The organism is Pseudarthrobacter polychromogenes (genome assembly GCF_014644495.1).
GTDB lineage: Bacteria > Actinomycetota > Actinomycetes > Actinomycetales > Micrococcaceae > Arthrobacter > Arthrobacter polychromogenes.
Map to the genome: position 1 here is coordinate 507,447 of NZ_BMKU01000001.1, position 166,332 is coordinate 673,778.

Here is a 166,332-nt window from a genome sequence, read left to right on the forward strand (position 1 = left end):
CTCGGTGCCCAACTGGGTGATGGCTGTGAACGCTGCCCCCGGGTCAGCCGCATTGGGCAGGAATTGCCCCACAATCCGAAGATGCGCACTTGATGAAATCGGTAGAAATTCGGTCAGTCCCTGCACTAGGCCCAGCAGGGCCGCCTCAAACCAGTTCACGCTAAGACCCTACGTCATAGGCAGTGACGGTTCTGCCCGTAAGCTTGCTGCTATGCAGCAGCGTTACGTCGGCAACAGTGGATTGCGTGTGTCCGCCCTTTCCCTCGGCACCATGGGCTGGGCCGGCGAAATCGACGAACAGGACGCCTCGGAACTTCTGCGCACCTTCCTTAACGCGGGCGGCCGGCACGTTGATACTGCCGCGTCCTACGCCGGCGGCAGGTCGGAGGCAATGATCGGCTCACTGCTCGGCGACGTCGTGGCGCGGACGGAGATTTCCATCTCGACCAAAGCGGGGATGACGACGCCGGATGGCCGGCGCGGCGTGGACACCTCGCGGAATGCCATGCTCACCGGACTTGACGCGAGTTTGGCCCGGTTGGGCACCGATTACGTGGATATCTGGTTTGCCCAGGCCTGGGACGCCAACGTTCCGCTGGACGAAACCCTGTCCGCGTTGGAATTCGCGGTCCGTACCGGCAGGGCACGGTATGCGGGCGTTTCCAACTTCAACGGGTGGCAGACGGCCAAGGCGGCTGCGGTTGCCGGGTTCCCACTGGTAGCGGTCCAGTCCGAGTACTCGTTCCTGCAGCGCCGCCCCGAAGCTGAACTCATCCCCGCGGCGGAAGACGCAGGCCTAGGCCTTATGGCCTGGGCGCCGCTGGGCCGCGGCGTGCTGACCGGCAAGTACCGCGGCAGCATCCCCTCCGGATCCCGGGCCGCATCAGCGGCCGAAGCCGGGTACGTGGAGCCCTACCTGGAGGAGAAGCCGTCCCGGACCGTGGAGGCCGTATGCATGGCGGCCAAGGGCCTGGGGCGGACTCCGCAGGACGTCTCCCTCAGTTGGCTCCTGTCCCAGCACGGCGTGGCCACCGCCATTGTGGGTCCTCGAACGCCCGCGCAGCTGAAAGAGCTGTTGGACGCGCAGCTCACACCGCTGCCGCCCGAAATTGCCCGGGCCCTTGAGGATGTTTCAGCGCCGCTGTAAGTCTGCGGCCCTACTCCTGGACAATCTCCAGGTCCTCGTCGTCATCCACGTCGCTTTCCTCGTCCTCGTCGTCCTCGTCATCAAAGACCTGGAGCGGCGTTACCTCGTTGTAGGCCTCATAGAGCGCATCTTCATAAACTTCGAAGGCGTCTGCGACCGCAAAGAACGCCGCCTCCACGGAGGGGTCACCATCTCCGCGGCGGTTGGATGCTGCTATAAGGTGTTCTTCCATAGCGGTGGTCAAGGACTGAAGCGCGACACGCGGATCGATGCTCATGACTTCACGTTAGCCGGAAAAGGACGAAAATGGAGAGCAATGAAGGAACAATTTCTCACCAGCTCGGTCCAGCGGGAACGGGACTATTTGAGGCAGTACGAGTACCTCGTACTGACGGTCAGTCCTGATGATTCACTGCATGAGGCACGGCGCCGCCTGGTGGAACATTCCGAGTACGGCAAGTGGGAGCTCGAACGCAGCAAGCTCTACGTGGGCGGGGGCCGCCGCTTTTGGCTGCGCCGGCGGGTGCTGCAGGTCCAGCGGACGGTCTAGCCTTCCAGCGGTCCCAGCCAGGCGTTGGCAACGGTGTTGTGGGCGGACTCGTCATCGGACGGATGGAACATGCCTGCCAGTACGTCGCGGTAGAGACGCTCCAGTTCTGAGCCGCGGAAATAGCTCGATCCCCCGCTGACGCGGATGGCCAGGTCCACAACACGCCGCGCAGTCTCCGTGGCGTTCACCTTCAGCCCCACCAGCTTTGGGAACCACTGCGGTCCGTGGTCCACGAGTCCGTCCACCTCAGCGGCCACAGAGGCCAACTGCGGATACAGGCTGTCCATGGCCATGGCCGCCGCTGCAACCTTCCAGCGGATGTCCGGATCCTGCGCGTAGCTGCGTCCGTTGTTCTTGAATGAGGTGCGCCGCTTTACCGTGTCCACGCCCACGGCGAGGGCGCGCTCCCCCAGGCCCGTGTAGACGGCTGCGAGCAGCGTCTCGAAACAGGCGAAGATAGCGAAGATCAGCGGGTCCCTGCTGGGGCCGACGGGGATCCTGCGGAAGATCCGTTCCGGCGGAACAGTGGCCCCATCAAGGATGGTGGTGTTGGACTGGCTGGCCCGCATGCCCAGGGTGTCCCAGTCGTCCACGATGCGGTATCCGGGCGTTTCCCGGGTGATGAAGCCGTGGACCAGCTCGCCTTCCCCATCCCGGCCGTCCGGGTCCTTGCCGAAAATCCCCAGCCGGGTCCACGCCGGCGAGAGGCTGGTGAAGATTTTGGTCCCCGTGAAGGAGTAGCCGCCGCCGGGCAAGGGCATAGCTGTGGTCCGCGAATCGAACAGGACCGAATCGTTACCGGCCTCGGAGTTGCCGAACGCGAAAATCTCGCCCTTCGCCGCTTCCTTGAGGACGAAGTCGAGGGAGCTGTCACCGCGGGCTTTGAGGACATGCGCGACGCCGGTCCACACCAGGTGCATATTCACGGCCAGTGCCGTGGCTGGCGCAGCCGTAGCCAGCCTGCGCTGGCACTGTGCCGCCGCTTCGAGGCCAAAGCCCAGGCCGCCGTCGTCCGCTGGCACGAACATCTTCAGGTAACCGGCCTCTACAAGCTCCGCAAGGTCCTCATGGAAGAACGCGTTCTCCCGGTCGTAACCGGCGGCACGGCCGCGGATCTGCTCCAAGAGGGCGTGGGGCAGGACTTCCTCGGGGGTCATGGCGGCCCGCTCAGTAGTTGGTAAGCAGGGTGTTGAGGACCCGTGCACCGAACTTCAGGGAATCCGCGGGAACCCGCTCATCCACGCCGTGGAACATGCCGGTGAAGTCCAGCTCATCCGGCAGCATCAGGGGCGCAAAGCCGTAGCCGGTGATGCCGAGCCTGCTCAGCGATTTGTTGTCTGTGCCGCCGGAGAGGGTGTAGGGCAGGACCTTGGCGCCAGGGTCCTCGGAGTGCAGGGCGTCGATCATGGAATCCACCAGGTTGCCTGCGAAGGGCACCTCCAGGGAGACGTCCTGGTGGACGTAGCTGACGTCGACGCCCGTGCCGGCCAGGTCGCGGACGATTTCCAGGACGTGCTCCTGCTGGCCGGGCAGGGTGCGGCAGTCGATCAGCGCCTCCGCGGACTCCGGAATGACGTTGTGCTTATAGCCGCCCTTGAGCAGCGTGGGGTTGGTGGTGTTCTGGAGTGTTGCCCCCACGAACCGGGCTACGGTCCCCAGCTGGCTCAGCAGAATGTCCGGGTTGTCTGCATCGAACTCCACGCCCGTGAGTTCCGTCACGCCGTCCAGGAACTGGCGGGTTGTGGGGGTCAGCTCAATGGGCCACTTGTACTCCCCGATGCGCGTCACGGCTCCGGCCAGCCGCGTCACGGCGTTGTCCGTGCTGATCTGCGAGCCGTGTCCCGCCCTGCCGTGGGCAACGAGCCGCAACCACGAGATGCCCTTCTCGGCTGTCTGGAGGAGGTACGTCCGCTGGCCGCCGATAGTGGCAGAGAATCCGCCCACCTCGGAGATCGCCTCGGTGGCACCCTCAAACAGTTCCGGGCGCTTGTCCACGGCGTAGCGGGCACCGTAGGCGCCGCCCGCCTCCTCGTCCGCGAAGAAGGCGAAGATGATGTCCCGCTTGGGCTTCCTGCCTGTCCGGGCGAATCCCCGCAGCACGGCAAGGATCATGGCGTCCATGTCTTTCATGTCGACGGCGCCGCGTCCCCAGATCAGCCCGTCCTTCAGTTCCGCGCCGAACGGGTCCACAGACCACTGGTCCCGAAGCGCCGGGACCACGTCGAGGTGGCCGTGCACCACGAGGGCGCTGGCGGACGGGTCCTCACCGGCCATGCGGGTGACCACGTTGGCCCGCCCCGGAGCAGACTCAAAGATTTCGGCCTCCATGCCGACTTCCTCGATAAGCCCGGCGGCATACTCTGCCGCGGCACGCTCCCCCGGGCCCGACCCGTCACCGAAGTTCGAGGTGTCTATCCGGATGAGTTCCTGGCAGATCCGGACAACTTCATCCTCGGGCAGGACGTCAGACATGGAGGGCTCCTCACTGGGAAATGACTGGCTGGTGCAGTACTGATGCACTGCCCTCAGCCTACCCACTTGGCCCGATTCGATGTTTCAGGAAAAGTCGTGTTAGAGTTTTTCTCGCTGCTTCGGAGAAACGCGAAACGCTGAAAGGCGGAAACGGTTTCCGAATTACCACCTGCGCGGGTGGCGGAATGGCAGACGCGCTAGCTTGAGGTGCTAGTCCTCGAAAGGGGGTGGGGGTTCAAGTCCCCCTCCGCGCACAAAGGGAAGCCTCGGAAAATCATTGATTTTCCGGGGCTTTTTTGTGTCACTGCCCCCTGGGCCGGTTGCTGGCAAATGGGGGGCCGCGTACGGGGCCCTTTCAAAGCAGGTACCAACTACTCGTGTGCCCGCGGCACGCAGATCCTAATGTGGTTCACGGAGCCGGCGACGAGAGCGTACGCCTGAGACCACGTGCGCTCGCCCCCCAGCCGTCGCCGGCTCCACTCACCGCCCGGACCTAGTTCCCGGCTTTGCTGTTTGTGGCGAACCCTGCGTCCGTGGTTACTTCCGGATGCTGAAGGAATCAGAGAAGGTGTAGCCGTCCGCCGGGACAAGTTTCACGTCCATGCGGCTGGTGGTTGCGGTCACATCCAGCGTCCCGAGGGTCGAATTGTGGTTACCGGCTGACCAGGATGCGAAATAGTGCGACTCGGGGTCGTCGCGATTGATTTCGCGGGGTGTCCGCCCCCCAATGCCCACAGTGATGAAGACCGTTCCCCTGCCTTGGGTCATGGAGTCTCCGGTGTCCACCACGCATCTCTTCTCGACGGTTTTGACTGTCATGTACTCACACCGGTCACTGAAGCCGAGTTGGTGTGTCCGCTGGTACAGGTGCTCATGGCCGTTGAGAACCACGTCCACCTTCTTGCTGATCAGCATGTTGGTGAGTGACTCCCCAGCTGCGCAGGCATATCGGCCCATCGTGAAACAGGGCGTATGCATGGCCACCACTGTCCAGGGGATGTTCTCCGCCCGCGCTCCGTCGATTGCCTTTTCCGTCCAGTTCCACCGATCGCTGCCCTTTGAGTAGTCGAGTTTGCCATCCGGAAATTCGATGCCAGGTGAAACGACGATGATCCGCGCCAGGGGTTCTTCCTGCGGAACGTCGACGAACCACTGCTCCGCGTAGTCGCCTTGCAGTCCGGGAAGCCTGTTAGGCAGGCATGCCGCCAACTTCTTGATGTCGCCGTCAGAGCCGTCACTCTCATGGTTTCCAGGAAGCAGCTGGTAAGGGAAGTCCGCTCCCAGCTCCCCGGTAACCATGTCGCAGAATTCCTGGTCGGCACCGGGCTCATAGGGGAAATCACCCAGCGCGATGTTGAAGTCCGGCTTCAGTTCGGCCACCGTGTCCAGCACCGCCAGGGCACCCTCGCCCAGACCGATATCTCCGGCGGCGGTGAAATGTACGGACTTTTCCTCGGGAGATCCGCAGGCGGCAAGGACTACCAGGCTCAGGGTTGCCATTCCGGCGGCCAGCAGATGCCTCACAGATCGCGTGCTACGAAACATGGATGGACCAACCCCCGGGACGTGTATTGGGTTTGTAGCTTGAAGCGATCCTACCGGTGTGGACTGGGAGGACAATGGGCTAGGGCGCGGCCGACAGTCTGCCTGTGCCCGCAGGCCCGGCACCGTCTGGCAGTGTCAATGCGGATGAAGTCTCCGTGGGGGGCTGGCGCCTTCTGCGAGCCGCGAACCCCTGACTGCCGGCCTGTACAGGACGCGGCGCTCACTGGCCCGGCTGGCCCTGCGCTCCCGGCGGCGGGCTTTCCTCTCCGGGCGGTCACTCGCGGACAAAATTGCGAATGTGCCCGTGACCCAAAGGAACGCCGTGGACAACACCAAGGCAATTTCCAGCTCAGTGCCCATAGCTAATATTTTAGGCCGTGCAGGCGTGCACAGAGAGACGAGTCCCAGTTCGATTTCGCCGGGTCCAGGGAGCTCTACAGGACGCCCAGTTCCCCCACTGCGGCCAGGACATCCTGCACGGTGACCGCCAGCAGGGCAGGGTCCGGGTGGTGGGCAAACGTGTCACCCCGACGCAGCTCAGCCCGGGTCAGGACTATATGCGGACCCGGGGGCGGGCCCCAGATTTCGGGCGGAGCAGGCCCAAACAGCACCACCGACGGCGTCCCGTACGCGGAGGCCAGGTGCGCGGCCCCGGTATCCGCGGAGATCACCAGCCGGGCCGCTGCGATGGTGGCAGCGAACTCCCCCAATCCCAGCCTTCCGGCCAGCACCGCGTCGCCGGACAGGCCGGACTGCCGGCATACCTCCACTGCACGCTCCCGTTCCTGGCTGCCGCCCGTAAAGACGACATTGTGCCCGGCCACGGCGAGCGCAGACGCAACGGCGGCGAACCGCTCAGCAGGCCAGAGGCGGCTGCCATAGGCCGCCCCGACATGCAGAACGCTGGCTGCGGGAACGGGGCTGGGCTGATGGGGCGTATTCAGCTGGATGTCGAGCGGATCAGCTTCGATGCCGTGCCACTCCAGGAGCGCGGCCCAGCGCTCCCTTTCATGCAGCCTGGCACGCCACGGCGGCCCGTCCCGGTGTTCGCTCCGGTGCCCGATGGTTCGCCGCGCCTGCAATGCCTCAATCCGGCCCTGGCTCTCGGGACCACTGCCGTGCAGGTTCACTGCGACATCCACCACGCCGGGTTCCACGGCCAGCGGCTCGTCCAGGCCATGGGTGGGCAGCAGCTCGTAGCCGCCCACCAGTCCCAGTGCCTCGGACAGCCATCCCTGCGCCGCATACCGCAGCCGATGCCCAGGGTAGGCGCGGCGAAGGGCCTTAAGGGCAGGCACGGCCACCAGCAGGTCCCCCAGCTTCAGTGCCCGAAGCACCAGGAGTTCCGGTCTTCCGCCGCCCTGATTCCCGGGCGCGGCGTGGGCGAGGAGTTCCCCGCCGCTCATGCGTCCCCTTCCGGCAGTTCGGTGGCGGCCAGGCTCCGCACGTCCTCATAGACATCCCGCACTGCAACATCGGCCACCAGTGAATCGTTGTGCGGGCACCTGGGCGCCGTCCAGCCAACCTGGGTGACGTCTATCCCGCAGGAAAGGCAGGCGGTGACCCAGGATGCGTGGATGCGGTGCAGGCTCCTGCCCAGCGCCGCGGCGTTGATGACGTTGCCCGCCCAGAAAATTCCAACAGTGGGGACTCCCAGTGCCTGGGCGAGGTGCCGGGGGCCGCTGTCGTTGCCAACAACCACATCAGCGCTGGCCAGGAGCGCCACAAGTCCGCCCATATCCAGGTCCCCCGCCAGGGAACGGACGTGGGCGGAGGCTGCCTGCTCCGCGATCTCTGCGGCCAGTCCCTGTTCGCTCCCGTCCCCGACGACAACAACCCGGAGCCCGTCCGCGGCGCACGCCGCCGCAAGTTCAGCAAACCGCCCAGCCGGCCAGCGGCGGCGGGGATCTGTGGCGCCCGGATGCACCACCACCAAAGGCGCGGCGCCGCCGTCGTCCATTGCGACGGCGGGGCGGGCCAGTCCCGGCGCGGGCGCCAGGCGGGCCTCCAGGTCGACGGGGAAGGCGCCGGCCAGGCCGGCCACTTCCAGTGCCCTTAGCGGCTCGTGCTGGTAATAGAGGTAGGGAACGGTACGCTCCAAGCTGGCGGCGTCCGCTGTCCGTGTGCCCACCGTGTGCCGCGCGCCGAGGCGAAGGAGGAACGGGTTTGAGTAGCGCCCTCCGCCGTGGAGCTGGACGGCCAGGTCGAACCCCTGTCCCCGCATATCGTCAAGAAACACCTCCAGCTCGTCCGCGTTCTCCTGCCCCGGACGGACGCCCTCAGCAAACGGAAGGATGCACACCTCGTCTACGGGACTTGTGGTGGCGGCAAGCAGTGCCTGGTGCACAGGCGTGCCCAGCAAGGTGACTGATGCGTCGGGATATGCCGCTTTGAGGGCGGATATGGCAGGGAGGGCAAAGACGAGATCGCCCAGGCCTCCGCCCCGCAGTACAGCGATCCTCGTCACGTCCTGGAATTTTTCCAGGACAGGGCCAACGCCGGTACCTGTCCGCCGCGAACCACCGAACTCTGCGGTGAGCTGCTCCATGTTTACCCCTTACTCATAGTGTGGGGAACGCCTCCGTCCGTTGCGTCCTCCACTGGCCGGCACCCACATGCTGCGGTGATTAACCGCGGACTGCGTCCGTTCAACCCTTACCCAGCGGACGCCCAACATACTCCGGCTATTGGGGAATAGCCTCGTGATGCTGTACGTTTCATACGCGACAGGCGAACCAAAGAAAAGAGAAGCACCTAAAGTGGCAACCGATTACGATGAACTGCGCTCCGACGTCAAGGAATCGCAGGACAACTCACTCGAGCAGCTCCAGTCAGCAAATGCTCCCGATGCACGCAGCGTTGTGCTTGAGCTGGATGAGGCTGACGGGCTCGACGGCGCAGGCGTGCCCGGAGGCGAGTTCGTGGCCGAAGAGCTCGTGGTACAGGTCATCCCGCAGGCTGAAGATGAATTCACCTGCTACTCCTGCTTCCTGGTCCGTCACCGGTCCCAGATTGCTCGCCAGAAGGATGGCCACAGCTACTGCACCGAGTGCGAAGGCTAGTTAATACAGTCGACGTGGGGCTTCGGGAACATCCGTGGCCCCACCGATCCTAAGGCGCGCCCTGACGTTGGCGTGCCTTTCGGTTTTAAGCCGGCACCCAGGAGGCCCCGGTACTGTGGCGCGTATGGAACACGATGACAAGGCCGGCACCTGGCCTCGATGAACATACCCGGCGACCTCTGGACCAGACTGCTGGACGCGTTCAGCCGCGCGGACTCCCCGAGCGTGACTCTTACCGAGCTGGTGCTGGCTCTGGTTGTAGCTGCAGCCCTGTCAGTTCCGCGGCGTTCGTGGAGGTATTTCGGCCTGCTGGCCACGGCAACGCACGAAATGGGGCACGCGGTGGCAGCACTGCTCAGTGGCCAGCGGCTCTCGGGCATCCGGCTCCGCCTCGACCATTCTGGAACCACCACCACGTACAGCCGCAGCATGCTCGCCAGCGCATGGTCATGCTTTTGGGGGTATCCGGTCCCGGCAATCGTAGGTGCCGCGTTTGTCTGGTGCGGGTTCAATGGCTGGGGCCCGGCCGCCATCATGGCCGGTGGCCTGGCCCTGGCTGCCTCGCTGCTGTTCCTGCGGAATCTTGCCGGCATCCTCATCACTGTCACCGCGATCGCGGTGACAGTGCTTCTCATCCTTTTGGTTCCGACGTCATTCGTAGGGCATGTGGCCGTCATCCTGGGTGTGGCACTGCTGGTGGCCGCCGTGCGCGACCTGATCAAGCTGGCGCACCTTCACCTGCGCCGGCGGGAACGGCTGGCCAGCTCTGACGCCTACCTGCTGTGGCGCGCCACGTCGGTTCCCTCAGCAGTCTGGATCGTCCTTTTCGCAGCACTGGTGGCGGGCTCCTGGCTGTGGGCCTGGCAGCCCATCTCCACAGTCCTGTATGCGGGAGCATAGGCTGGTCCCATGAGCCAGGAAACGGACACCACCCAGCAGGCCACCGAGGGGGGCGGCGCAGAGCACAGTACCCGCGGCGCCTATGTCACCGGTGGAGCGGAATTCAACCGTGATACCAATTACATCGAGGACCGCATCACCAAGGATGGTTCCCCGGGCAGCAATGGCGAGCCCGGCTGGCCCGTGGAGGCGGGCCGCTACCGGCTGATCGCCGCACGTGCCTGCCCCTGGGCGAACAGGACTGTCATTGTCCGGCGCCTGCTCGGCCTGGAGGACGCTATTTCCCTGGGACAGCCCGGCCCCACCCATGATGCGCGATCGTGGACCTTTGACCTCGATCCGGGAGGCGTGGACCCGGTCCTGGGTATCGGAAGACTCCAGGATGCCTACTTCAGGCGTTTTCCTGGCTACCCGCGGGGCATCACCGTCCCGGCAATCGTGGACGTGGCCAGCGGCGCCGTGGTAACCAACAATTTCCCGCAGATCACCCTGGACTTCGCCACCGAATGGACGGAGTTCCACCGCCCGGGGGCGCCGGACCTGTACCCGGAGACTCTGCGGGAGGAGATCGACCAGGTCAACAAGCGCGTGTTCACCGAGGTCAACAACGGGGTATACCGCTGCGGCTTTGCAGGGTCCCAGGAAGCCTACGACGCCGCCTACGCCCGGCTGTGGTCCGCGCTTGACTGGCTGGAAGACCGGCTCTCGAGGCAGCGCTACCTGGTGGGCGACACCATCACCGAAGCGGACGTCCGGCTGTTCACCACGCTGGCCCGCTTCGACGCCGTTTACCACGGCCACTTCAAGTGCAACCGCCAGAAACTCAACGAAATGCCCGCCCTCTGGGGCTACGCCCGGGACCTCTTCCAGACCCCCGGCTTTGGGGACACCATCGACTTCGTGCAGATCAAGCAGCACTATTACGTCGTCCATGAGGACATCAACCCCACCGGCATCGTTCCTGCGGGACCGGACCTGCGTGGCTGGCTGGAAGCCCACGGCCGGGAAGCACTTGGCGGCCGGCCCTTTGGAGACGGCACCCCGCCCGGACCCGTCAAAGAGGGCGAGCAAGTGGCGCCCGGCCACGGGGCTGCTCCGGAACAATAGTCGGCGCCGCTCGGTAAGCGCTTTCCGGCTAGAATTGCGCCATGCAGACATCACACGGCTTTGTGGCGCCCGGATACGGCGGCGTCCTGGAACTGTTCGACTCATTCCTTCGCGATGACCCGCAGTACAGCGCGCAACTGGCCGCGTATAAGGACGGCGTCCAGGTGGTGGGGCTGTCCGGCGGGCCGGACATGGCTCCGGACTCCGTGACAGGGGCGTATTCCTGTTCCAAGGGCGTGGCCGCCATGGTGATCGGACTGCTGGTACAAGACGGACTGCTGAACCTGGACCAGACCGTGGCACACTACTGGCCGGAGTTCGGGGTGCATGGAAAAGACCAGCTCCTGGTCCGGCAGGCCTTATCCCACCAGGCCGGGCTCATGGGCGTGGAAGGCGGCTTCCCCCTGGAAGAGTTCACCACCCCGGCCGCCGCTGCCCGGCTCGCCGCAGAGGCCCCGGCCTGGGAGCCCGGCAGGCAGTTCGGCTACCACGCGCTCACCATCGGGATCATCATGGAGGAACTGTGCCGCCGCACGGCCGGAGAAACGCTGCAAGAGGTGTATGGCCGGCGGATCCGGGGTCCGTTCGGCGTCGACTTTTTCCTCGGCCTGCCGGAGGAACAGGACTCCCGCTACCGGAACGTCCTTTATTCGGCCAGCCCGGAGCAACCCTGGATGGATCCACTCAGCCTTGAAGGCCTGAACAGCAACGCCCCCGCAAGCACCATCATGGAACTCCCCAACATCCGCTCCGTGCGGGCCGCAGGAATGTCCGCGGCCGGAGGGGTGGGAACCGCTGAAGGCCTGGCCCGCCTCTACGCCGCGGCCACCACGGGCACCAACGGAGGGACACCGTTCCTCAACGCTGCCACCGTTGACCTCATGTCCCGGGAACAAGTGTGGGGCCTCGACCGCTCCTCCGGCCTGGACAACGCGTTCGCCGTTGTCTTCATGAAACCGCACCCGTCGCGCAACTTCGGCAGCCACCGGGCGTTCGGGCATGAGGGCGCCAACGCCGCCCTCGGGTTTGCGGACCCGGCCTATGGGCTGGGGTTCGGCTACATCCCGCAGCGGCAGGAGGACGGCCGGACACCGGGCCGTGCACACCGACTGGCAGCTGAAGTACGCCGATCGGCGGCGGACTTGTCCTGAACCTTCCTGCTCCCGTGCCGGCGCGGACGCTTGACCAGCAGCTTTGTCCGCAACCGTAAGTCGCCCGTAACGTTGTCCGGATGACCAAGCCGAAAGTACGCCCGGATGCCCGCTGGGCCAAGGGGACCATTTTCCTCAAACAGGCGGTATCGGGGCTGTCTGCGGCCTTTGCAACGCAACGGCTCCAGCTGGCGGCAAAAGCGGCAGTTGCTGCCGGAGTGGCGTTCCTCATCGCTCCGCTGATGCCGGGAGTGGCTGCCCAGTATCCCTACTACGCACCGCTGGGCGCGCTGGTGGCCATGTACCACAATGTTGCCGGCTCCATACAGCAGGGACTGCAGGCCCTTGCCGGCCTTGCCATGGGCATCGGCCTTGCGTTCGTGCTGGTCAACGTGACGGATCCATCGCCCCTTGCCGTGGCCCTGATCATGGGCATTGGCGTGCTGCTGGGGGGCCTTCCCGGAATTGGCAAGGGCAGTGACTGGATCCCGACGGCGGCGCTGCTGGTCCTGCTGATCGGCGGCAGTAATCCGGACGATTTTTCCTTCGGATACCTCGTCCAGATGGGTGCCGGCGTCGCTGTGGGAATCGGCGTAAATTTCCTGATTTTCCCACCGCTGCACTTCAATGCCGCGGCAGCCAGCCTTGACGATTTGCGGATCGCCCTCGGGAAACAGCTCACTGACATGGGCAAGGCACTTCTGGAAGAGTGGCCGCCCAAGCACGAGGACTGGTCGCGCCGTTCGGACGAGCTCTCGGCCGCTGCCCGCTCAGTCCGGCATCTCGTCAAGGAAGCGGACGCCAGCCGCCGGGCAAACCCGCGGCGCAAACTCCACCCCCGCGATGTTGACCTCGACTACCGCAACCTGCGCGAACTGGAGCGGGTGACCTTCCACATCCAGGACATTACGGACGTGTTGTCGGATGTCATTTATGAGAGCGACGTGCCGTACGGGGTGCCGCTGCAGGACAACGCCCCGCTGGCTGACGCCCTGAAGTCGGCGGGTGATCTTCTGCGCTCGTTCAGCGAGGATGATTCGGCCACACAGGAGGAGAAGCTCGAGGCGGCCAGGTCGGCGGTGGAAGCCTGCCTCGCAGCCACCGCCGGGAGGCAGCCGGACCAGGGCATGGTCCCTGCGTCCGAATCGGTCCTCCTGAGCCTCCACCGGATCCTGCGGGCTGTCCGGTCAGCTTCCTAGAGGGCGCTCACTGAACCGTGGAAATGGCGCCTCCCTGAGCGGGGATTCCAGGCCACGAAGTCGGACCTGCCCCACGCTCCGGCAGGGCCCTCTACTGTTGTGATCTCCAAGGCAACCCGGCAGGGAAGAAACACCGGGGCGTCGAAGTCCACGTCCCAGGCGAAGGAATCACCCCGGGACGGGCCCACATCGGCGAGCGCCCTTGAGGCAAGGTACATGCCGTGCGCTATGGACCGTCGCATCCCCAATGCCTTGGCGGAGAGAACGCTCAAGTGAATGGGATTGAAGTCGCCGGACACTGCCGCGTAGGCACGGCCGGTATCAACACCGAGGTGCCAGAGGGCCGTGGGATCAGGTGCCTTGAATTCCGCCCGGTCGGGAGCCGGGGACGATTTGTCGATGCCCGGCAGGAAGACTCCCTTGGCAAGGTACGTGGAGATTCCCAGCCAGCAGACCTCGGCTGTTCCAGCCCGGCGGACCTCGGCAATAACGTCCACCTGTGTGCCCGCGCGGTGCCCACGCAGGTTCTCCACCCTGGCGGTGATGTCCAGGGCGTCCGTGAAGAACACGGGAATCCGCTGCTCCACACTGTTGCGAAGGTGGATCATACCGAGCAACGGCAGGGGAAAATCGTCCCTGTTCATCACACTTATGGCCAGGGGAAAGGCGAGGGCGTGGATGAACCCGGCAGGCAGCACGTCACTGGCTGTTTCACCGATCAGGTGCTGGTACGCGGTGAGGGTGGAAACGTCGACGGCGACGCCCCGCACTTCATGGCTTTCAGCCGGCAGGGCAGTGCCCTCATGGGCGCCCAAGAGCCGGCGGCGTGCGGCCTGCGCTGCGGCGTTGACGTACAGTTTGGACAGCGACGGCATCTCCCCCAGAATGACCGGCTGGGCGGAGGTCATGCCCCCACCATGTTCTGCCCGCATACCCGCAGGACCTGCCCGTTGATACCCGCGGCGGCGTCGCTTGCCAGGAACGCGATGGTTTCCGCAACATCCGTTGGCGTGCCGCCCTGCTGCAGCGAATTCAGCCGCCGCCCGATCTCCCTGACGGCGAAGGGGATCCGTGCCGTCATCTCGGTTTCGATGAAGCCCGGGGCCACCGCATTGATGCTGCCCCCGTGCGATGCCAGGAGCGGAGCGCTGGCCGTGACCATTCCCATTACCCCTGCCTTGGACGCCGCGTAGTTGGTCTGCCCCCTGTTGCCGGCGATGCCGCTGGTGGAAGCAACAGACACAATACGCGGGGATTCCCGGAAGTGTTCAGACGCAAGCAGCGCTTCGTTGATCCGGAGTTGCGCGGTGATGTTGATGCTGATCACCGAGCTCCACTTCGAGTGGTCCATGTTGGCGAGGAGCTTATCCCGGGTGATGCCTGCATTGTGGACCATGATGTCCAGACGACCGTGGCGTTGTGCCGCGTGCCCGATGATCCGCTGCCCGGCGTCGTCCCTGCTGATGTCCAGCTGCAGGGCTGTCCCCCGGACCTCGTTCGCCACGGCTGCCAGCTGGTCACCGGCGGCCGGAACGTCGACAAGGATGAGCGTGGCGCCGTCACGGTGCAGGGTGCGTGCAATGGCTGCGCCGATGCCGCGGGCAGCTCCGGTCACAACGGCAATCTTGCCTGCCAGCGGCTGGTCAACGTCGCGGGCGGGTTCTCCGGAGGTGCTGGACACGTTGATGAACTGCCCGTCCACGTAGGCGGAACGGCCCGAGAGGAAGAACCGGAGGGCGGCCAGGGAACTTGCGCTTGTTGCCTGGACGCCTTCCCGGAGAACTATGCCGTTGCCAGTGGCGCCGCCGCGCAGTTCCTTGGCCAGCGAGCGCAGGAACCCGTCGATCCCCTGGCGGGCAGCCGCAGCGGCCGGGGAATCTGCCTCTGACGCCGGCCGGGACACCGTGACCACCCGGCCGCCGGGGGCGAGGTCCCTCAGCGAGGCCGCTGCGGTGAGGATGGGCTTTTCGAGATCCCCGGGGCCGGCTACTTCGTCCAGCGCCAGGATGATGGCACCCAGTTTTTCGCGGGGTACCGCGTGCCGCCTGACGTCGAGGTCCCAGGAGAGCAGTTCGGCAGCCAGGTTGTCGGCTTCGGCGGTATTTCCCTGCACCAGGACGGGGCCGGTGATCAAGGGCTGCCCGGGCTGGTACCTGCGGAGAACCGCGGGCTGGGGCAGTCCGAGCCTTTTGGCCACGTTCCGGCCAACGCCGTGGTGTACCAGTTGTGCGTACTTGTCTGTCATCTGTGTCCCCTACAGCGATTCGAGAATTGCGACGACGCCCTGGCCGCCGGCGGCGCAGACCGAGACCAAGCCACGTGCGGGCCGGCCGTCCGTCCTGCCTTTGGCGTGGAGCTGCTTGGCCAGGGACGCCACGATCCGGCCGCCGGTGGCGGCGAAGGGGTGGCCGGCGGCCAGTGACGAGCCGTTAACGTTCAGGCGCGAACGGTCAACGCTGCCAAAGGCGCCCTCCAGGCCGAGCCTGGTCCGGCCGAACTCTTCGTCCTCCCAGGCCGCCAGAGTGCTGAGGACCGTGGCGGCAAAGGCTTCGTGGATTTCGAAGAAGTCGATGTCCGCAAGCGTGAGGCCTTGCCGGACCAGCAGCCTGGGCACGGCGAACACGGGAGCCATCAGCAGGCCGTCCTTGCCGTGGACAAAGTCGACGGCGGCAGCCTCGGCGTCCACCACGGCCGCAAGCTTGGGCAGGTCATGGGCGTCCGCCCAGGTTTCGGAGGCCAGCAGGACCGTTGAGGCCCCGTCCGTCAGCGGCGTTGAGTTGCCGGCCGTCATGGTGGCGTCGGCACCGAGGTTCTTGCCGAAGACCGGCTTGAGGGTAGCGAGCTTTTCGAGCGACGTATCGGCGCGGAGGTTGCCGTCGCGCGCCAGGCCCCGGTACGGCGTGAGGAGGTCATCGAAGAACCCGGACTCGTAGGCTGCCGCGAGGTTCCGGTGGCTGTTGTAGGCCAGCTCGTCCTGGGCCTCACGCGAAATCTTCCACTGTGCCGTGGTGAGGGCCTGGTGCTCCCCCATGGACAGGCCGGTGCGGGGCTCGGCCGTCCCGGGAGCCAACGGGGCCAGGTCTTTGGGCCGCAGCCGGCTGAGGATCTGCAGCCGCTGCGGCAGTGTCTTTGCCCGGCTGAGGTCCAGGATCACGTCGCGAAGGCCCTCGCTGACCACCACGGGAGCGTCCGAAGCGGAATCCACACCGCCGGCCACTGCTGAGTCGATCTGTCCCAGCTTGATCTTGTTCGCCAGGCCCACCACGGTTTCAAGGCCGGTGGCGCAGGCCTGCTGCAGGTCATAGGCAGGAGTCTCGGCGGAGAGCGCCGAGCCCAGTACGGCTTCACGGGTGAGATTGAAGTCCCTGGAGTGCTTGAGGACCGCACCTGCGGCCACTTCCCCGATGCGCTCGTCCTGCAGGCCGAACCTGGCGATGAGCCCGTCCAGTGCCGCGGTCAGCATGTCCAGGTTGGAGGACTTTGCGTAGGCGCTGCCGGCGCGGGCAAACGGGATCCGGTTTCCTCCGACGATCACTGCCCTGCGGAGGTCAGTGGTTCCTGCAGCCAGGCTGCGTGCTTCTTCGGGTCCAGCGGTGGACTGTCCGTCAGTGGACATGGATATCTCCTCGGGTCACGTGCGGTTACCGATACCCAGCGTACCTGATACGCTGAGTATCGTGAACATCCACGAAAGCGGCCCAATGGTGCCGTCGGCAACCGGCAGTCCTGACGGGCGCTCTTCGCGCTGGCAGAGCCACCGGGAGGAACGCCGCCGGGAGCTGATCAAGTCCGCACGGCGTGCAGTGCACGTGTTGGGCAGCGACGCTTCCATGGAAGAGATCGCCGCCGCCGCCGGCACCTCGAAGTCCGTGTTCTACCGCTATTTCGGCGACAAAGCCGGGCTTCAGCAGGCTGTGGGCGAAGTTGTCCTGAGCCAGATGCAGCGCCGGATCCAGGAAGCCGCCCAGAACGCGGACACTCCGCGCGAAGGTCTCCTGGCCATGGTCTCCGCCTACCTCCAGATGGCGGACACCAGCCCTAACGTCTACACGTTCGTCACCCGGTACGGCAGCGGGGACCCCGAAGGTTCCTCGGGCGCAGTGTCCGGTGCCCTCGGGCACTTCTTTGACGCGGTGGCGGACATGATTGCCACCCCCATGAGGTCGCACCTGGGCGACGGTAAGCAGTCGGTCATCGGCTACTGGCCCAAGGCGGCGATCGGACTGGTAAGGAACGCCGGGGAACAGTGGCTCAGCACTCCGGACTCCCCTGCCAAGCCCGGCCAGGAGGCGATGGCACGGCAGATCACGGCCTGGCTGTGCGTGGGCATCGCCCCCGAACTCTCGCCGTCGGCACGGGGATGACCCCGCACTGCCCGCCGGACCACCAGCTCGACCCGCAGCCAACGTACCAACCACCTGAAACCACGTAGCAATAAGCACTGTCAGCACCAACGAAGGACATTGACATGACTGAAGTAGTGGACCGTCCAGCCGGCAAGGGGCAGCGCCCCGCCGCCGACAAACCGGCACCGGGCCCTTCCCGGGCCCAGCCCGCCGTTGACGTGGAAGCACTGGGCCGGCAACTGCTGGGTAAGTGGGCCGATGTCCGGCTCCAGGCCAGGGAGCTTGCCGCCCGCCCCGAACTCCACAAGACCGAGGGCCTGACGCACACCGAGCACCGGAAGAGGGTGTTCGGGCAGCTGCGGTACCTGGTGGAGAATGAAGCCGTCCACCGCGCATTCCCGGCAGCGCTGGGCGGTTCTGACGACCACGGCGGCAACATCGCCGGCTTCGAGGAGCTTGTGGTGGCCGATCCCTCGCTCCAGATCAAGGCCGGGGTGCAGTGGGGACTTTTCGGCTCTGCCGTGATGCACCTCGGCACTGCCGGACACCATGCCAGGTGGCTTCCGGGCATCATGAACCTGGACATTCCCGGCTGCTTCGCCATGACCGAGACGGGACACGGCTCGGACGTGGCCAGTATTGCGACCACCGCAACCTATGACCCGGCCACGGAGGAGTTCGTGGTGCACACCCCCTTCCGCGCCGCCTGGAAGGACTACATCGGCAATGCGGCCACCGACGGACTGGGCGCCGTGGTGTTCGCCCAGCTGGTCACCCGCGGAGTAAACCATGGCGTCCATGCCTTCTACGTGGACCTCAGGGATCCGGCGACCAAGGAGTTCCTGCCGGGAATCGGGGGCGAGGACGACGGCATCAAGGGCGGGCTCAATGGCATCGACAACGGCCGGCTGCACTTCACCAACGTCCGGATCCCCCGGACAAACCTCCTCAACCGCTACGGTGACGTCGCTCCTGACGGAACCTATTCGTCGCCCATTGCCAGCCCCGGCCGCCGGTTCTTCACCATGCTCGGCACACTGGTCCAGGGACGGGTATCACTCGACGGCGCTGCGGTGGCGGCGTCCAAGGTGGCTTTGAAAGCGGCCATTGGCTACGCCACGGAACGCCGCCAGTTCAACGCCTCCTCTCATACAGACGAGGAAGTCCTCCTCGACTACCAGCGGCACCAGCGGCGCCTGTTCACGCGGCTCGCTACCACCTACGCCGCCGGGTTCGCCCACGAACAGCTGCTGGAGAAGTTCGACGACGTCTTCTCCGGCGCCCACGACACGGACGAGGACCGCCAGGACCTGGAAACCCTGGCTGCCGCCCTGAAGGCGCTGAGCACCTGGCACGCACTGGACACCCTGCAGGAATGCCGGGAAGCCTGCGGCGGCGCCGGCTTCCTGATCGAAAACCGCTTCGCCTCACTGCGGGCAGACCTGGACGTCTACGCCACGTTCGAAGGTGACAACACGGTGTTGCTGCAGCTGGTGGCAAAGCGGCTCCTGGCTGATTACGCCAAAGAGTTCCGGAACGTGGACTTCGGCGTCATGGCACGCTACGTGGTGGGCCAGGCCACCGGCGCCGCGATCCACCGGACCGGCCTGCGCCAGGTTGCCCAGTTCATGGCCGACACCGGTTCGGTGCAGCGGGCTGCCATCGCCCTCCGCGACGAGGCGGGCCAGCGCGCGCTGCTCACCGACCGTGTCCAGACCATGGTGGCGGAGGCGGCGGGCTCGCTCAGGGGCAGCAACAGGCTCTCGCAGGAGAAAGGCGCCGCGCTGTTCAACCGGCACCAGAACGAACTCATCGACGCCGCACAGGCGCACGCCGAGCTCCTGCAGTGGGAGGCCTTCACGGACGCCCTCCGCGAGGTGGAAGATCCCGGGACCAGGATGGTCCTGACCTGGCTGCGGGACCTCTTTGGCCTGTCGCTGATCGAGAAGAACCTGTCCTGGTACCTCATGAACGGGCGCCTCTCCATGCAGCGGGGCCGCACGGTGGGCGAATACATCAACAGGCTGCTGGTGAAGATCCGGCCGCACGCCCTGGACCTCGTGGAAGCGTTCGGTTATGGCGATGACCATGTGCGCGCCGCCGTGGCAACAGGCGCCGAGAAGGAACGGCAGGACGGGGCACGGGCCTACTTCCGCAGCCAGCGGGCCAGCGGCCAGGCCCCGGTGGACGAGAAGGTGCTGCTGGCCAGGACCGCCGCCGCCAAGCGGAACTGACCGTCCCCTGGCGTCATGAACGACGACGGCGCCGCTCCCCTTGCGGGGGAAGCGGCGCCGTCGTCGTCATTAGGCCGTCCTTCACATAGGTTCGCTAGCTCCGGGCCGGGAGCACGGAGCGGTACACCTCGAGCGTGGTTTCCGTAATGGATTCCCAGGAGAAGTGCTTCTCGGCACGCAGCCGGCCTGCCTGGCCCATAGCGCGGGCGCGCTCCGGGTCGGAGACCACCTCGGTGAGGGCTGCGGCGAATTCGGTCACGAATTTTTCGGGATCGAGGGGCGTTCCGGTGCCGTCGGTGACCTGCTCAAGGCCAACCAGGAGGCCGGTCTGGCCGTGCTCCACCACCTCCGGAATTCCGCCGGTGGCGCTGGCAACCACTGCTGCGCCGCACGCCATGGCCTCCAGGTTGACGATGCCGAGCGGCTCGTAGATGGAGGGGCAGGCGAAGGCAGTGGCGTGGCTGAGCACCTGGATGAGCTCGTGGCGCGGCAGCATCCGCTCAATCAGCACCACGCCGGTCCGCTGGCTTTGCAGTTCCTCAATGAGCCGTGCCGTTTCGGAAGCAAGTTCGGGAGTGTCCGCGGCCCCCAGGCACAGGACCAGTTGAACGTCAGCCGGCAGCTTGGCCGCTGCGCGGAGGAGGTAGGGCACGCCCTTCTGGCGTGTGTTCCTGCCCACAAAGACCACGCTGGGCTTGGCGGGGTCAATGCCCAGGGCGCGGACGGCGTCGTCATTTTCGTCACGTTGCCACATCTCGACGTCGATGCCGTTGTGGACCACCCGGACCTTTTCGGGATCGACGTCCGGGTAGCTGCGCAGGATGTCCTGGCGCATGCCCTCCGAAACCGCGATGATGGCTGCGGCTGCCTCGTACGCGGTCTTCTCCACCCAGGACGAGAGCGCATACCCGCCACCGAGCTGCTCCGCCTTCCAGGGCCGCAGCGGCTCCAGGCTGTGGGCGCTCAGGACATGCGGGATACCGTGCAGCAGGGAAGCCAGGTGCCCGGCCATGTTGGCGTACCAGGTGTGCGAATGGACCAGGTCCGCGCCTTCCACGTCCGGCACAATCCGCAGGTCCACACCGAGGGTCTGGACCGCGGCGTTAGCTCCGCCAAGGTCCTCCGGCACCTGGTAGGACGTTACGGCGGCGCCATGATAGTCGGTATCGCGGGGAGCCCCAAAAGCACGAACCTGCAGGTCAACATGCTTACTAAGCACCCTGCTCAATTCGGCCACGTGGACTCCGGCGCCACCGTAGATCTCCGGCGGGAACTCTTTGGTCACAATGTCTATACGCACAAGACCCAAGGTAGTCCTTCCAGCTTAACTGTTCTAGTGTGAAGGGGTCCGGGCGTACCGGACTGTCTTGGGGAGTTACGAAGGCGTACAGGAGCGACCATCATGCCGTTGAACAAAAAAGTCCTGGCCATTGTCCTCGCGGGTGGCGAGGGAAACAGACTGATGCCACTGACGGCAGACCGGGCGAAGCCGGCGGTGCCTTTCGCCGGGAGCTACCGCCTGATCGATTTTGCGATTTCCAACCTGGTGAACTCGCGCTACCTGCAAATCGTGGTCCTCACCCAATACAAATCCCATAGCCTCGACCGGCATATTTCGGAAGCCTGGCGCATGTCCACCCAGCTCGGGAACTACGTCGCCTCCGTGCCGGCGCAGCAGCGCGTGGGCAAGAGCTGGTTCCTTGGCAGCGCCAACGCCATCTACCAGTCCCTGAACTTGATCCACGACGCCAACCCGGACATCGTGGTGGTTGTCGGCGCCGACCACGTCTACCGCATGGACTTCGCCCAGATGGTGGAGCAGCACGTCAACAGCGGCGCCAAGGCGACGGTTGCCGCCGTCCGGCAGCCCCTGCACATGGCGGACCAGTTTGGCGTGATCGAGGTGGACCAGGACAACCCGCAGAAGATTTCGGCGTTCGTGGAAAAGCCCTCAAGCACTCCGGGCCTCGCCGCCGATCCCTCGCAGTTCCTGGCCTCCATGGGCAACTACGTCTTTGACGCCGACGCTCTGGTGGCCGCGCTCCATGTCGACGCCGAGCGGCTGGACACCAAGCACGACATGGGCGGGGACATCATCCCCTACTTCGTCAACCAGGGCGAAGCCGACGTGTACGACTTCACCCTCAACGACATCCCCGGCTCCACCGAGCGTGACCGCACCTACTGGCGGGATGTGGGCACCATCGACTCTTTCTACGACGCGCACATGGACCTCATTTCCCCGCTGCCGGTCTTCAACCTCTACAACTCCGAGTGGCCCATCTACACGAGGCAGAGCATCTCCCCGCCGGCAAAGTTCGTGCGCGGCCAGAACAACACGGTGGGCACCGCGCTGGATTCGATCGTCTCCAGCGGCGTGGTGATTTCCGGCGGCATCGTGGAGGGCTCTGTGCTCTCCAACGACGTCTACGTGGCCACCAGCAGCCGGGTTATCGACTCCGTCCTGATGGACAAGGTGCAGATCGGCGCGGGCGCCGTTGTGAACCGGGCCATCATCGACAAGAACGTCAAGGTGCCGGCAGGGGCGGCGATCGAACTGGACGCGGACCTGGACCGTGCCCGCGGCTTCAAGGTCACCGAGTCCGGCATCACGGTCCTCGCCAAGGGGCAGACCGTACCCGAACCCACTGACGAGGAGCGGCAGCTTGCTGCCCGGAACCTCCACCTTGTCCCGAACGCAGTGAAGGCAGCTGCAGGCCAGCATCCCGACCTGCAGGAATCCGTGGACAGGGTGGCCGAGACACACGCTGCGGCCGCTGCCGACGCCGCACCCGGCGCCAGGATCTAGCGCTTCACCCCGGGGGCCGGCCCGCCTGCACAGGTGCGGCCGGCAGTGTCCCAGGCTGTAAAATCGGTACAATGAGCTCCCCCGATCTGACCCCTGAGGAAATCCAGGCCTGCCTCAAGGTCCTGAACACCATCCACGCCTATGACGAGGAGCACCCGGACTACATCTCGGTGCGGCGAGCCACGGGGAAGATGTTCAAGGCCGTCAAGAGGCACCGGCGGGTCACCAAGCGCGACCTGATTTCCGAGGCAGACCGGGCAGTCCTTGCCCAGACCGCCACCGCCGCTCCCGACCGCATCGACGACGAGACCCGCGGCAACAAGCTGGCCACCTCGGCCACGGGCGCGGTCGCGGGACACCTCATCCGGTCGCGCCCGTGCTACATCTGCAAGCAGCACTACACCCAGGTGGATGCCTTTTACCATCAGCTGTGTCCGGAGTGTGCGGCCTTCAGCCACAGCAAGCGGGACGCGCGGACCGACCTCACGGGCCGCCGCGCCCTGCTCACCGGCGGGCGGGCGAAAATCGGTATGTACATCGCGCTCCGGCTGCTGCGTGACGGCGCCCACACCACCATCACCACACGGTTCCCCAAGGACGCCGCCCGCCGGTTCGCCGCGATGGAGGACAGTGGAGAGTGGCTGCACCGGCTCCGCATTGTGGGCATCGACTTGCGCGACCCCGCCCAAGTGATGGCCCTGACGGACTCCCTCAATGAGGCGGGACCGCTGGATATCATCATCAACAATGCGGCCCAGACGGTCCGCCGGTCCGGCAATGCCTACAAGCCGTTGGTGGACGCCGAGGACGAGCCCCTGCCGCCAGCCCTGGAGCAGGCCAACGGCGGCCCGGAACTGGTGACGTTCGGCCACGCGCATGACAAGCACCCCTTGGCGCTGGCCAGCAGCGTCACCGAGCACCCTGTCCTGGCCGGAGACGCGATCACGTCCCTGGCGCTGTCCACCGGTTCTGCATCATTGGAGCGGATTGCCTCCGGAACGGCCATCGACGCCGGCGGCCTGGTTCCGGACCTGGCCACCATTAACAGCTGGACCCAGGTGGTGGACGAGGTCGACCCGCTGGAAATGCTTGAGGTGCAGCTTTGCAACGTGACGGCACCGTTCCTGCTGGTGAGCCGGCTGCGCGCCGCCATGAAACGCTCCACAGCCCGGCGTAAGTACATCGTGAACGTCTCCGCCATGGAAGGCCAGTTCTCCCGCGCCTACAAGGGCCCCGGCCACCCGCACACCAATATGGCCAAGGCAGCGCTCAACATGATGACGCGCACCAGCGCCCAGGAGATGCTGGACAGCGACGGCATCCTCATGACCGCGGTGGACACGGGCTGGATCACCGATGAGCGTCCGCACTTTACCAAGGTCAGGCTCATGGAGGAAGGGTTCCACGCACCCTTGGACCTCGTGGACGGCGCCGCCCGCGTTTACGATCCCATCGTTATGGGCGAGAACGGCGAAGACCAGTACGGGGTGTTCCTCAAGGACTACAAACCCAGCCCCTGGTGAGGGTAAGCTCGCGGCATGAGCGGCGAACCGATATCTGAAGTGCAGAATCTTGAACACCACGAGTGCTGGGCCATGCTCCGGAACGTGTCCGTCGGCAGGCTGGCCGTCCTGGTCTCGGGCCGGCCGGATATTTTCCCCATCAATTACACGGTGGACGGCGGCACCCTCGTGTTCCGCACGAGCGAAGGAACCAAGCTCTCCGGAGCCTCGGAAGACGCTGCGGTGGCCGTGGAAGCCGACGGAGTGGATCCTGACACCGGACTGGCCTGGAGCGTGGTGGTGAAGGGGACGGCCGCCGTCGTCACCGGCACCGAACAGGTCCTGGAGACAGCGCAGCTCTTCCTCTTCCCGTGGCAGGCAGGCAAGAAGGACGTGTTCGTCCGCATCACCCCGGACACCATCACGGGCCGACGCTTCAGGGTGACGGAACCCATGACCTGGTGGACCCAGCTCAGCGGCGCCATCAAGACTGCCCAGGAGTAGAACCGCCCCACTGCCCCGGCCGGCATTCCTATCGGGGGAGCCGCTAATCGATCTGAGCGGTACGCGGGGATGCCCTGACCGTCTGGCGTGTGAGTGGGGCGACGTAGGCTGGGGTAACGGCGGCAATTCTGAATGGGGACCAGAGATGAACCGACTCACTGCGGGCTCAGCCGCAGCTATCCTTGTGCTCTTCCTGGCGTCATGCTCTACTTCTGACGCCACGGCCCCGCCGGAAGATGGCGGAACGTACGAGTCGATAGACGACTTGCAGGAAGCTGTGGAATCCGCCGGCCTGGTATGCCGGGAGCTGGTGCTGGACACCCCTCCTTCCAAGTTCTCTGCCTCCTCCGCAAGCTGCAGCGAGTTCACCTACCTTGCGATCTACACCGACGACTTGCATCTGGAGGCGCAGCTGGATTTCTGGAGGCCGGCTGGGCAACGCGCGGTCAACGTCGGCAAGAACTGGACCGTGGTCAGCGAGGATCCGCAGCTCATCCAGAAGAACCTGGGCGGCTCGGTCCTCCATACAGGGCCCTAGCGACTGTCCTATGGCAACAGCCCACAGAATGTGACAGGGAACTTTTTGCGGACTCCCGGACACTATGAGGTATGGAACAACTTGGGGGAACAGATGCGGAACTGTGGGACAGGTGTATTCAGGGCGAGGCAGAAGCACTGGGCGGACTGTTTGACCGTTATGCAGATGCCGTATTCCGGTACTGCCTGAGCCGGACCGGGTCCTGGCAGGATGCCGAAGACCTCGTCTCCATCACGTTCCTTGAGGCCTGGCGGCAGCGCAGCCGGCTGGTCCTGGAACGGGACTCGCTCCTTCCCTGGCTGCTCGGCGTAGCCACCAACTCAGCACGCAACCGTGCCCGCTCCGTGCGCCGCCACGAGCAGTTCCTGAGGCGGTTGCCGCACGCTGCTGTGGAGGCCGATCCTTCGTCTGCAATCGCGGCCCGCGTGGATGCGGAAAATTTGGTGAAGGACCTGCTTGACGGCGCTACGAACCTTACCGGCGGCGAACGGGATGCGCTGTTGCTGTGTGCAGTTAACGGCTGCTCGTACGTGGAGGCAGCGGAGGCTCTCCAGGTACGCGTTGGAACAATCCGATCCCGCGTGAACCGGGCGAAGAAGAAGTTGCGGGCCGCCGCTGCGGTCTCACCTTTGCTCCGGCTGGAGCAGAACAACCCTGTGGAATCGAGGCAGTCATGAAATTTTCAGACATCCAGTATCCTGCGGAAACCCGCCAGGCTGCGCGGGACGCGGTGGTCCGTGAAGCGGCGGCCCAGCCGCGCCGCAGTCCGTGGTGGCGCAGGCCGGTAGCGTTGTCCCTGGCCGGCCTGGCGTTGGCAGGCTCGACGGCGGCCGTAGCTTACGTGGCCTTCGCGCCGGTTGAGGACAAACGCGACATCCGGTGCTATTACCGCGCGGACCTGACCACCACCTACCCCTCCCCCCATTCCCCCGGAAACAGGATGCAGCCCTATCTCCTTGCCGGGGCCATGGACGAGGGGTTCGACTACGACGCAGGAGCCCTGCAGCGTGACTTCCAGGCAGGAAAACAGCAGATTGCGGACCCTGTGGGCCTTTGCGCTTTCAATTGGGACCAGGGACTGATGAACCCGGGGGGAATCACTGACGACCTTATCCCCCCGGGCTACAACGAACCCGCCCCGGCTCCCGCCCCGACAGGCACCGTAACGGACGAGCAAGGCAACCCCGCCACGGCTTTCCCCAACACCTTCGGTCCCGGGCACTTCGTCCCGGACCTGAGGGCCTGCGTCGTGGACAACACAGTTGCGGTGATACCGGGGCCCGCCGATGTCTGCTCCCGGCTGGGCATCCCCGTTCTGGAAAGCTAGGAACTCTCCAGAAGTCCTGGCCAAGGGCCCACGGGGGTGGCGCGGCTCCACGGGACCGCCGGTCAGGCGAGCTGGGTGATCTCCACGCTGACGCTCAGCGCGGAACCGCCACCACCGGACAGGATGCCCTTCAGCGGCGGCACGTCACGGTAGTCCCGCCCCCGGGCCACGGTGACGTGGAAGTCGCCGGCGGGCTTGTGGTTGGTGGGGTCCCAGCTGCGCCAGTCACCGTCCCAGAATTCCAGCCACGCATGTGACTGCCCCGCCACTGTCTCGCCGATGCCGGCACTGGACCGCGGGTGCAGGTAGCCGGACACGTAGCGTGCCGGAATCCCGCAGCTGCGCAGCGCACCGATCGCCAGGTGCGCCAGGTCCTGGCAGACACCCTGGCGCTGGCCCCACGCCTCTTCCGCGTTGGTGGTGACCGCGGTTGAACCGGACATGTAGGTCATCTCCCCGCGCATCCACTCAAACACGGCCATGGCGGCCTCGTGCGGGTTCTTCCCTGCGACCACGCCGGGAATGATGCCCAGCACTTCGTCTCCCGGGCCGCTGAGCCTGGACTGCGGGAGCCAGTCGCTGAACGTGTTGAGGGTTTCCGGTGAGGCCAGGACGTCCCAGCCGGCAATGTCCGCCTCGGCCGGGATCTTCTCGGCGCGGTGGACTTCCACCGTGATGTTGGAAATCACTTCGAGGTGGTCGTGCGGCATCTGCATGTCGAACGCCGTGACCCGGGTGCCCCAGTAGTCGCGGTAGGTGCTGACGGCGGCCTGCGACGGCGACACCTTGACCACCGACTCCAGCACCACCTGCTGGGAATCGGTGAGCGGGGTCATCCGTGCCTCGTTGTAGGACAGGGTGACCCGCTTGTTGTACTTGTAGGCCGTCTTGTGGACGATGCTCAGCCGGGTCATGATACTTCTCCCACCCAGGCCAGTTCATCCGCCTGATTGAAGTACTTACGGGAAATAGCGTCCGACGCCTGCGCTACGGCTTTCTGCACGCGTTCCATGTGCTCCGGGAGCTCGGACATCAGGTCATCCGTCCGGTGGAACTCAAGGAATGTCCGCGCCTGGCCCACGATCCGACGCGCGTCGTTGATGAACCCCACCCGCTGGGCGGAGGGATCCAGCTTGGCCAGGCACTCGTCTGCGTCCCTCAGGGCATAGACGATGGACCTCGGGAAGAGCCGGTCCAGCAGCAGGAACTCGGCGGCATGCTGGTCGCCGAAGGCTGCACGGCGGGTACGCAGGAAGGACTCGTACGCCCCGGCGCACCGGAGCATGTTGACCCAGGACATTCCGGCGGACAGCACGTCCCGGGTGGAGAGCATCCGGGCGGTCATGTCCGCGCGTTCCAGGGACCGGCCCAGCACCAGGAAGAGCCAGCTTTCGTCATGGCTGACAGTGGTATCCGCCAGGCCACTGACCATGGCGGTCCGTTCCAGCGTCCAGTTGCAGAACCGGTAGGTCCCCACCACGTCCTTGCGGTGCTGGCTCAGCCCGTAGTAGGTGGTGTTGAGGCTCTCCCACAGGCCTGACGAGACGGTTTCGCGGGCGCGACGGGCGTTCTCCCTCGCGGCCCCCAGGGACCCTGCGATGGAGGTGGCGCTGGTCTTGTCATAGGCCAGGGCGTGGAGAAGCTCGGGCAGGCCGAAGTCCTCGCTCTGCGGGCGTGCGCCCATGACGGCCAGGAGTTCCTGGGCCACGCTCTTGCGCTCGTCCATGGGCAGGTGGTTGAGCCGTTCGAGGTGGACGTCGAGGATGCGGGCAGTGCCGTCCGCACGCTCCACATAACGGCCGATCCAGAATAGGGACTCGGCAATACGGCTAAGCATTCGCGGCTACCTCCTGCGGGCCCGAAACTGGGAAAGGAAACTGCCAGGTCACGGCCCGGCTCACTGCTGCTGCTCCGACTGGCGGTCCCGCCAGTTGCTCTCAACCGGCCATACCGAGACGCGTTCACGGACGGAGATGGACGGCCGGGGCACGGTTTCCACCGGCACCTGCGGCGAGTCGGCCAAAACCCAGGTGTCCTTGGACCCGCCGCCCTGGCTGGAATTCACGATCAGCGACCCCTCTTTGAGCGCTACGCGCGTCAGCCCGCCCGGCAGCACCCAGACGTTGTCGCCGTCGTTCACTGCGAAGGGCCGCAGGTCCACGTGGCGGGGGCCGAACTTGTCACCGCTCAGCGTGGGGACCGTGGAGAGCTGCAGCACCGGCTGGGCAATCCAGCCCCGGGGATCGGCGATGACCCGCTGGCGGAGGGCATCGAGTTCGTCCCTGGACGCATCCGGTCCGATGACCAGGCCCTTGCCGCCGGAGCCGTCCACCGGCTTGACCACCAGTTCGGCCAGGTTGTCCAGGGTGTATTCGCGGGCTTCCTTCTCCTCCAGGCGGTACGTGTCCACGTTGGCGATGATGGGTTCCTCGCTGAGGTAGTAGCGGATGAGGTCAGGGACGTAACTGTAGACCAGTTTGTCGTCCGCGACGCCGTTGCCCACGGCGTTGGCGATGGTCACGCCGCCTGCCCGGGCGGCGTTGACCAGGCCCGGGCAACCGAGCATGGAATCCGAGCGGAACTGCAGCGGGTCCAGGAAATCGTCGTCGATCCGCTTGTAGATCACGTCCACGCGCTGTTCGCCGGCCGTGGTGCGCATGTAGACGCGGTTTCCGCGGCAGATGAGGTCGCGGCCTTCCACGAGTTCCACGCCCATGAGGCCCGCGAGGAGGGTGTGCTCGAAGTAGGCGCTGTTGAACACGCCGGGGGTGAGGACCACCACGGTGGGATCGTCGACGCCGGAGGGTGCGGTCTTGCGCAGGGCGGAGAGCAGGCGGCGGGGGTACTCCTCGACCGGCCGGATGAGCTGCTGGCCGAACGCCTCAGGCAGGCCCTTGGCCATGGCCCGGCGGTTCTCCAGGACGTAGCTCACGCCGGAGGGAACCCGGACATTGTCCTCAAGCACGCGGAAGGTCCCGGCGGCGTCGCGGACAACGTCGATGCCGGAAATGTGGACACGGACGCCGCCTGCCGGTTCGAACCCGTGGACCTGCCGGTGGAAGTGCGCACTGGTGGTGACCAGCTGCCGGGGGATCACGCCGTCGGCCACGACGGTCATCTTGTCGTACACGTCGTTGAGGAAGGCTTCCAGCGCGCGGACGCGCTGGGCCACGCCGCGCTCCAGCACGTCCCACTCCCCCGCCGGAATGACCCGGGGAACGATGTCCAGCGGGAAGGGGCGCTCCTCCCCCGCAAAGTCGAAGGTCACACCGCGGTCCAGGAAGGTACGCGCCATGGAATCTGCGCGGGCGCTCACATCGGCAAGGGAGAGCTTCCGGAGGGCGTCCGCCACCTGCCCGTACGAGTCCCGGGCCTGTTGCCCGGGAGCGAACATCTCGTCGTAGGCTCCGGACCGGCCGGCGGCCACGGAGTAATCCTGGAATAGGTCTGACATGTCCAATAGCCAACCATCTTTTTGTTTCGAATTCATTACTGCCATCCATTCTGGCGTGTTGGCGCCGGATGCCCTGGTTCGTGCATTGCGCCTCTTTTCCGGCACAGTAGGTGAGTGCCAGTCCGCAGATCCGTCAGCAAGCCCGGTCCGGACCTGCCCGGGCGGCCCGGGAGGCTTCTCCCTGGCCTGGCCACAGCGGCCGTCGCCCTGGCGGCCGCGTTCCTGGTCCACCGGCTGGTTCCCGCTCTTCCCGCAATGACGCTGGCTGTGGTGCTGGGCGTGCTGGCCGCCAACCTTCCCGTGTCCGGGGTGTGGACAGCCGGCAGGGCGCGGCCGGGGCTGGACTTCGCGGGGAAGCATCTCATGCGCGGCGGCATCGTGCTGCTGGGCCTGAAAGCCAGCATCATGGACGTGCTGGGGCTGGGCTGGCTGGCATTGGTCCTGATCGTCGCCGTGGTGGGGGCAAGTTTTGGCGGCACCTACCTGATCTCCCGGCTGTTCCGGCTGCCGCCGGTGACCTCGCTGCTGGTGGCCACCGGCTTCTCGATCTGCGGTGCCTCCGCCATCGGCGCCATGGCCGCCGTCCGCCGCATCCGGCACGTGGACACCGTCCTTCCGGTGGCGCTCGTGACGCTTTGCGGGACCCTTGCCATCGGCGTCCTGCCCCTGCTGGTGCATCCCCTGCAGCTCAGCGCGCCCGTGTTCGGCGCCTGGACGGGCGCCTCAGTGCACGATGTGGGCCAGGTGGTGGCCACGGCGCAAACCGCGGGGACAGCGGCACTGGGCATCGCCGTCGTCGTTAAGCTCACCCGGGTACTCCTGCTGGCGCCGGTGGCGGCACTGGCCGGTGCGCACCACCGGTTCGCGCCACGGGCGGAGAACCCTGCGGACCGCGACAACGCGAAACTGCCGCCGGTGGTGCCGCTGTTCGTCCTGGGCTTCGTGGCGATGGTGGGCCTCCGCTCCACCGGCTGGCTGGCTGAAGGCTGGCTCGATGCCGGGGCGGCACTGCAGGACATCCTGCTGGGCGCCGCGCTCTTCGGCCTGGGGTCCGCCGTCCGGATCCGGACGCTCCTGCACACGGGCGGGCGTGCACTGTTGGCGGCACTGGCGTCGTGGTTCCTGATCGCCGTCCTGGGGCTGGCGGCGGCCCTGCTGATCGCCGGATAACCACGTGATTAGATAGCTGGGTGTCACATGAGAATCTGCAGCGCGATGAAGCCGCCCACCGTTCAGCCCTGATCAGCACCACCGGTTACGACGTCTCCCTGGACGTGCGGCAGGCGGCGGATCCGGAAGTGGCGGGCTATCCGACACGCAGCATCGTCACCTTCACGGCCTCGCAGCCGGGGGCATCAACATTCCTGGACTTCATCGGCGAGGTCCACAGTGTCTTCCTCAATGGGAGGGAACTGCGCGTGGAGGACGTGGCGGACGGCGCCAGGATCAGGCTGGACAACCTGCAGTCCGAAAACCAGGTGGCCGTCACCGGCACCGCCCTGTACAGCCGCTCCGGCGAAGGCATGCACCGCTTCGTCGATCCCGCCGACGGCCAGTGCTACCTCTACACGCAGTACGAACCCGCCGACGCCCGCCGGGTGTTCGCCAACTTCGAACAGCCCGACCTCAAGGCCTCCTTCACCTTCCACGTGACCGCACCGGCCGGCTGGCAGGTGGCCTCCAACGGCGGGGAGGCAGCCCGCACCCTCCTCGGCAGCGACCCCTCGGCCGCCCGGTGGGACTTCGCCGCCACGGAACGCATGTCCACCTACATCACCACGGTGCTGGCCGGGCCGTACTTCAAGGCGGAGGACCGCTGGCAGGCAACGCTCGACGACGGCACCTCTTTGGACGTGCCGCTCGCCCTGTACTGCCGGGCCTCGATGGCGGACTCCTTCGACACTAGCGAACTGTTCAGGCTGACCAGGAACGGCCTGGACTTCTTCAACCGGCTCTTCGACTACCCCTACCCCTGGGGCAAATACGACCAGGCCTTCGTTCCCGAATACAACCTTGGTGCCATGGAGAACCCCGGCCTGGTGACGTTCACCGAGAGCTACGTGTTCACCTCGCGCGCCACGGACGCCCAGTACCAGGGCCGTGCCAATACCCTGATGCACGAGATGGCGCACATGTGGTTCGGGGACCTCGTGACCATGCAGTGGTGGGATGACCTGTGGCTTAAGGAATCCTTCGCCGACTACATGGGCACCCTGGGCGTGGACCGCGCCACGGACTGGGACACCGCGTGGGTGAACTTCGCCAACAAGCGCAAGGCCTGGGCGTACGTCCAGGACCAGCTGCCCACCACCCACCCGATCGTGGCGGACATCCCGGACCTTGAGGCCGCCAAGCAGAACTTTGACGGCATCACCTACGCCAAGGGCGCCTCGGTGCTGAAGCAACTGGTGGCCTACGCCGGGTTCGAGGCCTTCATCAGCGGCTCCCGCGACTACTTCCGCAAGCACGCGTATGGCAACACAACGCTTGATGACCTACTGGCCGCTTTGAGTGCCTCCTCCGGGCGGGACCTGGCCGGCTGGGCGCAGCAGTGGCTGCAGACCTCGGGCATCTCCACGTTGTCACTGGAGATTGTGCCGGGTGCGGACGACGGCGGCCTGCTGGGCCGGGTGGTGATCGTCCAGGACGCCTTGGACCCGGTCACGGGACGCGAGGAGCTGCGGCCGCACCGGCTGCGTGTGGGTTCCTACAATTTCGACGGCGGCGGGGCCCTGGTGCGCACCGACAGTTTCGAAACGGACGTGGCGGGGGTCCGGACGGAACTCCCCCAGCTCGCCGGCAAGCCCCGGCCCGCGCTCCTGCTGGTCAACGATGACGACCTCACCTACGCCAAGGTGCGGCTGGATCCGGCGTCTGAGGCAACAGTCCGTTCGTCCCTTGACCGGATCGAGGACCCCATGGCCCGGGCGTTGTGCTGGACGGCGCTCTGGAACTCGGCCCGGGACGGGGAAAGCCCGGCGGCGCGGTACGTCGAAGCCGTGGCTGCGTTTGGTCCGGCCGAAACAGGAATCGGCGTCCTGCTGAACATCCTCGACAACGCAGGCACCGCCGTCGAACGCTACACGCCGGCCGGCGAACGTGGTGCCCTGCGCTCCACGTTCCTGGCAGCCGCAGCGGCGGAACTGGACAGGGCCGCACCCGGCTCCGACCAGCAGCTGGCCTGGGCACGTACCCTCGCCAGCGCCAGCCGGCACGATGATTCCATGCTGCCGCGGCTGCGCGGACTCCTTGACGGTACAGCACCCGTGGCGGGCCTGGCCGTGGATGCCGAGCTGCGCTGGCACCTCTGGCATGCCCTGGCAGCCAACGGCCAGGCGGCGGTGGCGGAACTGGACGCCGAACTCGCCCGTGACATCACGGCGTCCGGACGCGCCGGCCATGCCACAGCCCTCGCCGCCCGCCCGGACCCGGAGGCCAAGGCGGCAGCGTGGAAAGCGGCAGTGGACGGGAACGAGCTCTCCAACCAGCTGCTCAGCGCCACCATCAGCGGATTCATGACGGCGCCCGCGGATGTCCTGGAGCCGTACGTGGAACCCTATTTCGGGTGCCTGCGCAGCGTCTGGGAGGAACGCAGCATCGAGATCGCCAGCCGGATTGTCCGGGGCCTCTACCCGCTGGCCCAGGACCTGGCCGAGGGCACCGACCCTGCAGCGCACTCCGCCATCCGGCGCACGGACGAATGGCTGGCCGCCAACGCAGACGCGCCCCGCGCCCTGCAGCGCATCATTGTGGAGCAGCGCAGCCACCTGCTGCGGGCACTCACGGCGCAGGCCGCCGTCGTCAATTCACCATCGGCTGCTCCGTAACTGTCGTTTTCGCCGGTGAAAACGACAGTTACGGAGCAATAGATGGGCTCAGGGGACGCGGTGGAGCCATTCGGCCGTGCCGAACTTGCTGCCGACGCGCTCCTTTGCGGTGGCCAGCTCGCCCTCCGTCAGCTGTGAGGGCGTAGCACCGTACCGGTCTGTGAAGACCTCCGTCATAGCGGCGATGATGGCGGTGCGTGCCAGTCCGGTCTGGCGCCGGAGCGGATCCACCCGCTTCTTGGCGCTCCGGGTCCCCTTATCCGAGAGCTTTTCCTTGCCGATCCGCAGCACGTCGACCATCTTGTCGGCGTCGATGTCGTAGCTCATGGTCACGTGGTGCAGCATGCCGCCGTTGGCGAGCCGCTTCTGCGCGGCCCCGCCGATCTTGCCCTGGTCCGTTGCGATGTCGTTCAGGGGCACGTAGAAGGCGTTGATGCCCAGCTTTTCCAGTGCTGCCATGACCCACGCGTCCAGGAAGGGATAGGAGTCCGCGAAACTGAGTCCGTCAACGAGGGTCTGCGGCAGGTACAGCGAGTACGTGATGCAGTTGCCGGCCTCCATGAACATCGCTCCCCCGCCGCTGATGCGCCGGACAACCTTGATCCCGTGCTTCGCCACGCCGCCGGGGTCAACCTCGTTGCGGTAGGACTGGAAGCTGCCAATCACCGTGGACGGTTCCTGCCAGTCCCAAAACCGGAGGGTGGGGTGGCGGCGGCCGGCGCCGACCTCCTCGGTGAGAACCTCGTCCAGGGCCACGTTCATTTCGGTGGGCAGGACAGTGGGTGCGATGAGGTTCCAGTGGTGGTCCGCCCAGGAGGTCGCCTTCGCCAGGGCACGGCGGACGGCGACGGCGACGGCGTCCGCGGAGAAGCCGAACAGGGCGGCGCCGGCCGGCAGCGAAGAGGAGACGACGGCGGCAAGCTCGGCCGCCGTCGTGGTGTCCGGCAGTCCCCTGAGCCCCCGGTTGATGTCCAGGAGGGCCTCGTCCGGTTCCAGGAAGAAATCGCCGCTGAGGCTGACGTTGGCGAGGCGGCCGTCAATAACATCCAGGTCCACCACCACAAGCTTGCCGCCGGGCACTTTGTATTCACCGTGGCGGCGCGAGGCGGAGTGGCTTGCTGAAGAGGGTGTGGCGGTCATGCCATCCATCCTGCCCCAGAATTGCCGGATGCCAGTAACAGGCGGCCGGGACGCAGAAAGCCCGCACCGTTTACCGGTGCGGGCTTTCCCAAAAGAACTTTGCGGAAGTGTGTTACTTCTTGCCGCCGAAGCCCTTGAAGCGAGCGTTGAAGCGCTCGACGCGGCCTGCGGAGTCCATGATGCGCTGCTTGCCCGTGTAGAACGGGTGCGACTCGGAGGAGATTTCGACATCGATGACCGGGTAGGTGTTGCCGTCTTCCCACTCGATGGTCTTCGAGGAGGAAACGGTGGACTTGGTCAGGAACTTCGTGCCGGAAGCCAGGTCGTTGAAAACAACAGCTTCGTACTTCGGGTGGATATCAGACTTCATAATTGGACCTTTGTTCGCACAACTGGATTTTGCCAGCTGCCAGGTATGAATGGGATGGCGCCAGCATCGCCCGGGGGCGCACTACAGCCAGCTATCAATAATAGCGGAGAACGCGGGTGCCCGCGAACCAATGTCCTGACTGACGATACCCCTAATCCCGGGGGCGCAACTCCCAGAAGGCAACAGCTGACGCGGCCGCGACATTCAGGGAATCCACGCCGTTTCGCATGGGAATTTTCACGGCGATATCGACGGCGGCGAGTGTCCCGGCGCTCATGCCGGCGCCCTCGGTGCCAAGCACCAGGGCAAGCTTCGCCGGATTCCGGGCGGCGACTGCGTCCACATCCTGCGCGTCGTCGGTGAGCTCCAGCGCCGCAACGGTGAAGCCGTTTTCTTTCAGCACGTGAAGGTCCTCCGGCCAGCTGGCGAGCCGGGCCCACGGCACCTGGAACACCGTGCCCATGCTCACGCGGACGCTCCGCCGGTAGAGGGGGTCCCCGCAGCGGGGCGACACGAGGACGGCATCGATGTCCAGCGCGGCGGCCGACCGGAAGATGGCGCCCACGTTGGTGTGGTCCACGATGTCCTCCAGGACAGCCACCCTGCGTGCCCCGGCCAGCAGTTCCGGCAGCGGGACGGGCGCCGGGCGCTGCATGGCAGCCATGGCTCCGCGGTGGAGGTGGAAGCCGGTGATGTCCTCCAGCAGGGCCGCGCTGCCGATGAAGGCCGGGACCTGCGGATAGGCATCCAGGACGTCCCGGAGGTCCTCGAGCCACTTCTCCGCCAGGAAGAACGAGCGCGGCTGGTGTCCTGCTGCCAGGGCACGCCGCAGCACCCGGGATGACTCAGCGATATACATGCCCTCGGCGGGTTCGCGCAGCTTGCGCAGGTGCACGTCCGTGAGCTGCGTGTAGTCGGAGACCCGGGGGTCCGCTGCGGATTCAAGAAAGTGGATTGTCACCGGTTGATTATTTCAGCAGATTAGCAATCATGAATCCCAGCGCCACCAGGCCCAGGACAAGGATCACTGCGCGCAGCACCGTGGGTGAGAGCCGGCGGCCCACCTTGGCGCCGAGAAGTCCGCCGATGCTCGAGCTGACGGCGATCAGCAGGACCACAAGCCAGTTGATCCGGTCGAAGGCGAAGAGCACATAGGACACGGCGGCCACAAGGTTCACTCCCAGTACCAGGATGTTCTTCATGGCGTTGGCGTTCTGGATGGTGCCGGTGAGGAAGATACCCAGGATGCCCACCAGCAGGATCCCCTGGGCGGCCACGAAGTAGCCACCGTATACCCCGGCCAGGTACACCAGGACCACCAGCAGCACGCCGTGCCGCTTGTCGCGCACAGCGTGTTCCGGGTTCTCCTCACGGGACCGGACCCAGGCCTGCAGCCGCGGCTGGAACACCACCATCAGGAGGGCCAGGACAATCAGGACGGGGGCGACGTAGTGGAACACCTCCTCCGGCAGGTGCAGGAGGAGCCACGCACCGGAGATGCCGCCAAGGAGGGATGCCGGCAGCAGCCGCATCAGCTGGCGGCCGCGGCCCTTCAGTTCACGCCGGTAGCCGAACGCCCCGGCGGCCGTGCCGAAGACCAGGCCCATGGCGTTGCTCATGGAGGCCACCACCGGGGCGACCCCCAGGGCGATAAGGACGGGGAACGTCACCAGGGTGCCGGAGCCCACCACGGCGTTGATGGTGCCGGCCCAGAGGCCGGCGATGGCCACAAAGATGCTGCTGAGAAGATCCAAGGTGCTGCGCTGCCGCCTTAGCGGCGGGCTACGGCGGTGTACCGGCCGGCGTTGACGCTCATGTCCAGGTCAAGCCCGAACGTCTTGCTGAGGTTCTCCGCCGTCAGGACGTCCGTGATGGGGCCGGCGGCGACCACTCCGCCGTCGCGCAGCAGCATGGCGTGGGTGAAGCCCGGCGGAACTTCCTCAAGGTGGTGGGTGACAAGGACCATGGCCGGGGCGTCCTCATCCTGTGCCAGTTCTCCCAGCTTGTGGACGAGTTCCTCGCGGCCGCCGAGGTCCAGGCCGGCGGCCGGTTCGTCGAGGAGCAACAGCTCGGGATCGGTCATCAGGGCTCGGGCGATCTGGACACGCTTGCGCTCACCCTCGGAAAGAGTGGCAAACGTCCTGTTGAGGAGCGGGCCCATTCCCCAGTCGTTGAGCAGGCGGAAAGCCCGCCGCTCGTCGTCGCGCTCGTACCCCTCACGCCAGCGGCCGGTGACTCCGTAGGCGGCGGTGACCACCACGTTGAGGACGTTTTCCTGTTCCGGGATCTGGGTGGCCAGCGCGGCGGAGGACAGGCCGATGCGCGGGCGGAGCTCGAAGACGTCGGTGCGGCCCAGGGTTTCGTCGAGGATGCCCGCTTTCCCGCTGCTGGGGTGCAGGCGAGCGGCCGCGATCTGCAGGAGGGTGGTCTTGCCGGCACCGTTGGGCCCCAGGATTACCCAGCGCTCGCCTTCGTTGACTTCCCAGTCGATCTTGTCCAGCAGGGTTTTCTTACCTCGGACAACGCTGACGGAAGCCAATTCCAGAACATCACTCATAGGAGTAGACACTAGGACAAAAAAGAGGCCGACTGATAACCGGGGCAAGGTAACAGCGAAACCCTGGTTGGGCAGCTTCGCCGGGCGCCCGTCAGGCCGGCTGGGTGAGGATCACGGGTCCGGATTCGGTGACAGCGATGGTGTGTTCGGAGTGGGCGGTCCGGCGACCGTTGGAACTGCAGAGGGTCCAGCCGTCAGGAGCCGTGACAAGTTTGCTGGTGCCGTCCATGACCCAGGGTTCGATCGCCAGGAGCAGGCCGGGCCGCAGCTCGTACCCGCGGCCTGGCTTGCCGGTGTTCGGAATGTGGGGGTCCTGGTGCATGGTGCTCCCAACGCCGTGTCCGCCGAACTGGGTGTTGACCTTGAAATGCGCGGCTTCGAGCACCGAGCCGATGGCGTGGGAGATATCCCCGATGCGCGCTCCGGGCTGTGCCGCACCGATGCCCGCCTTCAGTGCCCTCTCGGTGGTTTCGATCATGCGGGTGTCCTCGGGCGTAGCGGAATCCCCCACGACGAAGCTGATGGCGGAGTCCGTCACCCACCCATTGACGCTGGCTGCGAAGTCCAGGGTCAGCAGGTCCCCGTCCTTGAGGACGTAGTCATGAGGGAGCCCGTGCAGCACGGCATCGTTGACGGACGTGCAGATGACCTTTCCGAAAGGCCCGCGGCCGAACGAGGGAGCGTAATCCACATAGCAGGAGCGGGCTCCCGCTGCCCGGATCATGGCAGCGGCCCAGTCGTTGATCTCCAGGAGATTCGTTCCAGGTCCGGTTCGCTCCCTCAGTGCCTGCAGGGTGCCGGCCACGAACTGGCCTGAGGGGCGCGCCTGGTCAATCTCCCGCGGCGTGAGCAGTTCAATCAATGGTTCCTCCAGGTATGAGCGTAATATTATCCGCTTGCCACCTTCCAGCAGCCGTGAAATGAATTCAAGGGACCCCTCACCCGCTGGCTAAGATGGCAGGCATGACTTCGAACGTGACTGCGGTCAGCTATGGCCTGAATGTGTCTCCAACCGGGCTGGAGCAGCTCCGTTCCATCCTCACCGCACAGGGCGCCGCCGTGCTGTCTGAGGCCTCCTCCGGCGACGGCCGGTACCAGGTCCACGCAGCCGAACTCCAGCTTCCGGACGCCACCGCCGCCGGGCTCGCCGCACTGCGCCACGCCGTTGCCGAAACCCCCGTTGCCGGATTCGACACGGCGCTTGTCCCGGCCGGCCTCAGGTCGGCAGAACGCAAGCTGCTGATCATGGACGTGGACTCCACCCTGATCCAGCAGGAGGTCATCGAGCTTCTGGCTGCCTACGCCGGGAAGCGGGAAGAAGTGGCGGCCGTTACCGAGGCCGCCATGCGTGGCGAGCTGGATTTCACCCAAAGCCTCCACGCACGCGTGGCGGTGCTCGCAGGGCTGCCTGCCGCCGTCGTTGATTCAGTCCGCAACGAAGTGAAGCTGAGCCTGGGCGCCGCCGACCTCGTGGCCGCCTTCAAGGCGGCAGGGCACGTGGTAGCGGTGGTGTCCGGCGGGTTCAACCAGATCCTGGAGCCGATCGCCGCCGAACTGGGCCTTGACTACTGGCAGGCAAATGAACTGGAGATCGTCGACGGCGAGCTGACCGGCAGGGTGCTGGGCGCTGTGGTGGACAGGGCAGCCAAGGAAAAGTACCTGCGTGAGTGGGCAGCCGCCGAGGGCATCGCCCTTGAGCACACGGTGGCAGTGGGCGACGGAGCCAACGACCTGGACATGCTCGGGGCGGCCGGCATCGGCGTGGCGTTCAACGCCAAACCCGCCGTGCGGGCCGTGGCAGACGCCGCCGTCAACATGCCGTACCTCGACGCAGTCCGGCATGTGGCTGGCGTCTGACGGCGGTTCCTAAAGGCCCTTAACAGCGGGAAGGCACGTCGCGTGAGGACGTGCCTTCCCGCTGTTAAGCGTGGGCCTAGCTCGTGGCCTAGTTCGTGCCCTTGCCGAAGTAGTCTGCACCGCCGGCGTATTCAGTGTGGCCGGACTCGACGTCGGCGGTGACCATACCGGCCACAACCTCGGCAAACTCCTCCACGGAGTACAGCTTGCCGGCTTCAGCGCGGCGGGCCTCGATGGCGCCCGGCGTGGAGCGGTCAAGCAGCGTGGCCGTGACGGTGCCCTCGATCATGTCGCCGGAGACCACCACCAGGGTGATGCCCTTCTCCGCCAGGTTGGGGATGAGTTCGCGCAGGGCGTCCTCGCCCGCACGCTTGCTGCGGGCCACCGGCTCATAGGCCTCCATAGTGGGCACGGTGTTGATGAAGTGGGCCTGGTGGCTGGTCACGAAGACCACCCGCGAGCCTTCCTTCATCAGCGGCACGGCAGCGTTGAGCATGTTGACCTGGGCGTCGCGGTTCAGCTTCAGCGCGTAGTCCTCGCCCATGCCGGTTTCCATGCCGCCGGAGGCGTTCAGCACCAGGATGTCCAGGGAACCGAAGTTCTCCATGGCGGCGGAGGCCAGCGCCTGCACGCCTTCCTGGGTGGTGAGGTCCGCGCCGACGGCCACTGCACGTCCGCCGTCGGCTTCGATCCCCTGCACAACCTTGTTGGCGCGCGGTGCCTTCTGGCGGTAGTTCACCACGACGGCGGCGCCTTCGCGGGCAAGGTTCTTCGCTACCTCCGCGCCGATTCCGCGCGAGGATCCGGTCACGATGGCAGTCTTGTTATCCAGCAGTCCCATGCGGGCTCCTTTTGTCTGAAACGTCTAAATTGCTGATGGCCTGCAGTCCATCATGCCAGCGGCCCCGGCCAATTCCCTTGTGTGACCTACACAAAGAAGCGCCGGGCTGCTAGTTTGCCGGCGCCGGTCAGTGCCCCATGCCCAGGCCGCCGTCAACAGGGATGACGGCTCCGGAAATGTAGGCGGCCTCGTCGCTGGAGATCCAGCGGACCACGTTGGCAACCTCGCTGGCCTCGGCGAAACGGCCTGCCGGGATGCTGGAAAGGTAGTCCTTCTGCGTGGCTTCAGGGAGCTCGGCGGTCATGTCCGTGTTGATGAAGCCGGGCGCCACGACGTTGGCGGTGATCCCGCGGGAACCGAGCTCACGCGTGAGGGAGCGGGCGATGCCCACCAGGCCCGCTTTTGACGCTGAGTAGTTGATCTGTCCGGGAGCACCGTACAGGCCCGACACGGAGGAAATCAGGACAACGCGGCCCTTGCGGAGCCGGATCATGCCCTTGGAGGCGCGCTTGATGACCCGGAAAGCACCGGTGAGGTTGGTGTCGATGACGGATGTGAAGTCCTCTTCGCTCATGCGCAGGAGCAGCATGTCCTTGGTGATTCCGGCGTTGGCCACCAGGACTTCCACCGGTCCGTGGGCAGCTTCCACTTCCTTGAAGGCCGCGTCCACGGAAGCCTCGTCCGTGACGTCCGCCTTGACGCCGAGGATCCCCTCCGGCAGCTTCGTTTCGCTGCGGTAGGTCACGGCAACCTTGTCGCCGTTGGCCAGGAACGCCTCGGCGATGGCCAGGCCGATGCCGCGGTTGCCGCCGGTGATCAGGACGCTGCGGGGTGCGGTGGCTGCTTCAGTCATGTAGGAGGCTCCGGAATTCTGCGGCGCGCTGGGGCCGCTGTAGGTGGGGGTGATTTGGCTGACTTCGATCTTAGCGCCCGGCCCGGCCCGGGTTTGGGCGCCACTGCCAATGGTGAGAGAATTGATGCAAGCCTTTGGAGCGTGATAAACCACCGTGACCCTTGAAAACCATGCGGGACAATCCGCGCCTGGAGAACCTGGCCGGTTCTCCGGCGATTCGGAAGTCCACAGCATCACGGATGCCGCTGGAGCCCACTCGGAGGACATGCGCCAGCGCATGATCAAGTACGCGTTGGCCATGGGAATCCGCATGGTGTGCCTGGTCCTGATTTTCGTGGTGGACGGCTGGTTCAAGATCATTCCGGTGGCCGGCGCGGTGTTCCTGCCCTGGATCGCCGTGATCATCGCGAACGGGAACGACAAAGCCGAGGGCCACAGCGACCTCCTGCTGGACTCGGCCCCGCTGGCTGAGCTGGAAAGCCCGCTGGCGCGGCCCGCAGGGGATGATCCCGGCAGTGAACTCCTGCAGGGCGAGCTGATTACTGACGACGACGAATCCCCGTCCGGGCAGGAAAGGAAGGCCTCGTGAGCATCTTCGACTTCGCCGCCGGCACCGATCCCGCAGTGGCGGAAGCCGGTGCCATCTGTTCCCGCAAGGCATGCCGGGCGCAGGCTTCCTGGCAGCTCCAGTGGAACAACCCCAAGATCCATTCCCCGGAACGCCGCAAGACCTGGCTTGCCTGCGCCGACCACCGGGAATGGCTGGAGGACTACCTTCAGACACGGGGCCTCTGGAAGGAAACCCTGCCCCTCGACGACTCACGGGCGTCCGGCGGCCCTGGGCAGGTCAGCTGAATGTACCGTTTCCTCTTCTCCAGCAAGTGGCTGGGTTATCTGCTGTTGGCTGCCATCTTCGCCTCCGCCTGTGTATTCCTGGGCCGCTGGCAGATGGACCGTCGCGCAGAGACCCTGGCCGAAATCAACCGCGTAGTGACCAACTACTCGGCAACTCCCATCCCGTTCGCGGACGCCAGGGAGCAATTTGATGAGCTGGACCCTGCCATGGAGTGGACCCAGGTGGAGCTGAGGGGCACGTACCTCACCGACGGCCAGCGCGTGGTCCGGAACCGTCCGCTCAATGGCCAGCCGGGCTACGAAGTGGTGGTCCCGTTCCGTCTTGACTCCGGTGAGACAGTGGTCATCGACCGGGGCTGGCTGCCCATCGGCAACAATAATCCGGGCGCCCCGGACTCGGTGCCGGAACCCCCTGCGGGTGACGTGACCGCCGTCGTGCGTTTGAAGCATCCCGAGCCCGAACTCCAGCGTGGCGCCCCCGAAGGCCAGCTGGCGTCCATCGACCTTGCCGCCTACTCCGGCCAACTCGGGTACCCGCTCCTGACCGGGGCGTACGGCCAGCTTGCGTCGGAGACACCGCCTGCAGCGGAGATGCCGTTCCCGTTCCCGAAGCCTTCCACCGAGGAAGGCACACACCTTTCGTACTCGCTGCAGTGGTTCGCGTTCGGCGTGCTGATGTTCGTTGGTTTTGGCTACGCTGCCCGCCAGCAGGCACGCAACGCCGCCATTGACGCCGAGGACGACGACGGGACAGCAGAGGGCGCGCCCCGCCCGGCAGGCGGCGAGCACCGCCGTCGTCCGTCACCTCCCAGGAAGCGGAAGAAAGCGACCTCCGAAGAGGAGGAAGACGCACTCCTGGACGCGCAGGGGTACTGAAGGATGACGGAGCACGACGACGGCCCGGTTGCCTTAGTGCGCGCGGCATTGGTGGCTGCCGGAGTTGGGGACACCGTGCGGACTTTTCCCGCGGGCGTTCCGACGGCGTCCGCGGCTGCTGAGGCGCTCGGCTGCGACCTTGCGGCGATCACGAACAGCCTGATTTTCGACCTCGGCGGCGAGCCCTTGCTGATCCTCGCAAGCGGGGCCGCACGCGTGGATACCAGGCTGGTTGCTGAAAAGTTGGGGGCGGGCAGGATCCGCCGCGCCTCCCACGACTTCGTCCTGCAGCACACGGGTCAGCATGTAGGCGGAGTAGCCCCGGTCGGTCATCCCGAAAAGATCAGGACGCTCCTGGACGAGTCGCTCCAGAAGCACGATCTCCTCTGGGCCGGAGCAGGCGACCACAACTCAATGTTCAGCATCACCTACCGGCAGCTCCAAAAAATAACCGAAGCCCTGGAACTGAAGGTGCGCTAATGCTCAAGCCTCATTGGGCACGAGCGCAGCGGTGTAGGTGATTTATGTAGCGTGCGTCAAAGGCGACGAAGGAGCCAGCACGCGGGAAATCGCCTGCGCCGCGTAGCGGAGCCAGCCGGAGTGAAAGGCTCAGGCCAGCGTAATCAGGTCCAGGTAGTCTTCGTTCCAGTGGTCCTCGACGCCGTCGGGCAGCAGGACAACGCGCTCGGGGTTGAGGGCCTCCACTGCGCCCTCGTCGTGGCTGACCAGGACGACGGCGCCGCTGTAGTTCCTGAGGGCGCCCAGGATTTCTGCGCGGCTGGCAGGGTCCAGGTTGTTGGTGGGCTCGTCGAGGAGGAGGACGTTGGCGCTGGAGGCCACGATGGTGGCAAGGGCCAGACGGGTCTTCTCGCCGCCGGAAAGGACGCCGGCGGGCTTGTCGACGTCGTCGCCTGAAAACAGGAACGAACCCAGGATGCCGCGGACCTCGGCGTCCTTCATGTCCGGGGCGGCGGAGCGCATGTTTTCCAGGACGGTCCGGTCGACGTCCAGGGTTTCGTGCTCCTGGGCGTAGTAGCCCACCTTCAGGCCATGGCCGGCAATGACGTCACCGGTGTCAGGCTGGTCCACGCCCGCGAGCATCCGCAGGAGGGTGGTTTTGCCGGCACCGTTGAGGCCCAGGATGACCACCTTGGAGCCGCGGTCGATAGCCAAGTCCACGTCCGTGAAGATCTCCAGCGAACCGTAGGACTTGCTGAGGCCCTCGGCAGTAAGCGGGGTCCTGCCGCACGGCGAGGGGTCCGGAAAACGCAGTGCTGCCACGCGGTCGTTTTCCCGGACTGCCTCGAGTCCGCTGAGCAGCCGCTCGGCGCGCTTGGCCATGTTCTGGGCGGCAACCGCCTTGGTGGCCTTGGCGCGCATCTTGTTGGCCTGGTCGAAAAGGACCTGGGCCTTCTTCTCGGCGTTGGCGCGTTCCCGCTTGCGGGCGCGCTCATCGGTTTCGCGCTGGGTGAGGTAGCGCTTCCAGTCCATGTTGTAGAAGTCGATCTGCGCACGGTTGGCGTCCAGCAGGAACACCTTGTTTACGGTGGCTTCGAGCAGTTCCGTGTCGTGGCTGATCACGATCAGGCCGCCCTGGTGGTTCTTGAGGAAGTCACGCAGCCAGGCGATGGAATCGGCGTCGAGGTGGTTGGTGGGCTCATCGAGAAGCATTGTCTCGGCGTCCGAATACAGGATGCGCGCCAGCTCCACGCGGCGCCGCTGGCCACCGGAGAGGGTCTTGAGCGGCTGGTTCAGCAGGCGGTCCGGCAGGGCGAGGTTGGAGCAGATTGCCGCCGCCTCGGCCTCAGCGGCGTAGCCGCCGGCTGCCAGGAACTCGGATTCGAGCCGGTCGTAGCGGTTCATCGCCTTGCGCTGGACCGCCGCGTCCTCGCTGGCCATTTCCTCGTGCGCCACGCGGAGTTTGCCGACGGCGATGTCCAGGCCGCGGACGGACAGGATTCGGTCCCGTGCGAGCTGCTCCATGTCCGGCGTCCGGGGATCCTGCGGCAGGTAGCCGATCTCGCCGGTGCGGGTCACTTTCCCCGCGGCGGGGAGTCCTTCACCGGCGAGGACCCTGGTGAGGGTGGTCTTCCCGGCACCGTTACGGCCCACCAGGCCGATCTTGTCTCCCTTGTCGATGCGGAAGCTCACCTGGTCCATCAGGAGCCGGGCGCCGGCGCGCAGTTCAAGATCCTGGACAGTAATCACAGCAGGTAAGGCCTTTCACAACAGGGAACGCCGCAGCCCTCGCACGATGTTGGGAGGGAGCCGGGGCAGAGTGGCCGGAGAACGGCCCACCCAAGTCTACCGTCCGGCAACGTCCACGCAGAACGCCCCGTCTGCAGCCGCCTGTTCAGCTAGCGTTGCGGCATGACCTTGATGGACTTCCCTGCCCGTTCTTTCGGAGTCAGTACCGGGCCCGGCGTTCACATCCACGGCTTCGAACTGGGACCGGCCGACGGAGCGCCTGTCGTCATCCTGCATGGATTGGCTGGCAGTGCGCGTGAGTTCGTCCAGACGGCGCTCGCGCTGCCGGAGTTCCGAACCGTTTTGATCGATCTCCGCGGGCACGGCAGAAGTACCACCCGGCCAGGCGACCTTTCCCGCGAAGCCTTCGTTGCCGACGTCGTACGTGTTATCGAATCAGTGGTCCGCGCACCCGTGACCCTTATTGGGCAGTCTCTTGGCGGGCACACGGCGATGCTGGTGGCGGCCGCGCGCCCTGATCTGGTCTCCCGGCTGGTCCTTCTCGAGTCCGGCGCACGCGGCGGAAGCGGGGACGAGCATGAACACTTGGGTAAATACTTCCGGTCCTGGCCCCTGCCCTTCGCAAGCCGCACAACAGCACAGGAGTTTCTGGGGGACGGACCCTTGGCCCGGGCGTGGGTGGCTGATCTGGAGGAAAGGGCGGACGGGTTGTGGCCGCGGTTTGAGGCTGACGTCATGGTGGCCGCGATCAAAGGAGTGGCCGCGCCCCGCTGGGACGAGTGGGAGAGCATCGCTGTGCCAACGCTCGTTATTTATGGAGAAAACGGGATATTCGCTGCGGAGGACAAGTCCGAGTTCTGCGAGCGCGGCCGCAGGGTCCAGCGCGTGGATTTGGCCGGGGCGTCCCATGACAGCCATCTGGATGCGTTCCACTCCTGGGTGGCGGCTCTCCGTCCGTTCATGGGGGTCTGAGGCAGAGCGAGTAGCAGCGTGTGCGGTTTGGGGTTTCGCGGCCCGGGGGTGAGCCATCAGACTGTCCTGATGGAGTGGACGCGTGCCAAGGACTGGCTGATCGGTGCTGCTGGGATGGTCATCGTCCTGGGTCTTGCGGTTGCAATCGCGTGGTGGGTGGTGAGCAGTCCAGCCAGCGGGGTTGCGGCAGCGCCAGCGCCCTCCCCCACGGCGGGCGCTGAACCCACTGCAGCCGCCGAGCCTCCCGCCGGCCTGCGCGGGGACGAGGTGTGGCTCGCCGATCTTGCCCTGGACGCCGGGACAGTGGCGATCGCGGGCTCGTTGCTTCAGGACGTGAGGGCCGTAGGGCAGGGCGTGGTCACGGGGCCGGGCGGGATGGTTGCTGAACGCCTCGCCGTGGACGCGACCGTTCCGTTCGACGTCGTTGCCGGGGAACTCGGTGATGGGACGGTGGTCCGCGCCGCCGATGGCGGCCAGGTCCTGGTGGTCCGTACAGTCCAGGTCCTGGGCCGCGAGCTGGACGTCAACGCCACGGGCACAGTCAGGGTCGACGCCGGCCGGCTGGTTGTTGAGCCGCGCTCGATTGACTTGGGCGGGCCCGGCTTCCTCTCCGACGCCCTCGGTGCCGCCGTGAGAAGGCTCGTGACCATCGAGCACAGCATTGACGGCCTGCCCGAGGGCCTCGTCCTTCAGGATGTCGCGGTCCAGGGCGACGGCTTCCGTGCGAGGCTCTCCGGCGAGGACGTCAAGCTCGTTCCATGACGGCGCCCGCCCTGGCCTGTAAACCTAGGTGGGTTTCTTAGTCAATACATCCGGAGCTTCCTGCCGGCGTCGAATTTCCAGGAGCCCGACCGCGTTTGCTCCGGTGAAGACGGCGCTGAAGGTGATCAGGAGGTCCCTGACTATCACCGAATTCGGGTCACCGGGCTGGGCGATAAGCGATATGGCGAGAATCAGGGCGCCCACACAGAGCCCGCCCGCGCTCGGGAAGTTCCGCTGCCGCATCAGTCCGTTTACCCTTCGGGTCCTGCCGCACGGGCGTCTTGCCTGCTCGATCTTGGAGTCATGCACCTGACCGTAGGCCTCGCCAGCCGTCCAGGCAATGCTCTTGATCAAATCCTGAGCATCGGACCCGGATGTTTCCCTGCGTGTTCATGATTGCCCTTCGCAACGGCCCGTGGTGAGCACACCGAACGTTGAACCGCGCTCCTTACCGGTGCGTGCCTGCCAGGGTGCGGCCTGCTCGATGGTCTCCGCGTTCTGGTAGTCGGTCTTCTTGCCTGGCCCGAGCTTGATGACGTTGTGGTGCAGGTTCAGCCCTTTGGGGTCCGTCCTGTCTCCGCTGATGTTGATGTAGCTGTCCCGCGCGCCGATGAACTGGTTCCGGGTGACCTCTACATCCATGGGCAGCTCGGTGTCATACGTCAGGATGTGGGTGCCCTTGCCTGCCGTGTCCGGCCGGATGCTGGCAGCCCACGAGTAGCCCGCGTTGATGCAGAGATTGTCTTTGAACGTGCAGCGGATGTGCCCGGACCCTGGAGTCGCATCGCCTGCAGACCACATCTCGAAGGTCTGGTTGCAATTCTCCACCCGGTTGTTCCCGAAGTGGATGTCGGTCCATGACTTGGCGTCCTTCGTTGCCGTCCCCTGCATCGTGAAGGCGACGTCGTAGCACTCCCGGATGGTGTTGTCCTCCATGATGATGTTGGACGCGCCGATCCAGACCTCGATGCCGTTGCCGTACCGGGTGCCGTCGGAGCTCAGCCGGGACCCGCCAAGGTCCTCCAGGCGGCAGTTCCTGATGCGGATGTTCTCCGAGCCGCCGGTCGCAATGCCGTGTGCTCCATGGCCCTCGATATGGATGCCATCCAGGATGCTGTGGGAGGCGGGCCGGATGCCGTCCTGCTGGACGGCGATTGCGACGCCGTCGCCCGGGTCAAAGTTCGACCTGACATACACAAAGGTCTCGTCGCTGTAGAAGTCCCACTGATAGGCCAGTGCATCCAGGCTGATCCGCTTCCATCCACGGATGAGGCCCGCCACCTTCAGGAAACCTACATTGGTGGACGGAGCGCCGGTGTTGCCGCTGTACTGGCCGGACCGGGCGGTGATGTCCAGCTTCCAAACCCCGGTGGTGTGCCGGATCCAGGCCCGTCTGCTGACCTTGTAGCCGGCAACCTTCGGGCGTGGGCCGGCGCCGTAGGCGCTCACCGTAAAGACTCCCGACGTGCCCTGGATGGACGGCTGGTGGAGGGTGCCGAAGAATGTGTCGCCGCGCTTGAGCAGGACGGCGTCGCCGCGGCGCAGGTCCCCGCTGCCGAGGGCGTCCTGGACGCGCGCGAGGCTGCGCCACGGGGCTGCCTCAGTGCCCGGGGCCGAGTCGGAACCAAAGACGCTCACATACCGGGTGTTCCTGCCCACGCGGGACGGGGTGCGTTCGTCCGTGAACACAGCGGAACTTGCGACGCCCGCAGCGGCCCCTTTGAGGAGCGTGCGGCGGCTGAATGGTCTCGGAGGTAGTCTCATTGCCGGGGATGGTCCTTACGGATATCTCACGAGCGATTTTATCCGGCGGCAACCGGCAGGGAAACCGTCAGCGAAAACCAGAACTATGCACACCTGGTACCGGCACGTACCGGCGATCCGGTGCGCGTTTCCGCGCTACTCGTTGACGAGGACGGGTACGCCCACTGCTGCTGAGACAGCATGGGGTGCAAGCCCGGCCGGTACCGGGATGCTGAACTCTTCTCCTTCTTCAGACGGTCCCGAGTGTGCATGGCCTTCTGTGCCGAGATGGTGCACAAAACGGGCCGTGCCAAGGAGGTTGCCGCGGTCATCGTAGAAGCCGGCGAGCACCTGGAGTTCGAGCAGGTCGCTGACATCACTGGTGACTCTGACTGCCCCGGTGGCAGCCTGTCCATCAAAAGCCAGGTCCTGGAACAGGATCCTGTCATCGAACGGGCCTTGGATTTCAAGGATCTGGCCCGGGGCCGGCCGGGCTGTCCGGAGTCCTGCCAAGTCCGGTTCCCCTTCGGCACTGACCAGGCCAGGGAAGGTTGTTTTGGCGGCAGCGGATGCCTGCGGGACGCTGCCGGCGCCGGGCGCAGGGGCAGATGCCCGACCACCCAGTCCGGCGGAGGCAAGCACAGCCAGCGAGGCAGCAGCGAGGGCTGCCATCAGGAGAATCCAGGGCTTGCGGTTCATCGTGTCCCCTCCTGGGTATGCGGCGTCCGCGGGGTGTCCAATACCCGGATTGCGGCCATCCTGCAGTGGTAGTTCACGCTAATCTCAGCGCAGGACGCGCAGGGCCTGGCCCACGATGTCGAACAGGTCGGTGTTGTCCACGCTGCCCTGCAGCTGTTCCGCACCCGGCCCGTAGGCGTATATGGGCACGTCGGCGCCCGTGTGGTTTCCCGAGGCGTAGGACAGCCAAAGGCTGGCTTCCTTGGAACCGTCCTTGACGTCGGAGGGGTCATTGGGGGTCCGGAAGGTGGCCGGGCCGAAGTTCTTCGGATCCTCTGAACCTTCGCCGTTGATGATTCCGGTCGAGCGCTCCTCGTCTTTGAAGTTTCCGCCATTCCGGGTCGGGGTGGAACTGTTGGCGCTGTTCCCGAAATCGACGTTCGGTGGGGGCCCGGCTGCTTCCGCGTTCGTGAAGGAGCCCTTTTCAATAATGTTGAAACCACCCGTTTCGTGGTCTGCGGTCACAATAACCAGGGTGTTGCCGTCCCTTTTCGCGAAGTCCAGGGCAGCGGCAACGGCGTCGTCGAAGGCTTTGACTTCATCCAGTGTCTGGGCCGCGTCATTGTCGTGGGAGCGCTTGTCGATCAGGGCACCTTCAACCTGCAGGTAGAAACCCTTGCCGTTACTCTGGTCCTGGTTCAGCAGTTCGATGGCCTTCTGGGTCATCTCCTGCAGGGACGGCTCCTCCGCCTGGGGTTTGTCGGGGTTGTCCTTCTTGGCCTTTTCAAGGGTCAGGTTTCCGGTGTTGAACAGTCCAAAAACCTTTTCACCCGAGGCCCCGTTCAGGTCGGCGCGTGTGGCGGGGATCCGGCTCGACACAGATCCCAGGATCGAGTAGCCCTGCTCCTTCAACGCGCTTTCATCCTTGGCGTCAAACCGGGCCATGCCACCGCCGAAAATGACGTCGGCGGTGCCATTGCGGGCGATCTGGTCCGCGATCGGGGTGACCCGGACATCGCTGGTGGGCAACTTGTCGCCGGTGACATCGGTGTCCTGGCAAGCATCGGCGGAGTAGTCCGGTCCCTGGCAGCCGCGGGCGAGGACGTGGCTCATCTGCCCGGCGGGCGTTGCATCGGTCACTTCGGCAGTGGAAACGTTGCCTGTGCGGTAGCCGGCCTGTTTGGCCAACTCCATGATGGTCGGCACCACAACACCCTTGGCGTCCACGCCGATGGCAGTGTTATACGTTTTCACCCCCGAGGCGAAGGCTGTGGCCGCAGCCGGGGACGCGGTGACCAGCTCCGGCACGAAGCCGGCCTGCCCGGGCTGGCCGGAGTTCTTCTCCACGGAATAGGTGCTGACCGAACCGTGGGACGGGAGGCTTTCCATTACCAGCCTGCCCTCGGCACCGTAGTAGCGCTCCCTGGCCGCCGTGACATGGGAGCGGCCCATCCCGTCGCCCAGCAGGTAGATGACATTCTTCGCCGGCGATTGAAGGGCTGCGGGCGCCGGCCTGGTGGCAGTGAACACCGCGTACGCCACCAGCGAGATCGCCAAGACCGCGCCAAGGACGATCCACACGATCCCGCGTATCTTCCTCGGAGTGCCATCGGACATGAGTGCGGCCGGAACGTATCTCATCAGCGGGTCCTTTCCCAGCCGGGGGCGGAAGTAGAAATCGGCCATGCCTGCGGTGAGAGAAGGCGGGTTCGTTCCGGGCCCGGGATACACACACCGGGTGCGGGACGAAACTGCTGGCGGATGGCTTCTTGGTTTCTCCTTCCAGCAGGCGCATCGTCGGTTACCAAAGAATCCCCCCCCTAGACGAGCTTGTAAGACCACCATAGGAAGCAGTGACGGCGGAAGGAAGGAAACGTTTCCATCCTTCCGATTTCTTCAGCCAATCTTGAGGTGCCGTGAACCGGGCCCAACGGCCCTGTTCCAGACCCGCACCGGACTCGTACGGTCAATCAAGGGGGACTCATCTTTCGAGCGAAAAGAGTCTGCGATGTATCTAACCCGACGCCAGTTGTTGCAGGCCGGTGCAGTCGCCGGCGCCGGCATCCTGGTCCACCCGGATGCCGCCCTGGCTGCCCGCACACTTGCCCGGCAGGCCGGTCCCCTGACGATGTTCTCCGAGCAACTGCCCACGCTGGCCGAACTAGGGGTCCTCGATATGCGGGCGGGCGGCCAGACCGAACTATCCATGCTCAACGCCGAGCACAACTTCCATAGCCAGCTTGACCCCACGGACACGTTCGCCTACCGGGCTGCCGGCGCGTCACAAACGTACCTCGGGCCCGTCATCGTCGCCCAACGCGGCACCCCGTTCGCCCTCACTGTGCACAACCAGCTGGGAGAGCACCCGCTGGCATTCGCCGTCGACAATGAGCTGGTGCCGCCCGGCAGCGACGACGCCAACGCCCCGCGCACCTCGACCCACCTGCATGGCGGCAACACCAGGCCAGGGTCCGACGGCGGCCCGGAACAGGTCTTTTCCCCCGGCAGCTCCTACACCTACCATTACGACAACAACCAGGATGCCGCCGGGCTCTGGTACCACGACCATGCGCTGGGCATCACCCGCCTTAACGTCTACGCCGGGCTGGCCGGCGGCTACCTCATTCGGGACACCCCGGGGCCGTCCGGGACCGGAATAGACACCGGAGACGGAACCCACCTCCCGCCGCCCCCATACGAGGTGCCCCTGGTCATCCAGGACCGGATGTTCAATCCCGATGGATCCTTCGCCTACCCTCCCAATCCGGAGCTGACAACCAGCGACGGCACCCCACGGCCCTGGGCGCCGGAGTTTTTCGGGGATGTGGCAACGGTCAACGGAAAATGCTGGCCGAACCTGGACGTGGACCGGGGAAAGTACCGGTTCCGCGTGTACAACGGGTCCAACGCAAGGTTCTACAACCTCAAGTTCGTGGCGGGCGGAAACGCGCTCGCGTTCGCCCAGATCGGCACGGACGGGGGTCTCCTCGACGCCCCGGCAAAGCTCAACAAACTGGTCCTGGGCCCGGGCGAGCGGGCAGACCTTGTGGTGGACTTTGCCGGCCTGTCCGCCGGATCCAAGGTGGTCCTGGGCAACAATGCCCCCACCCCCTATCCGGACGGCCCGGTCTCGGCGAAGCAAGGCGGGGTTCCCCTCCGCGAAATCATGCAGTTCACCGTGCAAAGCCAGAAAGGCTACACGGCGCCGCTGCCGGCGAAGTTGCGGCCCCAGCCCATGACGAGGCTGGCAGGACTGCCCACGGCGGCCACCCGCCAGATGACCCTCGTGGAAGTTCTTAATGCCGCGGGCATCCCCATCATGGCCCTGTTGAACAACCGCCCCTTCCACACCACCGACATCACCGCCGTGCAGGGCGACACCCTTGAGGAGTGGGAGCTGATCAACACAACAGTGGACGCGCACCCCATCCACCTCCATTTCACCCAGTTCCAGGTCCTCGACCGCCAGCGTTTCGACGTCGGCAAATACCTTGCCGCAACCGGATACGTGGATCCTGCCACCGGGCTGGTGACGCCGGGCCAGGGCAGCAGCGTGCCGGTCACGCCGTTCCTGATGGGCCGCCCCAAGGCGGCACCGGCCAACGAGCGGGGCTGGAAGGACACCGTCGTGTCGATGCCGGGAGAAGTGACACGGATCAGTGTTCCATTTGGGGCGGGTGCAGCGGGTGGAGCACCCTTGGCCATCGGCTCCTCGTTCACTGGCGAGTACGTCTGGCACTGCCACATCCTCGAACACGAGGACAACGACATGATGCAGCGCTACGTCATCGAATGACGGTTGTCCCTCCAAGGCACCACCTTCACCACAACGCGGAAGGGAAAACGCACCACCTTTGTGTCCAGCATGTAGCTGCAGGCAACCCGATTAGTAGACCCCCTACAAAATGCCCGCAGTTCCGCACCAGTAACGTCGGCAGTACATTAGATTCCGCTTGTACAACCCCGACAGGACTGCCATGAGCAACACCGACACCGCCTTCAAGAATCCCGCCAGCACCGTGCGCCGCCGCTGGAACGCCACCGACCTTGGCCTGATCGCCGTCTTCGCCGCCCTGGTTGCCGGCGCAGCCCTGGTCCCCGGCCTGGCCGTGAACGGATTCGGCGTCCCCATCACTTTCCAGACGCTGGCCGTGATGCTGACCGGCCTGGTTCTTGGACCGGGACGGGCCTTCGCCGCCGTGGGACTCTACACCCTGCTGGGGCTCGCCGGCCTGCCCATCTTCAGCCAGGGCCGCAGCGGCCTGGGGATCCTCGCCGGCCCTTCAGCCGGCTACATCATCGCCTTCCCGATCGCTGCCTGCGTTGTGGGCTGGCTGGCCACCATCGTGATCCGGCGGACCACCAAGGCCAGGGCGCTGTGGTTCTTCGTCTCTGCCGCCGTCACCAGCGCCGTTGTGGTGCATTCCCTCGGCATCGCCGGGATCGCGCTGAACACCAAGGCCACACTCGGGCAGGCTTTCCTGAGCGACCTGGTGTTCTACCCGGGTGACATGGTGAAGAACATCCTGGCCGCCGTCATCGCCGTCGCACTCCACCGCGCCTTCCCGGACATCCTGGTGCGCCGCGTCCGGCGCAGTGCCGCCCGGCCTGCAACGGCATAAGGGACCCGCCATGCCCGCCGTGACCTTTGATGGCGTGACGGTCGCCGTCGAAACCGACAGCGCACCGGAACTGAAAGTACTCCTCGACGCCATAACACTGGAGCTCACCGAACAGCGGATCGGCGTCATCGGAGCCAACGGCTCCGGTAAGTCCACCGTGCTCCGCCTGGTCAACGGCCTGGTCCAGCCGACGGCGGGAATGGTCACGGTGGACGGCGCGGATACGGTCCGCGACGTCCGGACAGTGCGCCGGAACGTGGGTTTTGTCTTCACCGATCCGCTGTCCCAACTGGTGATGCCCACCGGCCGGGAGGACGTGGAGCTGTCCCTGCGGCGCTCCGTCCGCAACGGTAAGGAGAGGCGGCAAGCGGCCGAAGCGGCACTGGACCGGCTGGGCCTGCTGGAACTGGCGGACCAGAGCATCTACGAGCTGTCCGGCGGGGAACGGCAGCTCATGGCCCTGGCCGCAGTGCTCGCGGTGAACCCGTCGGTGCTGGTCCTCGATGAGCCGTCCACCCTCCTGGACCTCCGTAACCGTGAACTCCTGCGCAGGACCCTGGCAGGGCTGGACCAGCAGATCATCATGTCCACCCATGACCTTGAGCTGGCATTGGAGATGGACAGGGTGCTGGTCATCGAAAAGGGCGAGGTGGTGTTCGACGGCGGTGCGGCGCCGGCCGTCGACCACTACCGGACGTTGTGCCGCGACGGCCTGCCGGCGGGAAAACCGCGATGAGGGGCCACGGCTTCCTGCTGGCCAATTACGTGCCGGGACAGTCCTTCATCCACCGGGCACCCCTGTGGCTGAAGTTCCTCCTGGTCTTCGGCTGCGGCCTGGCCTCGTTCATTGTGGTGGACTGGCGGGTGTCGCTGGCAGTCCTGGCCGGGCTCTGCTGCTTGTTCCTCCTGACCGGAGCGGGCCTGAAAAAGCTCTGGGCCGCCATCCGGCCGCTCGCCGCCGTGCTGGCAGTCATCGGGGTGTTCCAGTGGTGGATGCTGGGAGCCCCGACGGCGGCGCGGATTATCCTGAACATCCTGGTCTGCGTGGTGGCTGCATCCCTGCTCACTGCCACCACTCCCGTGCAACGGCTCCTTGACGGAGTGGTCAGGGCAGCGGGCCCTTTCAAGCGCTTCGGCGCCGACCCCGAGCGGTTCGCCCTGACGATCGCCATCATGCTGCGGAGCATCCCCTACATCGCCGGCACCTTCGCCGATGTCCGGGACTCCGCCCGGGCACGGGGGCTGGAGCGCAATCCGCGGGCCCTGATCCTCCCTGTTTTCATCACCTCGGTGGCGTTTGCGCGCCAGACAGGTGAGGCGCTCGCCGCCCGCGGCCTCGGGGAAGCGGAAGACTGACGCCCCGGGGCACCGCGCCTTAGAGTCGCTGGTATTCCAGCAGCGCAGCGGTGCCCATGCCGCCGGCGCTGCTGATCATCGCCAGCGCCAGGCTTCCCGGTGTTTCGGACCGGCGTGCCTGGGCGAGCAGGCGGGTCACCAGGACGGCACCGGACGCGCCGTAGGCGTGGCCCAGGGCCAGCGCGCCGCCGTCGAGGTTGGCCCGCTCAGCATCAATTCCCACCTGGTCCAGGCAGGCAAGCGTCTGCGACGCGAAGGCCTCGTTGAACTCCACCAGGTCCACCTGGTCCGCTGACACCCCCGCGGCTGACAGAACGTCCCGTGCTGCGGCTGCGGCGCCGACGCCCAGCAGTTCAGGATCCACTCCAGCCGTCCCGCTACTCAGCACCAGCAACCCGTCCACGGCGCCCAGGTTCCGTGCCCGTTGCAGGGACGTGATAACGACGGCGGATGCGGCGTCGGCGTCGAAGCAGGAGTTCCCTGCGGTGACAGTTCCCCCGTCAACGAAGGCGGCGGGGAACCGGGCCAGGACGGCGGCGTTGAGCCCCCGCCTGGGGCCATCGTCCGCGGCAGTCCCTGCCTCTGTATCCAACGTGACCAGTTCACCGTCGAACACCCCTGCGTCCCTGGCGGCAAGCGCCAGGCGGTGGCTGCGCAGGGCAAACGCGTCCTGGCGTTCCCGGCTGACGCCGAACTCCCGCGCCACGTTTTCGGCAGCCACGCCCATGTCCGGATCGCCGAAGCCGGCCGGCACAAACTGTGCCCGCGCGTAGAAGTCCGGCCCGCCGTCGTCGTTCCTGTAGGCGCGCAGCGGCGCTGTACTGGTGCTCTCCACTCCCCCGGCGAGGTACAGCGGGTTTCCGCCCGCAGCCACCAGCCGCGATGCCAGGACCACCGCGTCGAGTCCGGAGCCGCACTGGCGGTCCACGGTAATCCCCGGAACGCTGACGGGCAGCCCCGCCTCCAGCAGGGCGAGGCGTGCAACGTTTCCCCCGCCCCCCACGGCGTTGCCGATCACAACGTCGGTGACTCTGCCGGGCTCCACCCCCGTTCCCGCCAGGAGCTCCCGGAGCACGGGCGCGAGCAGTTCGTGGGCACGCAGGCTCCGGAGCGCACCGTTGGTGCGGCACACCGGGGTGCGGCGGGCGGCAATGATGACAGGCTGCCGGTCCGGCGGGAGCATCTCAGCTGTCAAGGCTGCGCACCCTGCGGTCCCGGGAAGCGATCCAGTCCAGCAGGAGGTTGCGGCTGACCTTGCCCCGGTCCGTGGTGGGGAGTTCGGACAGAAGGTAGTACTGGAGCGGGCGCTTGTCCCGGGCAAGGAGGTCCTCAAGCCCGGCCCGGAGCTGGGTGGCCGTGATGCCGCCATGGGAGGGGACAACACCGGCCACGACCCGTTCCCCGCGCAGGTCGTCCGGCATTCCGGCCGCGACGGCGGCGGACACACCCGGCACCGCTGACAGCGCCAGTTCCACCTCATGCGGGTAGACGTTCCTGCCTGAGGTGAGGATCATGTCCGCGCGGCGGCCCAGGATGTGCAGTTCCCCTTCGGCCAGGTATCCCTGGTCGCCCACCGTGAACCAGCCGTCAAAGGACTTCAGGGCCTCCCCGTCATCACCCCAGAGGTAGCCGTTGCTGACCATGGCGCTGCGGACGCAGATGTTTCCGGCCTTCCCATCGGGCAGCGGCTGCCCCGAGTCATCGAGGATCCGCACGTCCACACCCGGAAAGGCCCGGCCGATCCCCGTTCCACCCAGTACGGCGAGCTGGCTGGCGGCCAGCCCCGCCCCTGAGACGAAACTCAGCTCGGAAGCGCCGTAGTACTCGAAGATGGTGGCATTCGGGGCCCAGCGGCGGGCAGCCTCAAGGGTCCTTGAGTCCAGCTTCGAGCCGGCACAAATGATGCTCCGGACGCCGGAGGCATCCACGCATCCGGTCAGGCCGCGCTCGCTGAGCATCCGCAGCATGGTGGGTACCAGCACCAGCCGGGTGACGCGGTCGTGGGTGATGGCGGCATGGACGTCGCCTACGTCAAAGCTTTCAAGGGTCTGGAATTCCGAACCAGCGTAGAGGCATTCGGCCAGCGCGTACAGGTTGAGGCTGGCGGCAAGGGGGCCCGGCGCCAGGGTCACATCGTCCGCACGGAGCCCGAAGAATTCGATGGAGGCCTCAAAGGATTCCTGCCAGGACCGCCGGGACCGCGTGAAAGCTTTTGGAATCGACGTGGTACCGGACGTGAGCCCGATGAGGAAGGTGGACCCGGGATCGCCGTCCGTGAGCTCGTCATCCGGGGATACTGCCGCGGGCTGGGCGCAGGCGTCCACGCGCCGCTTCAGGTCCTCCTGCAGCGGGCCCGGCCAGGCAGGATCGAGGACGGCGCATTGGCGGCCCGCGGCCACGGCCGCGGCAAATTTTGCCGCGAAGTCAACCGAGTTGGCCTCGCACAGGGAGGTCACGGATTTGGTGTGGGGCACCAGTGCCGCAGCGGAGTCCCGGAGCTCCGCCCAGGAGAGGCGGCGCCCGGCAATTACGACGGCGGTGTCGTGGGGCCGTTCCTCGGCCCAGCGCTGGATTCTGTTCAGGAAAGGCATCGGATCAACTTTACCGGCCGGCACCGGTTGAGCTTCTGGTCCGCGGGTATTGTGACTTTATGAGTTTCAACGACAATGTGCAGCTGGATCCCTCCCAGGTCCAGGACCGGCGAGGCATGGGCCGCGGAGTAAAAGTGGGCGGCGGGATCGGCGGTGGCCTCATCCTGCTCATCGCGGCACTCCTGGGTGTCAATCCACAGTTGCTGGAAGGCCTGGCCGGAGCGGGTCAGGAGCCGCAGAGCCAGGGCACGGCGCCGGCCTGCCTGACCGGGGCAGATGCGGACGCCCGGGTGGACTGCCGCATCACCGGTACCGTCAACAGCCTGAACGCCTTCTGGCCTGCCTACCTGCAGCAGTACAACGTCCAGTACCCGCAGCCGGAGACGGTCATCTTTGAGCAGGGCGTCAGCACCGGCTGCGGTACGGCCTCCAGTGCTGTTGGCCCCTTCTACTGCCCCGCAGACACCACCGCGTACTTCGACCCCGGATTCTTCCAGGAGCTGGTGGACCGGTTCGGCTCCTCGGGTGGACCCCTGGCGCAGGAGTATGTGGTGGCCCACGAGTTCGGGCACCACATCCAGAACGTACTGGGCAACCTCGACCAGGCCCAGCAGGATCCCCAGGGACCTGAATCCGGCGCCGTGCGCGTGGAACTGCAGGCCGACTGCTACGCGGGCCTCTGGGCCAAGCATGCATCGACCCAGCCCGGGCCCGACGGCCAGCCGTTCCTGGAACCCCTCACCCAGCAGGACCTGAACGACGCCCTGTCCGCCGCCTCCGCTGTTGGTGACGACCGGATCCAGGAAGCGGCCACCGGGCGGGTCTCCCCCGAAGCGTGGACCCACGGCTCCAGCGAACAGCGCCAGCGCTGGTTCTACACGGGCTACGAAACCGGCGACATCAACCAGTGCGACACGTTCTCGGCACCGACGTTGTAATCCGCCAAAGCCTCCCGCATTAAACGACGACGGGCACCTTTCCTGCGAAAGGTGCCCGTCGTCGTGGTACTGCTAGATGTTGAAGCCGAGGGCCCGCATCTGGTCCTTGCCGTCGTCGGTGATCCGTTCCGGACCCCATGGCGGCATCCAGACCCAGTTCAGGCGCCAGTCGTCAACAACGCCGTCCAGGGCCTTGCCCACCTGCTCCTCGAGCACGTCGGTGAGCGGGCAGGCTGCGGTGGTCAGCGTCATGTCGATCAGCAGTGCGCCGTCGTCGTCCGAGTACTTCAGGCCGTACAGCAGGCCCAGGTCAACGATGTTGACGCCGAGTTCGGGGTCGATGACATCCTTCAGCGCCTCCTCGACGTCCTCAAGGCTCGTGCGTGCCGTGTTGATTTCGGTCATGGCGGGTGTCCTTACTAGGCCTGCGCCACGGCGGGTGCAGCGGCTGCGCCGGCACCCTTGGCGTATCGGTCGTAGCCTTCTTCTTCGAGGCGGTCTGCAAGCTCCGGGCCGCCTTCCTCAACAACCTGGCCGTCCACGAACACGTGCACGAAGTCAGGCTTGATGTAGCGCAGGATGCGGGTGTAGTGCGTGATGAGCAGGGTGCCCATCTTGCCTTCGGCGTGGGCGCGGTTGACGCCCTCGGAAACAACCTTGAGCGCGTCAACGTCCAGGCCGGAGTCGGTCTCGTCCAGGATGGCGAACTTGGGCTTGAAGAGTTCCAGCTGGAGGATTTCCACCCGCTTCTTCTCACCGCCGGAGAAGCCCTCGTTGACGTTGCGCTGGGCGAAGTCGGCATCGATGCGCAGCTGTTCCATGGCAGCCTTGACGTCCTTGGTCCAGGTGCGGAGCTTGGGGGCTTCGCCGTCGATGGCGGTCTTGGCGGTGCGCAGGAAGTTGGTCATGCTCACGCCGGGGACCTCCACCGGGTACTGCATGGCAAGGAAGACGCCGGCGCGGGCACGCTCGTCAACGCTCATTTCCAGGACGTCTTCGCCGTCCAGGGTGATGGTGCCGCTGGTGACGTTGTAGCGCGGGTGGCCTGCGATGGTGGAGGCCAGCGTGGACTTGCCGGAGCCGTTGGGGCCCATGATGGCGTGGGTTTCGCCGGTCCGGATGGTCAGGCTGACGCCCTTCAGGATTTCCTTGGTGCCCTGCTCCGTCTCAATGCTGACGTGCAGGTCCTTGATCTCAAGAGTAGACATGTGTCTTGTTCTCCTCTGCACCGGGCCTGGGCGGCGGCGGTGCGGTCTCTGTCTGGAAGTTGGTTCGTAATTCTGTGGTGCTAGCTGAAGTTGGGAGTCTCGGCGCCGTTGAGGACATTGGTGACGTCCACGTAGACCTCGTCCCCGACGATCTCGACGGCGAACACCGGGACCGGATCGTAGGCGGGCAGCTGCAGCGGTTCACCGCTGCGCAGGTCGAACTGGGAGCCGTGGCCCCAGCACTCGATGGCGCAGCCCTCCACCTCGCCCTCGGACAGCGAAATGTCCGCGTGCGAGCAGGTGTCGCCGATCGCGTGGATCTCCCCCATGGAGTCCTTAACGATCGCCACGGGGTAGTCATCAATCAGGATCCGCAGCGCCTGCTTCAGCTGGATTTCATCCGCCTTGCAGACAAGCTCGCCCTTTGGCTGGTCAGTCATGTGTAACCGTGCTCCGTGCCTTCTAGTTGTCCGTCAGAGCGAGTTCGTGCTCAACAGCCTCGGTCAGCCGTTCCTCGATGGAGGGGACCTTGATCTGCTGGATGATCTCGTTCAGGAAGCCGCGGACCACCAGGCGGCGGGCAACATCCTCAGGGATGCCGCGGGCCATGAGGTAGAACAGGTGCTCGTCATCCATCCGGCCGGTGGCGCTGGCGTGGCCTGCACCCTCGATCAGCCCGGTCTCGATTTCGAGGTTGGGCACGGAGTCGGCACGGGCACCGTCTGTCAGCAGCAGGTTGCGGTTGGCCTCGTACGTATCGGTGCCTTCGGCTTCCTTGCGGATCAGGACGTCGCCAACCCACACCGCGTGGGCGTTGCGGCCCTGCAGTGCACCCTTGTAGAGCACGTTGGACTTGCAGTTGGCCACTGCGTGGTCAACGAACAGGCGCTGCTCCAGGTGCTGCCCGGCGTCGGCGAAGTACAGGCCGAACATTTCGGCCTCGCCGCCGGGGGCGGTGAAACGGGCCGACGGCGTAACGCGGACCAGGTCGCCGCCGAGGCTCACCATGACGTGCTTGAGCTTGGCGTCGCGGCCGATCTTCGCCTGCTGGGAGGAGGCGTGGACGGCGTCGTCGTTCCATTCCTGGAGCGTGATGACGGTCAGGCTGGCGCCGTCTTCCACGATGATCTCCACGTTTTCGGAGACGATGGCGGAGCCCCGGTGGTTCAGGACAACAACTGCCTTGGAGAACTTCTCCGCAACAATCACCAGGTGCTGGGCAGCCGGGTCCAGTGAGGTGCCTTCAAGGTCGATGCTGACCTCCGTGAGCGCTTCGAACTCGGAAGGGATGGTCACCACGGTGGCGCCGGCAAAGTTCTCCCAGGCGTTGGCGGAGACGCGGTCCTCGGGAATACCCGCGGTGCCGATGCGGCGGTCGTCGCGGCCGACGCTCTCCACGGTGACTTCCTCCGGCCCGGTGACCACGACGGTGGGTGCCGCGCCGGACAGGACCTCGGAGTGCAGCCCGCGGAGCCGCTTGAGCGGGGTGAAGCGCCAGTCTTCCTCCATGCCGGTGAGCGGCTTGAAGTCGGCAAGCTTGTAGGACGTCAGGCGGCCGGCGCGCGAGCTGTCCGGAACACCGACGCCGCCGCCGTGCGAGTGGCTTTTCGCCGCAGCGCCGGCCAGCGGGGCCTTGGCGCCTGCCGCGTTGATGGGCGAGAGGCTTTCGCCTTCTTCGGTGAAGCCGTCGATGAACGGCTGGGCTGAAGGCGCGCCGATGCGAGCCTTTTCAGTAGTGATTTCAGTCATCGTTATCCGACGGACCCTTCCATCTGCAGTTCAATCAGGCGGTTCAGCTCAAGTGCGTACTCCATGGGGAGCTCGCGGGCAATCGGCTCGATGAAGCCGCGGACGATCATCGCCATGGCCTCGTCTTCGCGCATGCCGCGGGACATCAGGTAGAAGAGCTGCTCTTCGCTGACCCGGGAAACAGTTGCCTCGTGGCCCATGACAACGTCATCCTCGCGGATGTCGATGTACGGGTAGGTGTCCGAGCGGCTGATCGTGTCAACGAGCAGCGCGTCGCAGCGGACAGTGTTGGCCGAGTGCTTGGCGCCTTCGCGGACCTGCACCAGGCCGCGGTACGCCGCACGTCCACCGCCACGGGCCACGGACTTGGAAATGATGGAGCTCTTGGTGTTGGGCGCAATGTGCACCATCTTCGAGCCGGTGTCCTGGTGCTGGCCTTCGCCGGCGAACGCGATGGACAGCGTCTCGCCCTTGGCGTGCTCGCCGACGAGGTAGACGGCAGGGTACTTCATGGTGACCTTGGAGCCGATGTTGCCGTCGACCCATTCCATGGTGGCGCCCTCTTCGCAGATTGCACGCTTGGTCACGAGGTTGTACACGTTGTTGGACCAGTTCTGGATGGTGGTGTAGCGGACGCGGGCGCCCTTCTTCACGATGATCTCCACCACGGCGGAGTGCAGCGAGTCCGAGGTGTAGATCGGCGCGGTGCAGCCTTCGATGTAGTGGACGTAGGAGTCCTCGTCCGCGATGATCAGGGTCCGCTCGAACTGGCCCATGTTTTCCGTGTTGATGCGGAAGTATGCCTGCAGCGGGATGTCCACGTGGACGCCCTTGGGGACGTAGACGAAGGAGCCGCCGGACCAGACGGAGGTGTTCAGCGACGCGAACTTGTTGTCGCCCACGGGGATCACCGTGCCGAAGTACTCCTGGAAGATCTCAGGGTGTTCCTTGAGCGCGGTGTCGGTGTCCAGGAAGATGACACCCTGCCGCTCAAGGTCCTCACGCAGCTGGTGGTACACCACTTCGGATTCGTACTGGGCGGCGACGCCGGACACCAGGCGCTGCTTTTCAGCTTCGGGGATGCCCAGCTTGTCGTACGTGTTCTTGATGTCCTCGGGCAGGTCTTCCCACGTGGCAGCCTGCTTCTCCGTGGAGCGGACGAAGTACTTGATGTTGTCGAAGTCGATGCCGGAAAGGTCCGCACCCCAGGTGGGCATGGGCTTGCGGTCGAAGTACTTCAGGCCTTTGAGGCGGAGGTCAAGCATCCACTCCGGCTCGCTCTTCTTGGCCGAAATGTCCCGGACCACTTCTTCGTTGAGCCCACGGCGTGCGTTGGCGCCGGCGTCGTTCTTGTCGGCCCAGCCGTACTCGTAGTTGCCGATGCCGTGAAGCTCGGGATTCTTCTCGAGAATCTCCGAGATCACAGTGTTTTCGGCTACTGCTTTCTCTGATAGTTGGTCCGTCATCACGGCCTTTCTTGCTGATGGTTGTTTTCTTCAGTCAGGCTGGCGGGGGCTGCCGGGGGCGTTGTGGGCCCTCCGGAAGACAGCCTGCCTGTGGGTATGTGGGTGGTGCAGACGTGGCCGCCGCGGGCCAGGGTGGAAAGCCGGCGCACGTCAACGCCCACCAGCCGGGAGAACACTTCGGTTTCCACGTCGCAGAACACGGGGAAGCGGGCGGCGAGCTGCTGGATGGGGCAGTGGCCCTGGCAGAGCTGGACGCTGGAAAGCGCGGCGGGCAGCGGAGCCTTGGCTTCGATGGAGGCGGCCGAGGCCACGAAGTTGTCGCGGCTCAGGGCGTCCGCCAGGGCCTTGGCGCGGTCGGTGATGTCCGGGCCGGCTTTGTCGATTTCCGGCGCATACCTGCGTTCCATGTCAGCGAAACGCTCGACGGCGAAGGCCCGCACGGCGTCCGGCCCGGCAACCTTCTGGAGCTGCTGGAGGGCGAGGGCGGCAATGTCGAGGTAGTCGTTGCCGAGGCTTGACTGGCCCTGGGAGCTGAGCACGTAGCGGCGTGCCGGACGGCCTGCACCGCTGCCGGACTTTGCCACCCGCTTGACCTCGATGACGCCGGCACGGGACAGGTGGTCCAGGTGCCTGCGGACGGCGGCCGGCGTGAATCCCAGGAGGTCTCCCAGTTCGGCGGCGCTGACGGGTCCGTGTTCCAGGACGGCCGCGAGGACGCGGTCGCGCGTGCGCTCGTCGGCGTCAGCCACCGGCCCGGCGGGCATGGTGCCGCGTTCCGCTGTGACAGCGGAGGCCCCGTGCCGGGCGACAGGCACAGCAGTAGCGTTGGTCATGGAATACACAACACAATAGTGTCGTAATTTAGTCCCGCATTCCAGTAAGGCGAGGCTGGCCTGTGCTGAACCCCACCTTTTGAGTTTTTGTCCAGATGTGCAGGCTTCACCGGCCGTGCACCCTGCGCATCTGGACAAAAACTCCCGGATGCGGGCGCCAGGTCCGGAGGACTGCCGCTAATACTACTTCCCGTAGAATACTGGGGTGCGTTCGCCCCAGTCCCCCGTCCTGTCCATCAACGGGCTCGTTAAAGATGTAGGCCCGCTCTCCAGCATGGACGGAAGAATGCTCCGGGTGGTGAGCGGCGTCTCACTCTCGGCCGAGCGCGGGCAGGTCACAGCGCTGCTGGGCGCCAACGGCGCAGGAAAAACCACCACCCTGGAATGCGCCCAGGGCCTCCAGAAGCGCAGCGGCGGGAGCATCTCGCTGCTCGGCCAGGACCCGGCAACGGCCGGGGCGGAGCTGCGCTCCCGCGTAGGCGTGATGCTTCAGGACGGCGGCCTCCCGCCGTCGGCAAGGCCTGTCCCCCTGCTGCGTCACATTGCCGGACTCTACGCACGCCCGTGGCCCGTGGACGACCTCATCCAAAGGCTCGGCATCGACACCTTCAGCCGGACCACCGTCCGCCGGCTTTCAGGGGGGCAAAAGCAACGCCTGGCCCTCGCCGCCGCCCTGGTCGGAAGGCCGGAGGTACTCTTCCTCGACGAACCCAGCGCAGGCCTGGATCCGCAGTCCCGACAACTGGTGTTCGAGCTGATCGGCGAGCTGCGCGATTCGGGGATGGGAATCATCCTCACCACGCACCTGATGGATGACGCCCAGCGGCTGGCGGACTACGTCTACATCATTGACGGCGGCCGCAATGTCGCCGAGGGAACAGTCCAGGAACTGCTGCAGCGCGGACCCGCCGTGGACGCCGGCACGGACCACGTGCGCACCCTCACCTTCGATGCGAAGCCGGGACTGGACCTGGCCGGAGTGCTGCCCGCCGACGTCGTGGTCCTGGAGGAGCGGGCCGGAAGCTACACCGCCACAGGCACCCTGACTCCCCGGCACCTTGCCACGCTCGCCGAATGGTGGGCAGCGCACGACGTCATGCCCGCCGCCATGTCCTTGCAGGCCCGCAGCCTTGAGGACGTTTTTCTGGACATCTCGGGAAAGGACATCCGATGAACCCGACCCCCGCGGGTACCGCTGCCGGGGCCGGTGCGCCCGCCCGGCAGCAGCCCGCATCCCTGCTCCGGCGCATCCTTTTGCAGGGCAAATACGAGTCGCTGGCGATGCTGCGGAACGGCGAGCAGCTGATCCTCGCTGTGGTGCTGCCGCTGCTGGCGCTGGTTGGCCTGACGGTGACCCCGTTCCTGGACGGCCTGGGGCCGAGCCGCATCGACGTGGCGGTCCCGGGGATCCTGGCCCTCTGCGCCATGTCCACAGCCTTTACGGGGCAGGGCATCGCCACGGGATTCGACCGCCGGTACGGTGTGCTGCGTTTCCTGTCCACAACTCCCCTGGGCCGGAGCGGGCTGATCGCCGGCAAGGTGCTTTCCGTGCTGGCGGTGCTCTGCCTGCAGGTTGCCGTGGTGGCTACGGTCGGGTTTTCCCTCGGATGGCAGCCGACGGCGGCCGGCTGGGTTCCCGGGCTGCTACTCCTCGCGCTGGGCGCGGCGGCCTTTACCGCCCTGGGGCTGCTGGTGGCCGGAACCGTCCGACCCGAAGCAACCCTGGCAATCACCAACCTGCTCTGGATCCTCCTCGGGGCCCTTGGCGGGATCGTGATTCCTGCGGAACGCCTGCCCTCCGCGGCCCAGCAGATCGTTGGACTCCTGCCCTCGGGTGCACTCGGTGAAGCCCTGCGGGACGCCTTCCTGCACGGTGCGCTGAATGGCGCCGCCTCCCTCATACTGGTGCTCTGGACAGTTATTGCCGGGGCCGCAGCAATCCGTTGGTTCAAGTGGAATTGAGATACTCGTGAGCACCGCCTTCCGCCTTCCCCAGTTCGCCGGCCGCCTCGCGTCGCGGCTGCCCCGCACCGTGGACGCAAGTGTTCGGCGCCTGGCCGTGGCCTCCCTGATCGGGCAGACCATGCTGGTGCTGACCGGCGGAGCCGTCCGACTGACCTCCTCCGGGCTGGGCTGCCCCACCTGGCCCCGCTGCACGGACACGTCCCTGGTGAACACGCCCGAGATGGGAATCCACGGGTTCATCGAGTTCGGCAACCGCCTCCTCACCTTCGCCCTGGCAGCCGTCGCCGCGCTGATGCTGGTGTACCTGTGGAACCTCCGCAAGGAGCGCCGCGACCTCTTCCTGCTGGCGCTGGGCCTGCTGGCCAGCATCCCCGCCCAGGCCGTGATCGGCGGCATCACCGTCCTCACCAACCTCAACCCCTGGGTGGTGGGCCTCCACTTCCTGGTCTCCATGGCACTGGTGGTGCTTGCCACGCTGCTGGTCAACCGGGCGTTCGGCCGGACCGGCCGGTTCCGCACTGTCTCCCTCGCCACCCTGCCGGGGGTCATGCGCCCGGTGACGGCCGCCGTCGCGCTTTTTTCCGCCCTCGCCGTCATGCTGGGCGTGGTGGTCACCGGAGCCGGTCCGCACGCAGGGGACGCTGAAGCGCCGCGCAACGGGCTGGACTGGGACCTGTTCTCGCACATCCACGCCGTCCCGGCCTACCTGGTGACCGCAGGAACCTTGGTTGCGCTTGCGCTGGTTCTGCTGCGGCGGATCACAGGCCCCATCCGGACGGCGGTCCTGGGCCTCCTCGGCGTGACTGTGCTGCAGGCAGTCATCGGTTTCACCCAGTACTACAACGGCATCCCGGCCCTGCTGGTGGCAGCCCACATGCTCGGCGCCGCCATGCTCATGGGCGCTGCAACAAACGCCTGGGACATCGCCAAGTCAAGCCCCGTGGCCTGACCCCGCTCCCCTGACAAGGGCGCCCCGGTTCGTGTGAACCGGGGCGCCCTTTTGCGTATCTGCTGATGCCGCGCTCAGCCCGCCGGTGCGTGGGCCGTGGACATCCCCGCAGCCTGTTCCGGGTCCAGGAACTCAATGCCCGCCTGGCGCACAAGCACCACACGGGCCGTGGCGATGTCGTAAAAGAGCCCCGTTGCCTGGACACGGCCGTCGGCCAGGGCGGGACCTGCCACCGGATGGCTTTCCAGCTTGGCCAGCTGGACCGCGACGTTCACCATGCCCAACTGGTCCACCCGGCAATACCCGGCGGCAGCGGCACTGGCGGCCACCGGATGGTCCGCCAGCAATTCGAGGTAGCTGGGGCGGGCATGGTCCAGCCAGGCGTCAAAACCGGTACCAAGTCCGGGGTTGCCCGCACCTTCGGCATCGGCGATGACGGCCTTCATGGCTCCACAGTTCGAATGCCCGCAGATCACGACTGAGTCCACCTCCAGGCCCTTCAGGGCAAAGGAGAGTGCCGAGTCGATCGACGCGTCCTGGCCGTCATGGCACACCACGTTGCCGATGTTGCGCAACGTCAGCAGGTCGCCTGGACCACTGCTGGTAATCAGGTTGGGGTTCACGCGCGAGTCCACGCAAGCCACGAACAGGGTGTCCGGGTTTTGCCCGTCCGCCAGATCCTGGACCAGCGGCCGGACCTTGTCAGCGAAGCGGCGGTGGTACTTATTGATGCCCAGCAGGACCGGTGATGGCGGCTGCGTGCTTGGTCCTTCATCTCCCACTGCCAGTTCGTTCGGGGCGGGCTGCCACGAGGTCCTGGGCGGAAGCGGTAGCTCCTGCGCTTCCTGGCGCTTCGGGGCCCGGTCCGCCGCGTCCTGGAACAGGGTGTTCCCGTGATGTTCAAGGAGGACAGCACCGCCGGCGGCCTGGTACTGCTGCTGCCACGCGAGCAGGGCCTCACGGAACGCATGGTCCACGTAGTCCGCGTTGAGCTCCACAAGCACGTGTTCGCCGGCCGGGACCGAGTGCAGCACGCGGTTGAGCCGCGGCAGGGCGAAGAAGCTGCACGAACCGCCGATGGTTACCCGCCAGGACCTGGACGGCGGAACAGGCGCCTGCGCGTGGACTGTTGCCCGCAGCACGCGCCACAGCACACTGGCCGCCGCGAGTGCCAGGCCGATCATGACGCCTTCCAGCAAGTTCAGGAAAACCACGCACAGCAGGGTCGCGGCATAGATCAGCAGGTCACCCGTCCGGAGGCTGGTGCGGATGTCCGCCACTTTGATCAAGCGGGCGCCGATGACCACCAGGAGTCCTGCGAGGACGGACAGCGGGATCAGCTGGATCAGCCCTGCGAAGAGTGCGGAGAAGGCCAGCACCCAAACTCCGTGCAGGATGGCGGAGGCCCGGGTCACGGCACCGGCCTCCACATTGGTGGCGCTGCGCACGATCACCCCGGTGACGGGCAGCCCGCCCAGCGATCCGGAGACGATATTGGCAGCACCCTGCCCCACGAGCTCGCGGTTCAGGTTGGTCCGGGGCCCGTGCTGCATTTTGTCCACGGCGACGGCGGACAGGAGGGACTCGATGCTGGCGATCAGCGCCATCGTCAGGACGGCGAACGCTGCTGCCCGCCAGCTGCCGTCGGGCAGCTGCGGCAACGCGACGGCGTCGAGGATTGAACCGGTGAAGGAGATGCGTTCAACGGCAGGGGCGAATGCCACCGACAGTGCCGTGCCGGCAGCGACGGCGGCCAGCGGCCCCGGGACACGGCGCACCGCGGCGGGCAGGTACTTCCAGCCCAGGAGGATAGCGACGACGGTAAGGCCCAGCAGGGCGGCGTGCAGGTCGACGCCGGTGATGGCTGCGGGCAGGGCCCCGAGGTTCTCGAGGGCCGAGCCCGCCGGCTGCGACCCGAGCAGGACGTGGACCTGCTGCAGGATGATGGTGACCCCGATCCCGGCCAGCATGGCTTTGACCACCACCGGCGAGACGGCAAGCGCGGCGCGTCCCACGCGGCTGATGCCCAGCAGCATCTGGACGACGCCGGCGGCTGCGGTGATCGCACAGGTCACCTGCCAGCCGAACTCCTGGACAATGCCGGCGACGACGACGGTCAGGCCGGCGGCCGGACCACTCACCTGCAGCGGCGACCCGCCCAGGCTGCCGGCCACGATGCCGCCGACTGCGGCAGCGATGAGGCCGGCCATGACGGGGGCGCCGGAGGCCGCGGCGATTCCCAGCGACAGTGGCAGGGCAACGAGGAACACCACCAGCGAAGCAGGCACGTCGGCCCCGAGATGGGCCAGGAATCCCGGCCGGCGGAACCCGTATCGGTTGCCTGCGCCAGCCGGCGGCGGGCTGTGGTTTGGGGCTTCAGCTGTTGCTGGGTGCGGTGGTTGTGCCATGGAACTTCCTTTGCTTGGGAGCGGGACCAGTCCACCCTAACCACACAGTCACGAGCCATGACAGGCGAAAGTGACCAATATGACACTGTTGTCATAAATGCAGGGGCGCCTATTTCCCCGGCACCCTGTCACATCCGGGCCCACAGAAAAAACCTCCCCCGGCCGCGGCCGGGGGAGGTTCAAATGTGCAGGATTGTGGAGTCAGCCTGCCATGACGGCGGGCCCGATGAACGGGTCCACAGCCAGGGCGATAAACAGGAGGGTGAGGTAGCTGATGGAACCGTGGAACACCTTCATGGCCCGCTTGTCCGAGATGTCCTCACGCTGCGCCCGGTTGTAGAGCGCGTGTGATTCGTAGAGGAACCAAGCGCCCGCAAGGACGGCAGTGACGGTGTAGACCCATCCGGCTCCGCCGGCGGGAACCATGAGCAGCGAACAGGCCACCATGGCCCAGGCGTAGAGGACCACCTGCACCGAGACCACCTTGGCGCCGGCGATGGCGCCGAGCATGGGGACCTTGGCGTTGCGGTAGTCCTCGCCGTAGCGCATGGACAGCGGCCAGTAGTGCGGGGGCGTCCAGAGGAATATCACCATAAAGAGGATGACGGCCGGCCATTCCACCGAGTTGGTGACTGCCGCCCAGGCAATCAGGACAGGGAAGCAGCCCGCGGCCCCGCCCCACACGATGTTTTGCGCGGTCCGGCGCTTGAGGATGATCGTATAGATCACCACGTAGAAGAAGATTGCCGCCAAGCCGAGCCAGGCGGACAGGGGGTTGGCGCCGAACCAGAGGATCGCAATGGCGGCGGCACCCAGGAGCCAGGAGAAGATGAGTGCTTCGCGCGGCGTGACCTCACCGGTGACCAGCGGGCGGTTCTCGGTGCGGTGCATCATTTTGTCGATGTCGCGGTCGATGTAGCAGTTGAAGGCTCCGGCACTGCCGGCCGCGAAGGCGCCGCCAACCAGTGTGGCCAGGATGAGCCCGATGGACGGAAAGCCGCGCTCTGCGTAAATCATGGTGGGCAGCGTGCTGACCAGGAGCAGTTCAATGACCCGGGGCTTGGTGAGGGCGAGATACGCCTTTGCCTTACGGGCGATCCCGGGCCGCGAAGCCCGTGATGCGTTCAGCGTCGTATCTGTTGTGCTCACGGTGGCAGTCACCCGTTCTGTTGGCAGTTCTGTCTGGCTGTCCAGCTGTGTCGTCCGGCCCCGCCCCAAAACCGGGCGCCCGCGGAACAGTGATCCACGCAACAGCGGGAGTCCGGGCGGCTGGCAAGTGTCCCCCAGCCCGGCGCTGGCCTCCGAATATCATACCGCGCCGGCCTCTACGCCACCGCCGGTCCGCCGACACCGGCAATCGGCACCCGCCAGGCCTTCTGTTGGTGGTGGTGATCGCTCGCGCGCCAATTCGAGCAGATTAACTCAACCTCACTTCAGACGCATTCACATAAGCGGAAATTGCGTCCAAAACGTGAGATTTGGGCCGCCCGGAGATTGGAATAGAGCTAAGCTGTCACCAGATCAGCACGCAGCAAGGAAGCGGTGGAAAACGCATTCCCAACTGCCAGTGGCTGAGTGAAAGATCAACGTTTCGATGGTGAACGGCTGGTACACACCGCAGCGGGCGCCACACGGCGTGCCTTCATGCGGATCCGGTGTGCCGCCTGCCATCAGCACAGAGAGGGGCCCGGTTTTCGTGCCACATTTGGAAGAGCAAGAACTGTCCTGGACCAGCCTGGACCAGCGTGCGGTGGACACTGTCCGCGTGCTGGCCGCGGACGCGGTGGAGAAGGTTGGCAACGGCCACCCCGGAACGGCCATGAGCCTGGCGCCGGCCGCGTACCTTCTTTTCCAGAAGCTGATGCGCCATGACCCACGGAATCCCGACTGGCTGGGCCGTGACCGCTTTGTCCTGTCCCCGGGCCACACTTCCCTGACGCTGTACATCCAGCTGTTCCTGTCCGGCTACGGCCTGGAACTGAAGGACCTCGAGGCCCTCCGCACCTGGGATTCGCTGACGCCGGGCCACCCTGAGTACAAGCACACCGCCGGCGTCGAGATCACCACGGGCCCGCTGGGCCAGGGCCTTGCGTCGTCCGTTGGGTTCGCCTACTCCCAGCGCCGTATGCGCGGCCTGTTCGACGCCGATGCTGCCGCCGGCACCAGCCCCTTCGACCACACCATCTGGGTCATCGCGTCCGACGGCGACCTCCAGGAAGGCGTCACGGCAGAGGCTTCCTCGCTCGCCGGCCACCAGGAACTCGGCAACCTCGTGGTGGTTTACGACGAGAACCACATCTCCATCGAGGACGATACCGACATCGCCTTCACCGAGGATGTCCTGAAGCGCTACGAGGCCTACGGCTGGCACGTCCAGCGCGTTGACTGGACCAAGACCGGCGAATACAAGGAAGACGTCCAGGAGCTCTACTCGGCGCTCCTTGCAGCCAAGGCTGAGACGTCCAAGCCCTCCATCGTTTCGCTGCGCACCATCATCGGCTACCCTGCGCCCAAGAAGCAGAACACCGGCAAGATCCACGGTTCCGCCCTTGGTGCCGAGGAAGTGGCAGCCCTCAAGGAGGTCCTCGGCTTCGACCCCGCCAAGTCCTTCGATGTCGACCAGGACGTTCTTGCCCACGCCCGTGCGGTGGTGGACAGGGGTGCTGCCGCCCGCAAGGAATGGGAAGAGTCCTTCAACGCCTGGCAGGCTGCCAACCCCACCGGCGCCGAGCTGCTGCAGCGCATCGAGGCCAAGGAACTTCCCGACGGCGTCGACGCAGCCCTTCCGGTCTTCCCGGCCGGCAAGGACGTCTCCACCCGCGCGGCCTCCGGCAAGGTCCTGAACGCACTGGGCCCCGTCCTCCCCGAACTCTGGGGCGGTTCCGCTGACCTTGCGGAGTCGAACAACACCACCATCGAGGGCTCGCCGTCGTTCGTTCCGGCCTCCAAGCAGACCGACGCCTGGTCCGGCAACCCGTACGGCCGCGTGCTGCACTTCGGCATCCGCGAGCACGCAGCGGCCTCCATCGTGAACGGCATCAGCCTGCACGGACGGACCCGCGCATTCTCCGGCACGTTCCTGATCTTCAGCGACTACCAGCGCCCCGCCATCCGCCTCGGCGCCCTCATGGGTGTTCCGTCGCTGTACGTCTGGACGCACGACTCCATCGGCCTCGGCGAAGACGGCCCCACCCACCAGCCGGTGGAACAGCTCGCTTCCCTGCGCGCCATCGTGGGCCTGGACGTTGTCCGCCCCGGTGACGCCAACGAGGTAGCCGTCGCCTGGAAGACCATGCTGGAGAACCACAGCAACCCTGCCGGCATCGTGCTGACCCGCCAGAACATCCCCACCTGGGAGCGCGGTGGCGGCGAGGCCGACGGCGACACCTTCGGTTCCGTTGCCGGCGTCGCCAAGGGCGGCTACGTCCTTGCCGAAGCATCCAAGGACGGCGCCACCGTCCCGGCAGACGTCATCCTCATCGGCACCGGTTCCGAAGTCCAGCTGGCCGTCCAGGCCCGCGAGGCCCTGCAGGCTGAAGGCATCGCCGCCCGCGTTGTCTCCATGCCCTGCGTTGAATGGTTCAACAAGCAGGACGCCGCCTACCGCGAGTCCGTGCTCCCCGCCGCCGTCAAGGCCCGCGTATCCGTCGAAGCAGGACTTGCCCTCGGCTGGAGGGAATTCGTCGGCGACGCCGGCCGTTCCGTCAGCCTGGAACACTACGGCGCTTCCGCGGACTACAAGCGCCTCTTCCAGGAGTTTGGCATCACCGCAGAGGCTGTCGCCGCTGCCGCCAAGGACTCCCTCGCAGGCCTCCAGGCCTAACCAACGATTTCCAGGAGATACAGAACAATGACTACTCCCACCCAGCAGCTCTCAGACGCCGGAGTTTCCATCTGGCTTGACGACCTTTCCCGCGGACGCCTGGACACCGGTACCCTGGCGAAGCTCATCGAAGAGAAGAACGTCGTTGGCGTAACCACCAACCCGTCCATCTTCCACGCCGCGATCACGGCAGGGACCGACTACGACGCCACCATCGCCAAGCAGGCAGCAGCAGGCGCCAGCGTCGAAGACACCATCTTCGAGATCACCACCACCGACGTCGCGGACGCCTGCGACCTCTTCGCACCGGTAGCCGCAGCCACCAAGGGCGTTGACGGACGCGTGTCCATCGAGGTTGACCCCCGCCTGGCCTGGGACACGGCAGGCACCATCGCCGAAGCCAAGCACCTGTACAAGCGGGTCAACAAGGACAACGTCCTCATCAAGATCCCGGCCACCCTCGAGGGCCTCGAAGCCATCACCGCCACCCTGGCCGAGGGCATCAGCGTCAACGTGACGCTGATCTTCTCCCTGGAGCGCTACCGCGCCGTTATTAACGCCTTCCAGTCCGGCCTGGAGCAGGCGAAGGAAAACGGCCACGATCTTTCCAAGATCCACTCCGTGGCCTCGTTCTTCGTCTCCCGCGTGGACTCCGAGATCGACAAGCGCCTCGACGCCATCGGCACCGAGGAAGCCAAGGCACTCAAGGGCAAGGCCGGCCTGGCCAACGCGCGCCTGGCATACCAGGTCTACGAGGAACTGTTCGCCACCGAACGCTGGGCACTGCTGGCCGAAGCCGGCGCACTCCCCCAGCGTCCCCTGTGGGCTTCCACCGGCGTGAAGGACCCGGCCTACCCGGACACCCTCTACGTCACCGAACTCGTTGCCCCGGGCGTCGTGAACACCATGCCCGAGAAGACCCTGGACGCCACCTTCGACCACGGAGTGGTCACCGGGGACACCGTCACCGGCACCTACGCTGAAGCGAATGCCACCCTCGACGCGCTGGAGAAGCTCGGCATCGCCTACAACGACGTCGTAGCGCTCCTCGAATCCGAAGGCCTGGACAAGTTCGTGGCCAGCTGGAAGGAACTGCTGGCCGACGTCGAAGGCGCCCTCGCCTCTGCACGGAAGGCTTCCTAACCCACTATGACCACGCTCAGCTACGACGCCACCGGTGCCGCACAGCAGGCACTGGAACTGCACCTCCCCGTCCTCGTGGAGGAACGCATTGCCACCCGCATCTTCGCCAAGGACCACACCCTGTGGGGTCCCGACGCGGAGGCCGAATCGGCAATCCGCCTCGGGTGGGTGGAGGCTGCCACCGTCTCCCAGCCGCTGGTCAAGGACATCCTGGAACTCCGCGACGCCCTGACGTCAGAAGGCGTTACCCGCATCGCGCTGTGCGGCATGGGCGGCTCCTCGCTGGCTCCGGAAGTCATGGCCGGCACCGCCGGCGTCGAGCTGACAGTGCTGGACAGCACGGACCCCGACCAGGTCCGTGCAGCCCTCGCCGACCGGCTGGACGAGACCGCGATCGTGGTCTCGTCCAAGTCCGGTTCAACAGTTGAAACGGATTCCCAGCGGCGGGTCTTCGAGAAGGCGTTCAATGACGCCGGAATCGATGCCAACAGCCGGATCATCATCGTCACCGATCCCGGCTCCCCACTGGACAAGGCCTCCCGCGAGGCCGGCTACCGAGCCGTCTTCAACGCCGACCCCAACGTGGGTGGACGCTTCTCCGCGCTGACCGCGTTCGGTCTTGTGCCTTCCGGCCTGGCCGGTGTGGACATCCAGGCTTTCCTGGATGAGGCCGAGGAAGCAGCCGAATTCCTGAACGATGACGCACCGGAAAACATCGGCCTGGCACTCGGAACCGCCCTGGGCGGAACCAGCCCCCTTCGGAACAAGATCGTCATCGCCGAGGACGGCTCCGGCATCGTAGGCTTCGCCGACTGGGCCGAGCAGCTGATCGCCGAGTCCACCGGCAAGCTGGGCACCGGTGTGCTTCCGGTGGTTGCCGGCCCCAGCTCGCCCGAGGTCACCGGCGGCGCGCCGGACGTCCTCGTGGTGCGGCTGGTGGCAGCCGATGCCGACGTCGAACTCGGTGAAAACGAGGTCGCCATCGCCGGCGGACTGCCCACCCAGATGATGGTCTGGGAGTTCGCCACAGCCGTGGCTGGACGCCTGCTGGGCATCAACCCCTTCGACCAGCCCGATGTCGAGGCCGCCAAGGTGGCTGCGCGCGGCCTGCTGGACGCCCAGCCCGAACCCACTCCGGCAGCTTTTGTCGACGGAGCCATCGAGGTCCGCGGCGGCGCCTGGCTCGGTGATGCCCGCACCGCCGGGGACGCCGTGAAGGCACTGCTGGACACGCTGGACAGCGACAGCTACCTCAGTGTCCAGGCCTACTTCGACCGGCTGGCGTTCACGCAGCTCGAAGGCATCCGGGATGAACTGGCCGCCGTCTCAGGCCGTCCCGTGACGTTCGGCTGGGGCCCGCGGTTCCTCCACTCGACGGGTCAGTTCCACAAGGGCGGCCCGGCCATCGGAGTGTTCCTCCAGGTCACGGCCGCGTCCGCGGAGGACCTCGCCATCCCGGACCGTCCCTTTACGTTCGGTGAACTGATTGCCGCGCAGGCTGCCGGCGACGCCCAGGTCCTGTCCGACCACGGCCGCCCCGTGCTTCGCCTGCACCTCACTGACCGGGCTGCCGGTGTGGCACAGTTGCAGGACATCATTGCTGCGCTGTCCGCCAGGTCAGCCTCCGTTACTGAAAGCTAAGGCACAAAAAGCACCATGCCAGAAACTGAATACGGCAGGAAGTCTGCTGGCCGTGGGCGGAATCCGCTCCGCGACCCGCGTGACCGCCGCCTGAACCGGATCGCCGGTCCGTCGTCACTGGTCCTCTTCGGAGTGACCGGCGACCTTGCCCGCAAGAAGCTCATGCCCGCCGTGTACGACCTCGCCAACCGTGGCCTGCTGCCCCCCAGCTTTGCCCTGGTGGGTTTTGCGCGGCGGCAGTGGGACAAGGAAGACTTCGCCGCCGAGGTGAAGGCTTCCGTGCAGGCCTATGCCCGCACCCCCTTTGATGAGGCCGTGTGGAACCAGCTCTCGGAGGGCATCCGGTTCGTGCAGGGAGAGTTCGACGACGACGACGCCTTTGAGCGGTTGGGCGAAGTCATCGATGAGCTTGATGAGCTGCGCGGCACCCGCGGGAACCACGCGTTCTACCTCTCCATCCCGCCCAAGGCCTTCGAGCAGGTCTGCCGGCAGCTGTCCAAGCACGGCCTGGCACAGGCTGAGGGTGACAAGTGGCGCCGCGTGGTGATCGAGAAGCCGTTCGGGCACGACCTTGAGTCCGCCCGGCAGCTTAACGACATCGTCGAATCGGTGTTCCCGCCGGACGCGGTGTTCCGGATCGACCACTACCTGGGTAAGGAAACGGTCCAGAACATCCTGGCGCTGCGTTTCGCGAACCAGCTGTTCGAGCCGTTGTGGAACGCCAACTACGTGGATCACGTGCAGATCACCATGGCCGAGGACATCGGCACCGGCGGCCGCGCCGGGTACTACGACGGCGTGGGCGCAGCCCGCGACGTAATCCAGAACCACCTGCTCCAGCTGCTGGCCCTGACGGCAATGGAGGAGCCCATCTCCTTCAACGCCGACGACCTGCGCGCGGAGAAGGAAAAGGTCCTCGCCGCCGTCAAGCTCCCCGACGATCTTTCCACGCACTCGGCGCGCGGGCAGTTCACCGGAGGCTGGCAGGGCGGCGAACAGGTCCAGGGCTACCTGGAGGAGGAAGGCATTCCCGCCGATTCCACCACCGAGACCTTTGCCGCCATCCGGGTGGACATCCACACCCGCCGCTGGTCCGGGGTCCCGTTCTACCTGCGCGCCGGCAAGCGCCTGGGCCGGCGCGTGACGGAAATCGCCGTCGTGTTCAAGCGGGCGCCCAACCTGTTGTTCCGCGACCACGCCGAGGACGACTTCGGCCAGAACGCCGTGGTAATCCGCGTCCAGCCGGACGAAGGCGTCACCATCCGGTTCGGTTCCAAGGTCCCGGGCACGCAGATGGAAGTCCGGGACGTGACCATGGACTTCGGCTACGGCCACTCGTTCACCGAGTCCAGCCCCGAGGCGTACGAACGCCTGATCCTGGACGTGCTCCTGGGCGAGCCGCCGCTGTTCCCCCGGCACGAGGAAGTGGAGCTGTCCTGGAAGATCCTGGACCCGTTCGAGGAATACTGGGCCCAGCTTAACGAACAGCCCGAGCCCTATGCCCCGGGCAGCTGGGGCCCCGCCTCGGCTGACGAGCTGCTGGCCCGCGACGGACGAACCTGGAGAAGGCCATGATTGTAGACCTGCCTGACACCACAACCTCTACGGTTTCCAAGAAGATCATGTCCCTGCGCGAGCAGGGCGGCGTGATCGCCCTGGGCCGGGTGCTCACCCTCGTGGTGGTCACCAAGTCCGGGCTTGAGGAAGAAGCCATCGAGGCCGCCAACGAGGCCAGCCGTGAACACCCCTGCCGGATCATTGTCCTGGCCGACGCCGGAGCTACGGCCCCGGACCGCCTGGACGCCCAGATCCGCGTGGGTGGTGACGCCGGCGCCTCCGAGGTGATCGTGCTGCGCGGCTACGGACAGCTCTCCCACGAGAGCGAATCCCTGGTGGCCGCGCTGCTGCTCCCGGACGCACCGATCGTGGCCTGGTGGCCGCACGGCGCCCCGGAGAACGCCTGCGAGACCTCCATCGGGAGGATCGCCCACCGCCGCATCACCGACTCCGCCAACGAACCTGACCCGCAGCGTGCCCTGGAGAACATCAGGTCCACCTATAAAGCCGGGGACACCGACCTCGCCTGGACCCGGCTGACCAACTGGCGCATCCAGCTTGCTGCCGTCCTTGACCAGGTGGACTCCTCCCCCGTCACGTCCGTGGCCGTCGAGGGAGCCTCGGATTCGCCGAGCACCATCCTCCTCGCGGCCTGGCTGACGCTCACCCTGGACGCGCCGGTCACCATCGTCGCCGACCCTGCCGGGACGGGCATCCGGCGCGTTCGGCTGACACGGCCCGGCGGGGACATCCAGCTCTTCCGGCCGGGATTGTCCGTGGCCGAGCTGACCCAGCCCGGCCAGCCGGCGCAGCGGATTTCGCTTCCGCGCCGCAGCCTGCGGGACTGCCTCGCCGAGGAGCTCCGCCGCCTGGACCCCGACGAGGTGTTTGGGGAAGTGATTACTATTGGACTGCCACGTACCAATCTAAGGAGCGTCCGACCCAGTGAGCGTTGACCCAAGAGTAAGCATTCATCCTGACTCGTCCGTCCTGATGGCCGCCATCGCCGCCCGCCTCATCACAAAGCTTGTTGATGTGCAGGATAAGTTCGGCGAGGCCACCGTGGTGCTGACCGGCGGAACCGTGGGCATCGGCACGCTCAAGGCTGTTGCGGACTCCCCGGCGGCTCCGGCCGTCGACTGGTCCAAGGTGAATTTCTGGTGGGGCGACGAACGCTTCCTTCCCGGCGGCGACCCGGACCGGAATACCACCCAGGCGTTCGAGGCCCTGCTCTCGCACATTCCTGTGGACCCTGAACGGATCCACGAGCCCGGAACCTCGGATGACTTCGGCAGCCCCGAAGAGGCGGCCGAGGACTACGCCCAGAGGCTTCGCGAAGCTGCGGCGGCCGAGCACGCCGCGGACATGTCGGATGACCGGCCCGAGGAACCCGCCGCGCTCCCCCGCCTGGACGTTGTCCTGTTGGGTGTGGGCCCCGACGCACACATCGCCTCGCTCTTTCCTGAGCAGGGCGGCGTCCGCGAAAAGGAACGCACCGTGGTGGGTGTCCGGAATTCACCCAAGCCGCCGCCGCTCCGGGTTTCCCTGACGCTGCCGGCCATCAACACCGCTTCTGAGGTGTGGATGGTGGTGGCAGGAGAGGACAAGGCCGGCGCGGTAGGGCTGGCCCTGGCGGGCGCCAACCCGGTGCAGGTACCCGCAGCAGGACCGCGGGGTACGTCCCGGACCCTGTGGCTTATTGACGAGAACGCCGCGTCACGTGTCCCGCAGCAGCTCGTCCGCAAGGACGCCGCGGGCGCGTAGTTTTTCCAGCGCTCCGGCCAGGACGTCTTCGGCGTCCTGGCCGGAGCGCCGTTCTTTAACGTATTCGAGGTGTGTCTTGTAGCCGTCGTCCATGGCGTCCGCGGCCGCCGCTGACTGCCCGTCCCGTGATGCGGGTGCTCCACAGCGCCGGCAGTCCCACACCAGCGGAATCTGGTCCTCCGGAAGCTTGACGAAAACCGGCCTTGTCTCGTGCCCCTTGGCGCACCAATAGGAAACCTGGATACGGGGCAGGGCCTTGCCGTGATCCTCTGACTCGAAGCTGAAACCCGTCCCTTCCGTGACGCCCGCACGGGTGCCGCGGAAGCCTGACGCCGGATGAATCATCGAAGGACTCCTGCCTGCTCAAACAGAAACTGTGGCTGTCGGGAACCGACAGCCACAGTTTAGTTCCCTGACCCGCGCGGCGGCAGTGCCCGCGCGGTGCCTTTTCCCGGGTTAGGGGATCAGGAGTCGGCGCCGCTGAAGCGCATGATCAGGCCCAGTGCGATGATGACCATTCCCCAGGTGACGCCCAGGACAACGGTGAACCTGTTCAGGTTGCGTTCGGCAACGCCGGAGGAGCTGAGGCCTGAGCTCATGCCGCCGCCGAACATGTCCGACATCCCGCCGCCCCGTCCCTTGTGGAGGAGGATGAGCAGCGTCAGCAGGAGGCTGGTGATGCCCAGGAGGATCTGCAGAATGACATGAAGAACGTCCACGACGGCCTTTCAGGAAGTTGGAATTGCGGGAGTGTGCGCGGCGGGACGGACTAGTCCGTCACCAGGTGACTCTCGAACCTGACAATATTAGCAAACTCGGCCGGATCGAGGCTCGCCCCGCCCACCAGCAGGCCGTCAACGTCGCGTTCCTTGAGGATTGCGGCCGCGTTGTTGGCCTTGACCGAGCCGCCGTACAGCAGGCGGGTCTTCGCGGCTGTGTCCGCCCCGAACAGCTGCTCGAGCTCGGCGCGGATTGCCGCGCACATTTCCTGGGCGTCTTCCGGCCCGGCTACTTCACCAGTGCCGATGGCCCAGACGGGTTCGTAGGCGACGACGAGCTCGGCGGCCTGGTCGGCGGTCAGCCCGGACACACCGGCACGGAGCTGTTCCAGGGTGTGGTTGACGTGCGTGCCCGCCTGGCGGACCTCCAGGCCTTCGCCGACGCAGAGCACGGGCGTGACGCCGTGCTTGAAGGCGGCCTTGGTCTTGGCGTTGAGGACGTCGTCGGATTCGTTGTGGATGGTGCGGCGTTCGCTGTGGCCCACCAGGACGTACTTGCAGCCGAGCTTGTTCAGGAACTGGCCGGAGATGTCGCCGGTGTAGGCCCCGGAGTCGAACTGTGAGAGGTCCTGCCCGCCGTAGGCGACATCCAGGTCGTCGCCCTGGACAAGGGTCTGAACGCCGCGGAGGTCCGTGAACGGCGGGAAGACGGCAACCTCAACCCGGCTGTAGTCGTGCTTGGCGTCGGAAAGGGTCCAGGCAAGTTTCTGCAGCAGGGTGATGCCCTGCACGTGGTCCATGTTCATCTTCCAGTTGCCTGCGATGAATGGCTTGCGGTCGAAAGCGCCGTTCGTTGACGTTGTCACGTATTCTCCAAAAAGTACTAGATAAGTGTTCGGCCGGCAGGCTGCCGTGGGCAACCTGCCGGCCGGAGGGACTGAAGGGTCAGGTACTGCTGCCGGAAGTACCGGGCAGGGCCTACCGGTCCAGGACGCTGAGCCCCGGCAGTTCCTTGCCTTCGAGGTATTCCAGGCTCGCACCGCCGCCGGTGGAAATATGGCCGAACTGGTCGTCGGCGAACCCGAGCGTACGGACCGCAGCGGCTGAGTCGCCGCCGCCCACCACAGTGAACGCTTCGGTTTCGGTGAGGGCCTGGGCGATGGCGCGGGTGCCGGCGGAGAAGGCTTCAAACTCGAAGACCCCCATCGGACCGTTCCAGAACACCGTCCTGGCTCCCTTGATCCGCTCGGCGAATGCTGCGGCCGAGTCCGGTCCAATGTCCAGTCCGATGCCCTGGGCTCCGAAGCTGCTGCCCTCGATGTTGTCCGCGGGGACGGTCTCGTGGGCGGCGTCTGCCGCGAACTTCTCCGCCACCACGACGTCCGTGGGCACGACGAACTCCGTACCCGCATCCGCTGCGCGCTTAAGGTAGTCCTGGACCACGGGAATCTGGTCCTCCTCGAGCAGGCTGGAGGCCACCTTGTGCCCAGCTGCGGCAAGGAACGTGAAGAGCATTCCGCCGCCCACCAGGATGGTGTCAGCCTTGCCCAGCAGGTTGTCGATGACGGCCAGCTTGTCCGAGACCTTGGAGCCGCCGAGCACCACCACATAGGGGCGCTGGGTGTCCGTGGTGAGCTTCCGCAGGACCTCAACCTCGGTGTGCACAAGGTCGCCAAGGTAGGACGGAAGCCGGGTGGCGACGTCGTAGACGCTGGCGTGCTTGCGGTGCACGGCCCCGAAGGCGTCGTCCACGTAGGCGCCGTTGTCACCGGTCAGGGCCACCAGCTCGTCAGCGAAGGCGCCGCGCTCGGCGTCGTCCTTGCTGGTTTCGCGGGGATCGAACCGGACGTTCTCGAGGACGAGGACCTCACCGTCCTGGAGGGACGCTGCTGCTTCCCTGGCGGCGCTGCCGACAGTGTCGGCGGCGAGGGTGACCTTGAAGCCGGCCAGTTCAGCCAGGCGGCTTGCTGCGGGCCGAAGGGAGTATTTCTCCTCGGGAGCGCCCTTGGGGCGTCCGAGGTGGGCTGTTACCAGCACGCGGGCACCGGCGTCCGTGAGCTTTGACAGCACTGGCAGTGAGGCCTTGATGCGGCCGTCGTCAGTGACTGTAGAGCCGTCGAGCGGCACATTCAGGTCACTTCGAACCAGAATGTACCGCCCGCGGACACCTTCAGCGATGAGTTCGTTGAGGGTGTTTGATGTCATGTGTCTAACCCTAGCCCAGCTTGGCTGCGACAAGCTCCGTGAGGTCGACGAGGCGGTTGGAGTAGCCCCATTCGTTGTCATACCAGGAAACAACCTTGACCTGGTTGCCGATCACCTTGGTCAGGCCGGAGTCGAAGATGGACGAAGCGGGATCGCCGACGATGTCGCTGGAGACGATGGGCTCGTCGGTGTAGGTCAGGAAGCCCTGCAGTTCCTCGGACTCGGCAGCGCGCTTGAGGGCGGCGTTGACTTCCTCCACGGTGGTCTCGCGGGAGACGGTGACCGTGAGGTCGGTGGCGGAGCCGGTGGGCACGGGTACGCGGATGGCGTAGCCGTCCAGCTTGCCCTTGAGCTCGGGCAGGACCAGGCCGATGGCCTTGGCAGCACCGGTGGACGTGGGCACCATGTTGATGGCGGCGGCGCGGGCGCGGCGCAGGTCCTTGTGCGGGCCGTCCTGCAGGTTCTGGTCCGCGGTGTAAGCGTGGACGGTGGTCATGAGGCCGCGCTCGATGCCGAACTCGTCGTTGACCACCTTGGCCAGCGGGCCGAGGCAGTTGGTGGTGCAGGATGCGTTGGAAATGATGTGGTGCGTGGCGTTGTCATACAGGTTGTGGTTCACGCCCATCACGATGGTGATGTCCTCGTCGGAGGCGGGTGCGGAAATCAGGACCTTCTTGGCGCCGGCGTCGATGTGCTTCTGGGCATCGGCGGCCTTGGTGAAGAAGCCGGTGGATTCGATCACGATGTCCACGCCCAGCTCGCCCCACGGAAGGTTGGCGGGATCGCGTTCGGCGAGGACCTTGACGACGGTGCCGTTGACGACGATGTTGCCGTCCTTGACCTCGATGGTTTCCTTCAGGCGGCCGCCGACGGAGTCGTACTTGAAGAGGTGTGCGAGTGCTTCGGGGCTGGTGAGGTCGTTGACTGCAACGATCTCCAGGTCCGCGCCCTGTGCGAGTGCTGCGCGGAAGTAGTTGCGGCCAATACGGCCAAAGCCGTTGATACCAATACGGGTCGTCACTTTTTCAGTCTCCTTGGTGCTTTCAGAAGCACAACTAGTTGAGCGGGCTATCAAGCCAACTAACAGATCCCGCACGCCATTGGGCAGAGATGATTTACATACGGAGGGCGACCAGCCTCATTGCTGAAGGCTAACCGCCTTCCGTGACCTATCTTACGTTTAACTTGGTCCGCCCCCGCAAGTGCGGGGGCGGACCGTCCACATCCCGGCCGATATATGTCCGGATTGTGAAGTTTGTTACACCGCGGTGCGGCCCACCTCACTACGGGAGGGTGATGAGTCCCGTGGCGTTGGTGCGGGCGGCTTCGAAGCGCTTGGCGACGTCGGCCCAGTTGACGATGTTCCAGAACGCCTTGACGTAGTCCGCCTTCACGTTCACGTAGTCCAGGTAGAAGGCGTGCTCCCACATGTCCAGCATCAGCAGCGGGGTGGTGCCCAGCGCAACGTTGCCCTGCTGGTCGTAGAGCTGCTCGATGACCAGGTTGCCGCCGATGGGCTCGTAGGCGAGGAAGCCCCAGCCGGAGCCCTGCAGGCCAAGCGCTGCCGCGGAGAACTGGGCACGGAACGCGTCGAAGGAGCCGAAGGCGTCATCGATGGCCGCTGCGAGTTCACCCTCGGGCTTGTCGCCGCCGTCCGGGGAGAGGTTGTTCCAGAACACCGAGTGATTGACGTGCCCTCCGGTGTGGAATGCCAGGTCCTTGGAGAGCCGGTTGATGTTGGCGAAGTCGCCCTTCTCCCGGGCTTCCGCCAGCTGGGCCAGGGCGTTGTTGGCGCCGGCCACGTAGGCTGCGTGGTGCTTGCTGTGGTGCAGCTCCATGATGCGCGCGGAAATGTGCGGCTCCAGGGCGGCGTAATCGTAGCTGAGTTCGGGCAATACGTACTCGGTCACAAAATCCTCCAATATCGTGGACATTCGGTCCGGTTGGTAACTCTCGGATTATGCATCCGGGCGGCTGGCGCCCGGAATCTTTTTGATTCTATGGGGCTGTCACTCGTCCAGCATTTCAGGCGTCACATTGGCGTCGGTCCCCGGAATGCCAAGATCGAGCGCCCGCTTGTCCGCCATGGCCAGCAGCCGGCGGATCCTGCCTGCAATGGCGTCCTTGGTCATGACCGGGTCCGCCAGGCGTCCCAGCTCATCCAGGCTGGCCTGCTTGTGCGCCACCCGGAGTTCACCGGCGTACTTCAGGTGGTCCGGAACGTCGTCGCCAAGGATCTCAAGCGCACGGTCCACGCGTGCTCCCGCCGCCACGGCCGCTTGGGCGGAGCGGCGCAGGTTGGCGTCGTCGAAGTTGGCCAGGCGGTTGGCGGTGGCGCGGACTTCCTTGCGCATCCGCCGTTCCTCCCACACCATCAGCGCATCGTGGGCGCCCATCCGGGTGAGGAGGGCCGCGATGGTGTCGCCGTCGCGGATGACCACCCGGTCAACGCCGCGGACTTCGCGGGCCTTCGCCTGGATGTCCAGCCGGCGTGCCGCGCCCACGAGCGCCAGGGCGGACTCCGGCCCCGGGCAGGTGACCTCCAGGGAAGAAGACCGTCCGGGTTCCGTCAGTGAACCGTGCGCCAGGAAGGCGCCGCGCCAGACGGCTTCGGCGTCAGCGGCGGAACCGTTGACGACGGCGGACGGCAGCCCGCGCACGGGACGGCCGCGGCCGTCGAGGAGGCCCGTCTGGCGTGCCAGCGCCTCGCCGTCGCGGACCACCCGGACCACGTAGCGGCTGGCGCGGCGCAGTCCGCCGGCGGAGACCACGATGATTTCGCTCTGGTGTCCGTAGACTTCGGCGATGGCTGCCCGCAGGCGCCGGGCGGTGGAGGCGAGGTCCACTTCCGCCTCGATGACGATCCGGCCGGAGATGATGTGCAGCCCGCCCGCAAAGCGGAGCATGGCGGAGACCTCGGCCTTGCGCACTGATGACTTTTTGATGTCCAGACGGGACAGTTCTTCTTTGACCGATGCTGTCAGTGCCATGGCACCTTCCTAACTGTTCCCAAAAATGTCCTGGTACGCCGTCGCCAGACGCAAGGGGTCGTGGACGGGACGGCGGCCCGACGCCCCTACTTTACCCAAGACCACCTCGGCGCCGATCATCGCGGCGGCTTTCTCGAACTCCTGCCGGTCCGGGACGGAGGCGGGATCGGCAAGGACCACGTCCACGCTGAACCCGGGAGCGTAGCGCCGGAGCACGTCCAGGTGGTCGGCGGCGGTCATGCCCGTTGTTTCCTTCGTGTCCGTGGCCAGGTTCATGGTCAGGCAGCGCTTGGCCGGTGTCTGGCACAGTGCCTGGCGCATCTCGGGCAGGAGGAGGTGCGGCAGCACGGAGGTATACCAGGAGCCGGGGCCAAGGATCACCCAGTCCGCGAGCTCGATGGCCGTGAGGGCTTCGACGCAGGCCGGGGCTGCCTCGGGCAGGAGCCGCACCTGCTCCAGGGACCCTGCCACCGCACAGCGGGCCTGTCCCCGGATGGTCTGGAGGGCGGTGCCGCCGTCCGGGGCGTTGACGCGCACATCCCCCTCGATGGTGAGAGGCACGGTGGACATGGGCAATACCTGGCCGCGGGCCCCCAGCAGTGCGCCTGCCCACCTGAGCCCGGCGACGGCGTCGCCCAACAGTTCCCAGAGGGTCACAATGAGGAGGTTTCCCATGGCATGTTCGTCCAGGGATCCGCCCGGGCCCCGGCCGGGACGGAAGCGGTGCTGCATGACGTCCCGCCAGGTGCGTCCCCAGTCGGTGTCGTCGCACAGGGCGGACAGCGCCATCCTCAGGTCGCCGGGCGGAAGGACGCCGTACTCTTCGCGCAGGCGCCCGGAAGATCCGCCGTCGTCCGCTACTGTCACCACGGCCGTCAGGTCGGAGGTGAGCAGGCGCAGGGCGGAGAGTGAGGCGGACAGGCCGTGGCCGCCGCCCAAGGCAACAACGTTGGGCCCCTTGTCATGCTGGCCCGCTGCGGACCCCGCGGGCGGGACCAGCGGCAGGGCGCCGGTGAACAGCGACATTACTCCCGGCCCAGATCCCGGTGGGTGGTGGTCACCGTGACTCTTGGGTACTGCGCCAGCTTCTTGGAAAGCTCGACGGCGACCGCCACCGAGCGGTGCTTGCCGCCCGTGCAGCCCACCGCGATGGTGGCGTAGTGCTTGTTCTCGCGGCGGTAGCCGTCCAGGACAGGCTCCAGTGCCATGACGTAGCGGTCCACGAAGTTCTTGACGCCCTCGGCCTCAAGCACGTAGTCGCTGACGTCCTTGTCCAGGCCAGTGTGCGGGCGCAGTTGGGGCACCCAGTGCGGGTTGGGGATGAACCTGACGTCGGCCACATAGTTGGCGTCCACGGGCAGGCCGTACTTGAAGCCGAAGCTCATGACGTTCAGGCGCAGGGCTACGGGACCGGTTTCGCTGAACAGTTCGGTGATGGCCGTGGCGAGGCCGTGCACGTTGTAGCCGGACGTATCCAGCACGACGTCGGAGCTGTCGCGGAGTTCCTGCAGCAGCTCACGTTCGGCAGCGATTCCGTCCAGGATGCGGCCGCCGCCCTGCAGCGGGTGCGGCCGGCGGCCCTGTTCGAACCTTCGGACCAGGACGTTGTCGCTGGCATCAAGGAAGAGCACGCGGAAGGTGACACCGCTGGCGGCCAGGGCTCCCAGCGCAGCGCGGATATCCGCGAACAGGCCCTTGCTGCGGACGTCGATGACCACGGCGAGCCTCGGAATGGACTGCGGGGCGTGGGACACCAGCTCCGCCAGGGTACCCAGCATCTGCGGCGGCAGGTTCTCCACGACGTACCAGCCGTGGTCCTCGAGGGCGTCAGCGGCTGTGCTCCGCCCGGCTCCGGACATTCCGGTGACCACCAGCAGCTCCGCTTCGAGGGGCTTGACGGGCTGCAGCCCGTCCTCCCCGGCTCCGGATTCCGCCGTCGTGTCTGCCATTAAGTCCGCCCCGTTTCTGTTGTTGTCCCGCAGGCTGCCGCGTTGGCGGAAACCCCGTTCTTTACCCTAGCCAAGTTTCAGGGAACTCCGCTAAGTTTCGATCACTTCGCCGGTGGTCATATTGATGGCCGGCACCGGTGCCGCTCCGGGCCCGTCCGGCGCGAAGTGGTTGACGATCGCGCCGGCCAGGGCCGGCCCGATGCCTTTCGCCTGCGACAGCTCCGCGGCCGAGGCTGCCTTGACGCCCTTGACCGAGCCGAAGTGGGCCAGCAGTGCCTTGCGCTTGGACGCGCCGAGCCCCGGCACCCCGTCCAGTGCGGAGACGGTCATCGCTTTCCCCCGCTTTTGCCGGTGGAAGGAGATGGCGAAACGGTGCGCCTCGTCCCGGATCCGCTGAAGCAGGTACAGCCCCTGCGATGTCCTGGGCAGGATCACCGGGAAGTCACTGTCCGGCAGCCATACTTCCTCCAGGCGCTTGGCCAGGCCCACCACGTAGACGTCCACGATCCCCAGGTCCGCGAGGGCGCGGGCTGCAGCGTTGACCTGGGGCTTGCCGCCGTCCACCACCACCAGGTTGGGCGGGTAGGCGAACTTCGCCCGCGGCGCCGGCGTGGTGGTGTCCAGGGAGCTGTCCTGTCCCTGTGCCGGGTTGGAGTCCGGCGTGGGGTCCGTGTCCGCCCCGCCAGCGGCACCGCCCAGGGCGGCCTCATCCACCTGTGCCGACTTGTCCTGGAGGTAGTGGCGGAACCGGCGCGTCAGCACGTCGTGCATGGCCGCGGTATCGTCCGCCGCGGCGGGTCCGGTGACCGAGAACTTCCGGTAGTCGGATTTCTTGGGCAGTCCGTCCTCCACCACCACCATGGAGGCCACCACGTTGGTGCCCTGGACGTGCGAGACGTCGAAGCATTCGATCCGCAGGAGCGGGACCGGAAGGTCCAGCGCCTCCTGCAGTTCCTGGAGCGCCTGGGACCTCACGGTCAGGTCCCCGGCGCGCCGCGTCTTGTGCAGTTTCAGGGCGTGTTCGGCGTTCTCCCTCACCGTGGACAGCAATGTAGCCTTGTCCCCCCGCTGCGGCACGCGGATATCAACCTTGGCACCCCGGAGTCCGCCGAGCCACTGCGCCAGCTCGTCGGCGTTGCTTGGGGTGACGGGCACCAGGACCTCCCGGGGAAGCCTTCCGTGGCTGTCGCCGTCTTCACCGTAAACCTGCTGCAGCAGATGCTCCACAAGGTCCGGGGTGGTGGAATCCTCCACTTTTTCAACCACCCAGCCGCGCTGGCCGCGGATCCGGCCGCCGCGGACGTGGAACACCTGGACGGCGGCCTCGAGTTCGTCCTCGTGCAGCGCGAAGATATCGGCGTCGGTCTCGTCTGCGAGCACAACGGCGTTGCGTTCAAAGACCTTGCGCAGGGCGGTGATGTCATCGCGGACCCGGGCGGCGCGCTCGTAGTCAAGCTCGGCCACGGCTTCGGCCATCTGCTTTTCCAGCTTGACGATGAAGCGCTTGGCTTCCCCGCCCATGAAGGCGCAGAAGTCCTCGGCCAGGGCACGGTGGTCCGGCGGGGAAATCCGGCCCACGCAGGGGGCTGAACACTTGTCGATATAGCCCAGGAGGCAGGGCCGGCCGCTGGCTTCCGCGCGCTTGAACACACCGGCGCTGCAGCTCCGCACCGGAAAGACGCGGAGCAGGGTGTCCATGGTTTCGCGGATGGCACCGGCGGTGTAGGGGCCGAAGTAGCGGGTGCCCTTCCGTTTGTCGCCGCGCATCACCTGGACGCGCGGATACTTCTCGTTCAGGGTCACGGCCAGGTATGGGTAGGTCTTATCGTCCCGGAAGACCACGTTGAAACGCGGCTTGAATTCTTTGATCCAGGTGTACTCCAGCTGCAGCGACTCAAGCTCGCTGCCCACCACGGTCCACTCGACGCTGCTGGCCGCGTGGACCATGGCGTAGGTCTTGGGCAGCAGTCCGGCGGGGTTGGCGAAGTAGGAGTTCAGGCGGGAGCGCAGGCTTTTCGCCTTCCCCACGTAGATCACCCGGCCGTGCTGGTCACGGAACCGGTACACCCCGGGGTTGGTGGGAATTTCACCCGTCTTGGGCCTGTAACTTGCTGGATTTGCCACCTATACAGTCTACTGAGGCGCGCCGGTTAGAAAATTCCACCCGGCCTCCTGCGCACAGCCGAGGCCAGCGGTTTTCTGCTACTCCGCAGCCTTGCTCTGGTTGTAGCTGGTGGACCGTTCCTGGCCGCTGAGTTCGGCGATTGCGTCCATGATGCGGTCAGTCACTTCCCGGCGGGCCGGCAGTGAATGGTCGGGGCCCGTCTTGTCGAAGTACAACGGCTCCCCCACCTTCATGGTGAAGTGCTGGGGCCGCACGCCGCTTTCGCCCGCGCGCTGGAGGTTCTCGGTTCCGATCAGGCCAACGGGTATGACCGGCGCCCCTGTGGTCAGGGCCAGCCAGCCAACGCCGGTGCGGCCGCGGTAGAGGATGCCGTCCCGGGAGCGGGTGCCTTCCGGGTAGATGCCGATGCCTTTGCCGGACTCCAGGATGTCCAGCAGCGTCTTGAGCGCCTGCACGCTGGCTGCCTGCTCGCCCCGTTCCACGGGAATGGAACCGACGGACTCGAAAAAGGCCTTCATGACCTTGCCCTTGACGCCCCCCGTGGTGAAGTATTCGGCTTTCGCGAAGAAAGCGACAGGCCGCGGCATCAATGCCTGGACAATGACGCTGTCGAAGAATGAGAGGTGGTTGGGGGCCACGATGAACGGCCCGTCGGTTGGGACGTTTTCAAGTCCGACGACGGTGGGCCGGCAGGTGCCTGAGATCAGGCTGCGGGTGGTCCAGCGTACGGCATCAAACATCGCCATTGTTGGTCACCCCGCTCATGGCCGCCGCGTGGGCAGCCTGCATCCGTCCGATCAGTTCCTCGAGGCCTTCCGCGCTTTCCACGATGGCCACAGCACCTGCCTCTTCCAGTTCCCCGTCCGGGGCGAATCCCCACGCCACCCCGATGCAGTCCAGGCCGTTGGCGATGGCACCGGAAACGTCCTGCGCCCGGTCCCCCACCATCACGGCATGCTGCGTGTCCAGGTCCTTGAGTGCGGCAGCGATGATTTCGGTCTTGCCCAGCGGAATCCCCTGCACGGCGCTCTCGTCATCCGCGGAACCGTGGATGCCGTGGAACAGCCCGTCCATGCCGTGATGCTCCAGTACCGTGCGGGCCAGGCGCTGCGGTTTCTGGGTGGCAACAGCCACCGGCAGCCCGGCTGCAGCGAAGGATTCCAGTACTTCGCGGACGCCCGGGTAGATCCGGCTCTGCGCGATCCCGGTGGCAACGTAGTACTCCCGGTAGAGGCGGATGACGTCATCCAGCAGGTCCGCCGGCACCTGTGCCACGTTCAGCAGGGCATCACTGAGCTTCGGCCCGATCATCGAGTGGAGCAGGTCCTGGCCGGGAACCGGCAGGCCCATGGCACGCAGTGCCGAGGCAATTCCGTCTGTTATCCCACCGGCCGGATCGACAAGAGTGCCGTCCAGGTCAAAGATCACGGGCACTGTTGTTTGAGTCACCGGGTTAGTTTCTCATGTCAGCACTCATGCCTGAAACTCGCATACGCGGAACGGAATACTTGTGCGGTCCTACTCCAGGATTTCAGCCAGGAATGCAGCAGTGTGGCTGGCGGTGGACTTGGCAAGCTGCTCAGGTGTTCCGGACGCGACCACCTGGCCGCCGCCGGAGCCGCCGTCAGGTCCGAGGTCCACGATCCAGTCCGCGCTCTTGATGACGTCCAGGTTGTGTTCGATGGTGATCACGGTGTTGCCCTTGTCCACCAGCCCCTGCAGGACCATCAGCAGCTTGCGGATGTCTTCGAAGTGGAGCCCGGTGGTCGGCTCATCCAGGACGTATACACTCCGTCCGTTGGAGCGCTTCTGCAGCTCCGCGGCCAGCTTGACGCGCTGGGCCTCGCCACCGGACAGCGTGGTGGCGGGCTGGCCCAGCCGGACATAGCCCAGTCCCACGTCCACCAGGGTGTTCAGGTGCCGGGCAATGGGTGAGAAGGCAGCGAAGAACTCCGCCCCCTCCTCGATGGGCATGTTCAGGACGTCCGCGATGGTCTTGCCCTTGTAATGCACCTCAAGGGTTTCCCGGTTGTAGCGCGCACCGTGGCATACCTCGCACGGGACGTAGACGTCCGGCAGGAAGTTCATCTCGATCTTCAGGGTGCCGTCACCGGAACAGGCCTCGCAGCGGCCACCCTTGACGTTGAACGAGAACCTGCCCGGAAGGTAGCCGCGCACCTTGGCTTCGGTGGTTTCGGCAAAGAGTTTCCGGATGTTGTCGAAGACGCCCGTGTACGTGGCGGGGTTGGAGCGCGGGGTGCGGCCGATGGGGCTCTGGTCCACGTGGACAACCTTGTCCAGGTGCTCCAGGCCCTGGACAGTCTTGTGCCGCCCGGCCACCTGCTTGGCGCCGTTGAGCTTGTTGGCCAGGACCTTGTACAGGATCTCGTTAACCAGGGTGGACTTGCCCGAGCCGCTCACCCCGGTGACAGCAGTGAAGAGGCCCAGCGGGAAGGCGGCGTCCACGTTCACGAGGTTGTTCTCACGCGCACCCACAACCTTCAGCTCGCGCTTCTTGTCGTACTTCCGGCGCTTCTTGGGGACTTCGATCTTCTTGCGCCCGGACAGGTAGTCGCCGGTCAGTGACGCAGTGTTCTCAAGCAGTTCCTTGTAGGAACCGGAGTGGACCACCTGGCCGCCGTGCTCCCCCGCGCCGGGTCCGATGTCCACAATCCAGTCCGCAACATGGATGGTGTCCTCGTCGTGTTCAACAACGATCAGCGTGTTGCCCATGTCCCGCAGCCGGGTGAGGGTGTCAATCAGCCGCCGGTTGTCGCGCTGGTGCAGGCCGATGGACGGCTCGTCCAGCACATAGAGGACTCCCACCAGGCCGGAACCGATCTGGGTGGCCAGGCGGATGCGCTGCGCTTCCCCGCCGGAAAGCGTCGCGGACGGACGTTCCAGGTTCAGGTATTCAAGGCCAACGTCGAGGAGGAACGTCAGGCGCGCCTGGATCTCCTTGAGCACCTGGTGGGCGATCTGCGCTTCGCGCCCGGTCAGCACCAGGTTGTTCAGGAAGTCGGCGCAGTCGCGCATGGGAAGGGCGGCGACATCGGCAATCGATTTGCCGTTGATCAGCACGGACAACGATGCCGGGTTGAGACGGGCACCGTTGCAGGCGGGGCAGGGAACCTGCCGCATGTACTCTTCGTAGCGGTCGCGGGCCCAGTCCGAGTCCGTCTCGCCGTGCTTGCGGTGGACGTACTGGATGGCGCCTTCGAAACCGGTGCTGTACTTGCGTTCCCGGCCAAACCGGTTCCGGTACTGCACCACCACTTTGTGGTCCTTGCCGTGCAGGACAGTCTGGCGCACGTCCTTGCCCAGTTTCTCCCACGGGGTGTCCATGGAGAAGCCGAGCTCCTTGGCCAGGCCCTCAAGCAGCCTGTTCCAGTATTCCGTGGTGGCCGTGCCCAGCGACCACGGTGCAATGGCGCCCTCGCCCAGGGAGAGTTCCGGGTTGGGAACGATCAGTTCCTCGTCCACTTCAAGCTTTGTGCCGATGCCGCTGCAGGCCGCGCAGGCGCCGAAGGGGTTGTTGAACGAGAAGGAGCGGGGCTCGATCTCGTCGATGGCAAGGGGGTGTTCGTTGGGGCAGGCCAGGTTTTCGGAGAAAGCGCGCAGCCGGCCGGGATCGTCCGCCTCAAGGTCCACGAACTCTGCCAGCACGCGGCCCTCGGCCAGGCCCAGGGCCGTCTCGATGGAGTCCGTGAGCCGCTGGCTGATGCCTTCCTTGACCACCAGGCGGTCCACCACCACCTCGATGGTGTGCTTGAACTGCTTGCCCAGCTTGGGCGGATCGCTCAGCTGCACCAGGTTTCCGTCCACCCGTGCGCGTGAGTAGCCCTTGGCGGTCAGTTCCTTGAAAAGATCGACAAACTCGCCTTTGCGTCCACGCACCACGGGAGCAAGCACCTGGAAGCGCGTGCCCTCCTCAAGCTCCAGCAGCTGGTCCACGATCTGCTGGGGCGTCTGCTTGGCCACGGGCTCGCCGCACACAGGACAGTGCGGACGGCCTACACGGGCCCAGAGCAGCCGCATGTAGTCGTAGATTTCGGTGATGGTGCCCACCGTGGAGCGGGGATTTTTGCTGGTGGACTTCTGGTCGATGGAGACTGCCGGCGACAAACCTTCGATGAAGTCGACGTCGGGCTTGTCCACCTGGCCCAGGAACTGGCGGGCGTAGGCGGACAGCGATTCAACGTAGCGCCGCTGGCCCTCCGCGAAGATGGTGTCGAAGGCAAGGGAGGACTTCCCGGATCCGGAGAGCCCGGTGAAGACGATCATCGCGTCCCGGGGCAGATCGAGGTCCACGTTGCGGAGGTTGTGCTCGCGGGCGCCCTTCACCACAAGGCGGGAAAGGTCCGGGCGCTGCGGGGCAGCCGCAGGGGGGACAGATAATGCAGTGGAGGGGGCGGAGGTTTCTTCAGCTACGGCTTTAGGCACCCCATAATGCTAATCGAAAACTTCTTCGAACTTGCACGGTTCCGCCCTCAGGGAACATCGTAGGCGGCAGCCAGCAGCTTCACTGCCTCGGCGAACGTGGCGCCCTGCGCCTTGGCAGCAGCGGCGTACGCTGCGGCCGCGGCGGAGAGCCCGCCGAGACGTTCATCACGTGCGCACACTACCGTACCGTTCCTGCCGCGGGTGGCCACCACCCCGGCCGCCTCAAGCTGTTTGTAGGCCCGGGCCACCGTGTGCGGAGCAACGTCAAGGGCCTCGGCCAACGCCCTGACCGCGGGCAGCCTGGTCCCGGGCGGCAGGGATCCGTTGTCCGCCAGGTGGATGACGTGCAGCCGAAGCTGCTCGAACAAAGCCACGGTGCTGGCGGTGTTGGGCCTCCACGTTCCGGGAAAGCCGGCTGCCGGCGTCAAATGCCCGCCTCGAGTGCGTCAGTCCGGCCCGGGCCCGCGGAGAACTGGGCGTTGTGCAGCCGGGCATAGTAGCTGTTGGCAGCCAGGAGGCTGTGGTGCGTGCCCTGTTCAACGATGCGTCCATGGTCCATGACCAGAATTAGATCAGCGTTGCGGATCGTGGACAAACGGTGGGCTATGACGAAGCTGGTCCTGCCCTGCCGCAGGCGCTGCATGGCCTGGCGGATCAGGAGCTCGGTCCTGGAGTCAACAGAACTGGTGGCTTCATCCAGGATCAGGACCGCCCTGCCCGCCAGTTGCGCGCGGGCGATGGTCAGCAGTTGCCGCTGGCCCTGGCTCAGGGGTTCACCACCGTTTTCCAGGACTGTGCCGTAACCGCCGGGCAGCGCCCTGACGAACCTGTCCACGTAACTGGCCTCGGCCGCCGCGATAATGCAGCTTTCCGTGGCTCCCGGCCGGCCGTAGGCAATGTTTTCCCGGATGGTGCCCGCGAAGAGCCACGCATCCTGGAGCACTACCCCGAACTGCTCCCGGAGCCGGTCCCGGGACATGGCCGCAACGTCCGTCCCGCCGATGGTTATCCGGCCGGAGCCGGGCTCGTAGAACCGCATCAGGAGGTTCACCACGGTGGTCTTCCCCGCACCCGTATGCCCCACGATAGCCACCGTTTGGCCCGGCTCCACGGAAAAGGAGAGGTTGTGTACTGCCGGGGCCGATTCCGGATAGCCGAAGGTGACGTCATTGAATACTATGCGTCCGCCTGGCGGTACCGCCTTAACCTCCGCGGGTTCCGGGGGATCCTCCTCCGTGTCAAGGAGGGCAAAGACGCGCGCGGCGGAGGCCACGCAGGACTGGATGAGGTTCAGCATGCCGCCGATCTGTCCCACGGGCTGGGTGAAGAGCCTGCTGAACTGGATGAAGGCCTGGATTCCGCCGATGGTCATGGCGCCGGCGATGACCTGGAGGGCACCCACCACGGCCACGGCGATGTAGTTGAGGTTGGAGATCAGCACCATCAGGGGCTGCACCATGCCGGCCGAGTACTGTGCTTTCGTGGCTGCGCGCGCGAGCCTGTCATTGCTCCGCCCGAAGATCTCTGCGGCCTGGGCCTGGTGCCCGAAGGCCTTAATGACCTCGTGTCCCGAGACAAACTCCTCTACATGCGCATTCAGCTCGCCGGTCTCGGTCCACTGCCCTGCGAAGTGCGCCTGGGAACGGCGGGCCACGAGAACGGTGATCAGGGTGGAGAGCGGGACGGTGGCAATGGCGATCGCAGCGAGCAGGGGCGAGATCCAGAGCATCATGGCCAGGGACCCACAGAGCATCAGGACGGACATGATCAGCTGCGTCAGGAGCTGGTTCATGGCCTGGGCGATATTGTCGATGTCGTTCGTCGCACGGCTCAGGACGTCGCCCCGGGACCGTTCCCGGAAGTAGGCGGACGGCAGCCGGTGCAGCTTGTCCTCAAGCGCAGCCCGCAGTCCGTACATGAGCCCCTGGACGGAGCGGGCAGTAAGCGCCCCCTGAATCCAGTTGAACAGTGAAGCAAGGACATACATCACGGCCACTGCGGCCAGCAGGAGGCCCAGCCGCCCCTCGTCCAAAGCTCCCTGGAGCACGCCTTCCACCACCACGTCCGTGGCGTCGCCAAGGTATTTCGGCGCCGCAACGTTGAGTCCGGCGAAGGCGCACGTTGCAGCTACGGCGCCGAGCATAAAACGCCTGAACGGCCGCAGCCGGCCCAGGAGCCGTCCGGCCGTGGGCCAGAACTTTTCAGCCGCTCCGGGAGCTGCAGCCGGCGGCGTCATACCGGCCCGTCCAGTGCCAGCTGCGAGTCTGCGATCTCCCGGTAGGTTGAGGAACTTTTTAGCAGCTCCAGGTGCGTACCCTGCGCCACCAGCTGACCGCCGTCGAGAACCAAAATGAGGTCCGCGTTTTCGACCGCGGAGATCCGTTCCGCCACCACAATGACCGTGGCGGCAGCGAGCCTGGCTGCCAGCGCCTGCCGCAGCCGTGTGTCGGTGTCGTAGTCGAGGGCTGAGAAGCTGTCATCGAAAAGGTAGAGCGGACTCTTCCGGAGCAGGGCCCGGGTGATGCACAGCCGCTGGCGCTGGCCGCCGGAAAGATTCGTTCCGCCCTGGCCCACTGGTGTGGCAAGCCCCAGCGGCAGTTCACGCATGAAGCGCATGGTCTGCGCTGCCTCGAGGGCGTCCCATAATTCTTCATCCGTGGCTTCCGGCGCGGCCATACGGAGGTTGTCTGCAATGGTGCCGGAAAACAGGTGGGAGTGCTGGGGAACTATCGACATGGCTGCGCGCAGGGTGTCCAGCGGCAGGTCCCGGATGTCCACACCGTCCAGGCTGATTGTCCCTGCCGTGGAATCGAGGAACCGGGGAATCAGGTTGAGCAGCGTGGACTTACCACTTCCTGTAGAGCCCACGATGGCCGTGGTGGTTCCCGGTCCGGCCGTGAAGCTGATCTCCGCCAGGACAGGAGCTTCGGCGCCTGGGTGCGAAAAACCCACCCCGCTGAACTGCACAACCCCATGGGCGTCCTGCAGCCGGAATCCGCGGCCCGCCGTCCGCAGCCCGGCATTGGCTTCCTGCGGATCGCGCACCGACGGTTCAGTGGTGAGCACTGCTCCGATGCGCTCCGCGCAGACTGCCGCCCGCGGCGCCGTCATCAGGACGTACATCGCCATCATGATGGCGAGCAGGATTTGCAGGATATAGGCAATGAATGCGGCCAGCGCTCCGATGTTCATCAGGCCGGTTTGGATCCGGTGGCCGCCGAACCACACAACGGCCACGGAAGAGATGTTGACCACGAGCATGATGAGCGGCAGCATTCCCGCCACCAGGAGTGCTGACTGGAGATTGTTTGCCGTCAGGCTGCTGTTGGTCCGGGCGAAACGCCGGACCTCGTGGTCCTGGCGCACGAATGCCCGGATGACATTGGCGCCCATGATCTGTTCGCGGAGGACGCCCCCTGCGCGGTCCAGGAGGTCCTGGCCCTCGCGGTAGAGGGGAATGAGGCGCCGCACGATGAGGTACATGATCAGCAGGAGCAGTGGCACGATGACGATCACTACGGCGGACAGTGCCACGTCCTGCTGGAGGGCAAGGACGATGCCTCCCAGGCCCATCGCCGGTCCCGCTACCAGCATGGTGAACACCAGCACGGAGAACGCCTGGATCTGCTGGGTGTCGTTGGTGGCCCGGGTGGTAAGGCTCTGGGTGCCGAAGGCTGCCACTTCCTGTGAGGACAGTGACTGGATTTTGGTGAAGATTTCGGCCCGAAGCTGGTGCCCGATCCTCATTGCCACCACGGCCGCCAGGTAGCCTGCCGCTATGGCTGCTGCTGCCTGGACGACGGCTACGGCCGCCATGACGACGCCCAGGCGGGTGATGACGGCATTGTTCCCGGCCACGATCCCGTCGTCGATGATCGCGGCGTTGACCGTAGGCAGCATCAACGTGGCGGCCGCCTGGACCAACTGGAGAACAACGATGGCAACCACAGGGGCTTTGTGGGCCCCGAGCAGCCGCCTCATTAGTCCGATCAGCAACGTACCTCCACTCAGGTCAGTCAGCCGAGGGGGCAGCCGGCGGTAGCCTCTCCCCCATCAGCCACCCCGTTATTGTAAGCCAGATCACTTTCCACTGTTGTCACACCACGTGACTGCATTGTCGAGGCACTGCAGCGGACTGATCCCGGTCACGGCTTTTTGCGGCCCACCGCAAAGATCCTGCGGAAGGGATACACCGTGCCATGCCCGGTCTGCGGGTAGGCCTCCCGGAGCGCTGTTGCGTACTCCGCCTCGAACTTGGCTGCATCAGGCGCGGAGAGGGCAGCCAGGACGGGCCGCAGCGCCGTGCCGCGGACCCACTCCAGGACAGCGTCCCTGCCTGGCAGGACCTGCTGGTATGTGGTCTCCCAGGCATCGGCTGTAAACCCGGCGTCGAGCAGGATATGGAGGTAGTCCGCAGGCTCGCCCACCGATTCCCCGCCGCGCAGGACACCGCCCAGCTGTGGCGCCCACTTCTCTGAGCCCGCCAGCCCGCGCATCAGTGCGTGGGACGCGGCGTTGAAGTTCCCGGGGACCTGGAGGGCGAACCAGGCGCCGGGCCGGAGGGCATCCAGCCAAGAACGCATCATCTCCTGATGGCCCGGCACCCACTGCAGGGCGGCATTGGTCACCACCACGTCAGTCTCCGTGGAGGGTTTCCAGCCGGCGATATCGGCCTGCTCGAAGCGCAGGCCCCCGCCCGCCCCGGTCAGCGCCGCAGTTTTGGCGAGCATCTCGGAGGAGGAGTCAACGCCCACCACCTCCGCGGCGGGCCAGCGCTCCGCCAGCGTCGCTGTCAGGTTTCCCGGTCCGCAGCCAAGGTCCACCACCTGTACGGGACGGTCCGCGTGGACCCTCCCCGTCAGGTCGAAAAAAGGCCGGTGCCGGTGATCGCCGAACTGGACGTATTTCGCCGGATCCCATTCCATGTCCATCTCCACGCCTTGAAGCCGTCACGTCTACGGGCGAAGCCTAACCCGGGCCAGGCGGAATCCCGGGCCCGGCCGGGCACTAAGCTGGAAATCAATGAAACTCGTTGATCAGCTGACCGAACTTTCCGCCCCCAGCCTGCCTGCCGGCGTCGACCCCGATGACCTCTATACCCGGTTTGTGGAGTGGACAGAAAGCCGGGGACTGGCCCTGTACCCGGCGCAGGACGAGGCGATTATGGAGCTGGCAACCGGGGCCAACGTCATTTTGGCTACGCCCACCGGGTCCGGGAAGTCCCTGGTGGCCATCGCGGCCCACTTCCAGGCCATGGCCCAGGGCCGGCGCAGTTACTACACTGCGCCCATCAAGGCGCTGGTCTCCGAAAAGTTTTTTGCCCTGTGCGACATTTTCGGTGCTGAGAACGTGGGGATGATCACGGGAGATTCCGGCGTGAACCAGGATGCGCCCATCATCTGCTGCACGGCGGAGATCCTGGCCAACACCGCACTCCGCGAAGGGGCGGCCGCGGAACTGGGGACCGTCATCATGGACGAGTTCCATTTCTACTCCGACCCGCAGCGCGGCTGGGCCTGGCAGGTGCCCCTGCTGGAGCTCCCGCAGGCACAGTTCCTCCTGATGTCCGCCACGCTTGGCGACGTCAGCCGGTTCGAGGAAGGCCTGACGCATCTGACCGGGCGGCCCACCACCACGGTGAGCTCCGCGGAGCGGCCCATTCCGCTGCATTACTACTACCACGAGACGCCGGTCCACGAGACCCTGGAGGAACTGCTTTCCACCAAGCAGGTGCCGGTGTACGTGGTGCATTTCAGCCAGATCGAAGCGATCGACCGCGCCCAGACCCTGATGAGCATCAATGTCTGCACCCGCGAGGAGAAGGACGCGATCGCGGAGCTGATCGCGAACTTCAGGTTCGCGGCCGGCTTCGGCAAGACACTGAACCGGCTGGTCCGCCACGGCATCGGTGTGCACCACGCGGGGATGCTGCCGAAGTACCGCCGTCTGGTGGAACAGCTCGCCCAGGCGGGGCTTTTGAAGGTCATTTGCGGCACTGACACGCTGGGCGTGGGCATCAACGTGCCCATCCGCACCGTCCTGCTGACCGCCCTGAGCAAGTACGACGGCGTCCGCACCCGCCTGCTTAACTCCCGTGAGTTCCACCAGATTGCGGGCAGGGCAGGCCGGGCCGGGTACGACACCGCTGGGACGGTCGTGGTCCAGGCCCCCGAGCACGTAACCGAGAATGCGAAGGCCATGGCCAAGGCTGTCGCCAAGTTTGGTGACGATCAGAAAAAGCTCCGCCAGGTGGTCAAGAAGAAGCCGCCGGAGGGCTTTGTGAGCTGGGGAGAACCAACGTTCAAGCGGCTCGTCGAATCGGCGCCTGACCCGTTGACATCGAGCTTCTCCGTGACCCACGCAATGCTGATGAACCTGATGGAACGGCCCGGCGACCCGTTTGCCGCTGCCCGCCGCCTGCTGACCGAAAACCACGAGTCCCGGTCCTCCCAGCTGCAGCTCATGAAGAAGGCGCTGGGCATTTACCGGGAGTTGCTCGCGGCGGAAGTCGTGGAGCGGATCCCCGCCGAGGAGCAGGGACCCGACGGCCGCACCGTCCGGCTGACTGTGCACCTGCAGCCGAACTTCGCACTGAACCAGCCGCTGTCCCCCTTTGCACTTGCCGCACTGGAACTGCTGGATCCGGAGTCGCCGTCGTACGCCCTGGACGTGGTGTCCGTGATCGAGGCGACCCTGGAGAAACCGCGCCAGATCCTCTCCGCGCAGCAGAAGAAGGCCCGCGGCGAGGCGGTGGCGGCCATGAAGGCGGACGGCATCGACTACGACCAGCGCATGGCCATGCTGGACAGCGTTACCTACCCCCAGCCCCTGGCGGAAATCCTGGGCGAAGCCTTCGAGGTGTACCGGAAGGCTGCGCCCTGGGTGGGCGACTTCGAGCTGGCGCCCAAGTCGGTGGTCCGGGACATGTACGAGCGCGCCATGAACTTCGGCGAGTTCGTACAGTTCTACGGACTGGCCCGTTCGGAGGGCATCGTCCTGCGCTACCTTGCGGACGCCTTCAAGGCCCTCCGCCAGACTGTCCCGCAGGACATGCTCCGCGATGACCTGGAGGACCTCGTCGCGTGGCTCGGCGAGCTGGTCCGGCAGGTGGACTCCAGCCTCCTGGACGAATGGGAGGAACTTGCGTCCGGCCTGGCACCCACACCGCATGATGCTCCCCCGCCTCCCCCGCCGTCGCTCACGTCCAACATCCGGGCCTTCCGGGTGATGGTCCGCAACGAGATGTTCCGCCGCGTGGAACTCTTTGCTGACGAGGACGCGGCAGCGCTGGGCGAACTCGACGGTGCCGCAGGCTGGAATGCCGAGCGCTGGGAAGACGCCCTGGACGACTACTTCGATGAACACGATGACATCGGAACCGGGCCTGATGCCCGCGGACCGGCGCTGCTCATCATCACCGAGGAACGGGTCCGGTGGAAGGTTCGGCAGATCTTCGAGGATCCGGCCGGCAACCACGACTGGGGCATTTCCGCCGAGGTTGACCTGGCCGCCTCCGACGAGACGGGCACCGCCGTGATCAAGGTGACGGAGGTCAACCGGCTCTGACCGGTCACACGCCGGGGCGGACACCGGACGGTAAGCTCAAACAATGAGTGTAATCCGCCCCGCAACCCGGCAAGACGTACCAGCGATCCTTCGGATGATCCACGAGCTGGCGCACTACGAGAAGGAGCCGGACGCCGTCCGGAACACACCGGAAATGCTCCAGGAAGTGCTGTTCGGCGAGAACCCGCGCGTGTTCGCAGCCATGGCGGAAAACGAGGCAGGGGAAGTCCAGGGTTTCGCCCTGTGGTTCCTCAACTATTCCACCTGGGAAGGCGTCCACGGGATCTACCTGGAGGACCTCTACGTCAGCCCGGAGGCCCGCGGCGAAGGGCACGGAAAGGCACTGCTCCAGCACCTGGCCGCCACCGCCGTGGACAACGGATACGCCAGGGTGGAATGGAGCGTCCTGGACTGGAACGAGCCGTCCATCAACTTCTACCGCAGCCTTGGCGCCAGGCCCATGGACGGCTGGTCCACATTCCGGCTCACCGGCCAGGCACTCGAACGGTTCGGCAGCGCCGTCCCGGCCCGCGCCAATGGCTGACGCACGCATGCCGGCGCTGGCCGGCCCTGCGGTCCGGGTACAGCACGAGGTAAAGGCACGGCACCAGTTCCGTGGCATGCGCACCGTTGAACACTTCTTCAGGGTGCCGCTGGACCATTTCGGCAACTCCCGCAACGGCGAAACCATCACCCTTTTTGCCCGCGAATACGTCTCGGCCGCGCACTCCGAGGAACAGGCCGCAGAGCTTCCGTGGCTGCTGTTCCTCCAGGGCGGCCCGGGCGGGCGGGGCAACAGGTTCGGATCCCTGGGCGGCTGGAGCAAGGCGGCCGCCAGGGACTTCCGGATCCTGATGCTGGACCAGCGGGGCACCGGCCTCTCCTCCCCCATTGACCGCACCACACTTCCGCTGCGCGGACCGGCCGCGGCCCAGGCCGCGTACCTGGAACACTTCCGTGCCGATTCCATCGTGGCCGACGCCGAGCTGATCCGGGACGCCCTGGGGGCACGCCCGTGGACGGTTTACGGGCAGAGCTACGGCGGCTTTTGTGCCCTGACCTATCTGTCTTTTGCCCCGGAGGGCCTCCGGGAAGTACTGGTCACCGGCGGCCTTGCGCCCCTGGCCGGCCCGGCCGAGGACGTCTACCGCGCCACGTTCCAGCGCGTGGCCGCCCGGAACGCCGAGTACTTCGCCTGGTACCCGGAAGACCGTTTCGCGGTTGAGCGGATTGCCCGCCACCTGCGGCACACCCCGGAATTCCTGCCCGACGGCGGTCCGCTCACCGTGGAGCGCTTCCAGATGGTGGGTGCTTTCCTGGGCGGGAACACCAGGGTGGACAGCCTGCACCACCTGCTGGAGGATGCCTTCACGGAGACCGCCGGAGGCCCACGGCTGTCCGACGCCTTCCTGGACCAGGTGCAGGGCATCGTGTCCCGCCGCTCCAATCCCCTGTACGCGCTGATGCATGAGTCCATCTACGGCCAGGGGCAGGCCACCGGCTGGGCTGCCTGGCGCGTGCTGGACGAGTATCCGGAGTTCAGGCCGGACGCGGAGCCGCTGCTGCTGACCGGCGAAATGGTCTATCCCTGGTACTTCGAGCAGGACCCGGCACTTCGGCCCCTCCGGGAGGTGGCGGACCTGCTGGCCGCCAAAGAGGACTGGAAACCGCTTTACGATCGCGGGCAACTGGCAGCAAACACGGTTCCGGTGGCCGCCGCCGTCTACTCGGACGATATCTATGTGGACCGGAAGCTGTCCCTGGACACGGCGTCCGCCGTCAGCGGGCTGCAGGTATGGGAGTCCGGCGACTTCCACCACGACGGTATCGCCGATGACGGGGAAGGGATCTTCGCCCGGCTCCTGGGCATGGCACGCTCAGGCGGCCGCTGACTGCCGCCGGCCGGCCATGACGGTCAGGAACGCCGCGGCCAGGACAGCTGCGCCCACGGCACCTCCCAGGAGGTTGAGCCCCAGGTAGCCAATCCAGCTGAGGACCAAACCGGACACCGCCCCGCCAACGGCGCCGGCAGCACCCATCAGCATGTCGGACACGCCCTGGACCGCAACCCGCGACTCCTGCGCCACGCTTTCGGCCAGCAGCGTGGAGCCGGACACGGTGGCCGCGGACCAGCCCAGGCCCAGCAGGACCAGGCCCACCGCCACGGCCGCGGTGGATGCCTGGCCGAACCCGGCGACAGCCACGGCCATCATCAGCAGGGTAAAACCGATCATGATGGTCTGGGCCCTGCCCGCCTTGTCCGTCAGCCAGCCCATCACGGGCGACAGGGCGAACATCCCGGCGATGTGCAGTGAGATGGTGAACCCGATGATCACCAGTACGTCGCCGGACGCCGTGTGGCCTGCATGGCTGGCACCCGGGCCCTCCACCAGCTCCTGCAGGTGCAGGGGCGTCATGGACATCACGCCCACCATGACGGCGTGGGCTCCGACGACGGCGGCCACGGCCAGGAGCGCGGTCCGGGAGCCGCGGATGGCGCGCAGGCCCCGGGCGAGCGTCCCGCCGTCGTGCGCGCCCTGTCCGGCAGGGACGTTACCTGCACGGCCGTCCACCCGCGGCGCCGCCGGCGGCTCCACGGCCTGCGCGGCCCGCAGACCCTCACGCGCCTGCTGGGCGGCGAGTTCCCTGGCGAGCAGCAGCGGGTCCGGCCGAAGCCCAACAAAGAGCAGAACGGCTGCCAGCAGCAGGCCGGCCCCGGAAATCACGAAGGGCCCGGCAACGGGCGGAAGACCCAGCGCCTGGCCCACCACGGTGCCGGGCTGGATCAGGTTGGGTCCGGTGACGGCGCCGATGGTGACGGCCCAGACCACTGTTGACAGGGCCAGGCCGCGGTGGTCTGGGTCGGCGAGGTCCACCGCGGCGAAGCGCGCCTGCAGGCTGGCGGCGCTGCCCACTCCGATGCCGGCGGCCCCCAGCACCAGCAATACGAAGAGGCCGGACACCACCGCGAGCACCATCAGCACAGCACCCGCCAGGGCCGCGGACAGCCCGGCTACCTGCCCGATCCGGCGTCCCCGGCGGTCTGCCAGGGCGGCAAGAGGCAGTGCTGCCAGCGCCGCACCCAGCGTCATTACTGTGGCCACGGCACCCGCCCAGGCGCTGGACCCTGACAGCTCTACCGCGAGGATCGACCCGATGGACACCGTGGCGCCGGTACCAATGCCGCCGAAAACCTGGGCCGTGCCCAGCAGCGCCACGGTGCGCCGCTGCACCCGGCGCACCCCTTGTTCCGTCATCAGGATTGGACCCATGCACCGAGCATAGTCCCCGCCGCGCCGCGCAGCAGGGACGGTTTAAAGCAGGCAATCCCGGCCGCACGGCGGCCGGGATTGCCTGCTTGTATCGGGAGGAAAGGGCTACTCGGCGTCGCTGTGGCTCTTCCGGATGTCCTCTTCGAGGCGGGGGTCCAGGTGCGCTTCCTTGGCCTTGGAGCTGACCAGGCTGGCGATCACGGCGATCACGATGGTGCCAACGATGACTGCCAGGGAGACGAACGTGGGGATTTCGGGAGCCCATTCGATGTGCTGCCCGCCGTTGATGAACGGCAGTTCGTTTACGTGCATGGCGTGCAGGACGAGCTTGACCCCGATGAAGGCCAGGATGAAGGACAGCGCGTGCTTGAGGTAGATCAGGCGGTTCATCAGGCCACCGAGCAGGAAGTACAGCTGGCGCAGGCCCATCAGGGCAAACAGGTTGGCCGTGAACACGATGAACGGGCTCTGGGTGAGGCCGAAGATTGCGGGGATGGAGTCGACGGCGAAGAGCAGGTCCGTGAGGCCGATGGTGATGAACACGATCAGCATCGGGGTGAAGACCCTCTTGCCGTCCACGGTGGTGCGCAGCTTGTTGCCGTCGAAGTTCTCCGACATGGGGAAGACCTTGCGGATCTTGGCGATGAGCGGGTTTTCGCGGTCTTCTTCGTCTTCGCCCTCATCCTGGGCCTGCTTCCAGGCAGTCCACAGCAGGAACGCGCCGAAGATGTAGAACACCCAGCTGAACTGCTCAATGACGATGGCGCCGAGCAGGATGAAGATGCCGCGCAGGATCAGGGCGATGATGATGCCCACCATCAGCACTTCCTGCTGGTATTTCCGGGGCACGGAGAAGCGGGCCATGATGATGATGAAGACAAACAGGTTGTCGATGCTGAGGCTGTATTCCGTCACCCAGCCGGCGACGAACTGGCCGCCGTACTCAGGGCCGGTGAAGGCGAACATGGCCCCGGCGAACACCAGGGCGAGGCTGACATAAAACGCTACCCACAGTCCGGCTTCCTTCATGGAAGGTTCATGGGGACGCCGGACCACCAAGAGAAGGTCAATCAGGAGGATCAGGCCGAGGACGACAAGTGAGCCGACTTCGAACCACACGGGCAATTCGAGCACAGGGTAGCCTTTCGCAGGGTACAGAGATGCGGTGTAAGTCTCTCCGGCCTGCCTGTGCACTTGGTGCTGAAATGGCGGCCCGCTACGCCCGGCCTGGCAACTATGCCCTGCGTGTTGACGATCGTAGCGCTCGGGATACTCCCCTACGTGACCTTAACTGTACCGCAGTCACCCGGGCCGCCCGTCCCCCGTCACCTTTGTGTCAGGCGTGCCCTGCCGCCTGCATCTGCCGCAGTTCCTTTTTCAGCTCGCTCACTTCGTCCCTGATCCTGGCTGCCACCTCGAACTGCAGTTCGGCGGCAGCACCGTGCATCTGCTCCGTCAGCTGCTCGATCAGCCCCACCAGATCCTCCGCCGGTGCTGCTGCGAGGCCGTCGGAGCGCACCTGGGCGGCACCCTTCGCTGCGGACTTCCGCTTGCCGCCCTTGGCCAGCCGGCTGTTGTTGAGCAGCTCCTGGGTGTCGGCGTCTTCCTTGGCCAGTTGGTCGGTGATGTCCGCGATCTTCTTACGCAGCGGCTGCGGGTCCACCCCATGCTCGGTGTTGTAGGCCACCTGGATGGCGCGGCGCCGGTTGGTCTCGTCGATGGCATGCGCCATGGAGTCCGTGATCCGGTCGGCGTACATGTGCACCTGGCCCGAGACGTTACGGGCGGCGCGCCCGATGGTCTGGATCAGTGAGGTTGAGGAGCGCAGGAAGCCTTCCTTGTCCGCGTCCAGGATGCTGACCAGGGACACTTCCGGGAGGTCCAGGCCCTCACGAAGCAGGTTGATGCCCACCAGGACGTCGAATTTGCCCATCCGGAGTTCGCGCAGCAGCTCAACTCGCCGCAGGGTGTCCACGTCGGAGTGGAGGTACTCCACCTTGATTCCGTGGCCCAGGAGGTAGTCGGTGAGGTCCTCGGCCATCCGCTTGGTGAGGGTGGTGACCAGGATGCGCTCGTCCTTGGCGGTACGGGTCTTGATCTCCCCCAGCAGGTCATCGATCTGGCCCTTGGTGGGCTTGACCACCACCTCGGGATCGATGAGCCCGGTGGGCCGGATGATCTGCTGGACGAACCCGTCGGCCTTGCCGAGCTCGTACTTGCCGGGGGTGGCCGACAGGTAGACGGTCTGGCCGACGCGCTGAAGGAACTCGTCCCATTTCAGCGGCCTGTTGTCCATGGCTGAGGGCAGCCGGAAGCCGAAGTCCACCAGGTTCCGCTTGCGGGACATGTCGCCCTCGTACATCGCGCCGATCTGCGGGATGGTCACGTGGGATTCGTCCACCACCAGGAGGAAGTCGTCCGGGAAGTAGTCGAGGAGGCAGTGCGGTGCCGTGCCTGGGGCTCGGCCGTCAATGTGCGAGGAGTAGTTCTCGATGCCGTTGCAGAAGCCCATCTGCTGCATCATTTCGAGGTCGTAGTTGGTCCGCATGCGGAGGCGCTGCGCCTCCACCAGCTTGTTCTGGCCCTCCAGCACCTTCAGCCGGTCGGCGAGTTCGTCCTCAATACGCTTAATGGCCCTGGACATGCGCTCGGGCCCGGCCACGTAGTGGGAGGCGGGGAAGACATACATTTCCTCTTCGTCCCTGATGACCTCGCCGGTGAGCGGGTGGAGCGTGTGGATATTCTCGATTTCGTCACCGAAGAACTCGATCCGGATGGCCAGTTCCTCGTACATCGGGATGATCTCCACGGTGTCCCCGCGGACCCGGAACGTGCCCCGGTGGAAGTCCATGTCATTGCGGGCGTACTGCATGGACACGAACTTCCGGAGGAGGTCGTCCCGGTTCATCTCGGCGCCCTTGCGGAGCGTGACCATGCCGGCGATGTATTCCTCCGGTGTACCCAGGCCGTAGATGCAGGACACTGTAGCCACGACGATCACATCCCGCCGGGTCAGCAAGGCGTTCGTGGCGGAGTGGCGGAGCCTTTCAACTTCCTCGTTGATGGAGGAGTCCTTCTCGATGAAGGTGTCCGTCTGCGCCACATACGCTTCGGGCTGGTAGTAGTCGTAGTAGGACACGAAGTATTCCACCGCGTTGTTGGGCAGCAGTTCGCGGAATTCGTTGGCCAGCTGTGCCGCGAGGGTCTTGTTCTGGACCATCACCAGGGTGGGCCGTTGGACCTGTTCGATCAGCCAGGCCGTGGTGGCGCTCTTACCTGTACCCGTGGCGCCGAGAAGCACCACGTCCTTTTCGCCGTTCTTGATGCGCTCCGTCAGTTCGGCAATGGCGGCGGGTTGATCGCCCGCGGGCTTGAATTCGCTGATGACCTCAAAGGGCGCCACAACACGGTTGATATCCTGCGCAAGGCTCATGGATCTAATCTACAACCGGGCACCGACACTATAAGGGCCCGTCCGTTACGGGCGAACAGCTCCGGTCCGCGGCACCGGCTTCACGACGCGTACGACGGCGGCGCCCACCCGGTCTCGTCAGCCCAGGCGGACATAAGGGGCCATGCAACGTCCGTGAACCACGGTTCCTTGGCCTCCGCATATGCCCTCGTGCCCGCCGAGCTGGCGAAGCGCCCCGCAAGGTCTGCCTTATGCCCTGCGTAAAGCGTGCGTGCGGACGGGTTGGCCCGCAGCCAGTCCCGGAACATCAGGGCATAGCGCCACCCGGGTGAGCCGGCAACGCGGACGTGGATGTTAACCGGACGCGCGGGGTCCGCGTTGGCGTGGAACCGTTTCTGCCACTGCCCGGGATCCGGCGCGCCCGGTTTAGGCGTATCGAAGCCGGCACCGGTCACCAGGGGGAACCCGGCTGCCGCCAGCAGGGGTGCAGCACTGTCTGCTGCGTCCAGGCCGGAAACGGCAACCTGCAGGTCTATGACGTCCTTGGCGGCCAGCCCGGGGACGGACGTGGAGCCAATGTGGTCCACCGCCAGGATGAGCCCGTGGGCCGCGGACTTCAGCCTTGCCGAGATCCTGGCTGCGTCCTTGGCCCATTCCTCCCGATACGGCTCCAGGACAGGTCCGCAGTTCCTCGCGGCACGCTTGCCTGCAGCGAGATTGCGGGCAAAGGGCACCAGCCGGCCGTCCCAGAGCCGGTCCACCTGGTCCAGGAGGTGCTGCATGCTGCCAGAATTATCCAGGACGACGTCGGCCGCAGCCAGCCGATCCTTCCGCGTTGCCTGCGCGGCCATCCGCGACAGTGCAGCCTCGGGCGTCATCCCGCGGTGCTCCAGCATCCGCTGGAGCCGCACGTCGTCCGGCGCGTCCACCACCACCACCAGGTGGAAGTCGCTCCCCTGCCCGGTTTCCACAAGCAAGGGAATGTCCTGCACCACCACGGCATCTTCTGCCGCAGCCGCCACAGTAGCCGCGGCCCGTGCACGGACCAGGGGGTGGACAATCCCGTTGAGGGCCTCGAGCCGCTCGGGGCTGCCAAACACCAGCGCGCCGAGCCTGGGGCGGTCCAGCCGGCCGTCGGCGCCAAGGACATCTCCGCCAAACTCCGCCACAACGCGGTCCAGGCCCTCGGTGCCGGGCTCCACCACTTCACGGGCCAACGCATCAGCATCCACGAGCACCGCGCCGCGTTCTTTCAGGCGCGAGGCCACCACTGACTTCCCGGAGGCTATGCCGCCCGTCAACCCGATCTTGAGCATCCCCCCACCCTAATCGCCCTGCCCAGGTCCACGTGCGTCTCCTGAAGCTGCATGCCACATACTGGCTGCAATAGCGGGGGCCACGACGAGTACGCGCGGCAACCCCAGGGCTTGCCGGGTCATGGGAGCTTGGGCCTAGACTTGGGCGGGTGCAAGGGGAAGAGAGCAGGGCCACCAGCTACACCACACTGGCGGCGGGCTCCGATTTCCGCCACGAGCTGGAGATCAAGCGTTCCCGGTTCATCACTGTGCTGCGCCGGGCTGACAGCGAGGACGCTGCACGGGACCTGGTGGCAGGCCTCCGCCGCGAGTTCCACGACGCCCGGCACCACTGCTCGGCGTTCGTCATTGGACCCGACCGGAACATCCAGCGCTCCAACGACGACGGCGAACCGTCCGGAACAGCAGGCATTCCCATGCTGGAAGCTTTGGCCAAACGGGAGACGACGCCCGGGGCCGCCGACCTCAGCGACGTAAGCGCCGTCGTCGTCCGTTACTTCGGCGGAGTCCTGCTCGGGGCGGGCGGACTGGTGCGGGCGTACTCCGAGTCCGTATCCTCCGCGCTTGCCCTCGTGCCGATAGTGCGCCGCAGCCGCCTGCGGATCTGCTCGGTGGAAGTGCCGCACGCTGCTGCCGGGAAGCTCGAAAACGACCTGCGGGCCGCAAACCTGGTGATGGCCGGAACCAGCTACGGATCCCGGCAGACCGTCCTGCAGGTGGCGGTGCCGGACGACGCCGGCGCAATAGCGGACGCCGCGGAGCGGGTGCAGTTTCTGACGGCCGGCAGTGCCTCGCTGGTGGCGAAGGGAACGGAGTGGGTGGATGTCCCCCTCCCCTGAGGTGTCCCTGGTGGACGTGGGTGAGACGGTGCTGGACGGGCTCCTTGCCCTCGCAAAGCGCGATGCTTCCCCCGATGAGGTGGCTCCCCCGCTGGGCGGGCCAGGCTGGAACCCTGAGCGGACCGCCTGGTTCTTCAGTTACCACCGCGCCGCCGCCTACGGCCTCGACGGCCTCGCCGGGGAGAAGACGTGGGGAATCCTTGCCGATGGCAGCCTCGCCGGATCCATCCGGCTGCGCCGCATCACATCCGGCACCACGGAATCCGGACCTGGCGGCGCGGTGGCCGATACGGGAATCTGGCTTGGCCGGAGCTTCCGGTCCCGGGGCGTGGGCGGCGCCGCATTGCGCCTGGTGCTGGATGAGGCCCGAAGGGCGGGACTTTCCCGGGTAATTGCCCGCACCCTGGCGGGAAACGTCGGCGCCCAGCGCATTCTGGCCTCAGCCGGGGCCGTCCTGACGCACGACGACGACGGGACGGTCCGCGCCGTCGTCGAACTTTAAGGCGCTGGGTGACGCCTGACCGACGGTAGCCAACAGCTGGGTTAAAGCAACAGACCCCCTGCCTTGTGGGCAGGGGGTCTGTTGCGTTGGCCCGGAAAACCGGGCCGTTGGCAATTAGTTGCCGGTCAGCTTCTCGCGCAGGGCGGCGAGAGCCTCGTCGGATGCAAGCGTGCCTGCACCGGTGTTGGACTCAGCAGCCGGCTCCGAGGAGTAGCTGGTGGTGCCGGAATCGCTGTCACCGGACGTTGCAGCAGCAGCGTCGTCGGCAGCGTGCTGGGCAACCTGCTTCTTGTGGGCTTCCCAGCGGGTCTGGGCGTCAGCGTACTGCTGCTCCCAGGCGGCGCGCTGGTTCTCGTAGCCTTCAAGCCACTCGTTGGACTCGGGATCGAAGCCCTCGGGGTACTTGTAGTTGCCCTCTTCGTCGTACTCTGCGGCCATGCCGTACAGAGCGGGATCGAATTCGGTGCTGTCGGCGTCGACGCCCTCGTTGGCCTGCTTGAGGGACAGCGAGATGCGGCGGCGTTCCAGGTCGATGTCGATGACCTTGACGAACAGCTCGTCGCCAACGGAGACAACCTGCTCGGCCAGTTCCACGTGGCGGACAGCCAGCTCGGAGATGTGGACCAGGCCTTCGATGCCGTCTTCGACGCGGACGAACGCACCGAACGGAACGAGCTTGGTGACCTTACCCGGAACAACCTGGCCGAGGGCGTGGGTGCGGGCGAAGGTCTGCCACGGATCTTCCTGCGTAGCCTTGAGCGACAGGGAAACACGCTCGCGGTCCAGGTCTACCTCGAGAACCTCGACGGTGACTTCCTGGCCAACCTCGACAACCTCGGACGGGTGGTCGATGTGCTTCCAGGACAGCTCGGAAACGTGAACCAGGCCGTCTACGCCGCCCAGGTCCACGAAGGCACCGAAGTTGACGATGGAGGAAACGACGCCGGGACGGACCTGGCCCTTTTCCAGCTTGTTGAGGAACGTGGAGCGGACCTCGGACTGGGTCTGCTCGAGCCATGCACGGCGGGACAGAACAACGTTGTTGCGGTTCTTGTCCAGCTCGATGATCTTGGCTTCGATCTGCTGGCCGATGTACGGAGCCAGGTCGCGCACACGGCGCATCTCGACGAGGGATGCGGGCAGGAAGCCGCGCAGGCCGATGTCGAGGATAAGACCACCCTTGACGACCTCGATGACGGTACCGGTGACAACACCGTCTTCTTCCTTGACCTTCTCGATGTCGCCCCAGGCACGCTCGTACTGAGCACGCTTCTTGGAGAGGATCAGGCGGCCTTCTTTGTCTTCCTTGGTGAGCACCAGGGCTTCGACCTGATCGCCAACGGAGACGACGTCTCCGGGATCAACGTCGTGCTTGATGGACAGCTCACGGGAGGGGATGACACCTTCGGTCTTGTAACCGATGTCGAGCAGGACTTCATCGCGGTCGACCTTGACGACGGTACCTTCGACGAGGTCTCCGTCGTTGAAGTACTTGATGGTGGCGTCGACAGCTGCGAGGAAGTCCTCAGCGGTACCGATGTCGTTAATGGCGACTACGGGGGTACCGGGCTTCTCGGTGGAGGTGATGGTCATGTAGTAGGGGCTCCGTTGTGGATAGTTAGTTGATCAGGCGACCACCACTTCCGGGTACTGACCCGGAGGCGGAGCGCGGCGGATTTGCCGGGTCATCCTGATTGCGCGGCGTTGACATGCAACCAAAGCTGGGCACACGTAACACACGCCCGTTCATTCTAGTGGTTGCCCGTTACGAGGGTCAAAGCGAGGCACGCCGGCTTGACGTGTCCTTGCAGTTCAGAAGTGGGTGAGGCAGTGCGTTGCCCGCTCCACCGCGAACATTTGCCGCGCTTTCAGGGCGGCGCCGGGCGTGTTTTCGGTGATCCGCCCCGCCGCGGCCAGCGTGACTGGACACACCCCGCCCAGGTAGATCGAGGACAGAGCGGAGACATCCAGCGCCAGATCCGCCTGCGCGGCGTCCGGCAGGCGCTCGACGGCGGCCTGGCCGCCGTCGACGTTCAGGGCGTATCTTCCCGCCGTGAGGCCGAGCGGATCCGCAACGGCGAAAACAAGCCGTCCGTCCACGGGGTAGTGCCGGGCTTCCAGCGCCTTGGCAGCATCGAGGATGCGGAGCCACAGCATGTCCCGGCTGTCCGATGAATCGATGCAGCGCGGGTCCTCGAGTGCCCAGGCCAGCGGATCGTCAATGGGCGCTTCGTTCCACGAGACGCGCTCCACCAGGTCGATGGCGCCCAGGAACTGCCACAACTCCAGGTAGGCATCATTGCTGCCGGCCAGCAGGTCCACTACTTCTACCGTGTAGGGCTCGGTGTCCCAGCCGAGGAACTTGTAGGAGACATAGCCGTCGATGTCGCCGCCCGGACCGTAGTGGAGTGCAACCTTGATGGCCGGATCCTCCTTGCCGTCGCGGGCCAGGGATCCGGATGCAAGCTGCCGGTACCAGTCCTGCCGGCCGATGGACCCCGGGGTAAGCCGGTGCACCCGCTCGAAGACCTCCGGCGCCAGTTGCAGCAGGGCCTTGGGATCTGCAATCTCCACGCTTCCCGAAGGCAGGTGCCGCAGGTTGAAGCGCGCGGTGGTGTCCACCTTGACTGCGCGTTCAAAGCTTGAGACGCCGTAACCGAATCGGCCGTAGATGGCCCCCTCCGAGGCAGTCAGGGCAGCCATGGCAATGCCGTCCTCCTTGGCGAGTCGCAGGTCCTCGCTCATCATGCGCCGCAACAGGCCGCGCCGCCGGTGGGAGGTACGGACCGTCACCGACGTGACCATCTGGGATTCGAGCATCCGGCCAAATCCGATATTGAGGGTCTTGCGGAAGGTTGCGAAGGTAGCCACCGGCACCGTTGCCGGCATGGAGGACGGCGCCACCGCGCCAGTCTGGTAGACGCCGGTGAGCACGCGGCCGTCAGCCTCGTACGTGGCGAGCGACTTTGCCACATGCTCGGGCGCCCTGGTGGATTCGTGGAACCCGAAAGAGACAGCACGCGACCACGCTTCCGCCTCCGCGTAACCGTCCTTGCCCTCGGAGACCGCGCCAAAGCGCCGGATTTCATAGTTGCCACTCAGTTCAGCCACGGTTACGAGCCTAGTCATGGCCCGCGGCCGTCGCCAGTCACGCACGCACCACATTCGCAGCTCCGCTGCAGGCACCCGCCTTCGGCATCCTGTTCAAATACAGCTGCAGCATCCTGGGCCAATGCACAGTGCGCGGGCAGCCTTGGGGGTCTAAGTTAGAGCAGGACGTGACGCGCTTCACAAGCGGGGGACAAGCGGTCTGCGCCCCACGCGAATTTTCTGCCCGCAGTACCCGACCCTAGCGAGGACACATGCAAGTTTCCCAAGCGGAACAAACACCGGACGCATCCCTGCTGAAAGTCCTGGGCAACTGGGACGCCCTGGCACTCGGATTCGGAGCCATGATCGGCTTCGGCTGGGTGGTCCTCACCGGCGGCTGGATCGCGTCGGCCGGCACCATGGGGGCCGTCCTGGCAATGATCACCGGCGGCGCCATCATGGGCGTGGTGGGCCTGACCTACGCCGAGCTGACAGCGGCCATGCCGAAGGCCGGCGGTGAGCACAACTTCCTGCTCCGCGGGATGGGCCCCCGGTGGTCCTTCATCGGTTCCTGGGCCATCACCGGCGGGTACATCACCATCGTCGCCTTTGAGGCCGTGGCACTGCCCCGGACAGCGCAATACCTTTTTCCGAACCTCAGCCAGATCCCCCTGTGGGAAGTGGCGGGCTACCAGGTGCACCTGACATGGGCGCTGGTCGGGGCAGTGGCAGCAGTGGTGATCACCGGAATCAACATCCTCGGTGTGAAGCTTGCCGGCGTTGCCCAGACGTTCGTGGTGGTTTTCCTGCTCGTCATTGGCCTGATGCTGGTATTCGGCTCCTTCGTTGGAGGTTCGGCGACCAACATGGAGCCCTTCTTCACGGGTGGCCTGAACGGCTACTTCGCTGTCCTGGTGGTTGTCCCGTTCCTGTTCGTGGGCTTCGACGTCATCCCGCAGTCAGCCGAAGAAGTGAACATCCCGGCCCGGCAGATAGGCAGGCTCGTCGTCGTCGCCGTCATCCTCGCAACCATCTGGTACGTCATGACAGTTTTGACCACGTCCTCGGCGATGCCCGCGGGCGAGATCGCACAGGCCGATATTGCAACAGCCGATGCCATGGGTGCGCTGTTCGGCAGTGACGTGATGGCGAAGATCCTCATTGCCGGTGGCATCGCGGGAATCCTGACCTCATGGAACTCGCTGCTTCTGGGCGCCTCGCGACTGATGTTCTCGATGGCGCGTTCCGGAATGCTGCCCGCGTGGTTCGCCAAGCTGCATCCGAAGTACCGCACTCCGGTCAACGCGCTCCTGTTCATCGGCGTGCTGTCCTTCGTTGCGCCGTTCTTCGGCGTATCGATGCTCGGCTGGCTTGTGGATTCGGGGGCGCCCAGCATCGTTATTGCCTACATCCTGGTCGCCGTGGTGTTTGTGATCCTGCGCCGGCGCGAGCCCGGTATGGACCGGCCGCTCCGCGTGGGCGGCCGGGGCAACGGCGGCATCGGCATCGGCATCACCGCTGTGGTTCTCTGCGTCGGGCTCCTCAGCCTCTACATGCCCGGCATGCCCGCAGCCCTCACCCCGCCGCCATGGATCCTGTTCGGCCTCTGGTGGGTGCTTGGAGCAGTCCTCCTGTTCCGCATCCCGTCCGGCATCACCCCCGGCGAGGACGCGGAGCACAACCTCCTGGAGCGGCTGAGGCAGCGGCGGGAGTCGGCAAGGAACAGCTGACAGGCAGCCCTCCCTGGGAGGGGCTGGGCTTACCGGCAACGCAGAAGAGGTGGGACGGTTTCCGTCCCACCTCTTCTGCGTTGTGCGTGGCTTAGTGTCCGGCGTCGTACCAGCTGGGTCCGACGCCGATCTGGACCTCCAGCGGAACGCTGAGGTCCGCTGCGGCGGCCATCTGCTCGGTCACCAGTTTCTCCACCGCTGCGCGTTCGCCCGTGGCGACTTCCAGGACGAGTTCGTCATGGACCTGGAGCAGCATCCGTGATTTCAGTCCCTGGGTCTTCAGTTCAGCGTGGACACCGAGCATGGCACGCTTGATGATGTCCGCCGCCGAGCCCTGGATGGGGCTGTTCAGTGCGATGCGCTCGGCGTTTTCGCGCAGCTGCCTGTCCGTGCTGGTCAGGTCCGGCAGGTACCGGCGGCGGCCCTCGATGGTGGCGGTGTAGCCGTCCACGCGGGCCTGGTCGACGACGCCGCGGAGGTAGTCCCGGACGGCGCCGAACCGGTCGAAGTAGTCCTTCATGAGGGTGCGTGCCTCATCCACGGAGATCTCCAACTGCTTGGACAGGCCGAAGGACGTCAGGCCGTAGGCCAGGCCATAGGACATGGCCTTCACCTTGGAGCGCATGGCGCTGGTGACCTCTTCGGTGGGCACGTGGAAGATGTTCGAGCCGACGAACCGGTGGAGGTCCTCGCCGTCCCTATAGGCCTGGATGAGGCCCTGGTCGCCGGACAGGTGCGCCATGATGCGCATTTCAATCTGCGAGTAGTCTGCGGACAGCAGGCATTCATAGCCCTCCCCCACCACGAAAATGCCGCGGACGCGCCGGCCTTCCTCGCTGCGGATGGGGATGTTCTGCAGGTTGGGGTTGTTGGAGGAGATCCGGCCTGTTGCTGCCACGTTCTGCGCGTACGTGGTGTGGATGCGGCCGTCCTCTGCCACCGATTTCTTCAGGGATTCAAGCATCTGGCGCAGCTTGGCGGCCTCCCGGTGCGCCATCAGCTGCACCAGGAACTCGTGCCCGGTCTTTTCCAGCAGGTTCTTCAGCGAGGCCGCATCCGTGGTGTAGCCCGACTTGATCTTCTTGGTCTTGGGCAGCTGGAGTTCCTCGAACAGGACAGTCTGGAGCTGCTTGGGCGAGCCCAGGTTGACTTCGTGGCCGATCGCCGCGAAGGCCTGCTCCTGCGCCTGGTCGATGACCCTGGCAAGGTCGGCGAGCTGGTCGTCCATGCGTGCCATGTCGATGCCGATGCCGGCGAGTTCCATGTCCGCCAGGACCCGGCTGACGGGCAGCTCCAGGGTGGACAGGAGTTCCTCGGCCCGGCGCTCCTTCAGTTCCGATTCGAAGTAGCTGCTGAGGGCAAGGACGACGGCGGCGGCCTGGACCAGTGCGTCGGCGGCGGCATCGTCCTCGCCGTCGAAGGAGAGCTCCAGCTGCCCTGCCTTGGCTGTTGCGCCCGGGATGCCCACGTTCAGGTGGTGCTGGGCCAGCTCGGCGAGTTCATAGGTGCGCCGGTCGGGCTGGATCAGGTAACCGGAGATGGAGGTATCGTCCACGACGCCTTCCAGCTCCAGCCCACGGGAGGTCAGGGCTTTGAGGGCGGCCTTGAAGCCGTGCATGACCTTCGGAGAGCCGGGGTCGCGCAGCCAGGCAGCCAGGACGTTCTCCGTGTCGGCGTCCTGTCCGGACAGGTCAATGTAGGCGGCGGCGCCGTCCCGTACGATGGCCAGCGCTGCGGCGTCCTCGCCGATGCGGCCAGGGATAAGGTCCACAGCGAGGGCGGAGCGTTGTCCGGCGCCGGCGGCCAGGAATGCGGACAGTTCCGCGGCGTCAGCCGGGGTGACGTACTCGGGAGTGTCGATGCTCTCCCGCTCGGCGGCCGGCTTGTCCTCATCGCCGTACAGCGCGAAGAGCCTGTTGCGGATGGTCTTGAATTCGAGCTTGTCGAAGAGGTCCTCAAGTGCTGCCTGGTCCGGGCGCGGCTTGTACAGGTCATCGAGTGTGACGGGGAGTTCAAGGTCCGTGTGGAGCTGGTTCAGCCGGCGGTTCCGCTTCACGGCGTCGACGTTCTCGCGCAGCGCGTCGCCCACCTTGCCGCCAATGGAATCCAGGTGTTCCAGGACGCCCTCAAGCCCCCCGTAGAGGTTGATCCACTTGGCCGCGGTCTTCGGTCCGACGCCGGGCACGCCCGGGAGGTTGTCCGCAGTTTCGCCCACCAGTGCGGCGAGGTCGGAGTACCTGCCGGGGCTGACGAAGTACTTTGCCTCGATGGCGGCGGCATCCATCCGCGGAATATCGCTGACGCCCTTCTTGGGGTACAGCACAAAGACGTTGTCCGTGATGAGCTGGAACGCGTCCCGGTCCCCTGACACCAGCAGAACCTCGTACCCTGCCTTTTCACCCATGGCCGCGAGGGTGGCCAGGATGTCGTCAGCCTCATAACCGGGCATTTTGATGGTCTTGATGCCCCAGGCCTCCATGACCTGCCCAATGAGGTCGATCTGGTTGTTCATTTCCCGGGGAGTTTCGTTCCGGCCACCCTTGTATTCGCTGTATTCGGTCTTGCGGTGGGTGGACTCGTCAGAGACGTCGAAGGCCACGGCGATGTGGGTTGGCTGCTGCTCCTTGATCAGGTTGATCAGCATGGAGGTAAATCCGTGGATGGCGTTGGTGTGCTGCCCGTTGGTGGTTGAGAACTTGTCCGCAGGGAGCGCGAAAAAAGCGCGGAATGCCATGGAGTGGCCGTCCAATACCAGCAGCCGCGGCTGGCCGGTCATGGGGACTACGGGGGCGGCGGTCGCTGAAACGGACCCGCCGGCCGGGACCCCAACGTTGTCCTGGCCTGCACCTTCCCCGACTGCAGCGTCTCCGAGGGCGATTGAGCCCTGCGGGGCGTTGTCCTCCTGCAGGGTCTGGGACGGGAAAGGGGCCGGTTTGGTTGTTTCACTCACAGGTGCCAGCCTAGTTGCCATGATGGACAATTTCACGCCCGGCCCCTTCGCCGAGGAGCTTTCTGCCGCCGGCATCCCTGAGCACCTGCACGCCTGGCTTGGTCGGTTCGGGATTGGTGCACTGGTGGTGAAAATGGGGATCCGGTTCCAGGAGATGAGCCCCGAGCGCAGCGTTGCCACCATGCCGGTGGAGGGCAACACACAGGTCGCTGGAATCCTGCACGGCGGGGCGCACGTGGTGCTCGCCGAAACACTGGGGTCCTTCGCCGCAGCGATGCACGCCGGGCCGGGCCGCCATGCAGTGGGCATCGAGGTCAACGCCACCCATCACCGCTCCATCTCCACCGGAACCGTGACGGGAACGTGCACCGCCATCCATTTGGGACGGACCCTGGCCACCCATGAGATCGTGATGACTGACGAGCAGGGCAGGCGGCTGTCCACGGCACGCATCACCAACATGATCCGGGACAACGTCCCGAGCCCGGTCCAAAAGGGGTCGATCACTCCATCGCAGGGAACGACTGACGACGGCTGACAGTGACGATGCCGACGGCGGCCGCGTAACCTCAACCCATGGGAAGGATCAGCGGAATCTGGGTTGTCGGTGTCTTATTGCTGCTGACCGCGTGTTCCGCTGCGCCTGCGTCAATTGCTGAATCTGAACACGCGGGCGGGCTCCCTGTACAAGCAATCACTGCGACTCAGGACTCCTCCGGCCGAGACCTTGCATACCCTTTTCCGACGGCAGGCTGGCTGGACGGCGGCGCCAGCTTCGCCATTGTGCTGGCCGGCAGTTCGAGCTGCCCTGCGTTTCCGTCCTCCATCGACGTTGCCGATGCTTACACCATTAAGCTTGGCCTCGACACCCGCGGCGGACCCGCCTGCACAGCCGACATGGCGCCACGCACCTACATCATCAGGACTCCTTCCGATATAGACAGTTCGCGTCAGGTGACACTCCTGTTTGGCGAAACCACCGTGGCGCTGCCGCCGCTGTAGCCGACCGGCTGCCGGGCCCAATCGGCGACGGCACAAGTCGCCTGGACGCCAACATGCGGGGCAGGATTGGCGGTTTCCGCTGGCAGCAAAGCCTCCTGGGAAATCTTCCGCGGGTGTGCTGTCCGCGTGATTGTCAGACCCTCCCCCGATGATGGGTTTATGGGCAGCGAAGCGGTGGCAAGGGCGTTTGCGGACATCAGGGCCGCCCTTGCCGTGCTCAATGCGGAGGTGGACGGGTGTGGCGCGGAGCCGTTCTCGGCTGCCGATCCGTTGGCCGGGCTGGCCGATGGAAACCTGGACATCCTCGCCGGCGCGGCGGCTGTGGAGGCCGGCGTGGCGGGGTTGAAGTCTCGCGCTGCCATGAAGTACGCCGACACCGCCCATGCCCTGGCCCCTCCCGGGACGCCGGTGCAGGCACAGGAAATGGCCGTCGCCGCGGAGATCGGGTGCGTGCTGGCCATCGGGCCGCGGGCCGCCAGCGCGTTCCTGTCCGTCTCCCACGCCCTGACCACCACCTTGCCCCTGACACTTTTGGCCCTGCAGGCCGGCACGCTCTCGTGGCAGCACGCCCGGGGCATGGCGGACGAGGCAGCCACCCTCGATGCCGCCGGCGCCGCCGCCCTTGAGGGCCATTTCCTGGACCCGGACACCCCCAGGCCCGCCACCGCGGCCACGATCGGGGAGATGCCCGCGCACCGGTTCAAGCACAAAGCACGCACCTGGCGGGAACGCCACCATCCCGAATCTATCGAGAAGCGCCACGCCAAGGGTCTGGCGGACCGGCGGGTGGAATACCGGCCGGACCAGGACGGCATGGCCTGGCTGTCGGCCTGCCTCCCCGCCCATCAGGCACTGGCGGGCTGGAACCGCCTCAACGCCCTCGCCCGGGCCGCACAGGGACCCGACGAGCCCCGCACCCTCACCCAGATCCGGGCCGACCAGTTCGCCGAAGCGATCCTCACCAGCGGCACCAGTACAAACTCCAATGCAGGCAACAGCGCCGTGGCAGGCGCAGGAACGGATCCCACCCCGTCGTCGACGATCCGGGCGCAGGTGCTCGTCACCGTGCCCGTATTGGCCTTCATGGGAGTGACCGACGAGCCCGCCATGCTGGACGGGTTCGGGCCCATCCCGCCGTCCATGGCCCGGAAACTTGTCGCGAACGGAGCTGACTCCTTCCACCGTGTGCTCGTTGATCCCAGGGACGGGGCGCCGCTGGAAATCGGCCGGACCAGCTACCGGGTCACCAAAGCCATGCGGAACTGGCTGCGGATGCGGGACGGCACATGCCCCTTCCCCGGCTGCAGCAACAGCTCCCTGGATAACGAGGCAGACCACCTCCTCGCCTGGCACCATGGCGGAACCACCGGAATCAGCAACCTCGGACAACCCTGCCCAAAACACCACAAACTTCGACACACCACCGGCTGGACACCAACACCCGCCACCAAAAACCAACCACCCGGCTGGACCTCACCCACCGGCCGGCACTACAAAAGCGAACACCAGGACTGGGAACCACCCCACTGGCCCGAAACTGTCATGTCGGCCATGCCCGCGCGACCAAAACCGGAGGAGCAGCCCCGGGAACGTCATAAGGGACAAGCGCACCGCCCGCCGCCCTACCCGCCCACGCCCGCCGCCCCAGGTGGCTTCGCGGATCTTCTACATCGCGGGCTATCCCAGGCAGAAGTCGAGCTGGAAAAGTTCTTCTATGACAGAGGCTGACCGGGCGGCTGCGCGGTCATTGACCTGCACGCCCTGCGCTGTGCGCCGTTGGCCTAAGTGCCGCTGGCCGCGCGGCCGTCCAAGAGGTACCGCAGCTCAACGATGCCCCTGCCCATGGTGCGGGAGGCAACCAGCTCAAGCGGCGGCGTCGGCCCTTCCAGGGGGAGCAGCCGCTTGCCGCTTCCCAGAACCACGGGAATCACCGACAGGATGATTTCATCCAGCAGGCCGGCAGCAAAGAACTGAGCCGCCAGGTTGCCGCCGCCCACCACCCAGATGTTCTTGCCGCCCGCGGCCCGTTCGAAGTCCGCTGCGAATTCGGTCACGTCCCCGCGGACGAACGTGATGTCAGAGCCCGCCGGCGCCGCATACTCATGGTGGGTGAACACATAGGAGGGGGTATCCGGGTAAGGCCAGTTGTCCGGTTCGTGTTCCAGAAGCCACGAATAGGTTTCACCACCCATGACGATGCAGCCCACACCCGCCATAAACGAGTCATAGCTTTCCTTGCCGCCCTCGAAACCGTCGAACTGCAGGAGCCAGCCCAGGTCATCAGTGGGGGTGGCAATAAAGCCGTCCAGGGACGCGGCAACAAAGTACTGGATGCGGGGCATGGACCAAGCCTAGCCAACCGCGCCAGCGCCTGCCAGAGACTGGTTGGACCCGAGGAGGGTGAGCAGAAACTTGCTCAAGTAAAGACAGTGGCGGGCACTGCCGGGGTCAACCGGGCGCAGCGACAGGGCCTCGTCAGCCGGAGAAGTACGGAATGATCAGGTACAACCCGAAGAGGACCGCCAGGCTGCACAGGCCGAAGCAGATGTAGGCGAGGGACCGCTTAATGCCCGGGGACGTCTGCTGGACGTCAGCGGCGATGGCCGTGAGCCGCACGCCGAGCGAGTACAGGACCACAACTGTTACCGCGGCCGTCAGAGTGGCGCCGGCAACGGTCAGGAGTTCCAACCACTTCATCGCTGAGTCTCCTTCTGGTTGTTGGCGTCAGCGTCAGCCTCTGCCTGCGCTTTGGCTTTGGCGTGGGCGCGCGCACGCGCCATGGCCTTCTTCTTGGCAAAGCGCACGGCCTGGCCGGCTTCCTCCACCTCGATGGCGTTGTGGTGGCCGACGGCGGACTTGCGTGAGTAGAAGAACATAAAAAGGACAGCAGCGGTGCCGGCAACGGCGGCGATCAGGACGCCGACGACACCGGTCTTCACCAGCAAGGCGGTCAGGGCCCCCACAATGCCTGCTGCCGGAAGAGTGAAGAGCCAGCCCAGGGCGATCTTTCCCACCATGCTCCAGCGGACGCTGGTCCCCTTCCGGCCCATGCCGGATCCGATAACGGAACCGGACGCCACTTGTGTGGTGGAGAGGGCAAAGCCGAGGTGCGAGGACGCAAGGATCGCGGACGCGGTGCTGGTCTCCGCCGCGAAACCCTGGGCCGGCTTCACCTCGGTGAGGCCGGCACCCATGGTGCGGATGATGCGCCATCCGCCGGCGTAGGTGCCGATGGCGATGGCGAAGGCACAAGCGGCAATGACCCAGAACTGGGGGCCGGATCCGGCCTCCTGGGTGCCTGCGGCGATCAGGACCAGGGTGATAATACCCATGGTCTTCTGGGCGTCGTTGGTGCCGTGAGCCAGGGCCACCAGGCTTGAGGTGAAGATCTGTCCGCTCCTGAAGCCGCCGCGCTTCTGGGTGAGCTTGCTGCCGGTCTCCGGGTCATGCCGGGACGTCAGGGCGTATGCCAGGCGCGTGCAGATGTAGGCGACAATACCGGCGATCAGCGGGGCGAAGATGGCGGGGAGGATGACCTTTTGCATCAGGCCCTCGAGGTTGATCGAGTTGAAGCCGATGCCGGCGATCGCGGCGCCGATCAGACCGCCGAACAGCGCATGCGAGGAACTCGACGGCAGGCCCTTGAGCCACGTGATCATGTTCCAGAGGATGGCACCCATGAGGCCGGCGAAAATGATGTCCGGCGTGATCTGGATCCCGTCCGACCCTTCCCGGATGATTCCGCCAGAGACCGTCTTGGCCACCTCGGTGGAGAGGAATGCGCCCACGAGGTTCAGGATGGCCGCCAGGGTCACCGCTGTCTTCGGCTTGATGGCGCCGGTTGCAATGGGCGTGGCCATGGCATTCGCGGTGTCATGGAAGCCGTTCGTGAAGTCGAAAAATAGTGCCAGTGCGATGACCAGCGCCACCATGAAGGTGATATCCACCTGTTGCCCAATCTGCAGAGTCGACGTTCAGCAGTTTCATCTCCCCCGGCTGCCTTGCACAGCATAATTCACCAGCTGTTCGCTTGGAATGACCTGTGGCGTTAACACAACCGGCGTGAAACCTTATCGATCGTACGCGTCCGCGGCATCAGGTCAAAACAACGGCCGCACCAGAAATGACTGCACCCGCTGCAGTTCGGCAGGCGAGATTCCGCGCCTCGGGTCCGGGGACAATGGCAGGATCCGGCGGCCAAGGAGCCTGGCCCAGGACTGCGCCTCCGCCTCGAACCCAAGCTGGTCGTCGATCCAGGCCACGGCTTCCGGACCGGTCTCTTCCACATCATCCTGAATGGCCGCAAGCTTCCACCAGCCGGCGCCCGTGCCTGCCCCATCCGCCGTCAGGTATGGCCACCGTGCCCCGTCCAGGCCGATGGCCGGGCACAGATACTGCGGCGCGAGTTCTTCCCAGCTTGTGAGCCAGACGCACCGCACCCCTGCCATTGCGGCGATTCCGTTCAGTGCGTCCACCAGTTCAGGTGCGTAGGCCACGGGCAGGAGCCCAGCAGTCGAATGTTTCCAGCCGGATCCCCAGCCGCTGGAGCCTTCCGGTCCGAAAGGACAAATAACGCCGTCGACATCGATATAGAGAGTGCGGGTCACGGCCGGGGTCCAGAGAACCTAGTGGTGCCGGAAGTCCGACGGTTCCCGGCCGGCGTCAAGCCCTGGCGCTACCTGCCCCTCCAGGGCAGCAACGGTGGCATCCGGCAGGACGATCAGGCCATCGAGTTCGCGGCGGGCGCGCTTGTAGGCCGCCTGCCGTTCGGCTGGAGTGGCGGCATGGTCCCCGGCGATCCTCAGCAGCTGCCGGGCAGTGGCGAGCCGTTCACGCTCCGGGCCGGTGAACTTGCTGTCCCGGATCCGGCGGGCTTCACGTTCGGCCACCTCCAGCGCCACCGCGAAACTGTCGACTGCCTTCCGGTAGGCCTCCAGCCGCGAGGGCGAGGCCATGTCCGCCGGGGAATCCGGGCGCTGGCCGTCCGCCTCCCTTTTCGCCCGGAGGAAGGCCACAGTGAGCGGTTCACGGACGTCGGTCATGAGCGGAAAATCGATGAGCTTCCCAACGTCCAGCTCGTAGTCCAGCCAGCGCTTGTTGATGGAGTCGTGGGTGGCAACAAGCGCCTCGACGTCCGTTGCGGAGGCCCTGTCGAGTTCATGGGACTGGTTCTTGAGCTTGTACAGCTCCACTTTTCGCTGGTGCCGCCGCTCGCCGGCCTTGCGCAGCGAGTTGGTCCAATGCCCGGCAAAGGCGATCGCGGGGAAGACCAGCCACCATTTGTCGTCAAGGAACTCAAAGAGGGATTCCACGCCTCAATCCTCGCACCGCCCGGCACCCTCCTCAAGAACCCGCAGCCACCCCAGGAAGCCGCACGCCAGAAGGCGGATCAGCCCTGGGGAGTTCCCGCGGCGCCCTGGGCGCTGTTGACGTTGACCAGCCAGGCCATGCCAAAGCGGTCCGTGCACATGCCGAAAATGTCACCCCAGGGTGACTGCTCCATGGGCACGGTCACCGTCCCGCCGTCGCCGCTGAGCTTCTGGTAATAGCCGCGAAGTTCCGCTTCATCGTCGCCGCTGAGGGAGATGGAAATGGACGCCCCCGGCGTGTACCCCATGCTGTTCGGAGTGTCGGCGCCCATCAGCACCATCCCCTTGCTGGTGGTGAGCATGCCGTGCATGATCTTCTCCGACTCCGCTGGATCGTCGCTGGCCTGGAACTCCCCGAAGGTGCTCAGGGTCAGCTCGCCGCCAAAGACGGACTGGTAGAAGTTCATCGCCTCGCGGGCGTTGTCGCGGAAGCTGAGGTAGGGATTGAGGGTGGTCGGCATGATGGATCTCCTTGGCGTGGGGACGGGACATGGTGGAACCAGTCACCATCCTGCCTCAAAGCAGGGGCAGGTGGTAGGGGAAACGGGGCGGGTGGTGCACAAGTGTCCGGCTGGGCCGTAGGCTCTGGGTCATGGCCAGATACTTTGACGTTCACCCCCAGGACCCCCAGCCGCGTGCCATCACCCAGGCGGTCAAGATAGTGCTCGACGGCGGCCTGATCGCCTACCCCACGGATTCCTGCTATGCGCTGGGTGCCCAGGTGGGCAACCGGGACGCACTGGACCGGATCAGGAACATCCGCCGCCTGGACGACAAGCACCACTTCACGCTGGTCTGCCGGGACTTTGCCCAGCTGGGACAGTTCGTGAACATCGGGAACGATGTCTTCCGCAGCATCAAGGCAGTCACCCCTGGCGGCTACACCTTCATCCTTCCGGCAACGAAGGAAGTTCCCAAGCGCCTGCTGCATCCCAAGAAGAAGACCGTAGGTGTGCGGATTCCGGACAACCGTGTGGTCCAGGCGCTGCTGGCGGAACTGGGCGAGCCGCTGCTCTCCAGCACCCTTCTGCTGCCGGATGAGGAGGACCCGCTGACCCAGGGCTGGGAAATCAAGGAACGCCTGGACCACCAGGTGGACGCCGTGATCGATGCCGGTGACTGTGGTTCCGAACCCACCACCGTGATCGACTTCTCCAGCGGCGTGGCCGAGGTGGTTCGGCGCGGAACAGGGGACCCGTCCCGCTTCGAATAGCCGGCCCGATTCTCCGGTCCGGACGCAGGTTTATCCACGGCGGCCCGCCCCGTCCGGGGTGGGCTAGTCCTGTTTCCGCGCCCTGCTGGGCTGCACCCGGGGCGGCTCGCCCGGCATTTTGGGGTAGTCCGGCGGGAAGGGGAGCTCTCCGAGCCCGGACTTGAGGTCGCGGTCCCACCAGCCGAGCAGGGTGTCAATGGTCCCGGGCTTGCTGTGCATGTCAGCCCAAGGATCACCGACCGTCTTAAGCCGGTCCGGCACGGTCAGGATGGTGAAGTCCTTCGGGTCCACGTTTCCCAGCTCGTCCCAGGTGATGGGGCAGGACACTGGCGCATGGGCCAGCGGCCGCGGGCTGTAGGCGCCTGCGATGGTCCGGTCCCGGTTCGCCTGGTTGAAGTCCACGAACACCCGCTGGCCGCGCTCTTCCTTCCACCAGGCCGTGGTGACCTTGTCCGGCATACGCCGTTCCAGTTCCCGGGCGGCGGCGATCACCGCATGCCGGACGTCGAGAAATTCCCTGGTGGGTTCGACGGGCGCATAGACGTGCAGGCCGCGGTTGCCGGAGGTCTTGATGAAGCATTCCAGGCCTGCCTCTGCCAGCACCTCCTTCAGCGCCAGGGCAGCCGGGACGGCGTCGTCGAAGTCCGTTCCAGGCTGGGGGTCAAGATCGATCCGGAGCTGGTCGGGGTTGTCCGTGTTGTCCGCGCGTGAAGGCCAGGGGTGGAACACGATGGTGTTCATCTGGACTGCCCACACGGCGGCGGCGGGTTCGTCAAGTATCAGCATGGGGTGAGACCGGGCACTCGGGAACACCACGGGGGTGGACCGGATGAACTCCGGGGCACCCTTTGGCGGGTTCTTGGAGAAGAACATCTCCCCCTCGATGCTGCCCGAGAACCTCTGCAGCGCCACGGGCCTGCCGCCGTTGGCAGCGATGAATGCTTCCCCGACGTCGGTGATGTACCGCGCCAGGTCGAGTTTGGTGATTCCGGGTTCCGGCCAGATCACCCTACTGGGGCTGGAGATGCGCATCTCGCGCTCGCCGTGGGGGCCCTGAACCGTAAGGGTGATCTGTTCACTCGCCATGGGGACAACGTACACCCCAGGATCGGAGGACCGGCAGATTTGCGCAGCCGGTCCGGCAAGATGGAGACATGTCCGTTTCAGCATCAGACTTCCGCATCCCCGTGGGCGAGGGCACGGTGGGCGCCGCCTTTGCCCGCCCCGACAACCCGACCGCCACTGTGGTGGTGGCCCATGGTGCCGGCGCCGGCATGGATCATCCCTTCATGCACGGGTTTACCGGTGGGTTGAACTCGCTGGGAATTGCCACCCTGCGCTTCAACTTTCCCTACCGGGAGGCGGGGCGGAAATTTCCGGACCGGCCGCCCGCGGCCATCGCCGCCTGGCGGGCCGCTATGGCGGCTGCGGCGGAGCGGGCGGCGGAATACGGCGATACCGGCCCGCTGTGGGCTGCCGGCAAGTCGTTCGGCGGACGGATGGCCTCCATGGCCGTCGCGGAGGGGATGGAAGCCGCCGGGCTGGTGTTTCTTGGGTACCCACTGCATGCTCCGGGGAAGCCCGACAAGCTCCGGGACGAACACCTGTACGGCATCACTGCGCCCATGCTTTTCCTCCAGGGCAGCCGGGACACGTTCGCTACCCCCGAACTCCTTGAGGATGTTGTGGGCAGGATCGGGCCCTCAGCCGTCCTGCAGTGGGTGGACGGCGGCGACCATTCCTTTGCGGTGGCAGGCCTCAAGCGTTCCGCGGCGGAGGTGGGTGCCTCCCTGGCGGAGCCGGTGGCCCGCTTTATCCGCTCCTCCGGCTGACGCCGGACGCGTTCCAGGGGCCGGCCCGGCGGAAGTGCGGCCGTCAGGCCGCTTCTTCGTGCCACCAGCCTTCCCAGGCTGCGGAGGTGAGCTGCCCTTTGGGGAATTCCGTGCTTCCGGTTCCGCCTGCGTGGAACCGGCTGTCATCGCTCCGGCGGCCGTCGAGCAGGAGATTGAGGTTGTTGAGGAGAAACATTCTGTAGGTCCTTCCATGTCTGCGTGTGGACCACTCTGTCCAGGTGGAAACGAGCCTATGCGGCGCATGTTTCAGCGCGTCGACGCGAAGTAACAAGCGTGTATCGGACATCTCACTCACGGAACACCGACTGGGGAGGCTGCCCCGGCGGGACGCTAGTTCCGCTGTTTGGTCCGTGCAGTGGCGGGCGCGGACCAGGGATCTTCGGGCCAGGGGTGCTTGGGGTAGCGGCCCCGCATTTCGGCGCGGACCTGGGCGTAGGGTCCGGACCAGAATGACGCCAGGTCGCCGGTGACAGCCAGCGGGCGCCGGGCCGGTGAGAGCAGATGGAACAGCACCGGCACCCGGCCGTTGACCAGGCGGGGCGTCGCGGCCAGGCCAAAGCACTCCTGGAGTTTGACAGCCACCACCGGCGGCGCCGTCACATCCGACCAGTCAGGGTAGTCAATCCGCACCCTTGAGCCGCTGGGAACTTCCAGGGCTTCCGGAGCGAGCTCATCCATCCTGGCTGCGTCCGGCCAGGGAAGCAGCCGCCGCAGCGGCTCGGCAAGGTCCACCGCGTTCACGTCCGCACCGGCCGCAAGCGACTCAAGCTCGGGTCCCAGCCAGTCCTGCAGCCGGCCGAGGAGTCCGGCCTCCGACACGTCCGGCCACGGCTCCCCCAGCTCGCGGTGCAGGAAGGCGAGACGCCTGCGCAAGGCCTCTGCCGCCGTCGACCAGTTAAGGGCAGCCAGTCCTTCCTGCTGCAGCGCTGCTTCCACCGCGGCGCGGCCTTCGGCAGGCGACGGTCGCACGGGCGTGGACGCGAGGACAATAGCGCCCAGCCGCCGGACCTTGCGTGCGGTGACCCGGCCCTGCGTCAAGGCCGCCTCCACGTTCTCGACCAGGAGGTGGGAGGCGGCTGATTCGGCGAGGCCGGCGGAGAGCGGGGCGGCGGCGCGGATCACGGCACCGGTACCGGCCGAGTCCCTGCCTTCGCCTCGGGACACCTCAGCCACTGCCAGCCATTCGTGCCCGGCAAGGCTGCTTCCAGCAGGGAGTCCGGCCCGGGTGCCGGAGGACAGCAAGTACCGCTCGGGACCGTCGCCGGGAACCCTGCGTGCCACGCGGTCCGGGAAGGCGAGGGCGACGACGGCGCCCACCAGTGCGATCCCGCCGGTGAGGGGCGGGAAACCGGGAATGTCAGCCAGCGGCCCTCCTTGCTGCGCCAGGACCTGGAGGCGGCGGCTTTCGTCCGCCCAGCGCTGGCCGGCCGGTCCCTTATCGCTTCGGAGGTCGGACAGGAGGCGCGGCAGGTCCGCCCCGGGAGCGCGCGCATCACTGGCCACGGCGGCCACCACCTCGGCTGCCGCCCCGGGACCGGCGGCAGCGGCGCCGAGGAGCAGGGCGCGGCCCAGCCGCGGATCAACCGGGAGGCCCGCCAGGGTCCTGCCGGCAGCGGTAGCGTGGCCATCCCCGGACACGGCACCCAGTTCGTGCAGGATTTCCATGGCATCTTCCATGGCCTGCTCCGGCGGGGCGTCCGGCAGGGCGAGGCCCTTCCCTCGCGGTGACCCCCAGCACGCCATCACCAGGGCGGCGCCGGCAAGGTCCGCCACGGAGATTTCCGGCGTCACGTGGGCCGGGGCGGCAACGAACGCCTGCTGGCTGTAGCAGCGGACCACTGTCCCGGGGCCCTGGCGGGCCGCGCGTCCCGCACGCTGGTCGGCAGAGGCGCGGGAGCAGGAAACCGTTACCAGCCCGTTCATTCCCCGGGCGGCGTCGCGCCGCGGCTCACGGGACAGCCCCGAGTCGATGACCAGCCTGACCCCCGGTACGGTCAGCGACGACTCGGCCAGGTCCGTGGAAACGATGATCCTCGGGTTCTCCTCCGGCCGGCGCCCGGATACCGCCCGGTCCTGCTCGGCTGGGCCTACCCTGCCGTGGAGTTCCAGCACGTCAGTCCCCGGGCCCACCCGGCTTCGGAGCCCCGCCGCAACCCGGGACACTTCCCAGGCCCCCGGGACGAAGACGAGCGCGTCGGCAGCGCGGTCCATTGCCAGTGCCTGCCGGTGGGCCCCGGCAGCGGTGTCTGCGATGAAATCCAGGAAAGCACGCGTCACTCCCCTGCCGTCCAGCCGCGGGCCGGGCGCAGGACACCACTCCGTCTCCAGCGGATGGAGGGCCGAGGGGCAGCCAACAACGGGAGCCGGCCCGCCGCCGTCGTGGCCTCCCAGCAGGGCAGCGAACCTGGGGGCGTCCAGGGTGGCGGACATGGCGACGACGGTGAGGTCGCCGCGCAACTGGCGGACTTCGGTGAGCATGCCAAACAGGAGATCCGTTTCCAAGCCGCGTTCGTGCACCTCGTCCAGAACTACTGCGCCGGCCGCCGTCAGGTCCGGATCGGCCAGCAGGCGTCGCAGCAGGATGCCGGGCGTGACGAAATCAATAAGGGTTTCGGGTCCAGTCCGGCGCTCTCCCCGCACCGTATAACCCACACGGCTGCCTAGCGGGCTGCCGTCGAGGTCAGCGAGCCGGCGGGCTGCGGCACGGGCGGCTACACGGCGCGGCTGGGTGACAACAATCCTGCGGGGCCCTGCGGCGGCGCCGGCTTTCAGATGCGCCTCGAGGTTCGCGAGAAGTGGTGGAACCAGGGTGGTCTTGCCCGTTCCCGGCGGCGCCTGGACTACCGCCGTTCCTCCCGTCACGCCATCGCCCAGCGCTTCGGCCAGAGCCGCGAGCGAGCCGGCAAAGGGCAGGCCAACACCGATGGCCGTGAGGTCGAAGGCACGGCCCGGTTGGGGCACCTGCCGGCGGCTGGGGGAAGTCATCCCTCCATTTTGCCCGGCGCGTCAGTCAGCTACGGACAACGGGCCCCGGCGGGCACAGGGTTCCGGGCCTGTAAAGCGGAGGGTTCAGGGCTTTCCGACGCCCTTGCCTTTTTCCCTGGCTTCCTTGGCGGCGTCTGGAAGGTTCTGTTCCTGCGGGGCGGGTTCAGGTGCCGGGACCGGAGCGGCGGCAGGTGCCTCCGGCTGAAGCTGGACCGGCTGGGACTGCACATATTCCGGCACCGGCTCCGGCTCAGGGGTGGCGACGATCGCCGCAGGCGCCTCCGCCGTGGTGACAGCTGCTTTTGCGTCCGCGGCCGAGGCTGACTGGGCCGTGATGGTGCGGGTGACATCTGCCCGGACCGCCTCCAGGGCCGCATCGATCCCCCGGTACCGGGCCGCGGAGATTGAACCCTGGCCGGCGGCCAGGTCGAGGTCCCGTTCAAGCGCCTCAAGGGCATCGAGAACTCCGTCCAGCCTGTTCTCAGCGGCGGCCTGGGTGACGTTGAGAACGCGGATCTGGAAGCCGCGGAGGGTGGCCTCATCTGAACCGGCAGTGCTCAAACCCGGGAAGACGCTGACTGCGCCTGTAACCAGGGCGGCCGCCGCCGCTGCCGCGGCGAGTCCGGCCCAGAACCTCCGGTGCGGGCGCCCTGGCGGGGAGCCTTGCGCCCCACCCGGCTGGAGATGGTCAGGCGGCATGCCTGCCCCGCAAGGGCACGACGGCGGCAGGACGGGGATAAAGGACGGTCACGGCTGCAACGTCCCCAGCAATCCTGTCCCCTGCAGGCGCGGCAGCGGTTTGCAGTGCCGGGACCGCGGCGAGGGGCGCGGGTGCCGTCCGGGCTGCTCCGGCAACCATTCGCCGCACGGCAAACCGGACCACAGCAGCCAGCAACTGACCGAGCCCAAGGCCCAGAAGCACATGGCCGGCGAGGTACTGGCCTCCGTGGCCCACGGCGCCGTACGGGGCGCTGGAGGCAAGGGCCGCTCCGGCTGCGGCCACCAAGGACCAGATGGCAACAACAACTGCACTCATTCGACCCGCTCCCGCCACTCCAATTAATCAGCAAGCTTAGTACTAATGGTCAGCAAGCTTACTACCTGAATTGGATGTTGCAAGCGTGGCGCGGCGGGAAAACAGTAACCCGCCGGGCCTACTGCCGCAGGTCAAGGGCCGTCAGGAGACGCCTCACCGAGCCGCCCAGGTTCCACTCGGTGGCGAGCCGTTCGAGTTCGGCCCGTGGTTCATCCGGCACGGGATTCAGTTCCGCACCCGCCTGTTCGGGACTGGGCAGGTCCAGGTCCCGCACCAGCCTTACCACGGCGGGCGCCACAGAAAGGTAGTCCGCGGCGGCGGCCAGCTTGGCCCTCACGGGGGCAGCCATGCCGCTGCCGGGATGCCCGGCCGCTTCCAGCAGGCCCTCCAGGGTGCCGTACTTCAGCAGCAGCGAGGCCGCGGTTTTTTCGCCGATTCCTGCAACCCCGGGCAGGCCATCGGAGGCATCACCCCGCAATGTTGCGTAGTCCGCGTACTGCTGCGGCAGCACCCGGTACTTGGCCACCACTACTTCTTCGGTAATGACCTCCAGGTTCTTCATGCCGCGGGCTGTGTAGATCACGCGGACCTGGCGTTCGTCGTCGCAGACCTGGAAGAGATCGCGGTCGCCGGTGACCACGTCGACGGGAAGGTCCGCGTGGCTCGCATAGGTGCCCACGACGTCGTCGGCCTCATGGTTGGGGGCGCCCACAATGGCGATGCCGGCGAGCCCAAGAACCCGGCGGATCATGGGAAGCTGCGCCTCCAGCGCGTCCGGGACAACTTCGACGTCCGGGGCACCCGCCACGGCCTCCGCCACCCGGTGGGCCTTGTAGGTGGGCAGGAGCTCCACCCGCCACTGCGGCCGCCAGTCGTCGTCCCAGCAGGCAATGAGGTGCGTCGCCCCATAGTCCGTGGTGAGCCGGGCGATCATGTCCAGCAGGCCGCGGACGGCGTTGACCGGTGTGCCGTCCCCGCGGCGGATCGTGTCCGGCAGTCCGTAGAAGGCGCGGAAGTACAGCGATGCGGTGTCCAGCAGCATAAGGCGGTCAGGCATGCTTCGATCCTCACATGAATCAGCCCGGTAACGGGGCAACGGCTCCGGCACTTTGCCGGCTGCCCGGCTAGGAGGCCCAATCGGAGTCGCCGAAGGCCTGTCCCCGGAAGTGTGCCCGCAGGTACTCCCCCACCACCGCGGCGCCCAGATTCCCTGCCTCTGGAGCGACAACCCGGCCGCCCACCCTGCGCACCATGCGCTGGACGAACCGTTCCAGGCTGGGGTCGGCCCCCAGCCGGAAGAATGTGGCCTGCGTGCCGGCCCTGCCCAGCCGGTCGAGCTCCGCGACCGTCACTCGGATTGTTTCCGGGTCGGAGGGCCAGCAGAACCACGCCTCGCCTTCCGGCAGCAGATGGGCTGTAGGTTCGCCGTCGGTCACCACCAGGAGGACAGGCTGCATGGACGGGTGCCTGCGGAAGAAACGGCCGGCAAGCAGCAATCCGTGATGCAGGTTGGTTCCCTGCTCCCGCAGCGGCGGGAGGGCGGTGAGTCCCTCGATGTCCATTGCCTGGGCATGGCGGCCGAACGTGATCAGTTCCAGCCTGTCGCCGCGGAAACGGGTGGAGACCAGATGGTGCAGCGCGAGCGCGGTGCGTTTCATCGGAACCCACCTCCCCTCGGACGCCATCGAAAAGGACACATCCACAAGGAGAACGACGGCGGCCTGCGTCCGCGCTTCAGTTTCGCTCACTTCGATGTCCGCCGGGGTGAGGCGGAGGCCGCTGCCAGGGGTTCCGCCGCCGGCCGCGGTGCGGCTGATCGCGTTGGTCAGCGTGCGGGTGACGTCCCAGGGCTCGGCGTCCCCGAACTCCCACTGGCGGCTGGATCCGGTCTGCTCCCCGGCCGCGCCGGCAACCCGGGTATCCCGGCGTCCCTGCCGCCCTGACAGTTGCTTGGCCGTATCCCGCAGCAGGGACTTCCCCAGCCGCCGCATGGCCTGCGGTGAGAGCCGCAGGTCCCCGTCCGCGCCCCGCCTCAGGTACCCGCCGTCCTGCATGGCCCGTTCGATGTCGGCCAGCGTGCGGGCGGTGACGGCGGCGTCCTGCCCGACCTGGCGCGCCAGGGCATCCAGGTCCAGGTCGCCCAGGGTTGAGCCGCTGTAGGACTGGGAGAGCTGTTCGGCGAGCTCGTCCAGTTCGGCGATGTCCTGGAGCACTCCGGTGCCGTCGCCCAGGCCCAAGCCTTCCTGGCCCTCGAAGCGTTCCGAACCGGTCCAGTCCTCACCGGGGCGCAGGGCGCGCAGGCTGTCGTCGAGCTGGCCAAGCTGGGCCATGAGCTCCGGTGAGCCGAAGGCCTGGGCAGAAAGCCGCATCAGTTCTTCGCGCTGCTCGGGGGACATGGACTGCAGGAGCCGCTGGGCAGCAGCGGCCCGCTTGGCGAGGGCGTCAATCAGTTCCTCGACCGACTGGGGGTTTTCAGGGAAGAAGCCGCCGTGGCGGGCCATGAACTCCTGGAAGTCTTCATCGGTATCCTCGCCGCGCCGGTGTTTGTCCAGCAGCGTGTTCAGGTCGCGCAGCATGGCGCTGACGGCTTCCCGGTCCTGCTCAGTGGCACCCTCCAGCGCCTGTTTCATGCCCGCAAACCGTTGGTCCAGGGCCTCGCGGCCCAGCAGGTCCTTGATCCGCTCGTAGGCTTCCCGTGCCGTGCCGGATTGCCAGTCATAGGAGGCCAGGTCCTTGACCGCCGCAGCGGTGGACGCCGGCAGGTTGTGCAACTGCATTTCCCGGAAGGCACGGTCTGCATTGTCCATCATGGCATCGCGGGCCAGCTGCTTGCGTTCCTCCAGCACGGCAGTGTCCAGGAGCTTCTTCACCTCGTTGAGGGTGCCGTCCAGGTTGTGCCGGCCCAGCAGGTCATTCCGGCGCTCCTGCACGCGCCTGGCGAGATCGTCCAGGCCTTCCCGGTTCCGCCCGCCGCGCCGGAGGAACTCCTGCAGGGCGTGGCGGGGCGAGTACCCTGCCATCACGTCCTCGGCGACGGCGTCCAGCGCCTCCGCCAGGTCAACCGGCGGGGCGAGCGGGTCCGGCCCGCCGGCGTACCGTCCGTACCTGGCGGAATGGTTATGGATGTTCATGGTGCCGCCCGTCCCTCGCTTCAGCCACTTGCCCAGCCACGCACCGTGGTGCCGTCAGCCGTAGACCGTCTCCGCGTCGTCGGACTCCTTGGAGATCCGCCGGGCCAGGTAGAGGCCTTCCAGCGCCAGTTCGATGGCGGCCGCCCGCTGGCCCTCGTTCCCGGCGCCGAGGCGGCTGCCGATCTCGTCGTAGAGCCCCGACCCGTTCAAGGACGGCAGGTTCCCGAGGAACTCACGTGCTGTCACGTGCTCCCCGGTGGTGACGGTGGTGTGCCCGTCCAGCGCTGCCACCAGCGGGCCCAGGTCAAGGCCCTGGAAATGCGCCCGCACGGCTTCGGCCGTGGCCGTGCGCAGGAGGTGGTCAAGGACGGCCTGTTCCCGCCCTTCCTCACCGGATTCGAATTCGATCTTGCCGCTGAGGACTTCCACTGCGGTGTCCAGGTCCACGATCCGCGCGACGGCCTCGGCTTCGCCGCGCATGCTGGCTCGGCGGAGGGCCGCGGCGGCCACTGTTTCGGCGCCGGCAATGGCGAACCGTGCCGAGACCCCGGAGGTCTGGTTGATCGCCGGGGACTGCCTCAGCGCACGGGTGTAGCGGGCCAGGATTTCGAGGATCACCGGCGGGACGTCGGCCACCAGCTGCCCCTCCTGCCGGATCACGGACACCTCGTCGTCGAGCTCTAGGGGGTAATGCGTCCTGATCTCCGCGCCGAAGCGGTCCTTCAACGGCGTAATGATCCTGCCGCGGTTGGTGTAGTCCTCCGGGTTGGCGGACGCGACCACCAGCACATCCAGCGGAAGCCGGAGCACGTAGCCACGGATCTGGATGTCCCGCTCCTCCATCACGTTGAGCATGGACACCTGGATCCGTTCGGCAAGGTCCGGCAGTTCGTTGATGGCGATGATGCCGCGGTTGGAGCGCGGGACAAGGCCGTAGTGGATGGTTTCCGGGTCCCCGAGACGCCGTCCCTCGGCCACCCGCATCGGGTCGACGTCGCCAATGAGGTCCGCGACGGAGGTGTCCGGCGTCGCGAGTTTCTCCACGTAGCGTTCCGACCGGTGGCGCCAGGCTACCCGCAGCCGGTCGCCCTCGGTCAGGGCAAGGGCGCGGGAATGCTCGGTCATCGGATCGAACGGGTGTTCATTCAGTTCGGACCCCTCGATGATGGGCGACCATTCATCCAAGAGCCCGGCCAGGGTGCGCAGGAGCCGCGTCTTGCCCTGCCCCCGCTCGCCGAGCAGGACCACGTCATGCCCGGCAAGCAGCGCACGCTCGAGCTGGGGAAGCACCGTCCGGCCGAAGCCGTAGATCCCCGGCCACGGATCCTTGCCGGCCGCGAGCGCGGCGAGCAGGTTTCCGCGGATTTCCTGGCGCAGGTCCTTGAGGACGTGGCCGGAGGCACGCAATTCACCAACGGTGAAAATATCGGGACGATGGGTCACCACTACACCGTAGCCCCGCACCATGGGTGACAAAAGCCCCTGCCGGTGCGCGCTTCCATCCCCCAGCATTGGTGCAGAGGTTGCCGCGTGGAACATGGAGGTGATGGCGTGTCCAGGGAGCCCGTAGGGAGCGCGTCAAGGCTCTCGGTGGTGATCCCCACCCGGAATGACGCCGCGATGCTCGCGGTGTGCCTGCACCTGCTGTCCCGGCAGTCCAGGCCCGCGGACGAGATCATCGTGGTGGACAATGCCAGCAGCGACGATACTGCCGCCGTCTGCAGCGCAGCGGGAGTCCGGCGGATCCTGGTCGATGTGCCGGGTATTCCGGCCACCACCGCTGCCGGGTTTGATGCGGCGGCGGGAGATATCATCGCCCGGCTGGATACAGACTCCAGGCCCCCGGCAGACTGGCTGGAACGTGTGGAAGCCGTCCTGGACGCCGCGGGCCCTCTGTCCCTGGTGACCGGGCCCGGCGAGTTCTATGGCGGGCGCCGCTGGATCCAGTGGGCCGGACGGCACGTCTTCCTGGGCGGTTACTTCAGGGTGGTCGGCTTCCTCCTGGGCCATGCGCCCGTTTACGGGTCGAACTTCGCGCTGCGCCGGGATGTGTGGCAGGCGATCGGCGGCAGCGTGGAGAGGAACAACCCCGAGGTCCACGACGACCTTGACATCTCCTACCACCTCCGCCCGGAGATGGCGGTCATCTACGCCCCAAACCTGGTCATGGGGGTCTCCGCCCGGCCACTCACCAACTGGCCATCCGCCGCCATATCCGCATGTCGCTGGTTACCTTCCGGGTGGAGTTCAGGGAGGAACCGCCACTGCGGCGCCGCCTGGAGCGGGCACGGGCGCGGCGCAGCCTGGAGACGCACCGCAGGCGGGCAGGAAGAGACGACGGCGGATAACGTTCAGGCAGGCCCGCTGTCCTTCGCGTACAAGGCCAGGAGATCGCGGCTGAACTGGTGCGGCGACGTCTCGCACGGGCTGTGCCCGCCACGGTAAACGGCGATCCTGGCACCAATGGCCTGGGCGAACTTACGGTGCAGCTGCAAAGGCCAGAGATCATGTTCGCCCACTGCCACGAACTTCGGAAGGGACGCAGCAGCCAAAAGACCGCGCAGGTCCGGGACGTTCTTCATCAGCACGTAGATGTCCCGCACTGAAGCGCGGCGGGTGAAGCGGAAACGGTAATTGACGAACTTTTGGCGGCTCCTGGGCACGCGGACGAAGCTCCGCCGGATTCCCCAGATCAGCAGGGCGGCACCGATCCGTCCATTCGCCCAGCTGCTGAACCTGCCAATCCGGCTCACGCTGCGGAAACTCTGTCCGGGCTCCGGCGGACAGCTCAGGAGCGTCAGCGTCTGGAACAGGTCCGGCCGCTGCGAGTAGGCAATCTGGACAACGATCGCGGCGAACGAATAGCCCACCACGTGGGCCGGCTTCCCGGCCGCGTCAAGGACCGTCAGGAAGTCTTCAACGAATAGTCCGTAGTCGTAGTGCAGCTGTGGCGGCACCAGGTTCTCCGGCCCTGCCGCCGCCGATTCGTACTGGCCGGCCATGTCGTAGCTGAGCACAAAGTAACCTGCGGCGGCCAGGTCCGGCATCATCAGCGAAAAGTCCTCTTTGGAGCCCGTGGCGCCCGGGACCAGGATGATCCAGGGATCATGAGGATCGCCCATGGCCCGCGCAGCGAGCTGCCCGCTGGGCGCCGGGATCCGCATGGACTGCGATCCCGGAGGCGGGCTGGCCCAATCGACGTCGCCCAGCCCGGCATCGAGCAGGGCAGCCTCGTCCACGCGGGCCGAACCGAACTCGTCAGGGCTGACCCCTAAAGGCGGCTGGTCCTGGGCTCCCATCGTCCCAAGATAGCCCCGAGGCCCGCGTTTCGTGAGAGGCGTGCGCCGTGGGGCGCTGCGAGACCTTCCGGACGAAGGCGTGCAGCCGGAGGTACACCTCCTGGGATTCCGGATAGCGGTAGTCCTGCTGCCAGGTGTGCTCGGTGTTGGCGTTGGACCACTGGTAGATCAGGGTGTCCACCGGAACGCCGTGGAATTTGAGCCTGCTGATGAAATTTACGTTGGCCTCGTACAGGAAGTCACGTTCCGAGGTAGTGACGAATACCGGCGGGAACCGGCCGTCGAGCCACTCGATGGGGGACATGAAGCCGGCCTGGGTCTTCAGCCGTTCGATGGCTTCCGGCGTGGTGAAGGGGTTTCGGATCCGGCTCCGTGCCGGGCCTGCCGGGGGCAGCAGCATGCGGACAAAGTTCAGGCTCATGATGAAGCCGCTCTTGAAGAACACGGAAAAATCAACCACGCTGCAGTGCTGCACAAGGCCCCTCAGGTGATGCCCGGCCACAGCAGGGCAGAGGGAGTAGTGCGCGGCGAGCTCGGGCCGCAACGTGGCAGCCGTGAACAAAGCGGCGATCTGTCCCCCGGCGGAGTCGCCGCCCAGGACCACGCATTCGGGATCACCGCCGTAACGCCCGATGTTGCTGCGGACCCACGCTACCGCGGCGTTGGCGTCATGGAGCACATGGCCCATGTGGAAGCGGGGCGGCGTGCGGTAGTTGACGTTGACCACCACCATTCCGCCCGACGCCTGGTTGGCGCAGTACTTGGTGACGGCCGATTTATCCCCGGACGTCCACCCTCCGCCGTGGAAATACACGTAGACCGGAAGGGCCTCGCCCCCGTCAAGCACGATGTTCCGGGGCGTGAGCACGTCAAGCCGGTGCCCGGCGGCCGCATCGTCTGCATAGGTGATGTCATGGACGTAATCGACGTCGGTGCGGGGATCCGTGTTGAACCTGGCCCGTTCGCGGGAGCTCACGCCCGCCATGAGGAGCCGCCAGCTCCACACCGGCACCCGGCGCAGCAAGCCCCGCACTCTCCGTGCCAGCGAAAAGGTGCTGCGTGGATCCCGGACCGCCCTGGTCATCCCTTAATGGTACCGGGCGGGACCCTTCACAAGCGGCCTGGCAGTGGTGCGGGAAGTCAGTCCAGGTCGGTGGGCGCTGCCCGGTCATCCACGGCTGCGGTGAGGTGGTCAATGCGCTCGAGGGCTGCGGTCAACTGCTCAACGGCCGACCACAGGCCAGGGTGCTGTTCCCTGATCTGCTCCAGCGTGACCCCGGCAGACCTGAGGGTGGCAAGGTCGAAGCTAACGTTTGTGCGCGCCCCCGCCACTGCCGCCCTCAGGGCGCCGAATCCGACGACGACATCGGCGATGAGGGCCGGGTTGCCGTTGCCGGCGAGCCAACCAAGGTCGTCAATGGCAGCGACAGCCCGCTCCCCCAGGACGGCCGATGCCTTGGCGGCATCGACGGAGGCGCGGTGGATCGCCTGATCCCGTTCCGGGCCCTTTTCGAGCCGAAAGGCGGCGCCGAACGCTTCGGAGGCGGCAGCGTCGTCGTCGGCCAATCTAAGGGCGGCCTCCCGAAGCGCACGGGCACGCGCATGAAGGGAGGCGAGTTCTGCCCCCTGGTCTTCCTGCGGTTCCGTGTAGCCGGCAACCATTGATGCCAGTGAAGCGGCAATGGCAAGCATCACGCCCGTCCCGGCGCCTCCGCCCGGTGAACCTTTGGACTCCGCTAGGGCACGCGTCCACTCCTCAACAGTTGAGCGCTGGGTGGTCACGGCATCGGTATCAGTCATGCCATCAAGTGTGCCCGGTGCCGGCCCGTCATCGTGGTTCATTTGGCGGGGCATCCGCCTCCGGGGCACTCCGCGGGTCAGGCGCTGCCCCGGACCGTCCAGGCCCATCAAGGACGGTGGGGACGTAGTCGAGCAGCTGCAGCCTCCCGTCGAAGGTCCGGCTGTCCACCATCTCGAGCGCAACGTCCGGATAGCCGTCGAAGATCCGTTCCCTGCCGGTGCGGCCTGTGATGACAGGGAAGACCACCAGGCGGAACCTGTCCACCAGGCCTGCGTTCAGCAGCGACCGGCACAGGCTCAGGCTGCCGAGGGTGCTCAGGGGATGGGTGCCTTTCCGTTTCAGTTCCTTCACGGCGTCCACGGCGTCCCCGCGGACCAGCGTCGAATTCGGCCAGCCCAGCGGCCCCCGGAGCGTGGAGGAAAAGACGACCTTGGGCACCGCTGCAAGGCCGGTAAGGCTCGCCCCTTCTTCTTCGGAAAACCCCGAGCCTCCTGCAGCGGCTTCCTCTGACATCCCGGACATCAGCCGGTAGGTGTTCGCGCCAAGAAGGTACGTGCACTCCTTGTGGCCCTCCTCCTCGAGCCAGGCCAGGTATTCCGGTCCTTCCAAGCCCCACCAGCCGGGCCATCCCTCCGCTGAGGCGCAGCCATCCAGGGAAATGATGAGGTCAACCATCAGCTCAACCGAGGATGACTCCCGTTCAGATGCCGCGCCCATGGCCGTCTCCTTGGTGGCAGGTCGCGGCAATCGTAGCCCCGTGCCGGCAGGACCTTCAAGGCCGTACTTGCCTGTCGGCAAGACGGCGTCGGAAATCTTAGGCTCGAACCGACAGAGCTAAGCGGCACTCGGTTGGTGACTCACGTGCGCTATAAGGTGGCCCGCTAAGCGCTATCGTCCGCCCTCGATCCTGCGGCTGCGCTGCTCCTGCGCCATCGGGCCGTACGGATAGACCCCCGTTTGGGGCTGGCTGACCTGGGTTAAGTGGCCGGCTTCGTCGGGGCTGAGCTGCAGGCTGGCTGCGGCAAGGTTGTCGGCGAGCTGCTCCGTGGTCCGGGCACCCAGGATCACCGAGGTCACCGCCGGCCTGTCCACCAGCCACGCCAGCGCCACTTGGGACGGACTCACTCCGCGGGCGGCCGCAATGTCTTCCACGGCGCCGATCACCTGCCAGGTGCCGGGATTGCTGTTGCGTGCCTTCCAGGCCTCCATGCCGCGTTCGGGGTTCTCGCCGAGCCGCGTTGCACCCTTGGGGGCCTGGTCCCGCTTGTACTTGCCGGACAACCAGCCGCCTCCCAAAGGCGACCATGGCAGCAGTCCGATTCCGGCGTCGAGCGCAGCGGGAACGATTTCGGATTCAATGTCCCGCACCAGCAGGCTGTACTGGGGCTGCAGGGTCACCGCCGGAGTCCACCCGTGGGCGCGGGCAAGGTGGACGGCCTTGGTCAGCTGCCACCCCAGGAAGTTGGAGAAGCCGTAGTAGGCGATCTTTCCGCGGCTGACCGAGTCGTCAAGGAAGCGCAGCGTCTCCTCGAGCGGGGTGATCGGGTCCCAGGCGTGCAGCTGGTACAGGTCGATCTGTTCCACGCCCAGGCGCCGGAGCGAATCGTCCAGGGCGCGGGTCAGCCTCCGGCGGGAGGTGCCGACGTCGTTCGGTCCCGTCCCCATCGGAAAGCGGCCTTTGGTAGCTATCACCGCCGTATCCCTGAGGTGCGGGCGCCTGCCCAACCAGCGTCCGATGATCTCTTCCGAAACTCCCGTGCTGTACACATCAGCGGTGTCGATGAAGTTGCCGCCGGCGGCAAAGTAACTGTCCAGGATGGCGTGTGACGATTCCTCGGTGGCCTCCGCCCCGAACGTCATGGTTCCGAGCGCGAGGGTGGACACGACGGTGCCGCTGCTTCCCAGGGTTCTGTACTGCATGGTTCTCCTCTTTTTAGTTGGCGGCGGGAGTTGCGGCCCGGGCGGCTGCATCCCGAGTGGTGGTGCGGATCCGGTAGAGGCTGGTGGTTGCGGTGATGTAGAGGTCCTGGCCGTCCGGGCCCCCGAAGCACACGTTGGATACCTTTTCAGGCACGTCTACCGTGTCCAGGAGCTTGAATGACGGTGAATAGACACGCACTTCCGGCCCGGCTGAGGTCCAGATCCGGCCCTGGACGTCCACGCGCAAGCCGTCGGCAGCATGGTCTTCGTCAAGCTCGACGGCGGGTGCCCGGCGTGTGCACGCGCCGCCCCTCACGTCGTAGGAGGCGATCCGCAACGGCACGCCATGGTCCGGACCGGCCGTGTCCGTCACGTAGAGGACTGACTCGTCAGGCGAAAACGCCAGACCGTTCGGATACACGAGGTCCGTCACCACAGCTGTAAGGGTCCCGGAGTCAGGGTCAAACCGGAATACGTAGCAGCCCCCGTACTCCTGCTCCCCCTCGTGCCCTTCCCGTGTTCCCGGGAGGATCCCGTAGGGCGGGTCGGTGAACCAGATGCTGGAGTCGCGCGCAACCACGACGTCGTTGGGTGAGTTCAGCCGCCTGCCCTGGAATGAGTCAACCAGTCCTGTCACGGTCCCCTCGACGTCCCGCTCGATGCGGCGGCGCCCGTGGCTGCACTGCACAACGCTGCCGTCGGCGTCCAGGGTCCGGCCGTTGGTGAACCCGGCTCCGGTGGCGTATACCCTTGTGGTCCCCGTGGCCGCCTCGAACTCAAGGATGCGGTTATTGGGAATATCGCTCCACCGCACGGTCTGCGAGGACGGAACCCACACGGGCCCCTCCGCCCACACCGAGCCCGTGGACAGGCACTCCAACCGGCCTTCCGTCAAACCGTCGCCCATTCAGGTCCCCTCGCAATTCGTTGTACTGAGTGGCACGCAATAGGGGAAACGATAGCGCGAAGAGGTAAAGCGGGACGGCATTGGGGACAGCAGCGCGGTTGACGGGTGTTGTCTCCGGCCCTGCCGGGCAGTAACGCTGATGTAACGCTTCGCGGCGTAGAACTGGCGACGTGTGGGACCACCACGCCGCTGATACGTTCACTGCCGCAGCTGCGCCAATGGCGCAGACCGTTGCGTGTAGAGGCCAAGGAGCCCAGGATGTCCAACCTGTTCAACCAGAAAATCATGATTCTGCGCGCGCCTTCCCTCGGCGCCACCCGTGACCCGTTCGATGGCCCGGGGGCGTCCCCGGGGCTCGAAAGCACCGCCCAGAACATCGCCGAACGCGCTGTCAGCATGACGGTGGAAAGCGACGAGAACCCCTCCGGCTCAACCCTCAACGCCCTGCGGAACGACCCCACGGTCCTCGGCTTCGCTCCCGCCATGCCCATGAAACTCATCGAACCCTTCGACGCCGATGCTGCCCCGTCCGCCGCGGCAACGTGGGGCGTCAAGGCCGTGGGCGCACACACCTCGCCCTTCTCCGGTGCCGGGGTGACGGTCGCGGTCCTGGACACCGGCATCGCTGCAAACCACCCGGCCTTCGCCGGCGTCAACCTGGTCACAAAAGACTTCACCGGCGCGGGCAGCGCCGAAGACGACAACGGCCATGGCACCCACTGCGCCGGCACGATCTTTGGCCGCGACCTCTCAGGCCAGCGGATCGGCGTCGCAACCGGCGTCCAGAAAGCGGTCATCGGCAAAGTCCTCGGAGGCCCCAACGGCGGCAGCAGCGACATCCTGGCCTCCGCCATGCTTTGGGCCGCCGACAACGGCGCCCATGTCATCTCCATGTCGCTGGGCATCGACTTCCCGGGCTGGGTGGACGAGCTGGTGAAGGTGCACGGCCTGTCCATCCCCGCCGCCACCTCCATAGCGCTTGAAGGCTACCGCGCCAACGTCCGGCTGTTCGAGCAGCTCGCCAACCTCCTCAATGCGCGGGCCTCCGTTGCCCAGACGACGATCGTGGTCGCAGCCGCCGGCAACGAAAGCGAACGCACCGGCAACCCCGCATACGAGATCAATGTGGCGCCACCGGCCGCAGCCTTCGGGATCACGTCCGTGGCCGCCCTGGCCGACGGCGGCGGCGGACTTACCGTGGCACCCTTCTCAAACACGATGGCGACGGTGGCCGGTCCCGGCGTCGGGGTGTTCAGCGCCTGGCTCAACGGCGGTACCAAAACGATCAGTGGCACCAGCATGGCCACCCCGCACGTGGCCGGCGTGGCGGCGCTGTGGGCGGAGCGGCTTCTGGCACAGGGACCCCTCAGTCCTGTACTGCTCCAGGCAAAACTGATCGCTTCCGGAACGTTCAAGCCGCTCAAGGCTGGCACGGATCCCGTGGACGTTGGGGCGGGCCTGGTCCAGGCACCCACGAACGCCAACTAGGGTGGCCCGGCGTTTTATCCGAAGCGCTCGATGACTGGCTTGCAGTAAGTCCCAAGGAGCGGACACATGGTCATACCGGACGACGTGCTTACCGCCACCCAGGCGCGGTTCCAGGCCCGCAAGGGTCCGCGCGCGGGTACGGAGGAAAAGATCGCGGAGGCCCATACCCCGCAGGGAAGCATCCTCAACGTCGATTCGACCGAACGGGTGGAACTGCGCAGCCGGCGGGTCATGCGCCAGCCGATGGTGATGGACGCGCTCAAGGCGACGGCGGACACCTCACCGGCAGCGGACGGCCAGGTGTGGGACGAGCTGGTGCTGGAGCGGATTATCGGCGGGAACAACCTGCTGGGCATCGCTTTCCTGGAGTTGGGCACGTCGGTGGCACGCAGTGTGGGCAGGGTTATTGTCCGTGACCGGTTCCAGATCCGCTCCTTCGGCACGGGGTTCATGATCTCGCCGCGCCTGGCCCTGACGAACAACCACGTGCTGGCAGACGCCCAGTCTGCCCGCTTCTCCCGGCTGGAATTCAACTTCCAGAACGGCGTCAGCGGCCTTCCCCTCGCTGCATCGCAGTTTGACCTGGAGCCGGACACCTTCTTCCGGACGGACGCCGGACTGGATGTCACCGTGATAGCGGTTGCAGCGGCGTCACGTCCCGACGGGGCGGGTGCCTCGGTGCCGCTGGCCGGCTTCGGCTTCAACCGCACCTCCAAGGAGCAGGGCAAGATCCTGCTGGGCGAGTCCATCAACATCATCCAGCACCCGGAAGGCCAGGAGAAACAGCTCGCGCTTCAGCAGAACGAACTCATCGACCGCTTTGACCAGTTCCTGCACTATCACACGGACACATCGCCGGGCTCCTCCGGTTCACCGCTGTTCAACAACCAGTGGGAAGTCCTGGGCCTGCACCATTCCGGCGTCCCTGCCCGCAATGCGGCAGGAGAGATCCTGACCGTGGACGGGACCGTGTGGGACAGGACGCAGGATGAGCTGCGGATCCAATGGGTGGCAAACGAGGGGATCCGCATCAGCAGCATCCTGGCCTGGCTGGGTATGCAGGCCGACGGCATGACAACCGAAGAACGGGCCCTGGTGGAGGAAGCCCTCAACCCGCCTCCCTTGCCTGCTGATCCGCCGCACCCGGTGGAACTTCTGCACCCGGTGGAGGAAGGGCAGGCCCCGGCGCAGGTCCAACTGCCTCAACCCGTAAAGCAGCCAGCCGCCACTGCGGAGGGGTCCGTGTCCCTGACCATCCCCCTCCACATCACTGTCCGGCTCGGTGCGGTACAGGCGGCAAACGAACCGGACGCCCCGTCCGAAGACCGGACCGGCGACGCGGATCCGGGCGGCGGGGACGCGGTTGGCACGGGGACTGCGGTGGCCGATGAAGCCGTGGCGATAGACCCCGACTATTCGGGAAGGAAAGGATACGACCCCGTCTTCCTGGGTGTGCACGTTCCGTTGCCGGCCCTCACAGCCGAACAGCGCAGCGACGCAGCACAGAACCGGCGCGCGGCCCCTGGACGGGATCCAACGGTGCTGGATTACCACCACTTCAGCCTCGTCATGAACCGCAGGAGGAGGCTGGCCCTCTACACTGCCGTGAACGTCGATGGCAGCCTCAGCCAATCCCCGAAGCGGGAACGGGACAAGTGGTACTTCGACCCACGGCTGGACCGGTCCGAACAAATTGGCGGAGATCTTTACGCTGGCAATGACTTCGACCGTGGGCACCTTGTCCGGCGGCTCGATCCGGTCTGGGGTCCGGACACCGTTGCACGGGCAGCGAACGATGACACCTTCCATTTCGCCAACTGCTGCCCCCAACATAAAAAGTTCAACCAGGGGGCATCGCTGTGGGCCGGCCTGGAAGACTACCTGCTGGACACCGCAAAGGCTGACAAGCTGCGGCTGTCGGTGTTCACGGGCCCGGTCTTCACCGACAGCGATCCGGAGTTCCAGGGAACCCGCATCCCGCTGGCGTTCTGGAAAATCCCCGTTTTTCAACGGGCGGACGGCACCCCTTCCGCCAGCGCCTACATGATCAGCCAGCATGAGCTGGTTGAGGACATGCTGAAGGAGGCCTTCACACCGGTTACCTTCCAGGTCCCTGTCCGCAGGATCAGCGAACTTACCGGACTGGACTTCGGCCATCTCTTTGGCTGGGACCCGATGAACAACGAGTTCGAGCCGCTCCCCCGGGCCCAGGAAGCACTGGCCACACCAACTCCCGCCCGTGAAATCCTTACCTTCGAGGAGCTTCAGCTCTAGCGGCGCGGCTGCTCTGATACCGGTTTCCTCTGACGAACGGGAAGGATATGAAGGCAGTTGTTGTGGGCGCGGGCATTGCGGGCCTGGTGGCGGCCCGCCAGCTGGGTTCCGCGGGCTGGGACGTGGAGCTCATCGAGAAATCACCCGGCCCACGGCCCGACGGCTACATGATGGACTTCTTTGGGCCGGGGCTCGAGGCGGCGGAGCGGATCGGCCTTTACCCGCGCCTCGCAGCGGTGGCGTACCAGGTCGAGGCAGTCGACTACGTGGATGGAAAGGGACGCCGCACGTGCAGCCTCGATTACAACCAGTTTGCACGGCTTGCAGGCGGGAAAATCCTGAGCCTGCTCCGCCCTGACATGGAGCGCGCCGCGCTCGCCGCTCTCGACGACGTCGCCCGGGGCCGGGTGCGGATCAGCTACGGCGCGCAGGTTTCCCGGGTTTGGAGCGATCACGACGGCGTGCGGGTCACCCTCAAGGGCCTGCCGGACGCGCCCCTCGCCGGGGACCTCCTGGTGGGCGCCGATGGAATCCACTCAACGGTGCGTGCCCAGCTCTTCGGCCCCGAGGACGAATACCTGCGCCCTTTGGGAATGCGTGCGGCCGCGTTCACTGTGCCGGGGCCGCTCCTGGACGAACGGTTCAGGAACCGGTTCGTCCTCACGGACAGCATCGACAGGATGGCCGGGCTCTACAACCTCCGCACGGGCGAAGTGGCGGCTTTGTTGGCCTATCGGGACTCTACGGCCGCGGCGGTATGCCGGGGGTCCGGGGATGCGCGGGAGCGGCTGCAAGGGGAGTTCGCCGGACTCAGCGCCGCCGTCGACAGGGTGCTGGAGGCCTGCCCCGAGCACGTGTACGACGATGTCGTTGCCCAAATCATCCTGCCGGGCTGGCAGAAGGAGCGCACCATCCTCCTGGGGGATGCCTCCGGAGCCGTATCGCTCCTGGCAGGCCAGGGCGCCTCGTTGGCGATCGCCGGGGCAGCACTGTTGGGTGACTTCCTCGGACCAGTGGCTTCCGCTGACGGCATCAGACCTGCGCTCGCCGGGTTCGAGGAGCGATGGAAACCCGTTGTTGAAGAGGCGCAGGCAGCCGGGCGGCGCGCTGCCTCGTCCTTCCTGCCTCGAAGCAAAGCCCAGCGCCTGCTGCGTCGGTGGGTCATACGGGCCTCCCGCGTGCCGGGAATCGACCGGGCCGTGGCACGAAGAATCGTTGGCAGCCACTGACCTGCCGAGGCTCGCCCGCAGTGAGCTCGTCCCATGGGAAGGCAGGCACACCAGGGATCTAGCGGCAGCCGTCAAGAATGCTGACCATCACGTCGTGTTCGGCTTGTGTGACCCAGAGTTTGTACGTGGCCTTGACGGCAGTTTGGCGTGCCACGTATTGGCATCGGAAGGCCTTGTTCGGAGGCAGCCACGTGGCGGCGTCCTTGTCGCCCTTGGCGCTGTTAGTTGGCCCGTCGGCAGCCATGAGGTTCAGCGGGTCGTTGGCGAGTTCCTTGCGCTGGCCGGCGCTGAGCTGCTGCGCACCCTTCTGCCAGGCGTCGCTGAGCGGGACGATGTGATCGATCTGCACGTCGGAGCTGGTGTCCTGGCCGCGGGTGAACTTGATGGTCGCGCCGGTGTACATATCGGCCAGGGTGCCGGCGGTGACCACGCAGTTGTTGGTGCCGGGCTTGAACGTTTCGTTGGTCAGATCCCGGGCAAGAATGTCATTGCGGGTGTCGCAGCCGTTGCGGTCGACGTCAGCCCAGGCTGGCCCGAACTCGTCCCGGCTGTAGCCCGTCTTAGGGGCCCGGCCCTTCACCGGGATGCCCTGCAGCTGCTCAAAGGCGTGGGCAACATCAACAGCAAGGGACGGGTCCGCCCGCACTGGCGCCTCCGCTGCACTGCCTTGAGCAGATTCAAGAACTTCAAGGGCGCTGGCTGCAGCGTCACAACCGGCGAGTGAGCCTGCCAGCAGTAGGGAGGCTGAGAGGGTTAGGGTCTGGGCGGCGAAGCGGATGATGTGAACGGTCCTTCTGTTGCAGCGGGCTGTTCCACGCTAGCTCCGACCACCGCCGGCCGCCGGGAGGCATGTCCGTGGTGCCAGCCACACGTCGCGCACCTGGAAACAGCGGCCGAGCCGTGTGATGAATCCAAGTCCACCACGGCGGTTTCAATTGACGCTTGACGAAGCAGCCTGCTGGCAGCCCCAGCACCCAAGCAAGGCACCCTCACCTCACACGAGTTAGGTATGCTAGGCCGAAAAGCAAGGGGGCCGGTATGGTCAAACGTAAAGCGACGGCATTGGACGTTGCACGGCGGGCGGGAGTGTCCCGCAGCGCGGTATCACTGGTGCTCAACGGCAGGGCAACCGGCAACGTCACCGCAGAACGCCAGGAGCGCGTGCTCCGCGCCGCGGCAGAGCTGGACTACACGCCCAATTCGGTTGCCGTCAGCCTGCGCAACCAGCAAACGTCAACGATCGGCATCATTACGGATGACATCGTCACCAGCCCCTTCGCAGGCCGGCTGATCAGCGGCGCGTCCCGCACGGCCTTGGCCCGCGGGTACATGGTCCTGGTGGTCGACACAGAACATGACAAGGCCCGCGAGAGCTCCGCGGCGCAGCAGCTCGTCCACCGGCAGGTGGACGGAATCATGTATGCCGCCGGCAGCCTGCGCGAAATTACCGCCCCGCCGTCGATGCTGACCTTGCCGGCCATTCTGGCCAATTGCACCGATGCGGCCTCCGGGCTCCAGTCGGTCATACCGGCAGAGGTCGAAGGTGGGCGCGCCGCGGCACAGCTTCTGATTGACCTGGGCCACCGCCGCATCGCGCTGCTGACCGGAACCCTTAGCTCCCCTGCCGCCCCGCAGCGCGAACAGGGTTACCGCGAGGCGATGGAAGCAGCAGGGCTGGGCCGTGAACAACAGCACGTCCACGCGACCGGATGGGACATTGATGAGGGCTACCGGGCCGCTTCCTCCGTGCTGGGCGGCAGCAACCGGCCGACGGCGATCGTCTGCTCGAACGACAGGGTAGCCACCGGAGTACTGCTGTACGCGGCCGCCGCGGGACTGCGCGTACCGCAGGATCTGTCCGTGGTCGGCTACGACGACCAGCAGAACCTGGCCGCGAACCTTGTTCCCGCGCTGACCACGGTGGCGCTTCCGCACGCCGAAATTGGAGCGGCGGCCATGTCCATGCTGCTGGATGCGGTGGAGGGAAAAACTACGGCCACGGAGGACACGGAAGAGGGAACGATCCACGTGCCCTGCCGGATTATTCCGAGGGCTTCCACCGCCGCCGTCCCGGCCGGCTAAGCAGCCGGATGCTTTCACAGCTGCTGCACTGCTGAGCCCCCAAGGGACAGCCACCGCCAGCGCCCGCCTGTGTACTTTCCCCACACGGCCAGTCCGTCCTGCACGTTCCGAATGACGCAGCACAAGCAGCATCGAAAATCACTTGACACGTGTTAGGTCAGGTATTTACCCTACTTAACACGTGTTAGGAGGAGCCGACAATGACGTCTGAGAAGACACCGGGGCAACCAGCCCCCTCATATGCACCGCGGCCCGGCAGCGGAATGTCACAACTCACGCGGCGTTCCATGCTCGGCCTTACCGGACTGGCCGTGGCGGGAGCTACCGTAGGAGCCTGGCCGCGCCTGACCGGGACCGACATTCCCGGCCGTGGCAGCAAGGCCCTGAACATCGCCATCCTTGGAACCGCAGCGGACGCCGCGGCCCGCCAGGGCCTGGTTCAGGCCTTTACCGCCGCCCATCCGGATATCCCGGTGCAGGTGCAGGCCATCCAGGGCGCCGACTGGAAGGACTTCTTTTCAAAAATCCTCACCATGGTGGCGGCCGGCACGCCGCCGGACGTCGTCTACGTGGCCACGGAGGGCGCCCAGCTTTTCGCTGACAAGCTCGCAGAACCACTGGATGAATATGTCCGCCGGGACGCAGCCGACATGGGCGACTACTTCGATGACGTTCATCCGAGCCTGCTGGAAGCCTTCATGTACCAGGGAAGCCTTTACCAGCTTCCGCTGGACTGGAACGCGGCGAACATGTATTTGAATACCACCACCTTTGCCCAGGCCGGCCTTGACCGCCCCAAGGACGACTGGACGCAGGATGACTTCAGCGCCACCCTCCGCGCCCTGCGGAAGGCACGCCCGGCCGACTTCACCCCGTACTACTGGACCAACCGGCTCTTCGGCGGTGTTGTGCCATGGCTGTACGCCAATGACACCAGCTTCCTGACTGAGAGCAAGGCTTCCGGCGGCGACTGGCTGTGGGACCGCTTTTATCCGAACGATCCTGCCCGGGCAACGCGCGGCGGCGGGTACCAATGGCTGGCTCCCAACGCCGAGGACGCGCGGGTTGTGGAGACCTTTGACTACCTGCGCGAACTTGTTGCCGAAGGACTGGGCGTGCGGCCTGAATCCGGCGGCGGCAACGCCCTGGTGGGCTTGTTCGCGAACAACCGCATCGGCACCACGCCGGCGGGGGGCTACTGGGCGCAGGGCCTGCATGAGGCCGGCATGACGGCCGACCAGTTCGATGTGCAGTTCTTCCCCCGCTGGCGGACGCAGCGGCACCAGTTCGGTGCTGCCGGCTATGCGATCATGCGCACGGCGAAGGACAAGGACGCAGCCTGGGAATGGGTGAAGTTCTGCTCCAGCCGCGAAGCGATGCAGTTGGCCATTCCCAAACCGAACACCACTCCCACCCGCCGTTCGATGGTGAACGAGTCCTTTTATGCTGCCACCGGGCCCCGGCACTGGAAGGTCTTCTACGACACCCTGGACAGGTTCCCTACCTCAGGTCCGATCCCCGCGCCGCCGCAGCAGGCCGCCGTGGAAACTGCCCTGATGAAAAACGTTTCCGCCGCTGTCAGCGGCAGCTCCGCCGGCGTACGGTCAGCGATGGGCACCCTGCAGCGTGATCTCGAACTGGCCCTCAGGAGGAACGCATGACCACCACTTCCGCCGCCCCGCGCCACACCGTAAAGCCACCGGCAGCGCGCCGCTCGTTCGTCGAGCGGTGGCTGGCAATGATTTTCCTGGCCCCCACACTGCTGGGGATGGCCCTGTTCACTTTCCTGCCGATCATCGGCTCGCTGGTCCTGGCCTTCTTCCGCTGGGACATCATCTCAGCACCCCAGTTCGTCGGTTTCGCCAACTTCGCCTCCCTGGCACAGGACCCCACCGTCCGCGTGTCCTTCCTGAACACCATCGTGTTCGTGGTCGTCGCAGTAACCCTTCAACTCGGCATCGCACTGACCCTGGCTTCGATGCTCCAGGCCAGGATGCCGTCCTGGCTCAGGGTCTTCCTCCGTTCCACCTTCTTCTTTCCCCTGGTGCTGTCCGCCGCATCGGTGTCCATCTTCATGCGGTACATGTTCAACGAACAGTTCGGCGTGGTGAACTGGCTCCTGTCGCTCATCGGCATTCCCGCAGTCCCGTGGCTGACCAGTCCCGTGGCCTCTGCCGCCGTCGTTGTCCTGGTTTACGTCTGGCAGAACTTCGGGTTCTCCTTCCTCCTGTTCCTCGGCGCCCTGAGCAACATTCCGAAAGAACTGCACGAGGCAGCGAACCTGGACGGTGCCACGGGCTGGAAACAGTTCAGCAACGTCACCCTTCCACTGATCAGCCCCACTGTGCTGGTCGCTTCCGTCATGGCGATCATCAGTGCCCTGCAGGTCTTCGACCAGCCGTACGTCCTGACCAACGGCGGACCAGGGGATTCCACCCGCACCGCCGTCATGGTGATCTTCGAATCCGCCTTCCAGCAACTGGAATTCGGCGAAGCCTCGGCCATCGGTCTGGTCCTGACCGTGCTGATCCTTGCCGTCACCGCCCTGCAATTCCGCCTCAGCCGCCGCTTCGTCTTCTACCAGTGAGGTCCCCTATGTCCAGCCAGACCCTGCACACCGGGACCGACGAACATTCCGGTTCCAGCACCGGCACGCCGGCCACCCGCAAGACCTACCGCAACCGCCGCCTGCCCGCGGCAGGAACCGTCGGCAGGTACGCCGCGCTGGCGGTAGCTGCGGCGCTGACCCTCGGCCCTGTCCTGTGGACCCTGTCCACCTCGCTGCGAACGCCGTCGGAATCCTTCAACCTGCCGCCGTCCTTCCTGCCCCTCAACCCCGACTTCACCGCCTACCAGGAGGTGTTCAAGCAGATCAACGTTGGCCTCCTGGTCCTGAACAGCGCCCTGGTGACCGGGCTGATCGCGCTTGGCCAGATGGCTTCCGCCACGCTTGCCGGCTACGCCTTCGCCCGCCTGGACTTCCGCGGCAGGAAAGCCATCTTCTCCTTGGTGCTTGCAACAATGATGGTTCCGGTGCAGGTCACCATCGTCCCGGTGTTCATGCTCATCCGCGGGATGGGCCTGTCCGATACCCTGCTGGCCCTGATCCTGCCGGCCATTCCCACCGCCTTCGGCACGTTCCTGATGCGCCAATACTTCCTGGGCCTGCCCAATGACTTTGCGGAAGCGGCCGCCCTGGACGGCGCCGGACCATGGCGGATCTTCCGTTCCGTCTACGCACCGTTGGCGGTCCCGGGCATGGCCATCGTTGGGATCCTTGCTTTCAACTTCCACTGGAACGAGTTCTTCCGGCCGCTGATCCTCACTATCAGCGAACAGAACTTCACCCTCCCCCTCGGCCTGGTCACGCTCCAGGGCAACCTCGGCACCGGGAGCATATCGGTGGTCCTCGCCGGCGTGATCCTGTCCATGCTGCCCGCACTGGTCGTGTTTATCTTCGGTCAGCGCACCCTGCGCGAGGGCCTCACGGCCGGCGCAAGCAAATAGCACGTACTTTCAAAAGGAACCCCATGGATACACTCACCCCGACCAGCACGGCAGCCACAACAGACAGCTACCGCCCGGCCCTGCACTACACGGCGAAGGACACCTGGCTCAATGACCCCAACGGCCTGATCTTTCACGACGGCGTCTACCACCTCTACTACCAGAACAACCCGCTGGGAAACGTCTGGGGAAACATGTCCTGGGGCCACGCCACCTCCACCGACCTGCTGACCTGGACCGAGCACCCCGTCGCCATCGCCTGCGACGAAAACGAGGACATCTTTTCCGGCAGCATCGTCCACGACCGTCACAACACCAGCGGATTCGGCAACGGATCCACTGCGCCCCTGGTGGCGATCTATACCAGCGCCTTCAAACCGGGTTCCCTGCACGAGGGCGTCCAGGCCCAGTCCCTGGCCTACAGCCTGGACGGGGGCTACAGCTGGACAAAACACGGCGGCAACCCTGTACTTAACCGCGGCTCCGCCGAGTTCCGTGACCCCAAGGTCATCTGGTACGACGGCGGCGCGGACAGTTACTGGGTGATGGTCGCCGTCGAAGCCACAGACTTCCAGGTGGTGCTTTACAAGTCCCGCGACCTGAAGACCTGGGAACCGCTGAGCACCTTCGGGCCCGCAAACGCCACCGGCGGGGTCTGGGAATGCCCGGACCTGTTTCCCCTGCCCGTAGACGGCGACCCGGAAAACGTCAAGTGGGTCCTCACCGTCAACCTCAATCCCGGCGGGCCCAACAACGGCTCCGCCGGCCAATACTTCATCGGTGACTTCGACGGAACCACATTCACCTCCGCCAGCACCGTGACCGAAGGCCTCCAGGATCCGAACCGGCTGGGAGACTACCAATGGCTGGACTGGGGCCGCGACTACTACGCCGCCGTCTCCTTCAGCGACGCGCCGGAGAACCGCCGCCTCATGATCGCCTGGATGAACAACTGGGAATACGCCAACCAGATCCCCACCACGCCCTGGCGCAGCCCCATGAGCCTCGCCCGGGAAATTTCACTCCAGAGCAGCGACGGAGAGCTATGCCTGGTCCAGCAGCCCGCGGGTGACTGGACTGCCTTGGCCGGCACGGAGTCGTTGCACCTTTCCGGAACCACCATCCACGACGGCGTGCAGGTTCTGGCGGGCGCGGCCGGTACCGTCCAGCGGATTGACGTCATCTTCACCCCCGGAGGCGCAGAGGAATTCGGCCTCATCCTGCGTGGGGACGGCACGAAGGGAACCCGCGTTGGCATCCGCCCGGGCGAAGGCACACTGCTCGTGGACCGTCGCGAATCCGGCAGGACAGACTTCCACGCATCCTTCAGCTCCGTTGACACGGCTCCCGTCCTTGCCAGGCAGGGGTCCTACGAGCTCACCATCTACGTGGACCGCTGTTCCGTTGAAGTCTTTGCCCAGGACGGCCAGGTCACCATGACCGAACTGATCTTCCCGGCGGAGACCAGCACCGACGTCGCCGTCTACGCCGTAGGCGGCACGGCGACCATGAACAGCCTCCAGGTCACGCAGCTCGGCTAGGGCAGCACCAATTCAAGGAACAACAGACATGCACAACAACGGGAAACCGAACCCTCCCGGGCAGGGGTTGGACGTCGTCGTTATCGGGGAAGCCCTGATCGACGTCGTCACCACGCCTGAGGGGACCAATGAACATCCTGGCGGGTCACCGGCCAATGTCGCCTACGGCCTGGCCCGCCTGGGGGTGGGCACCGGACTGCTCACGTCCATGGGCAATGACCACCGTGGTGACGCACTTGAGGAGCACCTCACGGGCGCCGGGGTGACGCTCCTGCCAGGCTCCCGGTCACTGGAGAGAGCGTCGACGGCGACCGCCACCCTCGCCCGCGATGGCTCGGCGAGCTACGCCTTCGACATCGCCTGGGATGTGGCACCGCTGGATCCTGCCCTTACTCCCCCAAGGATCGTCCACACCGGTTCGATCGCAAGCTTTCTGTCACCGGGCGCGGTTGGCGTCAAAGCCATGCTCCAGGAGCTCCGCGGCAAGTGCATCGTCACCTACGATCCGAACATCAGGCCAGACCTCTTGGGAACCCATGCCGAGGCGCTGCACACTTTCGAGGAACTGGTGCAGCTCACCAGCGTGGTCAAACTCAGTGATGAGGACGCTGCATGGCTCTACCCGAGGAAGACCTTCGAGGAAACCGCCACACACATCCTGGGGCTGGGAGCGGAGCTTGCTGTCATCACCAGGGGCTCATCAGGCTCATTGCTTGCCACATCCACCACCGCCCTCAGCATGCCTGCAGTGAAGACCACCGTGGTGGACACCATCGGCGCCGGCGACTCCTACATGGCGGCCCTGATCCTGGGACTCCTCACACGCGGCACCGGCGGCCTGGCCCCTTCGGTCCTCGACCAGCTGGGATGCACGGCGGCCGCCGCGGCCGCGATCACCGTATCCCGGGCCGGCGCCCGGCCCCCCACCGAAGACGAACTCCGCACACAGCTCCAGCTTCAGCATCAGTCCCGGCTGCATTCGCACGCCTAGCACGAACACTTCGTGCGGTTGTTCTGATCGTCGATTTGCGGTCACCCCGCACAGGGAAATGTAACCCTTGACACAGATCTAGTAACGCGCGTAACCTCTCTATATGCGCGAGTAACGCGCGTTACCTATCTGGCAGCACCACCCGACTAATACCGGAGCATTCAATGGCGAAAACCACCACCTCGAACCATGCCGGGGCCGCGCGGCAGCGGGGTGTCACCATGAATGATGTTGCCAAACACGCGGGGGTTTCCCGGACCGCGGTCTCGTTCGTGCTGAGCAACCGCGAAAATGCCAGCATCTCCGAAGAGACCCGCACCCGGATCAACGAAGCTGTCCAGGCCTTGGGCTACCGCCCAAATGCCGGAGCACGTGCACTGGCATCCCAGCGCAGTGACTGGTACGGGATTGTTACCGAGATCGTCACGGCACCGTTCGCCGTCGACATCATCAAGGGTGCACAAGACCAAGCCTGGCTCGACCGCAAGTTCCTGCTCATCGCGCCCTCCGACCAGGCCGATGCCGTAGGACCCAACCAGGGCCTGGAGGACGCAGCAACCGAAAAGCTGCTGGAGCAGCGCGTGGAAGGACTTCTGTACGCAGCCACGTTCCACCGTGGCGTGCACGTGCCCGAAACCGCCAAGGAAGTACCCACCGTACTGATCAACTGCTTCGACGCCGACGGGAAGCTGCCCTCGATCGTCCCGGACGAACGCGCCGGCGGCCGCACCGCCGTCGAACGTTTGCTCCAGGCCGGCCACCGCAGGATCGGCGTCATCAACCTGGACCCGGCCATTCCCGCGGCAATCGGGCGTTTGGAAGGTGCCCGCGAGGCACTCGCCGACGCCGGACTCGAACTGGACCCGGAACTCGTGGTCCCCGGATACGCCACGGCGGACGGCGGGTATGAGGCCGCGTGCCACATCCTGGACCGCTACCCACAGCAGGACAGGCCAACCGCGCTGTTCTGCCTCAACGACCGCATGGCGATGGGCGCATACGACGCCATCAAGGAACGGGGCCTGACCATCCCCGGAGACATCGCCGTGATCGGCTTCGACAACCAGGAACTGATTGCGGCCTACCTCAGGCCCAAGCTGACCACGGTTGCGTTGCCGTTTGAAAAAATGGGCGCCCTGGGAGTCCAGACGCTCGCAGCTCTGACAGCAGGACAGCCGATTGTTGCCGACCAGCAATTAGTCGGCTGTCCGCTGCTAGAACGCTCTTCGGTCTGACCGCGAAATCACTGGCGAAGAGCAACCCCTCCCCCACCCCTTCACCTTGCTGATGAAGATAGGAAAGAGATAACCATCATGACACAACCCCGATTCCTGAGGGCTGCCCGCACCACGGCGGCCGGGCTGGCGGTAGGCGCACTGCTGCTGACCGGCTGTGCGGCCAACGGCAACAAGGCTGCCGGCACCGACGCCGCAGCGAACGCCAGCGCCTTCCTCACCATTCCGCGTGAGGACATGGGCACGTTTGTCCAGAACTTCAACCCGTTCGCCCCCACCGTCAACCCCATGGTCCAGCAGTCCATCTACGAGTCGCTGCTGATCTTCAACCCGGCCAAGGGTGACACGGTACCGTGGCTGGCCACTGAATGGGAGGCGGCGGACGACGGCAGGTCCATCACCTTCACCCTGCGCGACGGCGTTAAGTGGTCCGACGGCCAGCCCTTCGTGGCCGAGGACGTCGCCTACACCTTCGAACTCCAGAAGAAGCTCAAGGGTGGCTTCGAGTACCTGGACACCGTGAGCGCCGAAGGCACCAACAAAGTGACCTTCACCTTCAACAAGCCGTGGTCGCCGGCCCTGTACGACGTCGGGCACCTCACCATCCTGCCCAAGCACGTATGGTCCGCCCTTGCCGACCCGGAGAAGGAGGCCAATGCCAAGCCTGTCGGCACAGGCCCTTACACCGAGGTTGACAGTTTCCAGGCCCAGTCGTTCGTGCTGAGAAAGAACCCCAATTACTGGCAGCCGGAAAAGCAGAAGATCGCCGGTATCAAGATGCTCGCTTTTGCAGGAAACGACGGCGCCAACCTCGCCGCCGCGAACGGCGATGTTGACTGGGCCCCGCAGTACATCCCGAACATCGAAAAGACGTTCGTTTCCAAGGACAAGGAACACCGCCACTACTGGTTCCCGGCCACCGGCGCCATGATCAACTGGCAGCTCAACACCACCAAGGCCCCCTTCAACGATGTCGACGTCCGCAAGGCCCTGAGCATGGCCGTTGACCGGGAACAGGTCACCACGATCGGCATGAGCGGCTACGCCGAGCCTGCGGACTGCACCGGGCTTTCCGGCAACTACGAGACCTGGAAGAACAACGAGGTCAAGGAGAACTGTTCCTGGACCAAGCTGGACGTCCAGAAGGCCAATGAGCTGCTGGACAAGGCGGGCTACCCGAAGGGTGCCGACGGCAAACGCACGCTCAAGGACGGCAAGCCCTTCGAGTTCAAGATCTCCGTGGGCGCATCCTCTTCCGACTGGCTGTCCGTAGCCAACGTGATCGCGCAGAACCTGGCAGAAGTCGGCGTCACGGCAAAGGTGGAGTCCCCGGACTGGGCTGCCGTGGTTGCCGGCTACGAAACGGGCGACTTCGACTCCGGCATCGTCTGGAGCGCCAACGACCCCAGCCCGTACAAGTACTTCAACTCCTCCATGGGCACAGCCACGGTCAAGCCCGTGGGCACCAAGACGTTCGACAACTACCACCGCTTCGGCGACGCCGAGGCTGACGCCCTGCTGGCAGAGTTCGCTGCGGAGTCCGACGAGTCCAAGCAGAAGGACATCGCCAACAAGCTGCAGGAAGAATACGACGACGCCGCACCGCTGGTGCCGCTGTTCTCCGGTCCGGAGTGGGGCGCCTTCAACGACACCCGCTTCACCGGCTGGCCCACCGAGGACAACCCCTACGCAACCCTGTCGGTCCGCTCCCCTTCTACGGTGCTCGTCCTGACCACGCTGGAACCGCGCAAGTAGTCCCCACCGCCTCCCTGGCCTCGCTCCGCTTCGGCTAGGGAACCCTCGGCGGCGTGGGCCCATCCACCGCCTCCCTGGCGGCGTGGGCCCATCACGCACCACTGCTGGCCGCCGGATCATCCGGCGGCCAGCCCCCAAACTTTCCGCAATTCCCGAAATGGAGGGAAACCGTGCGCTTTATCCTGCGCCGCCTGGGTTTCTACCTGATCGCCTTCTGGGCATCCATCACCCTGAATTTCCTGCTCCCCCGCTTCATGCCCGGGGACCCCGTCTCCCGTATGTTCGCCCGCACCCAGGACAGAATGCAGCCGGAACAAATCGAGGCCCTGCGCAAGCTGCTGGGTGTTGATGACCGGCCACTCTGGGAGCAGTACATCGGCTACATGACCAACATCTTCACCGGGCAAATGGGCGTTTCCATCTCCCGTTTCCCCACTCCGGTCACCGAGGTCATTGCGTCCCAGATCGGCTGGACCCTCCTGCTCGGCGGAACCGCCCTGGTGATTGCCGCCGTCGTGGGTAACCTGCTGGGCGTCCTGGCCGCCTGGCGGCGCGGCGGCGCGATCGACTCCGCGCTTCCACCGCTGCTCGTTTTCATCGGCTCGTTCCCGTACTTCTGGCTCGCCATGGGCGCCCTGTACCTTTTCGGCGTGGTACTGAACTGGTTCCCCATCCGCCACGCCTTCACCGCCGGCCTGGAGCCCGGGTTCACGTGGGAGTACATCGGCGACGTCGGCGCCCACCTGGTGCTTCCGGCACTGACCATAGTCCTGGTCTCCATCGGCGGCTGGATGCTGGGCATGCGGAACACCATGATCGCCACCAACTCTGAGGACTACATCACCATGGCCGAAGCCAAGGGACTCCGCCCGGGCCGCATCATGCTCCGCTACGCAGCCCGCAACGCCATGCTCCCGTCGGTCACAAGCTTCGGCATGGGACTGGGATTCGTGGTGGGCGGTGCGCTGCTCACCGAGGTGGTGTTCGCCTACCCCGGCGTCGGATACCAGCTCCTCAACGCCGTCCAGGGCCTCGACTACCCGCTCATGCAGGGCCTGTTCCTGACCATCACCGCCGCCGTGCTGCTGGCCAACTTCCTGGTGGACATCCTCTACGTCCGCCTCGACCCGCGCGTGCGCAGCAACTAGAGGGAGCGATCATGACAACCGCAATCCTGAAGCAACCCGGCACAACGGCCGCCAAAACCCCGGCGGCCCGCAAGCCCAACCGCAGCTTCGTCCACGGCATCCTCACCAACAAAAAAGCCCTGACAGGCATGGCCGTGATGCTCGTCTTCATCGCACTGGCCCTGCTGGCACCGCTGCTCTTCCCCGGCGACCCGTCGCGGATCACCGCCATGGCCTCCATGGAACCATCAGCCGAGCACTGGCTGGGAACTACAGCTAAGGGACAGGACGTGCTCGCCCTGACCGTCCACGGATCCCGGAGTTCCCTCTTCGTGGGTCTCACCGTGGGCTTCGCGTCCACCTTCATCGGCATCCTGGTGGGACTTGCCTCGGCGTATTTCGGCAAGTTCATCGACGAAGCGCTGTCCCTGGTAACCAACGTCTTCCTGCTCCTTCCCGGCCTGCCGCTGCTGGTCATCCTGGCCGCGTTCCTCCCTCCGGGGCTGGGCACAGTGATTCTTGTCCTGGTGATCACCGGCTGGGCAGGCTCAGCGCGCGTCCTGCGCTCACAGGCCCTGTCCATCCGCTCCAAGGACTTTGTGGCCGCGGCGGTGGTGTCCGGCGAACGGGCCGGCCGGATCATGTTCCGTGAAATCCTGCCCAACATGGCCTCGATCGTCATGGGCACCCTGCTGGCCTGCGTCATCTACGGCATCGGTGCCCAAGCAGGCCTGGAGTTCCTGGGCCTGGGCGATGCCAGCACGGTCTCGTGGGGCAACAACCTCTTCTGGGCAGGCAACGAAGGCGCCCTGCTGACCGGCAGCTGGTGGGTGTTCGTTCCCTCGGGCGTCTGCATCGCACTGGTCGCCTTCGCCCTGGCCCTCATCAACTACGCCGTGGACGAGGTCACCAACCCGCGCCTGCGGAAGATCAAAACCCCGAAAGATACCGACAGGAGCGCCTCAAAATGACCATCTCCCAAGTGTCCTTCGGCTCCCACGAACCCGTCCTGGACGTCAAGGACCTCACCGTCAAGTACATCGGCGACACCCGCTCCACCACCGCCGTGGACCGCGTTTCCTTCAGCATCGGCACCGGTGAGGTGTTCGGGCTCGCAGGGGAATCAGGCTGCGGAAAATCGACCATTGCCAACTCGATCATGCGGCTGCTCAAGGATCCCGCGAAGATCGCAGGCGGCAGCATTTCCTTCGGCGGCAAGGACGTCCTGGCCATGAGCCCGGAGGAGCTGCGGCGCTTCCGCTGGCAGGACGTGGCCATGGTGTTCCAGTCAGCCATGAACTCGCTTAACCCGGTGCTGACCATCGGTGAACAGATTGTGGACATCTTCACCACCCACGCCGGCTACTCCCGCAAGGAGTCCCTGCGGCGCGCGGCTGAACTGCTGGAACTGGTGAGGATAGACCCCGCACGCCTCAAGTCCTACCCGCACCAGCTCTCGGGCGGCATGCGGCAGCGAGCCGTGATTGCCATGGCCGTGGCCCTCAAGCCGTCCCTGTTGATCCTGGACGAACCCACTACCGCGCTGGACGTGGTGGTGCAGCAGGAGATCATGGCCCAGATCAAGGAACTCCAGCGCGAGCTCGGCTTCTCTGTCCTCTTTATCACCCACGACATGTCACTCATGGTGGAACTCTCGCACCGGATGGCCGTGATGTACGGCGGCAGGATCGTGGAGACTGCAAAAGCGCAGGACGTCTACACCAACCCCCGCCACCCCTACACCCAGGCGCTGATGGGCGCATTCCCGCCGCTCACCGGCCCGCGGGTACCGCTGACGGGACTGCCCGACGGCGTGAAGTTCCGGAACATCCCGGACCTCACCGAGGCGGCACCCGGCCACTTCGTGGCTCCGCTTGGTGCCGACGCTCCAGTGATTGATTCCGCAGACCTGGCAGGAGCCGCACGATGAGCCACTCCCTGACATCCCCGGTGGCTGCGTCCACCTCACGCACCCCCGCCCTTGAAATCCGTGGCCTCGGCAAGTCGTTCCCCATTGGAGGGCTGTTCTCCCGCGACTCAGTCCGCGCCCTGCACGGCGTGGACCTGACCATCAACCGCGGCGAAATCGTCGCACTTGTGGGAGAGTCAGGTTCCGGCAAGAGCACCCTGGCCCGCTGCGTTGCCCGGCTCGAGAAGCCGACCCGCGGCGCGATCCTGATCGACGGCGTCGACATCCTCAAGCGCGATCGGTTCCAGGCGTCGCGTGCGTTCCGGTCCCAACTGCAGATGGTCTTCCAGGACCCCTTCGGTTCACTGAACCCGGCCCACAGGATCGAGCACTTCCTGCGGCGTTCGCTGGCGATCCACGGCAAAGGCGGCGGTTCCGCGGAGGAGACCGTGCGGCGGCTCGAAGAGCTCATGACCACTGTTGGCCTGCAGGCTGACATGCTGAACTCGTATCCGCACGAGCTCTCGGGCGGCCAGCGCCAACGCGTTGCGATTGCGCGGGCCCTCGCTGTGGAACCTCAAGTCATCCTGGCCGACGAGCCCACCTCCATGCTTGATGTGTCCGTCCGGATCGGTGTGCTGAACCTGATGCGCAAGCTCCGTGACGAGCAGGGCATCTCCATGCTCTACATCACCCACGACCTCGCGTCCGCCCGCTACCTGGCGGACCGGACGGCAGTCATGTTCGCCGGTGAACTCGTTGAGGAAGGCGAGTCCCTGGACCTGCTGTCCAACCCCGCACACCCCTACACCCAACTCCTGGTTTCGGCTGTTCCGGATCCCGCACGGGCAGGCTCGTATGATCCCGTCCGCCGGGCCGAACTGCGGCAGGCGGTGATGGCTTCCACCACATGCGCTTTCGACGGCGACCCGAACCAGGCCTGTTCGGCCGAAGAACCCGTGCGCCACCAGGTTGGAGACCCCGAAAACCGCCACTGGGTGCGCTGCCACCTCTACCGGCCGTGGGCCGGCGCCGCCGGCCATGCCCTGGCGGGCGAACCAACCCCACCCGGCCGCCCGGCGTCGAACGCTCAAGAAAAGGCTTCCGCATGACTGAACTGACCCACCCGCTCGCAACCGTTCCACAGGATGAGCTGGTTGCCCGGGCCGAAGCCGACCCCCTCCGGCCGCGCTTCCATTTCGTTTCACCGGCCGGTTGGCTCAACGATCCCAACGGCGTCAGCCAATGGAACGGCAGCTACCACCTCTTTTACCAGTACAACCCGGAGGGCGCGTTCCACCACCGCATCCAGTGGGGCCACGCCACCAGCACGGACCTCGTCACCTGGACGGACCAGCCCGTTGCCTTGGAACCGTCCGCAGGACAGGACGCCGAGGGCTGCTGGTCCGGGGTCCTGGTGAACGACGGCGGCACGCCCACCCTGGTGTATTCGGGGCGCCTCGAAGGCAGGGAGCTGCCCTGCGTCGCCGTAGGATCCCCTGACCTTCTAACTTGGACCAAGGACGCGGCAAACCCCGTGATCGCAGCGCCGCCGGCTGGAGTAGACATCACGGCGTACCGCGACCACTGCGTCTGGCGTGAAGGAACGAAGTGGCGGCAGCTGGTGGGTTCGGGAATCAGCGGACGCGGCGGTACGGCGTTCCTGTACGAGTCAGCGGACCTGCGGACCTGGGACTACATCGGGCCTCTGTTCATCGGCGATGCCTCGCAAGGTGATCCTGCGGACACTGACTGGACGGGGACCATGTGGGAATGCGTGGACCTTTTCCGGGCCGGGCAGGGTTCGCTGGGATCCGCGACGTCTGACGGCTCACCGGATGTGCTGGTCTTCTCCGCCTGGAACGACGGCGACACCCACCACCCGCTGTACTGGACCGGCCGGTATGCCGGTGACAGCTTCGAGCCCGCGGCCCTGCACCGGCTCGATTACGGCGGCCGCTTCTTCTACGCACCGCAATCGTTCCAGGATGAGTCCGGCCGGCGCGTCATGTTCGGCTGGATGCAGGAAGGCCGAAGCGATGCCGCGATGGTGGAGGCCGGCTGGTCCGGAGTGATGAGCCTGCCTCGAACCGTCACGGCGGCCGAGGACGGGACCCTCCGCTTCGCACCCGTACCAGAGATAGAAAAGCTGCGCCGTGACCACGTGGGTTTGTCCGGACCGGTGCTAAGCGGTTTGCTGGAGCCCCTGGACACCGGTGTGTCCGGCAAGCAACTCGATATCGAACTGGAGCTCGAACTGGAACCGGGCGGACTGGTGCGGCTCGGTGTGCTGGGCTCCGTTGGCGGGGGCACCTCCAGCCCCGCCGAGGAAACAGTCATTGAGTTGTACAGGGCGGCTGACGGCGGCAATAATGGCACGCTCCGCCTGGACCGCACCCGAAGCAGCCTTGATCCAGCCGTTGATGCGGACGACAAGTCAGGACCCGTCCCGATGCCCGGAGGACGGGTGCACCTGCGCGTCATCCTGGACCGGTCCGCCGTCGAAATTTTTGCCAACGGGATAGCGCTCACTGCCCGCGTCTACCCCACCCTGGGCGGTGACCACGTGAGCCTTGCCGCCGAGGGCCCCGCCCAGGTGCAGTCCCTCGACGCATGGACCATGGCCGGCATTTTTGACGGTGCCCGGAGCCTCTTTCCCTGAAGCGGGGCAGTAGGCACGTTGCCGCCGGTGCATTCCTGCGGGGCGCTTTCGCGTACTTCAACAGGCGTCCACATCAGGAAACCGGTGCCGGCCATCCACAGGGTGGCCGGCACGGGTTTTTGAAGGACGGGCCTGCTGCCGCCTGCGAAGAGATCCGACGTTCCGCGTTGCGCAACGGAGCAGGCCTGTCTCATGGTGGTGCTTATCCCCCGGTGCTTGTCTTCGATGCGTAGGCCGTGGCCTGGTCACGCACTTTCCGGATGTAGGCATCGGACTGGTTGTAGGCGTAGATCGCGTCGGTCCACCCGTCCGCAGTCGTGAGATCACGGCCGCCGGCACACAGGTAAGTCGCCGCACTAAGGGCGGCGTCATCGATATTGAAGGGATCAGCCGTTCCATCCCCGTTCCCGTCCCGCCCTACGAGCTTCCACGTGGAAGGAATGAACTGCATCGGCCCCACGGCACGGTCCCAGCGGGTGTCCCCGTCCAGGACACCTGCGTCCGTGTCGGTGATGGCGGCAAACCCGGCACCGTTGAGAACCGGGCCCGTCACCGGGCGGCTCACCTGTCCCGATGCCGTGAGGCTGCCGCCGCCGTACGTTCCGTGAGCTGTTTCAACGAATCCCACGGACGCCAGAGTGTTCCAACCTATTCCGCACGCCGGAGCAGCAGCATTCACGGTTACCGCCGCGGCCACATATGCCCGCAGGGCACGGCCGGGAATTCCAGTCTCCTTTGCAGCCCGGAGCACCCACTCGGCATCCGGGTTTCTGGTGACGTTCACTGCGGTGGTCATACCGGAAGACATCATTTCGAGCTCAGCCTCCGCTCGCGGTGGTGGAGAAAAAGCCCGACGAGCGTCCGCGGCAGGTTGCCCGAGCGCCCAGAACAAGGAAGCGGTGGTGACAGCAACTGTAAACAGGATAAGAACAACGAGGCGTCTGAGACGAAGCACCGACTAATCAAACCATCCAAAGCGCCCTGACAGTTGTTCGCTTCTCTTTAAGTTACTGCACCTGAGGGGGTGCGGGCTGCGCCCGAGACGGAGCACTGTCCTGAAGGAATTGCGTGATCTTCTTAGCCATGGCCGTTGACTGCGTCCATTGCAGGTTATGCAGACCCTGGAGTTCGACGATTTCGTGACGGTTGACGCCCGTGAGCTGGTTCTTGTGCGACTCGAGCCAGTCGGGAATGGTAGCCACGCTGTCACTGGCAAGGAAGTGAAGGACGGGCATGTTCTCCGGGTAGGTCAATCCGTGGAGTGCTGCGGCATTGCTGGCGACCCGGGCGCTTTCGTCGGCGACTGCGGCGTTGCCGAAGTTCCAGATTGTCATGAGGCGCATGTGTTCCAATTCGGATGTGGTGAAGTCGCTGCTTGTCGGGTCTACCGCGCTGGGAGCAACCGAGACCACTGTTCGGACCAGGCCAATTGCGGACAGTATGGGACTGCCCCCGGTTTTGTTGACTCCTTGACCTAGCGAGCTTGTGCTCGTGGAAGGATGTTGACCA

149 protein-coding genes, 1 tRNA gene and 1 pseudogene (1 of these 151 cut by a window edge) are annotated in these 166,332 nt (G+C 66.0%); 67 read left to right on the top strand and 84 right to left on the bottom strand.

The genetic code is table 11. The features are described 5' to 3' along the window. Window positions 1-159, bottom strand: partial view of an undecaprenyl-diphosphate phosphatase gene (locus IEX43_RS02535; RefSeq protein WP_188808913.1) — the 5' portion only. The gene continues 675 nt to the left of window position 1, outside the view; only the first 159 of its 834 coding nucleotides appear in the window; it begins with the start codon at window positions 157-159; its stop codon lies beyond the left edge, outside the window. A 52-nt stretch (window positions 160-211) separates the two neighbouring features. On the opposite strand from IEX43_RS02535, the gene IEX43_RS02540 reads away from it, so the two are divergent. Then, window positions 212-1,147, top strand: coding sequence for an aldo/keto reductase (locus tag IEX43_RS02540; protein ID WP_188808914.1), 936 nt, complete (start codon window positions 212-214; stop codon window positions 1,145-1,147). Between the two features lie 10 nt (window positions 1,148-1,157). Here IEX43_RS02540 and IEX43_RS02545 read toward each other — a convergent pair whose 3' ends face one another. Continuing rightward, a complete protein-coding gene (locus IEX43_RS02545; protein ID WP_104187157.1) occupies window positions 1,158-1,424 on the bottom strand; it encodes a hypothetical protein in 267 nt (88 codons plus the stop codon). Window positions 1,425-1,463: 39 nt separating this feature from the next. Here IEX43_RS02545 and IEX43_RS02550 point away from each other — a divergent pair, with 39 nt between their 5' ends. Beyond that, complete coding sequence (locus tag IEX43_RS02550) at window positions 1,464-1,697, top strand: DUF5703 family protein (RefSeq protein WP_009358575.1); 234 nt, start codon at window positions 1,464-1,466, stop codon at window positions 1,695-1,697. On the opposite strand, the gene IEX43_RS02555 is transcribed toward IEX43_RS02550, so the two are convergent. Together IEX43_RS02555 and IEX43_RS02560 are read right to left on the bottom strand one after the other, a co-directional pair. After that, window positions 1,694-2,854, bottom strand: coding sequence for an acyl-CoA dehydrogenase family protein (locus IEX43_RS02555; RefSeq protein ID WP_188808915.1), 1,161 nt, complete (start codon window positions 2,852-2,854; stop codon window positions 1,694-1,696). The genes IEX43_RS02550 and IEX43_RS02555 overlap by 4 nt on opposite strands. 10 nt (window positions 2,855-2,864) lie before the next feature. Beyond that, window positions 2,865-4,169, bottom strand: a complete 1,305-nt coding sequence (locus IEX43_RS02560) for a M20/M25/M40 family metallo-hydrolase (protein WP_188808916.1) — start codon at window positions 4,167-4,169, stop codon at window positions 2,865-2,867. A 171-nt stretch (window positions 4,170-4,340) separates the two neighbouring features. On the opposite strand from IEX43_RS02560, the gene IEX43_RS02565 reads away from it, so the two are divergent. Continuing rightward, window positions 4,341-4,423 (top strand) — tRNA-Leu (locus IEX43_RS02565). Window positions 4,424-4,706: 283 nt separating this feature from the next. Here IEX43_RS02565 and IEX43_RS02570 read toward each other — a convergent pair. The 3 genes from IEX43_RS02570 to IEX43_RS02580 form a co-directional block, all read right to left on the bottom strand. Next, a complete protein-coding gene (locus IEX43_RS02570; RefSeq protein WP_229666269.1) occupies window positions 4,707-5,693 on the bottom strand; it encodes a metallophosphoesterase family protein in 987 nt (328 codons plus the stop codon). A 455-nt stretch (window positions 5,694-6,148) separates the two neighbouring features. Then, complete coding sequence (locus tag IEX43_RS02575) at window positions 6,149-7,120, bottom strand: glycosyltransferase family 9 protein (RefSeq protein WP_188808917.1); 972 nt, start codon at window positions 7,118-7,120, stop codon at window positions 6,149-6,151. Continuing rightward, entirely contained in the window at window positions 7,117-8,262 is a 1,146-nt protein-coding gene (locus tag IEX43_RS02580; RefSeq protein WP_188808918.1) for a glycosyltransferase family 9 protein, read from the bottom strand. The genes IEX43_RS02575 and IEX43_RS02580 overlap by 4 nt, the downstream gene beginning before the upstream one ends. A 211-nt stretch (window positions 8,263-8,473) precedes the next feature. Here IEX43_RS02580 and IEX43_RS02585 point away from each other — a divergent pair, with 211 nt between their 5' ends. The 5 genes from IEX43_RS02585 (at window position 8,474) to IEX43_RS02605 (ending at window position 13,133) form a co-directional block, all read left to right on the top strand. Beyond that, complete coding sequence (locus tag IEX43_RS02585) at window positions 8,474-8,776, top strand: DUF4193 domain-containing protein (protein WP_066275770.1); 303 nt, start codon at window positions 8,474-8,476, stop codon at window positions 8,774-8,776. 159 nt (window positions 8,777-8,935) lie between these two features. Beyond that, entirely contained in the window at window positions 8,936-9,676 is a 741-nt protein-coding gene (locus tag IEX43_RS02590) for a M50 family metallopeptidase (RefSeq protein ID WP_188808919.1), read from the top strand. 9 nt (window positions 9,677-9,685) lie between these two features. Next, the gene (locus tag IEX43_RS02595; RefSeq protein ID WP_188808920.1) at window positions 9,686-10,783 is read left to right on the top strand and encodes a glutathione S-transferase family protein; all 1,098 of its coding nucleotides are present in this window, start codon (window positions 9,686-9,688) and stop codon (window positions 10,781-10,783) included. Window positions 10,784-10,824: 41 nt separating this feature from the next. Further along, complete coding sequence (locus IEX43_RS02600) at window positions 10,825-11,934, top strand: serine hydrolase domain-containing protein (protein WP_188808921.1); 1,110 nt, start codon at window positions 10,825-10,827, stop codon at window positions 11,932-11,934. A gap of 80 nt (window positions 11,935-12,014) precedes the next feature. Next, window positions 12,015-13,133 (top strand): FUSC family protein, encoded by a 1,119-nt coding sequence (locus tag IEX43_RS02605; RefSeq protein WP_188808922.1) that lies wholly within the window; start codon window positions 12,015-12,017, stop codon window positions 13,131-13,133. Here the strand turns inward: IEX43_RS02605 and IEX43_RS02610 are convergent. The 3 genes from IEX43_RS02610 to IEX43_RS02620 are packed head-to-tail and all read right to left on the bottom strand — an operon-like array spanning window position 13,130 to window position 16,749. Continuing rightward, complete coding sequence (locus IEX43_RS02610; protein ID WP_188808923.1) at window positions 13,130-14,041, bottom strand: MaoC family dehydratase; 912 nt, start codon at window positions 14,039-14,041, stop codon at window positions 13,130-13,132. The genes IEX43_RS02605 and IEX43_RS02610 overlap by 4 nt on opposite strands. Beyond that, complete coding sequence (locus tag IEX43_RS02615; RefSeq protein WP_188808924.1) at window positions 14,038-15,378, bottom strand: 3-oxoacyl-ACP reductase; 1,341 nt, start codon at window positions 15,376-15,378, stop codon at window positions 14,038-14,040. The genes IEX43_RS02610 and IEX43_RS02615 overlap by 4 nt, the downstream gene beginning before the upstream one ends. A gap of 9 nt (window positions 15,379-15,387) precedes the next feature. Beyond that, entirely contained in the window at window positions 15,388-16,749 is a 1,362-nt protein-coding gene (locus IEX43_RS02620; protein WP_188808925.1) for an acetyl-CoA C-acetyltransferase, read from the bottom strand. An 85-nt stretch (window positions 16,750-16,834) separates the two neighbouring features. On the opposite strand from IEX43_RS02620, the gene IEX43_RS02625 reads away from it, so the two are divergent. Beyond that, complete coding sequence (locus tag IEX43_RS02625) at window positions 16,835-17,497, top strand: TetR/AcrR family transcriptional regulator (RefSeq protein WP_188809059.1); 663 nt, start codon at window positions 16,835-16,837, stop codon at window positions 17,495-17,497. A gap of 104 nt (window positions 17,498-17,601) precedes the next feature. After that, window positions 17,602-19,713: an acyl-CoA dehydrogenase family protein gene (locus tag IEX43_RS02630; protein ID WP_188808926.1), complete on the top strand. Its 2,112-nt coding sequence runs from the start codon at window positions 17,602-17,604 to the stop codon at window positions 19,711-19,713. 94 nt (window positions 19,714-19,807) lie between these two features. Here IEX43_RS02630 and glgA read toward each other — a convergent pair whose 3' ends face one another. Next, a complete protein-coding gene (glgA, locus tag IEX43_RS02635; protein ID WP_194483503.1) occupies window positions 19,808-21,013 on the bottom strand; it encodes a glycogen synthase in 1,206 nt (401 codons plus the stop codon). 102 nt (window positions 21,014-21,115) lie between these two features. On the opposite strand from glgA, the gene glgC reads away from it, so the two are divergent. The 6 genes from glgC to IEX43_RS02665 all read left to right on the top strand — a co-directional run bounded on the left by glgC (window position 21,116) and on the right by IEX43_RS02665 (window position 26,393). After that, the gene (gene glgC / locus IEX43_RS02640) at window positions 21,116-22,522 is read left to right on the top strand and encodes a glucose-1-phosphate adenylyltransferase (protein WP_188808927.1); all 1,407 of its coding nucleotides are present in this window, start codon (window positions 21,116-21,118) and stop codon (window positions 22,520-22,522) included. A gap of 71 nt (window positions 22,523-22,593) precedes the next feature. Next, window positions 22,594-24,045, top strand: a complete 1,452-nt coding sequence (locus IEX43_RS02645; RefSeq protein WP_188808928.1) for an SDR family NAD(P)-dependent oxidoreductase — start codon at window positions 22,594-22,596, stop codon at window positions 24,043-24,045. A gap of 15 nt (window positions 24,046-24,060) precedes the next feature. Beyond that, the gene (locus IEX43_RS02650; protein WP_188808929.1) at window positions 24,061-24,528 is read left to right on the top strand and encodes a pyridoxamine 5'-phosphate oxidase family protein; all 468 of its coding nucleotides are present in this window, start codon (window positions 24,061-24,063) and stop codon (window positions 24,526-24,528) included. Between the two features lie 145 nt (window positions 24,529-24,673). Continuing rightward, the gene (locus tag IEX43_RS02655; protein ID WP_188808930.1) at window positions 24,674-25,066 is read left to right on the top strand and encodes a hypothetical protein; all 393 of its coding nucleotides are present in this window, start codon (window positions 24,674-24,676) and stop codon (window positions 25,064-25,066) included. A 71-nt stretch (window positions 25,067-25,137) separates the two neighbouring features. Next, complete coding sequence (locus IEX43_RS02660; RefSeq protein ID WP_188808931.1) at window positions 25,138-25,743, top strand: RNA polymerase sigma factor; 606 nt, start codon at window positions 25,138-25,140, stop codon at window positions 25,741-25,743. Next, window positions 25,740-26,393 carry a hypothetical protein gene (locus IEX43_RS02665; RefSeq protein WP_188808932.1) on the top strand — a complete coding sequence of 218 codons (654 nt, stop codon included), beginning with the start codon at window positions 25,740-25,742 and terminating at the stop codon, window positions 26,391-26,393. The genes IEX43_RS02660 and IEX43_RS02665 overlap by 4 nt, the downstream gene beginning before the upstream one ends. 62 nt (window positions 26,394-26,455) lie before the next feature. Here IEX43_RS02665 and IEX43_RS02670 read toward each other — a convergent pair whose 3' ends face one another. Genes IEX43_RS02670 through IEX43_RS02680 form a run of 3 tightly spaced genes read right to left on the bottom strand, consistent with a single transcriptional unit; the run spans window position 26,456 to window position 29,847 of the window. Beyond that, window positions 26,456-27,307: a transglutaminase family protein gene (locus tag IEX43_RS02670; protein WP_188808933.1), complete on the bottom strand. Its 852-nt coding sequence runs from the start codon at window positions 27,305-27,307 to the stop codon at window positions 26,456-26,458. Beyond that, window positions 27,304-28,230 carry an alpha-E domain-containing protein gene (locus IEX43_RS02675; protein WP_066275749.1) on the bottom strand — a complete coding sequence of 309 codons (927 nt, stop codon included), beginning with the start codon at window positions 28,228-28,230 and terminating at the stop codon, window positions 27,304-27,306. Before IEX43_RS02675 ends, IEX43_RS02670 begins: the two co-directional genes overlap by 4 nt. Before the next feature lie 60 nt (window positions 28,231-28,290). Then, on the bottom strand, window positions 28,291-29,847 hold the full coding sequence (locus tag IEX43_RS02680) for a circularly permuted type 2 ATP-grasp protein (RefSeq protein WP_066275748.1): 1,557 nt from the start codon (window positions 29,845-29,847) through the stop codon (window positions 28,291-28,293). Between the two features lie 114 nt (window positions 29,848-29,961). Here IEX43_RS02680 and IEX43_RS02685 point away from each other — a divergent pair, with 114 nt between their 5' ends. Continuing rightward, entirely contained in the window at window positions 29,962-31,017 is a 1,056-nt protein-coding gene (locus IEX43_RS02685; RefSeq protein ID WP_377102836.1) for a YeiH family protein, read from the top strand. A gap of 20 nt (window positions 31,018-31,037) precedes the next feature. Continuing rightward, window positions 31,038-33,674 carry an aminopeptidase N gene (gene pepN, locus IEX43_RS02690; RefSeq protein ID WP_188808934.1) on the top strand — a complete coding sequence of 879 codons (2,637 nt, stop codon included), beginning with the start codon at window positions 31,038-31,040 and terminating at the stop codon, window positions 33,672-33,674. Between the two features lie 48 nt (window positions 33,675-33,722). On the opposite strand, the gene IEX43_RS02695 is transcribed toward pepN, so the two are convergent. From IEX43_RS02695 to map, 6 genes are all read right to left on the bottom strand, one after another. Continuing rightward, window positions 33,723-34,814: a lipoate--protein ligase family protein gene (locus tag IEX43_RS02695; protein ID WP_188808935.1), complete on the bottom strand. Its 1,092-nt coding sequence runs from the start codon at window positions 34,812-34,814 to the stop codon at window positions 33,723-33,725. A gap of 112 nt (window positions 34,815-34,926) precedes the next feature. After that, window positions 34,927-35,184, bottom strand: a complete 258-nt coding sequence (locus IEX43_RS02700) for a type B 50S ribosomal protein L31 (RefSeq protein WP_066275740.1) — start codon at window positions 35,182-35,184, stop codon at window positions 34,927-34,929. Window positions 35,185-35,335: 151 nt separating this feature from the next. After that, window positions 35,336-36,145, bottom strand: coding sequence for a TrmH family RNA methyltransferase (locus tag IEX43_RS02705; protein ID WP_188808936.1), 810 nt, complete (start codon window positions 36,143-36,145; stop codon window positions 35,336-35,338). Window positions 36,146-36,152: 7 nt separating this feature from the next. Beyond that, window positions 36,153-36,938, bottom strand: coding sequence for a sulfite exporter TauE/SafE family protein (locus IEX43_RS02710; protein WP_188729751.1), 786 nt, complete (start codon window positions 36,936-36,938; stop codon window positions 36,153-36,155). Window positions 36,939-36,955: 17 nt separating this feature from the next. Continuing rightward, complete coding sequence (locus tag IEX43_RS02715) at window positions 36,956-37,741, bottom strand: ABC transporter ATP-binding protein (protein WP_066275729.1); 786 nt, start codon at window positions 37,739-37,741, stop codon at window positions 36,956-36,958. Window positions 37,742-37,832: 91 nt separating this feature from the next. Beyond that, entirely contained in the window at window positions 37,833-38,603 is a 771-nt protein-coding gene (map, locus tag IEX43_RS02720) for a type I methionyl aminopeptidase (RefSeq protein ID WP_188808937.1), read from the bottom strand. A 101-nt stretch (window positions 38,604-38,704) separates the two neighbouring features. Here map and serB point away from each other — a divergent pair, with 101 nt between their 5' ends. Beyond that, a complete protein-coding gene (serB, locus tag IEX43_RS02725) occupies window positions 38,705-39,598 on the top strand; it encodes a phosphoserine phosphatase SerB (protein ID WP_188808938.1) in 894 nt (297 codons plus the stop codon). A gap of 88 nt (window positions 39,599-39,686) precedes the next feature. Here the strand turns inward: serB and IEX43_RS02730 are convergent, their stop codons facing one another. Next, window positions 39,687-40,439 (bottom strand): SDR family oxidoreductase, encoded by a 753-nt coding sequence (locus IEX43_RS02730; RefSeq protein ID WP_188808939.1) that lies wholly within the window; start codon window positions 40,437-40,439, stop codon window positions 39,687-39,689. Between the two features lie 127 nt (window positions 40,440-40,566). Beyond that, window positions 40,567-41,292 carry a beta-ketoacyl-ACP reductase gene (locus IEX43_RS02735; protein WP_188808940.1) on the bottom strand — a complete coding sequence of 242 codons (726 nt, stop codon included), beginning with the start codon at window positions 41,290-41,292 and terminating at the stop codon, window positions 40,567-40,569. Window positions 41,293-41,446: 154 nt separating this feature from the next. On the opposite strand from IEX43_RS02735, the gene IEX43_RS02740 reads away from it, so the two are divergent. The 4 genes from IEX43_RS02740 to IEX43_RS02755 are packed head-to-tail and all read left to right on the top strand — an operon-like array spanning window position 41,447 to window position 43,503. Beyond that, window positions 41,447-41,881: a DUF3099 domain-containing protein gene (locus IEX43_RS02740; protein ID WP_188808941.1), complete on the top strand. Its 435-nt coding sequence runs from the start codon at window positions 41,447-41,449 to the stop codon at window positions 41,879-41,881. Next, window positions 41,878-42,147, top strand: a complete 270-nt coding sequence (locus IEX43_RS02745; protein WP_188808942.1) for a hypothetical protein — start codon at window positions 41,878-41,880, stop codon at window positions 42,145-42,147. Before IEX43_RS02740 ends, IEX43_RS02745 begins: the two co-directional genes overlap by 4 nt. Next, complete coding sequence (locus IEX43_RS02750; protein WP_188808943.1) at window positions 42,148-43,023, top strand: SURF1 family cytochrome oxidase biogenesis protein; 876 nt, start codon at window positions 42,148-42,150, stop codon at window positions 43,021-43,023. It begins immediately after the preceding gene. Between the two features lie 3 nt (window positions 43,024-43,026). Then, complete coding sequence (locus IEX43_RS02755; protein ID WP_188808944.1) at window positions 43,027-43,503, top strand: YbaK/EbsC family protein; 477 nt, start codon at window positions 43,027-43,029, stop codon at window positions 43,501-43,503. 129 nt (window positions 43,504-43,632) lie between these two features. Here IEX43_RS02755 and IEX43_RS02760 read toward each other — a convergent pair whose 3' ends face one another. Further along, on the bottom strand, window positions 43,633-45,231 hold the full coding sequence (locus IEX43_RS02760; protein WP_066275709.1) for an ABC-F family ATP-binding cassette domain-containing protein: 1,599 nt from the start codon (window positions 45,229-45,231) through the stop codon (window positions 43,633-43,635). Window positions 45,232-45,393: 162 nt separating this feature from the next. Between IEX43_RS02760 and IEX43_RS02765 the strand changes: the two genes are divergently transcribed. Together IEX43_RS02765 and IEX43_RS02770 are read left to right on the top strand one after the other, a co-directional pair. Further along, complete coding sequence (locus tag IEX43_RS02765) at window positions 45,394-46,203, top strand: alpha/beta fold hydrolase (RefSeq protein WP_229666270.1); 810 nt, start codon at window positions 45,394-45,396, stop codon at window positions 46,201-46,203. A 69-nt stretch (window positions 46,204-46,272) separates the two neighbouring features. After that, the gene (locus tag IEX43_RS02770) at window positions 46,273-46,965 is read left to right on the top strand and encodes an LmeA family phospholipid-binding protein (protein ID WP_188808945.1); all 693 of its coding nucleotides are present in this window, start codon (window positions 46,273-46,275) and stop codon (window positions 46,963-46,965) included. A gap of 24 nt (window positions 46,966-46,989) precedes the next feature. On the opposite strand, the gene IEX43_RS02775 is transcribed toward IEX43_RS02770, so the two are convergent. The 4 genes from IEX43_RS02775 to IEX43_RS02790 all read right to left on the bottom strand — a co-directional run bounded on the left by IEX43_RS02775 (window position 46,990) and on the right by IEX43_RS02790 (window position 51,027). After that, window positions 46,990-47,319: a hypothetical protein gene (locus IEX43_RS02775; protein ID WP_188808946.1), complete on the bottom strand. Its 330-nt coding sequence runs from the start codon at window positions 47,317-47,319 to the stop codon at window positions 46,990-46,992. A 36-nt stretch (window positions 47,320-47,355) separates the two neighbouring features. After that, window positions 47,356-48,729 carry a right-handed parallel beta-helix repeat-containing protein gene (locus tag IEX43_RS02780; protein WP_188808947.1) on the bottom strand — a complete coding sequence of 458 codons (1,374 nt, stop codon included), beginning with the start codon at window positions 48,727-48,729 and terminating at the stop codon, window positions 47,356-47,358. A 135-nt stretch (window positions 48,730-48,864) separates the two neighbouring features. Further along, window positions 48,865-49,407 carry a hypothetical protein gene (locus tag IEX43_RS02785; RefSeq protein ID WP_188808948.1) on the bottom strand — a complete coding sequence of 181 codons (543 nt, stop codon included), beginning with the start codon at window positions 49,405-49,407 and terminating at the stop codon, window positions 48,865-48,867. Window positions 49,408-49,491: 84 nt separating this feature from the next. Further along, window positions 49,492-51,027, bottom strand: coding sequence for an alkaline phosphatase (locus tag IEX43_RS02790; protein ID WP_229666271.1), 1,536 nt, complete (start codon window positions 51,025-51,027; stop codon window positions 49,492-49,494). A 367-nt stretch (window positions 51,028-51,394) separates the two neighbouring features. Between IEX43_RS02790 and IEX43_RS02795 the strand changes: the two genes are divergently transcribed. The 4 genes from IEX43_RS02795 to IEX43_RS02810 all read left to right on the top strand — a co-directional run bounded on the left by IEX43_RS02795 (window position 51,395) and on the right by IEX43_RS02810 (window position 55,364). After that, window positions 51,395-53,182: a multicopper oxidase family protein gene (locus tag IEX43_RS02795; RefSeq protein ID WP_188808949.1), complete on the top strand. Its 1,788-nt coding sequence runs from the start codon at window positions 51,395-51,397 to the stop codon at window positions 53,180-53,182. 181 nt (window positions 53,183-53,363) lie between these two features. Beyond that, a complete protein-coding gene (locus tag IEX43_RS02800) occupies window positions 53,364-54,008 on the top strand; it encodes a biotin transporter BioY (protein WP_188808950.1) in 645 nt (214 codons plus the stop codon). A 10-nt stretch (window positions 54,009-54,018) separates the two neighbouring features. Beyond that, window positions 54,019-54,744, top strand: coding sequence for an energy-coupling factor ABC transporter ATP-binding protein (locus IEX43_RS02805; protein WP_188808951.1), 726 nt, complete (start codon window positions 54,019-54,021; stop codon window positions 54,742-54,744). After that, window positions 54,741-55,364, top strand: a complete 624-nt coding sequence (locus IEX43_RS02810; protein WP_188808952.1) for an energy-coupling factor transporter transmembrane component T family protein — start codon at window positions 54,741-54,743, stop codon at window positions 55,362-55,364. The genes IEX43_RS02805 and IEX43_RS02810 overlap by 4 nt, the downstream gene beginning before the upstream one ends. A 19-nt stretch (window positions 55,365-55,383) precedes the next feature. Here IEX43_RS02810 and IEX43_RS02815 read toward each other — a convergent pair whose 3' ends face one another. Both IEX43_RS02815 and IEX43_RS02820 read right to left on the bottom strand, forming a co-directional pair. After that, a complete protein-coding gene (locus tag IEX43_RS02815) occupies window positions 55,384-56,559 on the bottom strand; it encodes a thiolase family protein (RefSeq protein ID WP_229666272.1) in 1,176 nt (391 codons plus the stop codon). Next, window positions 56,549-57,955: a class I adenylate-forming enzyme family protein gene (locus IEX43_RS02820; protein ID WP_188808953.1), complete on the bottom strand. Its 1,407-nt coding sequence runs from the start codon at window positions 57,953-57,955 to the stop codon at window positions 56,549-56,551. The genes IEX43_RS02815 and IEX43_RS02820 overlap by 11 nt, the downstream gene beginning before the upstream one ends. A 59-nt stretch (window positions 57,956-58,014) precedes the next feature. Between IEX43_RS02820 and ypfJ the strand changes: the two genes are divergently transcribed. Then, entirely contained in the window at window positions 58,015-58,893 is an 879-nt protein-coding gene (ypfJ, locus tag IEX43_RS02825; protein WP_188808954.1) for a KPN_02809 family neutral zinc metallopeptidase, read from the top strand. A 72-nt stretch (window positions 58,894-58,965) separates the two neighbouring features. Here ypfJ and IEX43_RS02830 read toward each other — a convergent pair whose 3' ends face one another. The 6 genes from IEX43_RS02830 to IEX43_RS02855 all read right to left on the bottom strand — a co-directional run bounded on the left by IEX43_RS02830 (window position 58,966) and on the right by IEX43_RS02855 (window position 64,149). Next, window positions 58,966-59,298, bottom strand: coding sequence for a metal-sulfur cluster assembly factor (locus tag IEX43_RS02830; RefSeq protein WP_157242355.1), 333 nt, complete (start codon window positions 59,296-59,298; stop codon window positions 58,966-58,968). A 14-nt stretch (window positions 59,299-59,312) separates the two neighbouring features. Then, entirely contained in the window at window positions 59,313-60,101 is a 789-nt protein-coding gene (gene sufC / locus IEX43_RS02835; protein ID WP_188808955.1) for a Fe-S cluster assembly ATPase SufC, read from the bottom strand. Between the two features lie 80 nt (window positions 60,102-60,181). Next, window positions 60,182-60,541, bottom strand: a complete 360-nt coding sequence (locus IEX43_RS02840; RefSeq protein ID WP_188808956.1) for a non-heme iron oxygenase ferredoxin subunit — start codon at window positions 60,539-60,541, stop codon at window positions 60,182-60,184. A gap of 22 nt (window positions 60,542-60,563) precedes the next feature. Next, complete coding sequence (gene sufD, locus IEX43_RS02845) at window positions 60,564-61,850, bottom strand: Fe-S cluster assembly protein SufD (RefSeq protein WP_188808957.1); 1,287 nt, start codon at window positions 61,848-61,850, stop codon at window positions 60,564-60,566. A 2-nt stretch (window positions 61,851-61,852) separates the two neighbouring features. Beyond that, a complete protein-coding gene (sufB, locus tag IEX43_RS02850; RefSeq protein WP_104187272.1) occupies window positions 61,853-63,316 on the bottom strand; it encodes a Fe-S cluster assembly protein SufB in 1,464 nt (487 codons plus the stop codon). Continuing rightward, complete coding sequence (locus IEX43_RS02855; protein WP_377102832.1) at window positions 63,316-64,149, bottom strand: helix-turn-helix transcriptional regulator; 834 nt, start codon at window positions 64,147-64,149, stop codon at window positions 63,316-63,318. Before IEX43_RS02855 ends, sufB begins: the two co-directional genes overlap by 1 nt. A gap of 205 nt (window positions 64,150-64,354) precedes the next feature. On the opposite strand from IEX43_RS02855, the gene IEX43_RS02860 reads away from it, so the two are divergent. Genes IEX43_RS02860 through IEX43_RS02870 form a run of 3 tightly spaced genes read left to right on the top strand, consistent with a single transcriptional unit; the run spans window position 64,355 to window position 67,063 of the window. Beyond that, window positions 64,355-65,323 (top strand): ABC transporter ATP-binding protein, encoded by a 969-nt coding sequence (locus tag IEX43_RS02860; RefSeq protein WP_188808958.1) that lies wholly within the window; start codon window positions 64,355-64,357, stop codon window positions 65,321-65,323. Further along, complete coding sequence (locus tag IEX43_RS02865) at window positions 65,320-66,111, top strand: ABC transporter permease (protein ID WP_188808959.1); 792 nt, start codon at window positions 65,320-65,322, stop codon at window positions 66,109-66,111. The genes IEX43_RS02860 and IEX43_RS02865 overlap by 4 nt, the downstream gene beginning before the upstream one ends. Window positions 66,112-66,118: 7 nt before the next feature. Next, window positions 66,119-67,063 (top strand): COX15/CtaA family protein, encoded by a 945-nt coding sequence (locus tag IEX43_RS02870; RefSeq protein WP_188808960.1) that lies wholly within the window; start codon window positions 66,119-66,121, stop codon window positions 67,061-67,063. A gap of 74 nt (window positions 67,064-67,137) precedes the next feature. Here IEX43_RS02870 and IEX43_RS02875 read toward each other — a convergent pair whose 3' ends face one another. Then, the gene (locus IEX43_RS02875) at window positions 67,138-69,471 is read right to left on the bottom strand and encodes a SulP family inorganic anion transporter (RefSeq protein ID WP_188808961.1); all 2,334 of its coding nucleotides are present in this window, start codon (window positions 69,469-69,471) and stop codon (window positions 67,138-67,140) included. A 201-nt stretch (window positions 69,472-69,672) separates the two neighbouring features. Then, entirely contained in the window at window positions 69,673-70,632 is a 960-nt protein-coding gene (locus tag IEX43_RS02880; RefSeq protein WP_188808962.1) for a heme o synthase, read from the bottom strand. A 544-nt stretch (window positions 70,633-71,176) separates the two neighbouring features. Between IEX43_RS02880 and tkt the strand changes: the two genes are divergently transcribed. From tkt to pgl, 6 genes are read left to right on the top strand one after another with little or no spacing between them, the layout of a single operon-like run. Continuing rightward, window positions 71,177-73,294, top strand: a complete 2,118-nt coding sequence (gene tkt, locus IEX43_RS02885) for a transketolase (RefSeq protein WP_188809066.1) — start codon at window positions 71,177-71,179, stop codon at window positions 73,292-73,294. Window positions 73,295-73,321: 27 nt separating this feature from the next. After that, entirely contained in the window at window positions 73,322-74,437 is a 1,116-nt protein-coding gene (tal, locus tag IEX43_RS02890; protein WP_188808963.1) for a transaldolase, read from the top strand. A 6-nt stretch (window positions 74,438-74,443) separates the two neighbouring features. After that, window positions 74,444-76,078, top strand: coding sequence for a glucose-6-phosphate isomerase (locus tag IEX43_RS02895; protein ID WP_188808964.1), 1,635 nt, complete (start codon window positions 74,444-74,446; stop codon window positions 76,076-76,078). Window positions 76,079-76,093: 15 nt separating this feature from the next. Then, the gene (gene zwf, locus IEX43_RS02900; protein WP_174174572.1) at window positions 76,094-77,653 is read left to right on the top strand and encodes a glucose-6-phosphate dehydrogenase; all 1,560 of its coding nucleotides are present in this window, start codon (window positions 76,094-76,096) and stop codon (window positions 77,651-77,653) included. Next, window positions 77,650-78,591 carry a glucose-6-phosphate dehydrogenase assembly protein OpcA gene (locus tag IEX43_RS02905; RefSeq protein WP_066275634.1) on the top strand — a complete coding sequence of 314 codons (942 nt, stop codon included), beginning with the start codon at window positions 77,650-77,652 and terminating at the stop codon, window positions 78,589-78,591. The genes zwf and IEX43_RS02905 overlap by 4 nt, the downstream gene beginning before the upstream one ends. Beyond that, window positions 78,581-79,399: a 6-phosphogluconolactonase gene (pgl, locus tag IEX43_RS02910; protein ID WP_188808965.1), complete on the top strand. Its 819-nt coding sequence runs from the start codon at window positions 78,581-78,583 to the stop codon at window positions 79,397-79,399. Before IEX43_RS02905 ends, pgl begins: the two co-directional genes overlap by 11 nt. Here pgl and IEX43_RS02915 read toward each other — a convergent pair. The 17 genes from IEX43_RS02915 to IEX43_RS02995 all read right to left on the bottom strand — a co-directional run bounded on the left by IEX43_RS02915 (window position 79,352) and on the right by IEX43_RS02995 (window position 98,755). After that, complete coding sequence (locus IEX43_RS02915) at window positions 79,352-79,744, bottom strand: RNA polymerase-binding protein RbpA (RefSeq protein ID WP_188808966.1); 393 nt, start codon at window positions 79,742-79,744, stop codon at window positions 79,352-79,354. The two genes, pgl and IEX43_RS02915, sit on opposite strands and share 48 nt — an antisense overlap. Window positions 79,745-79,863: 119 nt before the next feature. Further along, the gene (secG, locus tag IEX43_RS02920) at window positions 79,864-80,118 is read right to left on the bottom strand and encodes a preprotein translocase subunit SecG (RefSeq protein ID WP_188808967.1); all 255 of its coding nucleotides are present in this window, start codon (window positions 80,116-80,118) and stop codon (window positions 79,864-79,866) included. Window positions 80,119-80,168: 50 nt separating this feature from the next. After that, window positions 80,169-80,984, bottom strand: a complete 816-nt coding sequence (gene tpiA / locus IEX43_RS02925; RefSeq protein ID WP_188808968.1) for a triose-phosphate isomerase — start codon at window positions 80,982-80,984, stop codon at window positions 80,169-80,171. Between the two features lie 112 nt (window positions 80,985-81,096). Continuing rightward, window positions 81,097-82,323 (bottom strand): phosphoglycerate kinase, encoded by a 1,227-nt coding sequence (locus IEX43_RS02930; protein ID WP_188808969.1) that lies wholly within the window; start codon window positions 82,321-82,323, stop codon window positions 81,097-81,099. A 10-nt stretch (window positions 82,324-82,333) separates the two neighbouring features. Beyond that, window positions 82,334-83,344, bottom strand: a complete 1,011-nt coding sequence (gap, locus tag IEX43_RS02935; protein WP_104187307.1) for a type I glyceraldehyde-3-phosphate dehydrogenase — start codon at window positions 83,342-83,344, stop codon at window positions 82,334-82,336. A gap of 262 nt (window positions 83,345-83,606) precedes the next feature. Then, window positions 83,607-84,233, bottom strand: coding sequence for a superoxide dismutase (locus tag IEX43_RS02940; RefSeq protein ID WP_188808970.1), 627 nt, complete (start codon window positions 84,231-84,233; stop codon window positions 83,607-83,609). A gap of 99 nt (window positions 84,234-84,332) precedes the next feature. Then, complete coding sequence (gene whiA, locus IEX43_RS02945; protein ID WP_015937022.1) at window positions 84,333-85,313, bottom strand: DNA-binding protein WhiA; 981 nt, start codon at window positions 85,311-85,313, stop codon at window positions 84,333-84,335. 9 nt (window positions 85,314-85,322) lie between these two features. Beyond that, complete coding sequence (locus IEX43_RS02950; protein ID WP_104187311.1) at window positions 85,323-86,339, bottom strand: gluconeogenesis factor YvcK family protein; 1,017 nt, start codon at window positions 86,337-86,339, stop codon at window positions 85,323-85,325. Next, complete coding sequence (gene rapZ / locus IEX43_RS02955) at window positions 86,339-87,262, bottom strand: RNase adapter RapZ (protein ID WP_104187314.1); 924 nt, start codon at window positions 87,260-87,262, stop codon at window positions 86,339-86,341. Before rapZ ends, IEX43_RS02950 begins: the two co-directional genes overlap by 1 nt. Before the next feature lie 90 nt (window positions 87,263-87,352). Then, the gene (gene uvrC, locus IEX43_RS02960) at window positions 87,353-89,386 is read right to left on the bottom strand and encodes an excinuclease ABC subunit UvrC (protein WP_188808971.1); all 2,034 of its coding nucleotides are present in this window, start codon (window positions 89,384-89,386) and stop codon (window positions 87,353-87,355) included. Between the two features lie 78 nt (window positions 89,387-89,464). Next, window positions 89,465-90,133 carry a lysophospholipid acyltransferase family protein gene (locus tag IEX43_RS02965; protein ID WP_188808972.1) on the bottom strand — a complete coding sequence of 223 codons (669 nt, stop codon included), beginning with the start codon at window positions 90,131-90,133 and terminating at the stop codon, window positions 89,465-89,467. Continuing rightward, a complete protein-coding gene (locus IEX43_RS02970) occupies window positions 90,120-90,836 on the bottom strand; it encodes an HAD hydrolase-like protein (RefSeq protein ID WP_188808973.1) in 717 nt (238 codons plus the stop codon). Before IEX43_RS02970 ends, IEX43_RS02965 begins: the two co-directional genes overlap by 14 nt. 69 nt (window positions 90,837-90,905) lie before the next feature. Continuing rightward, window positions 90,906-93,830: an excinuclease ABC subunit UvrA gene (uvrA, locus tag IEX43_RS02975; protein ID WP_188808974.1), complete on the bottom strand. Its 2,925-nt coding sequence runs from the start codon at window positions 93,828-93,830 to the stop codon at window positions 90,906-90,908. Window positions 93,831-93,877: 47 nt separating this feature from the next. Further along, a complete protein-coding gene (locus tag IEX43_RS02980; RefSeq protein WP_188808975.1) occupies window positions 93,878-94,258 on the bottom strand; it encodes a GntR family transcriptional regulator in 381 nt (126 codons plus the stop codon). Continuing rightward, window positions 94,255-96,066, bottom strand: coding sequence for an ABC transporter ATP-binding protein (locus tag IEX43_RS02985; protein ID WP_188808976.1), 1,812 nt, complete (start codon window positions 96,064-96,066; stop codon window positions 94,255-94,257). Before IEX43_RS02985 ends, IEX43_RS02980 begins: the two co-directional genes overlap by 4 nt. Continuing rightward, window positions 96,063-97,811 (bottom strand): ABC transporter ATP-binding protein, encoded by a 1,749-nt coding sequence (locus IEX43_RS02990; RefSeq protein ID WP_188809067.1) that lies wholly within the window; start codon window positions 97,809-97,811, stop codon window positions 96,063-96,065. The genes IEX43_RS02985 and IEX43_RS02990 overlap by 4 nt, the downstream gene beginning before the upstream one ends. A gap of 164 nt (window positions 97,812-97,975) precedes the next feature. Then, entirely contained in the window at window positions 97,976-98,755 is a 780-nt protein-coding gene (locus IEX43_RS02995; RefSeq protein ID WP_188809068.1) for a trans-aconitate 2-methyltransferase, read from the bottom strand. A gap of 97 nt (window positions 98,756-98,852) precedes the next feature. On the opposite strand from IEX43_RS02995, the gene IEX43_RS03000 reads away from it, so the two are divergent. The 3 genes from IEX43_RS03000 to IEX43_RS03010 are packed head-to-tail and all read left to right on the top strand — an operon-like array spanning window position 98,853 to window position 103,288. Further along, on the top strand, window positions 98,853-101,396 hold the full coding sequence (locus tag IEX43_RS03000; protein WP_188808977.1) for a DEAD/DEAH box helicase: 2,544 nt from the start codon (window positions 98,853-98,855) through the stop codon (window positions 101,394-101,396). A gap of 43 nt (window positions 101,397-101,439) precedes the next feature. Further along, a complete protein-coding gene (locus IEX43_RS03005) occupies window positions 101,440-101,940 on the top strand; it encodes a GNAT family N-acetyltransferase (protein ID WP_188808978.1) in 501 nt (166 codons plus the stop codon). Then, a complete protein-coding gene (locus IEX43_RS03010; RefSeq protein WP_188808979.1) occupies window positions 101,933-103,288 on the top strand; it encodes an alpha/beta fold hydrolase in 1,356 nt (451 codons plus the stop codon). The genes IEX43_RS03005 and IEX43_RS03010 overlap by 8 nt, the downstream gene beginning before the upstream one ends. On the opposite strand, the gene IEX43_RS03015 is transcribed toward IEX43_RS03010, so the two are convergent. From IEX43_RS03015 to coaE, 4 genes are all read right to left on the bottom strand, one after another. After that, window positions 103,274-104,668 carry an MFS transporter gene (locus tag IEX43_RS03015; RefSeq protein ID WP_188808980.1) on the bottom strand — a complete coding sequence of 465 codons (1,395 nt, stop codon included), beginning with the start codon at window positions 104,666-104,668 and terminating at the stop codon, window positions 103,274-103,276. The two genes, IEX43_RS03010 and IEX43_RS03015, sit on opposite strands and share 15 nt — an antisense overlap. Window positions 104,669-104,773: 105 nt before the next feature. Further along, entirely contained in the window at window positions 104,774-105,802 is a 1,029-nt protein-coding gene (locus IEX43_RS03020) for a TerC family protein (RefSeq protein WP_188808981.1), read from the bottom strand. 202 nt (window positions 105,803-106,004) lie between these two features. Then, window positions 106,005-108,101 carry an excinuclease ABC subunit UvrB gene (gene uvrB / locus IEX43_RS03025; RefSeq protein ID WP_104187347.1) on the bottom strand — a complete coding sequence of 699 codons (2,097 nt, stop codon included), beginning with the start codon at window positions 108,099-108,101 and terminating at the stop codon, window positions 106,005-106,007. Between the two features lie 80 nt (window positions 108,102-108,181). Then, window positions 108,182-109,396, bottom strand: coding sequence for a dephospho-CoA kinase (coaE, locus tag IEX43_RS03030; RefSeq protein ID WP_188808982.1), 1,215 nt, complete (start codon window positions 109,394-109,396; stop codon window positions 108,182-108,184). A gap of 149 nt (window positions 109,397-109,545) precedes the next feature. Between coaE and IEX43_RS03035 the strand changes: the two genes are divergently transcribed. Continuing rightward, window positions 109,546-110,235, top strand: a complete 690-nt coding sequence (locus tag IEX43_RS03035; protein WP_188808983.1) for an IMPACT family protein — start codon at window positions 109,546-109,548, stop codon at window positions 110,233-110,235. Beyond that, on the top strand, window positions 110,219-110,737 hold the full coding sequence (locus IEX43_RS03040; RefSeq protein ID WP_188808984.1) for a GNAT family N-acetyltransferase: 519 nt from the start codon (window positions 110,219-110,221) through the stop codon (window positions 110,735-110,737). The genes IEX43_RS03035 and IEX43_RS03040 overlap by 17 nt, the downstream gene beginning before the upstream one ends. A gap of 114 nt (window positions 110,738-110,851) precedes the next feature. Here IEX43_RS03040 and rpsA read toward each other — a convergent pair whose 3' ends face one another. Both rpsA and IEX43_RS03050 read right to left on the bottom strand, forming a co-directional pair. Then, window positions 110,852-112,330 carry a 30S ribosomal protein S1 gene (rpsA, locus tag IEX43_RS03045; RefSeq protein WP_188808985.1) on the bottom strand — a complete coding sequence of 493 codons (1,479 nt, stop codon included), beginning with the start codon at window positions 112,328-112,330 and terminating at the stop codon, window positions 110,852-110,854. Window positions 112,331-112,549: 219 nt separating this feature from the next. Next, on the bottom strand, window positions 112,550-113,866 hold the full coding sequence (locus IEX43_RS03050) for a GNAT family N-acetyltransferase (RefSeq protein ID WP_188808986.1): 1,317 nt from the start codon (window positions 113,864-113,866) through the stop codon (window positions 112,550-112,552). 233 nt (window positions 113,867-114,099) lie between these two features. Here IEX43_RS03050 and IEX43_RS03055 point away from each other — a divergent pair, with 233 nt between their 5' ends. Further along, window positions 114,100-115,557: an APC family permease gene (locus IEX43_RS03055; RefSeq protein WP_188808987.1), complete on the top strand. Its 1,458-nt coding sequence runs from the start codon at window positions 114,100-114,102 to the stop codon at window positions 115,555-115,557. A 91-nt stretch (window positions 115,558-115,648) separates the two neighbouring features. Here IEX43_RS03055 and polA read toward each other — a convergent pair whose 3' ends face one another. Then, entirely contained in the window at window positions 115,649-118,291 is a 2,643-nt protein-coding gene (polA, locus tag IEX43_RS03060) for a DNA polymerase I (RefSeq protein WP_229666289.1), read from the bottom strand. Window positions 118,292-118,526: 235 nt separating this feature from the next. Between polA and IEX43_RS03065 the strand changes: the two genes are divergently transcribed. The 3 genes from IEX43_RS03065 to IEX43_RS03075 all read left to right on the top strand — a co-directional run bounded on the left by IEX43_RS03065 (window position 118,527) and on the right by IEX43_RS03075 (window position 121,237). Next, window positions 118,527-119,045, top strand: a complete 519-nt coding sequence (locus tag IEX43_RS03065; RefSeq protein ID WP_188808988.1) for a hotdog fold thioesterase — start codon at window positions 118,527-118,529, stop codon at window positions 119,043-119,045. A 38-nt stretch (window positions 119,046-119,083) separates the two neighbouring features. Further along, window positions 119,084-119,509 (top strand): hypothetical protein, encoded by a 426-nt coding sequence (locus IEX43_RS03070; RefSeq protein ID WP_188808989.1) that lies wholly within the window; start codon window positions 119,084-119,086, stop codon window positions 119,507-119,509. A gap of 159 nt (window positions 119,510-119,668) precedes the next feature. Further along, window positions 119,669-121,237, top strand: coding sequence for an HNH endonuclease signature motif containing protein (locus IEX43_RS03075; protein WP_188808990.1), 1,569 nt, complete (start codon window positions 119,669-119,671; stop codon window positions 121,235-121,237). Window positions 121,238-121,290: 53 nt separating this feature from the next. Here IEX43_RS03075 and IEX43_RS03080 read toward each other — a convergent pair whose 3' ends face one another. From IEX43_RS03080 to IEX43_RS03105, 6 genes are all read right to left on the bottom strand, one after another. Further along, window positions 121,291-121,851 (bottom strand): dihydrofolate reductase family protein, encoded by a 561-nt coding sequence (locus IEX43_RS03080; protein WP_188808991.1) that lies wholly within the window; start codon window positions 121,849-121,851, stop codon window positions 121,291-121,293. Window positions 121,852-121,984: 133 nt separating this feature from the next. After that, a complete protein-coding gene (locus IEX43_RS03085; RefSeq protein WP_104187371.1) occupies window positions 121,985-122,206 on the bottom strand; it encodes a hypothetical protein in 222 nt (73 codons plus the stop codon). Further along, complete coding sequence (locus IEX43_RS03090; protein ID WP_188808992.1) at window positions 122,203-123,456, bottom strand: inorganic phosphate transporter; 1,254 nt, start codon at window positions 123,454-123,456, stop codon at window positions 122,203-122,205. Before IEX43_RS03090 ends, IEX43_RS03085 begins: the two co-directional genes overlap by 4 nt. A gap of 153 nt (window positions 123,457-123,609) precedes the next feature. Further along, window positions 123,610-124,116, bottom strand: coding sequence for an HAD domain-containing protein (locus tag IEX43_RS03095; RefSeq protein ID WP_188808993.1), 507 nt, complete (start codon window positions 124,114-124,116; stop codon window positions 123,610-123,612). 18 nt (window positions 124,117-124,134) lie between these two features. After that, window positions 124,135-124,821: a hypothetical protein gene (locus IEX43_RS03100; RefSeq protein WP_188808994.1), complete on the bottom strand. Its 687-nt coding sequence runs from the start codon at window positions 124,819-124,821 to the stop codon at window positions 124,135-124,137. 77 nt (window positions 124,822-124,898) lie between these two features. Continuing rightward, complete coding sequence (locus IEX43_RS03105; RefSeq protein ID WP_188808995.1) at window positions 124,899-125,339, bottom strand: VOC family protein; 441 nt, start codon at window positions 125,337-125,339, stop codon at window positions 124,899-124,901. Between the two features lie 131 nt (window positions 125,340-125,470). Here IEX43_RS03105 and IEX43_RS03110 point away from each other — a divergent pair, with 131 nt between their 5' ends. Further along, window positions 125,471-126,091 carry an L-threonylcarbamoyladenylate synthase gene (locus IEX43_RS03110; RefSeq protein ID WP_188808996.1) on the top strand — a complete coding sequence of 207 codons (621 nt, stop codon included), beginning with the start codon at window positions 125,471-125,473 and terminating at the stop codon, window positions 126,089-126,091. Window positions 126,092-126,154: 63 nt separating this feature from the next. Here the strand turns inward: IEX43_RS03110 and ligD are convergent, their stop codons facing one another. After that, entirely contained in the window at window positions 126,155-127,177 is a 1,023-nt protein-coding gene (gene ligD, locus IEX43_RS03115) for a non-homologous end-joining DNA ligase (protein ID WP_188808997.1), read from the bottom strand. A 68-nt stretch (window positions 127,178-127,245) separates the two neighbouring features. On the opposite strand from ligD, the gene IEX43_RS03120 reads away from it, so the two are divergent. Next, window positions 127,246-127,923 (top strand): alpha/beta hydrolase family protein, encoded by a 678-nt coding sequence (locus tag IEX43_RS03120; protein ID WP_188808998.1) that lies wholly within the window; start codon window positions 127,246-127,248, stop codon window positions 127,921-127,923. 43 nt (window positions 127,924-127,966) lie between these two features. Here the strand turns inward: IEX43_RS03120 and IEX43_RS03125 are convergent, their stop codons facing one another. From IEX43_RS03125 to IEX43_RS03155, 7 genes are all read right to left on the bottom strand, one after another. Then, window positions 127,967-128,119: a hypothetical protein gene (locus IEX43_RS03125; RefSeq protein ID WP_188808999.1), complete on the bottom strand. Its 153-nt coding sequence runs from the start codon at window positions 128,117-128,119 to the stop codon at window positions 127,967-127,969. 155 nt (window positions 128,120-128,274) lie between these two features. Then, window positions 128,275-130,929, bottom strand: coding sequence for an ATP-dependent helicase HrpB (gene hrpB / locus IEX43_RS03130; protein ID WP_188809000.1), 2,655 nt, complete (start codon window positions 130,927-130,929; stop codon window positions 128,275-128,277). Window positions 130,930-131,013: 84 nt separating this feature from the next. Continuing rightward, window positions 131,014-131,628, bottom strand: coding sequence for a hypothetical protein (locus IEX43_RS03135; protein WP_188809001.1), 615 nt, complete (start codon window positions 131,626-131,628; stop codon window positions 131,014-131,016). Then, a complete protein-coding gene (locus IEX43_RS03140) occupies window positions 131,618-131,965 on the bottom strand; it encodes a hypothetical protein (protein WP_188809002.1) in 348 nt (115 codons plus the stop codon). The genes IEX43_RS03135 and IEX43_RS03140 overlap by 11 nt, the downstream gene beginning before the upstream one ends. Before the next feature lie 118 nt (window positions 131,966-132,083). Beyond that, window positions 132,084-133,022, bottom strand: coding sequence for a 5'-3' exonuclease (locus IEX43_RS03145; protein WP_188809003.1), 939 nt, complete (start codon window positions 133,020-133,022; stop codon window positions 132,084-132,086). A gap of 67 nt (window positions 133,023-133,089) precedes the next feature. Next, the gene (locus IEX43_RS03150; RefSeq protein ID WP_188809004.1) at window positions 133,090-135,096 is read right to left on the bottom strand and encodes a vWA domain-containing protein; all 2,007 of its coding nucleotides are present in this window, start codon (window positions 135,094-135,096) and stop codon (window positions 133,090-133,092) included. Window positions 135,097-135,150: 54 nt separating this feature from the next. Then, window positions 135,151-136,539: a sigma 54-interacting transcriptional regulator gene (locus tag IEX43_RS03155; RefSeq protein WP_188809005.1), complete on the bottom strand. Its 1,389-nt coding sequence runs from the start codon at window positions 136,537-136,539 to the stop codon at window positions 135,151-135,153. A 108-nt stretch (window positions 136,540-136,647) separates the two neighbouring features. Between IEX43_RS03155 and IEX43_RS03160 the strand changes: the two genes are divergently transcribed. After that, the gene (locus IEX43_RS03160) at window positions 136,648-137,541 is read left to right on the top strand and encodes a glycosyltransferase family A protein (RefSeq protein WP_229666274.1); all 894 of its coding nucleotides are present in this window, start codon (window positions 136,648-136,650) and stop codon (window positions 137,539-137,541) included. Here the strand turns inward: IEX43_RS03160 and IEX43_RS03165 are convergent. The 6 genes from IEX43_RS03165 to IEX43_RS03190 form a co-directional block, all read right to left on the bottom strand. Then, entirely contained in the window at window positions 137,448-138,395 is a 948-nt protein-coding gene (locus IEX43_RS03165; protein WP_188809006.1) for an alpha/beta fold hydrolase, read from the bottom strand. The genes IEX43_RS03160 and IEX43_RS03165 overlap by 94 nt on opposite strands. Then, entirely contained in the window at window positions 138,355-139,479 is a 1,125-nt protein-coding gene (locus IEX43_RS03170; protein WP_229666275.1) for an alpha/beta hydrolase, read from the bottom strand. Before IEX43_RS03170 ends, IEX43_RS03165 begins: the two co-directional genes overlap by 41 nt. Before the next feature lie 56 nt (window positions 139,480-139,535). Next, a complete protein-coding gene (locus tag IEX43_RS03175; protein WP_188809007.1) occupies window positions 139,536-140,195 on the bottom strand; it encodes a cyclodeaminase/cyclohydrolase family protein in 660 nt (219 codons plus the stop codon). Between the two features lie 28 nt (window positions 140,196-140,223). After that, window positions 140,224-140,913: a dihydrofolate reductase family protein gene (locus IEX43_RS03180; protein ID WP_188809008.1), complete on the bottom strand. Its 690-nt coding sequence runs from the start codon at window positions 140,911-140,913 to the stop codon at window positions 140,224-140,226. A gap of 171 nt (window positions 140,914-141,084) precedes the next feature. Beyond that, the gene (locus tag IEX43_RS03185; protein WP_188809009.1) at window positions 141,085-142,116 is read right to left on the bottom strand and encodes an aldo/keto reductase; all 1,032 of its coding nucleotides are present in this window, start codon (window positions 142,114-142,116) and stop codon (window positions 141,085-141,087) included. A gap of 13 nt (window positions 142,117-142,129) precedes the next feature. Further along, a complete protein-coding gene (locus IEX43_RS03190; protein ID WP_188809010.1) occupies window positions 142,130-143,023 on the bottom strand; it encodes an SMP-30/gluconolactonase/LRE family protein in 894 nt (297 codons plus the stop codon). A 258-nt stretch (window positions 143,024-143,281) separates the two neighbouring features. On the opposite strand from IEX43_RS03190, the gene IEX43_RS03195 reads away from it, so the two are divergent. The 3 genes from IEX43_RS03195 (at window position 143,282) to IEX43_RS03205 (ending at window position 148,014) form a co-directional block, all read left to right on the top strand. Next, complete coding sequence (locus tag IEX43_RS03195; RefSeq protein WP_188809011.1) at window positions 143,282-144,511, top strand: S8 family peptidase; 1,230 nt, start codon at window positions 143,282-143,284, stop codon at window positions 144,509-144,511. A gap of 66 nt (window positions 144,512-144,577) precedes the next feature. Continuing rightward, window positions 144,578-146,785 (top strand): DNA/RNA non-specific endonuclease, encoded by a 2,208-nt coding sequence (locus IEX43_RS03200; RefSeq protein ID WP_188809012.1) that lies wholly within the window; start codon window positions 144,578-144,580, stop codon window positions 146,783-146,785. A gap of 47 nt (window positions 146,786-146,832) precedes the next feature. Beyond that, a complete protein-coding gene (locus IEX43_RS03205) occupies window positions 146,833-148,014 on the top strand; it encodes an FAD-dependent monooxygenase (RefSeq protein WP_188809013.1) in 1,182 nt (393 codons plus the stop codon). A 58-nt stretch (window positions 148,015-148,072) separates the two neighbouring features. On the opposite strand, the gene IEX43_RS03210 is transcribed toward IEX43_RS03205, so the two are convergent. Then, on the bottom strand, window positions 148,073-148,660 hold the full coding sequence (locus IEX43_RS03210; RefSeq protein WP_377102743.1) for an HNH endonuclease family protein: 588 nt from the start codon (window positions 148,658-148,660) through the stop codon (window positions 148,073-148,075). Between the two features lie 392 nt (window positions 148,661-149,052). Between IEX43_RS03210 and IEX43_RS03215 the strand changes: the two genes are divergently transcribed. The 13 genes from IEX43_RS03215 to IEX43_RS03275 all read left to right on the top strand — a co-directional run bounded on the left by IEX43_RS03215 (window position 149,053) and on the right by IEX43_RS03275 (window position 164,823). After that, window positions 149,053-150,096, top strand: coding sequence for a LacI family DNA-binding transcriptional regulator (locus IEX43_RS03215; protein WP_188809014.1), 1,044 nt, complete (start codon window positions 149,053-149,055; stop codon window positions 150,094-150,096). A gap of 263 nt (window positions 150,097-150,359) precedes the next feature. Beyond that, entirely contained in the window at window positions 150,360-151,757 is a 1,398-nt protein-coding gene (locus IEX43_RS03220) for an extracellular solute-binding protein (protein ID WP_188809015.1), read from the top strand. Beyond that, window positions 151,754-152,683 (top strand): carbohydrate ABC transporter permease, encoded by a 930-nt coding sequence (locus tag IEX43_RS03225; RefSeq protein WP_188809016.1) that lies wholly within the window; start codon window positions 151,754-151,756, stop codon window positions 152,681-152,683. Before IEX43_RS03220 ends, IEX43_RS03225 begins: the two co-directional genes overlap by 4 nt. An 8-nt stretch (window positions 152,684-152,691) precedes the next feature. After that, a complete protein-coding gene (locus IEX43_RS03230; RefSeq protein WP_188809017.1) occupies window positions 152,692-153,603 on the top strand; it encodes a carbohydrate ABC transporter permease in 912 nt (303 codons plus the stop codon). A 23-nt stretch (window positions 153,604-153,626) separates the two neighbouring features. Beyond that, window positions 153,627-155,144 (top strand): glycoside hydrolase family 32 protein, encoded by a 1,518-nt coding sequence (locus tag IEX43_RS03235; RefSeq protein WP_188809018.1) that lies wholly within the window; start codon window positions 153,627-153,629, stop codon window positions 155,142-155,144. A 28-nt stretch (window positions 155,145-155,172) separates the two neighbouring features. Continuing rightward, window positions 155,173-156,135 (top strand): carbohydrate kinase family protein, encoded by a 963-nt coding sequence (locus tag IEX43_RS03240; protein WP_188809019.1) that lies wholly within the window; start codon window positions 155,173-155,175, stop codon window positions 156,133-156,135. A 164-nt stretch (window positions 156,136-156,299) separates the two neighbouring features. Then, entirely contained in the window at window positions 156,300-157,370 is a 1,071-nt protein-coding gene (locus IEX43_RS03245; RefSeq protein WP_188809020.1) for a LacI family DNA-binding transcriptional regulator, read from the top strand. A 78-nt stretch (window positions 157,371-157,448) separates the two neighbouring features. Further along, on the top strand, window positions 157,449-159,125 hold the full coding sequence (locus IEX43_RS03250; RefSeq protein WP_188809021.1) for an ABC transporter substrate-binding protein: 1,677 nt from the start codon (window positions 157,449-157,451) through the stop codon (window positions 159,123-159,125). Window positions 159,126-159,295: 170 nt separating this feature from the next. Then, the gene (locus tag IEX43_RS03255) at window positions 159,296-160,273 is read left to right on the top strand and encodes an ABC transporter permease (RefSeq protein WP_188809022.1); all 978 of its coding nucleotides are present in this window, start codon (window positions 159,296-159,298) and stop codon (window positions 160,271-160,273) included. An 11-nt stretch (window positions 160,274-160,284) separates the two neighbouring features. After that, complete coding sequence (locus tag IEX43_RS03260; protein ID WP_188809023.1) at window positions 160,285-161,223, top strand: ABC transporter permease; 939 nt, start codon at window positions 160,285-160,287, stop codon at window positions 161,221-161,223. Next, window positions 161,220-162,182 (top strand): ABC transporter ATP-binding protein, encoded by a 963-nt coding sequence (locus tag IEX43_RS03265; RefSeq protein ID WP_188809024.1) that lies wholly within the window; start codon window positions 161,220-161,222, stop codon window positions 162,180-162,182. Before IEX43_RS03260 ends, IEX43_RS03265 begins: the two co-directional genes overlap by 4 nt. Further along, window positions 162,179-163,273 (top strand): ATP-binding cassette domain-containing protein, encoded by a 1,095-nt coding sequence (locus IEX43_RS03270; RefSeq protein ID WP_188809025.1) that lies wholly within the window; start codon window positions 162,179-162,181, stop codon window positions 163,271-163,273. The genes IEX43_RS03265 and IEX43_RS03270 overlap by 4 nt, the downstream gene beginning before the upstream one ends. Next, window positions 163,270-164,823 carry a glycoside hydrolase family 32 protein gene (locus tag IEX43_RS03275; protein ID WP_188809026.1) on the top strand — a complete coding sequence of 518 codons (1,554 nt, stop codon included), beginning with the start codon at window positions 163,270-163,272 and terminating at the stop codon, window positions 164,821-164,823. Before IEX43_RS03270 ends, IEX43_RS03275 begins: the two co-directional genes overlap by 4 nt. Before the next feature lie 202 nt (window positions 164,824-165,025). Here IEX43_RS03275 and IEX43_RS03280 read toward each other — a convergent pair whose 3' ends face one another. Then, window positions 165,026-165,619, bottom strand: a complete 594-nt coding sequence (locus IEX43_RS03280) for a lytic transglycosylase domain-containing protein (protein ID WP_308422195.1) — start codon at window positions 165,617-165,619, stop codon at window positions 165,026-165,028. Window positions 165,620-165,830: 211 nt separating this feature from the next. Continuing rightward, window positions 165,831-166,332, bottom strand: a pseudogene (locus IEX43_RS03285) (hypothetical protein); the annotation flags it as partial.

Excerpts from the sequence above, each read along its gene's own strand:
- IEX43_RS02540 (WP_188808914.1), top strand. The coding sequence starts at position 212 with ATGCAGCAGCGTTACGTCGGCAACAGTGGATTGCGTGTGTCCGCCCTT.
- IEX43_RS02545 (WP_104187157.1), bottom strand. The coding sequence starts at position 1,424 with ATGAGCATCGATCCGCGTGTCGCGCTTCAGTCCTTGACCACCGCTATG.
- IEX43_RS02550 (WP_009358575.1), top strand. The coding sequence starts at position 1,464 with ATGAAGGAACAATTTCTCACCAGCTCGGTCCAGCGGGAACGGGACTAT.
- IEX43_RS02555 (WP_188808915.1), bottom strand. The coding sequence starts at position 2,854 with ATGACCCCCGAGGAAGTCCTGCCCCACGCCCTCTTGGAGCAGATCCGC.
- IEX43_RS02560 (WP_188808916.1), bottom strand. The coding sequence starts at position 4,169 with ATGTCTGACGTCCTGCCCGAGGATGAAGTTGTCCGGATCTGCCAGGAA.
- IEX43_RS02575 (WP_188808917.1), bottom strand. The coding sequence starts at position 7,120 with ATGAGCGGCGGGGAACTCCTCGCCCACGCCGCGCCCGGGAATCAGGGC.
- IEX43_RS02580 (WP_188808918.1), bottom strand. The coding sequence starts at position 8,262 with ATGGAGCAGCTCACCGCAGAGTTCGGTGGTTCGCGGCGGACAGGTACC.
- IEX43_RS02590 (WP_188808919.1), top strand. The coding sequence starts at position 8,936 with ATGAACATACCCGGCGACCTCTGGACCAGACTGCTGGACGCGTTCAGC.
- IEX43_RS02595 (WP_188808920.1), top strand. The coding sequence starts at position 9,686 with ATGAGCCAGGAAACGGACACCACCCAGCAGGCCACCGAGGGGGGCGGC.
- IEX43_RS02600 (WP_188808921.1), top strand. The coding sequence starts at position 10,825 with ATGCAGACATCACACGGCTTTGTGGCGCCCGGATACGGCGGCGTCCTG.
- IEX43_RS02605 (WP_188808922.1), top strand. The coding sequence starts at position 12,015 with ATGACCAAGCCGAAAGTACGCCCGGATGCCCGCTGGGCCAAGGGGACC.
- IEX43_RS02610 (WP_188808923.1), bottom strand. The coding sequence starts at position 14,041 with ATGACCTCCGCCCAGCCGGTCATTCTGGGGGAGATGCCGTCGCTGTCC.
- IEX43_RS02615 (WP_188808924.1), bottom strand. The coding sequence starts at position 15,378 with ATGACAGACAAGTACGCACAACTGGTACACCACGGCGTTGGCCGGAAC.
- IEX43_RS02620 (WP_188808925.1), bottom strand. The coding sequence starts at position 16,749 with ATGTCCACTGACGGACAGTCCACCGCTGGACCCGAAGAAGCACGCAGC.
- IEX43_RS02625 (WP_188809059.1), top strand. The coding sequence starts at position 16,835 with ATGGTGCCGTCGGCAACCGGCAGTCCTGACGGGCGCTCTTCGCGCTGG.
- IEX43_RS02630 (WP_188808926.1), top strand. The coding sequence starts at position 17,602 with ATGACTGAAGTAGTGGACCGTCCAGCCGGCAAGGGGCAGCGCCCCGCC.
- glgC (WP_188808927.1), top strand. The coding sequence starts at position 21,116 with ATGCCGTTGAACAAAAAAGTCCTGGCCATTGTCCTCGCGGGTGGCGAG.
- IEX43_RS02645 (WP_188808928.1), top strand. The coding sequence starts at position 22,594 with ATGAGCTCCCCCGATCTGACCCCTGAGGAAATCCAGGCCTGCCTCAAG.
- IEX43_RS02650 (WP_188808929.1), top strand. The coding sequence starts at position 24,061 with ATGAGCGGCGAACCGATATCTGAAGTGCAGAATCTTGAACACCACGAG.
- IEX43_RS02655 (WP_188808930.1), top strand. The coding sequence starts at position 24,674 with ATGAACCGACTCACTGCGGGCTCAGCCGCAGCTATCCTTGTGCTCTTC.
- IEX43_RS02660 (WP_188808931.1), top strand. The coding sequence starts at position 25,138 with ATGGAACAACTTGGGGGAACAGATGCGGAACTGTGGGACAGGTGTATT.
- IEX43_RS02665 (WP_188808932.1), top strand. The coding sequence starts at position 25,740 with ATGAAATTTTCAGACATCCAGTATCCTGCGGAAACCCGCCAGGCTGCG.
- IEX43_RS02670 (WP_188808933.1), bottom strand. The coding sequence starts at position 27,307 with ATGACCCGGCTGAGCATCGTCCACAAGACGGCCTACAAGTACAACAAG.
- IEX43_RS02675 (WP_066275749.1), bottom strand. The coding sequence starts at position 28,230 with ATGCTTAGCCGTATTGCCGAGTCCCTATTCTGGATCGGCCGTTATGTG.
- IEX43_RS02680 (WP_066275748.1), bottom strand. The coding sequence starts at position 29,847 with ATGTCAGACCTATTCCAGGATTACTCCGTGGCCGCCGGCCGGTCCGGA.
- IEX43_RS02695 (WP_188808935.1), bottom strand. The coding sequence starts at position 34,814 with ATGACCGCCACACCCTCTTCAGCAAGCCACTCCGCCTCGCGCCGCCAC.
- IEX43_RS02700 (WP_066275740.1), bottom strand. The coding sequence starts at position 35,184 with ATGAAGTCTGATATCCACCCGAAGTACGAAGCTGTTGTTTTCAACGAC.
- IEX43_RS02715 (WP_066275729.1), bottom strand. The coding sequence starts at position 37,741 with ATGAGTGATGTTCTGGAATTGGCTTCCGTCAGCGTTGTCCGAGGTAAG.
- serB (WP_188808938.1), top strand. The coding sequence starts at position 38,705 with ATGACTTCGAACGTGACTGCGGTCAGCTATGGCCTGAATGTGTCTCCA.
- IEX43_RS02730 (WP_188808939.1), bottom strand. The coding sequence starts at position 40,439 with ATGGGACTGCTGGATAACAAGACTGCCATCGTGACCGGATCCTCGCGC.
- IEX43_RS02735 (WP_188808940.1), bottom strand. The coding sequence starts at position 41,292 with ATGACTGAAGCAGCCACCGCACCCCGCAGCGTCCTGATCACCGGCGGC.
- IEX43_RS02750 (WP_188808943.1), top strand. The coding sequence starts at position 42,148 with ATGTACCGTTTCCTCTTCTCCAGCAAGTGGCTGGGTTATCTGCTGTTG.
- IEX43_RS02755 (WP_188808944.1), top strand. The coding sequence starts at position 43,027 with ATGACGGAGCACGACGACGGCCCGGTTGCCTTAGTGCGCGCGGCATTG.
- IEX43_RS02765 (WP_229666270.1), top strand. The coding sequence starts at position 45,394 with ATGACCTTGATGGACTTCCCTGCCCGTTCTTTCGGAGTCAGTACCGGG.
- IEX43_RS02770 (WP_188808945.1), top strand. The coding sequence starts at position 46,273 with ATGGAGTGGACGCGTGCCAAGGACTGGCTGATCGGTGCTGCTGGGATG.
- IEX43_RS02780 (WP_188808947.1), bottom strand. The coding sequence starts at position 48,729 with ATGAGACTACCTCCGAGACCATTCAGCCGCCGCACGCTCCTCAAAGGG.
- IEX43_RS02785 (WP_188808948.1), bottom strand. The coding sequence starts at position 49,407 with ATGAACCGCAAGCCCTGGATTCTCCTGATGGCAGCCCTCGCTGCTGCC.
- IEX43_RS02790 (WP_229666271.1), bottom strand. The coding sequence starts at position 51,027 with ATGAGATACGTTCCGGCCGCACTCATGTCCGATGGCACTCCGAGGAAG.
- IEX43_RS02795 (WP_188808949.1), top strand. The coding sequence starts at position 51,395 with ATGTATCTAACCCGACGCCAGTTGTTGCAGGCCGGTGCAGTCGCCGGC.
- IEX43_RS02800 (WP_188808950.1), top strand. The coding sequence starts at position 53,364 with ATGAGCAACACCGACACCGCCTTCAAGAATCCCGCCAGCACCGTGCGC.
- IEX43_RS02805 (WP_188808951.1), top strand. The coding sequence starts at position 54,019 with ATGCCCGCCGTGACCTTTGATGGCGTGACGGTCGCCGTCGAAACCGAC.
- IEX43_RS02810 (WP_188808952.1), top strand. The coding sequence starts at position 54,741 with ATGAGGGGCCACGGCTTCCTGCTGGCCAATTACGTGCCGGGACAGTCC.
- IEX43_RS02820 (WP_188808953.1), bottom strand. The coding sequence starts at position 57,955 with ATGCCTTTCCTGAACAGAATCCAGCGCTGGGCCGAGGAACGGCCCCAC.
- ypfJ (WP_188808954.1), top strand. The coding sequence starts at position 58,015 with ATGAGTTTCAACGACAATGTGCAGCTGGATCCCTCCCAGGTCCAGGAC.
- IEX43_RS02830 (WP_157242355.1), bottom strand. The coding sequence starts at position 59,298 with ATGACCGAAATCAACACGGCACGCACGAGCCTTGAGGACGTCGAGGAG.
- sufC (WP_188808955.1), bottom strand. The coding sequence starts at position 60,101 with ATGTCTACTCTTGAGATCAAGGACCTGCACGTCAGCATTGAGACGGAG.
- IEX43_RS02840 (WP_188808956.1), bottom strand. The coding sequence starts at position 60,541 with ATGACTGACCAGCCAAAGGGCGAGCTTGTCTGCAAGGCGGATGAAATC.
- sufD (WP_188808957.1), bottom strand. The coding sequence starts at position 61,850 with ATGACTGAAATCACTACTGAAAAGGCTCGCATCGGCGCGCCTTCAGCC.
- sufB (WP_104187272.1), bottom strand. The coding sequence starts at position 63,316 with ATGACGGACCAACTATCAGAGAAAGCAGTAGCCGAAAACACTGTGATC.
- IEX43_RS02855 (WP_377102832.1), bottom strand. The coding sequence starts at position 64,149 with ATGACCAACGCTACTGCTGTGCCTGTCGCCCGGCACGGGGCCTCCGCT.
- IEX43_RS02865 (WP_188808959.1), top strand. The coding sequence starts at position 65,320 with ATGAACCCGACCCCCGCGGGTACCGCTGCCGGGGCCGGTGCGCCCGCC.
- IEX43_RS02875 (WP_188808961.1), bottom strand. The coding sequence starts at position 69,471 with ATGGCACAACCACCGCACCCAGCAACAGCTGAAGCCCCAAACCACAGC.
- tal (WP_188808963.1), top strand. The coding sequence starts at position 73,322 with ATGACTACTCCCACCCAGCAGCTCTCAGACGCCGGAGTTTCCATCTGG.
- IEX43_RS02895 (WP_188808964.1), top strand. The coding sequence starts at position 74,444 with ATGACCACGCTCAGCTACGACGCCACCGGTGCCGCACAGCAGGCACTG.
- zwf (WP_174174572.1), top strand. The coding sequence starts at position 76,094 with ATGCCAGAAACTGAATACGGCAGGAAGTCTGCTGGCCGTGGGCGGAAT.
- IEX43_RS02905 (WP_066275634.1), top strand. The coding sequence starts at position 77,650 with ATGATTGTAGACCTGCCTGACACCACAACCTCTACGGTTTCCAAGAAG.
- IEX43_RS02915 (WP_188808966.1), bottom strand. The coding sequence starts at position 79,744 with ATGATTCATCCGGCGTCAGGCTTCCGCGGCACCCGTGCGGGCGTCACG.
- IEX43_RS02930 (WP_188808969.1), bottom strand. The coding sequence starts at position 82,323 with ATGACATCAAACACCCTCAACGAACTCATCGCTGAAGGTGTCCGCGGG.
- whiA (WP_015937022.1), bottom strand. The coding sequence starts at position 85,313 with ATGGCACTGACAGCATCGGTCAAAGAAGAACTGTCCCGTCTGGACATC.
- IEX43_RS02950 (WP_104187311.1), bottom strand. The coding sequence starts at position 86,339 with ATGTCGCTGTTCACCGGCGCCCTGCCGCTGGTCCCGCCCGCGGGGTCC.
- rapZ (WP_104187314.1), bottom strand. The coding sequence starts at position 87,262 with ATGGCAGACACGACGGCGGAATCCGGAGCCGGGGAGGACGGGCTGCAG.
- IEX43_RS02965 (WP_188808972.1), bottom strand. The coding sequence starts at position 90,133 with ATGGCGATGTTTGATGCCGTACGCTGGACCACCCGCAGCCTGATCTCA.
- IEX43_RS02985 (WP_188808976.1), bottom strand. The coding sequence starts at position 96,066 with ATGACGCCGCCGGCTGCAGCTCCCGGAGCGGCTGAAAAGTTCTGGCCC.
- IEX43_RS02990 (WP_188809067.1), bottom strand. The coding sequence starts at position 97,811 with ATGAGGCGGCTGCTCGGGGCCCACAAAGCCCCTGTGGTTGCCATCGTT.
- IEX43_RS02995 (WP_188809068.1), bottom strand. The coding sequence starts at position 98,755 with ATGGAATGGGATCCGGCGAAATACGTCCAGTTCGGCGATCACCGGCAC.
- IEX43_RS03000 (WP_188808977.1), top strand. The coding sequence starts at position 98,853 with ATGAAACTCGTTGATCAGCTGACCGAACTTTCCGCCCCCAGCCTGCCT.
- IEX43_RS03005 (WP_188808978.1), top strand. The coding sequence starts at position 101,440 with ATGAGTGTAATCCGCCCCGCAACCCGGCAAGACGTACCAGCGATCCTT.
- IEX43_RS03010 (WP_188808979.1), top strand. The coding sequence starts at position 101,933 with ATGGCTGACGCACGCATGCCGGCGCTGGCCGGCCCTGCGGTCCGGGTA.
- IEX43_RS03015 (WP_188808980.1), bottom strand. The coding sequence starts at position 104,668 with ATGGGTCCAATCCTGATGACGGAACAAGGGGTGCGCCGGGTGCAGCGG.
- uvrB (WP_104187347.1), bottom strand. The coding sequence starts at position 108,101 with ATGAGCCTTGCGCAGGATATCAACCGTGTTGTGGCGCCCTTTGAGGTC.
- coaE (WP_188808982.1), bottom strand. The coding sequence starts at position 109,396 with ATGCTCAAGATCGGGTTGACGGGCGGCATAGCCTCCGGGAAGTCAGTG.
- IEX43_RS03040 (WP_188808984.1), top strand. The coding sequence starts at position 110,219 with ATGTCCCCCTCCCCTGAGGTGTCCCTGGTGGACGTGGGTGAGACGGTG.
- rpsA (WP_188808985.1), bottom strand. The coding sequence starts at position 112,330 with ATGACCATCACCTCCACCGAGAAGCCCGGTACCCCCGTAGTCGCCATT.
- IEX43_RS03050 (WP_188808986.1), bottom strand. The coding sequence starts at position 113,866 with ATGACTAGGCTCGTAACCGTGGCTGAACTGAGTGGCAACTATGAAATC.
- IEX43_RS03055 (WP_188808987.1), top strand. The coding sequence starts at position 114,100 with ATGCAAGTTTCCCAAGCGGAACAAACACCGGACGCATCCCTGCTGAAA.
- polA (WP_229666289.1), bottom strand. The coding sequence starts at position 118,291 with ATGGCATTCCGCGCTTTTTTCGCGCTCCCTGCGGACAAGTTCTCAACC.
- IEX43_RS03065 (WP_188808988.1), top strand. The coding sequence starts at position 118,527 with ATGATGGACAATTTCACGCCCGGCCCCTTCGCCGAGGAGCTTTCTGCC.
- IEX43_RS03070 (WP_188808989.1), top strand. The coding sequence starts at position 119,084 with ATGGGAAGGATCAGCGGAATCTGGGTTGTCGGTGTCTTATTGCTGCTG.
- IEX43_RS03075 (WP_188808990.1), top strand. The coding sequence starts at position 119,669 with ATGGGCAGCGAAGCGGTGGCAAGGGCGTTTGCGGACATCAGGGCCGCC.
- IEX43_RS03080 (WP_188808991.1), bottom strand. The coding sequence starts at position 121,851 with ATGCCCCGCATCCAGTACTTTGTTGCCGCGTCCCTGGACGGCTTTATT.
- IEX43_RS03085 (WP_104187371.1), bottom strand. The coding sequence starts at position 122,206 with ATGAAGTGGTTGGAACTCCTGACCGTTGCCGGCGCCACTCTGACGGCC.
- IEX43_RS03105 (WP_188808995.1), bottom strand. The coding sequence starts at position 125,339 with ATGCCGACCACCCTCAATCCCTACCTCAGCTTCCGCGACAACGCCCGC.
- IEX43_RS03110 (WP_188808996.1), top strand. The coding sequence starts at position 125,471 with ATGGCCAGATACTTTGACGTTCACCCCCAGGACCCCCAGCCGCGTGCC.
- ligD (WP_188808997.1), bottom strand. The coding sequence starts at position 127,177 with ATGGCGAGTGAACAGATCACCCTTACGGTTCAGGGCCCCCACGGCGAG.
- IEX43_RS03120 (WP_188808998.1), top strand. The coding sequence starts at position 127,246 with ATGTCCGTTTCAGCATCAGACTTCCGCATCCCCGTGGGCGAGGGCACG.
- IEX43_RS03125 (WP_188808999.1), bottom strand. The coding sequence starts at position 128,119 with ATGTTTCTCCTCAACAACCTCAATCTCCTGCTCGACGGCCGCCGGAGC.
- hrpB (WP_188809000.1), bottom strand. The coding sequence starts at position 130,929 with ATGACTTCCCCCAGCCGCCGGCAGGTGCCCCAACCGGGCCGTGCCTTC.
- IEX43_RS03135 (WP_188809001.1), bottom strand. The coding sequence starts at position 131,628 with ATGCCGCCTGACCATCTCCAGCCGGGTGGGGCGCAAGGCTCCCCGCCA.
- IEX43_RS03140 (WP_188809002.1), bottom strand. The coding sequence starts at position 131,965 with ATGAGTGCAGTTGTTGTTGCCATCTGGTCCTTGGTGGCCGCAGCCGGA.
- IEX43_RS03145 (WP_188809003.1), bottom strand. The coding sequence starts at position 133,022 with ATGCCTGACCGCCTTATGCTGCTGGACACCGCATCGCTGTACTTCCGC.
- IEX43_RS03150 (WP_188809004.1), bottom strand. The coding sequence starts at position 135,096 with ATGAACATCCATAACCATTCCGCCAGGTACGGACGGTACGCCGGCGGG.
- IEX43_RS03165 (WP_188809006.1), bottom strand. The coding sequence starts at position 138,395 with ATGGGAGCCCAGGACCAGCCGCCTTTAGGGGTCAGCCCTGACGAGTTC.
- IEX43_RS03170 (WP_229666275.1), bottom strand. The coding sequence starts at position 139,479 with ATGACCAGGGCGGTCCGGGATCCACGCAGCACCTTTTCGCTGGCACGG.
- IEX43_RS03175 (WP_188809007.1), bottom strand. The coding sequence starts at position 140,195 with ATGACTGATACCGATGCCGTGACCACCCAGCGCTCAACTGTTGAGGAG.
- IEX43_RS03180 (WP_188809008.1), bottom strand. The coding sequence starts at position 140,913 with ATGGGCGCGGCATCTGAACGGGAGTCATCCTCGGTTGAGCTGATGGTT.
- IEX43_RS03185 (WP_188809009.1), bottom strand. The coding sequence starts at position 142,116 with ATGCAGTACAGAACCCTGGGAAGCAGCGGCACCGTCGTGTCCACCCTC.
- IEX43_RS03190 (WP_188809010.1), bottom strand. The coding sequence starts at position 143,023 with ATGGGCGACGGTTTGACGGAAGGCCGGTTGGAGTGCCTGTCCACGGGC.
- IEX43_RS03195 (WP_188809011.1), top strand. The coding sequence starts at position 143,282 with ATGTCCAACCTGTTCAACCAGAAAATCATGATTCTGCGCGCGCCTTCC.
- IEX43_RS03200 (WP_188809012.1), top strand. The coding sequence starts at position 144,578 with ATGGTCATACCGGACGACGTGCTTACCGCCACCCAGGCGCGGTTCCAG.
- IEX43_RS03205 (WP_188809013.1), top strand. The coding sequence starts at position 146,833 with ATGAAGGCAGTTGTTGTGGGCGCGGGCATTGCGGGCCTGGTGGCGGCC.
- IEX43_RS03215 (WP_188809014.1), top strand. The coding sequence starts at position 149,053 with ATGGTCAAACGTAAAGCGACGGCATTGGACGTTGCACGGCGGGCGGGA.
- IEX43_RS03220 (WP_188809015.1), top strand. The coding sequence starts at position 150,360 with ATGTCACAACTCACGCGGCGTTCCATGCTCGGCCTTACCGGACTGGCC.
- IEX43_RS03225 (WP_188809016.1), top strand. The coding sequence starts at position 151,754 with ATGACCACCACTTCCGCCGCCCCGCGCCACACCGTAAAGCCACCGGCA.
- IEX43_RS03230 (WP_188809017.1), top strand. The coding sequence starts at position 152,692 with ATGTCCAGCCAGACCCTGCACACCGGGACCGACGAACATTCCGGTTCC.
- IEX43_RS03235 (WP_188809018.1), top strand. The coding sequence starts at position 153,627 with ATGGATACACTCACCCCGACCAGCACGGCAGCCACAACAGACAGCTAC.
- IEX43_RS03240 (WP_188809019.1), top strand. The coding sequence starts at position 155,173 with ATGCACAACAACGGGAAACCGAACCCTCCCGGGCAGGGGTTGGACGTC.
- IEX43_RS03245 (WP_188809020.1), top strand. The coding sequence starts at position 156,300 with ATGGCGAAAACCACCACCTCGAACCATGCCGGGGCCGCGCGGCAGCGG.
- IEX43_RS03250 (WP_188809021.1), top strand. The coding sequence starts at position 157,449 with ATGACACAACCCCGATTCCTGAGGGCTGCCCGCACCACGGCGGCCGGG.
- IEX43_RS03260 (WP_188809023.1), top strand. The coding sequence starts at position 160,285 with ATGACAACCGCAATCCTGAAGCAACCCGGCACAACGGCCGCCAAAACC.
- IEX43_RS03265 (WP_188809024.1), top strand. The coding sequence starts at position 161,220 with ATGACCATCTCCCAAGTGTCCTTCGGCTCCCACGAACCCGTCCTGGAC.
- IEX43_RS03270 (WP_188809025.1), top strand. The coding sequence starts at position 162,179 with ATGAGCCACTCCCTGACATCCCCGGTGGCTGCGTCCACCTCACGCACC.
- IEX43_RS03275 (WP_188809026.1), top strand. The coding sequence starts at position 163,270 with ATGACTGAACTGACCCACCCGCTCGCAACCGTTCCACAGGATGAGCTG.
- IEX43_RS03280 (WP_308422195.1), bottom strand. The coding sequence starts at position 165,619 with ATGACCACCGCAGTGAACGTCACCAGAAACCCGGATGCCGAGTGGGTG.